A 175167-nucleotide genomic window follows, 5' to 3' on the forward strand; every position below is an offset into this window, starting at 1 on the left:
TTAAGCTACATGCCCACTGGAAAGGCCGGCCACCCCAGGTGCCCGGCCTTTTTTTGTGCTGTTTCATCGAATCCGGCTATTTACCTGGCGGTGTTTACGGCGAACAATACCGATCACTGTGATAACAGCTCCGCTCAAGAGAATTAGTAAGCCAAGCGGTAATAATGCAAATGGCTCACGCAAGATTCCCTCTGAGTCTATACTGCTGCCAATGAGCCAAAAGGCGAGAAGGGATAGCCCTCCAAAAATAATTAATACCACTCCAATCTTTAGCAAAATAATTCCTCTAAACCTGCACTCTATTCGTAATCTGATCGTGTAATAGATGAAACCTTATCGACTTCACGGGCACCCGCCAGTCGATCTTTGGTTCCACATTAATCCGCTAACCTGATAGTTTGCCGAGATAATATGGGTCGCTATCCGGGCATTCTATTTTCCTAAAGTAGGATAAAGCTCCAGAATTTTTTCCCTTACCCAGCGATGGGCGGGATTAACTGTTTGTGACTTGTGCCAAGTCAACTGTAGCAAAACTTTAGGGAATGCCATTGGCAATTTGAGCATACGCACTGGGAGTGCTTTGTAGTGGGCGGAATGCATCATTCTCGCTGGTACAACACCAATTAAATCCGTAGTAGATACCACATAGGGAAAAGAGGAGAGGTGAGGGATTCGCAGACAAATATTGCGTTGTAATTTTTGGGGGCGGGCTAGCCTTTCCATCGGGGAGCCCATCGGGTTCCCTCTTAATAGGGACACTTGTGGTAAAGTTTGGAAGCTCTTTTCACTGATTGCGTTACCGATTTTTTTATTATGCTTTCCGACAATAATTACAAGCTCTTCTTCAGAGATCGGTTGTGTAACATAGTTGGGTGACTCCACCGGCAGGTAATCAATAATCAGGTCTACCTCGCCATTACTTATCATTCTGGTCGTCATTTCGGATTCATCGGGGAGCACTGTAAGCTTGATGCCGGGTGCATATTCACGAAGCCATTCACTAAAACCGGGGATCATCAGCGTTTCCACCACATCCGGCATAACGATGGAAAACTCCTGTTCGGCTTTTCGATAATTAAACGGTGTTTGTTGAAGCCCGGAACGAACGGTAGTGAGTGCCTGATGAATAGATGGGTGTAGTGAAAGCGCGCGTTCAGTGGGACGCAGGCCCTTTGCGGTTCGAATAAACAGTTCATCTTCATAGGTTGCCCTCAATCGCTTAAGGGCAGCGCTGACAGCGGGTTGACTCATATGCAGTTTAATGGCAGCTCTGGTTAGATTTTGCTCGAGCATAAGCGCGTCAAATATGGGGAGCAGGTTCAAGTCCAGCGATCTTAGGTGCGTTGACATTATCAGCCTGGAGAATAATACAATTAATAATTATTTATTAGACGCAGCATGATGTCTCTTATTATATTTCGGGTCAACAGATTAAAAACACCTTAATCACTCTAAAAATAGAGGTGAGTTATGTGCAGGATGCCTGATACCACGGCTTTCAGAGCGGAATATAGGGCTCGTGTTCAGAGGCGCTATAGCGGCTGGGTTCATTTGGGAGGTGTTATGTTGATCAGCCTTACAGCCGCAGTCTATTGTATTTTGCATATAAGGGATCTGAAAGGGGGGGAACTGCTGGTGATTCCGCTCGGAATTCTGGCTTACAACGCTGTAGAGTATGTGAGCCACCGCTGGGCGGGGCATAAAAAGCTGAAGCTGACCAAACTTTTCTACCGGCGTCATACCGGTGACCATCACAGTTTTTTTTCTGCGCCACAATTGTCTTTTGAGTCGGCTTACGATTGGCGTATTGTACTGTTTCCTACGTATTTAACCGCTTTTGTTGCTATTGTTCTGGCGCCATTTTTTGGATTTTGCCTAACTTGGTTGGTTTCAGTGAATGTGGGATACCTCATGGCGGCAACCATGATATTAAATCATTTGGCTTATGAGCTTTTACATATTGGATACCATCAGCCCAGGGGGGGCTGGTTTCATAGGGTGCCTGGGCTTCGTGAGTTGGCCCATCTGCATAGAATCCATCATCATCGAAAATTAATGAAAGCCCATAATTTTAATTTGACCTTCCCCTTATTTGACCTTTTGCTGGGTACTTTATATTGGGAGCCATTGGACTCTTTTGATGATTTTTGTGATTGAAAAATATTTCATTCTTTCATGAGTTTATGGGAGGCTTTAATTCTGGTTTTCTTGGTCTAAGTCCGTCAGCATTAATTCGCGGATAATGGGTACAGGTGCACTGCCAAAACTCAAGAAATTTTCATGGAAATGTTTTAGATTGAAATTATCACCCAGTTTTTTTTCCACTTCTTCGCGCAAGGCTTGTATGGATATGAAACCAGCAAAGTAGCTGGTCAACTGTACCTGGCTCAAGGTGGCCCTGTGCCATTTTCCCTCGGCCTCAGCCTCCTGTTGAAAAGCCCCCTGCACCATTAGCTTCATGGCCTCGGCCTCAGTCATTCCCTTTACCTGTACACCGTAGTCGAGGAGGGTGTTGGTAATTACACGCAAATTCCATTTGTAATACATCAACCAAAGTTCAGGTGAGAAATCGCCATATCCTGCGTTTAACATCATACGTTCTGCATAGACTGCCCACCCTTCGATCATGGCACTATTGCCGAGAATGGTCTTAATAATGCTGGGCGATTGGTTGGCATAAACCAGCTGGGTGTAGTGGCCGGGGACGGCTTCGTGAATATTGAGTATTTGCAAAGTGTAATGATTGTACTCGCGTAGTAAGCTATTGGCCCTCTCGTCGCTCATAGTTTCTATGGGTATAACATTGTAATAAGAGTTGGCATTTTTATCATAGGGGCCGGGGGCATTAATCGAGGCAACTGTAAATCCGCGCAAATAAGGTGGGGTAGTGCGTACCACTAGAGGTTTCTCTTTGTCTAAGGATAAAAGGTCATGTTCGATCACAAAATCCACCAACTGCGGTATTTGCTTTTCTATCTCTTTTTTGAACGTATTTTTGCTGGCGTGATTTAGTGAAAGTTTGTCAATTAACCGGCGAATTTTTTCGTTCTGGTTGGATGGTATTGGGTCTTCTGGAAAATACTTAGGCCAGAGCTGTTCGGCGAGTTCTGACATCTTATTATGTACCTGATGTTGCTGTTTTTTTGCGCGTAGATAAAGTTCTTTGGCGCTGAGGCCTATCTGAATGTCGAATAAAAATTTTTCTTCGTAAAGCTTTTCACCAATACGGAAGTTTCGAAATCTACCAGACTTTTCCAATTTGGTTTGTAATTTCTTTAAAAAAATTATGTAGTCTTTTATTGCAGTACGTGTGGCATCTAAGCGCTGCCTGAAAACTAATTTCTCATCGTTAAACATCTGACTGCTGTCTACTAGCTTTTCTACTTTTTCTCCAAAAACTTCCAGGGCGCCCTCGTTTTGCTGTATGGCTAGTGCTAGTTGAGGTGCTGCCGGCTTGTTTATTGCTTGTTTGGCGGCTTGGTAATATTCGGGTACCCGGCGCATTCGGGTGTTGAAAGTGCGCAATCGCTTCTTGAGTGGAGCGAATGGGGTGTTCAGAATCAAGGCAAAGGGGTGGGAGACATTATAAACAGAAGGATCCCATTGGTAGGATTTAAAGGTAGTATGCTCCCATTGCAGGCGCTTTAAAAAATTTAAAATCAATGTCATATCGGTGAGGGAGGTGATACTGAGTAACTCACGATCTAATGCCAAAAACTTGCGCTCATAAGTTTGCGCAAAGTCCATTAAGTAAGCGCGATATGCCTTGTCGGGTACTTGTAGAAAAATGGCAGCGTCGTAGTAACCCTCGCGTACGGCCCAGGATGGAAAGACTTTCCAGAGGCCATTGATGAACTGTTGGCTCAGTTGCTGGAAGGCCAGCTCCATCTCGGCGCGCATTTCACTCATGGTTTCAGCTTGTGGGGGAACTATACGCTTCCGGTCTGTACGTTCGGGACCACAGGCAGATAGAGTGAATAGCGACATTAAAGTCAATATCGTGAGCAGGGTTTTCATGGCGATCCTTGCCGAAGGGCTTTTGTTAACGCCTGTAGATCTGTTTAAAAGCTAACACATCTGCCTGTGGGCTAGGGCAAGGTGGCGCCGAATGTTTCTGGGGAGTAACTGCTAGTCAGCTTTTAGCACACTGTTCCATATCGGTGAGCGAAAACCGTAGAAAATGCGTTTTTAACGTCTGTACTTGTGTCGTTGCGGGGGCCCGGTTAGAGTGAGGTCCACGCTAAATAACCGATAATAAACAAGGTTTTGAGGACTTATTCATGACAGAACTCGCCCAACAACAATGTGAAGCTTGTCGCGCGGATGCCCCACTCGTCAGTGATGATGAGCTTCCTGCGTTGCTGCGCCAAATTCCAGATTGGACCCCGATGGCCCGCGACGGCATTATGCAGCTGGAGCGCGTTTTCAAGTTCCGCAACTTTAAGCAGGCACTGGCTTTTACCAACCGCGTCGGTGCTATTGCTGAAGAAGTGGGGCACCATCCAGCACTGCTTACCGAGTGGGGTAAGGTTACCGTGACTTGGTGGAGCCATGAGGCTAAGGGTTTACACAAGAATGATTTTATTATGGCTGCCCGCACAGACGAGCAGGTAGAAGCTCCATAGCAATTGATTGACAGTGCGCCTGTATACCGCTTTAAATGGCTCGAGCAGGCGTTATACCTGCTGAGACAGCTCTCACCAGCACCTGATTTAGACAGGGCTGGTGACCCCTTCCAAATGGAATCCCTAGCACTGTTGCATCCATCCCGGTCTATGAGTGTTGGATAGAAGGAGAGATATCTTGTCCGAGTACACCTCGACGGTAATCTGGCAGCGCGACGAGCAAATATTCACCGATAACCAGTACAGCCGCGCTCACACCTGGCACTTTGATGGTGGCGCCTCTGTTCCCGCCTCCTCCTCCCCTCATGTCGTACCCATTCCCTATTCAGTGGTTGAAAATGTTGATCCAGAAGAAGCTTTTGTAGCGGCTCTGTCCAGCTGCCATATGCTGTTTTTTCTATCGATTGCAGCCAAGCGTGGATTTGTGGTCGATGAATATTGCGATGAAGCTAGAGGAGTTATGGGGACCGATAATGATGGTCGAATTGCTATGACTAAAGTTACCCTGCGCCCTTCGGTTCGCTTTTCCGGTGAAAAACAACCCAACCGTGAGCAGTTAGAAAAAATACATCACCTCTCCCACAAGCAGTGTTTTATTGCGAACTCCGTTAAAGCTGAAGTGGTGACAGAGATTCAAGCGCCTCCAGCCTGAGTACTTTCCTATAGCAGATTGGCTGTCGCTAAGTAATGACTAGACTTGGCGGCAATATTGATTTGTTTATTTTTTCGGGCAAATATGTACACAATTATTGAGAAAGTAGCTCCTACTGAGGATTTCCTCAGGCTGCGAGAGATAACAGGTTTAACTCCCAGAAGCCGTGAAGCAGCGGAAAAAGGCCTTCCAAATAGCTTGTACGGTATCCACATAAAAAGACACTCAGAAACTGTCGCTATGGGGCGGGTAGTGGGGGACGGCGCACTTAATTTTGAGATAGTGGATGTCGCAGTCGACCCCAAATTCCAAGGTGTTGGCCTGGGGCGTCAGGTAATGGAGCATATTATGGCTTACCTGGATCGAGAAGCGCTTCCTTCAGCATATATTACGTTGATGGCAGATGTTCCTGAACTTTATAAAAAGTTTGGATTTGAATTGAGCCGCCCAAATACCGAGGGGATGCATATAAGCAAATAATGGCACATAGCTATTATTGTGGGTTCGCAGTTGGTTTTACACCAATAAACGAATGATTGATTCAGTGTTGGCCATATCGCTTATGGTATTAAAATCATTTAGGTATTTAATAGGTTGCTTGTGCTTCATCATACAGTTGATTCATTTAATTGCGTTACTTTAAGCCTGGAAAGCTTTATGGGGACTGATGACCAGTTACTGACTGAACTGGTTGCCATAATTGAAGTGTCCAGAGTAAAAAATAGAAAATTAATCTGGATCACTCTACAAGATGCACTTACCCGGCTTATACCGATGTGCTTGGAGCATGGCTTTACCTTTCACAGTTGCCGAGGTTCGGCAACCAGGTTGGTTCTCAAGCTGCGAAACGATGCTTATGTTCCGTTTTCCCCAACCCATACGGTAGGTGTTGGGGGCTTTGTGTTGCTTAATGGACAGCTACTTTGTGTACAGGGGCACGGCGCTTCATCAAGCCCCAAATTGCCTGGTGGAACTGTTGATCTGGGTGAAAAGATAGCCGATGCGGTTCTTCGAGAGGTCTATGAAGAAACAGGCATTTCCTGTGAATTTACCTCTGTATAGGGGTTTGCCACCCGATTCCCTGCAAATTTTGGTTACACGGATATCTATTTTGTCTGTGAATTGGCACCCTTAAACCGGGCTATTTCAATCACGGATACCGAGGAAATCAAACATGCTTCCTGGATGGATGTTGACCTCTACCTGAATGGTGGACATGTTTCGTCTTTTAACCGGCATGTAGTTGAAATGTCCCTAAGAAAGCTGGGATTGACAAAGGTGCAGCAGGGTTCTTACAGGGATCCCTTTGCCAAGCAGGAAATATTTTGGAGTAATGCTTGAACTACTGACGTTGCGATTTTCCCAGCTTGACCTGAAAGTAAATACCGCTTGGAGCGGAGGCGCTTACATTAAGTTGAGTTTACTGTTTTCAGGCTTGGGTTTAATTCCTCTCTGGGGTATTTGGGCTACGTAGTTTTGATGTTGCAGAGTTTGGCCGCCAGCACCCTTGAAAATAGAACTTTACGTGGTTTTGATTTAGGCGCCTTTGTCAAAACGGATAAAGTTCTTACCCTAACTAAGGGGGGAGTGGTTGATGCTCGGTAAACTGTATAATTGTGAATGACATTTTTTGCAGCCAGATATCTAGTTGCTATGGCTCACAAGAAGCAAATGCAGTGCTGCTGTGCCGGTGAGCGTTAAATTGTCTCCTCGAATTAAGTCCCCTTCCTTTACCTTCTTAGTGATATTTCTTGATATTGCTTTCGCACTACCGCTAATAATATAAATCAAGTGAGCTTTATCTAAAGTTAATTGCTCGCCTGTTTTTAAGTGTGCAATGTCCATTACAGTGCTGCTATCAAAAGTACTGCCTTTCTCGTCAATACCTCCATAAATACGAGTGGTGCCATCTAATGCCGGTTTGTAGGTTTTATACCCCGCAGGCTGGCCAGCTTTCTCTGGCAGAGCCCAGACTTGCAGCATTCTGTTTTGTTGTTTGTCAGGGTTGATTTCATTGTGGGAAAAACCTTCACCGCCGGCGCGTTGTACTTGAACTTCGCCTGCCGCCAAGTCTTTGCCATGCTCCAGAGATCCCTCATGGCTGACCCGGCCTTCAATGATGATAGATATCACATCGATTTCACTGTGCGGATGCATGCCCGATGATCCTTGGGGTAAGTAACGTGCATCGGCCAAGTACACCATGTTCCCCAGACCTTCAAAGGTCTCTGCTTTTTTACGATTACCAAATACGCGGCTGTCAGTAACCAATCGGTGCTCGGTAATACCTGCGAAGCCGCCTAAAGGTAGTGTGTCTCTGGCTAAAATTTCCATTCTCTTCTCCGGGTTGCTTTGTCTATTGCTTTAGTTGATGAGGCTATTCTAGCTATACGTTATTGTTTGATATATGCTTATATTTAAAAATGATTGTTCTATTTTTGACAACAATAAGAGTTGCAGTGGGAAAGCTGGATGGGCCATAGAGTTGATTTGAATGACATGCTGCTGTTTATGGCCGTAGTGGATGCGGGTAGTTTTACCTCGGCAGCGGAAAGGCTTAACTTGCCTAAGGCTAATCTCAGTCGGAAAATTGCCAGGCTGGAACACGCTCTGGATGTCACCCTGCTCGAGCGCACCACGCGAACGCAAAAATTAACCGAGGCTGGTAGCGCCTATTTGCAACACTGTCGTCGAATTCAATATGAGGTGGATCTAGCGGAAAGTAAGGTCGGCAGCTTGGTGAACAAAGCATGCGGCACGTTGCGAGTGAGCGTTTCTGTTGGTGTCGGCCATGCGGTTTTGAAAAATGTAATGAGTGAGTTTCTGGAAAGCCATCCGGACATTCAGTTAGAGTTGACTCTCTCCAATCGAAGAGTAGATCTGGTTGAAGAGGGTTACGATTTAGTTGTCCGCGTGGGAATATTGGTGGACTCCAGATTGGTCGCAAAAAAACTGGGAGAAATCAGGCGTCGTTTATACGTAAGCCCAGAGTACCTAAGAAAAAATAATCTCAAAGCAGATCTTGAATCTGTGGCCGAATGCCAGTTTCTTATTATGAGCAGTGCCCAGCATGGTGACAGCTTGCGTTTAACTAATGGTGTTGATATGCAAGAGATAGGGATCATACCGAGAGTGCGAGTCGATGATTTTTTAATGTTAAAACAAATGCTGATTGATGGCTCTGGAATTGGAATTTTGCCAGACTATATGTGCCAGCAAGAGGTGGATCAGGGCTTTTTGGTGCCCATGTGCTCGGGTTGGGAAATGCCATCGGTAGATCTATATGCTCTCTACCCGCAACATCGGCAGAAGCTTCCGAAGGTTCGTTCTTTCTTGAACTTTATCCAACAAATTTTCACATGCCGATTAGGCTGATAATTTGTTGGTTTCTTTCGAACCATATAGGGTACTCTCCTGGAGATTTTATAAAAGAGTCGCTGGGTGTTGTGAAAGTATACGGCTGCCGTAGTAGCCTAAAGGGTGATGCGGTTCAGAGTTGAAAGCAGATTGTGAATATTGGGATATTTTTATTAGGCATCCTTGCCTGAGATCTCATTGAGAGAAGTGTATTCCTTACCAGGTTTTGTCGGGCTATAAGCGGTGGGTCTTATAATGTAGTTTCTCTTGTCTTCGATCTATTATCCGTAATTGTTTAGCTGTCACGTTTTGGTATGGCCCAGAGTAAAAATTCCCGGTTACCATCCCCACCTTTAATTGGACTATCAATATACGCCTTTACTTCGAGTCCCAGCTCACCACATAAATTAGTAATCTGTTCACGGACTTGTGGATAAAGTTTGGCATCGCGCACCAGCCCCCCCTTTCCTAAACCCCCTTGGCCAACCTCGAATTGTGGTTTTACCAGGCTCAACAGTTGCCCACTGGGTTTTAATAGAGTGGGTAGCTGCGGCAGTATCAGGGCCTGGGATATGAAGGATACATCCATAACGATGGCATCAAAGCCGTTATCTGCGTAGGGGGAAAGTTGGGACGCTTGTAAGTGGCGCGCGTTAATCCCTTCGAACAGATACATACGGGAGTCATTTTGTAACTTCTGTGCAAGCTGGTCGTGCCCCACATCCACCCCCACCACTGAAACGGCGCCTCTCTGTAATAGGCAGTCGCTGAAGCCGCCCGTGGAGCAGCCTACATCCAAGGCGTGCCAGCCTTTGGGGTTTAAGCCGGTATGGTCGAGAATCGCGGCGAGTTTCAGGCCGGCGCGGGATACGTATTGATCCTCGGGGAGGGGCGTGACTTCCAGGGCACAGCTCTCGCTGACAGACTGCGCCGCTTTGCGTGCAGCTTTCATGGGGCCACCTTCCGAGAGCATGACCCGGCCGGCATCGACTAGCTTTTTGGCGTGGGTGCGGGAGTTGGCGAGTTTTCTCTTTACTAGCAATTGGTCCAGTCGGGTCATGTTTCGCAACGGTGTCCTGTCAATATGGTTAAGAATACAGTGGCCATGCTAACCTCTGGCTCCCATAGGTAGAAGTGTGGCCCTGCAGGTTGTAGAGCTAGTCTTTAGGAAAGAGGATGTCAGTCGATGGCAAAAAGCGTTCTGAACAAGTTCAAGATTCGCAAAGGAAAGGTTTTTGAGGCGCCTTTGGAGGAGGCTTTTGGGCGCTTGATGACACCTTTCGAAGAGTTTATTCATCGACAAAGCAGCAGTGGCATTTTGTTGATGCTCTCTGCGCTGGCTGCACTGATTATCGCCAATTCCCCTCTGGAAGATGCCTACAAGCATCTGCTGCACATGCCCATTAGCCTCAATGCGGGAGATTGGGAATTTTCTCTGTCTCTGCATCATTGGATTAACGATGGCCTGATGGCGATCTTCTTTTTTCTGGTGGGCCTGGAATTAAAACGTGAATTTATGGTGGGGGAATTATCTGACCTTCGCCAAGCGGTGTTGCCGGTGATGGCAGCGATCGGCGGTATGGTGGTGCCGGCTTTGATCTATGCCGCTTTTAATGGCGGCGGAGAGGCTGAGCGTGGCTGGGGTATCCCCATGGCCACGGATATTGCTTTTGCCGTCGGGTGTATCGCGCTGCTGGGGAATCGGGTTCCCCGTGCCGTGGTTACTTTTTTGGTGGCCTTGGCAATTGTCGATGACCTGGGGGCTATCCTGGTGATCGCCATCTGGTATACCGAACAAGTGAATGTGGCCGCACTGATCGCAGCGGGCTGCCTGATCGTAATTATGTGGTTGCTCAAGGCCGCCGGTGTGCGTAGCTCACCGGCCTATGTGTTTGTGGGGATCCTGCTGTGGTATGAGTTCTATCTGGCCGGGGTACATGCGACTATCGCAGGGGTCATCACGGCGATGGCATTGCCGGCCAAGCCCAAATATGATCCTGTGGCTTTTAGCACCTTTGTAAAAGATATTATCCGCAGCTTTGATCGCTGTTTCCGCCCCGGTGACAAAATTATTGCCAACGATGCCCTGCGTGCACGGGTAATGGCTCTGGGTAACGGTGTGAACTTGGCGCAGTCTCCCTTGCAGCGTATGGAGACACGCCTGCATACCCCTGTGGGCTTTATTGTGATCCCTATTTTTGCCCTGGCCAATGCGGGTATTCCCTTTGACAGTTTTACCAGTTCCACGGCGGTGCTCAATCCTGTGACCCTCGGTGTGATTGCGGGCCTGGTAGTGGGCAAGTTGGTGGGGATTGTGGGGGCCACCTGGATCGGTTGGAAGTTGGGCTTGGGCAAACTGCCAAAACTGGCGAACTTTCAACATATCGTTGGTGTTGCGCTGCTTGGGGGTATCGGCTTTACCATGTCGATCTTTATCGCCGAATTGGCATTTAGCGGCCAAGGTAACCTGCTCATCCAGGCCAAGGCGGGTATCTTACTGGCCTCTGTCATCGCCGGTATCGCCGGTTTCCTCGTACTGCGCAATGCGCCGGTTTCTGAGGAGTTTGATGGCCAGGCGGATAGCGAGGGAAATCCAACGCCAGATGGGGGCGACAATACGCAGAGGGAAGTATCCGCTCAGGAGAACACTGAGCGCCAGGGCTAAGGTTATCGCCAGCGACCCCACCAGTGTGATGGGGTCTTGACCTCACTTCCAGTTAGTTTCTAGCCAGACCTGTCCGATATGAGATCCATCCACAGAGAATCAATAATAATGAAACGAGTGATAAAGGCAGCGGGCCTGCTTTTCGTATTGGCGGCGCCACTGCTTTTTGGCGGTTGTGAAAGTAAAACAGCACAAGATGCTATATCACCGGAGCTAATGAGCCTCAAGGCGATGCCGGCGGCAAATAAAGGGAAAGGGGATATGTCGATGGATACCGTAGCCAGGGAGTATGTGGCCCTGGTGTTGGAGCTGGGCAATCACGACAAGCGCTATGTGGATGCATTTTACGGCCCGGCCGAGTGGCGGGAACAGGCACAGCAGAGTGGCGCCAGCCCAGCAAAAATTGCCCAGCGGGGGCGGACGCTATTGGCGCAGTTGCCAAGGGGGGAGGGGGCTGACGGTTCTCTCGAGGGACTTCGCCTCCACTACCTAAAAACCCAGCTGGGGGCTTTAGTGGCGCATGCGGAGAGCCTTACCGGTGAAACGGAGCGCAGCTTTGCCAAAGAGGCCCGCGAGCTGTACGACACCCTGCCGCCCAAACAGGATTTTGCCAGTTTTGAACCGCAGCTTCAGGAGCTGGCAGAGCTGCTGCCGGGAGATCGGCCACTGAGTGAACGGGTGCAAGCATTTCGTCGCGAATTTGAAATCCCATCAGATAAGCTACAGGCGGTGTTTACTGCATCAATCGAGGAGTGTCGTCTGCGCACCAAGCAGTATATTTCCCTGCCGGATAATGAACACTTTGCGCTGGAATACGTCAGTGACAAACCCTGGAGCGGTTACAACTGGTATCGGGGGGGCTCTCACAGCTTGATACAGGTGAATAGCGGTCTGCCGATTACCATTGACCGCGCCATCGATCTGGGCTGCCACGAGGGCTATCCCGGCCATCACACTTATAATGCGCTCTTGGAGCAGTCTTTGGTGCAAGAGCGCGGCTGGGTGGAATACAGTGTCTATCCGCTGTTTAGTCCTCAATCCCTCATTGCAGAAGGCAGTGCTAACTACGGCATTGATCTGGCCTTTCCCGGCGAGGAAAAAAACCGCTTTGAGCGAGAGGTGCTCTACCCGCTGGCGGGCTTGGACCCACAGCGTGCGCAAAAATATGAGCGGGTGATGGCATTGGTGGATAAGCTCAGCTTTGCCGGCAATGAAATCGCAAGACAGTATATCGACGGTGAAATCCCCGGCGCGCAGGTGGCGCCCCTATTTGAAAAGTACACCTTGATGAGCCCGGCTAAAGCGCTGCAGCGCAAGGATTTTGTCGATGCCTACGGCGCTTATGTTATTAACTACAACTGGGGCAAAAAGCTGGTGGCGGATTATGTCGAACAGGACACCAGCAGTGCGGAGGAGCGTTGGCAGCGCTTTACCAAACTGCTGTCTTCGCCGCGTTTGCCCTCGTCCCTACACTGGTAGGGTGGGAAAATGCAGAGCGTGGTGCTGAGACATTACCTGCTTGCTCGCCCTGAGGCGGTTGAGGATTTTCCCTTTGGTCCCGAGGTCGCCGTGTTTAAGGTGAAGGGGCGAATGTTTGCCACTCTCGGTCGTTATCGCGAGGCGGATGCCACCAATTTGAAGTGTGACCCCGATGAGGCGCAAGCCCTGCGGGATATCTTCCCCGGCGTGTTGCCGGGTTACCATATGAACAAGAAGCACTGGAATACCGTTTTGCTCGATGGCACAGTGCCGGATTATGAAATAGAGCGGATGGTGGATCGCTCCTATGGCCTGGTGGTAAAAGGGCTGCGTAAGATTGAGCGGGAATCCCTTGAACTGGCCTACGGCATGGATACCCTCTACCGCTAGACCATCAGCAAATTAGCAAGACATTACTCAGGAGAGTTTGTGAACGAATTTATTGTCGATGTAACGGCAGAAAACGCCCAGCAAGTACTGATCGAAGAATCAATGAAGCGCCCGGTGTTGGTGGATTTCTGGGCCGACTGGTGCGAGCCGTGCAAACAGTTGATGCCGGTGCTGGAAAAGCTTGCCAACGAATACGCGGGCCAGTTCCTCCTGGCTAGAGTGAATGCCGACACCGAACAGATGATCGCCGGCCAACTGGGCGTACGCAGCCTGCCCACAGTGATGCTGTTGAAAGAGGGGCAGCCGGTAGATGGCTTTGCCGGAGTGCAGCCAGAGAGCCAGATTCGTGAAATGCTGGATAAATACTTACCCAAACCCTGGGATATCAAGCTGCAGCAGGCTCTTGCACTGATTGCCGAAGGCAAGGCCGATGAGGCACTGCCACTGTTGCGCCAGGCTTATAGCGAATCCTCTGAGCGTGTGGATATCGCCAAACAGCTTGCGGCATTACTGCTCGATCAGAATCGCGCACAGGAAGCGGAAACGGTGCTCGGAAAAATCCTCCTGGCGGATCAGGATGCTGAATACCAACAGCTGATGGCTCAGCTGGAGTTGAAGCAGCAGGCGGCGGATACTCCGGAAATCCAGGCGTTGCAGAAAGCTCTGGAACAGAACCCACAGGATTACGATGCCGCCTACCAGCTGGCCGTGCAGTACAGCCAGGCCAGCCGCCACCAGGAAGCGCTGGATCTGCTGCTGGATATTCTACGCCGGGATATGAATTTCTCCGATGGTGCGGCCAAGCAGGCATTCCTCGACATCGTGAAGAGCTTGGGGGCGGGTGATCCGATCGCCACGCAATACCAGCGCAAGCTGATGACGCTGATGTTCTGAGGTGTTTCAGAATTTTGCATTACAAAGGGGCCTTGGGCCCCTTTGTTTTATCCGCCAATCAAGAGTGAATAATTGTTATGTACAAGCTCTGTGTCTATATCCCCGCATCCCATCTGGAGACGGTGAAACAAGCCTTATTCCAAGCTGGTGCCGGTCGAATTGGGGACTATGACAGCTGTTGTTGGCAGGTGCTTGGCTGCGGTCAGTTTCGCCCACTTCCCGGGAGCCAGCCGTTTATTGGTGGCTCAGGGCAAGTGGAGCAGGTGGAGGAGTACCGGGTTGAAATGGTGTGTATGGATAATTATGTGGATACGGCCCTGGAGGCCCTGTATCGAGCCCACCCCTACGAAGAGCCGGCGTTTGATGTGTGGCGCCTGGATGAGCGCTGTGCCACAACGCATAAGCAGCGATAGGATGTAGATGCGAATCCTGTCACTTGAACCCCTTTATTAAGTGGGGGTTAGAGGTTATCCAGGGCCTGCTGGCGTTCCTGGCTCTTTTCTTGGAGTGCCTGTATTTCTTTTAAGATGTTAGAGAGACGATTGTCGCTAGAGTCACTCTCCTGCAAGCGTTGCGATTGCGGTTCTTGGGCTTGCCTTTTGGTGCCAGCCGCATCGGCGGGCAGGGTATTGATGGGCTTCACCCGGTGGATGCGCACTGAGGCCCCCAAGCCCTCTGGCACCGAATCAGAGAAATGCCAGTTGCCCTGGCGATCCTGCCAGCTAAATACTTCGGTGGTTGGCTTTTTTGACTCCTCGGGCAGGAGGCCACTGGATTCCACCAGGGTCTCAAACTGCTCGGCGGATTTTTGTGTGCTAGTGGTCACGGCTTGAACGGCGCGCTGGCCCTGCTGGCGTACTGTATCCAGAGTCTGCTGATCCGGCAGCCAGTCCTGAGGCGATATGATCGGCTTGCCATCGGGTCCGGGGATAAGCATGGGTAAACCCACGCCCACTAATAGCAGGACAGCGAGCATATAGGCGTATTTCATTGGAATATCCTTGTATTTCCGATATGCGGAAGAGGGAGCTGCGCTCCCGGCCGCTCAGCACGCGAAAACGCGGGTTACAGTTTTCGCGAGATAACGCCCCGGTGCAGCTGGTACTGACCAAGTTTGCTGTCGGCGAAATAATGCTCGAGGGTTTTGTGCATAATCGGGAACGCAATTTCTTTCCAGGGAATTTCCTCCTGGCGAAATAGCTCCACTTCTAACGATTCCGGCCCCGGTCCGAAATTGGTATCGGTCAGTTCACCGCGATAGATCAGGTAGACCTGGTTGATATAGGGAATGTCATAGACTGAGTAGAGGCCATCGACACGAATGTTGGCACGAGCCTCCTCCCAGGATTCCCGCAGCGCCCCCTCTTCACTGGATTCACCGTTTTCCATAAACCCGGCGGGCAGAGTCCAAAGCCCCAAACGTGGCTCGATAGCCCGCTTGCACAGCATGATCCGGTCTTCCAGGTAGGGTAGAACACCGACAATCACACGTGGGTTAATGTAGTGAATAGTCCCGCAGTTACCGCATAGGTGACGCGGGCGATCATCGCCTTCTGGGATGGAAAATGTGACGGCATCGCTGCCGCATTGGCTACAAAATTTCATTGCGTCAGTATACCTATGCAAGATTCCAGCGCCAGCTTCCAGCTTTTTGACGCCTATAGTTGATAGAGATATTGAAATTCATAAGGCGGTATCTACCCTGCCATGGCGCGTTTTTTATTTTTTGGGCTTGTGCTGGCGTTCTTGTCTGCCTGTGGCGGCAAAGACGATGAGCAAAAGGTGCCACCACCGCCTCCGGTCGAGGTATTGGTGGTGCGCGAACAGCCTGTGATTCCGCGCTTTGAATTTGTCGGCCGGGTGGAGGCCACCGATGAGTATAAGGTGCGCCCCCGCGTGCAAGGTTACATCGAGAGTCGTAATTTCAGGGAGGGGGAGACCGTCAAAAAAGGGCGCTTGCTATTCGAAATAGATCCACGTCCGTTTATTGCCGAACTGGACAACCAGAGTGCAAACCTGGAGCGCACTCAGGCATCCCTCCGGGTTGCCGAGCGCAACTATCGACGTGGCCGCACATTGGTGGCCACGGGTGCCATCAGCCAAGTACAGATGGATGAACTGATGGGGACTTTCGAAGAGGCCAAGTCCCAAGTAGATGCGGACCGCGCTAAAGTGGAAAGCGCCCAGCTCGATCTTTCCTTTACAAAGATTTATGCGCCTCTCACCGGTCGTATAGGTCGCACCCAATTTACCGAGGGCTCCCTGGTGGGACCCAATTCGGACCCGCTTACCACCATCGTCAAGATGGACCCGATCTACGTGTTGTTCGAAGTGCCGGAGGACCAACTTTTCGCCGTACAAGTGGATGCCGAGCGCCGCCGTCGCGAGGGTTTGCCCCCTACAGAATTGGATGTGCGTATCGAACTACCGGATGGAAACTTCTATCCCTATCCGGGCAAGATTGTCTTTATCGACAACCAGATTGACCCGAATACCGGCTCTGTGGCGGTGCGCGCACTTTTTGCCAACCCGGGAAGCCTGTTGGTACAGGGGCAGTTCGCGCGAGTTTCCATCCGCTTGTATACCGGCAGTGAGGCGCTCAAACCGCTGGTGCCGCAATCGGCGGTGATGGAGGACATGCAGGGGCGCTACCTCTTCGTGCTGGGCAAAAACAATATTGCGGAAAAGCGCTATGTCACTCTGGGCCAGCGCGAGGGAGAACTCTGGGCAGTCAACCGCGGTGTGGTTGTTGGTGAATCGGTCATTGTGAACGGTCTGCAACGGGTAGTTGCCGGCAAGCCGGTGACGCCGCAGAACACTCCGCGCAATCCCTACGATGTTGCGGACAAACCCGCAGAGCCCGCACGCGGCGGGAGTTCACCAGTACATATGCCGGGATCAAAGCAGCCCATGGGTACCGGCCGGGGAACGCTACTACCCGATGAAGGTAGCGAGAAGGGTGAACGCCCCCAATACGAGGGAGAGGCGGATGATTACAAGTAGCCCGGTTGCGGTGGAGGGGCTTATAGCGATTTTATGATCAGTGCTTTTTGTATACGGCGACCACGCTTCGCCTTTGTGATTTCCATACTGATCTCCCTTGCGGGCATCCTCTCCCTGCCGCTATTGCCGGTGGCGCAATTTCCAGAAATTACACCGGCGACTATTAATGTTGCCGCGAATTACGCCGGAGCCAGTGCCGAAGTGGTGCGCGATAGTATCGCCGTGCCAATAGAATCCCAGGTCAATGGGGTAGAGGGCATGGAATACATGTCTTCCACCAGCGGTAACGATGGTTCCTACAGTCTGACGGTAACGTTCAAATCCGGCTACGACGACGATATCGCCCAAGTGAATGTGCAGAACCGGGTGGAGCAAGCCACGCCACAATTGCCGGAAGACGTAAAGCGCGATGGTGTGGTGGTCTCTAAGCAGAGCACCACGTTGTTGTTGGTGGTGAATCTATTTTCCCCAGATCAGAAATTCGATGAACTTTTTCTGGCCAATTACGCCGAAATTTATTTAAAGGATGAGCTGGCACGCGTATTGGGGGTGAGCAGTGTCGTTATATTTGGTTCGCGCAATTACGCTATGCGCCTGTGGCTGGATCCGAACCGGATGGCCTCTCTCGATGTCACCACCCAGGATGTGATCAGTGCGGTACAGGCACAGAATATCCAGGTGGCTGCAGGGCAGATCGGCGCGCCGCCCATCCGCAAAGAGCAGCAGTTTCAATACAATATTCTTGTGCAGGGGCGGCTCATAAAGCCCGAGGAATTTGAGGACATTACCATTCGCGCCAAGCCTGATGGCGCCATGGTGAAAGTGAAAGACATAGCACGAGTGGAACTGGGTAGTGAGTCCTATTCCTCGTATGGCCAGCTGGATAACGAGGCATCGGCGGTGATCGGTGTCTACCAGCTGCCGGAAGCCAACGCGATCGATGTGGCCGATGGTATAAAAGCCAAAGTGAAGGAGCTGTCACAGCGTTTTCCCGATGGCTTGAAAGCGGAAATCCTCTACGATACCACCCTGTTTGTGGAGGCCTCCATCAAGGAGGTGGTGCGGACACTGTTTGTCGCCCTGCTCCTGGTTATTTTAGTGGTCTTCATGTTTCTGCAGGATTGGCGTTCTACCCTGATTCCTGCCATCGCTATTCCGGTTTCCCTGATCGGCACCTTTGCACTCATGCTGGCATTTGGCATGACTATTAATACCATCACTTTGTTTGCCTTGATTCTGGCTATTGGCATTGTGGTGGATGACGCGATTATTGTGGTGGAGAACACCCAGCGTCTTATGGGCGATGGTATGACGCCAAAAGAGGCCGCGCTGCAATCTATGCGCGAAGTGACCGGCCCAGTGGTCGCTACGACGCTGGTTTTATTTGCGGTATTTGTACCAGTGATGTTGATGCCGGGGATTACCGGCAAAATGTACCAGCAGTTTGCCGTTACTATTTCTATGTCGGTGGCGATCTCCTCCTTGAATGCACTCACCCTGAGCCCGGCACTCTGCGCCAGTATTCTCAAGCCGGGTAAAGATGGAGAGGTGGCCGGTATTAAAGAGACAGGGATTTTTGGTTTCTTTAATCGGTCTTTACACCATTCCACAAATTTCTATGTGGGTATGGTCAAAGCCTGCGTAAAAATTCCTCTAATCGGAGTGGCAACGATTATTGGGGTTTTCTTGTTGGCTTTTTGGTTGTTTATGAGTATCCCCACTGGGTTTATTCCCGATGAGGATCAGGGCACGTTTATGCTGCATGTGCAGCTGCCGGATGGTTCCTCCCTGGAGCGCACCGGGCCGGTTGTGGATCAGGTTACCGATATATTGCTGGAAGAGCCCGCCATGGCTCATGTGGTGGGGGTGCCCGGATATAACCTACTGACCAGCAGTGTCTCCTCCAACACCGCGATGATGTTTGCGGTATTAAAACCCTGGGATGACCGCCCCAGCGAAGCAGATCACCAGTTCGCGATTATGGAACGGGTCCAAAAAAAGCTGGCACAAATTCCCAATGCGCAAATTATGCCATTTGCTATTCCCCCGTTGCCGGGAATCGGCACTGTGGGGGGCTTTGAATTTGTGCTGGAGGATTTGCAGGGGCGCAGTATTACAGAGTTATCCCAGGTACTTTTCGATCTGCTCGGCGCAGCCAATCAGCGCACAGAAATCTCTCAGGCCTTCACCAGTTTTCAGGCCGCCACTCCGCAGTTGGAATTAAAAATCGACAAGGAAAAGGCCCATGTGCTCGGTGTCCCGTTGCCGGAAGTGTATTCCACACTACAAACTTTCCTGGGCGGCTATTACATCAATGACTTTAACTTATACGGCAAAGTATTCCGTGTTATCGCTCAGGCGGACGCGCAATTTCGCGATGATGAACAAAACTTGGCGGGTTTCTATGTGCGCGCGAATAGTGGGGGCCTGGTGCCAATCACCTCCGTCTCTACCATTGAGCCCGTAGTGGCCCCACAGACCATTACCCGCTACAACCTCTATAACAGCGTGACGATTAACGGCGCGCCGGCGCCGGGTTATTCCAGTGGTCAGGCGATGAATACCATGGAGGAGTTGGCTTCCAGGCTGCCTGAAGGCTATGGCTATGAGTGGACCGGCATTAGTTTGCAGGAAGTGACCTCGGGTAATCTGGCTCCCATTTTGTTCAGTTTGGCCATCGTATTTGTGTACCTGTTCCTGGTGGCCCAGTATGAGAGTTGGAGTATTCCCGTCGCGGTGCTCCTGTGTGTGCCCATTGCTATTTGCGGCGCCATGCTGGTGGTGTGGTTAGCGGGTTCCATTAATAATCTCTACACCCAAATCGGCTTGGTGCTGTTAATTGGTATGGCGGCGAAGAGTGCCATTCTGATTGTGGAATTCGCCTGTGTGGAGCGGGATAAGGGCAAATCCATTGCCGAAGCGGCCATCTCAGCCACCCGGTTGCGTTTCCGAGCGGTATTGATGACGGCTATGTCATTTATTCTCGGAGTGATACCGTTACTGGTGGCTACTGGCGCCGGTGCCGTGAGTCGTATCTCCCTTGGCTTGGTGGTGTTTGGCGGTATGTTGGCGGCCAGCCTGTTTGCCACACTGTTAGTGCCGGTGTATTACGCCTTGGTGCAAGCGATTCGGGAAAGGCTCAAAGGGGGCTATACCCCAGAGTCCCAGCAGGGGGCCCCAATGTCTGAGCGGCAGTAATCGGCCGAGAGTCGCAAATGGAGATTGCGGCATACGACTCGGTGTTATCACCGGGAATCAGTAAGATGAATGTTAGGGAGCCTCTAGGTGAAAGAGGTGGGACAAGTGTTTATGTTATCGATTATTGAAAAGAAAATTTCCCAACAAATTGAAGATCTGGAGGCGGGGGTTCCGACTGGGCCGGAGCTTTATGGCCACGCGGCTGTATTGATTGCCCTGACCAACGAGCCGGACCCTCATGTGGTACTTACCAAGCGCGCGGATACGCTTTCCACCCACTCTGGCGAAGTTTCCCTGCCCGGGGGACGATGGGATGCTACAGACCCCTCCCTGCAATACACTGCCTTGCGTGAAGCCGAGGAGGAGGTGGCTTTACCCATGAGTCGGGTGCGTATGCTCGGCCCCCTGTGGCCCCGTACCACCCGCTGGCAGGTGCATGTAACCCCTTGGGTTGGGGTCATTCCTGCCGACATTCACCTCAGCCCAAATCCCGGTGAATTGGATGCAATTTTCCGTGTACCACTATCCTTTTTCCTCGCCGATCCCCGTATCCGCACCGATCGAATCACTATTGATAATCAGGCTATTTACCTGCCCGCCTACCAGTTTGGCGAGTTTGAAATTTGGGGTTTTACCGCCGGAGTACTGACCGAGTTTCTGGTGAGAATATTGGGCGCCTCAATCGGGCGCAGGGACGATGTGCCATTGCGTGCCTTAAATTAGCCTTGATGTAAGTGTAATCTAGGGTTTTCTCTGGAATTTTATGATTGGGTACAGAGTTAATCTGATACGGTTTCGCCCAACTCATCCCATGCATCCATTAATAACTTTACCTGATCACGAGTGTTCGGGTCGGCAAAGAGAATTGGGAAATCAGGATCATCGACTAGCTTAACCTCTTCTCCGCGTCTGCATCGAATGAGCCAGTTGCCATCGACCTTGACCAATTCATCCCGGTATTCCGCGATTACTGCAATACGGTAGCCAGACCGGGTTGCATTTATTTCTACTGTAGTTGCCTTACCGGAAGCAGATTGCCCATCTTCAGAAAGATGATGTAGGGGTGAAGAGGTAATATGCCGACATCTTAGTTTATTGTGGATTAGCGCATAGCGCTCTAGCTTTTCCCTCCCACGAATTACACGACTGCCGTGTTGAAAGTGGCCATCAAGTGTAAACAGTGATGCCCAACCACGGGCATCACAATTATCAATTGTTAATGTGTACCGAGACAGAAGGTCGCTAATTGCAAATCGATCCCTGAACAACTGAAGTTCGTCCATTTTTTTACCTGATATTTAAATGAATGCTTGGCAAGCTGATGCTAATTAAAATAGTCACTGTTGCTAATTTTGATCGGTTGTTTGCGGCGGATATCTGCGCAGCGTAAAGCTGGCAAGATCGTTAGCCATCAAAAACCCTTTGTGCTCCCAGTAAAACGATTAGAATGTAATATTCTTGGCGAATGCGGTGAATACACAGCTTCGGGGTAAGTAAGTCATGCAAAATAACTTTGTACCGGGCAACCATCAAAGCGCTTTTTTTGAGTGGACGGCAAAGACTGATAATTTTTCGGTTAAAGAGCGTTGGTGGCGCTGGAAAGAGTTGATGGAAGTGGGTTTGCCGTATCGCTGTGAATTACAACTCAAGTCCCATCACAATGAGGAGTACTCAGGTGAATTTGCAGTCTCTGCTAACCTTGAAACTGGCGAGGCGTTTGCGCGCGCCTGTTTTTCTGGAAATACCTTCAAGCGCGCCAGTAACCACCTGAGTGATGGGTATAGTAACTTTACGCTAATTTACTTATTGGCGGGCAGGGGAGCCATACAGCGAGGTAAATATTTCACTCCAATGAATGCCGGCGGCCTTTACCTGGTGGATTTGGCGCAGACAATTACCCATGATTTGGTGCACGAAAGTCGCTCATTGCTGTGCCGTATCCCCCGAGGAAAAATCGAGAAGTATTTCTTGGGGCCAGAGGATAGTCGCCCTCTGGAAATTGATGGTAGTCGCGGTCCTGGTTTATTACTACGCAATTATTTGTTGTTGTTTCCCCAAGCAAAACAACAGTGTGCCTTTGTGGCACCGGAAATACTTTTCAATCCGATCTCGGATTTAATTATTGCCTGTCTGCAGGAGAGGCGTGGCAATTTGCCGTCCGAATCGGAAAGCCCCAGTCGGCTTAACACTATTTTTCGTGGGGCTTGCCAGTTGATACATAAACACTGTCGCGACACCGACTTATCTGCCCGCCAGTTGGCGGTCTCTCTGGGTATTTGTCCCTCTTATTTGCACAGGGCTTTGCGCTACCACCAAACCTCCTATGTGAGCCTGTTGAGGCGTGCCAGGATCGAGGCGGCATCGGCACAACTTCTGTCTACAGGCCGCGATGCCAGTATTTTACAGGTGGCATTCAATTGTGGATTTAATGGTACCAGCCAGTTTTCCCGAGCGTTTAGGGAGGAATTAGGCATTAGTGCTTCTGAGTTTGTGAAGCGTTCATTTGCTGAGAAAGAAGAATTGTTAAAGCTTGAAGAGTGAATTTTCAGTGTTAAGAGTGTTGGTTTATCGGTGAGATGGTTGTTTAAAACGGCATCAAAAAATATCAGCCGGGCCACTCAGTTTATGACTGACTCATCAAATTTCTGCCAGGCGTCGAGTAGGGTGTTTATTAAACTTGCTGACTCCGGATTTGCGTTTATTAGTGAAAATTCTGGATCACCAGGTAAATCAAACGCCTCCGTACTCCGGTGCTGGAGCAGCCGGTTGCCGTGAATGTTGACCAGCTCATTATCAGCCACCCGGCCAAAACCACATGGTACCTGAGGGGTATCGCTTCGTAGTTGCTTTACCGGCGATGCTCGATCTCTCGGGAGCGACTATATAGAGCGGTGAGGAAGTGATATGCCGAGTGCCATAGCTGATGGCGGATATGTATCTATTGATGTAGTTTCTGTCACCCCTTAATCCTTAAAGTGCCGTTATCAATGCCCCCATTTTCCGTAAGCAGAGGGACCTAACTCCCGGCCTCGCGGTCATTGATGCACAGAGTGAGTCTTGCGAGTCTTTCAACACATGGTTGAAAATCACCCATGATGTTTCTAAGTGAGCTGTTTGGGTGAGAAGATGGATCCGGAGGCAAAAAACCACAAGAGATAAAGACCTTTATTTCACTCTGTTGTCCATACAGATCGTGTCTGATTGGATAATGGTTTTTTATGTGGTTGAGTAATCCAGTGATTCCGAAGGATAAAGCTGCTAATAGGAAGCCAAAAGAGATTTAATTATTTTGGTAAAGCGCTGTACTTTTACGGGGGGGCTTTTTGAAAATAGGTGCATATAGTGAATCGGAGTTGAAGCCACTGTAACCACATGCTCCAGTGAACCATTACGAATAAATTTTTTGGCAGTCATGTCAGGTAATCTGGCAATTCCCAGCCCCACCTCTGTCATTTGCAATATATCGTGAAGGGAATTACAGCGAATCCTTGGTGTAACCCGAATTATATTTTTATTGCCAAGGTCATACTTTACTGGAGTACCCTGCCAGTCATTGGCTATATGCTCCCATTGGCGTAATTCGCAGAGTTCGTCAGGTAGACCACCTTGCTTTTCTATATACTTGGAGCTGGCATAGAGACTTTCTTGAAGAGTACCCAGTTTAGATACCTTGGCCGATTGCATATCCAGACTGCCCACCCGGATTGCCAGATCCACCTGGGATTCAATCAAATCTATGGGGGCATCGTCAGCCAGCAAGCGAACACCGAGCTGTGGATGTTGTTCTGTGAGCTGCGCAATTGCCGGAACAATGACAGGTTCGCAGAGTGCGAGAGGTGCCGTCACTGTCAGCGTACCCGAGAGCTTTTCACTGGTACTTTTTAAGTCTGTCAGGGCAGCGTTATAGATATCCCGGATTTCACGGCAGTGAGTGTAGAACTGGGTGCCGGATTCCGTTAAGGAAAGTGCCCGTGTACTACGGTAAAGCAGCCTGGTGCCGAGATCCTCCTCTAATCGGGTTACCGCCTGGCTAATTGCCGACTTGGTGCGTGCCAGATTGTCGGCCGCAGCAGTAAAGCTGCGCGCCTCTACAACAGCCAGGAATACCTGCATGTCCTCAAGATTGGGTTTCATTGTTCAATTTTTCTAAACACTAATTTGATTGAATCTCTGTTTATCACAGAGGTGGAGCTGGGGCAATATGCCCTCAGACCGTCAATACTGAGTTATCGAAAAAAGGAATCTCATATGAGCAAGGTGTTAATTGAAAAAACCATAGTGGCTAGTGAGCAGTGGAAGTCATTTTTCAATCAGGGAAATGCAGAAGGTTGTGCCTCTATGTATGAGAAGGAGGCGCAAATGGTGGCCAAGCCATTTGGTTTGTTCCAAGGGCGAGAGCAAATACAGGCTTTCTGGAAAAATTTAGTCGCGCAGGGGTTCTCAGATGTGACTTACCTGAATACTAAAATTGAAGCAATAGATGATTCGTCAACGGTGCTTTCTAGCCACTGGGAAATGAACAATGCACAGGGAGTAATCACGCGGGAACTCTGGGTCCTGCAGGATGATGGGACCATGCGCCTGCGTGAAGATCATTTTGAAGCTATAGATCCAAATGCTAAATAATTGAATAGAAATCCAAGAGCCCTGGAATGGCTTCTCGCAGGGAAAATAGAGGAATATTACAATCTAATATTGGGGCCCATTGCTGGTCTACAAAACTGGATCGTAAATCGTTAACTAGAGGGGCTGTTATCGGTTTCGATAGATGTCTTCAGGCTTAAAAATGCGCTTAGCATATGTCCAGAATGATTTATATCCTTGGCGACTGTGTAATGGTTCTCCAACGAGTAAGTTTCTTTTTTTGCCGGGCCTTTTCTTTGAAAGACCTTTGCTGTCATATGCTCGGCTACCATATGGCTGAGAGTTGAGGTAACAATGCTTCGATGAAGTCCGCGGTAAGCCAGATATAGCGCGCAACGACTTCGGTATTGAAGGAAGAGGAGCAGAGTCGAGAAGCTCACCGGTTGTATACTCGATCGGAATTTATTTGAAGGCCAGCTTTTGGCAAAATTGCACGAGATAGACTGGGGCGGTTTGGTGTCTCTGGAGATGCTCTAGGTACTTTCAATGGCGCATTTTATTTGCCCGGATTTTTCGACATTTGCTTTCATAGTAAGTAGCTTCGTGAATGACGTAATGCAAATAAAAATGAAGTCTTCTATATGGTGCGATTAGGTGTAAAAAATATACATTTCTGCCAAATGTTAAGGTTTGGCGGGGAATCCATGTGAAACTATATTGACGTTTAAGGAGTAATCCTCTTCTGTTGTAATAAGTGAAGTTCAATAATCGTGGCTATTCTTTTAGAGTCCCCTTAACTTAGTAAATAAGTGCATGAAGCGTACTTTGGAGATGTTATGAAAGGTCCGAGCCCTGAAGAAAAAAGCCCCAGAAAAGGGTTCCCAAGAACGGGATATTTAAAGAACTATATCACCTCTGAAAACATCTCAGTTGGAGATTATACCTACTATGATGATGTGAAAGGCCCTGAGAGGTTTGAGCATAATGTGTTGTATCACCACCCTCATATTGGAGATAAGCTTTTAATCGGGAAGTTCTGTTCTATTGCGCAAGGCGTAAAGTTTGTTATGAATGGGGCGAATCATAATCTGTCTGGTTTTTCGACCTACCCCTTTTATTTATTTTCCAATGGCTGGGAGAGAGGGGCGCCAGCTGCGGACCTGCTGCCTTATAAAGGAAATACTCTTGTTGGCAATGATGTTTGGATCGGTTTTGAGGCGACCATCATGCCTGGAGTAACCATTGGCAGTGGCGCCATTATAGGTACTAGGACTTTGGTGGCTAATGATGTTCCGCCTTATAGTATCGTGGTGGGTAATCCAGCTAAGGTCATTAAATATCGCTTTGATGAAAATACAATTGATGCACTATTAGATATTGCTTGGTGGGATTGGAGTGCAGAGAAAATCACAGAAAACCTAGAGCTTATAGTGGGTTGCGATCTCGCAGCGCTTAAACGAGTGAGTGTCCATGCCGATTAAGGGTGGAGGCAGCTGGTGGGGTATAAACCAAAAAAAGGGTAAGTCACATATTGTCAAAAGAAAGGTGCGGCAAGGGCTTAATGCCCCCTTAGCTCAATTCAGCTTATGTTCTGTTTTAAGGCGCGATATGGTTATTTTTTTGGGATTCCTCTTTAATTATGTAAAAACGGACAATAGATGTTTAGTGCATTTTTACAGTTCTTGGTGAAGTTAGATTAAGCGAATCACGTTCCATTATAAGTAGGCGATATATCGAGAATGCCTGTCCAATATATTCCCCTTTTTAGGACGCCTATATAGCTCATTGAATCTGGGTTTTTTTTGAGTGAAAAAAGTGATCCATCATGCCGCCTACCTCATTGCCGGCATGGGTGCGACTAAACTGAGTGAGACCCTATTTTCTCTCTGGAGCTCTATTCGTATGTCAGGAAAACTTCAAGGCAAGGTCGCCATAGTCGTCGGAGGCAATGAGGGTATTGGTGAAAGCACGGCCCATCGCTTTGCAGAAGAGGGGGCCAAGGTCGCTATTCTGGCGCGGAGAGAGCTGGAAGGGAAAACGGTTGAGCGGGCTATTCGATCGTCTGGCGGTGATGCGACCTATATCCCCTGTGATGTAACAGGCACTTCAGCGGTTACAAAAGCAGTTTCCGAGGTGGTTGGTTGTTATGACGGCATCAATATACTGTTTTACAGTGCGGGTACCGGTGCAGCCGAGATGTTCCCTGAGGAGCCTTTGCAGGAGTGGGAGGACGTCTTCAGGGTAAACCTGACGGGTGTTTTTCTAATGTGCAAAGCGGTGTGGCCCTATTTGATAGGCGCCGGGGGTGGCGCCATCATCAATATTTCTTCTCTCGCGGCACTCAGTGCCCCTACCGATAGCCAGCTGGATCAGGTTGGGTTTCTGCCCTCTGCTTCTTATTATGCCTCCAAGGCGGGAGTGGAGGCGTTTACCCGCTACATAGCAGGGATTGGTGCCCGTCATAATATTCGTGCCAACTGCTTAAGGCCGGGGCAGATATTGACACAGACGGTGACTTCCCCGCAGGGCAAACATATTTTTTCCAGCGTACTTGAACCCGCGCAAATGCTACAGGGGCCTGGTTATCCTCTTGATGTAGCCAATGCTGCCGTCTTTCTGGCCTCTGAGGACTCCCGTTTTATTACCGCGGATACGATTAATGTGGATGGCGGTTTGGTGGCTAAGGTCTGAGGTCTGGTGATTAGGTAGTCGGTTCTGGGGAGGGAGTCCTGCGGGCATATGCGGTTGAGCATCTATATAAGTCCTTCCGTCTATTTATAATAGGCGCCAATTTTCCCTTCCGGAACCGATTATGCCGAGACCTAAGTCCACCGTTTCTCTGGATGAGGTGCACTGGGGTGCGCTGAAGACACTCTTCCCCTATTTGCTTGAATTTCGCCGCGCTGTGGCCCTTGCACTCTTGTGCCTGATCGGCGCCAAGGTCGCCGGTGTCACTCTGCCGTTTATTCTTAAACACATAGTCGATGACCTGGATAACGTAGGAGGCCTGGCCCAGGCCGTGGCCCTGCCATTGGGGCTTTTGCTGGCCTATGGTGCGGTGCGATTTTCCAGCACCCTATTCGGAGAGTTGCGGGATACGATCTTTGGTCGTGTGACTGAGCGTGCCCAGCGTCGGGTTGGACTGGAGGTTTTTCAGCATCTGCATAAACTCGACCTAGATTTTCACCTGGACCGCCGCACCGGGGGGTTGTCCAGGGATATTGAGCGCGGTAACAGTGGCATCGGCTTTCTAATGCGCTTTATGGTATTTAATATTGTGCCGACCCTGGTGGAAATCGCCATGGTCGCAGGACTGCTTTGGTGGAATTACAGTGGTGTATTTGCTCTGGTTGTTGTGTCTGCCGTGGTTGTTTATATCAGTTTTTCTGTTGTCGCTACTGAGTGGCGTACACGTTTTGTCAGGGCGCTCAACGAAGCGGAGTCCCAAGCCAGCAGCCGTGCGGTAGACAGTCTGCTCAACTATGAGACGGTGAAGTATTTCGCTAATGAAAGGCATGAATCGAGCCACTACGATCGCGAGCTGGCGGTATGGGAGCGGGCCCGGCGCAAGAATCGCTTGTCGTTGTTTAGTCTGAATACCGGCCAGGCTCTGATTATTGCCATTGCTATGTGTGCCGCCATGGTCCTTGCTGCTATGGGTGTGGTCAAAGGAAAGATGACGATAGGCGATTTTGTCCTGGTCAACGCCTTTATGATGCAGATATTTATCCCGCTAAATTTTCTCGGCTTTGTCTATCGGGAAATGAAAGGTGCACTTGCCAATATCGAGAAAATGTTTTCACTGCTTACGGTGAAACCGGCTGTGGCGGATACCCCTGGGGCGCCCAGCTTGCAGGTGAGGGAAGGCCGTATTGATTTTGAAGCCGTACAGTTTGGCTACAACGATAGCCGCGAGATTCTCAGTCAGGTGAGCTTTTCAGTACTGCCGCGCCAGAAAGTCGCCATTGTGGGGGCCAGCGGGGCTGGTAAGTCCACCTTGTTTAAGTTGTTGTTTCGCTTCTATGACGCCAGTGGTGGTGCTATCCGTATTGATGGGCAGGATATACGCAGCATCAGCCAGGAATCCCTGCGCCGCGCTATTGGTGTGGTGCCCCAGGATGCGGTGCTGTTCAATCAATCGATCCGAGAGAATGTGCGCTATGGACGGGTGGATGCCACCGATGAAGAGGTGATGGCTGCAATTCGCCATGCCCAGCTGGCAGATTTTGTTGAGCAGCTTCCCCAGGGGGTGGATACCCTGGTGGGGGAGCGAGGTCTCAAGCTTTCCGGTGGCGAGAAACAACGGGTTGCCATAGCGCGGGCCCTGCTCAAAAAACCACCAATTATGATATTTGATGAAGCCACCTCCTCTCTAGACAGCCGTTCTGAGCGCGGTATTGTCGCCTCTTTACAGGAGATTGCCCGCGAGCAAACCACCTTGGTGATTGCCCATCGCCTCTCCACGGTTGTGGATGCGGATAAAATTTTAGTGATGGATCAGGGCAGGATTGTGGAGCAGGGCTCCCACGGTCAGCTACTGGAGCAAGACAGCCACTACGCAATGTTGTGGCGTATGCAGCAACAGGAACGCACGCCGGTTATGGGGGAGGAAAGTCCAGAGGCTCCTCAGTTTGTCGGCCCTTGAGGGCCCTATCTTGATAAATGTGCGCAGCCGGACTAATGTGGCGCCGACACAAAAAAAGATAGGCAGAGCGATATGACCATTCCCTTTCACACCACCAAAATCGCTGCCGCGCTGCTAGCCCTGGCGCTGGTGGGTGGCTGTAGTAAAGACAAGCAGGCCGAGGAAATCTCCAATGACGAAGCGGAGGCACAGATTGTTGAATCCGAGACGGTCGCGCCTCCCGCAGGGCAAACCATTGAAAACGCCAACAAACGTTTTGATATCTATGTACCGGTAGAGCTCACCGCGGATATGAGTGATCTCACCGAGAATCAGCGCAAGATGATCGGTCTGCTCATCGACGCCAGCCAGATTATGGACCGCCTGTTCTGGTTGCAGTCCTATGGCCCGGCAGAAGTACTCCTGCCGGATATTGAGGACAACCGTGCACGCAAGTTTGCCGATATCAATTACGGCCCCTGGGACCGCCTCAATGACAACAAGCCCTTTATTACAGGCTACGGACCCAAGCCTCTGGGCGCCAATTTTTACCCGGCGGACATGACCCGTGAAGAATTTGAAAACTGGGACCAACCGGGAAAAGACGGCCTCTATTCCCTGGTGCGCCGTAATGATGCCGGCAAGCTGGAGCTGATTCCCTACAGCAAAGCTTACAATGCCGATCTGAAAAAAGCTGCGGATATCCTGCGTCAGGCCGCCGCGCTGGCAGAAAATAAAGAATTTGCCAATTACCTGACCATGCGTGCAGACGCATTACTTACCGATGATTTCCGTCCCAGTGATATGGCTTGGATGGATATGAAGGAAAATGCAATCGATGTAGTGATCGGCCCCATTGAAAACTATGAAGACCAGATGTTCGCCTATCGTACCGCTTATGAGTCCTACGTACTCCTCAAGGATAAAGAGTGGAGTGAAAAGCTGGCTAAGTTTGCCGCATTACTACCGGAGTTACAGAAAGGTCTTCCGGTAGAGGACAAGTACAAATCCGAAGAGCCCGGTACCGACTCCGACCTGAATGCTTACGATGTGCTTTACTACGCCGGCCATAGTAATGCGGGTTCCAAGACCATCGCCATCAACCTGCCCAATGATGAAGAAGTCCAGTTGGCCAAAGGGACGCGTCGCCTACAGCTGAAAAATGCAATGCGGGCGAAATTCGATAAGATCCTGGTGCCCATCAGTGAAGTCTTGATTACCCCGGCTCAGCGCAAGCACATTACCTTCCCCGCCTTCTTTGCCAATACCATGTTCCATGAGGTAGCCCATGGCCTTGGTATTAAGAAAACTGTGACGGGTGGTGATAACGTTCGTCAGGTATTGAAAGAAACCTCCTCCTCCCTTGAAGAAGGCAAGGCGGATATTCTCGGTCTGTATATGGTGACCCGTCTGCATGAAAAGGGAGAACTTGATGAGGGTGCGTTGATGGACAACTATGTCACCTTCCTCGCCGGTATCTTCCGTAGTGTTCGTTTTGGTGCTGCCAGCGCGCATGGTAAAGCCAATATGATGCGCTTTAACTTCTTTAAGGAGCAGGGTGCTTTTAGCCGTGATCCAGAGAGTGGGCAGTACAGCGTAGATTTTGAAAAAATGCAGCAGGCTATGACAAACCTCTCTCGTCTAATCCTTACTATTCAGGGGGATGGTAACTACGAGCAGGCCAAAACGCTGCTGGCGGAGAAAGGGGTAATTGGCCCGGAGTTACAAGGCGATCTCGATCGACTGGCTGAGGCGAATATCCCGGTTGATGTCACCTTTATTCAGGGTAAAGAAGTACTTGGGCTGAAATAAACTCTATCGAGTGATTCTTTTGAAAAAGCCCGGCAGTTGCCGGGCTTTTTTATAATCTAGTTATTTTACTTCTGTGACAATTTCATCCCTTGGGATTGATTCTATTCATAATTTAATTGCCAATGTAAATTGAGCTTAAACAGTTAGTAGAGTTAAAGCAGACCGCAACGCTACTGAGACGCTGGTGCGGTTAGATATTTAGCGTGTTGTAAAGTCTCTTTCATAACATTTTAAGGACACAATATGGAAAGGATCTTATACACCGGTACTAAAAATGCCTCCAGTTGGGCATTTCGTGCCTGGCTATCTTTAAGAGAAGCTGGTATTGAATTTAAAGAGCGGGTGGTTGATATTCGCAGGCCGCAGAGGTTCGATAATCTGCAGAGAATTACTGAATTTTCACCTTCTGCATCGGTGCCGGTATTGATTGATGATGGGTGTGCGATTTTTGATTCCCTGGCGATTATGGAGTACGCCAACGACATCAGTGGTGGAGGCTTGTTACCGGCGCACGCTTTACTGAGAGCAAGAGCGCGCTCCCTGTTAAGTTGGCAGCACGGGGGACTCTCCGGGCTTTGCCCCCGTCTTTCCTTCGAAAGTGCCTTTTATCCCGAGACTCGCCCAATGACGGATGAAGAGCACAATGATACAAAGCGGCTTTTTAGGTTTTTGGAGCAAGAGCTTGTACAGGGTGGTGGTCCCTATTTGTATGGAGACTTATCTCTGGCAGATTTAGCGCTGGTGCCAACCGTAATCAGGATTTATAGCCATTCCCCCCAAGTTCATTCTTGGCCACTCACACATCAATGGATAATGAGGCTTTTGAGTAGGGAGAGTGTGGAGGAGTGGATGTCTGCAGCGAGAGACCTGCCGCCAGTTATTCTTAATGACTACCGATAGATGCCGTATAGCCCCCTTCATCCTCTTAAAAGGGGTTAATGGCTTTATCGATGACAGGACAGTTACCATCTAACAGTTTATATTTCTGGGTGGCGTATTTAGCCAGGAAAAAGAAGGAGGTTGCGAATTTTTTGCGGAGAAATCCTCAAATGTGAACCGATAGAATGTCCCAGACAAAAAGACGACTAAAATGGGTTGGGGTATATAAAAAGCTCGCCCGATGGAGTTGGGCGTACAGTATTTAAATATTAAGGATAATTATTCAGACAATGAAAATACCAGCCCTGATTTTCGCTTTTCTTTTTTGTCAGTGCGTGCAAGCATCCTGCCAGTTGGAGGAGTATGAGCGTTTTCTGAATACCCAGAGCCTGGTGATGCTGGAGGCGTCTGTGCAGTTGTTTGAAGAAGATAGAGGGAAATTTAAAACAATAAAACCCTTTGTGAAGCTGGAGGTTAGAAATAACAAACTGAAAGTGTATGTTGCTAAAAAGCTGAATGAATTAAATCCAGAAGTGTTAAATATCAAGGGGCCAATAGCTAATTTTGTACCCAGTGTGTCTGTTCAAATTATGCAGGATGGTTCGATTCGGGATAAAGTCGATTTGGCAATGTCCGATGATCCATTTTATCGAAGTGAAAAAAACGCGATGAAGCCGGTTGAAAGATTGTACCTGTATCATGAGGGTATGACGGAAGAGGAGAAGAAGCGTTTTCTTTCTGCTAGAAATTCACTGAGTAAGCATATGGAAAGCAATGAGCAGTTCGCGTTTATGAAACGGGCATTTACCACGTCGCTAGAGAAGGTCTGTCCTGTCGATTGAGTGGTATTTAAAATAACGATGTTCATGTCTTGGCATGGCGAGTATGGGGTCGATATTTTTATCAGGCTCTCTTAAAGATCTGGTTTCTAGTTGGGCGCTCTCAGGTCTCACCTGGTCTCAATGCTACCAAGATACCTAACCCCGGGCTCCTTGTGGCCCTGCTTTAGGTATCTGTCCACACTATGTTAGAAATGACAGGTAATAGAGAACCCAAGATTACGGGGATCGACAATAGCGGCATAGCCTTGAGGGTAGCGTCCGCCGACAGGCTCTCGGCTTACCTGCGCATCTTCATCGAAGGCGTTATTGATAAATCCAGCGATAAACCAGTTGTCTTGCTCAAAATTGATATTGAATCTTGCTACGGCGTAATCCCCGGTGATACGCTCCTCGGTGTTGGTGAAATCTCCATAGTATTTTCCAATATAATTGGCAGAGAGGCCAATGCTGAAGGCATCACTGATGCCAGTATCGGACACCAAGATTTGCAGTTAATCCAGGTGCGGAGTTCAATTCGTTACCATCGGTATCCGAATAGCTTTCTCCGGCATCAATGATCTCACTTTCCAGTAATCCTAATCCTGCCCTTATCTCAAGCTGCGTGTGAGGCATAGCAATGGCTTCAAGCTCAGCGCCATAAGTTTCAATTTTCTCTCTATTGATAATGACTTTGGAGGAACTCAAGGCCCGGTAACCGGGGTCGTCGTTGTAGAATATATTTCCGCTGAGATTGATATTGCCATTGGCTAAAGTACTGCGTCCACTGATCTCATAGGTATTGACCGTTTCCTCATCGTAGTAATAGTAATTACCCACATTAAAGTACAGTGCCCCCGCCCGCGGCGCTACAACCTTTGAGCGCACTGATACGATGTTCAAGAGCAACCTGAATCTATATTGTCGAGTGTGTCCCGTGATCTTTATGACAATCTTATTCAGGATGTATTGCGGAAATTTCTCCAGGCTGCCAAGCGTTTGACCGTGTATTTACCCAGCTCTGGTGCACAGGCGGCACCACTTAGCTGGGAGCAGGTGGATCCGTAAACGCATCAATCGACATGTTGGTTTGCGAGTAAAGATGAAAAAGGCCAGCTGTTAACTGAAAAATTCTTACTCTCCAGGGTTGGAGATTTCTTTGACTATCTACACCGCACGAAGGCATCCCTGGTGGTGATGGGCACGATGCGATTGTCACTTATGTCTTGGGTGTGGTTTCCGCACTGTATTTTACGGCACTGATTTCTGAGCTTGTTATATTCCTGCCGACTTGGTTCAGGGATTGGTTGGCTTTACGTAAAGGTAAAAATTGCAAGCGCTATTGGTTGGATTTCCACAATGTATAGGGTATCACTGCGCTGCCATTTCATCTGCTGATCGATTTTACTGCTTTTGTGTTTGCTTTTTATGACCCTCTTTTCGAAGCCTTACAATTAGTAGTTTATGGCGATACTGCCATGTTCACACGGCCCCCGACCCAGAAGGTCAGGTCTCCCAGCGATCTGGCAACCATTGCTGAGTTGGAGCGCGCAGTTCAGGCGAGAGAGCCTGAATTCCAGTTGGCGGAGATTCTTTTTATGAATCTGGATAGCACCAACCCACGTATCCGGATAGGTGGTCCTATCGAGGGCTACATTGTTCGAGGTGCGGAGTATGCCTATGCGGTGGATAACCCATTTACTGCACAAGTGCCCTACAGCAGTATTTTGCCCAACCATGTAAATGGCTATAGCGGGATAGTTGTGAGCTTGTTTAGTTTCCATTTTGGCAGTTTTGGCAGTAAGCCGGTGCGTTGGATTTATTTCTCACTGGGGATTATGGGGGCGTTGATATTTTTATCGGGAAATCTTTTGTGGATTAAATTCCGGCGTAGAAAGCATAGGGGTGGGGAGTGTATTCCTGCACAAGTCAACGCTTCTGTTCCTATGACGAGGCTTACCGTGGGAGTTTGTTTGGGTACAGTTTTAGGTTTTGCGATGTGTATACTTGCGGCTAAATGGCTACCGCACTGGCAAGTTGATATCGGGTTTTGGCAGCAGGCGGCGTATTATGCAGGTTTTATGGTTGCGATTTTCTGGTCATTTTATCGCAGGCCAGTTATTGCCGCGCGCTAGCTGCTTACTCACTAGCATTGGGGTGCTCTTGATCCCTCTTAGTGAGATTCTAACAATTACTTTAAATAATACAGTTACATTGTGGCCTGTAGAGATGAGTGCATTGCTGGTTGGCTTTTGTTGTTAATGGTATACCGGCATTTGGGGGAGGGAATCTGTCAGATAGAGCCAGATAGTGTCTGGGCAGATGGCTCCTCCGTATTATTGATAAGCAAGGACACCACTGAAGCGATCTCCCCACCGCCTGTAGGGCGTTTATCGGAAAGTGTCTAAGGGCTTCATTGAGTAACGAGTTCACGGAATTATTTAGGGGCAATTTTATTGGCTGCATTTTTTGTGCTCTCCGCAATAGTTTGTGGTAAAGAGAGCTTCTGTATAACTATTACAGTAAGCTGAGGGGTATTCCGTTCAGTGGTGGCAATGGTGATGATGCCGTGGAGGGCGAGTAAATGGAGCTTAGTATTTATCAGGTCGATGCCTTTGCGGCTGAAGTGTTTGCAGGTAATCCGGCTGCGGTCTGTCCTCTGGATACGTGGTTGCCTGATGCACTGATGCAGAGAATTGCTGAGGAAAATAACCTTTCGGAAACGGCGTTCTTCGCTCCCGAGGGGAGAGGAGGCTACAGATTGCGGTGGTTTACACCCGAGGCAGAGGTTGATCTTTGTGGCCATGCGACTCTGGCTGCCGCGCATGTGCTCTTTAAGCATTTATCTTATACAAGGTCCGTTATCCATTTCGAGACCCGCGGTGGCACATTGAAGGTCGAGCGCAGTGAGCGGGGTTATAAAATGCGCTTTCCATCCACTGTCCCCAAGCCTATCAACTGTCCGCAAAACCTGGCAGATGCCTTGGGTATAACCCCTGTACAAACCCTGGCGGCGTTCGATTATATAGTGGTGTTGGACAGCGAGGCTGAATTGAAGCGTGTAACCCCCAATTTTACGAGACTTGCTGAACTGGATTTACGAGGTGTTGTCATTACTGCGCCAGGGGATCGCTGTGATTTTGTCAGTCGCTGCTTCTTCCCCAAGTTGCGAGTGAATGAGGATCCAGTTACCGGATCTGCACATTGTGAGCTCGCCCCTTATTGGAGTCGAGTATTGGGGAAATCAACGCTCAACGCTGTCCAGCTGTCACAGCGGCGCGGTGTACTTACCTGTGAGGTTGTGAATAATGAGGTGATACTGATTGGCCAAGCGGTGGATTATATGCGTGGTCAAATAATCTTTTAAATGATGCTTAAAATAAACAAAGCCCCAAAAATCGGGGCTTTGTTTATTCGGAACGATGCTTAATTAGGGTTGGTTTATAGGCACCGCACAGGCGAGATAGACATCGAGCGTGTTGTTGATCAGATCAAGGCCATCAAGACTCAACCGCACCTGGTTAAAGTCCGCCAGGGTATTGGCCAGCAATAGGCGGTGATTGTAGGCACCATTCACCTTGAAAGGCGCTAATTGATAGCCGCTAATGCTCTCACCTGTGGCGGTTCCATCAAGATAGGTACTGATGGTAATACTATTCAGGTAAATAAGATCCAGCAGAGCATTGGCATTCTCCACCAGGAAGCTGACCATATAGCGACCTGTCTTCACGCTGTTATGGTTGACCTGAATATAAGTGCTACCCCCAGCGCCACTGACTACTTCCATCCTGGCGGCATCAGCGGGTAGGCCGTTACTTATCTTGGCTGCAGAAATTACTGAACAGCCATCGCAGGGGGCATTGATCCCATACTCTAGCGCAATGCTGGCGCCCTCCATTACTTCAAGACCCTCGAAGGTCGTGCAGGAGAGGATGGTGTCGAAGTCACAGGCATCGCCAACGCCGTCCTGGTCAGAGTCTTCCCGGCCGGGATTCCAGGTTTGCGGACAGTTATCGATGTTATTGTCTGCCCCATCGTTATCCACATCGGGGTCGCAGGCATCGCCCAGTCCGTCTCCATCGCTATCGGTTTGTGTAGGATTGGAAATAGCTGGGCAGTTATCTGCGCTGCCATCCGAGCCGTCATTATCCGCGTCACTATCACAGACATCGCCGTTGCCATCGCCATCCCCGTCTGTCTGATCCGGGTTTGGCACTTGCGGGCAATTGTCCATGCTGTCCTCAATGCTGTCACCGTCGAGGTCGCCATCGCAGTTGTCACCAGAGCCATCGCCGTCGCTATCGGTTTGGTCGTTGGGTACAAGGGGACAGTTATCCTGACTGTTATTGGTGCCGTCACCATCCCAGTCGTTGTCACAGGCATCGCCACTGCCATCGTTATCCTGATCGGCCTGATCCGGGTTGGCGGTTGCCGGGCAGTTGTCCTCCCCGTCGTCATACCCATCGCTGTCGCTATCGGTATTTGTGTCGCAGGCATCGCCGATACTGTCCCCGTCGCCATCCTTCTGGAGAGTGTTGGAGATATGGGGGCAATTGTCATTTGCGTTTTCGATGCCGTCATTATCCAGGTCGGAATCACAGGCATCGCCCAGGGTGTCTCCATCGCTGTCTTGCTGGTTGGCATTGGAGGCAAAACGACAGTTGTCGATCAGGTCATTGATACCGTCGTTGTCATCGTCGGTATCACAGATATCACCGAACTCATCCCCATCGTTATTTTCCTGATTTTGGTTGGGAGTTGCCGGGCAGTTGTCGGCCTGATTATCGCTGCCGTCACCATCCAGATCACTGTCACAGGCGTCGCCGATACCATCACCATCATGATCGAATTGGTTGGTGTTGGGGACGTTGACACAGTTGTCGACGGTATCGGTAATTAAATCCCCGTCGATATCAGAGTTGTCATCACAGGCATCGCCGAAACCGTCACCGTCGCTATCCACCTGATCGTCATTGGGCTCCAGTGGGCAGTTATCCGCATCGTTATTGATGCCATCTCCATCCCGGTCCGTATCGCAGAGGTCGCCGCTGCCATCGCCATCGGTGTCGGTCTGATCGGCGTTGGCATCAATCGGGCAGTTGTCGTTTTGGTCATCAATGCCATCGGCGTCATCGTCACTGTCGCAGAGATCACCCTTTCCATCAGAATCGAGATCGCTTTGCCCCGAATTGGCGGTGGCCGGGCAGTTGTCAGCCTGGTTGTCTACGCCATCGTTATCTTGATCGGGGTCACAGACATTACCAAGACCATCGTTATCCTGATCTTCCTGAGCGGGATTCGGCGTGCTGGGACAGTTATCGCTACTGTCGTCAATACTGTCGCCGTCATCGTCGCTATCGCAGGCGTTGCCAATGCCATCGCCGTCGGTATCACTCTGATCCTCGTTGGGGACCTGCGGGCAGTTGTCTACACCGTCGTCCAGCCCGTCGTCATCGCTATCGCTATCGCTATCGCAAAGGTCGCCAATACCATCACTATCTTGATCGGCTTGGTCTGGGTTGGGCACCTCGGGGCAATTATCCAGGGTATTGGTATAGTCATCACCATCGCGATCATTATCGCAGCTATCGCCCACGCCATCGCTGTCGATATCGCCTTGCGTATGGTTGGCATCGGCGGGGCAGTTATCGTTTTCGTTCGCAACTTCGTCGCCGTCTAGATCTGCGTCGCAGGCGTTGCCTAAGTGATCGCCGTCACTGTTTGCCTGATCGGGGTTTTCTACTTGTGGGCAGTTATCTTCGGAATCTGGATGATTGTCGTTGTCATCATCACTATCACAGGCATCGCCAAGGTCATCACTGTCGAGGTCATTCTGGGAGGCGTTTTTGGTATTTGGACAGTTATCTTCAGTATCTTGAATACCGTCACCATCTCCATCAGAAATATTGGGTCCGGGGAGTGGATCGTCGGGGGTACTGGCTCTACTACCGCTATCCGAACCACAGGCGTTTATTAGCAGTAGAGAGAAAAAAAATACGATCAGCGGTATTTTTTGCATATGAGAATTCTCCGAGTGGATTTTTATCTGTCAGAGAAGAAGAGGTGACCTGGCGCCTTGCTGTAGTAAGAGCATGCTGCAAATAAATGAATGGCTTCCAAGTTTCTACTTCCCTGTAGATAGATTCCGGTGGAATAGATTTCTATTTTTTTTAGTTCTTTTCAAAATAGATAAGGAACCGGATTTTGATGTGGGTAAATATGCGTTTTTTCTCCGCATAAATGTGGTTGTTGGCTAAATAATAGCGGTTTTTTGATGGGGTTCTTACTCCGTTAATGAAAAAAACAGCACGGCCGCCATCTATAAGGAGAGAATTATGACAAAGCTATTCACAGGGCAGATCTGTCCGTGCCGTTAGAAAAAAGGCGGTTTTAACTTTGATGACGCTGAGTATTTGTGGGGCGATATCCAGTAGAAAAATGAATAATGCACTCGCGCACAAACATGCGCCTTCGCGCTGTATTGGGGGGCTGACCTGTTGGTCGATACGTTGTGGTGGTCGGTTCCGTTTTTGACTAGTTCCGGTGGTGTGGAATCCATACACTGGTTGTCAGAAACGAGAGAAACTTATGAAGATTGATGCAGCAGTTTGTTCCAGTGCGCGCTTGGCCCGCGACCGGCGTTTCGATGGGCGCTTTTTTACCGCAGTGAAGACCACTGGGATTTTCTGCCGGCCGATCTGCCCGGCGCGTCCACCACTGGAGCGCAATGTTACTTATTTTGCCACGGCGGCGGAGGCTGCTAATGCGGGCTTTAGGCCCTGCCTGCGCTGTCGGCCAGATTCCGCGCCCGGCAGTCCAGCCTGGGGCCTCGTATCCACCACGGTGCAGCGGGCGCTGAAGCTGATGCGCGGTGAACGGGAGCCGCAGTCGGTGGAGAGACTGGCGGAGCGGCTCGGTGTTAGCAGCCGCTATTTGCGACGCCTGTTTGCCGAACATCTGGGGGTGAGTCCCCTGGCGGTTTGGCAGACAGAGAGAGCGCTCTTTGCTTTTCGTTTGCTGCGTGATACCCACTTGCCAATTGCCGACATTGCCTATGAATCGGGCTTTAACAGCTTGCGCCGCTTTAATGGTGTTTTTAAACAAATATATCAGCGCACGCCATCGGAAGTACGCCGGGAGGGGCATTCCAGCCGTGTGGATGTGCGTGCAGCCACGCCAGTGCGGCTGTATCTCGATTACCGCCCGCCGCTGGACTGGCAGCCGTTATTGGCTTTCTTGGGAGCTCGCGCCCTAACAGGTGTGGAGCAGGTAGAGGGGGAGGTGTATTCGCGCAGTTTTGCCGTGGATACCGGTGATTTGGTGCGCTACCGTGGAGTCATGCGAGTGTACAACGATGCTGAGCGAAATCGCTTGGTCGTGGAGATCTTCGGGCAGGAGGGTGGTACGGGCCTGTATCTACTCAATCAGCGGCTGCGTCGTCTGTTTGATCTGGATACGGATATCGAGGAAATCCAGGCGATATTAAAGGAAGACACGCTGCTGAGCAGCCAGTTGCGGGAGAATCCGGGCTTGCGCCTGCCCGGTGCCTGGGATCCATTCGAATATGCGTTGCGGGCGATTCTTGGGCAGCAGATCAGCGTGGCCGCGGCCAGTACAATTGCCGGGCGCCTTGTGACCCGCTACGGGGAGTCCTTTGTGGATGACTCGGGCACGGAGTGGTTTTTATTTCCCCAGGCGGAACAGTTGGCCGAGGCGGATTTCTCGGATCTGGGCGTGACGCGAACCCGAGCAAAAACGTTGCGTGAGTTTGTTGCGGCAACGCTGGATGGGCGCGTAAATTTTGCCGAGCAATCCCTGGAAGACTGGTGCACACAGGTCACCTCGCTGCCGGGTATCGGTGATTGGACCGCCCAGTATATTGCCATGCGCGGCTTGTCGATGCCGGATGCCTTTCCCGCTTCAGACCTGGGTATCCTGCAGGCACTCGGCAGTGAAGGAGAAAAAGCAAAACCTAAAGAGGCCCTGGCGCGGGCAGAGCAGTGGCGGCCCTGGCGGGCTTACGGCGCCATTTTGCTATGGCAGTCCCTGAAATCTGGAGAACAGAAATGATTGTTTATGAAAGTTACACCATGGAGCTGGGTGATGTTGCTATTGCCGCCAGTGAAGATGGTCATGAGGGCGTAGAAAAAGGTGTTGTGGCACTGCAGTTTTATGATGCCGAGCGCCCATTGCGCCTGGAAGCCGGGTGGCAGAGGGGGGCCTCTGCACTGGCGGATATGGCCGCCCAGCAATTGCGTGAATATTTCAGCGGCCGACGGAAAAGCTTCGACTTACCATTGGCGCCAAGAGGCACAGAATTCCAACGCCGGGTATGGGATGCACTGTTGCAGATCCCCTTTGGCGAAACACGCAGCTACAGCGAGCAGGCCCAGTGGTTGGGACAGCCCCGCGCCATCCGCGCGGTGGCCAGGGCCAATGGCGCTAATCCGGTGGCCGTCATCATTCCCTGTCACCGAGTGATTGGAGCGAATGGCAGCCTCACCGGATACGCGGGAGGCCTACCTTTGAAGGCGCGCCTGCTTACGCTCGAAGGTGCCAATTTTGCCAGGCAGGGCGAGTTGCTTTAGTCGACGGGAAGTGAAAAGCGCAAACTTCATCCGCTAGCCAGACTCTCTCGGGCACGGGATAATAAGCGGTTCGTAATCAGATTGAGCCGGAGGCCAAATGCTGTACAGATTGGGGGATAAACAGCCGCAACTGGAAGGTGAGGGCCACTACATTGCGCCCGGTGCCCGGGTGATTGGCGATGTACGCCTGCTCGGGCACAGTTCCGTATGGTTTAACGCCGTGGTACGCGGCGATTGTGCACCGATTACTATCGGCGAGCACAGCAATGTGCAGGATGGTGCGGTCCTGCATGCCGATCCGGGTACGCCACTCACTATCGGCAAGGGTGTCACCGTAGGCCATAAAGTGATGCTGCACGGCTGTGAGATTGGCGATTACAGCCTAATTGGTATCAATGCCGTGATTCTAAACCGAGCCAAAATCGGCAAGTGCTGTATCATCGGCGCCAACGCGCTGGTGACGGAAGACACGGTGATTCCCGATTACTCCATGGTGGTGGGTACTCCCGGTAAGATCATTAAAACCCTCGATCCAGCCACCTATGAGCTACTCAAAGCCAGTAGTGATCATTACGCGGCCAACGGCAAGTACTTTGCCAGTGAATTGGTTCCGCTCGAGTCTCTCGGGGCTAAATCTTGAGGTTTAAAAAAGTTGTCTGAACAACCGGTAAAAACCGTGGTGCCCAGAGAGCGCCCGGTAAAGTCCCCCTGTATCTCCGTATGCGCCTTGAATGAACAGGATTTGTGCGAGGGCTGTTTCCGCAGCGGAACTGAGATCAGCCACTGGGGCACTATGAACAATGAGGAACGTCGTGCAGTACTGAAACTCTGCACCGAGCGCGCTCGGCAGATGGGCCGACTCTGGTAAACAATCGATAGCGCTTTGTTGGGGCCGTGCCTCGCAGGGCCCGGAATTAAACGCGACTATGACCCAACCCTTTGTCCACTTAAGAATTCACTCTGAATTTTCCCTGATTGACGGCCTGGTGCGTATCAAGCCGGCGGTTGCTCGCGCTCAGGAGCTGGGAATACCGGCCCTGGCGATTACCGACCAAAGCAATCTTTACGGCCAGATTAAGTTCTACCGGGCCTGCCTGGGCGCCGGTATTAAGCCGATTACCGCCGCCGACTTCTGGCTTAGTGAGGGCGGCGAGGGTAAGCCCACACTGATCACCCTCTACGCCATGAATGGCGAGGGCTATCGCAATATTACCGAGCTGATCTCCCGCGCCTGGATGGAAGGGCAGTACCACGGTAACGCCTATATCAAGCGCGAGTGGATAAAGGAATACAGCACAGGGGTGTTGATGCTGTCCGGGGCCAAGTACGGCGATGTGGGCCGGGCTCTGGTTGCGGGGCGCCGCGGTCAAGCGGAAGAGCTGGCACGGGAGTGGGCAGAATTGTTCCCAGGCCGCTACTACCTGGAATTGCAGCGCACCGGCCGCGCCGGCGATGAAGACTATCTGCACTCGGCGGTGGAGCTGGCACAAACTCTGAACCTACCCGTAGTGGCCACTAACGATGTGCGCTTTATGGAGGAAAGTGAATTCGAGGCTCACGAGGTGCGGGTGTGTATCCACGAAGGTCGCGCCCTGGATGACCCCCGCCGCGAGCGCCGTTATTCCGCCCAGCAGTACTTCCGCACGCCCGAGGAGATGTGGGAGCTCTTTAGCGATCTCCCTGAGGCCCTGCAAAATACCGTGGAGATCGCCAAGCGCTGCTCCGCGCCGATTCAGCTGGGCAAATACTTCCTGCCGGAATACCCGATTCCCGAAGGGATGACCGAGGACCAGTTCTTTGAAAAAGTCTCCTATGACGGCATGGAGCGGCGCTTAGAAGCGATTCTCGACAAAACCGCTGCCGACTATGCCGAGCGGCGCAAGGTTTATGAAGAGCGCCTGCGCTTTGAGCTGGATATCATCATCCAGATGGGGTTCCCCGGTTATTTTCTGATCGTGATGGACTTTATCCAGTGGGCCAAGGATCAGGATATTCCGGTGGGGCCGGGGCGGGGTTCCGGTGCCGGCTCGCTGGTGGCCTATTCGCTGGATATCACCGATCTCGACCCGCTGCAATACGACCTGCTGTTCGAGCGATTCCTCAATCCGGAGCGGGTATCCATGCCCGACTTCGATATCGACTTCTGTATGGAGAAGCGCGATCGGGTGATCGGCTACGTAGCGGATAACTACGGCCGCCAGGCGGTGAGCCAGATTATTACCTTCGGCACCATGGCCGCAAAGGCGGTGGTGCGCGATGTGGCGCGGGTGCAGGGCAAGTCTTACGGCCTCGCCGATAAGCTCTCCAAGATGATTCCCCCCGATGTGGGTATGACCCTGCAGAAGGCCTTCGATCAGGAGGAGATCCTGCGGGAATTCCTCGATAGCGATGACGAGGGCCAGGAAATCTGGGAGATGGCCGTGCAGCTCGAGGGGGTCTCGCGCAACGTGGGCAAGCACGCCGGCGGTGTGGTGATCGCCCCTACCAAGCTCACGGATTTCGCCCCGCTCTATTGTGATGAGACCGGCGCCGGTTTGGTTACCCAGTTCGACAAGAACGACGTGGAAGATGCGGGCCTGGTGAAGTTCGACTTCCTCGGCCTGCGCACCCTGACCATCATCGACTGGGCCAAGCGCATGGTGGATGAGCAGCGCGGGCGGGAGGGGCTCGAACCCCTGGATATCGCCGCGCTGCCGCTGGACGATGAAGAAACCTTCAAGATGCTCAAAAGGGCGGAGACTACAGCGGTGTTCCAGTTGGAATCCCGCGGTATGAAGGATCTGATTAAGCGTCTGCAGCCGGATAACCTCGAGGATATGATCGCCCTGGTGGCCCTGTTCCGTCCGGGCCCGCTGCAGTCGGGCATGGTTGATGACTTTATCAACCGTAAACACGGCCGCGCCCAGGTGGCCTACCCGGATGCCAAATACCAGCATGAGAAACTGAAGCCCATCCTGGAGCCCACCTACGGGGTTATCGTCTACCAGGAGCAGGTGATGCAGATCGCCCAGGAGCTGGCGGGTTACACCCTCGGCGGCGCCGACCTGTTGCGCCGGGCAATGGGTAAGAAGAAACCCGAGGAAATGGCCAAACAGAGGGCCACTTTTGAAAATGGGGCAAAAGAGCAGGGCATTAACCCCGACCTTGCGATTAAGATCTTCGACCTGGTAGAAAAATTCGCGGGTTACGGCTTTAACAAGTCTCACTCGGCGGCCTACGCATTGGTGTCTTATCAGACTGCGTGGCTGAAGGCGCATTATCCGGCCCAGTTTATGGCGGCCACCATGTCCTCGGATATGGACAAGACCGATAAGGTGGTGACCTTTATCGAAGAGTGCCGCGCCATGGAATTGGTGCTGGTGCCGCCGGATGTGAACCTGGGCAGTTTCCAGTTCTCGGTGGATATCGATAACCGCATTATTTACGGTCTCGGTGCGATCAAGGGGCTCGGCGAGGGGCCGATTGAAAATATTATCGCGGCGCGCACGGAGGGGGGGCCCTTTACCGACCTGTTCGATTTCTGTTCGCGTGTCGATCCGCGCAAGGTAAATAAGCGCGCCCTGGAGGCGTTGGTACGCTCCGGTGCTTTCGACACCATTGGGCCCGATACCGGCGGTAGCGATGGCCTGGATTATTCCCGGGCTGTGTTGTTTAACGCACTGGATGAAGCGGTGAAAGCGGCCGAGCAACAGAAAGCTAATGCCAATGCCGGCATGATGGACCTGTTCGGCGAAGTGGTGCCGCAGTCTTCCGATGGTGATGTGTACGAGGATTTTCGCCGCACCCGCTGTTGGGGTATTCGCGAGCGTCTTGAGGGGGAAAAAAACACCTTGGGGCTGTATCTGACCGGGCACCCTATCGATGAGTATGCCGGTGAGCTGCAGCACCTAGTTAAGGCGCGTATCGCCGATTTAAAACCCGGCCGCGAAGCGCAAAAAGTGGCCGGCCTGGTCGTTGCCATGCGGGTGATGAAAACCAAGCGCGGCGACTCTATGGCTATTGTTACCCTGGATGATCGCAGCGGTCGCATTGAGGCCGCTATGTTCAGTGAGGCCTTTGGCGAGCATCGCGACAAACTGGCAAAAGATGCTCTGCTGGTACTCGAAGGCCCCGTGGGCAATGACGATTACAGCGGCGGGTTGAAGATGACCGTCAATGGGGTTTCCACCCTTGATGAGCTTCGCCAGAGCCGGGTGACCGGGGTGCGGCTGCAAATCGATACCGGTGCAATAGCGCCGGGTCTGGGCAGACGCCTGGCCTCTTGTCTGCAGCCCTATACCGGTGGGCAGTGCGGGGTCAGTCTGGAAGTGTTACGCCACGATGCGCGAGGTCTCTACCGCCTGCCTCCACAGTGGAATGTGGAGCCGAATGATCAGATGGTCCAATCATTAAAAGAGCTGTTGGGGCGAGAGCGGGTGGCGCTGCAATACGCAGAACGGCGTTAAAATCCACCGGACTCGACTGGTCGGTTCTGTACAGTTAAGCTATGCCGCTGTAATTGCCCGGTGGCGTTGATAAGAGTTAAGGCGCAGATTTCATGAATTTCAACTTTCTCGAGTTTGAGCAGCCGATTGCAGAGCTGGAAAGCAAAATTAAAGAATTGCAGCTCGTCGGTGACGACAATGAGCTGAATATCGCTGATGAAGTGACCCGGCTGCGGGATAAGAGTAGAACCCTGACCGAGTCCATCTACTCCGATCTGAGCCCCTGGCAGGTAGTCCAGGTGGCCCGACACCCGCAGCGTCCTTATACCAAGGATTATATCGAGCGCCTGTTTACCGATTGGGACGAGCTGCACGGTGACCGCCATTTTGGCGACGATAAGGCGATTATCGCCGGCATCGCGCGCCTGAATGGTAAGCCGGTGGCAGTAATTGGCGAGGAGAAGGGCCGCTCCGTCAATGAGAAGGTGGCGCGCAACTTCGGTATGCCGAAGCCCGAAGGGTATCGCAAGGCCCTACGCATTATGGAGATGGCCGAGCGCTTTAAGATGCCGGTGCTCACTCTGATCGATACACCGGGAGCCTACCCTGGTATCGATAGTGAGGAGCGTGGAATCAGCGAGGCCATTGCCCAGAACCTGGCCGTGATGTCCCGCCTGCGCACGCCAATAATATGTACGGTGATTGGTGAGGGTTCCTCCGGCGGAGCTTTGGCTATTGGCGTTGGTGACCAACTCAATATGCTGCAGTACTCGACTTACTTTGTGATCTCCCCGGAAGGCTGCGCCAACATTATCTGGAAAACCGTGGAGAAGGCGCCGCTGGCCGCCGAGGCCATGGGGGTGACTTCCAGTGTGTTGGAAGAGCTGGGTATTGTGGATGAAACCATCGCCGAACCCCTCGGTGGTGCTCATCGCGACCCGGACGCCATGGCGGCGAGCTTGAGAGAGCGCCTCAGCGAGCAACTCGATCAGCTGAGTGCTATTCCAATCGATGAGCTTCTGGAGAAGCGCTACCAGCGTCTGATGAGCTACGGCAATATCATTTCTTGATATTTTCTAAGGGGTAACTTTCGATTATCGAACTGCCCCTCTATCAGGGCTCTTAGGAGCCCTCGCTCTTTTCAATTTAATTCCCCTCTCTGGCGATAATCCTTTCAGTTAGGCTGGGACACTGTGTTTTACTATTCCCTGAAAGCCTCCCTCCGAAATAGTGGCGATGGTACTTTGACATATCCCTATTACCCCCATTTTGGCCCCCTTTATCGAAAATCGCTGCGGCGTGCCTATTTCCCCATGGTGGAAAGTAAAAAGAAAACAAGTGTTTAGGTATTGGCTTTCGGCTTGCGAGATAGCCGCGAAAGAAGGTTCTGGAAAATCAATATGGCAATTTTGCCAAGTAATACGGCAACGGATACTGGGTAATTGCAAGCGGGCGATGAACCGGGCCAAAAATTTGCGTTGTTGGTCCTGACTTCGCTGTTTTTTATATGGGGCTTTATTACCTGTCTGAACGATATACTGATCCCCGACCTCAAAGGCATTTTTGAACTTAATTATGCCCAGGCAATTCTGTTGCTTTGGGGCGTATTTTTTAGTTTCCCTGCCGACGGGTAGCCTGGTGGGTAAAATTGGCTATCAAAAAGGGATTGTCAAGGGGCTTGCTATTGCGGTTTTGGGCTGCTCGTTATTTATTCCAGCGGAGCGCATGGAAGTTTATGGGTTGTTCCTTGGCGCTTTGTTTATTCTGGCTTCAGGTATTACCAATTTGCAGGTGTCGGCAAACCCTTATGTCACCACCCTGGGCGATGAGCGCACGGCGCCCAACCGCCTGAAGCCTTCACAGTTGTTCTCGCTCGTTAACCGCGGCTATCTCAAGCATTTTTTATGTTCCCCCTGAAGCAGGAAGTGATATTTCACACCGCAGTAAAGTGCACTCCAGAAAAGAAAAACAAAGAGGGAAGCATATAACCGCTGGAACGGTGAGAAACTGCACGGCCACAAATATCTACTGACCGAGGTCTTGAAGGGGCGTTTGGGATTCGATGGTTTTGTTGTGGGTGACTGGAATGGCCATAGTTTCGTACCCGCTTGCACCCTGCAAAGCTGCGCTGCCGCAATTAATGCCGGCTTGGATATGTTTATGGTGCCTGCGGATTGGAAGGCTCTTTACAGCAATACCCTGGCCCAGGCGAAGAGTGGTGAAATTCGAGCTGAATGCTTGGAGGATGCGGTACGGCGTATATTGCGCGTGAAGCTTCGCGCGGGCCTGTTCGAGCGCAATATGCCCCTGGCGGGTAAGGCCGGCATTCTCGGTAATGCGGGGCACCGCGCTATTGCCAGAGAAGCCGTTGGCCAGTGTTTTCCTGCCCGGTCGTCCGCTTTGGGTGAACAGTGAACTGAATGCATCGGCTGCTTTCGTTGCCGCATGGTTGCCGGGTTCCGAAGGTGCCGGTGTAGCCGATATATTATTCCGGGATAGCGCGGATGGGGTTCGGTACGATTTCACCGGCAGGTTGCCATTTAGCTGGCCGATGCACCTCAATCAGAAGGTCCTGAATCCCTACCATGATCACTTTGATCCATTATTCGCCCTGGGTTATGGATTGAGTACCAATGACAAGTCGCTGGTGAGTAGCACCCTGCCTGAGGCCGGTGACGGTATGGCGGCGGGCGCGCTGAAAGACGCCTGGCTGTTGGTTGCCCGCCCGCGCGCTCCCTGGGTATTAAATATTGCCGAAGAGGGCGCTGAGGTGATCCCGGTCAATGGCAATCAAGCGGCCAGTGGTGAGGATAACAATATCGTTGTGACCTCGATCGATATGTCCTCCCAGGAAGATGCGCGCTTGATCCAATGGAAGGGTTTGCGTCCGGGTGCGGTGCAGCTGTCGGCGGAGTATAGGCAGAACCTGGATATGTACCTGGAAGAGGGCTCGGTCCTGAGACTGAACATTCGCGTTGATTGGGAAGTGCGCGAACCGGTACAGGCTGCAGTGACCTGTGGGGAGCGCTGTATTGCCAGGGTGCCACTGCAGCCCATTCTGAAAACCATGCCGTTAAATGACTGGACCCGTCTCTCGGTAGACCTGCAATGTTTCGCCGACGCCGACGCCGACGCCGACGCCGACGCCGACTTCAACAAGTTGTTGAGCGCTTTCCGTTTAGATAGCGAGGGAGCTGCCGCTATCGCTGTAGTCAATGTGCGGTTGGTACCCGATGCGGCAGTTTCTGCCGACATCCGTTGTGGAGGTTAACTGTCTTTATATTAGAAAGTACCTGGGCCCGAAATACTTCGACCCAGGCGGTTTTTTCTGGTTATTGCCGTTGTACCCTCCTGAAACTCTTTTCGTAAAGGCTAAGTCATAGAGCCCAAAGCGCCCACCTAAAAGGGAGCGTATCAGTGGTGAGTCATCACCTTGCTGATTATTAGTCGGTGTTGCTTACTGTTTGCAGGTGCCGTTATCTAATACCGCGGTTTCACTCAGAAGCGTATCATCGCGGCTTCCCAGCAACGGTATACTGTGGCGATCTCAGTTCCAGGATATAGGTTTAGTGATCTCCAAGTCCGCAACACATCTTCTAAGAGAGCGTATAAAGTCCGCACTGCAGCGTCACCCGACTCAGGGGCAGTTGTGGGTTGGTTTTTCCGGCGGGCTGGATTCCACTGTGCTGCTGCACCTTCTTGCCCTCAGTGGTATTCCCGTTCGCGTAGTCCATGTACACCACGGCCTTAGCAACAATGCTGACCGCTGGCTTTGCCACTGCGAGGCCTTTGCCCGTGAGCTTCAAGTTCCTTTTATGGCAGTGCGAGTATTAGTCGATAGAGGCGACGGAGGGGTGGAGCAGGGAGCGCGCAGGGCCCGCTACAAGGCATTTGATTCGGTGATGTCATCGGGCGATCAAATTTTGCTTGGCCATCACGGGGATGATCAGGCGGAAACCTTTTTGCAGCGATTGATGCGAGGTGCTGGTGTTCTCGGGCTGGCGGGTATGGCGGAGAGCCGGGACTTGGGTGAAGGTAAATCCTTACTTCGCCCCCTGCTGTCAGCCGGGCGAAGTGATTTGGAAGCTTGGGCGGTTGTGCATGGGCTCAGCTGGATTGAGGATGAGAGCAATACAGATGAGACTTTAGAGCGCAACTATCTACGCCGGAGGGTGATGCCACTGTTGTCCACGCGCTGGCCGGCTCGGCAGAGTATTCAGCGAGCGGCGGATAACCTGAGAGAGGCGTCGCAGTTGCTGGAGGAGTTGGCACTTGCTGACTTACAGGCTTGTGGTGTCAGGCCGGAAAGGTTTGGGGAGAGCCTCCTTTTATCGGCGTTTTGCGATTTGAGTACTGTGCGCCGCAAAAATCTATTGCGGAGCTGGGTGTTGCGACAAGGTGGCATGACTCCTGAATCCATGGCCCTACAGGAAGCTATGGCGCAAATTGGGAGCGCGAGTGTCGATGCACAAATGGAAGTACGTTTGGGGGGGCGTGTTGTGCGGCGCTTTCAGCGACGCCTCTATCTGACCCCCGGTTTGGAATCCTTTACCGGCACCGATGCAGTGCTCCAATGGGACGGCGTGTCGGCGTTAGCGCTGACTCGAGGTGGTGTATTGGAGCCGGCGCCCGGTTGGCCATTGAAGGCTTATCGGGTGAGTTACCGCCGGGGTGGGGAGCGCACCCAGCCCCGCGACCGCGACCGTTCCCAGACCCTCAAGAAGATTCTGCAGGAGAGGGCCCTGGAGCCCTGGCTGCGAGACAGAGTACCGCTGATATACCTGGGCGGCGAGTTGGTTGCCGTTGCCGGGCTGTTTTGCTGTAAAGCGGGCGATGCAACTTTGATCGAGCCACCCGGTTGGCGGTTTTACGATTGAGTGAAAAAGGGTTTTCTGCTACCTTGGCGCCCCGTCTAAAAGGCACCGGGAGAAGCTGGATTATCCGCACCCGGGCCAGCCCTGTAAGCTCGACATTCATCGAGCGCTCAACTGACCAAGGTTTTGCATGACGCGCTATATTTTTGTAACTGGTGGCGTGGTTTCCTCGTTGGGGAAAGGTATCGCCTCCGCCTCTCTGGCCGCCATTCTCGAGGCCCGTGGCCTCAAGGTTACCATCCTCAAACTGGACCCCTACATCAACGTAGACCCGGGTACCATGAGCCCCTTCCAGCACGGTGAGGTGTATGTCACCGAGGATGGTGCCGAGACGGACCTGGACCTGGGTCACTATGAACGCTTTATCCGCACCCGGATGTCCAAGCGCAATAACTTCACCACCGGCCGTGTGTATGAGACCGTGCTGCGCAAAGAGCGTCGCGGCGATTACCTGGGCGGCACCGTTCAGGTGATTCCCCACATTACCGATGAGATCAAACGTCGTGTAGTGGAAGGTGGCCGGGATGTGGATGTAGCTATCGTCGAGATCGGCGGTACCGTTGGCGATATCGAATCCCAGCCCTTCCTCGAATCTGTGCGCCAGCTGCGTGTGGAAATGGGAACCAATCGCGCACTGCTGATTCATTTGAGCTATGTGCCCTATCTCGCCACTGCGGGTGAGACTAAAACCAAGCCGACTCAGCATTCGGTGAAAGAGCTGCGTTCCATTGGTCTGCAGCCAGACATCCTGCTGTGCCGCTCTGAACGCGAAATCGACGAGGATTCCCGCCGTAAGATCGCATTGTTCACCAATGTCGAAGAGCGTGCTGTAGTACCGCTGCCCGATGCTAAGACTATCTACGGTGTTCCGCGTCTGCTGCACAGCTATGGCCTCGACGATATCGTCGTGGAGAAATTGCAACTTGAATGCCAGGCTCCAGACTTGTCCGAGTGGGACGAGGTGGTGGATGGCAAACTCAATCCGCAGCATGAAGTGAAAATTGCCATGGTTGGCAAGTACATGGAGCTGCTGGATGCCTACAAGTCCCTGATCGAATCTCTCACCCACGCGGGCATCAAACACCGCTGTAAGGTGGATATCGATTTTATCAACGCAGAAGACGTTGAAGGCGAGAACGGCACGGATCTGATCAAAGAGGCCGATGCGATTCTGGTCCCCGGCGGGTTCGGTGAGCGCGGCCTCGAGGGTAAGCTGGAATCTGTCCGCTACGCCCGAGAGAACAATATCCCTTACCTGGGTATCTGCCTTGGCCTGCAGTCTGTAGTTATCGAATTCGCTCGCAATGTGCTCGGCCTCGAAGGTGCTAACAGCACTGAATTCAATACCAAGACCCCGCACCCGGTGATCGGCCTGATCACCGAGTGGATCGATAGCGAAGGCAAGATCGAGAAGCGCGACGAGCAGTCTGACCTCGGCGGTACCATGCGCCTGGGTGGGCAGGAATGTCGTCTCGCCAAAGATTCTAAAGCCCGTGATATTTACGGTGCCGACGTCATTGTGGAGCGCCACCGCCACCGCTACGAAGTGAACAACAACTACGTTGATCGCCTCCAGCAGGCCGGCTTGAAAATCGGCGGTTGGTCTGCGGACGATACCCTGGTGGAAATGGTTGAGTTGCCGAATCACCCCTGGTTCGTTGCCTGTCAGTTCCACCCGGAGTTCACTTCGACTCCTCGGGACGGTCACCCGTTGTTCGAAAGTTTTGTGGCCGCGGCAATGCAGCAGCGTGAAAACCAGGGCTGAAGTCGTCATTCCTTCCCCCAGCCCGGGTGGCTGGGGGTGAGATAATAGGGAAATAAAATGAAAACTATTGAAGTTGGAAATATCCAGGTTGCCAACGACAAGCCGTTTGTCCTTTTCGGTGGTATGAACGTTTTGGAGTCCCGCGACCTGGCTATGCAGGTCGCGGAACACTACGTTAAGGTCACTGAAAGACTGGGTATTCCCTATATTTTTAAAGCGTCTTTTGATAAGGCCAACCGCTCCTCCATTAATTCCTATCGCGGACCGGGAATGGACGAGGGCCTAAAGATTTTCCAGGAAATCAAAGACACTTTTAACGTTCCCCTGATTACCGATATTCACGAAATTTACCAGGCGGCGCCTGTGGCCGAGGTAGTGGATATTATCCAGCTGCCGGCTTTCCTCGCCCGTCAAACTGATCTGGTTGCCGCTATGGCGGCCACCGGTGCGGTGATCAACGTGAAAAAGCCGCAATTTATGAGCCCACCCCAGGTAAAAAATGTGGTGGAGAAATTTGCTGAGTGCGGTAACGAGAATATTATTTTGTGCGAGCGCGGTGCCTGCTTTGGATACGACAATCTAGTTGTCGATATGCTGGGCTTCCGCACCATGATCGATGCTTCTGGCGGTGCCCCGCTGATCTTCGATGTGACTCACGCTCTGCAGATGCGCGATCCCTCCGGTGCCGCTTCCGGTGGGCGTCGTGCGCAAGTCACTGAGCTTGGTCGTGCAGGGCTGGCTATAGGTATTGCTGGCCTGTTCTTAGAAGCACACCCGAATCCCGATAAAGCCCTGTGCGATGGCCCCAGCGCACTGCCACTGGATAAGCTGGAGCCCTTCCTCGCACAAATGAAAGCCGTGGACGACCTGATTAAAGGTTTTGCGCCGCTGGATACAAAATAACGGTAAGAAAAATTTTGCCCGCGCCCGGCCTGGACGCGCGGTGCTCTAATTACAGCCATTTCACTAAAGTTTAAATGGGTATGTAAATTCCAGTATTGGAATTGTTGGAGCATCGCCGTAACAGGCCAGGCGCGAGTAATTTACGAATTCTTTTCTAAAAAGTAACCACTTTCAGGTGGTAACTTATTTAATAGTTAGTAACTGTTTAAGTTAGTACCAATACGGAGCCCATTGTCAATGAGCAAAATTGTCGCTGTTAAAGCCTACGAAGTGCTGGATTCCCGCGGTAACCCTACCGTCGAAGCTGATGTAATCCTGGAAGACGGTTCTATCGGTTCCGCCTGTGCTCCTTCCGGCGCTTCTACCGGCACCCGTGAAGCTCTCGAATTGCGCGATGGTGATAAGAGTCGCTACCTGGGTAAAGGCGTATTGCAGGCGGTTGAAAATATCAATACGACCATTGCCGACCTGCTTAAGGGTATGGATGCAGCCGATCAGCGTGCACTCGATCAGGCCATGATCGACGCCGATGGTACCGAAAACAAAGCCAAGCTGGGTGCCAATGCCATCCTCGCCGTTTCTCTGGCGGCAGCGAAGGCGGCGGCAGCCTCGAAAAAAATCCCTCTGTACCAACACATTGCTGAAGTAAACGGTACACCTGGTGAATACTCTATGCCGGTTCCGATGATGAATATCATCAACGGTGGAGAGCACGCCGACAACAATGTGGATATCCAGGAATTTATGGTGCAGCCGGTTAAGGCGGAGAGCTTTGCAGAAGCCTTGCGCCAGGGAGCGGAGATTTTCCACGCTTTGAAGAAAGTGCTATCCAGCAACAATCTTAATACCGCAGTTGGTGATGAAGGTGGCTTTGCTCCAAACCTGCCTTCGAATGAAGCTGCCTTGAAAGTTATTGCTGAAGCGGTGGAAAAAGCCGGTTATACCCTGGGTGATGATATTACTCTGGCTCTGGATTGCGCCGCCTCCGAATTCTACAAAGATGGCCAATATGACTTGGCCGGCGAAGGTAAACAGTTCGATAGCGAAGGTTTTGCCAGCTACCTGGCCGACCTGTCTTCTAACTACCCGATTCTGTCCATCGAAGACGGTATGGATGAGAGCGACTGGGACGGCTGGAAGGCGCTGACTGATAAAATCGGTGACAAGGTACAGCTGGTAGGTGATGACCTCTTTGTGACCAACACCAAGATCCTTAAAGAAGGCATTGAGAAAGGTGTCGGCAACTCTATCCTAATCAAATTCAACCAGATCGGCTCTCTGTCCGAAACCCTGGATGCAATTAAGATGGCCAAAGACGCCGGTTATACCGCTGTGATTTCCCACCGCTCCGGCGAGACTGAAGACACGACCATTGCGGACTTGGCTGTTGCCACTGCTGCAGGCCAGATTAAAACCGGTTCTCTGTGTCGCTCCGACCGTGTCGCCAAGTATAACCGCCTGTTGCGTATCGAAGCTGAGCTAAATGGTGCTGCCCCCTACCGCGGCCGTGCTGAATTCAAATAACGCTATTGCTTAACATAAGTAGGCTGGTGGGGCATGTAATGCCCCACCAGCCGGTTTTATTACGCTCAGCAAAATATCGTAATCTCGTATGAAATGGCTGCTGGCAATTCTCACCTTCATACTGCTCTCCACTCAGTACCGCCTCTGGGTCGGTGAAGGCAGTCTCGCCGAAGTTACCCGACTCAAACGACAGCTCGCCCAGCAGCAGGAAAAAAATGCCGCTTTGGCGCGGGAAAATCGTCAACTGTTGCGGGAAGTACGAAGCTTGAAAGTGGGCACCGATGGTGTCGAAGCCAAGGCGCGCTATGACCTGGGGTTTATAAAGGAAGGGGAAACCCTGTTTATCTTCCTGGATTCGGAAGAGGCTAAAAAGTGATTACAGATTATTGGGTGGTTGTCCCCGCTGCCGGAGTCGGCAAGCGTATGGGGGCCGATCGCCCCAAGCAGTATTTGCCCTTACTGGGGCGCCCGCTATTGTCACTGACATTACAGAATATTTTGAGTTGGCCCGGACTTGCCGGAATTGTTGTGGCTTTATCGGCGGAGGATGCGTTTTTCTCTCACCTGAAAGAAGCGAACCACCCCAAGGTCCATAGGGTCGTTGGTGGTGATGAGCGGGCGGATTCTGTTCTTGCGGCACTGGAATTCCTTTCTGCGCGGGAGTCGGGGAATACGCCAGTGCTAGTCCACGATGCCGCACGCCCCTGCGTAGCGCTGGGGGACATTACCGCATTGCTCGATCGCGAAGTCTCTGCCACCGCGCTATTGGCGCGACCGGCTGGTGACACGGTAAAACAAGGCTGTGATACGGGGGGGGCGACCTTTGTTGAGCGCACGCTAGATCGCACTCAGATCTGGCTCGCGCAGACCCCACAGCGCGCACCCTTAGAGTTGCTGCGTAACTGTATCAGTCAGGCCTTGAATCAGGGCGCAGCTATAACCGATGAAGCCAGCGCACTCGAATTTTTTGGCCACTCTCCCCAGCTTATTGAAGGACAGAGTGACAATATCAAAGTAACCCACCCCTCCGATATCGTAGTGGCAGAGGCAATCCTACGTCTGCGCTACGCTCCCACCGAGGATAAGCGATAGTGAGTTTTAGAATTGGCCAGGGCTTTGACGTGCATGCGTTTGGCCCAGGTGATCATGTGGTGCTGGGTGGGGTAAAGATTCCCCATCGGTATGGTTTAAAGGCCCACTCGGATGGAGATGTTCTCCTGCATGCCCTGTGTGATGCGCTGCTAGGCGCCCTGGCCCTAGGTGATATTGGTCACCACTTTCCCGATACCGATGAGCGCTACAGCGGTGCCGATAGCCGCACTTTATTGCGACATGTTTTAGCTTTACTGAAGGATAAGGGGTACCGTCTGGTAAATGCAGATGCCACCCTGGTTGCCCAAGCGCCAAAGATGGCACCGCACATTGAAATGATGCGCAGTGTGATTGCTGAGGATTGTTGTGTCGATATTGCCGATATCAGCGTGAAGGCGACGACAACGGAAACACTCGGTTTTACTGGGCGTGGCGAGGGTATTGCGGCGCAGGCTATTGTTTTACTGGGGCGCCATGATGTCTGAGGTTTGGAATTTAAATTGGCCCTATGCTTTGGGTGGGGCACCAGTCACTGCCGATTTTCGTACTGAGGCGGAAGATTTTGTCGTCGATGAGCTGGCATTTCCCGAGCCTGCTGAAGGCGGCGAACACATATACCTGCTTATCAAAAAGCGCGGTGCCAATACTGCTTGGGTGGCAAAACAGCTATCCAAGCTTGCCGGAGTCCGCCCGCTGGATGTGAGCTATTTCGGATTGAAGGATAGACACGCGGTTACCACCCAATGGTTTAGTGTCTGGCTCGGGCAGAAGCCAGAGGCGGATTGGTCACAGATCAACAGCGATGAAATTTCTCTGTTACAGGCTTTCCGGGGCGCACGCAAGCTGCGTCGCGGTGAGCACGCCGGCAATCGATTTAAAATTCGACTACGCAATGTTAGCGGTGATCGCGAGGCTGCAGAGGGTGTTCTCGAGCGAATTGGCAATGGCATCCCAAATTATTTTGGCGAACAGCGTTTCGGCATTGATGGCGGTAACCTGGACTTGGCACGCCAACTTGCAGAAGAAGAGGGACGCTGCCGTAAGAGTGAAAAAGCTTTTGCCATGTCGGCTGCGCGCAGCTGGCTATTTAATCAGGTGTTAGCTGAGAGAGTGAATCGCGGAAGCTGGCAACAGTGTCTCGATGGTGAGCCGCAGAGCGAGCCCAGTGGCCCACTGTGGGGACGTGGACGAAACCTCTCCAGTGGTGCTCAGGGTGAACTGGAACAGAGTACTCTGGAGGCGTGGCAGGCTTGGTGTAACTGGCTGGAGCACTGTGGACTCAAGCAGGAGCGCCGGCCATTAATCTTGTGTCCTGAAGCTTTCCGTTATCAATGGAAGTCTGATGACTTGGTTCTGGAGTTTGCTCTGCCTCCCGGCGCATTCGCAACGGCCCTGCTTAGGGAGGTAGCGCAGCTGGTCAATGTGAACTCGGACACATAAAATTTGTGACTGAAAGCGAGAGTGATATATAGGCGAAGGAATTAAACAGCATATGGACCGCTTGAGACACGAAGGTTTGGGAATGACCTCCCAGCGTACCCGCAATCGCCTGATACAGCGTCTGCGGGATGAGGGCATTAGCAATGAAGTTGTCCTCGATGTGATGGCTTCAACCCCCAGACATTTATTCCTGGATGAAGCCCTGGCTATCCGTGCCTATGAGGATACAGCCTTACCGATTGGTTATGGCCAAACGATATCCCAGCCCTACATTGTCGCGCGTATGACCGAACTGCTGCTGAGCCGGGCCAAGTCCCTGCGTCGAGTTTTGGAAGTCGGTACTGGTTCTGGTTATCAATCTGCAATACTCTCTCGGCTGGTTGAACAACTTTTTTCGGTTGAGCGTGTCGAACCCCTGCTAGAGAAGTCACGCCGACGTCTCACCGAGCTGGGTTATCAAAATATTGAGTACAATCTCAGCAGCGGTGGTTTTGGCTGGCCCGAAAAAGGGCCTTACGATGCAATCTTGGCAGCAGCGGCACCTACGACAGTCCCCGATGAGTTGAAGCAACAGTTGGGTCCTGATGGTGTATTGGTTATTCCGGTGGGGGCAGAGACACAGTACTTGATGATGATTTCGCGCCGCCAGGATAGCGATCAATTCGATGTAGAAAAACTAGAGGCAGTGCGCTTTGTACCTCTGCTCAGTGGTGTTGTTCGATGAATTTTATTGGGCTCTTCAAAAGCCGCTACCCAGGCGTGGTTCTACGCGGGATGGGGATGGGGGCCGCAGATGTGGTTCCAGGTGTTTCCGGCGGTACTATCGCCTTTATCACCGGTATCTATCAGGAATTAATCGAATCTCTCAGCCGGATTGGTCCGCACTGCTTCACAATATGGCGAGAGCAAGGGCTATCGGCAGCCTGGAAGTATATTAATGGAAGCTTCCTTTTATCCCTGTTTTTAGGGGTGCTGATCAGTATTTTCAGCCTTGCACGCGTTATCAGCATCCTACTGCAGGAGTATCCAATACTGGTCTGGGCATTCTTCTTCGGTTTAGTTTTGGCTTCAATCCTACCCATACTGCGCAATATACCCAGGTGGTCTCCATCGACGATAGCTTTCCTATTGTTGGGTGTTACCCTGGCTATTGCTCTGAGTGAGCTTCGTCCAGGCGAAATTCCTGCGACGCCACTCACTTTATTTTTATCGGGTGCGCTGGCGATTTGTGCCATGACTTTGCCCGGGATTTCCGGTGCTTTCATCCTGTTAATGATAGGAATTTACCCAAAAGTACTTACAGCGGTACATACGCTACAGATAACGAATTTACTATGCTTCGCAGCAGGCGCCGCCCTAGGACTGATGCTCTTTAGTCGATTACTCTCTTGGTTGATGCATAAATATATTGCCCGCACACTGGCATTTCTTGGCGGAATTCTACTGGGCAGCCTGAAGATCATTTGGCCATGGAAGTTACCGATGGATAATGCGGAGGGGGTTTCCACTAAGCTAGCCCCTCTTCTGAGTAATACCTCTCCATCAAACTTTATGGCGCAAACCGGCGAGAGCGCCCATATAGGTGCCGCAATTACAGTTGCGCTGGTCGCCGTGGTACTGGTTCTCGCTATTGATTATTTTGGAGGGGCTCAACGAGGAAAATCCTGCGCCACACCGCAATAAGATCTGGAATATCTCGGTGTGGCAGCTTTTTATGAAGCTTTTTCAGTGATTTTTAGAGCTTTTCTTTAGACACTTTTTCCATAAATGCCGTGGTCTGATGTAAAAAGAGAATAATGGAATGTCATCTTTTACGACGTATTGAAGGCCTTTTTTGGCGGAACAATATCCTTAATGTTGGTCATTTTTTGACTTTGGTGTTAAAGATATTGGGCGTTAGTACCATGATCGTGGCCCTGGCTTCCTGCGCCGGCCACAGAGCGCCCAGCAGTTCCCTAAAGCAGCCTCCCAGCATCCGGCTCAACTATCATACTGTGAGCCGGGGGGATACCCTGTATTCGATCGCCTGGCGTTACGGTAAGGATTTTCGCCGGCTTGCGGCCATCAATGGCATCAAAACGCCCTATAACATCTATCCTGGCCAGCGTCTTAAACTCAGCGGTAGCGCACCTATCCGCACCGCTTCCAAACCTGTGGTAACCCCAGCTAAAACGGCGAACAAGCCAGCATCCTCAAAAAAAGTTATTTCCGCCAAGAATAAAAAATCTTTAACGAAAAATTCTACGCGCCAAAAAGCGCTAACCAAGCGCACAGGGCCGATCCATTGGCGCTGGCCTGCCCGTGGGCAAGTCATTAGCAAGTTCCGCTCTGGAGACCCCCTGCGCAAGGGTGTTGATATCGCCGGTGAAAAGGGAGAATCTGTACTGGCAGCAGCTGATGGCACTGTTATCTACGCTGGTAGTGCATTGAGAGGGTACGGCAAACTGCTGATCGTCAAGCACAATGAGATGTATCTGAGTGCTTATGCCCACAATCATCGTTTATTGGTGAAGGAGGGCAACAAGGTCAAAGCGGGGCAACGGATAGCGGAACTGGGTTCAAGTGGTACCGACCGCGACAAGCTCCACTTTGAAATACGTAAGAACGGTCAGCCAGTGAATCCTCTCACTTATCTACCGTGAGCCGGAAGGGGGTCGCGAAGCTCTGTAAATAAAAATGGACTTTTAACTAATACCACTTGAGGTAGTCACTGAAATCGTGGCGACCGAAGGGTCAGGCCGATTCAGTGGCTGTCGCACATGCGCAGAGATCTGGTCGATATTTGATCGGTTCTGAATGCATGCTACGCGGTTGATATTGGCAAAGTACAAGGAGCAGGGGAAATGGAAGCACAACGGCAAGACCAGTCAGTGGCTGGCCAGGCAGAAGACTTTCCTCCTGAGTTGGCAGTAGAGAATGATGAGCAGAAACTAAACCCAAAAGAAGGAAAAGGTACCGGCCGTACGCGGAGAAATACGGCAAAAAATAACTCCGTCTCCTCCCCCGCCGAGAAGAGCAGGGTCAGCAGGTTGGATGGCGATGGCCATTTACAGAAAAACCTGGACGCTACTCAACTCTATTTGAATGAAATTGGCTTTTCCCCCCTACTGACTGCTGAAGAAGAGGTCTATTACGCACGCAAGGCTTTACGTGGTGATGCTGCGGCAAGAAAGCGCATGATTGAAAGTAATTTGCGCCTTGTTGTGAAGATTGCTCGTCGTTATGTCAGTCGTGGCTTGGCACTATTGGACCTAATCGAAGAGGGTAATCTCGGGTTAATTCGCGCTGTTGAGAAGTTTGATCCAGAGCGTGGTTTCCGCTTTTCTACATATGCCACCTGGTGGATACGTCAGACAATAGAACGAGCCATAATGAATCAGACTCGGACTATTCGCCTGCCGATTCATGTGGTAAAAGAGTTAAATGTGTATCTTCGTGCATCCCGTGAGCTTGCTCAAAAGCTGGATCACGAACCATCTGCAGAAGAGATAGCCACGTTACTGGAGAAACCTGTAGAAGATGTTGAGCGGATGCTGGGGCTCAATGAACGGGTTACTTCCGTAGATACCCCTATTGGCCCCTCTTCAGAGAAGACATTGGTCGATACTATTCCTGACCAGCAGGAGTCTGATCCTGCAGAGTTGCTTCAGGATAGCGACCTTTTCGATAGCATTAACCGTTGGCTTGGTGAACTTCCTGACAAGCAGTGTGAAGTTGTTTCCAGGCGTTTTGGATTGCGTGGCTTTGAGGCGAGTACTCTGGAGGAAGTAGGGCGTGAAATAGGCCTTACACGTGAGCGCGTTCGTCAAATCCAGGTTGATGCACTCAAGCGCCTACGTGAAGTAATGGAAAAGCAGGGGCTTGATGGTCAATCCCTGTTTGGAAATCTCTAATTTTGGCCCCTCAAAAAGAAAACCCCATGAAAGTCGTATTTCGTGGGGTTTTCTGGGAGAGGCTGCTGATGTAAGGCTGATGTAAGGCTGATGCGCTGGTATGCCGTTTAGCCTTACCAAAATTATTTTCTTACCCAGCGCCCAAGATTATCCTGATAGTATTCACCACGGGATAGGCGGGCCTCTAACTTTTCAGCCGCACGAGCAGCGACTTGAGCTATATCGACATTGTGGCTTTTGGCAATCTCGGTGTAGGCCTGCTTGCGTTCGGCATTGATTTTCTTTACCAGTTTTTCCAGCTCCGGCGAGCTAGCGTCTACGATAGCGATATAACCGCTATTAGCCTCTCCTATTAGCCCTTGTTTTTTAGCTTCATCCAGGGAGATTGCCAAGGCGGGTAACGCCAGGATCAAGCCCCACAATAAGAGAACTCTTTTTACCATACTCATCTTGTGCCTCCTCAAAAAATGCCTTCCTTGTCGTCAAACAAGTTTTCGAGATCCTTGTCTACTTTGACTCGGATTTCATGCTCAATTTTAACATTCAGGTTTACAGTGATTGGCTCACTGGGGGCCTTAACCGCCACCGTTGGCGTACACCCTGTAGCAACCATAGCGTATAGTAACCCTATGGGAATCAGCCGGCTGGCCCTCATCTGATACTCCTTACAGTACCGCACAGGTACCTTTTATTTATTACATCTTGAGTCGTGGTTTCAAAATTCAGGCCAGATTCGCCATCTGTGTCGGAGGTGGCCACATTGCCCCTATTATATTGATTCAACCTTAACCAGCTCTGAATTCGCAGGTCTTCTGTCCTAGCTGGTGAGAGCCTACTTCACCTCCAACCTATTGGTCCAGTCGCTTTTGTAGGGCTTCTGTCAGGTCGCGGCTGGCTTGCAAAGAGCGTAACATCGCAGGAATATTATTCTCGAGATTGAGATTAATAACCAGATCCCGCTCGGAGTCCATTGACTCGCTATGCCCCACAAGTTTTAGACTTAGTTGGAGGTCTCCACTGGGAGGGTATTCTAAGTTGCCCTCCAGCGTCCGGAAATCATAGTCTTCGAGAGCACTGGCAATCATCTTAAGCTGTGGGTTACTTGCGAGCATCTGGGGAGAAAATGCATCGTAATATCTCAATCGTCCACCAGGCTCTATTGCTTCCAGGGACCCATTCTTTACGGTGACGCCATCTGGGCCTGTAGAGATAGGGATTGTCAAGTTGAGACGCCCGCTGGCCTTGAAATTTTCCGACTCGGTCTCGTTAGCCAGTTTTTCTAAGGATACATTCTGTGCATGCAGGATGCTGCTGCGCTCTTTATTCGTCAGATTCCAGCTCAAGGTTTCAGAACTCAACTTTCCGTCAAGAAATTCGGCAGTAAAATTCTCCAACAGAAGATCCTGTTCCTTGTTAAGGGACAGTGAAAAGTGGATATTACTTAAAGGTAGTCCGGCATCAATAGATTGTATTGTCAGGGGATAAGGCCCTTGCGTAAACCAATGCCTGCCATCATTTTCCAATTGGATTTTCCCCTCTATTCCGGTAGCGAAACTACCATCATGGATAGCGGCAATATTAGAGAGAGTTAAGTTGACAGTATCATTTTGATGCTGAGGCCAGGATAGGGTTCCCTCGGCGGTAAGTGCTCCAGAAACGAGATCCACTGGTAAACCTTGGACCGTCTGGCTTAGTGGTATCTCGGAGTTAAAACTGGCTTTGGGTAATGAGAATTGAATGGCACCGGTAGCTAACTTTACATCGTGATGCCAGCGTGAGTTTACTGTTAGGGCGTTGGCTTGGAGTTGACTTTGCCCCTGTATCTTATCCCCGCTGAGGAAAAGAGAGCCTGTAAGGGAGGTTTCAAAAGAGTAGTCTTCAGGTGTTTCTACTTTTAATTGGCTCGCTGAATAGTTACTGCTAAGTTCAGTGTTGCCTTCGGTTTCCTTAAAATAAAACTTACTAAAGTTAATACCGCCGGATAAAGTGAAATATTCGCTAGTAAATTTTTCAAAATGGATATTCCACTGATTAATAGCGCAGTTAGTATTGTTCACTGAAAAGGTGCAATTGACTTTAGGTATTTGAACATCTCCCTTGTTGATTATAAAATCTTTATCCTTTAGTTCTTCATATACAACGTTGACCTGCTCAAGCACTAACTCTTGAGTGTTACTGCTTGATTGAATGTGTACTTTGGCGGAGGAGTCTAGGTTGTTAAAGGTGGACCCTGTTGAAGGATCAACAATAGTTGGAATTTTCGTATTTACCTCAAACATACATTCAGCGTTTTTATCAATATGACAACGAATATTCCTCAGCTGTGAATACATTGATACAGCGTAATCTCTTGACTGTAATTGAGAGTCAAACGCCCCTTCAGTGATCTTGACTGCAAAAGGGTAAGATGAAGCAGGCTCGCCTGTGAGCTGAATTTTATTTTTGATCTCCATTCTAAACTGACTTCGGTTCAGGCCAGTTGAATACAAGGGAGACTTTTTTGGCAGTTCGGGTATTTTAGTATCGAACTGAAGATTGCTTCCTGGCAGTAGGGTAAGGCTAATCTTATTGAGCCAGTCTTGCTCGGTGGAGGGGGCTCCAATGGGATTCAAAGAAGCTTCGGCTTTGAATTTTAATTCACCTTTTAGTTGGGTTAAGTGTAATGGGGCTGTGTACCTTCTCCCTAGAGTGGACTGTAATACAGGTTCAAACGCAGCTGGGAAAAGAGAACCCTCTGCCTGAATTATGGGAGGAGCCCCTTGTTTGATAGCGTCGAATGTCATGTTTACTAGGAGATTCTCGCCGGCTATGCCGTCTTCAGATGAGATTTCAATTGATCCAGATCCTGTGGCAGATTCGAGTAGAAGGGGAGAGAGAGATCTAAGTCTGACGGCTATTGGTGAGTGAGTGGATAGTCGAGCCTTAAGCTTGCTATTCAATATTTTTGTGGGGATTGATACTTCCAGTGCATTACTTTCAAGTTGAAAAAAAATATTTTTATAGTCTTGTTTAAAGGAAAGATTATCCGGAACAAGAGCGCTGGTGTTGATAGAAAGCTGTCCGTTTGTCTCTATTATATCTGATGGTGTTACAGTCACCCCTTGTACAACCCCCAGTATGGGGGCAATTAATTTCAGGTTTGAGATTAAATGGGCGTCGAGATTCCACTGACTATTTTCCCCTTTTAAAAGCGTTAGCACGGCTTCGGAAGGCGAAGTATGGAGGGATGAACCAACTTCTAGATTAAAATTAACTTTTTTTGTAGATAATTTTGCAAGTAATGAAAAGTAAAATGTTCCATATTCTGCCGATTTGTAGGGGGATTTTATACGGATAGTTTTTTCGTTACGGGAAATTTCAAGAGGTCCAAAAAAGATATCTTCGTTAAGCTCTATTGTCTTTACGGATATATTGTCTGGTATATAGAGGATTATGTTTTGTATAGCCTGGCTTAGAGAAAAAATATTATCATCGATAGGGTCGTTTGGAAGAGTATTTTGTGTGTCAGAGTCAACTTCTTTTCGTGTAACGTGTGTCAGTTTATCGATAAATAACGCAGTTTTTCGAGTTTTACCCCGGTTAAAGATTAAATAAAAAGGATTGGACATCTTAACTTTGTCAAGCACTAGATCACTATTTCGGTCCTGCTTAATCTGGATTTTTTCGATTGATGCTTCCCAAAAACTCAGTTCGAGCCCAGATATTTGTTGAATGATAACCTCCCCAGCCAGTAGGTTAATTAGATGGGGGGCAACCGCGTCTTTTTTCCACCAGCTACCAAGAACTAAGGTGGCTAGGCATACGGATACTGTAATGACAACAATGCGGGGTTTTCGCACGTTAAACCTCTAAACTCCAGATAAGGAGGTATCTTTGTGTGATCGCTAAAAAGCTGCAGAACATGAGAACCTGTATTCTGCAGGCTTTGCAAAGGGTTATCTTATCAAAATTACAATAAAAGATTATGCCTGTTCGATTGTTAACTATTGGGATGGTTCATTAATCGGTCACCGTAAGCGGGGTTGAATGCTCAGTCATGGAGCTTCAGTCACCGTCTCCTGTAACAGCTGCAAGCGCCACACATTCAGCTCTATTACGCATAGGTTTGAAGTGAATAGCCATGAGGTAATGGGATGGTTTTAAAGACTGCCTTCAAAAGAGGTGTACATAGTCATTAAAGCAGTCTTGGGCCCCAAAGGCATTATTACGAACTGGTAAAGGGTGCTTTTTGATATGTAGGGCCCTAAATTTTGCGGGGATTTACTCTAGAGTTAAGGTCTTTTTAAATAGCTTTTAACTATTGGTTGTCATCCTTCTATTGTTTTTTTGGTGGGCGCGTGACTGTACATGCATGCCAATTTAAGGGTATCCATGCGGGATTTAACTTCCTCAGCCAGGTGGATGCGGAGCTGGGAGTACCTACGCTGAACAGCAGCGTCCCAACTAGGAATAGTAAAGCGATCAACTTGTTACCCATACGGGTACCTTCTGTGTTATTTGCAAGTCAACATCTATCCGTCCTTTACCTGGTGTTGAACGTGGGTATGTAATAGCTAGATAAATTTGAATTATGCTAGTGTCGAGATGGGTTCTAAGTAGGTTCACAAGAACGTAAGCTGGTCCAGCTGGCTTATGAACTATCGGCTAGGGCCGTCGGCGGGAATTCTTAACTTGTAATGACAGTTTTAACCCCAATTTATTGAATCCTTACCGTTCCGTTGGGAACACATTTATTGAGGATGTTTCAATCATGCAAGATGCCCAGCCGAAGACTATCTATCTTAAGGACTATCAAGTTCCAGATTACTTGGTGGATAGTACCGATCTACACTTCGAACTGGAGCCCAAGGCCACCCTGGTAAAATCTCAGCTTAGCGTTCGTCGGAATCATGAGGCGGGCGAAGGCTTGCCACCATTGCTATTAGATGGCGTTGACTTGGAGCTGATATCTGTTGCTGTCGATGGCTCAATTCTTCCTCCCGCGTCTTATCAAGAAACACCCGAAGGTTTGATCCTCACCGTTGAGAAGCCAGAGTTTCTACTGGAAATCTACAACCGAATCAATCCAGAGGACAACACTTCGCTAGAGGGTTTATACCTCTCCAACGACATGTACTGCACGCAATGCGAGGCCGAGGGTTTCAGGAAAATTACTTTTTACCCTGACAGACCTGATGTGATGTCAAAGTTCACCACCACGATAGTGTCGTCAAAAATACTTCCTGTATTGCTTTCTAACGGTAATGAAATTGATCGTGGTTATTGTGAGGATGGGCGACATTTTGTCACCTGGGAAGACCCTTTTGCCAAGCCCGCCTACTTGTTTGCCTTGGTGGCTGGGAATTTGGAACATAGAGATGATACTTTCACCACTGTTAGTGGACGCGAAGTAAAGCTAAGGATTTATACCGAAGAAAAAAATATCGGGAAATGCGATCACGCGATGCGCTCTTTGAAAAAAGCGATGCGTTGGGATGAGGAAATGTATGGCAGAGAGTACGACCTGGATATATTTATGGTTGTGGCGGTAGACCATTTCAATATGGGTGCCATGGAAAATAAGGGCCTAAATATTTTTAATTCGGCCTGTGTATTAGCTAGCCCTGAAACGGCAACGGATTCGGCTTTTCAGCGGATAGAGTCAATTGTTGGTCATGAATATTTCCATAACTGGTCTGGCAATAGAGTGACATGTCGAGATTGGTTTCAGCTTAGTTTGAAAGAAGGGTTTACAGTATTTCGAGATGCTGAATTTTCTGCAGATCTAAATTCACGGGCGGTAAAACGAATTGAGGATGTGTCTCTGCTGCGTACCAGTCAGTTTGCAGAAGATGCCGGACCCATGGCTCATCCAATTCGGCCTGAATCCTACATGGAAATATCTAACTTCTACACTTTAACCGTATATGAAAAAGGTGCTGAAGTTGTTCGTATGATTCATACCCTTCTGGGGCAGGAGAGATTCCGTCGAGGGAGTGATCTATATTTTGAGCGTCATGATGGATGTGCGGTAACCTGTGAAGACTTTATTGTGGCGATGGAGGATGCCAATCAGGTTGACCTGGCTCAGTTTCGTCGTTGGTACAGTCAGGCTGGAACCCCAGTTTTGGTTGTAAGCGATGATTTTGATCAATCAAAAGGTATTTACACTCTAAATATTCGCCAGACATGTCCTCCTACTCCAGATCAAGAGGAAAAGTTGCCGTTTCACATACCGGTAAAAATCGGCCTTCTAGATGGAAATGGCCATGACCGTATACTGAGTGATGAAGGATCCACCGAGGAAATTCTGGAGGTTAGGAATGTTGAGCAGAATTTTGAGTTCAATGGAATAAAAGAAAAGCCTCTACCCTCACTGTTGCGTGGCTTCTCTGCGCCAGTGAAGGTGCGTTATTCATATACAGAGAAACAACTCATCTTCTTGATGCGTAATGATTCAGATACATTTAATCGTTGGGATGCTTCTCAGCGGTTGGCATTTATGGCTTTATCTAATATCCAGCAAGATTACCGAGATGGTAAAGCTTTACAGGTGTCGTCTGAACTGATTGAAGCCTACCGGAATGTATTAAAAAGCCGTATATTGGATCCGGCTCTAGTGGCAGAGATATTAACTTTACCAAGTGAACAGTCGATTGCGGAAATGTATGATTCTGTCGATGCTGGGGCTATAGTGGCGGCTCGAGAATTTTTAAGTGAAACTCTGGCGAATACTTTAGCGCCTGAATTGAAAGAAAAATACTTAGAGCTTAATGTGGTTAAACCCTACGATCCAAATGCAAAAGATATTGCTGGGCGTAGTTTAAAAAATATCTGCTTATCCTATCTCGCAGTAGCAGAAAAAGATGATGCATTAGATTTGTTGGAAAAGCAGTTCGATATGGCTGAGAATATGACCGACAGTGCGGCTGCCCTTAGAGGGCTGATCAATCATGGGGATGCAATTCAAGCCGAAGCAGCAATACAAAGCTTTTATCAACATTGGCAAGGGGATACTCAGGTTGTGGAGCTCTGGCTTGGGTTGCAAAGTAGTAGTTCACGTTACGGCAGCTTGGAAAATATCAGAACCTTGATGGAGCATCCGGCCTTTGAACTCAAAAACCCTAATAAAGTTCGAGCAGTTATTGGTGGTTTTGCTAATAGAAACTTCAAACAGTTCCATAAGGAAGATGGAAGTGGTTATAAATTTATCGCAGAGCAGGTTGTTGCCCTGGATAAATTGAACCCACAAATAGCTGCCCGCCTTGTGATTCCTATCACGCGGTGGAGAAAATATACTGGAAATCTATCAGATAAAATGAAAAACGCACTTCAGGATGTTCTTAACTCAGGTACTCTCTCAAAGGATGTTTTCGAGGTGGTCAATAAAAGTTTGATATAGATTTTACTTTTGGTGTGGGGCCTGGATTTGGCTCCATATTCGTGTATTGCGCTTGGCAGCTTAAGTTGGTGAGTGGTGAGGTTTTTTAATGGTTAATTGATTTGACTGTCTCTTTCACTGCCAAGCTTAATTAACTTTAGATGACTGTCACTGAGTTGAAGTTGTGTAACAGATGTATAGTCGGGCCTAAATTGTTGTACTTTGTTATCATTTAATATATATGCAACAACCGAATTTATGACCATAAAATGGCAAAATATGATGGTGTCCTCTTCAATGCTCAATAAGTAATCTTTAATTCCATCTCGCCAGTCTTTTTGTTGTCGATTACTCGGGTCCCACTCCTTACTCAGCAGTGAGCGTATCCAGGAGAGGCGTTGTCCTAATGAAACTCCTTTAGGTGTGGGGATTTCACTCACTCGATTTTCTAAGGAGATAGAGGTGCCTAACTTATCAGCTAAGGGTTTTGCGGTTTGTTGGGCGCGTAATTTAGGGCTGCTTACTAATTTTAAGTAAGTGTTTTTAGAGAAACTGCTAGCCAATTGAATTGCTTGTTTGTGCCCCAGGGGCGTGAGCGCAGGATCAACAATCGAATTGCCTTTGGCGGCCTCACCGTGGCGTGCTAATAAAATTTGTATCATATTAATAGAGAGTTATAGATACTTATTTAAAGTCTCATCGGGGATATCTTGCCATAAATTGAGTAATTTTTCCGTGTTAAATTCGCGTCCTTTTGGATTTTTGCCAAAACACTTACTGTTTATACCTGTATATACCGGCCAGTCATCTCCTGGAATACCTCTTTCAGCAAAGCCCAACCAAGCCTCCTGGATAGTGGCGCTCAGTAGATGGGGGTCAGTTTCACCACCATAAAGTACTTGCAGTGATTCTTCTGCATGAGTTCCAAAGACATAGCCAAGCTCTACGGCATGACAGGCGCCTAGTATAGGCTGTGCAGCAAGAGGTTGAGTGAAGTGATAATGATAACAGTCTCCCTGATGACGGTCCAGATGCCTCAATCCTGGCAGTGTGAATATCATGTCTGTCAGCATTAAGTTCCAGGTTTTACTCCATGCAGGCCATAAATTATCTTTTGCTTGCTCGGCTTGTCGGTGGTAATAAAGGATAATAGGCTTTAGTTTTTTTTCAGGTATTAACCATTCTAAATGCTGGCAAATCTTTTTATAGTTAAGCGTGTATGTGTCTGGGATGTGGACACTAAATAAATTCCACTCCTCCAGGTTGTTACCTAATAGCAGGGGCGGTGGTTTACTATTTTTTGCAGTATTTATATGCTCAATATTATCTATGAGTTCATGATCAACGACGGGTTTAAAAGGCAGTTGCCCCCATTTATTGGACATGCTTTTATCTTTGATGATTATATCTTGCGCTTCTAGAAGCTCTTTGCTGGAGCATTTGAGTAGCGGCTTTTTACGGCTAATTTTATCGAGATGAGAGATAAAAGCTTCAGCTATATTGTTGGCACTTTCGATGGTGTGGAGAACTTTAGGGTGTCCACTTTGAACTATGGCGCGACTAAAAAGCCCATGGCATCCTGGAATATTCAGTAGAGAGGTAATACTCATGGCACCGGCGGATTCACCAAAAAGAGTAATGTTGTTGGGGTTACCACCAAATGCTGCAATATTATTCTTGACCCATTTTAGAGCGGCAATTTGATCCATAATTCCTTCATTACCTGAAGAAGGTATGTTGCTGAGATCTTTTAGACGTAAGAAACCGAAAGAACCTAGACGATAGTTGAAAGTGACAACAATGGCTCGGCCAGTGGCTGCTAGGTGTGAGCCATTGTAAATGGCTTGACAGCCAGATCCCATGTAGAAAGAGCCTCCATGAATCCAGAACATTACTGGGAGTTTTTTTAGTGGGGAAATAGTTGGGCAGAATATATTGAGGTGTAAGCACTCCTCGCTCTGTGGAGTTTCCCCATTTCGGCCACGTACCTCCATTAGACTGGAAGGGTTTTGCGCGGCTGGCTTGCCAAAATCTTCTGCGTGAAATGGAACCTCCCAAGTAGGGGGTTCCGCTGGTGGTCGCCAGCGCAACTCCCCTATCGGAGGCCGTGCGTATGGAATCCCAAGGAATTTATAAACCCCCAGATTTCTGACATTTGTGCCGATGATGAGGCCGGCGCTTGTTTCAATGGTTGGCGTCAGATTGATATTTAAGTGCTTTCTCATACTGGAATCCGTAGTCATCAATTGTGCCCTTGCTACCTTAAGAGTATCTAATACCCTTAATAATTGGTTTTTTCATGTGTTTTGAAATAAATTTGACACATATGGGTGTGAATTCGATGTTTGTGATGGTTTGGCATACTTCCATTCATGATTTTTCATTAAGGTAATAGTTAATCTAGTAACCGGTGAGCTCCAGGTGGAGTATTTGCTGTCTTTTAGTGCCTAAGAGAAACAGTATATTTATAAGTTTGTTAGTTTTTATTTGTTTGGGGAGGTGCTATGAAAGGTTTTAGAGGGTTAATGTAGGAGGTTAAAGCTTAATTGTGGAGTGGTTGAGTGGGGGTAGGTCTGGGTGGGATATTCGTGAGTCAGGACAATTTCCCTAAGATTAAGGAAGTAGTAATAAAAGCGTAATTCTATTTGAGAGTATGTTGGATTTGTCTTAAATTTGTTTGTGTTTGTGTTTGTGTTTGTGTTTGTGTTTGTGTTTGTGTTTGTGTTTGTGTCTGGTGGTGGGGGCGATAGAATCTAGTGGAATAGTTGATGCCCATAACATGGCAGGCATATGATTTTGCAGAGAATAACACTTTGCATCAGTCCTTGCTCGATTAAATATGTAGCATGAGGGTCTAATTCCCTTCGGGTTGAAGTTAGGATGGAGGAAGTTAAATTAAGGCAAGTTTCCCGCTTACTTACTAAATGGCATCCTGATGGTATATTTGTTTATAAACGGTAACGTCAAAGATTTTGATATGTGGCATAAGGTTTTTATAAAGTTCAAGCCTAGACTAAAAGAAATGGGGGTAACCGTTACTTCTATTTATCGGGAGATTGACAATCATCAGAGTTTGACTGTGGTGCATGAGTTTTTATTAAAAGAGGATGCGATAAAATATGTCAATAATGCGGAAATGAAAGAGGTCCGAAAACAAGCGGGGGTACTTGCAACTCCAAAGATATGGTATACAGAAATGCTGTCATCAGAAAGATGGTAGCTTCCGCCAGGGTGGAGAATTATCAAATAACCATGAGCGTTTGAGGATCTTTGTGTGGTGGTTTAATACTTTCGAAAATTTAGCTTAGATGATAAAGCTGCTAAGCGAGATAAAATCTGAGGTAGAAAGTAAACGTCTGTGTTTCGAGGTTGAGCTCAAGAAAGAAGTGGTGTTCGACTAAATTTCGGTGAGTACACCGAGCTAGTTCAGTTTCGACGAGGAGTTAAACAGCTGAGGATGGAGAAGGAAATCCTAAAAAAGGTTGGCGCCTTATTTGGAAAAGAAGTGAGGTAAGCTATAGATTAATTAACATGTAGGAATACAGATTTTCTATCAGGCTATTCTACTGGGTAATGCATTCAGAAAAAGTAATTGTTACGATTGGTCCTGCCGCAGTAATGCTCTACGGAGGGTTGAGTATTAATATTTTAAGGTTTTATTTGCGTAACCCTGGCAAAGTCTTGGCGGCTTTCAGTTGATGAGTTTTCTATATATAGAAGACCTTAATGTTGGGTGCTGTCGAGTTCTCAAAATTATGAAAATCTTTGTTTGGTTGTAATATAAGAAAAATATTTCAGGCTGACGATTAACTGTAAGCTTCAGTTGCCAGTCCGAGGAAATATTTTAAAATGGAATTTTTTACTGGCTGCTAAAGCCAAGTTTGGACTGCCGATATTTAGTACATTTGGAATTTACAATGCCGGTTATACCTGGTGGTGCGTATCGACCTCTACTCGTGCCGGCTTGTCGGATCGAGTTTGGGTCGCCTGATGGAAATCGTACAGGTGATGCGTTTATTAAGACAGCCATCAATTTACGTGCGCTAACAAAAGAACATATACATCATTCTGATCGGCATGGCCTGTCAGCCATGCTTGGCAAGCACTCTTAAATCAGAGAGGGAAGGCGTGCTCAATGATACGAAAGGGAAAGCTCGCTCACTGAGTATTTTTTAGTTGCCAAAATGGGAGTGGTTAATCGGAATTGTCTATCCAACAGGTGAAAATTCTTTAGCGAATGTAAGGACTTTACAGCTCACTTCGAGGCCATGCGATGCTGGGGTAGCAGCACTCATGAAATTTTAGAAATAAGCTTTATTGGGTATTCGGATGGACTGGATGGCAATAGCTTTAAGGTCATATTTTCTTTTAGCTTATAGTCTAAACGGTGAGTTTCTTTGGTAATGACCTAGCTGTGATTTTCTAGTGCTCATTTCTAGTATTGATTGATTGTTATTTTAGGATGAGTTAGGTGTTGTAGGTGGCCTGATTGAGACTGATTTCTCCCAAGCGTCTAGCCGCTTCATCTATATTTCCATTCAGTGCATAGACTACAGCAATTGCAGAAACCGCATTGTGTAACATGCTGATACTTGGTGCTGGTATCCTTATCATTATTTTCCGATTTGACAATTTCAATGAAACTTGACTCCCAAATTCATCCGTATGTATTTTGGTTATACGAATTTCAGCTTGTGGGCTTTCACCAAAGCGGATGACCCTTCTAGCATACTTTTTTGCCTCTTTTAAAACATAATCAAAGCAGTGAAGGTGTTCTCCCACAATGGCAATGGCAGATCCCGACAGTCCATTATAAATGCGAGACTTACACTTGGCCGTATCTTCGATACTTTTTTCCATTTGACTGGTCTGAGAAATGTCGATATCGGTAATCAGAGAGATTGTTGGTTTTATACGGTGTGTAATGGGGTTCGATTTTATACGGAGAGCACTTTGCGCGATTTCAATGATAGCAATTTCATGATCCTTGTTAAGGTTGGCTAATATAGAAGTGGCGTTAACACGGGAATTGTAATTTTTAGGACTGGTGAGTACTTTTTCCCTGGGGTCAAGCATTTCGCCTATCATCTTTAATGTAGCGGATTTCCCCGCTGTACCGGTTATAGCGATTACTTCACCGTCAAAACGCTCTCTAGCTGCGAAACCTAACTCCATAATGGCTTTGATGGGGTCATCAACCTTCAATACAGGCAGATTTTTTGGGAGTCCTTCGACAGGGCGGGAGACTATTGCGCCTGCAAGTTGGTGGGCAAAGGTAGGTACCTCTTTATGGGAATCCCAAAATTTTGCCGAAACATTTTCGCTCCGTTCATGATGGGAGCGATCCAGATTTGTATGGGCTGCAAAGAGAATCGGCCCTGACAATTGCTCTATAAAACGACTATCAGAAATCACACTGCGGACAAACCAATTATTGGGTGGTGGTACAAGCCAAGTACCACCAGTAATATCTGTTAGTTGTGCCGCATTCCAGGTTTGTCCCGGCGGATGATGATAAATGCTGGAAGGGAATACTGTTCTGTATTCTGGAATCCTACGATTTTGGCGTTTTTTATACGTCGAAAAATCCTGCCGAGTTATCATTCCTATAACTGGAATTGGCTTGATTTGGGTTTGGTTGGAGATTAGGCCAATGTGCAATTGTAGATCGGTTTCAATGAGGTCCTGACTAGCGGGGGCTCTGAGCCCATAGAGGTCACGATAGATAATGCCAGGATTCCATTCACTAGTAGGTAGCTGCCAGTCACAGGGATCATGATCCATGAACCTCCCCCAAGTTGGCATCGAAGTCGGAATGTCCGGTATTGCTTGAAAATCCAATCTAAAATCTTCATGAACTTTATTTTCAGCAGACCAGAAAGACTCGACCCACAGTGTCTGACGGGATTTGAGTTCACGAGGATAAAATCGAACACCCAGTAACACAAGGGGGCCAATTTTTAGTGGTGCGATACGAGCATCGGCGGGCACACTTGCTACCTGCCACTGTGGCTTTGGCGGACGTTTAGCCAGTATCCTATCTTGTTGGTGGGTTGTTGGGCTTAAAGTGGGAAGTTTTTCTGTTGTGCGTTCAGGAGGTGTGAGCCTTAGCGTAGCGCTACCATCCCTGTGTAAATGAAGCCTTGTCCCCAAAGATAAGCAGATATTGGAAAATTTTTCACTGAGTTCTCCAGCGGCTCTGCCACTTAGTTGCCGGCTGAAGCCGAATCCTACTCCAACGGGCACAAAGGTGATTTGTTCAATCCCGCTTGTACTGAGTTGTAAACGAAAAATACCACTGTCTGCCAGGCTGTTGCGCACGGCATCGAAAAGCAGGTCTCCAGCATCGTGAATTATGGGTCGCTCGCGGTAAATTTCTATGCCTTGTAGATTGTGGGTGCTTGAGCCGAGAACGCCATCAGCGCCGGCCTCAATGATTCGGTGAGCAACGGCGATCTGCTTAGAACTGGGATAGAGTTCCCGGTTGGCTTCCCAGTGTACAGCTACCAATATGACATGAGCTTTCTTTCGTGCCGCTGCAATTCGGGGTTTCAGTGTATCGATCCAGAGATCCGGTATCGATAGGGGAAGGTACGCACACCCGGCATTGGTGGGGCCGGCAGCAAAGCGAGGTTGGCTGGCATCCAGGGAAAAGATAGCCACATTGATGTTTCCGGCAGGTCGGATAATGGGAGTAAGTGCTTCTTCAAAGGTTTCCCCAGAACCTGTATAGCCGATTCCTGTTGTGTTAAGCCAAAACTCCTGCTCCAGCAGAGCGGTTGCTCCATAATCACCACAATGATTATTGGCGGTGGTAACGATATCGACACCGGCGTTAAAAAGTACAGATAACATCTCTGGTCTAGCGCGGTAATAACTGGGTGATACTTCCCCCTTTGGGATTCCTTGCTCGCCTTCTGTTGCAACTACACACTCCAGATTGACAACACTGAGGTCGGCATTATTTAGCGCTGGGATTTCTCCCAAGACCTTTTTTATTCCCAGTTGTGCTGTGCGGTAATGTTGTCGGCGACCAAGATTAACACCGCCACCCCAAGCGAGAACCGATTTAATCTGCAAATCTTTGGAGGTTACGGTTTTATTGCCAGGATCTTCAACCACGTGGTAGGGTAGTTTCAATGCAATCTGTTGCCCTTTCGCCTTGTTTGTGACTAGATATTCCCTGTAAGCGATCAATCCTGAAAGGTAGTGTTCGACGTCATCTATACGAATTCTAAAAGCGAGGTGCCGAATAAAAAAACTTCCCAGAATCTTTGCCGGATTTTTGAAGAACATGGCAAATTCTGGCCAGAAATAACCATTAAAAAGGTAGTTGGCCCGCTTATGCAGAGCACGATAGAAGTGCTCAAGATCAATTTGATCCAGTAGATACTGGAATTTCCCTTGCGAATGGATTTTCGAGATGAGTTTCTCCGCGGCCATCATTAATTGGAGTAGTGTGGGAAATGTAACGATGTTTCTTTCCACAAAATTTAGGTGGTTTGCAAAATTTCGGATACCAAACTGATAATATTTTTCTTCTGGGCGATAGATAGTGAGTTCGTTCACAGAGTGGCTGAGCCAATAGTCGTGGGCACGCCAGTGCTCGGACACAATAAAGTACTCGAAAGCTGTTTCGACTATTGCTAACCAGCGCGGATTTTTGTTCCAGCCATAAAGGCGTATAAGCGCGAAAGCGGCCTCACCGTCGTGGCAGAGGATACGGCGTTGCACTTTCTTGTTGAGCGATGGGTATTCGAGTACATGGCAAAATTGTCCGCTATCCGGGTTTTGCATATACTCTATGCCTCTGCCTAGCTGCTCTGTGAGTTCTGTATAAGTTCTGCTCTGCACAACCTCTGAATACTTAACCAAAGCCAATAGGCTCATTGCATTGCTGCCAAGTTTGATTTCGTTACTTGACTCCACTAAAAATGCAGCAGTTTCACCGGATTCGAGTGTTGCGATCTTGATTGATTTTTTCGCTAGGTATTTCAGTGTTTGCTGAATAGCTTTGAGTAGATCGGGGTCTTTACTGACTTCCCAGGCCTCTATCATGGAGTAGGTGCTACTGGCGTGATGAAGGTTATTGTAAGTTTCAATTTCCCGGTCAAAGCAGCTATGCCAGCCATATTGAAAACGGCCATTGGATTTAACCTGCTTAGCCAGATAACGACTGCTGCTTAGTATTAGCCTGGTTATCTGTGTGCTATCGCTTTCTTTAATCGCCCGACGACCTGCATCCAGACCCGACGGGTAAAGGTGAATAGGATCCTGCGCATTTTCACAGAAAATACCCTCTGTGGAGAGGATTACAATATTTTTGTCTTCGGGAAAATCCAGCTTTACTTGGGGGCCAAATCGGATTTGGCTATAAGATGTAAAGTTCTTTTCGTTGAGGATGGCATGGTCTATACGATTACCACCGTCGAGCATGGCGTTGCCGTTAAGCTCTTGCTCCAGAAATGCAATTTTACAATCTAAATCAAGCGCTAAACCGTAGCGGAAGTAACCTCGTTTGGTGTTGGCAAGTATTTCATGAAACCCGGCGAGGGTCGTGGCACTTTTGCTGGTGACCCAGTCTACCCGTAACCAGCAGGGCTCGATTTTAGAGCGCTGAGCGGCCTCGTACGCACTGACAGAGAGAGCCTGCCAGGCTTTGGGGAAATCCGCAGAGTTAGTGTGTCGCACAGTAGCGCGTTGTTTGGCATCACTAATGGAAAAAAAAAGCGTATATGGCGGGCATATAGTGCTTAAAGCCCGCTCTACCAGAGGGCGTGCCCGCTTAAGCATGCTGGATAGGGACATGTCGCTGTGGTTCTCTCTGGGTGTCTAAGTTGGCAGAATTTTCAGTATTTATTTTTTTGATAACTACAGGAGGACTTTCCTGCTGGAGTATAGACTTGCGTACGGATCCTGCTGGCAAAGGATAAAATACAGAGTGTGAAATTTTTTTAATAAAACTATCAATGAAAAAGTGCAATTGGGTTTTCAAAACTTATCCACTTGGATAGTATTGGAAATACTGCATTGACGAATGAAAGACGCGCAAACTCTCAAAGATTCTCTCAGTAAATCCCAGGGCGCTATTGAGGGGTTAGTCCCAGGTTGAGTGATTTTGTAGGCTAAAGGTCTGCCAGTCCCAAAAACCCAAAAGGCGATCCTTTCGGGTTTTTTGTCTGAACATGGTTAACCAATCCATTTAATGTTGGTCTTCCCGGTTGATTATCCTATCGGCGATTAAAGTGGCGCACTTACTTTGGGATTGTGCGTGGGATAGATCCTCCCTGGAGATTGCAGCGTTTTCATTGTCTGGCGCAGAGTTCAAATAGCCTTATTGGCCGTTTGAGAACAAGGAAGAGAAAGTTGTGGAGTAATGGAAGATGAGATGGCGTTGGTGGCAGAGGCTCAGGAGTTTTCCTCCTCTGGTCTGGATCGTTTTAATTGGCAGTTTTTTTAGCCGTGGCACCTACTTTATGGTTTGGCCTTTTCTGGCCATTCTTTTATTTAAAAAATTTGAGTTGGGCACCGCGGAGATTGGGCTGATTCTCAGCGCATCGGCAATTGGCGCGGCCCTTCTGGGTTTCTTTGTGGGCGCTTTGTCAGACCGCTATGGTCGCCGCAACATCCTGTTGCTGGGTTCGGCGATTAACTTGTTTTCTTTTGCGCTGTTAGCAATAAGCCAAACATTACCGGGATTTATTCTGGCAATGACGCTCTGTTCCATTGGTCGAGCGGTTTGGGAGCCGCCGGCTAGTGCGTTGATTGGTGATGTGATCGATAACCAGGCAAACCGCGAGTTGGCCCTACAATTACGCTATTTTCTGATTAATGCGGGGGCGGCACTGGGGCCTATTGTCGGTGTTTGGGCGGGGCTCAGTGCGCAGCAGTCTACCTTTGGCTTAACCTCGCTCAGTTATCTGCTATTGGCACTGGCCTTTGTTTGGGGTTTTGCGAAAACAGAGGCGGGTCTGCGGGTAAAGGCTAGGGAAGATGGCACTGTGGCCCTGAGTAATACCTTGTCGGTATTGCGCAAGGACCATGTGTTTATGGTAGTGATTGTCGCCAATATCCTTACGATGTTTATCTATGCCCATATGGACTCCAGCTTGGTGCAGTATCTGACTCGATCAGGGGCGCCGCGACTGATTGAATTAATTTCCAGCATGATCTTTGTCAATGCAATAACCATTGTACTGTTGCAATTTCCGCTAATGCAGTTAATGCGTAAACTGGAGATTAGAGAGCGAATTATGATTGGGCTGGTTATATTGGCCGCCGCACAAGTGTGGTTTGCCCTAAATCCGATGTACTGGTTTTGGGGTTGGATGGGAGCGACTTTTGTCCTCAGCCTGGCGGAGGCGATTCTCTTTCCTACCATGAGCGTGCAGATTGACCGCCTGGCGCCTGAGCATTTGCGAGGCACTTATTTTGGCGCCTCTTCCTTCTATGCATTGGGGTGGGCCCTGGCACCCCTGGCGGGTGGCTTGATTCTGGAGTCCTGGGATGGGCCAGTGCTCTACTGGTGCCTGCTGGTACTTTGTGGGGTGATATTCGTTCTTTATCGTACTACGGCTTACCTATCCCGCCCGCAGTGGCCCGATTTAAAGGGCGAGGCGTTTGCACCGGAGAGAGATGCCAAAGTTACTTAATGGTTAAAATTGACGAATGCAGTGATGTTATACGAATGTATAAAATGAAAAGGGTCTATGGGAAATAAAAAACGGGAAGCTCAGCGAGCTGTAAGCTTCCCGTTCTAGCCGACCCAAATAAGATCCTCTAACAAGAGTATTGTCAGGGGATTTTTTAGATCTCTGCGGCGAGACGTGAGCCTTGGTCAATTGCACGTTTAGCGTCGAGCTCTGCGGCTTCGTCAGCACCACCAATCAGGTGGGTCTTTACACCGCGCTCCTGCAGCGCTTCATACAATTTGCGTGCAGGCTCCTGGCCAGCGCAGACAATGATGTTATCCACTTCCAGCAGCCGCTCTTCTTCACCTACACGAACGTGCAGTCCTTTATCGTCAATTTTTTCGTAAAGAGCACCGGCAATCATCTCTACGTTGCGGTGTTGCAGGCTGCCACGGTGAATCCAACCCGTCGTTTTACCCAGCCCGGCGCCCACTTTGGTGGTTTTACGCTGCAGCAGGTAAACCTGGCGCGGAGTGCTCACGGCTTCGCGGGGCTTCAGGCCGGAGCGTTGCTCCAGCTCAATATCCACACCCCATTCGCTGAAGAACTCCTCCTTGTCACTGGCGACCACGACCTCTTCGTTGGAGTGCGGGCCGTCGTGGGTCAGATATTCCGCCACATCGAAGCCGATACCACCGGCGCCGATAATCGCGACTTTTTCACCCACGGGTTTCTTGTGTTTGAGAACGTCCAGATAACCCATCACTTTATCGCTTTCGATACCTGGAATCGGCGGGGTGCGCGGCTCGATACCGGTGGCAATAATGACTTCATCAAAAGCTTGCAGGTTTTCTGCGGTCGCGATGGTTTCGAGTTTAACTTCAACACCGGTTACTTCCAGTCGGCGCTTGAAGTAGCGCAGGGTTTCCTGAAATTCCGCTTTGCCGGGGATCTGCTTGGCGATATTGAACTGGCCGCCGACCTTGTTGCTGCCTTCAAACAGGGTTACTTGGTGTCCGCGCTCGGCGGCGACGGTGGATGCGGCCAAACCGGCGGGACCGGCGCCGATCACGGCAACTTTCTTCACGTTGTCGGTGGGCAGGTAGTTCAGCTCGGTCTCGTGACAAGCGCGCGGGTTTACCAGACAGGAAGTGAGCTTCAGCTGGAAGGTGTGGTCCAGGCAGGCCTGGTTACAGCCGATACAGGTGTTGATTTCATCGGCGCGATCCTCTGCGGCCTTGTTGACGAAGTCGGAATCCGCGAGGAACGGACGCGCCATAGAGATCATGTCGGCCTGACCGGAGGAAAGTATGTCCTCGGCCACTTCCGGCACATTGATACGATTGCTCGCCACTACCGGGATGGACAGGTGTTTTTTCACCTTCGCGGTAATATCGGTAAATGCCGCGCGGGGAACATTGGTGGCAATAGTGGGAACGCGTGCCTCATGCCAGCCGATGCCGGTATTAATAATAGTGGCGCCGGCTTTTTCGATTGCCTGGCCGAGGGCGACGACTTCCTCAAAATCACTGCCGTCTTCCACCAGATCCAGCATGGACAGGCGATAAATAATAATAAAGTCTTCGCCAACAGCCTCGCGCACACGGCGTACGACTTCAATCGGCAGACGAATGCGGTTTTCGAAGCTGCCGCCCCATGCATCGGTGCGTTTGTTGGTGCGCTTCACGATGAACTGGTTAATGAAATAGCCCTCGGAGCCCATGATTTCCACGCCGTCGTAGCCGGCCTCGCGGGCCAGGGTGGCGCAGCGAACGTAGTCGTCGATCTGGCCTTCGATTTCCTCGCTGGTCAGTTCACGAGGTGTGAAGGGGTTGATCGGGGCCTGAATGGGGGAGGGTGCGATCAGGTTTTCATTGTAGGCGTAGCGACCGGTGTGCAGAATCTGCATACAGATCTTGCCGCCTTCGGCGTGAACGGCTTCGGTGACTTCCCGGTGTTGCTGGGCTTCTTCCGGGGTGTTCATTTTTGAAGCACCCTTGAATACGCCGCTCTCTTCGTTGGGTGCTATGCCACCGGTTACAATCAGGCCAACGCCACCGCGGGCGCGCTCGGCATAAAAGGCCGCCAAACGGGTAAAGCCACCGGGGTGTTCTTCCAGGTTGGTGTGCATGGAGCCCATCAGCACCCGGTTTTTCAGGGTGGTGAAGCCCAGATCCAGGGGGGCAAGCATATTAGGGTAGGCTTGGGACATGGCAAAATTCTCTTTTTGTAACCTTTAGGGTTCGTCTTTATCTACAAAGAGCTAATATGCAAAGAGTTGCATATCGTTACCCGCCAGGATAACAAGAGCCCCTGCAGTGAAACAGTGACCTTTCCGGTCGAATTCAGTGATCATTTCCCGACGGTTTATTAACCTACTTGCGTCCCATTCTCATTTGGCGGAACTGCCTGTTTTTAAAGGACTTTCTGCGCTGTTTATTTATGCCGCCAGTACCGCCAGGAGCTGCTCCCGCAGCCAGTGGTTCGCGGGGTCATCGTGTTGGTTTTTGTGCCACAGCAGATGCCAGTCCATCAGTGGGATTTGAAAGGGCAACTCGAATAATCGCGCCGAATACTGACCGGCCAGACTGGCCGGCACCGTTAAGGCCAAGTCGGTGCGCAAGACTACTAAGGGCGCTACCCGATAGTGCTGTACACGCAACTTGATATTGCGCCGCCGGCCGAGCTTATTCAGCGCAATATCTGCCAGGCCGGGGCCAGTGCGCCTGCTGGAGACGTGAATGTGTTCCAGTTGCAGGTATTGCTCCAGGGTCAGGCTCGATTCACTGGCCAGGGGATGCTCGTTGCGCAACATGCAGAGGTAGCGGTCCTGGTGTAGCCGCTGCTGTTGCAGCTGGGGTGCGGTAACCAGGGGGATATCCAGGGCAAAATCCAAAGTATTGGCTGCCAATTCCCTGGTCAACTGGTCCCTGGGTACATGAAATGACTCTACTGTCACTCCGGGCGCTTCTTTTTCCAGGCGCTCCAGCAGGCGCGGTAGTAACAGGGTTTCTGCCATATCGTTCATGGACAGGCGCAATGTCTTGCGCGCCAGGGCGGGTTTGAATTGTCGGTATTCGTTCAGGCTGGTACCCAGCAGGGAAAGGGCCTGTTGCACCCTGGGCATAATGGATTCCGTCAGGGGGGTGGGGGTCATTCCGGAAGGACCGCGAATAAATAGCGGGTCATCCAGAGTGCGACGCAGACGTGCCAGGGCGTTGCTTACCGCCGGTTGGGTGATATGCAGTTGTTCGGCGGCCCGGGTGAGATTGCGCGCGTTGTAAATGGCCTCCAGAACCAGAAACAGATTCATATCCATTTTTTGCAGCTGCATAGATATCTCAGTCATAACCTATGTGAATGATTGCATATTCGCACAATAAACTTTGATGATTCAATCGTGAGGGCTAGGGTTGGGGGAACTATAAAAAAAGAGGAGTGCGCTGTGGGTGAATCCATTGTGGTGCGCCATGGGCAGGCGTCCTTCGGCGCTGATGACTACGATAATCTCTCTGACGTCGGCTGGCAGCAGTCGCGTTGGTTGGGGGATTACTGGCGCCAGACCGGACAGCAATTCGACCGAATTCTTTGCGGTAACCTGCGCCGGCACCGGCAGACCACCGAGGGCATTGGAGAAGGTCTTGGTATTGATATAGGGAATCGCTTGACGGTAATTCCGCAACTGGATGAGTTCGATTTTCTTGAAGTGGCGCGTCTCTACAGCGAGAGAAATCCCACCGCCGCGCCTGGTGCCACGGCTCCCCGTGCCGATTTTTACCGCTTTTTAATGCAGGGAATGCTGGCCTGGTCATTAGGGGAAATCGCACCGGCAGAGAGTTGGCGGGAATTTGAAGACCGCATTCGTGAAGTTCTAGATTTCATCGGTGACAGCCCCAAGGGCAGCAAAACTCTGGTGGTCAGCTCTGGTGGTGTTATTGCCATGATGGTGCGGCAAGTATTGGGTGGCCCTCCCGAATCGGTAATCAAACTCAATATGCAAATCCAGAATACCGGCACCAGTCGTTTTTTCTCTAGTGCTGGGCGGGGCCTCAGCCTGAATAGCTTCAATCATGTGCCTCATCTGGAGAGGGATGAGCGCCATACATCTGTTACCTACAGTTAAACCTACAGCTTAATCCGGGGTGGAAAAACATGGAGTTTGAATATTCAGAAAAGGTGCAGGGCCTGCTGCAGCGACTCAAAGATTTTATGCGGGCACATGTCATTCCCGCTGAGAGTATCTATCTGCAGCAGCTGCAGGAAGACCGCTGGGGTGAGCCCCCCATTATGGAGGGCTTAAAAGAAAAGGCCCGTGAAGCAGAACTTTGGAATTTGTTCTTGCCCGATTCACGTTATGGTGCCGGCCTTACCAACCTGGAATATGCGCCATTGGCGGAAGAGATGGGCAAGGTTCTGTTCGCTTCCGAAATTTTTAATTGCAGCGCGCCGGATACCGGCAATATGGAAGTGTTGGCTCAGTACGGATCACAAGCACAGCGCGAAGCTTGGCTGCGGCCACTGCTAGAAGGCCGCATTCGCTCGGCATTTGCTATGACCGAGCCCAAGGTGGCTTCCTCCGATGCCACGAATATTGAAACCTCCATCGTGCGCGATGGCGATAACTATGTCATTAATGGTCACAAGTTTTATATCAGTGGTCTGATGAACAAGCGCTGCAAAGTCATGATTGTGATGGGCAAGACCGATCCCAGCAATCATGATCGTCATTGCCAACAGTCGCAAATCCTGGTCCCCACGGATACTGCCGGAGTGAAAATAATTCGGCCCATGCAGGTATTTGGCTACGACGATGCCCCGGAGGGGCATGCCGAAGTTATTTTTGAGAATGTGCGGGTGCCAACCTCAAACTTGATCCTTGGAGAGGGGCGCGGTTTTGAAATTGCTCAGGGGCGTTTGGGTCCGGGCAGAATCCATCACTGTATGCGGTTAATTGGTCAGGCTCAGCGCGCGCTGGAAACAATGGCGAGCCGTGCGGAAACCCGTGTTGTCTTTGGGCGCCCAATGAGTAAGCAGGGTTCTGTACGTGAGGATATTGCCAAGTCCGCCTGTGAAATTGAACAGGCGCGTTTACTAACTTTAAAAGCCGCCGCACAAATGGATCGGTTTGGCAATAAAGCGGCCAAAGACCTGATTGCGATGATCAAAATTGTTGCGCCGCAAATGGCCTGCAACGTGATTGACCGTGCGATCCAGATTCATGGCGCGGCGGGGTTAAGCCAGGACTATAGCCTGGCTCATCACTACGCTTATGCACGCACTATCCGTTTGGCGGATGGTCCCGATCAGGTGCATATGATGCAGTTGGGGCGCAATCTGGCGGCTCGTTACGCTGCGGAGACAGCACAGGGAGAGGAGCATGTCTGAAACCGTCAAGGCATCGCGTAGTTCGGTGGAGGCTTTACCTCTGGAAAAGCTGCAGAGGTATCTCAGTGCAAAGGTTGAAGGTTTTTCCGGGCCGCTAAAAATAAGTAAGTTTTCCGGTGGCCAATCGAACCCAACGTTTAAGTTGGAAACGCCTTCGAATACTTATGTGCTGCGTCGGCAGCCACCGGGAAAACTGCTTAAATCTGCGCACGCCGTGGATCGTGAGTACCGTGTTATGTCAGCTTTGGCCAGTACTGCTGTACCGGTGCCCAAGGTTTTTCATTTATGTGAAGACCGGGATTTGATCGGCTCGATGTTTTACCTGATGGAATATTGCGAGGGGCGTATTTTCTGGAATGCGGCAATTCCTGAAGTGGACTCTCCTGTGCGCAGTGCCATGTACGATGAAATGAATCGGGTACTCGCCGCTCTACATAGTCTTGACATCGATTCCCTGGGGCTATCCGATTACGGCCGCCCCGGAAATTATTTCCAACGGCAACTCGAGCGCTGGACGGGCCAATATCGTGCTTCTGAGACCCAGCCTATTGCGGCGATGGAGGAGTTGATGGAATGGCTGGGCACTACGCTACCCGAAGACGATGATCGAGTGGCCCTGGTACATGGCGATTACCGCCTCGACAATATGATTTTCCACCCCGAAGAACCTAAAATTATTGCCCTGCTGGACTGGGAGCTCTCGACACTGGGTCATCCGTTTGCGGACCTTGCCTATCAGTGTATGCAAATGCGGATGCCCGCTGGGAGCGACAAAATGTCTGGTCTGTTGGGGCTGGATCTTGCATCGCTGGGTATCCCTTCCGAGCAGGCCTATGTGGCGAAATATTGCCAGCGTATGGGGATCGAGGGAATTGATCACTGGCCCTTCTATCTGGCGTTTAGCTTTTTCCGCCTGGCGGCGATCGTTCAAGGGGTGGCCAAGCGCGCACAGGAGGGCAATGCCTCCAACCGCAATGCGGCAAGTCTCGGCGCTCTGGTGGCACCCCTGGCGCAAACGGCAATGTGTATTGCTACCGAAGCGGATTAGAAACACCGCTCAATAAAATATATTACGCTCAAGAGAGAATAATAAGGATAAAAAATGATAAAAAATCTTTTTGATCTCACAGGTAAAATTGCCCTGGTAACGGGTGCGAGCCGCGGCATTGGCGAGGCAATTGCGAAGTTACTGGCTGAGCAGGGCGCCCACGTACTGGTCTCCAGCCGGAAACTGGAAGGTTGTCAGGCTGTTGCCGATGCGATCGTCGATGCCGGCGGTAAAGCGGAAGCTATGCCTTGCCATATTGGTAATATGGAGGACATCCAGAAAATATTTGCTGATATACGCGAGCGCTTTGGTCGCCTGGATATTTTGGTAAATAACGCGGCCACCAACCCCTATTTTGGGCATGTTCTCGATACAGATCTCGCCGCATTTGAGAAAACGGTTGAAGTAAATATTCGCGGTTATTTCTTTATGTCTGTGGAAGCGGGAAAATTGATGCGAGAGCAGGGCGGTGGTGTGATTGTGAATACCGCCTCAGTGAATGCCCTGCAGCCCGGCGTTGGCCAAGGAATTTATTCCATTACCAAGGCGGCGGTAGTGAATATGACCAAGGCTTTCGCCAAGGAGTGTGCCCAGTTTAATATTCGCGTTAATGCCCTGCTGCCGGGGCTGACTAAAACCAAGTTTGCCGGGGCACTTTTCACTCACGAGGATATTTATAAAACAGCAATCGGCCATATCCCCATGCACCGTCATGCCGAGCCGGAAGAAATGGCGGGTACCGTACTCTATCTGGTTTCCGATGCTTCCAGTTACACCACTGGCGAGTGTGTCGTGGTGGATGGTGGAATGACTTCCTGCGGGGGGATTTAGTATGCATGATCCAATATTGGACTTCAGTGATCAGGTTGCATTGATTACCGGCGCGGCCAGTGGTTTTGGCAAACTTTTGGCCAAAGAATTGGGTTCTCGTGGAGCGCGGTTGGTGCTTGGGGATATCAATGTAGAGGGGTTGATGCAACTCGCCGATGCGCTGGGCAGTGATGGTATCCAGGTCCGAGCGCAGCGCTGTGATGTCTCTAGCGAGGCGGATTGCGTTGCCCTGGTGCAATTGGCCCAATCTGAATTTGGTGGCTTAAGTATGGCGATTAATAACGCCGGTATCGCCCCGCCGATGATGTCTCTCAAGCAGACGGACGAAGCGATCATGGACCATCAGTACAATGTAAATCTGAAGGGGGTTTTTTTGGGTTTGAAACATCAGCTGCCACTGATGAAAGATCGCGGAGGTGTCGTCCTGAATGTCTCCTCCATGGCCGGCCTGGGCGGCGCGCCGAAAATAGCTTCCTACGCGGCGGCCAAGCACGGGGTAATTGGATTGACTAAAACGGCAGCTATGGAAAATGCCAAGTATGGTATACGTGTTAATGCGATCTGCCCTTTCTACTGTCTGACTCCCATGGTGACTGCTGTGGAAGCTCCCGGGGCCAGTCCGGAAGAGGTACAAGAATTTCTTGCTCTAGGTTGCCCGATGAAACGCCTTGGAAAGCCCGAAGAAGTGGTCGCTGCTATGTTGATGTTGCTCTCGCCTAAGATGACCTATGTGACCGGGCAGGCGTTGGCTGTGGATGGTGGATTATCGGCTTATTAATGTCGTAAATTTAATAATACCGGTTTGTGATTGGGTTCTGAATAATCTAACGATTGCCTCGTTGACGATCTCAGCCCGAAAAACCTCTAATGTCCAGGGGTAATCGGGCTGGTTTTCTGTGATTTTGGTTGAACCATTTAATCTTTGAATCTAACAATTTTATTCACAGATACTTGCCTCTTGTGAGACCTTATATTTTTTAAGCAGAGATGCATAAGTCCCGGTTTCGCAAAGTCGGGACAGGCCACGGTTGAACGCATCTCTTATGGCTTCTTCCTTAAATGCCATCTTAAACTTTGAAACTGGATCGAATATTCTGTGGATGTCGACTTCATCCATCGTGTGTCCTTGTTTGTTTGATAGATAAGAAAAAATAGCCCTATCAATAATGGCTACAGAATTGTCTCTCCGCCAGAATTCCTGAACCTGCTTCCTTGAGTCGCCGATTTCCACATAGTATTTGTGAAGGGGTTTTCCAGGGTGGAATAGCGCCGCAAACTGCGTTCCCAGATCTGAGTGGGCGCCCTGCCAGGCTATGATGTGGTGTCCTGCCAGGTCGGAGATTTTTTCGATTTTGATGTTGTCCTTTTTTTTGCTGATGGCAGAGTTCACAAACCCAATATAGTTGTTGGAATAATAAATCTTGCCATTTTGACCTAGAACATTTGTCTCGGCATCAGCAATACCGTGTGCAATGGCACCCTGAATTTCTGCCCAGCCCATTTGTAAAAAAGACACGGTGTGGCCCGGGAGGGATTGAAGAATAATGTCTACTTCTAGTCCACTTTGTGCATGATCAATTATATAGGGTGGCGCATCGTGAGATATGGCAACTTTTAACTCCTTTGAGTGGCTGGGGAAAATAAGGCAAAGCAGAAGAAAGAATAAGGATAGAGAAGATATTACTTTCAGTGACATATTGGTGGTATCTGCTATGTAGATGGCCCAAATTCTGAAGGGATAGCACTGGGATCGGTCAATTCGATTGATCCATCGTTGTCATTGGTCCTAGTATTTTTTCGAGTGTTAAGTATACCCAAACGTACCATTTCTCGGGTTAAAGTGATGCCAGGGATTGGCGAACGATGTTTAGATGGGAAACCGGGATGCCATTTTTAAAATAGGCCCCGGTAAAATCCACTTGCTGCACCTCGATATAACTTGAGAGTAGAGGACATCCCCAGTAGGGATTAGCCCCCCACCAGCCATATTTTCCTGCCGTCCTCGGATTTCTTTGGAAAAAATTATGTGCCTGGCGGACATTGTCATATCTTAATCTAAAGGTTCTATTGTCGAATACACTGTGTGCATCGAAAATTACGAGGTGGCTTAGGGTAATACCCATACGCCCAAGAATATTCGCCAATTTGATTGCAGAGTTTCCCCCCCGGCTATAACCAAAAAGCAGAAGGAGTTTTCCCTGTGCGGCCCCCTGCATTAGGTAGCGCCGTACCCGGCGCTTTGCAACGGGGCTGAACATGGCTCCGCCCATTTGGTTGACCCAGGTGCGCAGCGCCTGATTGTCTCCCGCATTTGGGCCCCCTGCGCCATAGATGCCGGCTACGGCCAGTGTCTTTCTCGATACCAGGTCTCTGTCTGGGCGAGCAGTGGGAATCCCATTGTTGACTAGGGTCATTAAGATACTGCCGAATTACCCTTGGATACTTTATTCTGCCGTCTAGACAAGCTTAAGAGGGGATTCTGTAAGCCGTGTGGGATCTCAAACAATAGCGACAAAAAGACCAATGGAATTTCGGCACTAGGGCAGCAGGCGACAGCGCTTCTGCGCAGCCTTGCGCAGTTCGCGAGGCAATGCCTGTTCCTCTGTCGCTTTTTGCTGGTATCGCCATTCCTGGCAGAGGGCAGCATAATTTTGAGCGCTGACTTGATCCTTTAGACGCTGCCATGGGTCTGGGATCGCTTCAGGCTCCGGTGGAGGGGGTTGCCATTGAGAAAACTCCTGGGTCGTTAACTGAAGCTCACTACCCGATGTCATACCGGGGGTTCTGGCGCCCAGGTGCTGCGCAGGGTGAATCAACATTAAAAGTGCTGTCACTAATGCACAGCTCAAGGACGCTCCGGACAACATCCGCGCTATATCCTTTTTCGGCTGATAACCACTGGCTTGCAGCAGGACTTCATTGTCCAACTGTTGCGGGGAGGTAAAAGCTGACACCTCTTCGCGGTATTGGTGTTCCCAGTTACTCATGCTTCTACCTCTATCACTCTTTTATGGCCTCCACTTGCCAGGGTTTTGCTTCTGATCCGTAAATCAAGGTTTCTACTTGTTGTCTTGCCAGCTGGTAGTACTCTCGGCATTTTTTTAGAGACATCTTTTCAATATCAGCGACTGTGGCAAGAGAAAGCTTGCACTCCATGTGCAGTAACAACACATTGCGTTGCAGTAACGGGAGTTTTTGTATGGCAGCGATAACCTTATTTTGTTCGGGCATCATTTGCGACGAAGTTTGACCGATTGGACTTGAGTATTCCCGCAGAGCTTTGTTGACTTGAATAAACAGCCAATTGCGAAATAGCCGGCCGTGAAGTTGTGGAGGGTCTTCCAATACGTTTTGCCAAAGGGTCTGCAGCAGTTGTGTCGTAGAAGTAGATGCCATTTGAACACAATAACGGTATAGAGCATCTTTGTGACGGGCGTAAAGAGGCCTGAAAACAGCCAGGCTGCGCGTTTCTCGGTAATGTTCGAGAAGCGATTCATCGGAGTAATGTTGGAATGCTTTACGAGACAAAGTGTCGTGCCTCCATACGCCGATAATCCGGGCTCTAGAAGTTGCTTGGCCAGGATTTATACGGCGTTGATCCTAAAAATTGTAGTATGTTTAAGCGGCAAAATTATTATCCTCAGAGCGGGCCAGCGAAGTTATTCGTGGGCCGACCTAGACTCTTTGGGCCTGCGAAGTATAGATGGCTCAGTCCTGCCAGGTTTTACATCGGGTAACGGGTAACGCCATATTTTGATGAACGGTCGTTTGACGCGCTATCCTTCTTTTCGCGGTCAAAATGGCACAAAATGTATTTATTTGGCTGATTACATATTGATTCACGAGATCATTACTTTTCAGGCAGAGGTGCACACGGCTCAAGTGCTGCGCCCAAAAGTAGTGTCAGTGGATTGGCAAATCTGGCAGGGGGAGAGGTAACTGCAATGGCCCATGCTCGGCGCGGAGGTCCTTTAATCGCAGCCCCACACCCAATAGTCGAATGGGAGCCGCACGTTTATCCCAGCACTCCTGTAAAAGCTGCCGGAACTCAGAAATCCGTCCCGCGCGGCTGTTGCGTTCATGGGTACTTTGAGAAAAGTCTGCATACTTAACTTTCACAGTGGCGCCATTTACTTCGTAGCGATCACCGAGTTTCTCCAGGCGTTCAAGTAGGCGCACATACAAGCTAGTCATTTCTTCCAGCCAGTCGTCAAATGCACGGAGATCTCTGTTGAACGTGCGCTCCACACTGACACTTTTTCGGGAGCCATCTCCAGTCACCGGGCGCTCATCAATACCGCGGCTCAATTCGTACAGTCGGCGTCCAAATTTACCAAATGATTGACTCAGTTCTACCTGAGAGTACAGCCTTAAGTCTGCACAAGTATGAATGCCAATACGGTGCATTTTCTCTGCGGTGACACGCCCGACTCCATGAATCTTATTGACTGGCAAGCGCAACACGAATTGGTCGACCTCATCGGGAGTAATAACGGTGAGCCCATCAGGCTTGCGCCAATCACTGGCTATCTTGGCCAGGAACTTATTCGGGGCGACTCCGGCAGAGATCGTGATACCCAGAGTTTCCCTAACTCTCTGGCGGATCTCCTCGGCTATTAGTGTGGCGCTGCCGTGGCAGCGCCCACTATCGCTAACATCAAGGAAGGCCTCATCGAGTGATAGGGGCTCAATATCATCAGAGTAATCGAGGAATATCTCGCGAATCTGGCCGCTGGCTTCCCGGTACTTGGCCATGTTACCGGGTACTACAATCAAGTCAGGACAGAGTTTCTTGGCCTGGGCGGTGGGCATGGCGGAGCGTACCCCATAGCGGCGCGCTTCGTAATTGCAGGTAGAGATCACTCCGCGGCGATCGCTACTGCCGCCCACTGCGAGGGGGCGCCCACGTAGGTTGGGATCGTCACGCATTTCGACCGAGGCGTAGAAGCAATCGCAATCACAGTGAATAATCTTCCGCATGCTGTGATTATATACAGTGTTTTATCGTGCCAGGAAGTTATTTATGCCAGTGGTCTAACCCGGCTGGAAAACAGGTAGGTGAATGATGAGTAGTATTCCCTTAGTGGAGACCCCTGATTCGGATGAAGCCTCCAGAGTGTTCGCAGAAATCCAGGACGAACTGGGCGGGATTCCCAGCTTATTTCGGATTTACGCCCACCATAAAGAGCTGCTATTGGCCAATTGGCATAAATTCAAGGCGTTGATGCTGCACGGTTGCCTCTCGGCGCAACTGAAAGAGGCTATCGGTCTTGCCGTCTCTGCCGATAATCACTGTGACTATGGTATCTACCACCACAGCACCTCGCTGCAAATGCTCGGGGTTACCCCCGATGAGATTATGCGTATTCGCACGGAGCCAAAGAAAGTGCACTTCTCGGACAAAGAGCATGCCCTATTCGACCTGGCCCGCAATGCCAATAAATCCCCGGATGATCACCGTCAGCACTTGATTGCTGAAGCGCGTAAGCTGGGTGCGGGGGATGATGAATTATTGGAAGCGCTGGGGGTCATGGAGCTGGTTATGGGGTTTAATCATTTGGCAGAGGTCTTGAGCCTGGTGCCGACCAGATTGCCTCATAAGAAGTAACCCCGACGGGAATGGCGGGGTTACTCATAGGATTTTTACAGACCTCAAAGCTTTCGGGGTCACTTCCCCAGATTTTTACTTGGGTGGTCGACCCCTGCCGAAGATCAGGGCTAATACGAATAGCACGATAAAGATAAAGAAGAGAATTTTGGCTATTCCTGTCGCCGTGGTGGCAATACCGCTGAAGCCAAAAAAGGCAGAAATCAGCGCAATAATCAGGAAGATAACGGCCCAACGCAACATAGTGGTCTCCATCGTATGATGTAGCGGGAACCGGTGATTGTGCTCAGGGCCCGACTCCCTACGGCTATATTGGTAGTGTATTGAGGCGGTAATTACAAACTTTCATTACTGTCAGCATCAATGATCTGCGCTAGGCGCACAAAATGAAATCCCTGTTCCTTTAATTGAACACTGATCAAGGGCAGGGCTGTGACCACTTCCGCGCCGTGTTCATGCATGGGGTGTAACATAACCACGCTGCCATCTTTGGCATTCTGGACTATATAGTCGGCTATGGCCTCAGGTTTGCTCATATCTACATGCCGTCGCGGCTCTAAATCCCACTGAGCTACCTGGAACTTCTGTTCCGCCAGCAGGTTGCCAAGTTCTTTAGAGATATTTCCGAATGGCGGCAGGATCGTCGGCCGCTCCCGGTAGCCATGATGCTGTAGCAATTTACAGGTTTTCTTAATTTCTGCTTTAGCGCTGCTAAGTGGAAGGTTTGCCAGGCTGACGTGAGAGTAACCATGATTTCCCAGTTGGTGACCGGCATTGATAATGGCACGGGTTTGCTTGGGGAAGCGCTCCATTTCCTGGCCTACCAGAAAAAAAGTCGCATCGATTTGCAGCGTGTCCAACTGTTTCAGTAATAACTCGGTCACACCTGGCACCGGCCCATCTCCAAAGGCCAGGGCAATCCGTTTGCCCTCACTGGGTTGGGCAATGACTGTTAGTGAAAAGCATAAAAATATATTCGAAATCGCAGTTATTATTATTCTCATTTGCTGCATCAGCTTTACTGGTTGCCAAAATGAAAAAAGCCGTCGATGACGGCTTTTGTGATTTGCTATCGCTCGAGCAGTTCGAGCTTGCCTTTCTTCCCATCCCACTCCTCGGCATCGGGTAGCGGGTCTTTTTTCTCGGTGATATTGGGCCAGACTTCGGCGAGCTCTGCGTTCAGCTCAATGTATTCCTGCTGGTCGTCGGGTACTTCATCCTCGGAGAAAATCGCGTTGGCGGGGCACTCCGGCTCACACAGGGCGCAATCGATACACTCGTCAGGGTGGATAACCAAGAAGTTGGGGCCTTCGTAAAAACAGTCTACCGGGCAAACCTCTACACAGTCGGTGTACTTGCACTTAATGCAGTTTTCCCCAATTACGAATGTCATGATTGTCCCTCAATAGTGCGCTGATTCTTTCGAGCACGGATTTTATCAATTACTGGCGCGAATTGTAGTGGCTTTTCAGTCGATTTAGTTCACTGTTTATAACAAGATGCATTGGGCGGCGGTTGCCGCCCAGCCTTTTACTTCAATAACTTGCGTAAAGAATAGAGTGCTTCCAGAGCTTGACGTGGCGTCATATCGTCTGGGTCCAGCTCTTCTAGGGCGTCCACCGCCGGGTGGCCGGGGCTGCCAAACAGGTCAACCTGCTGGGGAGAACCGGGGGCTGTAGCCTCTGGAGTAGCGATTGTTTCTGGTGCTTGTTTGGGAGCTGGTGCGGGATTCGAGATAGGCGCTGGCACATCCACGGATTGAGCTCCGGCCTCCAGTGCCGCCAAGCGAGCGCGGGCCTCGGTGAGCACATCTGCGGGGATGCCCGCCAGCTTGGCCACCTGTAAACCGTAACTCTTAGAGGCGGGGCCTTCCTGGATACGGTGCAGGAAGACAATTCCCTCACCGTGTTCGGTAGCATCCAGGTGAATATTGGCCGCTTCCGCACACTGGTTGGGCAGATCGGTCAATTCAAAGTAATGGGTGGCGAACAGGGTGAAGGCGCGCACTTCACCGGCCAGGTAGTGCGCGCAAGCCCAGGCCAGGGAGAGCCCGTCGTAAGTACTGGTACCGCGGCCGATCTCATCCATAAGAACTAGGCTGTGCTCGCTGGCATTTCGCAGGATATTGGCAGTCTCGGTCATCTCCACCATAAAGGTCGAGCGGCCACCGGCCAGGTCATCGGCGCTGCCGATGCGGGTGAAGATGCGGTCGAGCAAGCCGATTTGAGCCTTGTCTGCGGGTACATAACTACCGCAGTGCGCCAGCAGGGCGATCAATGCGGTTTGGCGCATATAGGTAGATTTACCACCCATATTCGGGCCAGTAATCACCAACATGCGGCGGTTGTCGCGCAATTCGATATCGTTGGCCACAAAGGGTTCGTCCAACACCTGCTCCACCACTGGGTGGCGTCCGCCGCTGATATGCAGGCCCGGCTCGGTGCCCAGCTCGGGGCGGCAGAGGCGCAGATTGTCGGCGCGCTCCGCCAAACAGGCTAATACGTCCAGCTCAGAGATGCCCGCGGCGGCGGCTTGCAACTGGGCCAGGGAGGCATTTAGTTGACTGATGAGCTCTTCATAGAGCGCCTTTTCCCGCGCTAGGGCGCGGCTCTTGGCGGAGAGCGCCTTGTCTTCAAACTCCTTAAGTTCCGGAGTGATAAAGCGTTCGGCATTCTTCAGGGTCTGACGGCGAATATAATCCGCTGGTGCCTTGTCGCTCTGCCCACGGCTGATTTCAATAAAGTAGCCGTGCACCCGGTTGTAACCCACTTTCAGGGTGGGAATACCGGTGCGCTCTTTCTCCCTTACTTCCAGTTGCACCAGGTAGTCCCCGGCGTTTTCGCTAATAGCGCGCAGCTCGTCCAGCTCTTCGTCGTAGCCGGTGGCGATAACGCCACCATCGCGTATTACGACGGGTGGATTCTCAATAATGGCGCTCTGCAGTAACTCTACAGTCTCAGGCCACTCACCGACCTGGCCGCACAGTTCTTTTAATAGCGCGGCGTCTGACTCCGCCAGCTGCTGCTGGATTTCTGGGAACTGTGCTAGGGACTGGCCCAGTCGTGCCAAGTCACGGGGGCGCGCGGAACGCAGTGCCAAGCGGCCCAGGATTCGCTCCATATCGCCCACGGGTTTGAGGGCATCGCGTAGGGGCTCAAAGCCATAATCGGCAATCAGTGCAGCAATGGCATCCTGGCGCCTGCGTAGGATAGTGAGCTGGCGCAGCGGATTGTTCAGCCAGCGGCGCAATAGGCGACTCCCCATGGCGGTTTTACAGCTATCAAAAACTGACAACAGGGTGTTGTCATCACCGCCATTCAGGTTTAGATCGATTTCCAGGTTGCGGCGACTGGCGCCATCCAGAGCGACCGTTTCATCGCCACTTTCGGTCAGCAGGCCGCGAATATGGGGCAATTCGGTGCGCTGGGTGTCCCGCGCGTATTGCAGCAGGCAACCGGCGGCCACCACAGCGCCATGCATATGGCTGCACCCGAAGGCTTCAAGGTTCATGGTGCCAAACTGCTGGTTGAGTAAGCGCAGCGCGGTTTCCAGTTCGAACTCCCAGGGCGCGCGGCGGCGCACACCGGCACGGCGCTCGATTTCCACTGGCAGGGCAAGATCCTCCGGCGCTAACAACTCCGCCGGATTGTGGCGCAGAACCTGTTCGGCCAGTGCTTCCAGGGTATCCGTTTCCTGTATCACAAAGCGGCCGGTGGCCAGATCCAATAACGCTAAGCCGAATACATCACCCAGGTGCGAGATGGCTGCCAGCAGGTTATCGCGACGGTCGTTAAGCAGCGCCTCATCGGTAACTGTACCGGGGGTCACAATACGAACGACCTGTCGCTCAACAGGCCCCTTGCTGGTGGCCGGATCACCAATCTGCTCACAGATTGCTACAGATACGCCAGCCTTAAGCAAACGCGCCAAATAGCCCTCTGCCGCGTGATAGGGAATGCCTGCCATCGGGATTGGCTCCCCGCCGGATTTGCCCCGAGCGGTGAGGGTGACATCCAGCAGTTCTGACGCCTTCTTGGCATCGTCAAAGAACAGCTCGTAGAAATCTCCCATGCGGTAGAACACCAGCTCTTGTGGATGCTGCGCCTTGATGCGTAAAAACTGCTGCATCATAGGAGTATGTTCGGGTTTATCGGCTTTGGTCTTATTTGCGGTTCTTGGCATTTTATTCAATAAAATCAATAAGTTACAAAAAAATTTGCAACCCCGAGAGCCCCGCAGGAAACGCGGCTGGCTCAGATCGGGGTAGGGGGCAGGCTTGTTTGCGGGCTTAATATGCAGAGGCGTTCGATCAAATATTGAACGGAAAGCCCAAACCTGATGTTCCTGAAGCGCGCAATTACAGCAGGTCTGGGCAGAGAGGCCCAGCCCAAAGTTCGGAGGGCTTCTTTACAGGGGGCGCAGAATAGCAGAGTGAGGGGCAAACCACTATGGATGGCCGGCGTGGAGGTTGTGGGTTGTTGTAACATGGAGTTTCTGTTGTGGGTTAGTGATGTTGCTTCTTGCTTTTTGCTTTTAAGCTCAAGCCGTCAATATTCCCCATTTAAATACTTTTTTGAAGAAAAATCTCCCGTGATAGTCACCCTTAAAGTTGGGTAAAAAGATCCATTAAATCAGAAAATTTTTCTTCTAATGAATACGCTGGCGCATCAACATTGTGAATAAATGGAAAAAAAGGGGTTCTGTCCTGCTTCGTGTGTCAGAGATTGAGAGGCGCTTCTTATTTTTCTGGGAAAAATTTCCTAACTTATTGATATTTATGGGAATCAAAAAATGATATATGGCAGAGAAAGCCCAGAAATGTAATGCATCGGCTATATATCTACTTGTATAATTTTGCGCCAACAGAGAAAAGCCGCTGATAATATTGATTTTTTCAGGGTTTTATGGGTGGATGCGGAAAAACTATATAAAAGGGTGATATATAGACGCTTCTTTTGAATTAACTGTTATGTGTCATCGAGTTTATGAGTATCGAGATAGGTAAAGTCAGAAAATTGGAGCAGAGAAGGCAACTTCTCTTACTTCCAGTCGCGATCGCACTTACGTGTGTCTGGGTGGCGCTGTATGTATTTCATGTAAGAAATGACATCCAAGTGTCAGGCATTCACCTTTGGGGTATTTCAAAGTACATTTGATTTAATACCATTATAGTTTTTGCTGGTCTTTCTACTTGCAGTTTATTTTCCTTTTTCTCTAGATTACTAATATGGTCTCGTTTAAAAAGCGTGCCGAATTTTCGGGTGAAAAGAGGAATCGCTGTAGCTCAGCTGGTGAAGTGCATGTTAATTGCAATTATCTCTTTGGTTATCTTCATGATTTTGCATCAGCTAATCTTAGGTAATGTGCAATGGATCAATCGCCAACTATCAGTCTATTCAGTTGCAGTGGAGTTGGTCTCTTTTTGTATGTGGTTTGTCGGTACAATACTTATCCTGGGAGCGTATGGTGGCTACTTGGTTTCATCAATTAAGGCACCGTTCCAGTTCGTAAAAAACAATGAGATCCACATTGACTTCAGTGCCAACGATGGTGGGACCACATAACAAGCAGCGGCAGAGCGACAACCAACGCTACGCACCTTTTGTGTTACTCGCTGGCACTCAAACATTAACACGAAATGCGCTCCGCGCTGGCTGCGCTGGGCGTTAACTGTTCAAAGTATGAATCGCATAAGAAATTTTTTCTATGAATTTCAGTATTCTAAGTATGTGAGAGGACTGCCTTTCTATGTCGTGCGACATTCTGGGATCAAGAAATCTTACTCGGCCAAAGACATAGATCGAGCGATTGAGAAATATGGGTTTAATTGCAGGTATTCACCAATCGGCTATGCGATACTTGGAAACAGGAATAAGTATAAGTTGAAGGCGAAAGCCTATTCACCACATCCCTCACGTGAATATATTCGAGATAGAATCTCCAAGAGGTACTTTAAAAGGGAAGGATTTCGGGTTAATGAGCTAATGAAACTTTCCCTTTTCAAGTTCACAGCTAAAGGAGAGCTTTTTGTTGATCCTAATGAATATTGGGAGTGTCTGGCTAAGATCGAGGAGCAAACAGTTAATAAGTAAAGGCGCCCAACGTCAAAACCTCCGCTGCACTTTGGTTTGGCTCAGGTGCTTTAGGTGTTATGCAATGGTACTAGATTAGTTATGAAAATAATTGAAGAATACACAATCCAAGAGCTGCAAGAAGCAATCGTAGGAATAGACAAGGAAGCTAACCCCGAAAGATATGCGGAGATAAAATCTGAGTTCTCTAAAAAGAAGATAAAAGTTCAAGAGTTGCATCATAAGATTTTAGAACTGTCAGGTGCTAACCCCATACAAAGAGCAGCCAGTGAGAACGTAAATTCGTTTACTTTTAAGCGCTGTTTTCTTGCTAGCTGCTGCAGTATAGGTCTGCTGTGGCTGTTTCTTGGAGTTTTGGGTCTATTAGGGCTGGGTACGGTCACGGCAAACGGTGAGCAAGTACATGGTGTTAGTGCACTAGTTACAGCTGCACTTGGTGGTGGGTTGAGTTGTCTAATCGTAGCTTTTTCGGTCTGGGTAGGTGAGAAATTACTCCAGGTCTTCGAAAATGCATAACAATCACAGGCCGTATGCTACGGCCCTGCTTGCTTCCGCGGGACGTCTTACCTTTGGCGCTACAACCCAATGAGAGATCAGATATGAGAATTGGATTTTTCTATCAATCATAATGTTTGCCTTTCCTGCTTGGGCAAATCCTGTGCCGGACTTCCCTTTTGTAATTGTTACGGAGAGACTCGATAAAAAAGCGAAACCGGATTACGTGAAAATTCAGTTTAACTTGTTGGTATATGAAGGCTCCTCAGAAAAGGCTGTCGAATCACTTTCGAGATCAGCTATTCAAATGCTTGAAGTTCTTGAAAAATATGAAATCTCCGCCAGGAAGATAAAATCAACAAAAATCGATAAGAATGCTAAGAGGGCCAGAAAGGATGGATTTTTTAATCTAGATATTCTGGACTACGAAGTAACGCAGGATTTTAGCGTGGAAGTTGAAAATCTATCCAAATATCCAGAAATAATGAATGGCCTTTTCGAGTTGGATGGTGTTCAAAACTTGGATGCGTTCTTCGAAACTAAAAAGAAGAAAGAGTATCAAGATGAAATGATCGCAGAGTTCAGTCAAAAAAGTGCGAGAAAAGGCAGAAACTCTTGCAGAAGTTCAAGCACGAAAAGTTAAGTCTGTATATGGAGTCACAATGGAAGGAAGATTCGGACAAGCTTACGCAGTATTTGCATTAGAATTCGGGCCTAGTGAAATAATGACGGCTTATGATGTCGGCAAGTCCGGTATGGGTTTAATTATGTCAGTGCCTGAGTATATTGAAGTCAATCAGCATATTACTGCTATATGTGAGTTGAAATAGGTGTTGTGCAAAAAAAGTAGTGGCAGGGTCATCAGTTTGACGGCCTTACGCGGCGCTTCAGGCGGTATTAGAGAAAGTTTTATTCATAGAAGAAGGAAAGATAGATGTTTAATAGGTTGATGATTGTATTTCTTGGGGTTTTGTTTTTTTCAGGCTGTGCGACCCAAAGTAATCATATGACAAAAGTTACACCGGAATCCGTTATAACAAAACCCGAAGAAGGTAAGGCGTTGATTCATTTTATTAGACCTTCCAATTATGGCGGAGCAGTTCAGTCGACGATTTACAACGAATCTAATTATCTAGGTACAGTGTCAGCGCAAACAAGAGTTGCCTACCAAGCGGACCCTGGCAAGCATATGTTTATGGTTATTGGAGAAAATGCAGATTTCCTTGAAGCGAATCTCTTGGAAAATAAAACCTACTATGTTTTGGTGTCGCCCAGAATGGGAGTATGGAAGGCTAGGTTTAGTTTAAATCCCGCAAGTGGAGATGTATCTCAACAGCAGATTGATAGCTGGTACAATAGCACAACCGAAGTTGTGCCTAATGAGGCTGGTTTAGATTGGGCAAAAAGCAAAGCAAGTGAAATTGAAAAATTGAAATCTAAGTATCTGCCTAAATGGCAACAGAAAGCTGAAGGTGATAAACAGAGATTAAAGCCAGAAAGCGGCATATGATATTTCCAACAAACTGTTGAGTGTGGACCTAGCTACGCTCCACCAGCATGTGGTTCACTCGCATTACCACGTGCTGGTTCCTCTGCACTGGGCCAGTTAACACGACGTTAAAGAGCTAATTATGTATCGAGTAGTATTCGTGGTTTTTACAGTCTTGCTTCTATCTAGTTGTGTTGGCTTAGCTGTTGGCACTTATGGGAAAAAAGAGTGGGCTAGAGCCGATTTTCGTCTAGCCAAAGAGCGAAATCAGTTTGCCTTTGAGAAAAAAGATGAACCGTATACGGAAGAGGGGATAATCGAATATTGGGGGCAGCCAGACTCTGTAGGTGCATTCAAAGAGTGTAAAGTTTTAATTTATAAAGATGGAGCCTCTTGGGCAGGTGGTGGAGCATTTGTAGGGGACGTACCAGTACCGCTTCTAGTTCCAACGGGCACATACAAAAATCGGTTTTACCTACAGAACAATTCTGCAATAGGTCTTGTCCAAGAGCACGGTGAGGTAGACCGTGCAGTTGGTTATACCTGTGGTGGCAACGAATGCATAACAAGCTCTGGTGAAAAAGTAAATGAGCCTGAAATTAATGCTCAGGAGGCGGTTGACCAGTGGTGTGCTAAATCCCCTTAACAAGCCAGTCAAAACGACATTCTTTCCGTTGCTTTAATTTGTGCTTTTATGCTACTACAAACCCATTAACTAGAAAGCTGTTCTTGCTGGTGCTGGCGTTTAAGGAAATTACGTAAAATCTGGATGGTTGCTTTTAATAGCTTTGTTTGCTTTTAGTGCTGTGGCTGAAATCAGTCTTTTGAAAATAAAAGGCTACAATGTTGAATATGAGGTAAAGGAAATGGGCAGCACACTGTTCTCCTCGTGGCTGGTGGCTCTGCTCTTTTATCAGACTGGGACCCAGTCTTTGAAGATTTAGCAAAAAAGCAAAAGTGGTTCGCTATTCAAGAATTTGAAATGGAGGTTCTGAGAAGATCAGGAAAAACTATACCTCCCTGCATTCAACTCTGAAGAATATGCTCAAGAGGCATCTTTTTTTCTTGATGCTTTAAAAATAGAACAACCTGTCGTTTATGTGGCTCACTCTTATGGGGCGTATATAACAAGAAGATTCGCTTCAATGTACCCTGATAAAATCTTGGTTTTAATGCTGATAGAGCCTGCTTCAGAGTATGACGTTGATATAATGCGTAAAATTGATTTAGAGTTAGCTGGAAAACAAATAGCCCAAGTAAAGCTAGATGATCTTGCCAGTGGTATGTCTAATCAGTATCTAGACTTTTGGTCAAAAGGTCCATTACCAGATTACCCCCCAAATACCAGGTATTCCAGTAACTGTAATAGCGTCAACAAAAAAATTTGAAGACTCACCACTTTTATTTTTCACGGATCCAACTCGCGATATGTGAGGGCAATTGCACTCGGGCTGGGTACATTCTTTTCCGCAGGGCAAAGCAGTTTCTACAGATAAAAGCTATCGTTATCCACAAAGTTAGGAAGGTAAGCTTTCGTACAATTTTTGATCGCTGCGACAGGGCTGTTTTGGGTCAGTTTCTATTTATATTGATTGCAATTGTCTTCTTTTTAATTTATATCGCGCATAGCAAATTCGTGGTGTTCCAGTGGTTCTTCTACTGCCTCTCTCAATAATGTTATCATTCATTGTGTTTATAGTTGCTTGGATAAAGAGGTGTTCCGTAATTTATAACTATTAAACCAACCAGCTTCTCTTCGGCCCTATAGGCCTCCATCGGACAGCCTGCTCCGCTTCGGCTGCCGGTTGTTGCGACGTTAGATTAGTAATTAAATATAACCGATGAAAAAGGAAGGATAAATGAGTTCCTATAAAACAATAAAGCCACTTCTTATGATAGTGGTGTTCTCCATATTGTATGGTTGCGGCTCTGCGCATGTGAAAACTGATATTCAATCCCAAAATATTGGGAGTTACAGAAATATATTAATTCAAGATGTAAGAGTATATTCTAATGAGCAAGCAGCGAAGAGTAATGCTCCACTTCAAGAAAAATTGAAGAGGTGGGAGTCATATTCTCGTACTCAACTTGAACAATATGTCAACGGCAGTAAATACACGCTAATCAACTCGCTAGATGAAGCAGAAGGGAATACATTGCTAGTAGATCTTGATGTCAATGTTCAATATGGCAACAGGGCATTGCGCTGGGTTGTCGGTTTTGGCGCTGGAAAAGGTGGTGTGGACTCAGTATTGACCGTTAAGGACTCTGAAACTGGCGAGGTTATGTATAAGGCTAATGCAGATAGTGACTTATCCATGGGAGGAGCCGGCGGAGATATAGGCGATGTCCTTGAGGAAAATATAAAAGAACTTATTAAGCAGTATAGTGACGCATAAATCTAACAGTTCAAGTAAGAGGGGCGTGCCAAAGCGCGCCTCTTCTTGATGTGTTAAGCGTCTGAGTAACTGAATGATCGAGATTAAAAAATTGAAAGTATGGAGATGGGAAAAGGGTAGGCAAGAAACTGGTTATGAGAAGTTCTTTTTGATCGGTTCTAAATGGCCAATTCCTTTTGATTTTTATATTCTTCGGTTCAGGGAAGGCGCTGAAATTCCGCCTCACACAGATAAAGTTACGGAAGGTAATCACTACCGCTTAAATGTAGTTATAAAGAAAGCAAAAACTGGTGGTGAATTTTTATGCAGGTCACCGATCTTTGAAAGTTCCCGGGTGAAATACTTCCGTCCAGACCTTTCAGAGCATTCTGTCTCAAAGGTGGTTTCGGGTACTCGCTATGTACTTAGTCTTGGGTGGGTGTGGCAGGTATAATAAGTTGTTGTATCCGATCACCTACACTTCGCCCGCTTTGTGCATTGCGCTACGCTAGCAAAAAGTGGCTCCATTCCATTCCGGTTGCATAAAACGTGATGTGGACGCAAAAAAAATGGGGAAAAACATGATTAAGATCGTTCTGATAGGTTTCACTGTTGGGGCACTTGTCTCAATCCTCTATAGCTTTCTTACTGTATCCGCGATTGGCAGGAATATGATGACTGGTGAGCCCATGCGCTTTAGAGGATTCCAAGCGATCTATGTCTTCATCAATGAGAATGGGCTGGTTATTTGGTAAGTTTGCTGCCCGTGTTCATAATCGCTATTTTGGCTGCTTGTGCCATCGGGTACTTTTGGCTGCGTAGTCCATAACAAGTGATTATGGTCCTTCGTCTAGTGTTTAAGCCCTGTTTTTGTCTAGGTAGGTGTTGTTTTTCACCACCATGTTCTGGATGGTAAGTTGTTTTCTCATACGAGTGATGAAGGCTGCATTCTAAGTTTTGCCAGCATTGACTAGGCGTTTATGTATTGGTTTTTGCTTACAGTTATATTTCTCTATCAGAGGAAAATTATGTTTTTTCTTGGTTCACCGTCAGGTTCTCTCTCTCTCAGCGCTATAAAGCCTCTGGCTGAGTAAATTATCTGTGAGATAGCTAATACGCGTGATGATACTTTGATCTACACGCCAGTTACCTCTTATTGTCTAGTGTCGGTCAGTATGGTTCGCCTATTTAAAATGTTGTCATTTTTTATTACGGCTAAATCTAAATAAGAGCTTGGTTGTTTTTATGTAATCTATATTTTTAATATTCTGAGCCTGATAGTTTGATAGTTTGATAGTTTGGTAGATGAGTAGGTGTAATGTTTCAGAAGTTAAAAGCCTCTTTGGGAATCGGTGCCGCGAAGGTGGATACGGTGCTGGAGAGTAGTAGCGTATTTCAGGGTGAGGTTATCCGCGGAGATATTCATATTTTGGGTGGTGACGTTGAGCAGGCTATTGAGGCGATCAGCGTAAAGGTATGTACTCAAGTAAAAGTTGAAACCGATAGCGGGATTAATTATAGCGATTTTGTGCTGGATGCTGTTCAAGTTGTCGATACATTCACCATTGGTGTTGGTGAGAATAGGAAGCTCCGCTTTGAGATCAAGCTAAATGACGAGGTGCCGATTACTGTGCTGAGGGCGCGGAAAAATCAATGCAGGGTTTGGCTGGAAACCGCTCTCGATATCGATTTTGCATTAGATCCAAAGGACAGAAACTACCTCGAAGTTAATCCATTGCCTGTTGTAGCAGATATTATTGCGATGATAGAGCAGAGCGGTTTTAGCTTGGTGAAAACCGATGTGGAAAAGGGTACCTTCGAGGGGGCTCATTTTCCTCACGCTCAGGCTGTTACCAGGAAATTGAGTTTAAAGGTGGCAGCTTTTTAGGGGCTAAAGAAATTGAACTTTCCTTTACCTTAGATGCGGGCACCATTCACTGCCTTGCGGAGATAGACCGTAAATTTGGCGTGCGGGGTGATGAATATCTCTCCTTTTCACTCGGCATGAATGCCTGTGAGAGGGAAATTGAGTCAGCGGTTGCGTCTATTCTTTCTCGCTAGTGGGTCTGTTGATCCGCTTTATTCGCTAAGTAGGATTTATCTGTAACGCATTGAAATGGGCTGTTGCCCGGCTTTTTAATGCGTTTGGGGGTTGGCAGGTAGAATTTACTGGAGCCCTGCGCCTATCCGCTGCACTACTTTACGCGTTTGGTTCAAGTCCGGGGATCTCCCTGCCTTTCTAAAAGCCTTCCATCGCCTTTAATTTATCTACTGAGGGTTTCTGTGGATGTTTTACTGGGTGGCTTCCAGTTCGGCTACGAGGGTGGTTATCAACTCTTTCGCGGGTAGCGCTCGGCTTAGGGGGGCTCCCTGTCCTGCCCATTGCACCACAAAGTCGTCGCTATCTGCGGCAGTTGAGGCGCTGGCGAGCGCTTTGCCGGCGCTATAACAAATTGGGTAGTCCGGTAAGGCGGGTGCGTTCTTGTCCAGTTCCCGGTAGAAGCGATTGGCGAGGCCGCGGGCTGGCCGCCCGGAGATATTGGCGGTGATAGCGGTGTTGTACACCCGCTCACTTTTTAACGCTTTGCGATAGTTTTCATTGGCGGCGGATTCAGGGCTAAGAATAAAGGCGGTGCCCATCTGTACGGCACTGGCGCCGAGGGAGAGGGCGGCGTGTATGCCAGCGCCGTCCATAATACCGCCGGCGGCAATAACGGGGAGATTGCTCTGGCAGCAGAGTAGTCGCACTAAAGTGAAGGTGCCTATTTCGCGATCCTCCTCGGGTACAAATACACCCCGGTGGCCTCCGGCCTCCACGCCTTGGGCCACCAGAGCATCCATTCCCGCATCTTCAGCAAGCTGTGCTTCTTCGGGATTGGTGGCGGTGGCGATCAAGGTGATGCCTGCCTCTTTGAGGGCGGAGATAGCGGCTTGCTCAGGTAGGCCAAAATGAAAGCTCACAACTGCGGGCTTTTCTTCCAGCAATACAGCTAGCATATTCTCGTTGCCTATAAAGCTCGGATAGGGTTCGTGTAGCTCTTGTGGGGGGAGGGTATCGAACTCTTTAAAATAAGGTGCCAGGTGATTGAGCCAGGCGGCTTCGCGATCGGTATCCGCAATGGCGGGCCGATGACAAAAGACATTGACGTTAAAAGGGTGCCCGGTGAGTTCGCGGGTTTGCCGGATTGTTTCAGCGGCTTTTTGCGGAGAGTAAGCGCCAAGGCCGATAGCGCCGAGCCCGCCGGCATTTGAGACTGCCGCGGCGAGTTCTGGGGTGGAAACACCGACCATGGGTGCTTGAAGGATGGGGTGAGAAATTCCCAGAGTTTGCAGAAGTGGTTGCACTGCCCCGTTTGCCTCGCTGTCCTTTTGTTTAGTCCACCTTAGGGGAATTCCAGCACGCTAGCTATAGCGTGCCGGTGGTTTTTGCGAATTGAGGGCAGGTTTAGGACAGGACCTTATAGGTGCAGATTGAGACCAATATAAGGGCCTTTGATCTCGATATCGCTGTGCAGATCGTCCAGTTCATCCAGGTCCAGGCTCATTATGCGGTAGCCTCCTTCAATAGCCAGATCTACGGCGGGTACAAATTTCCAGCGTACTTTGGCTGTGAAGTCGGTGAGCGTATCCCCGCGATAGGCGGTGCCATTGCCTTGGGCAATTACAGACCAGCCGCTAAATGGAAGGTCAAAGCGCGCCATTGCATAGGCCATGGGCAGGTAGCCATCCAGTTTAATGGTTTCGGAGCGCTCTTCGCTGATGGCGGTAAATTCTCCGTCATACATACGTGCGGTGAGGCCGAGATCCAGGTTGACCCAATTGTCCAGTACTTCGTAGTAGAAGGTGGCATCGGTATGGGTGAGATCTAGGTCGGAGTTGATTGTCGCTCCAGTCTGAAAAGTTTCATCGTCGAAAGTTACGCTGCTTTGCAGTTCGGCACTGCCATCGGTATCGATCTTGCTGTGTGCGAGCAGGAGATTGGGTACCAGGGGGATTGGGTGTTCCAGTGCGGCCTGAATAAAAGTGATGTTGTCTTCGCTGAGGGAGAGCTTGTCCACATTGAAGTCATCTTTACCAATATTACCGCTGTAATTTGGCAGCCAGGCACCGACGCTCGCATCAAAACCGAGAATCGTATCAGCGCTGGCGACACTGCTGGTGAGTAGGGCGCACAGGGCAATAGCGGATTTATTCATGAGTTTTTCTCCGTGATAAATTTTTCGCGGAGTGTACAGGGTTATTTTTTATGTGCTGCTGTAAGTTGCACATTTTTACACATCACTTTGCGAATGAAGTGAAAATGGCGCGTGAAATCATTGTGTATTGCCGTTAAGTCGAATGGAGATGAGTTTTGCCATTCAGCCGACATAACTTTAAGTACTTTTGGAGCCGGTAGGCTGTTGTGTGGGCGCCGTGCCGCGGCTCAAGGGTTTGCCTCGAATAGCATTCGCTGCAGGGCACTGGCGGCGTTGCTCAGGGTGCGACCACGGTGGCTGATTACGCCAAGGTTGCGCAATACCTGCAGTTTTTTCACCGGCAAAATCGCCAGGCTCTCATCTACCAGTGTGTGCGGCAATACACTCCAGCCGAGGCCGACACAGGCCATCATCTTGATGGTTTCTAGAAAATTGGTGGCGAGTTTGGCGCTGAGCTTCAATTTCTGCGCGTCGAATTCCCGTTTGATCAGGCGCCCGGTGTAGGTATTGAGGTCCGGCAATATAGCGGGGTAGTTGGCCAGGTCAGCCAGTTCCAATTCAGGGATTTTGGTGAGAGGGTGGCCGGGTGCGGCCACCACCACACAGGGATCCGGCCAAATAACCTGTGCATTGAGATGTGGGTACTCTTTTAGGGCCAGGGTAACCACGGCCAGCTCATATTTGGCCGCCATAAGGGCTTCATAGGCCTGTTCCGAGTCCACAAAATCAATATCCAGAACTACTTGCGGATAGCGGTTGCTGAATTGCTTGAGCACTGGGGGCAAGTGGTGCAAGCCCACATGGTGGCTGGTGGCGATACGCAGGCTGCCGCTTACCGTGTCGCCAAGGGCGCGCAATTCTTGCTCGGTATCGCTGATTTCATTGAGGATATGGCGGGCGCGGGGCAGCAGCGCGCGTCCGGCATCGGTAAGCTGCAGCCGTCGGCCTATGCGGTCAAATAGGGGCGCCTGTAACTGCTGCTCCAGAGCCGCGAGGCGTTTGCTGGCGGCGGGCTGGGTCAAATGCAGATGCTCTGCCGCCCCGGACACCGAGCCGCGCTCGGCGATGGCCAGAAAAGCCTTTAACCACTGAATCTCCAATCGCCATACCTCCTGCCTGGGAACTCTTCGCTCAATGGTAACTCAAATTCCATATTGGAATACATTTAATAATAAATATAAATTGGTGTTATTTTGGGGCTCTGGGTAGACTCGAGTCCTTAACTATTGAGAGGAATCGTTGTGGCAGGGCAAACACTCTACGACAAACTTTGGCAGGATCACCTGATCAAGACTCGAGAAGACGGCTCTGCGCTGATCTATATCGATCGCCATTTGATTCATGAGGTAACCTCGCCCCAAGCCTTTGAAGGGTTGCGGCTGGCCGGGCGCAAACCCTGGCGCAGGGACTCCTTGGTCGCTACTCCGGACCACAATGTGCCCTCCGAGGCAGTAGAGCGCGCTGCCGGTGTTGCCGGCATTCGAGATGATGTTTCCCGTATCCAGGTACAGACCCTGGATGAGAACTGCCGGGATTTCGATGTGGTGCAATTCGGTATCAACGAGCCCGGGCAGGGCATTGTGCATGTGATTGGCCCGGAAACCGGCGCCACCTTGCCGGGTATGACCGTGGTGTGTGGCGACTCCCACACCTCCACCCACGGCGCTCTGGGCGCGCTGGCGCACGGTATTGGTACCTCCGAGGTGGAGCACGTGATGGCCACCCAGTGCCTGATCCAGCGCAAAATGAAGAATATGCTGGTGCGTGTGGATGGCGAGTTACTCCCCGGCGTTACCGCCAAAGATGTGGTGCTGGCGATAATCGGCACAATCGGCACCGCCGGTGGCACCGGCTACGCCATTGAGTTCGGAGGTGCAGTCATTCATAGCATGTCCTTGGAAGGCCGTATGACCGTGTGCAATATGGCCATCGAAGCCGGTGCCCGTGCGGGCATGGTGGCGGTGGACCAGATCACTCTCGATTATGTGCAGGGTAAGCCCTATGCACCGAAGGGGGAGCATTGGCAGCGGGCTGTTGAGGCCTGGAGTCATCTGCACTCGGATGATGATGCGGTGTTCGACGACGTGGTAGTGCTGCGCGGCGAGGAAATTGAGCCCCAGGTGAGCTGGGGGACCTCCCCAGAGATGGTGGCGCCGATCAATGCCTATGTGCCCGATCCCTCCGCTGAAAGTGACGCGACCAAGCGCACGGGTATGCAGCGGGCACTGGACTATATGGGGCTGAGGGCTGGACAGAAGATCAGTGATATCCACCTGGATCGTGTATTTATCGGTTCCTGCACCAATTCCCGTATTGAAGACCTGCGCGCCGCTGCGGCTGTGGCCAAGGGGCGCAGCAAAGCTGACAGTGTTAAACAGGTTTTAGTTGTGCCCGGTTCTCAGGCCGTCAAGGCCCAGGCGGAGCGCGAGGGGCTGCACAAGGTTTTTATTGAGGCGGGCTTCGAGTGGCGCGAACCCTCCTGCTCTATGTGTTTGGCGATGAACGCGGATAAGTTGGGGGCCGGTGAGCACTGTGCCTCTACCTCTAATCGCAATTTTGAAGGGCGTCAGGGTTACGGCGGTCGCACCCATTTAGTGAGCCCCGCCATGGCGGTGGCCGCGGCGATTGCCGGACATTTTGTCGATGTGCGCGAGATGGCGCCGCTGCAAGCGGAAGAGGAGATGGCCTGATGAAAGCATTTACCCAGCATGCGGGTCTCGTGGTACCAATGGATCGCGCCAATGTGGATACCGATCTGATTATTCCCAAGCAGTTTTTGAAATCTATCAAGCGCACGGGTTTCGGCCCCAACCTGTTTGATGAGCTGCGCTATCTGGATGAGGGCTTTCCCGGCCAGGATTGCGCCGACCGACCGATCAACCCGGATTTCCCGTTGAATTTCCCCCGCTATCTGGGTGGCTCGGTGCTGCTGGCGCGGAAGAATTTCGGTTGTGGTTCCAGTCGTGAACACGCGCCTTGGGCGCTGGAAGATCACGGCTTCCGCGCAATTATTGCGCCGAGTTTTGCCGATATCTTTTTTAATAACTGCTTTAAAAATGGGCTGCTGCCGATCGTATTGCACGAAGAGATAGTGCATAGCCTCTTCGAGGAAACCCATACGCAGGAAGGCTACACACTTACCATCGATCTGGAGCGTCAACATATTCTAAAACCCTGTGGCGAAGTGATCCCCTTCGAGGTGGATGCGTTCCACAAGCACTGCTTAATCAACGGGCTCGACCATATCGACCTGACTCTGGAACATGCCGAAGATATCCGCGCCTATGAAGAAGCGCGGCGAGAAAAAGCTCCCTGGCTTTTCGATGCGGTTCAGTAAAAAGGAAATTCCTGTGACGAAAAAAGTAATGATTCTGCCGGGCGACGGTATTGGTTCGGAAATTGTCGAGCAGGCGATGGCGGTGTTGGAGGTCGCGGCGGAAAAATACAAGCTGGCGTTGAGCTTGCAGCAGGGCTTGATTGGCGGCGCCAGCCTAGATGCCCACGGTGAACCTCTCACCGATGACACACTCAGAGCCGCGGGTGACTGCGATGCGGTGTTGCTCGGCGCTGTCGGGGGCCCACAGTGGGATACCCTAGAGCGGGAAATCCGCCCGGAGAAGGGCCTGCTGAAAATCCGCAGCGGTCTCGGTCTCTATGCCAACTTGCGCCCGGCGATTCTCTACCCGCAGCTGGCCGAAGCCTCCTCGCTCAAACCGGAGGTGGTCGCCGGGCTGGATATTTTGATTGTGCGTGAACTCACCGGCGGTATTTATTTCGGCGAACCCCGCGGCATCCGCACCCTGGAGAATGGTGAGCGGCAGGGCTTCAACACCTACGTGTACAGCGAATCGGAGATTGAGCGTATCGCGCGCTCGGCCTTCGAGGCGGCGCAAAAGCGCAATGGCAAGCTCTGCTCGGTCGATAAGGCCAACGTATTGGAGGTGACGGTGCTCTGGCGCGAAGTACTGGATCGCCTAGCGCCGGAATATCCGGATGTAGAATTGACCCATATGTATGTCGACAATGCCGCCATGCAGCTGGTGCGCGCACCCAAGCAGTTCGATGTGATAGTGACCGGCAATATGTTTGGCGACATCCTCTCCGATGCCGCCGCCATGCTCACCGGTTCTATCGGTATGCTGCCGTCCGCCTCCCTGAATGAAAATGGTTTCGGCCTCTACGAACCCTGCCACGGCTCCGCGCCGGATATTGCCGGGCAGGGGATTGCCAACCCGCTTGCCACTATTTTGTCCGCGGCCATGATGCTGCGCTATTCCCTAAATATGGGAGAGGCGGCAGATGCCATTGAGGCGGCGGTGAGCAAAGTGTTGGAGCAGGGGCTGCGCACGGCGGATATTTACACCGATGGCTGCCGCAAAGTCTCGACCAAGGAGATGGGTGCGGCCGTTGTCGCTGCTCTCTAAGCGGCGACAACGGCCGCTATATTCACCATTACATCAAATTCGCTATTACGCTATCGCGCCGCTTTCCCGGTGGCGCACTCTAATCACATCATAAATAGGACAAGGCAATGCAAAAGATAGGTTTTATCGGCTGGCGGGGTATGGTCGGCTCGGTATTACTGGAACGCATGCGCGCAGAGGGTGACTTTGCGCATATCGCTGAACCGATCTTCTTCTCCACTTCCAATGCCGGCGGTAAGGCGCCGGATATCGGTTGTGAATTGCCGCCCCTCGGCGACGCTTATGATATCGATGCGTTAGCGACGCTGGATGCGATTGTCAGTTGCCAGGGGGGCGACTACACCAAAGAGGTTTTCCCCCGGCTGCGCGAAGCCGGCTGGCAGGGCCATTGGATCGATGCGGCATCCAGCCTGCGCATGCAGGAAGATGCGGTGATCGTGCTGGACCCGGTCAACCGCGACGTTATTGATCGCGCGATCGCTGCGGGGCAAAAGAATTTTATCGGCGGCAACTGTACGGTAAGCCTGATGCTGATGGCCCTGGGTGGGCTGTTCAAAGCGGACCTTGTCGAGTGGGTCAGTGCCATGACCTACCAAGCCGCCAGTGGTGCCGGTGCGCAGAATATGCGCGAGCTGATTGCGCAGATGGGCGCGATTCGTGACGGTGTGGCCCCTGAACTGGAAAACCCAGCCAGCGCTATTTTGGATATCGATCGCAAGGTGGTTGCGGATATGCGCTCGGCAGAATTCCCCACCGCCCAGTTTGGCGCTCCACTGGCTGGCAGTCTGCTGCCCTGGATCGATACCCAGCTGGAGAGCGGCCAGAGTCGCGAAGAGTGGAAGGCCGAGGTGGAGGCCAACAAGATTCTGCAGACGCAGAGCCCGATCCCGGTGGATGGTACCTGTGTGCGTATCGGCGCTATGCGCTGCCACAGCCAGGCGTTCACGATAAAACTGAAAAAAGATCTGCCACTTGCCGATATCGAGCAACGGCTGAATAGTGCCAATGACTGGGTCAATGTTGTACCCAATACGCGCGAGGCCACTTTGCAACAGCTGACGCCGACGGCGGTAACCGGCAAACTGGATATTCCAGTGGGGCGCCTGCGCAAGTTGAGTATGGGGCCTGAGTACTTGAACGCCTTTACCGTGGGGGATCAGTTGCTCTGGGGGGCGGCCGAGCCACTGCGCCGCATCCTGCTGATTTTGCTCGGTAAGCTGTAACTGGTACGGCTTGGCATAAGTTCTCTGGCGGCGCATATTTCAGTGCTTGTTAATAGAGGACATTTTGCCAAGCTGTGAACCCGATCAACTAAAAAGCTGCTACTGGTTGTCATAGCGGCTTTTTCGATTTTCCCCCATGGGTATAATCGCCCCCTCATTTTTTCCTTTCCAACTCAACGAAGTGAATAGTCATGTCCGAATCCACCCGCGAACTGGTCATTGTCGGTGTCGATAACGCCGCCTTTGCCCCTCTGCTGGAAATCCTGGAGGAGCGGGAAATCATCACCGCTGAGCAGCTGCGTTTGCTGGAGAGCGAGGAGCGCGAGGTGGACCCGCAGGTATTTGCCAATCGCAGTATCTCTGTGCAGCCCCTGGAAAAATTCACCTTTGCCGAGGGGCAGGTAGTAATACTGTTGGAAGCCAGTGATGCGATCGCCGCGGCGATGGGCAGCGCTGAAAGCAGTGGCGCCTGGGTTGTGGATGCGGCAAACAATACCCGCGGGGATGAAAGTGTCGCTTTAATCCATCCCGCCTTCAATAGTGCGGAGCTCTCCAGTGTGGAACGCCGTATCGTAGCACTGCCCAGTGCTGGTGCGGCCATGGTGGCCGAAGTTCTAATGCCCTTGGCAGAACATCTGCAAGGGGTTGAGGTTCAGCTCAACCAGCCGGTATCAGCCTTGGGTAAAGCCGCCATTGACTCTACAGCGGCGCAGACCGCGCGTATGTTCAGTGGCCAGGATGCAGAAGTTGATCCGGCCATCGGCCATCGACTCGCCTTTAATCAACTCAGCGCCAGTGAAGCCCTGCTCGCCAGCGGTCACACCCTCGGAGAGCTGACCCTGATTCACGACCTGCGTCGCCTACTCGGTGAAAATGTTGCCGTGGATGCCGGTATTAACACGGTTTCCGTCTTCCACGGTCAGTTAGCCAATCTGGGTATCGTTTTGCGCGAAGAGGTCGACCTGGGGAAAGTACGCGCGCTGCTGGCGAATGGTACGCGCCTGAAGTTGGCGGAGCAGCCCTCGGCGGAAAATGCCGTGGGAAGTGACGTGACGATCATCGGCCGTTTGCGTCAAAGTCTCCTCAGCAAGCGACAGTTAAACCTCAGTGCAGTGTCCGACAACCTGCGCAAGGATGTTGCTATCAACTGTGCGCAAATTGCTCACTTGTTGCTAAAAAACTACTGATATTTAATACTTAGCCGCCATAGTGAAGGTGTAATCTTAACTTTGGTCCGGCTGTGAGTGGCGAGATATTCGTCGCAGTTGGTGGCCGTCGCTACGGCGGTCAAATAGTCGAACGATTACCGTTCAGTAATGGGGATTTTCTGAAGGCGCGCTTTTCGGAAGCCCTGGGAAGATTCTAACAATAAAGGGAATCGGATATGCGTGTGCGTAAGTTGGCACTTGCAGTTGGTCTAGTCGGTGCAATGGGAAGCAACGCGACTCTGGCGCTCGGACTGGGGGAGATCAAACTCAACTCCACCCTTAATCAGCCGCTCAATGCGGAAATTGGCCTGCTGCAAACACGCGGCCTGGATGATAGTGAGATCAAAGTACGCCTGGCGGGGCCGGATGAATTTGATCGCGCGGGTGTGGAGCGCTCCTACCTACTCACCTCACTGCGTTTTGATGTGGATTACTCGAGCGGCAAGCCGGTGGTCCGTATCACCAGCCGTGAACCGATCCGCGAACCTTTTCTGAACTTCCTGGTGGAAACCCGCTGGCCCAGTGGGCGCCTGCTCAGGGAATACACCTTGCTGATGGATTTGCCGGCGTTCTCACCGAGCGCTGCCCCACAGCCGGTGCGCGCTGCCGAGCGCGAGCGCCAACAAGTACGCCGCGATACCCAGACGCAAAGGCCTGCGCCGCGCCCGGCACAGCCCGTACAGCAGCCGGTTGCCCAGCCCGAGGTGGAGCAGCCCAGCGAGCCCCCGGCTGTAGAACAGCCCGAGCCGGTGCGCCGTCAGCCCCAGCGCGCCTCTGCGGATAACCGTAATAGCAGCCAGGTGTACGGCCCGGTTTCTTCCGCCGACACTCTCTGGGCAATTGCTCTGCAAAATCGCGCCAATGGCGAATTTTCCGTGCAGCAGACCATGCTGGCAATTCAGCGTCTGAACCCCGAAGCCTTTATCAACGGCAATATCAACCTGCTGAAGAAAGGTGCGGTGCTACGCCTGCCCAATAGCGATGATCTGCGCAGCTTGAGTCTCACCGACGCAATTTCCGAGGTGGCCCAGCAAAATGACTCCTGGCGCCAGCGCAATGGCGCCGAAGAGGTCGCCACGGCTGCGCCATTGGATGCGCGCCCCGTGGAAGAAGAGCGCGTTGCCAGCAGTGAGATTGAAGGCCGTGTAAGCCTGGCGGCCCCCGGCGACAATGAATCGGTAACGTCAGGTTCCGGTAGCGGTGCCGAGGACAGTGAGGCGCTGGAAGGCGATCTGACCGTAGCCGAGGAAGAGCTGGATAAAACCGAGCTGGAAAACACCGAGCTGCGCGAGCGCATCGCCGAGCTCGATGAGCAGATCGATACCATGGAGTCTCTGGTTGAGGTCTCCAGTGAAGAGATGCGGGCGGTTCAGCTCGCCGCAGAGATGTCCGCCGAGAGTACCGATGTCGATAGTGCGGAAATGGCCCCTGGGCTGGATGACTCCCTTGCCGACGAGTCTCTGGACGACGCAGTTGATGAGCTCGAAACGGAGGCTGTCGCCGAAGAGCCGGAATCGCGCAATCGCGTAGTGTCTGTACAGACTCAGCCCGAGCCCACTTTGATGGAAAAGCTCGGCGATAATCTGCAGTTAATCGGTATTGGCGCTGGCGGTTTGCTGGTGGGGCTGTTTGGCTTCTTTACCTGGCGCCGCCGCAAGGCCGAGCAGGAGGCTGAGCAGCAGTTGGAGCAGCAGATGGCTGCGGAGGCATCGCCACTGCATCTGCCCGAGGAGAGCGCTGCAGAGGATGAAACCCTCGCTGCAGTGGAGAGTATGGAAGCCAATGATGCTTTCGATCTCAGTGATTTGGGCGATGTGGGCACCGACGATCCTATTTCCGAGGCGGAAATCCACCTGTCTCTGGGGCAGTACGAAGAAGCTGAAAGTAAGCTGCTGCTGGGGCTGGAAAAAGACCCCCAGGTAGTGGATGCGCGCCTGATGCTCATGGAGGTTTACGCCCACAACCAGGATATTGAGAAGTTCGACGATCACTATATCCAGCTGCTCGCTATTAGTGACGGTCCCGTCGCAGACCGTGCCGCACGCCTGCGCGAAACCATAGCCGGCGCACCGGATTTCGAGGCGCCGTCAATGGATTTCTCCAGTGAATCCCTGGAGGCCGCTCAACTCGATGATATCGGTGCTTCTCTGGAGGAGGATTTCTCCATTGTGGAACCGGTCCACTCACCGGTGGAAGCGCTGGACGGTGACAATTCGTTGCTCGACGACCTCACAATGGACTTGACCCTGGACGATGAGAAAGCCGATGGCGATGTCGCTCAGGACCTATCGCTCGACCTGGACGATGCTTTTATAGAACCGGCTCTGGATTCGGCTGACGCTGTCGATCTGGATAGTGAATTCAATCTCGATGACCTGGACCTCAACAGCGCTCTGGATACCGATGCGCTGCAGGATCCGTCACAGGCCGACGGTGAATTGAACCTCGATGATCTCGACCTGGGAGAGCTGGATCTCGGCGATCTCAATAGCGGCGAAACCGATGAGTTTTCCCTGCAGGAGTCGGCGGTAGAAGACCTCTCTGAAGGCACCGGTGAGGCGGAAGGGGGGCTGGCGCCGATCGATTACGATACCTCTGAGCTGGACCTGGACACTCTGGATATGAGCGCTGCCGGCAGCGATGAGGCCTCAGACGATGCGTTTGTGGCCGAGCCTGAACCGGCGGAAAAGAGCCGTTCTGGCGGCACAATTGGCGGTTTGGACTTCGAGTTGGATCTCTCCATGATGGAAGAGAGCGCTCAGGCGTTGCAGGCTGAGGGGGTCGCTGCGGTCGAGGGTGATCTTCAGGCCCAGGACGAACTGTCATTGGAGGCATTCTCCGACAGCGATCTGGATATGATTGGCTCCGGGCTGGACGATGAGTTGGATCTCGATAGTATCGATCTCGATGATATTGCCGGTGATCTCGCCGCGCCAGACTCCCTGGAAGTCGATACCGCGGTCTCCGCGGCAGAGAACCCCGAGATCGCAGAGTTGCCATTAGAAGACGACCTCGACTTTGATCTGGCTTCTCTGGAGGCTTCGGGAGAGGCCCTTTCTATGGGGGAGAGCGCTGTTGACGAAGCTTTTTCTCTCGAAGATGAGCTGGCTCTGATCGATGAATCCACTGACGGCGACCTTGCGGTGACAGCCGAGTTGGGCGTCGATACGGAACTCGAGCTGGAAACGGCCATAACTCAGGCCCAAGCTGTAGAGGCGACCGTTGCCCAGCAGCAGGTTGCCGAGTCGGAGTTTGCCGGCCTCGATTTCAATCTGGAGAGTGATCTCAATTCCGAACTGAGTCTGCTGGAAGGCGGTGACGAAATGGGGACCAAGCTGGAGCTGGCTCAGGCCTACATGGATATGGGTGACACAGAGGGGGCCAGGGATATCCTCAAAGAAGTGACCCAGGATGGCAGTGGTGAACACAAGAGCCGAGCCGAAGAAATGCTGGAGCGCATGGTGTAAGTACCCTGCTCACTCCGCTAAAAAAACCTCGCACTGGCTGCGAGGTTTTTTTATGTTGTCGGGCAATCCCCGGCGCACCCCTGGTCGACAGTGACGTGGCTGGGTTACAGGTTTTATTGGCGTGGGCCACTGGGTATTGTGGCGGCGCACATTGAGTGATCTTGCTGATATGACGCAGGCGACAGAGCGCGAATATATTTACAAAGCCAACGGTGAGGTCCCTCCCGGTGAGCAGTTGCCCGAGGGATTGCGCCGTATTGCCCTCGGTATTGAATATTGTGGTGCGCGGCTGCACGGCTTTCAGAAACAGAAGTCTGCAGCGGAAACCGTGCAGGCGCACCTTGAGCGGGCCCTGTCAGCCATCGCCGTGGAGCCTGTTACTCTGGTTTGTGCGGGGCGCACCGACGCGGGGGTACATGCGACCAACCAGGTTATTCATTTTGATACCTATGCCCAGCGCCCTGGCCGCGCCTGGGTTCAAGGGGTAAATACCAAGTTGCCGGATTCGGTGCGGGTGCGTTGGGCCCAGGAGATGCCCGCGCAGTTTCACGCACGCTTTTCCGCTTTTGCGCGCAGCTACCGCTACCTGATTCACAGCGCGCCAACCCGCTCGGCACACAGTGCAGCAGAAGTAACCTGGACCCAGCACCCGCTGGACCTAGAGGCTATGCGCGCGGGGGCGAAGCACCTGGTTGGTCGTCACGATTTCAGCAGCTTTCGCGCTTCACAGTGCCAGGCGAAAAGCCCAGTGCGCGAGATCACTCGCCTGGATATCGCCCCTGTGGGCCCGCTAATTGTGCTGGAGGTGAGCGCCAATGCTTTTTTGCATCACATGGTGCGCAATATCACCGGTGCGCTGATGGCGGTGGGGCGGGGAGAGCGTCGCCCCGGCTGGGTACAGGAGGTGTTGGCGCAGCGCGATCGCTCTGCTGCCGGGGTCACTGCGCCGCCATTTGGACTGTACCTGGTGGATGTGCAGTATCCTCCGGAGTTTACATTGCCGGTGAAGGAACCGGGGCCCCTGTTAGTGCCCCTGCCTCTCGGTTCGCTAGCGGTGAGCTGAAGGCTGCTGGCGTACTTTCTCCGCCAGGCTTTGGATTCGGCTTTCACTGGGGTGGCGCGCGTTTCGTACCAGGTATCAATCTGCTAGTATCCTGGGTTCCCTCATTTTTTGTTGGCCGCTCGGCTGGCTCCAGGTTAAGCGATGCAAGTGAAGATTTGCGGCATCACCCGTATTGAAGATGCCCTTATGGCCGTTGAAGCTGGCGCGGATGCGCTGGGACTGGTGTTTTATAAGGCGAGCCCGCGCGCGATCGACCCACAGGCTGCCGCGGCTATCGCAGCGGCGGTTTCCCCCTTCGTGACCCTTACCGGCCTGTTTGTGGATGCCGCCCAAGGTGAAGTGGATCAAGTGTTGGAATCCGTGCCTCTCAACCTTTTGCAGTTTCACGGTGAGGAGGGGGCTCGCTATTGTGAGCAGTTCCGCAGACCCTATATCAAAGCCCTGCGTATGAAAGAGGGGCTGGATGTTATTGCCGCCATGGAGGCACATCCCAAGTCGCGCGGCTTTCTGCTGGATGCCTATCGCCCCGGAGTGCCCGGTGGCACCGGAGAGACTTTTGATTGGGATAGGGTGCCACAAAATAGTGGCCGCCCCATTGTCTTGGCGGGAGGTTTGACAGCCGCTAATGTGGCTGGCGCTATCGAGGCTGCGCGCCCCCAGAGTGTGGATGTCAGCGGTGGTGTGGAGCAAGGTCCGGGCGTTAAAGATCCGCAAAAAGTGGCTGCCTTTATTCGCGCGGCGAAGAGCAGCTAGTCCGGGAGATTAAATAAAATAAGCGACACAATGAGGTGCCGCTTGCCGGCAGGTCCGGCGCGAATCGGTGAATGCCAGCAGATCCGTGTATCTGTGCCAATATTGACCGGTGACGTTTAAAGTGGTCAGAAAAACGCATTAATTCAGATTATTTGCGGCACACGGATGTGCCGCCCGCCGGTAGGCCCGGCGCGAACCGTTCAATACCAGCAGATCCACGTATCTTCGCCGGTATTGGCCGGTGATGTTTAAGGGGTTCAAGAGGAACACCTTAAACGGTAGGAAAAGAAACCCTTGTGATCGACGGAGTATGAGTGTGAGTAAGCCAGGTGCTATTGATTTTTCCACCTTCCCGGATGCCAGCGGGCATTTCGGTCCGTACGGCGGTCGCTTTGTATCGGAGACGCTGATTGGCGCATTGGATGAACTGCAGGCGATGTATAGCCGCCTGAAAGATGATCCAGAATTTGTCGCTGCCTTTGACTACGATCTTGCGCACTACGTCGGGCGGCCATCGCCGCTGTATCTTGCTGAACGTCTGACCCAGCAGGCCGGTGGAGCGCGTATCTGGCTTAAGCGCGAAGATCTCAATCACACCGGTGCGCACAAGGTAAACAACACTGTGGGGCAGGCCCTGCTGGCCAAGCACAGTGGCAAAAGGCGTGTTATCGCCGAAACCGGTGCAGGTCAGCACGGCGTGGCTACAGCGACAGTGGCCGCGCGCTTGGGACTGCAGTGCACTGTTTATATGGGTGCGGAGGATGTTAAGCGTCAGTCCCCGAATGTTTATCGAATGAAATTACTGGGTGCTGAAGTGGTGCCGGTACAGTCCGGTTCCAAGACATTGAAAGACGCCATGAACGAAGCCATGCGCGACTGGGTGACCAATGTCGACAACACTTTCTACATCATTGGTACCGTGGCCGGCCCCCATCCGTATCCGCAACTGGTGCGCGACTTCAACTCTATTATTGGCCGTGAGGCGCGCCGCCAGAGCCTGGAGCAGTTCGGCCAGCTACCCGATGCCCTGGTGGCCTGTGTCGGTGGTGGTTCCAATGCTATCGGCTTGTTTCACCCTTTCCTCAATGATTCTGAAGTGCAGATGTTTGGTGTAGAGGCCGGTGGTGAAGGCCTGTCCACGGGTAGACATGCTGCTCCATTAAACGATGGTATTCCCGGTGTCCTGCACGGCAACCGCACCTATCTGATGGAAGATGAGGATGGTCAGATAATCGAGACTCACTCGGTATCGGCGGGGCTTGATTACCCGGGTGTAGGCCCGGAGCACGCCTGGCTCAAGGACATCGGTCGTGTCCAGTATGTCACCGCCGATGACAAGGAGGCCCTGGAAGCTTTCCGTCGCCTCACCCGTACCGAGGGGATTCTGCCGGCGCTGGAATCCAGCCATGCGGTTGCCTATGCGATGAAGCTCGCGGCGGAAATGGCATCGGAGCAAAATATCGTGGTGAACCTGTCCGGTCGTGGAGACAAGGATATTTTCACCGTTGCCGCAATCGACGGTATTGAGGTTTAGTGTGGCGGCGCCCGCTCTCAGCGCGGGCGAGCTGCAAAAAATACGGACCAAGTGAGCTGGCACAAAGCCAGGAGTAGCTCAGGGAACACACAGTGACTGAACAAAACAGAATTGACTGCCGCTTTGCCAGACTGCGCGGTGAGGGCCGCAAGGCCTTGGTGACTTATATTGTTGCCGGTGATGGCGGCCTGGAAAATACCGTGGCGCTGATGCATCAGCTGGTGGCCAGTGGTGCCGATATTATCGAGTTGGGCGTACCTTTTTCAGATCCCATGGCGGAGGGCCCGGTAATCCAGAAAGGGCATGAACGCGCTCTGGCCAATGGGGCCTCCCTGCGCAAGTGCCTGGGATTGGTGCGGGACTTTCGCCAGGTAGATGCGGAGACCCCGGTTATCCTGATGGGTTATGCCAATCCGATTCAGCGTATGGGCGAGCGCGCCTTCACCGATGCGGCTCTTGAGGCAGGTGTTGACGGTGCGCTTACGGTGGATCTGCCCGCGGAAGAGGCGGGCCCTCTGAGTGCGCTGTTGGCGGAACGCAATCTGCGCAATATTTTCCTGTTGACCCCCACAACCAGCGAAGAGCGTATTCGTGAGATTACTGGGCTGGCCAGTGGTTTTGTCTACTACGTCTCCCTGAAAGGAGTTACCGGCGCGGGACACCTGGACCTCGACTCTGTACGCGATAACCTCGAACATATCCGCACTTTTACCGATCTGCCGCTGTGTGTGGGCTTTGGTATCAAAGATGGTACTTCGGCGCGCTCGGTTAGTGCGCATGGCGATGGCGCAATCGTGGGTAGCGTATTGGTCTCTGCGGTGGATGAAGCCGCAGATCTGGCCGCAGCCAAGGCGAGTCTTGGGGAGATTGTCAGCGAGATGCGCCAGGCCCTGGATCGCTAGCGCCTCTCTTGCCGCAGACGCGAAACTGGCCAGAAAGACAAAAATAGCGGCTGATCTGGCTGGGTTTGACGTTCAGCTTAGTGTTTTAATTCGTAGTCTGAAACTCACCGGTCGGTAAAATGGACCGGCCTATAAAAGCATCCGGATTTGGAAACGAGATGAGCTGGTTAGAAAAAATTGTTCCCGCAGTGATTCGCACAGAGCGCCGCGCCGGCAACAGCAAGGTTCCTGAGGGCGTGTGGAAGAAGTGCGTCAAATGTGACGCCATGCTTTACCGCCCAGAGCTGGAGCGCAACCTGGATGTGTGCCCCAAGTGCGATCACCACATACGCATTGGCGCGCGCCGTCGGCTGGATATTTTCCTCGACGAGGAGGGACGCGAAGAGCTGGCCACCGATGTATTGCCGGTGGATCGCCTAAAGTTCAAGGACGTCAAGAAATACAAGGACCGCCTGGTACAGGCGCAAAAATCCACTGGCGAAAAAGATGCGCTGGTGGCTATGCAGGGCACCCTAAACGGGGCGCCGCTGGTGGCTGTGGCCTTTGAATTCGCTTTTCACGGCGGTTCTATGGGCTATGTGGTGGGTGAGCGCTTTACCCGCGCGGCCCAGCGTGCCCTGGAGCAGCGGATTCCGCTGGTCTGTTTCTCCGCTACTGGCGGGGCGCGCATGCAGGAAGCCCTGATATCCCTGATGCAGATGGCCAAGACCTCGGCCGTCCTGGAAAAAATGAAGATGGCAGGTGTGCCCTATATCTCCATTATGACGGACCCGGTGTACGGCGGTGTCTCGGCCTCTTTGGCTCTGCTAGGCGATATCAATGCTGCGGAGCCAGGGGCTCGCGCGGGGTTTGCCGGCCCCAATATTATCGAGCAGACCATCCGGCAGAAATTGCCCAAAGGTTTCCAGCGCAGTGAGTTCCTACTGGAGCACGGTGCTATTGATATGATTATTCCGCGCAGAAATATGCGCTCTACGGTCTCCCGTCTGTTGGGTAAACTGAGCGGTAATTAATTTCCCCATTCCCCGGAGGCACCATAGCAGCCAGTAAAGACACTGGCTGCTGTCTCTCACCAGCGATCTATCCAACTATGTCTGCATTGCAACCTATGTCCTCATTGCAAGATTGGCTCATCCGCCTGGAGCGGTTGCACCCGACTGAAATTGAACTCGGCCTGGAGCGTGTTTCTTCCGTCGCTGAGACCCTGGGCGTGCAGAAGCCTGCTCCCCAGGTCATCACCGTGGCGGGCACGAATGGCAAGGGTTCCTGTGTTGCCGTTATGGAGGCGCTTTTGTGCCGTGCCGGGCGCTCTGTGGGTGCCTACAGTTCTCCCCATTTACTGCGCTTTAATGAGCGGATGCGTATCAATGGTGATGAGGTATCCGATCGGGAGCTGGTGGATGCTTTTATCGCGGTGGAGGCTGCCCGTGGCGACACGAGCCTGACCTATTTTGAATTCACCACCCTGGCAGCACTGTGGCTGTTTCAGCGTGCAGGCGTGGAGTTCGCCCTGTTGGAGGTCGGCCTCGGTGGGCGCCTGGATGCGGTCAACCTGGTGGATGCGGATCTGGCCATTATCACCAGTGTGGCGGTTGATCACGAGGGTTGGCTGGGCAGCGATCGGGAAGTGATCGGTCGCGAGAAGGCCGGTATTTTGCGCCCCGGAGCGCCTTTCGTCTGCGCCGACAGTGCGCCACCGCAATCGGTGTTGTCGGCGGCAGAGAAGCAGGCCAGTTCCAGCTATTTTATTGGACAGGATTTCAGTATCTCCCCGAGCGGGAGCCGTGAGACCTATCATTTTGGCGAGCTGGCACTGCCGATCCCGGAGATCAGCCTGCCGCGCCCCAGTATTGCGGCAGGACTTACCGCTCTGGCACTGCTGGATGCCCTGCCGGGGGCGGGCGCAGAGACTGCCTTGGCTCAAATAGCACTGCCAGGGCGCTGCCAGCAAGTGCATTGGCATGCGCGAAACTTACTGCTCGATGTTGGACACAACCCGGCGGCGGCAGAGCATTTGGCCCGCTGGTTGGCGTCTCATCCGGTGGCGGGGCAGACCCACGCCCTGGTGGCGGTTATGCAGGATAAGGATCTGCCCGGTCTGTTCGCCCCTCTTGGCGGCGTTGTTGACCGCTGGCACCCGGCCCTGCTGCCGGAAAATACCCGCGCCGCAGAGACTGAGGCGCTGCTCACAGGTTTGGAGCAGGCCGGTATTGCGGAGACGAATGTGGATCAGCGCTGTCCAACTGTTGCCGATGGGTTGCAATTACTGCTGCCGACCCTCGGTCCACAGGACAGGTTGCTTGTATTTGGATCCTTCTTTACTGTGGCGGAAGTTCTGCAGCAGGTGCGAGACGAGGGTAATGGATAATTGCGAGGATAAGTCCCCCGGCAGGGGACGGCTGAACGACGGTTTCAAACAGCGTATTGTCGGAGCGCTGGTTCTGGTTGCGCTCGCCGTAATTTTCCTGCCGAGTCTGTTGGACCAGGAGTCCAAAGGGCATATCAATGCAGTGAGTCAAATCCCCGCGGAGCCGGATATTCGCCCGATCGAAATTGCCAAGCCGCAGCCTGTCGCCGATGTAGCGCCTGCGCCAGCGGCCGATGAGATTTTCCAGCCGGAAGTGCCAGAGAAGTTCTCCAACCCCGCCGAGGGCGCGGCAAAGTTCGCCACCGCAGATGCTCCAGTGCAGCATGCCAATGCTGAGGGCGCTACGGAGTCGGCACCGGGCGCGGCGAAAAAAGGAGCCTCCCCCCTGGTGGATGCACAGGGGCAGCCCGTGGCCTGGGTGGTGCAGGTAGCTTCCTATAAAGATGACTCCCGTGCTCAACAGTTGCGTATGCGCCTGATGGACGAAGGTTTCCGCGCCTACACCCGTGCCGTGGAAACCAAGAAAGGGCGCTTTGTCAGGGTCTTTGTTGGCCCCCAGGTCAGCAAAGCCGATGCGCAGACTCTCAAGCGGGAGCTCGATACTCTGCTGCAGGCGCAGACTCTGGTACTTCGCTTCAAGGCCTGAAGGGTTATTAGCCGGCCAAATCCCAGCAGATTCGCGTATCTGCGCCAGTATTGCATAGTCAGGCTAACCACCCGGCCCCACAGGCTCGCTCCGAGAGGCGCAGTACGGGGTAGACGGGTGTTCCGCCGGTATTTTTTTTCGGTATCACCCCATTGCTGTATGGCGATTTGTCCAAGGAATTTTGCCGTTCAGGTCTGAAATTCCAATCGGTTCGTCTACGGCTTCACGCGCCTAGCCCCTTAAGTTAGAATGCGCGCTCTTCGCGGCAGCAGCCGCCACGCAGGTAGGGTTGAATGAATTGGGCTGACTGGACCATCGTGGCTATTGTGGGTATTTCCACACTTATCGGCCTTAGTCGAGGTTTCGTGCGCGAAACCCTGTCGCTGCTCACCTGGATTGCCGCTTTTATTGTTGCGATGATGTTTCGCGAACAGCTGGCGCCACTGCTCTCCAATCTTGTCGACACTCCTTCTGTCCAGGCGATCGCCGCCTTTGCCATTTTGTTCTTCGGTACGCTCCTGGCCGGAGCCGCCCTGAATATGATGCTCTCCGCTTTTGTCGAAGCCACCGGTTTATCCGGCACCGATCGGGTGTTGGGTATGGTATTTGGCTTGGCGCGGGGCGCCATTGTGGTGATGGCATTACTGATCCTGGCACCGGCACTGATACCGGTGGAGCAGGACAGTTGGTGGAATCAGTCGGTGTTGATTCCCCATTTCCTCGAGTTTGAGGATAGTGCGCGGGAGCTGGCCAAGTCTGTGAAGGGCTTTTTCGTAGAGTTATTTTAATCGGGCGCTAGCGCCGCTTTTTCGATCAATAGGGTCAAATATATGTGTGGTATCGTCGGTATCGTCGGTAAGAGTGATGTCAATTTGCAGCTCTATGATGCGCTCACTCTGTTGCAACACAGGGGACAGGATGCCGCGGGCATCGTGACCTGTGACGATGATCGCCTGAACCAGCAAAAAGCCAATGGCCTGGTACGCGATGTGTTCCGCGCTCGCCATATGGAGCGTTTGAAAGGTAACTTTGGCATCGGCCACGTGCGCTACCCCACTGCGGGTAGCTCCGGTCCCGCTCTGGCGCAGCCGTTCTATGTGAACTCTCCTTACGGCATCGCCATGGCGCACAACGGTAACCTCACCAACGTGGGTAATGTGGTGGAGGAGATCTTCCAGCAGGACCTGCGCCACATCAATACCGATTCAGACTCCGAAGTACTGCTCAATGTGTTCGCCCACGAGCTGCACAAACTGCACAAGTTGCAGCCCAAGGCGGAAGATATCTTTACCGCCATGCGCGGTGTGCACAAACGTGTGCGCGGTGCCTATGCCTGTGTGGCCCTGATTGTCGGTTACGGTATCGTCGCTTTCCGCGACCCCAACGGCATTCGCCCGCTGGTGTACGGCAAGCGCGAAACGGAGAGGGGCACCGAGTATATGGTGGCCTCTGAGTCTGTGGCCCTGGATGTTCTGGGCTACACCCTGGTGCGCGATGTGGCGCCGGGTGAAGCGCTGTATATCGAGCTGGACGGCACGGTTCACTCCGAGCGGTGTGCGGAGCACTCGACCCTCACTCCCTGTATTTTCGAGCATGTGTACTTTGCCCGCCCGGATTCCATTATGGATGGCGTTTCCGTACACAAGGCCCGCCTGCGCCAGGGCGAGCATCTAGCGGACAAAATCCTACGCCTGCGCCCGGACCACGATATTGATGTGGTGATTCCCATTCCCGATTCCGCCCGTACCGCTGGCCAGACCGTGGCACATCGCCTGGGGGTGAAATTCCGTGAGGGCATGGTGAAGAACCGCTATATCGGCCGTACCTTTATCATGCCGGGACAGAAGCAGCGCAAAAAATCTGTGCGTCAGAAGCTGAACGCCATTGAGTTGGAATTTCGCGGTAAAAATGTGTTGTTGGTGGATGACTCCATCGTGCGCGGTACGACGTGTAAGCAGATTATCCAGATGGCTCGCGATGCCGGCGCCGCAAAGGTGTATTTCGCCAGTGCGGCGCCCGCAGTGAAATACCCGAACGTGTACGGTATCGATATGCCTTCGGTCACCGAGCTGGTTGCGCACGATCGCACCACCGAGGAAGTTTGTGAGGAGATCGGTGCAGACTGGTTGGTCTATCAGGACCTGGAAGATCTGGTGCTAAGCTCCAGCGGCGGCAAGCAGAAGATCGATCGATTCGATTGCTCCGTGTTCGACGGTAACTATATTACCGGTGACGTGGATGACGAATACCTTGAGAGTTTGCACGCGGCACGCAACGACGACGCCAAGCGCAAAAAGGCCAACACCAGCGCCCTGTAAGTAGTCTGAAGTGGCGCGCTCTTCACGGCAGAAGAGGGCGCCACGCACGGCCGTTTCGGTTAAGATTAGCGCTTCCGTAAATACTGACCAGGAAGCGGTATATGTTTGAAGACGACGGTTACGCACTGGAAACCCTGGCGGTACGCGCCGGGCAGGTCCGCTCAGAGGAGGGCGAGCACTCCGAAGCCCTCTATCTCACCTCCAGCTATGTTTTTCCCTCCGCCGCTGAAGCCGCCGCGCGCTTTTCTGGGGAAACTTCCGGCAACGTCTATTCCCGCTATACCAATCCCACCGTGCGTATGTTCGAGCAACGCATTGCCGCCCTCGAAGGTGGTGAAGCGGCGGTGGCCACCGCCAGTGGCATGGCTGCGATTCTCAGTATTTGCATGGCTCTGCTGAAAAGCGGCGATCGGGTGATCTGCTCCCGCAGTGTGTTTGGCACCACCACCGCGCTATTCGGGCGCTATATGGAAAAGTTCGGTGTGCGTGTGAGCTATGTCGATCTCACCGATATGGACGCCTGGAGGCAGGCGGTCGACGGTTCCACCAAACTACTGTTTATGGAAACCCCTTCCAACCCCTTATGTGAAGTGGCGGATATTAGCGCCCTGGCAGAAATTGCCCACAGTGCCGGCGCCCAGCTGGTGGTGGACAACTGTTTCTGTACCCCGGCGCTGCAGCGCCCTCTGGCACTCGGTGCCGATATTGTTGTGCATTCCGCGACAAAATTTCTCGATGGTCAGGGCCGCGCACTGGGTGGTGTCGCCGTGGGGCGCAAAGAGGTTATGGATGAGCTGGTCGTGTTCCTGCGCACCGCCGGCCCCAGCATGAGCCCGTTCAACGCCTGGATTTTCCTCAAGGGTTTGGAGACACTGAAGTTGCGCATGCAGGCCCACTGCACCAATGCCCTCGATCTGGCCTGGTGGCTGGATGAGCAGGAAATGGTGGAGAGGGTCAACTACACCGGGCTACCCAAACATCCCCAACACCGACTGGCCCGTGCACAACAGGATGCCTTTGGTGCTGTGTTGAGTTTCACCGTGCGCGGTGGTCGCGCCGGGGCCTGGAAAGTGATCGACAACTGCAGAATCCTATCCTGCACCGCCAATCTCGGCGATGCTAAAAGCACGATTGTGCACCCAGCCACGACCACCCATGGCCGTCTCAGTGAGGAAGATAAGGCCCGCGCTGGAATTACTGAGAATCTGATTCGCATCTCGGTGGGGCTGGAAAATGCCGAGGATCTTAAGCGCGATCTGATGCGTGGATTGTCCCAGCTGTAATCGCCGCGATTGTCCCGCGCGAGTCTGGGATAGGTTCGATCTACCTATGATTAATACCGGGTGCCGGCTCTGTATTGAAAGAGATTTGGCACCATGGCGCCTGTTGCTGAGAGTTGGCGGGCGCTCACACCGGGTCTCATTCGTGGCCTGAGAAAAATGAGCAGTAATGGATTTACCGTGCAAAAAATAGTTTCCGCCATTGTTTCCGATATCGGCAGTGTTCTGCTGGGTAAAGAGCGCCAGGTAAAATTGGCCCTGGCCTGCCTCCTGTCCAAGGGACATCTGTTGATCGAGGACCTGCCGGGTATGGGCAAGACCACCCTGGCGCACGCTCTGGCCCAGGTGCTGGGTCTCTCTTACAAACGCGTGCAATTTACCAGCGATATGCTGCCGGCAGATATTCTCGGCGTATCGATTTTTGAGCGGGAGTCGGGACAATTTCATTTTCACGAGGGGCCGGTATTTAGCCAGGTGTTGTTGGCCGATGAAATCAACCGCTCATCGCCCAAAACCCAGAGCGCCCTGCTGGAGGCCATGGAAGAGCGCCAGGTCAGTGTGGATGGAGAGACCCGTCCCCTGCCGCAGCCATTTTTTGTGATTGCTACCCAAAATCCACTACAGCAGTCCGGCACTTTCGCCCTGCCGGAATCGCAGCTGGATCGCTTTCTGATGCGAATCAGCCTCGGCTATCCCACCCGCGAGGCGGAGCGGGCCCTGTTTTTGGGCGCCGATCCGCGCCTGCAGCTGGCCAAGTTAAAACCGCGCATCGATCTTTCTACGCTGAAAAAAATGCAAAGCCTGGTGGGCCAGGTAAAAGCCTCCGACAGCCTGCTGGACTATTTGGAACGGCTGGTGCTGCATACCCGTCAGAGCTCCGATTGCGCCCTGGGTTTGTCGCCACGCGGTGCTCTGGCGTTGCTGCGCGCCGCCAAAGCCTGGGCCCTGATTCACCATCGCGGTCATGTGCTTCCGGAGGACATTCAAGCGGTGTTGCCCTCAGTGGCGGGACATCGCCTGCAGAGTGATGGCGGCAGCGGCGACCAGCTGGTAGAGCGCCTGATGCGCCAGGTAGATATTATCGCGGCCTGAACCAATGAGAGTGACTCGCGATAGTGCCCAGCAGGCTCAACCGAAAACCCTTCGCCATTTTTTTCGTCGGTTGGGTGAGCGCTGGCTCAGCCGCCGCGTGCCGCGCGCACGCGCGATTACCCTCAATCACAGCCGCTTATTTATCCTGCCCACCCGCGCGGGACTTGGCTATTTGTTAGTGGTCGCTGTGTTGTGGCTGCTCGCTACCAACTATGAGAACAACCTAGTATTTGCCCTGACTTTTTTGTTGATCAGTGTCTTCGTTATTTTGCCGGTGCACACCTTCGCCAATTTGAGTGGTCTGCGCCTGCAGTTACTGAGTACGGAGCCGGCTTTTGCCGGCGATTTCGCCGAGGCAAAGATCAACTTAAGCCGCGAGGACAAGCGCGAGCGGGAGTGGATACAGGTCCACTGGCCGACCGAGGAGGGGGCTTATGTGGATCTCTGCGAAGAGCGCAGTGCGGACTTTCGCGTCGCTCTGCCGGTACTGGAGCGGGGCCGTGTTCAGGCACCGCGTTTAAGGGTGGAGAGCCGCTTTCCATTGGGGCTATTTCGCTGTTGGAGTCGAATCGATCTGGATGTGGAATTTTTGGTGTACCCGCGGCCACTCGCCGGTGGCCCCCTACCTCTGGGGGAGGCCCTGGTGGAGGGCGAGTCCGGTCCGGTGCGCCGCGGCGGAGATGACTATGCCTCGCTCAAGCCCTACCAGCCCGGTGACTCTCTGCGGCATTTGGCCTGGAAGCAGTACGCGGCCGGTCGCGATCTCTACAGCAAAGAGTACGAGAGCCGCACGGATACCCGTTTATGGCTCGACTGGGCGCTGCTCGATGGCCGCGATGTGGAGACGCGCTTGAGCAATCTGTGCCACTGGGCGCTACAAGCTGAGAAACAGGGTATTGCCTATGGCCTGCGAGTACCCGGCACGACCCTGCCGCCATCGCTGGGGATGGAGCACCAGCAGCGGGTGCTCGGCGCACTGGCCCTGTTTCCCAAGTGGGGTGGGTGATGTCGAATAACCGGGACCTTTTGCCCCGCGAGAGCCTGCTGTGGATTTTTGCCGCGCAGTTTGTCGCGCTGTTGCCCCAGTTGGCCCAATTGCCACTGTGGATCGCTTTTGCCTGGGCTTTTGCGGTGTATTGGCGCCTGGAGGTTTTCCGCGGCCGCCGCGACCTGCCTGGCCGCCCCTTAAAATTCCTGGTGATACTGTTGACGGTGGCGGGGCTCGCGCTGTCCTACCAGCGCTGGTTTGCTTTGGAGCCGATGGTGGCGCTGCTGGCGCTGTCGTTTACCTTGAAAAATCTGGAGCTGGTGAGCCGCCGCGATGCCTTTGTGAGCCTGCTGCTGGCCTATTTTGTCGCGGCGACCCTGTTCGTGCGGGAGCAGTCGATCCCCTATGCCCTCTATGGTTTGATCAGTGTCTTGGTGATTACCGCGGCGCTGGCGGCACAGTTGGGCAGTTTCAGTGCGCGTCCGCGCCGGGCTCTGGGGCTATCAGTGCGCCTGTTGGCGCAGGCAACACCGCTGATGTTGTTGTTGTTTGTGGTGATGCCGCGCCTGGGGCCGCTGTGGAATGTGCCTCAGGATACCTCCGCCGGGCGCACTGGGGTGAGTGATTCCATGGCGCCGGGAGACTTTACCCGCCTGTCAAAGTCCGCTGAGCCGGCGCTGCGTATCGCTTTCGATGGACCCATACCACCACCGGAGCAGCGCTATTGGCGCGGGCTGGTGTACTCCGAGTTTGATGGACGCACCTGGCGCCAGGGCTTTGGTGTCGATCCGCGCAACGGAGGTCAGGTGTATTGGAAAAGCGGCGAGCGCCCACTGCCGCAGGTCGGTCCGCGCTATCGCTATCGGGTGATACAGGAGGCCAGCCGCAGTCCCTGGTTGTTTGCCCTGGCAAGGCCCGCTTCGGATAGCGCCGGAGTGGGAGAGACCCTGGACGATCGACTGGTGAAACGCACCCCGCTGTACAGCCGTTTTGCCTATGACGTGCGCTCCTGGCCGCGCGACCCTCAAGCTGTTCCGATACCGCTAAGCAGCGCCGAACGCCGCCGCAATTTGCAGTTGCCCGCGGATGGCAACGAGCGCACCCGCGCGTGGGTGGAGCGTTTGCGCCGCAAAGGTTTGGGTGCAGAGGCGATTTCCTCACAGCTTTTGGCGCGCTATCACCGCGAATTTACTTATACCCTGAGTCCACCGGCGCTGGGCAGAGACAGCGTGGACGCGTTCCTGTTCGATAGCCAGAAAGGCTTTTGCGAGCACTTTGCCGGTAGCTATGTTTTCACGATGCGCGCGGCCGGGGTGCCGGCGCGGGTTGTGGCGGGTTATCAGGGCGGCGAATGGGTCAGTGGCGAAAAATATTTGTTGGTGCGCGAATACGATGCCCACGCCTGGGCCGAAATCTGGCTCGATGGACGCGGCTGGCAGCGTGTGGACCCCACGGCGGCGGTGTCTCCAGAGCGAGTGCGGAATGGCCTGGAGAGCGCTGCGGGCGAGGAATTTATGCGCGACTCACTGCTGCCGGTGCACCGCATCGATGCCCTGGTAAAGTTGCGTCTGCAATGGGACATGATCAACTACCGTTGGTACCAGACTGTAGTGAGCTTCGATAGCGAAAAGCAGCGCGATACCCTGCAGCGTCTTCTGGGTGATATTTCCCCACTGCGTATGGCCCTGTTTTTTGCCGCACCGGTCGCCGTTGTTTTACTGGCGATGTTGCTCTGGACGCGCTTGGGAAGCCGGGGGCGGAGGCGACCGGCGGTGGAGCGCCTGTACGGGGTATTCTGCCGGCGCATGGCCAGAGCGGGTATTGCCCGCCGTGCCGGAGAGGCGCCGCGGGATTATGCTGAGCGTATCTCCGCCGCAAAGCCGCATCTTGCCGAGTTTGCCGAACGGGTGACCCAGACCTTTGAGCGCGCTGCCTACGGCGGCGAAGCCAGTGCGCTAAAGGAACTGCGCTATCTGCTGCGCTGGCGTTTGCTGCTATTGCCGCGAGTGCCGATTAATAAAAACAAACTGGCAGGTCAATAACTCTTGGACGGTATATCAGTCAAGATGCCACTCAGGTTACAAAAGTTTCTGCTGGGCTACAGTGGTACTTCTCTGGCCACTGGCCTACAGGTGATCCTTCTGCCCTGGATCGCGCTAACGGTGGTAGATCTGCCGGCGCTGCAACTGGGCTGGGTACAGGCTTCGGTGCTGTTACCAAACTTGGTGCTTCTACTCTTTGGCGGGGCGCTGGCAGATAGGCGCGACCCGGCCGCAGTCGCCGCGCTGGCCTGTATCGGCCTTGCCCTTTGCCATGGGGCGCTACTCGGAATCTACAACTTATTTTTGATCTCCCTGCCGATACTTTTGCTCTACGGGATCTGTTTGGGAATTTGCAGTGCTTTTCTACAGCCGGCCAGGGACAACCTGGTACAGCGTGGGGCGCGCAATCGCGGGGTGCAGGCCTCGGAGCGCCGCGTGCAGAAAACCGTCACCTGGATGATGTTGGCCCAGTACGGAGGCCAGGCAGTAGGGATGTTGCTGGCGAGTCGCTTTGAGTACTGGGGATTGCAGGCATTGCTGGGGGTGCAGGTTGGCGTGTTGCTGCTAGCTGCCGCGGCTCTGGTGAGCTTGCGCGAACAGGGCGCGGGCCGAGCCGCGACAGAAAAGCTGCCCCACACTCTGATCCTCGACGGGCTGTCCCAGGCCTGGCGCCACCCGGTGCTGCGTGAGTTGACCGCGCTGATGGCCTTCAATGGGCTTGTACATATCGGTGTATTCCTGGTGGTACTGCCACTGTTGGCCGAGGGTTACGGCCGTGGTGCGGGGTATTACGCGACTCTGCAGTTGGCTTTTGTCGCGGGGACGGTGATCGCCACCGTGACTATGCTGCGTCGCGGTCAGGGGGCGGAGCCGGGGCGGGGTATTCTTATGTGCTTGCTCTACAGTGCGGCACTGTTGGTAGCGATCAGCCTCGGCCCCACTGAGCTGGGCCTGATCGTGCTGTGCCTGTGTTGGGGGGCGGTAGCGGCGGCTTCGGCGGGGCTCGGACGCGGTATCGTACAGCTGCTCGCTCCGGCGGAATACCGCAGTCGGATTATCTCTATCTACCAGTTTGCCCTGTTTGGCTCCGCCGCCCTGGGCGCTCTCGCCGCCGGAGTCTTGAGTGAATATGCAGCCCCTCTCACCACATTACTGTGGGCGGGAATCCTGAGCCTAGTCGCCTTTGCCCTGGTGGCTTTCAGCGGTGCACTGCGCCGGGTAAAAATCTCCGATAGTGAAGTGTGAAACCCTCCGCGCAACCGGTCTGCCCACCGCCACGATATAGTTCCACTGGTATCCCTCTTTGTGGAGCCATCGGTGAGTCCTGTGAAAAAAGCTGACTGGTCGAAGGCGGTGACACGCCACAGCTATGCATTGAATCTGCGCGAGGGGCTTTTTCGCCAGAGGGACCCGAAAGCCATCGCTCGTTCACGGCAAGCGGCGGCGGAATCGAGCCAGCAGTGCAAGTCGGACCCCTATCGCGCCGGGACGTGGCTATTGAGAGAAGGGCGCCGGGCACTGGAGGTGGCCAAGGAGGCGTTGCGCGGGTTCTATAGGGGTCCGCGCCGGCACTGAGCCGGCGGCGGAGTTTCTGGTGAGAGTGCGATGAAAGGTCTCAGGGTGCTTGGCAGGGCAGGCAGCGCACATAGAGCGCGCGGGGGTCGCGATAGCTCTGCAACTCGGCGATTGGCGCGAGTGCCGGTTGTACACTGTTTAACCAGGCGCCGAGTGGTAAGTTGGCCTCAAGGCTCGCGGCAATTTTCGCGTCTACATTATCGCTTAATGCGCGCAGGAATTTCTCGCCGGGGGTCAGTTCACGCTGGATCTCCACTACGTCGTATTCTTCGACTTCAGCAAGCTGCGCGGCGTCGGCGATGGCGTCGCTGAGATTGCCGAGATCATCCACCAGTCCCAACTTCTTGGCGGCGCGGCCGGTCCAAACCTGCCCCTGGGCAATTTTGTGCACTTCTTTTGGGGTGCTGCCACGGGCTTCGGCGACTATGCGAAGGAAGCGCGCATAGGTGTTATTCACCCCCTGTTGCAGGATACTGGCAGCAGCTGGCGGCAGGGCGCGGTCGAGACGCATACTGCCGGCCAAGTCGGAGGTGCCCACACCGTCGGTATAGACCCCGATATGTTCGAGGGAATCCTCAAAGGTGGGGAAGGCGCCGAAAACGCCGATGGAACCGGTGAGGGTGGCCGGTGAGGCCCAGATACGGTCGCCGCCGGTGGCGATCCAGTAGCCACCGGAAGCCGCGAGGCTGCCCATAGAAATAACCACCGGAATTTTCGCCTCGCGGGTGGCCAGCAACTCCTGGCGAATCGCCTCGGATGCAAAAGCGGAGCCGCCGCCACTGTCAATACGCAGCACCAGGGCGTCGACTTCTTTCTCACGGGCACGCGCGATTAATTTGCCCAGGCTTTCGCTGCCGATACGTCCGGCGGGCGCTTGACCATCGACAATCGCCCCGCTGGCGGTGATCAGCCCAATTTTGTTGGATTCCTTGATCGGCTTGGCGGCTTCGGCAATCTTGTGGCCGCGCAAGTAGGCGAGTGCATCGATGGATTTGTATTTGCGCTCTTTACTTTCGTCCTCACCGATGGCTTTTTTCAGCGCTTCCATGGCCTCGATTCGGCTGGCGAGGTGATCTACCAGTTTATTGGCCAGGGCGGCTTCGGCCCAGCTGCCCTCGTGTTGCTGCAGTTTTTGCGGCAACTCGTTGATAAACAGATCGATACTCTCGGCGGGCAGGTTGCGCAACCCGGTGACCTGCTCACTGTACTCACTCCAGAGTTCGTTCAGCCAGCGCTGGTTGTTTTCCCGTGAGGCGGGGGACATGTCGTCGCGGGTGTAGGGCTCGATAAAGTCCTTGTAATCCCCCACGCGGAAGACGTGGAAATTTACCTTGAGCTTGTCCAGTGCACTCTTGTAATAGTTGCGATACACGCCGAAGCCGGTGAGCATCACGGAACCCATGGGGTTCAGGTATACCTGATCGGCGTGGCTGGCGAGAAAGTACTGCGCCTGGGTGTAATTATCGCCCACTGCGTAGATGGGTTTATCGGCGGCTTTAAAGCGCTGAAGTGCTGCGCCTATTTCATCTAGCTTGCTGAGACTGCCCCCCACCATATGATCCAGTTCCAACACCAAGGAGGAGATACGCTTGTCATTGGCGGCCTCGTCGATGGCGTCAACGAGGTCTTTGACCCTGACTTCAGTCGGCCCGCGGTTGCCGCCAAGGAAAATAGGCAGGGTGGCGGGTTGGCTGAGCTCATCCACGAGAAAGCCGCTTGGGGCTACGCGCAGGGCCGCGCCCTGAGGGACCACCAGGCGCTCGTCCTTACTGAAGATGGCGATGCCGAGAAATAGCAATATCAGCAGGAACACAATATTGGTGAACACGCGCCTCAGCCAGGTGATGGCGCCGCCAATTGCAGCTAAAAAGCCTCGGGCAAATCCTTTTTTCTGGGGTGAATCAGTCAAACCTCAAAACTCCTAAGTGTGTGGAAGGTCTCTATTTCCACGCCTGTGTGTCTGGAACCAATGCGGATAGCCGCAATGGAATTACTGCATGCGATGCCAGCGACTGCTCATCATTGCAGAAAAGAATAGGATAAGGCTCAAAACCACCATGACGCCATCCTGCCAGCCGCGTGTAGGCATCATTACATCGACAATACTGGTGGTGATATAGAGCAACAAAATAAAGCAGAGCCAAAGGTAACTGCGGGGACGCTGTTTGATAAGGCCTGGCAATACCAGCAAAAGCGGTACCGTCTGGATTAGCCAAAGGGCGAGGGAGCCACCCGGTACAAACAGGTTCCAGACTACAAACAGGACCAGTAGGCCGATATAACAGAACCAATTGATTCGGAGCGCAATGCGTAATTTGCGCCGGATAGTGTCGTTCACGCGTAATCCTCTATTTGGCCGTTGTTGCCGGTTGGCTCAGGGTCTGGGCTAGTTGGCCGATGCGTACACCGAGCGCTCTACACAGGGTGATTTCATCTTCACTCAGCTCGCTGCTGTGGCCCTTGTTCCAATGGGAGGCACCGTAGGGTGTGCCACCGGTGCTGGTGCGCATCAGGGCAGCTTCGGAATAGGGAATGCCGGCGATCAACATGCCGTGGTGTAAAAGCGGTAGCATCATGGAAGTGAGGGTGGTTTCCTGACCGCCGTGCAGGCTACCGGTTGCGGTAAACACCGCGGCCGGTTTTCCGGTCAGGCTGCCCTCCAGCCAAATATCGCTGGTTTGGTCGAGGAAGTAGCGCAGCGGCGACGCCATATTGCCAAAGCGGGTGGGGCTGCCCAACAAAAGCCCGGCGCATTCGCGCAGGTCATCGAGGGTGCAGTAGGGCGCGCCCTTGCTGGGCACCGGCGCTAAGCTGGCCTCCGTGTCGGGGGAGACGGCGGGCACGGTGCGCAGGCGCGCGGCAATCCCGCTCGATTCGACACCGCGGGCCAATTCTGCGGCCATTCGCTCGGTGGCGCCGCTGCGGCTGTAATAGAGAACCAACACATAGGCTTCGCATTCGGGTGCCATTTATAGCAGCTCCAGAGCATTTTCGGGCGGGCGGCCAATGGTGGCTCTGTCATCTTTTACAACGATCGGGCGCTGGATCAGGATGGGGTTTTCAACCATGGCCTCGATCAGTTGAGCGTCACTCAAGTTTTTGTCTTTCAGGTTGAGCTGTTTGTAGGGCTCCTCACCGGTGCGCAAAAGGTCGCGCGCGGGCATGCCGAGTTTTTGCAGGATGTGTTTCAGATCATCTGCCGTGGGTGGGGTTTGCAGGTAGAGAATCACTTCCGGTTCCACGCCATTGTCCTGCAACAGTTGCAGGGTTTGACGGGATTTTGAGCAGCGCGGGTTGTGGTAGATCATCCACATTATGTCGGTATCCTGTTACTGTTTGGCGTATTCTAACCGAATACCGTAGCGAAATTCTAAGGCGTGAGTCGAGTACTCGCCGCTTTTGCCAGAGGTCGCACACAGGGAATGAAACTGGAATCAAGCATGAAGGATTGGGTGGTTCAATGGCGGCGCTTCGCCACTTCACTGTGGTCGCTTTTTGTAGAGAAAGATTGTCAGAAGAGCGCCGCGGCGCTCACTTATATGACGCTTTTCGCCATAGTGCCATTGGTGACGGTGAGCTATGCAATGTTGTCGCTGTTCCCAGATTTTGCTGGTTTACAGACCCGTTTACAGGAGCAGATCTTTTCTCACTTCGTGCCACAAAGTGGGCGTGAGGTGCAGGAATATATCAGCAGTTTTTCCGCCCAGGCCCAGCGGCTCACCGGCCTCGGTATTGCCATGCTCGTAGTGACCTCGGGGCTCACACTGCGCAGTATAGAAGGTACCTTTAATTCGATTTGGGACGTGTCCCGAGGGCGCAGTGGGGTTTCGAGTTTTCTCCTGTACTGGGCCATTCTCAGTTTAGGGCCAATTCTATTGGGCGCCGGGCTCGCCGCCAGTACTTTTTTGCTTTCGCAGAAATTGTTTTTAGGGGGTGAGGAAGGGATCGGCATGATGGCGGTTGTGCTGCGGGTATTGCCGTTTATTTTTACCAGTATTGTTTTCACTCTGCTTTTTGTCGCCGTGCCCAATTGCTATGTGTCACTGCGCCATGGCATTGAGGGTGGGGTGGTCACCTCCATCGCCTTTGAAATTATGAAGTACCTGTTTGGCGCTATTGTTGCGCGCAGTTCGGTACAGGCCATCTACGGAGCCTTTGCTTTTGTACCCCTGTTTCTGCTGTGGATTTATATGATGTGGATGTTGGTGCTGGCGGGTTGTGTACTGGTACGCACCTTGTCGGTATACCGCGCTGCAACCCAGGGGCGCCAGCACTCGGATTTGGTCGCTACTTTGGTTGTTCTCTGGCAAATGTTTAAAGGTGGGCGACACGGCAAACCTCTTCGGGAGAGAGATATTTCTCTGCTTGGGATTAAGTTTATTCAGTGGCGGCGCCTGCGCGATATTTTACAGGGGCACCGGGTGATCGCTCAGACCGATGGAAGTGATTACGTCCTGTTGCGCGATCTGAATTCAGTGTCGTTGATGGAGCTGGCGGGCTGGTTGAGTCCCCAGTGGATTCCCGCGGGGATTCCCGACGACCTGAAAGGATTTGAATGGTACGGTGAGGTGGAATGCCGTTTTGCCAATGCGCGCAGTACAGTGAGTGAGCAGCTCGGTGTAACGATCGGGTCTCTTTTTGAGACGGCCCTGAATAAGGACGATGAAAAGTATCGATACGCGCAGGGTGCGCTAGAGCATCAAAAGACAGATCAAGAAATTGCGGGACCAGCTGAGGAAGACGATGTTGCAAATAGCGATAACAAAAAAAACGAAGAAAACTCTGGGGGTAATCTCTCTATTCTTGGCAAGCGCAATAAGCGGCTGTGATGGCGAACCTACCCTGCAAACCACGAGCGGCAATCCCGTTGCGATTGAAGGGAAAACGATCCTGGTTAACTATTGGGCGGAGTGGTGCCAACCCTGCCGAGAAGAAGTGCCGGTGCTCAATGCGCTTGCCCAGAACAACAGCGACCTGGTGGTAGTGGGTGTGAACTTTGATGGTTTGCCGAAATCCACCGTTATCGAGCAGGCGCAAAAACTCGGCATAGAATTTCCCCTGTTGGCGGGAGAGCCTGAGGGCCGTTGGGGGCAACCCTGGCCGGAAGTACTACCTACCACTTTTGTAATTGGAGCCGACGGCCGCTGGAAGAAAACACTGGTGGGTCCGCAAACTGCCGAGGACTTCAGGGCCGCTCTGCAGTAAGCCTAACCAGCGAATGGAATTTATAAAACGATAACTAATGTAACCAGAATTAAAGTAACTATAACCAAAGTATCTATAGGGCGGGGGCGTAAGGCTGCTAGCATGCCGCCACTTTTCCGTTTGCCCAGGGTGGGATTTTCATAACATGCACATCGGCGCTTTTGTTCTGCTTACAGGTTTTGTGGTTCTGTTGTTTGGCCTATACCGCTGGCAGCGGGGCAGAGCTACGCTCGCACCCGGTGTTTTTGCCGGGTTGTTACTCGGTGTGGGGTTCGGAGCGCTATTACAAATTTCGCGTAACTGGGGTGTAGCGCCCGATGAGGTTTTGCCCTGGATTCAAATGCTGGGCAATGGCTATGTAAACCTGCTGTATATGCTGGTTATGCCTCTGGTGCTCACTTCTATTCTGGTGGCGGTGGTAAAGGTGAGCCACACTCAGGCGCTGGGTAAAATCAGTGTTTCTGTATTGGGGGTTTTGCTCGGCACCACGGCGATAGCGGCCCTGATTGGTGTGGCTATGGCGGAGTTGTTTGGGCTCTCTGCTGCGGGGCTTGTTGAGGGAACCCGTGAGGCGGCGCGGGTGGAAGTGCTGAATGAACGTATCGGGCGGGTGAGTGGCCTTTCCCTTCCGGAAATTATTACTTCCTTTATCCCGAGGAATATATTCCTGGATTTAACCGGAGCCCGTTCCACTTCAGTGATTGCTGTGGTGATTTTTGCCGTATTGCTTGGGCTCGCTGCCCTGGCTGTGCGTCGCGAGTTTCCCAAAGAGGGCGCCGCGATTGAGCGCTTTGTGCATGTTGCGCAAGTTTGGATTATGAAACTGGTGCGCCTGGTGATGGCGTTTACGCCCTATGGGGTGATGGCCCTGGTCGCGGGCCTGATTGCCAAGTCCAGCTGGGCAGATATCGCTAATCTATTCGGTTTTGTGGTGGCTTCCTTCTGTGCCATTGGTCTGATGTTTGTCGTGCACGGGCTGCTGCTGCTGGTGAATGGGGTCAACCCCCTGCAGTATTTCTTCAAAGTCTGGCCGGTGTTGGTATTTGCTTTTAGCTCTCGTTCCAGCGCCGCGACTATTCCTCTCAATGTGGAAACCCAGGTCGATGCGTTGCGCAACTCTCCAGCCATCGCTAATTTTTCCGCATCTTTCGGCGCCACTATCGGCCAAAATGGCTGCGCAGGTATCTATCCCGCCATGCTTGCCACTATGGTGGCGGTGCCTATGGGGATCAATGTGTGGGACCCCCTGTGGTTGGCCACTCTGCTTGCGGTGGTGGTAATCAGCTCTTTTGGTATTGCCGGGGTGGGCGGTGGAGCAACTTTTGCCGCTCTGGTGGTACTGCCAGCGATGGGCCTGCCAGTGACTATCGCGGCACTGTTGATTTCCGTTGAACCGCTGATCGATATGGCGCGCACTGCCCTCAATGTGAATGGTGCTATGACCGCTGGCACCCTTACTCAGCGTTGGCTCGGCGATGAGGTACCGGGCGCGGAAGTTGTGGAGGGGTGAGGCCCGCAAACATTGACGGGAAGTTATTTTTTATCCGTCCCGCCGGGGCCGGCAATGTCTGTTGGTTGTGTGATCGGGGTTTCGGATAGGGCGGCGAGGGGGCGGAGGTGCCTGCACAGCGGCTGTGCGATTTTTTGGATCTCTGGTCATGGTAATGCGGTGATGGCTGCTGGCAAGGCCATTCGGCGCCAGGCCACGCCCCGACGGGGACTCTGAGTAGAGCTGGCAGGCCCCACGGGCTGTGGGTTGAGTGGAAAAGCTCTTATGACGCCCGATACTCTTGGCGATCTCAGGTGTAATTCAGCGTCTATTCAGATCAATTTGACTAACCTGGCCCCCGTTGATGAATAACGGGAGATCGATTGTGCAACTTTTCAAGCAGTTTATCGCTGGCGCGGCAGTTGCCGCGTTGGTGGCATTGAGTGCTACCGCCAAAGCGGGGCCTCAGGGCTACGCAGACCCCTACGGTGCCGACAATTACGATTTCGCCCGTGTCACCGAGGTGACTCCCGTCTACACCGACGTAGAAGTACGCTCTCCACGCACCTACTGCCGGGATGAACAGGTGGCCTATCGGGAGCCGACCTCTCCGGCAGGTACACTGGTTGGTGGATTGATCGGCGCAGCGGTGGGCAATAGCCTGGGCCGAAGTGGCCATCGGGGTCGCTATCATCACCACGGTGGCAATCGCGGTGGGGCTACAGTGGCTGGAGCCTTAGTTGGTGCTCTGGTGGGCAACCAGGTCAGCCGCGCCAACTCCCGGACCTATTACGCCACAGAATCCCGCTGTCAGGTTGTCGACGAGTTCAGCTCGCGTAGGGAATTAGTCGGATACGATGTCCGCTATCGGTATAATGGTCAGGTTTATCTGACTCGCACCGATTACCATCCGGGCGATAGAATCCGGGTTCGTGTCGCAGTCTCGCCGGCGCCTTGAGCGGGTGAGAGGGCGGTCGAAGATCGTTAAAGGTGGAAAACCAGGACATCCACAGGAGCCGCACCGTGAAATCCAGCCGCACTTTTTTACGGCATTTTATTCTCCTACTTGCTCTGTTACCGGGGCTATGTGCCGCCTCCTGGCAGGGGGGGATTGCCTCCGAGAGGGAAGCCTACCGGCATGACTTCCGCTGGGCACAGGACGGGGGGGTCTCCAGGGAGAAGGCCGCCTCAATGGTGAAGCGGCGTTACGGCGGCAAAATCCTGTCGGTTTCTGAAACCCGCAGGAAGGGCCAGGCGGTCTACCGGGTGAAGGGGTTGTCTGACAAGAGTCAGGTCTATGTGGTCTTTGTGGACAAGCGCAGCGGGCGTATCTCCCGTTAATTGCCTGCTGCTTTGGATATAGAGTACAAAGATTGGTCCACAGCAGATAGATCCGCAGTACTAGCCGTACAAAGGAAAAGAATATGCGCGCACTATTGGTCGAAGACGAAGTTCTACTGCGACAGCAACTGGCGGACTCACTGCGCGATGCCGGTTATACCGTAGATGAGGCCCCAGATGGGGAGGAGGCGCTCTATCTAGGGCGTGAATATCCCTACGATATAGCGGTGATGGACCTGGGCCTGCCCAAAATGGACGGCATCCAGGTTATTCAAACCCTGCGCAGGGAAGACAAACATTTCCCCATTCTGATTCTCACTGCCCGAGGCCACTGGCAGGAGCGCGTGGCGGGATTGGAAGCTGGTGGCGACGACTACCTGGTAAAACCCTTCCACACCGAAGAACTGCTGGCGCGCCTGAATGCCCTGGTGCGCCGCTCCGCCGGTTTCTCCTCTCCGACTATTAAAGCGGGGCCGATTCTACTGGATACCAGCTCTCAGCGGGTCACCGTTAATGACGCTGAATTGGAGCTGACTTCTTTTGAATATAAGGTTCTCGAATACCTGATGCTGCACCCGGATGAAGTGGTGTCGAAGACCACCCTCACCGAACATATCTATGAGCAGGATCGTGATCGCGATAGCAATGTGATCGAAGTGTTTATCGGGCGTCTACGCAAGAAATTTGATGCAGCGGCGCAGCTGAAGCCCATCGAAACTTTGCGCGGACGCGGATACCGCTTCGTCGCACCACGTTAGCTAACCTGAGATGCGCCTGTTTTCCTTTTGGCTGAACTCCCTCAAGGGCCGCCTGGCACTGGTGACCAGCTTGGTACTGGTGGCTTTTATGCTGCTTATTTCCGGTGTTTTGGAGCACGCCTACCGCACCTCCCTAGATGAAGCTAAGCAGCGCGAATTGCAGCTGTACATTTACACGTTACTGGCACTGGCTGAGCCTGAGGGTGATAGTTTGGTGCTGCCGCCGGAGCTGCCTGAGCAGCGCTTTAATCAGCCGGACTCCGGTCTGATTGGGGCGGTATTGGATGGTGAGGGCCGGGTTATCTGGCGCTCCGAGTCGGCTTTGGCCATGCCGGAGATAGAGTTTTCCCCACTGCCCCAAGGGCAGCAATCCTTTATGCCGGTTTCCCTACCGGGCGGCGATGCCAATTACAGCAGTTTTCGCCAGGGCGTAGCCTGGGGCCTGGAAGGTGAAAACCCTTTTACTTTTGTGGTACTGGAAGATGCTGCGCCGTTACAGGCGCAGGTGGGGCAGTTTCGCTCCACCATCTGGAACTGGCTGGGGGTCGTCGCACTGTTGCTGATTCTGGCTCAGTGGCTGGTGCTGCGCTGGGGTTTTGCCCCCTTGCGGGCGCTGGCCCAGGCCCTGCGCGATATGCAGCAGGGCGGCAGCGACCACCTGGAGGGGGATTTCCCCCAAGAGCTGCGCCCGCTGACCGACAATTTAAATCTATTGATTGAAAACGAGCGGCGACAGCGAGAAAAAACCCGCCACACCCTGGCCGATCTAGCCCACAGTTTGAAAACCCCTTTGGCGGTGCTCAAGGGGCTGAGTCTGGAAAAAGACCCTCTGGCTGCCGGTAAAACCCTGGCGGACCAGGTACAGCGCATGGATAGCATTATCAGTTACCAGTTGCAGCGCGCGGTAACCAGCTCACCAAAATCGATTTTGCGCGGCACCCCGGTGGCGCCGCTGTTGGAAAAGATCCTGGACGCCCTGGAGAAGGTGTATCGCAGCCGACCCAGTGAGGTACACAAGGATTGCGCCAAGCACGCCCTATTTTATGGCGATGAGGGCGATTTGATGGAGCTGCTCGGCAACCTGTTGGACAACGCCTACAAGTACGGCGCAGGTGAGGTATACGTGACTATCGACAATCCCGATGATGGGCGCAAGCTGTCGATTTGTGTCGCCGACAATGGACCAGGCCTCGACGGCAATAAGTGGCGGGAAGTGACCCAACGCGGTGTGCGCGCCGATCAGCAACAACCGGGCCAGGGGATAGGCCTGGCTGTTGTGATGGATATTGTCGAGAGCTATCAGGGGCGAATCCGCGCTGAACCTCTGTCCCAGGGGGGGACGGCAATTACCGTACAGCTGTAATTGCCCCTAAGCGATCACCTTCAACCCGCTCTAATTAGAACCAACTTTCCTGCATATCAAATGGCAAGCTGTTGCCACTTTGCAGCAGCGCGATCCAGGGCTGGATATTGGGAAGTTCCCACTCATGGTAAAAGCGGGCGGTGTGTATCTTGCCGCGGTAGAAATTTGCATCCTCTTCGCTTACCGTCCCATCCAGGGCTTTCGCAGCAATGATTGCCTGACGCAGCCAAGTCCAGGCGACCAGAATACAGCCAAAGACATCCAGATACAGGGTGGCATTGCTGAGGCCGCGATCGACATTTTCCTGAAGCTGGGTAAACAGGGCCATACCAGTTTCGTCGAGCTTCTCCAGGGCTGCTTCCAGAGCATTGGCCATGGCAACCAAACATTCCTTGTCACGCGCCTGCATTACCGTATTGCGGATTTCTGCCTGTAGCAGCTGGTAGGCCTGGAAATTTTTGCTCGGCACCTTGCGCGCGAGCAGGTCCAGAGCGTGGATACCTTCAGTGCCTTCGTGAATCGCATTGAGGCGGTTGTCGCGGTACAGCTGCTCGAGGGGGAACTCGCGGATATAACCGGCTCCTCCAAGTACTTGGATTGCCAGCTCATTGGCCTTGAGGCAGTACTTGGATGGCCACGATTTCACTACAGGAGTGATCAGGTCTAACAGAGTCGCGGCGTGTTGGCGCTGCTCTTCGGTAGGTGCACTGTGCTGGTCTTCATACAGTGAGGTCGCGTAAACACTCAGGCCCAGGCCGCCCTCGGCATAGGCCTTTTGCATCAGCAGCATACGGCGCACGTCGGCGTGCTGGATAATCGGAATTTGCTTTGAGGCGGGGTCGCGGTTGGAGGGTAGGCGACCCTGGGGGCGCTCCCTGGCGTATTGCAGGGAATAAACATAGCCTTGATAGCCTAAAACCGAGGCGCCGGCGCCAACGCTGATACGTGCCTCGTTCATCATCTGGAACATGTACTTGAGCCCTTGGTGGGGCTCGCCAATCAAGTAGCCTGTAGCACCCTGATCTTCTCCGAAGCTCAATACCGTAGAGGTGGTATTGCGATAGCCCATTTTGTGCAGTAACCCGGCCAGCTTGACATCGTTGCGCTCACCCACTTGGCCGTGTTCGTCAAGGAGGAATTTGGGAACCAGAAAAAGGGATATTCCTTTGACCCCGGTGGGTGCACCTTTAATTTTTGCCAGTACTAGGTGAACGATATTTTCAGTCAGGGACTGGTCGCCACCGGAAATATACATTTTTTGTCCGCGAATTCGGTAGCTGCCGTCTCCCGTAGGTTCCGCGCTCGTGCGAATATCGGCGAGGGCGGAGCCCTGATCGGGCTCGGTCAGAGCCATGGTGCCGGCGAAGCGGCCATCCATCATTTGGGGTAAGAACTGCCCCTTGAGCGTCTCACTGCCAAATGAGCGAAGCAGATTGGCGGCGCCAATGGTGAGGAAGGGGTAGCTGGCACTGGCGATATTGGCCGCACTGACATAGGCGAGGGCAGTGCGCATGATGATTTCGGGAAGCTGTAAGCCGCCCTCTTCGAAATCGCAGTGGGCCGCGAGAAATCCAGCCTCGGAAAATGCGTCCCAAGACTGTTTGGTCTCCTCGATCAACAGTACCTTTTCCCCATCAAAACTGGGTTCATTGGCATCCCCTTTGGCATTGTGATTGGCGAAAAATTTCTCGGCAATCGTACGCGCGGTTTTCAGTGTTGCATCAAAAATTTCGCGAGAGTGTTCGCTGTAGCGCGGCCTTTGCAGCAGCGCTTCGGTATCGAGAAATTCATAGAGAAAAAATTCGGTATCGCGCTCGTTGAGCAATGGATGGGCCATGCCTACCTCGTAATTTATTTTTATTCAAAATTTACTGACCCGGTAATGGAGACGATGGATTCTTATCGATTTCATTCGCCCAGTGATCGATCCTGTCACATCTATGAGTCGTACTTGTTCGTTAACTGGGTTGCATGCCAGGTCAGTTCACAAGTAAACGCGCCCAGATGTGAAGGGGCAATGACTTTTTGTGTGATCGCACTTGGCGATATGGTGGGAGAGGGTATTCAGGTGTACGGGGTATGCGGTTTAAGCCCTATATTAATGACCTGTTGAGATAGCAGGTTTAATCCGTAGCGTTTTGGTAGGCCGGTGCAGCCCCCTCCGTAGGGCGGGGGATTACTTGATTCCACAGTCCGCGGGCGAGTTCCGAGGGATTCTTTCTACAGCCATCGGCAATCCAGGCCGCAATGGCTTGCGCCACATCAGGCCACTGGATACGCAGAGGAGGGGGGTGGTTTTTAAGCCATGAGCGGATACTGTTGGCGTTGATTGAGCTTACAATCTTGGCTAGGCGCAATTGCGCCAATGCTTTTGCATTGGCCTCCTGCTCAAACTGGTAGGCGAGTGGGCGGCTTAGTATCGGTTTGCCCAAGGATAACGCCTCTGCCAATAATTCAAATCCACTGTTGCAAATCACTGCCCTGGCATTGGCCAAATCTCTCTGGAAGCCTTCAGTGGATGGTGCTTTTATTTCGATATTTTCGGCGGTGGGCAAATTTTCCGGTACGCCGTACACAACAAATTGCCGTTCGATCCTGGATAATTCTTCGAGCATTGGGGTGGGGTGCTCAAATGGCAGGTAAACGAGAATATAGTTTGCGGTGTCGTTTTCAGGTTTGGGTTGTGGGGGGACAATCGGGGGGAGTATAGGATTGCCGAAATGGTGCCAGTGCAGGCCCAGACTCTTATTTGTCGGTGCAAAAATGCGCAGAACGGTATGAAACAGCCAATTAAATCTGGGCATAGGGATAGGGTAGAGAAAAGCGTATTGGTGACCAATTCCTACGCTGGGTTTTTTACGCATTTTGGCCGCCCAGGCAGTAACGGGTTCGTAGTCGCTAATCACCAGATCAAACTCGTTGAGGGGGAGTTCACGAACATCTTTAATGAAGCGGCGAATCTTCAGTTGGGCAAGAGTGGTAAAACTTTTTAGGCGGCCTTCGCTGTGTACAATGGTCATTCCCTCGCGCCACCAAAACTGCCCAAACAACTCCATGCCAAATAAGTTTTCCTTTGGCCGCCCAGAAAATAACCACTGGATTTTGATTTCTGGATACTGCTGTAATGCTTTGGCCAGGGTGCGTGAGCGGGCAATGTGTCCATTACCTGTAGCCTGCACGCCGTAAAGTATTTTCATAAAAAAACTGCGCCCATGGCTAATGCAACACAGCTACCGAGGATGGCCCCGGCAAAAATATCAGAGGGAAAATGAACCCCAAGACCTACTCTTGCAGCACCGACACCTGTGGCCCAGATGAACCCCAGTCCCCATATTGGGCTGACTTGATGAGTCATATATGTAATGAAAAGAAAGGCTGCTGAGGTATGCCCAGACGGCAGGCTGAAGCGGTCGTGGGCGATTATAATTGGACGCATGCCGGGAATAGCCTGGGGTGGGCGTCTGCGACGGGTAGTGTTTTTAATGGTCCAATACAGAGAGCGTTCCACTGCCAGCGCAGAACAAGCGACAATAAAAAGCTGGATGGCCGCATTGGCAATGACATAACTGACCAGAACCACGACCGTGAGCCAGCCGTCGCCAGACTTGGATAGCCACAGATACCTTTTTCGTGAAGTCGGGCGTGCCGCCCGTTCCGTCAGGTACAGGACCAGGGACACATCAATACTCTTCAGGTTCATGGATAAGTCTCGCATCCCGCAAACTTAAGAATTGATTATTGCACGGAGTTGACCAAATGATGTCGCAATTGTGAAATCTCCAAATAGAGATTTTTTACGACGTTTAAGCGATTTATTAAAATTTGGCAGAAAATTCTTAATGGCGAGTTTCTAGTGGGAGTGGGAGACAGGTTTGGTCAGTGAGACAAAAGGAGCAACTTAGTTGCTCCTTGCGCCACGGCAAAATAGAAATACAGGAAACAGGGGAATTATCGATTAAGCGATTTTGATGTCGATCGCACTGGAGCCCGGCAAACTTTCTACAAGTTTGGGGCCGCAGAGTTTGGATGGAGTGAAATAGCCGCCTTCGCCTCGGTAGTCGAGCAGGTATTGCATGACCGAGAGAGAGCCGGAGACGGTAACATCGTAGCCATTCGCCGTTGTGACGCGCCCCACTTTGCGCTCACCGCGTCGGTCATTGCGGACCTCCCCCCAGACCCAGGTCTTTTGACCTGCGCGAAGCTCTTCAGTGGGCCCCTGAACAGACCTGCCTACCTTGGACTTCAGCCAATTTTGCAACCAGCGGCTACGCAGGAGCCAGCGAAATCCATTCAGGTGTTTTAGCTTCTTGGCCCGCGCCGGACTCATTGGAATATAGGCCTCTATATTTTGGATACCGGTTGAATGGTAAGCCGTGGAAATATCGCCCCAGGGAATCGCCACGGCAAACTTGTCGCCCCTGCCAAAGTCGATGCGACGGGTTAGCTGGCCATGGCCGATAGTCTCAATTTTACCGTTGCGCCGAATGGCACCGCCTATCCCCAGGCTTTCGATAGAAGTCTTGGCTGTACCGGGACTCAACTTGGAGTCTGAATCAAAGCCTAGAGTCAGGTGCGTAGCCGATGGCAAGGCGTTGTGTAATGCCGCCGCCAAGCAGTCCGTGGGAATTACATCAAAACCTGTGCCTGGGCACAGCACTATCCCGGCCGTTTTGGCCGCGCCGTCCAGCCTTTGAGCAGCTTCGTAAACGTCGATTTCGCCGGTGATGTCCTGGTAGTGAGTGCGGCTGTTGAGGCAGGCCCGCATCATGGGTTCGGCTGTCGTAGAAAATGGGCCGGCACAGTGGATGACCAGATATATATCCTGCAGGCTGCGCTCCAGGATTTCTGCAGTATCCAGGTCAATGGCCATGGCTGGCAGGTTCAATGCATCCGCCAGGGGCTGTAGCTTTTGGGCATTGCGCCCCGCCAGAATTGGGCGGAACCCCTGGGCTACGGCTTGGCGCGCGATCAGCTCGCCGGTATAGCCATAGGCGCCATAGATCATAATGTTTTTATTGTTCACCGGAGGTCCTTGTGGAGTCTAGGGCTGATGGATTGTGCAGGACGCGCCTGTTCCTCTACCCGATGTTTTTTATACTTGCCGATGGAGCTTTACCGGGGTTTATTGCCCAGGGGTACAGCGGGTCGGGTTTATATCGGCTAGAAGGCTTTTTCGAGTTTGAAGCGGGGTAGGGTGCAGCCATTCTGATCCAGAGTTTCGGTAAACATGCTCAATGGCCTCGCCGATAGTACATATTCACCATAAAGGGCGCGGTATATAACTAGCTGTTCATCGGTCTCGCTGTGGGTAGCCGTGTGCAGGACTTCGTAAAGATTGCCTTTGTAGTGACGATATAGGCCGGGTTTCATGGCTAAAAATTAACTCAAGTGGTGCGGGGATAGCTGCAGCTGTTCGACTCGGCGGCCGTGGAGAACTGCCACACCGGAATAGCGGTGTTCCCCGGTGGAAGTAAATTCAAATTCATAGTGACGCTGCAGGCTGATCTGACCTCGCCGGTCACGCTTCAAGCGTGTGCGCATTAGCAAGACGGTATCGTCGAGCAGCTGCACGCCCAATTGTTTGCAGTGATTGGACGCTGCGCGCTTTACCTGTTCTTTTGCCGCCATATTCGCCCAGATATACCAAGCCGCAGCTGCCAATAACAGGAACCAAAGAAGATCGCCAGGTGAGTAGTACATTGTTCTACAGTTGCTATGATCGCGTTGCGCAAGAATAACATTGAAGGGGTAGGGATGTCTGGCACCATAATGATTACAGGCTGTAATCGTGGCATAGGTCTCGAGTTAGCCAGCCAATTTGCCCAGGATGGGTGGCGTGTATTTGCCTGCTGTAGGGATCTCAAGAAAGCAGAGGATCTCCAGTCACTACAGGCGGAGTTTCCTCGGGTACAGCCACTTCAACTGGATGTGACCGACTATGACCAAATGATCTCGCTCGGCAAGGCTTTGCATGGGGAGCCAATCGATATTCTCCTCAATAATGCCGGCTATTACGGTCCAAAGGGCACCAGCTTTGGACAGGTGGATCGCGAGGAATGGCGCCGTGTGCTGGAGTCGAACACGATCGCCCCCTACATGATGGCGGAAACCTTCTGTGACAATGTGGCGGCCAGTGAGCACAAGCTGATGGCCATGATGAGTAGCAAGGTGGGCAGCATTGCCGATAACCGCTCTGGTGGCGGCTATATCTATCGAAGCTCAAAGACGGCCCTTAATCAGGTTGTTAAAAGCCTATCGATCGATCTTAAAGAGCGGGGAATTGCGGTGTTGGCCCTGCACCCCGGCTGGGTGCAAACTGCGATGGGGGGCCCCGGAGCCTTGATCTCAGCGGCGCAAAGTACAAAAGCGCTGAAAAAAATTCTAGTTGGTGCGGATCTGGGGAAAAGCGGTCATTTTTACAACTATGATGGCAGCGAAATTCCCTGGTAACTCGGCAGTCGATACTTCAATGCAGATATTCTAGACGACTCATTTAACAAGACGCTATTTCCCGGAGGGGAGAGGGGGCGTTCTACCTTTTGCAAGATTGGGCAAGGATATGGAAGAAGTCTAATACCTGCTGATCGCCTAGCCGCGGGAAAATACATCCATTGCTAGGGTAACTCCCTAGGTCTATCCCCCCGTTCATGGTCTTAAGTGTGGCGAAAAAACATTTGAGTCGAGGAATGGTTGGTCAGTATCAAGTGCAGTGGAGACAGGCTGAAATCAATGAGCGGTGAAATAAAAGGCTATAGAAACCAAAGTGTGCCCTCCCAGCAACGCTTTATAACCGGTTCCCGTATGGTGCTGAGTGGGTTTCTGGCGGTTGCTGTGGCCTCTCTGGTGGATCTACCCGCTTGGGTGGCGGTACTGGGCGCTACTGCCTATTTTGCCAGGGGATCGAGCCTGCGTGCGGGCAGTTATAATCTGGCCTGTACGGTGACCGGCCTTGGACTCGGTTTCGTTGTTCAGGCGGTGATTGCAAAGTGGCCGTTAGAGCTGACCTTGCTGTCTCTGCCACTGGCTCTTTTGTTTTCAGCGGTTGGGGCCTGGGCAATGGGATTGGTGACAGGGATAAGTAATATTGCCAGCTATGCAATTGGTATCCTGATTGCTTTTGCAGCGCCACTGCCAATCTCTCTGGATAGTTATTTCTTACTTATCGCCGCTTCTGCAGTAGGTGCCATTTCGGCTGGTCTGGCTGATTATTTCTGGCCAGGGAGGTCGGCTATCTCCTGCTAATTTGAGGTGGAATACACCGGGCAAATAACGTTCTCCGTATTATCTTTGCGTGAAATATTTCTTAGAGGTATCAGTCATGTTTAAGCGCATCTTGTTCTTAGGGGCTTTGGCATTTGTAAGTGCACTGGCATTTACCGATCCAGTGGTTCCAAATTCTGGCGAGGATTCTGAGCTGGAGTACCTTTTGTATTCTGCGACACTCTAAATTTATGGTTTAGCTGGTCGGTAATTTTCGCAACAATGCACATGGGGGTGCGGTATGGAAACAACATATTGGCATGAGAAATGGAAGAGAAATGATATTGGTTTTCATGAGGCCAGCGGAAATTCCCTGCTGTCGGAATTTTTTGCCGAGCTCTCTTTGTCAAAAGGTGACCGGGTGTTTATCCCGCTCTGTGGCAAGACTCGGGATATTGCCTGGTTATTATCTCGTGGCTATGGAGTTGTTGGTGCCGAATTAAGCGAGCTGGCGGTACAGCAGCTTTTCATGGAGCTGGAATTAATACCCGAAATTGAGCAGGCCGGAGAGCTTAAGCGCTATTGGGCGAAAAATATTGAAATTTTTGTCGGCGACATTTTTGACTTAACTGAGAAACATTTGCGCGATGTCTCTGCCATTTATGACCGGGCAGCCTTGGTCGCATTGCCTGCGGATATTCGTCAACGGTATACACAGCACCTTATGGCGGTCACTAAAGTGGTTCCGCAGCTACTGATATCCTTTGAATATGAGCAGTCCCAGTTAAGCGGCCCACCCTTTTCGATCAGTTCCCGCGAAATTTATGATCATTACAATGCAAATTACCATGTGAAAAAGTTGGCTTCCCGAGATGTGCTCGGTGGTTTGAAAGGCCTGGTACCCGCTCAGGAAGTAGCCTGGTTACTCTCTAGGCGATAAGTGATTGAAGTTCATGGTGAACTATAGCGCAGAGACCGGTTAGCTGGGGAGTTGCGGTAACGCTTGAGTCCCGGCGATAAGCGCTTCCTTTTTTTGTTTAGGCCACTTCTTGATCGCTATTTCCAGCTTCAATGCCGTTGATTTGTTTTGCGTTTGTGCTTGGTATTCTAAGGTGAGAGGCCCTTTTCCGCGAAGGGCCTTGGCGGCCTTGGGGCCACCGGTACTGTGCTCGGCAAAGCGTCGTTGAATGTCTCTGGTAATTCCGGTGTAGAGGGAGCCATTTGCGGTGCGGATTAAATAAACAAACCAAGTATTCATTAAATTATTTTCAGATGACAACTTGCCGAGGCGTTATAGCTCATTAAAAAAGACACTGCTGCTCTCCAGCCTGAGGTGGTGGATCAAATTGGCTGCAATCTAAAAGTAGGCGTCGGTGATTTAAGCCCAGTTTCCTGATGGCGACAATAAAACGTTGGCGCAGCAGTTGGGCGAAAACCCCAGTACCCTGGCGCCGCTGGGAAAAATCACTTTGATAATCCTGCCCGCCTCGGCTCTGCTGTATCAAACTCATGACATGGTCAGCTCTGTGCGGGTAGTGTATCGCGAGCCACTCGCGAAAAAGTGGTGCCACTTCATAGGGGAGGCGTAGCAATATATAGGCCGCCCGTTCAGCACCCGATTCTCTCCCGGATTTTAAGATGGCCTCTAGTTCACAGTCATTGAGAGCTGGAATCATCGGCGCGGCAAGTACCGCCGTGGGTATCCCGTTTTCACTCAATGCTCCAATCGTGCGCAGACGCGCCTTGGGTCCGGCGGTACGTGGCTCCAGCTTCCTTTTTAAGTCATTGTCTAATGTTGTCACACTCACTGCTACTTGAGCGAGGTTATCCTGGGCCATTTCAGCAAGGATAGGGAGATCCCGTAAAATTAACTGGCTTTTAGTGATAATGGTTACTGGTTGGCGAAACTTTTGCATCACTTCTAGCAGTGTACGAGTTATCCCCTTTTCTTTTTCTAGGGGCTGGTAGGGGTCGGTATTCGCTCCCAAGGCGATAGGGCTGCAGACATAGTTCGGCTTGCGCAGGGCCTTCTCCAGCAATTCCGCCGCGTTTGGCTTAAAAAAGATCTTGGTTTCAAAATCCAGGCCGGGAGATAGGTCCATATAAGCGTGGGCCGGCCTGGCATAGCAATAAACACAACCGTGCTCACAACCCCGATAGGGATTGATAGACTGGGTAAAGGGGATATCTGGTGACTGATTGGTTGCGATAATTGACTTTGCTTTTTCTTCAATTGAAGTCGTCAGCAGTTGTTCCAGAGGTTCTGCTTCAGTTTGCCAGCCATCGCTTTCACGAGTGCTCGAGTGTTCGGCAAAGCGGCCGGTGATATTACTGGCTGCGCCGCGTCCCTTGTAAAAGGGTTGTGGTTTGTCGGGCTCTCTACGTTTCATTGCGACTTAATGGGCTGTATGTTTGTACAGTTTACGATTTCATCTCGATACAAAGCAATGGGCTAGTTATCTTTATGATGGTCTGGACTGGGTAGTCACTGGCAGGCAGATTACGCCGAGCGACAGAGCACTTGCTTCCAGTGTTCGGCATACGGCCTTACGGACCCCTCAATAGGACTGGCTGCCAGCGGTTGGCTAGCGGTGTGTATGCCCTAGGTTCAGCTTATAAGGCGGCTACGGAATTGTATTTGGGGGGTATTGTGAGACCTGGTCGTTCATCATCCCAGATCATATTAACGATCTTCCAGGAGCGACCGTCATTGTAGAGCTGGATACTGTTGATTCCTCTCTTGATAAACTGGGTTTTATCGCTATCTCTCCAGGCCTCATACGTACTAAAGGCGTGGGCAATATTGCCAAAAGACTCGATGACACTGTGAGTCTCGACCTCATAGAAAGCCGCTCCTTGTACCAACTGCTGAAAATTTTCAGGGTAATCCTGAATATCCATAACCAGTGCCTGAGGATTACCTTGACGGTCCACTGAAGTGCGGATCATCTTGGCATAGGGAGTAAATAATTCCAGTTGCTCCTGCCAGTTACGCTTAAAATATTCTGGGCCAGAGACTAAATCATAAAGCTGCGTGAGGAGTGCCTTTATTTTCTTTTCTGAATTCATAGAGAGTCCCTTGTCGGGGTGAATTTGTGATTCGCAAAAGCTTTACAAAGTAAATATCAGGGCTTTAAATAGCCTGTCTCGTTAAATTTTATTGTTTCTATTAACGCGTTGAGCCGAATTGATCGGCTCATAGGAAAGCCTGGATGGAATTTTACCGCTCCCACGGATTTTTTGCCAGTGAGCAGATGTATCGTTGATGGTCCAAGAATGGACTTTAGAGGTCTTATGTTTAAGGGGTACAGAGGTTTCTGACATCTGCTCACTTTGGGACGGTGTCTCAAATCCTATGCTCTCAGGATGAGCAGAATCTTTTTTTGAAGCATTGCGTATATCGGATAGTACCTTTTCAATCCCCCTGTTATTCTCGGAGGTAAGTATGTGGGGGCAAAGATTAAGTGAGGTTGCTTACAAAAATTTTAGGTGTGATATCTACGATATTGTTCGATGAAAATTTGTTAGTGAATTTTGTGGTGTGTTTTTCCGTTTGGGTTTTTTGATGAAGGTGAAAGCTGGTACAGAATATTAAGTTTGATGGCTGATCAATTCCTTCAGTTTGACTTCCTTACTGGTCATTGTTGGCGGTATTGTTGTCAGGGGTTAAAGTTGCTGAAAATTTATATTCATTTTTTTTAGAGTTAATCGCCCTGTAGCGGTATCCTATTTTTCTGAAATATTAAAAACTATAAGGGTTAAGTATGTCTTTGCTATTAGCTATGTTTGGTTTCTCTTTGACGATGTCAATCACGCCGGGACCTGTTAATATGGTTATCATCTCATCGGGTGTACAGCATGGTTTTGCTCGTACTATTCCATTTGTATCTGGGGCAACAATAGGTTTCACTTTGTTGCTTGCTGCCATTGGTTTTGGTTTTTATCAGTTGTTGGATAGCTACCCCCAAATTTTGCACTTCCTCGCAGTTGCTGGGTGCGCGTATGTCATCTATATGGGTTATAAGATAGCCTCTGCGCCCACGGATAAGATTGATGTTGCTGAAAGATCGCTACCCCGCTTCTATGAGGGTTTTCTCTTGCAGTGGTTAAACCCAAAAGCTTGGGTAGCCTGCGTATCTGGGGTTGCCTTATTCTCCAGTCCGCATAATCAGTCAAGCCTTCTTTATTTTGTGCTTATATACTTTTTTGTTTGTTATCTGTCCCTGGCTCTTTGGGCTTTTGCTGGAGATAAAATTCGCCTGTTTTTGAATGGTGAGTTCTCACTCAAAGTATTTAATCTGGCGATGGGGCTACTGCTAATATTGTGTGCTGCTTACCTGATGTATTCACATGTTTTAGGGGCCTAAACGTTTCTGCTATTAATAATTTTTAGGTGTTTAATGACTGGCTATCACACCAGGTTCAGTTTGCATGCTTTGATGTTCTTGTCATTGTCAGTAATGTTGTCTGTGTGATGTGTCATCATGTGTGGTTGTTTCTGTGAAATTCATGCCGTTCACACGAGAAGTTGGCAGAAATGAGGCTCTATCCATTGAATTGACTGATAGGTCTAATGGCGCTGTTCAGGGGGTTGCATTTTTTCGAGTATGTATGCCTGTTAATGTGAGTTTAATAAAGCAGGCGTTTTCATTTGTGCATCAATTACACCCGATGCTCCGGGCGCGTGTAGAAAGGGGGATGCATCTACAGTGGCGGTGTGACGTTGATTTTAGCTCGATAGAATTTGATGTCCGTATTCTCGATGGCACTTTGGACTTCGAAAGGGAGTTCTATCTCCAGGGAATCCACCCAGTAATTCTGGAGAAAATGTCGTACAGAGTTACTATCTATGTAAACTCTTCGGGGCAAGTGGCCTGGATAGCTGTCACTGTTAATCATGCTGCAATGGATGCAATATCTATTGTGATTTTGTTTCGTTATCTAGATGATTACTTAAAGGGTAAGCTTTGCACACCCTCTAAATCACTTCCGTTTCTGCAGGCAGTCGAGCAATATTTGTATAAAGGTGGGCAAGAAAAAAAGATACCCCTCCCTGTTGCAGAAGAAGTTCCTGTGCCGTGGTTAGTTGAAAAGCCTGCTGCTGCACCTCAACGGGTGGGGATGGCAACTTATAGGAAAATACCTGCTGAGTCGATCGTAAGGTTACATGATCTCGCAAAAAAACATAGGGTAAAACTTGCAGCCCTGTATAGCGCCGTGGCGATTTATGCTGGAAAATGTCTTCCTAATAGTGGTCTTTGGAATGATATTTTATTGCCGGTAAATATACGTAGCCTCTGTAATCCGCCCATCAGTTTTGATGTTATTGGCGAATATATTTCTTTCGTAGACTTGGTGGTGTCACCCGATCTGTGTTGTAAAAGTGTGATGTCACTAGCTTCATTGTTGCAAGATAAATTATCTTTTATTTTAAGGCGAGAGAGCTTGCGCTTGGCCGAGCAAAGGCCTGAATATAAGTTGGCTGAAATCATAGAAAAAGCAGATTTTTACGCAGCTAAAAAACCAAATTTTGTCTCCGGGATATGTATTTCTGATGTTGGTTGTTTAGAATCTCTGGTGGGTGAGCTTACTTTTTTCGATTTAAGAGTCGCTATGACGGTTCAAACTCATGGCGCACATCCAATGATGATAGCTACGGAGACTACAAAAAGTGAAAGCATTTTTTCTTTTGGCTATTGTGAACCACTCACCAGTAGAGAAAGTGCTTTGTGTTTTATAAGTCACTTTATGGGAATGCTAAATTCGCTCCAATTTGACAGTTAGTCTCGTTGGTTCGGTTAGCTCTCTCTATACTATTTAATTCGTTGTCGATACCTGAAAACACGGCAAAGAAAACTTATGCAGTACAAGCCCTTTTCACGTCCTCTGGGATACCAGGAGGCATTATTTACTGAGTTGACTAGATGGTCTTGCGGTGGGGTTCAGTTGCTCTCCTTTGTCAGGATCTGTGAGTCCCTGAAGGTCGAGGTATTGCAAAGGGCTTTTGCGCTACTGCATGGTATGCATCCGATGCTGCAGGCGCGCGTTGTAAGGGGGGATTCTCTTTTTTGGCGCTTTGATGTAGATTTTGCAAGCGTTCCATTTGAGATTCAGGTGCTAAAAAAGCCGTTTAATTTTGGAAAAGAATATTCTCTACTTGGTAATAAAAAAATTCAGGTGGATAAATATTCTTATCGAGTTCGTCTTTTTAGTAATAGCGATGGTTTAGTGGAGTGGGCGGCCGTGTTGACTAATCATGCCGCAATTGATGGGCGCTCCATTATGATAATGTTTTGTTATTTAGATTTTTTTATCCAAGATGGATTTAAGACTAAGTTGAACCCCTTGCCTATGTACAGCGGGGTCACTGATCACTTGAAGGCAGCGGGACAAATTGGCCGGGAGGTTTTACTATACCATAAACAGGGGCTGACCTTGTGGCCAGTGGAATCCCCGGCCCCCGCATCTAAACGTCGTAGTCAGGCGACTTATCGAGAACGGTCACCTGCGCTGTTGCAGTCGCTATCCTTATATGGAAAAGCTCATGAAATTAACTTGAGTGCGTTGCTCTGTGCAGTGGCTGTAAAGGCCTCGAGGGTATTGCCGGTCTATCATCCCTGGGTTGAAGTTGTATTTCCCGTTGATGCCCGGAAATTGTGCCAGCCAAAAGTTGGCTTGGATACGGTGGGCTGCTTTTCTGCAGTCATGACGCTGGAGCTAGCCCCAGAGATATTACAGGTTGACTTAATTGTGCTAGCCAAATGGATTCAGCAACAGCTGAACAAGCGAGTTATGGAAAGGGAATCACATGCCTTTGATTTGAAGATAGATTATAAGCTGCAAACCATTACTGATATGGCAAAAGAGTATGCGAAAAAGAAAGCGTATTTCCCTTCGGGGATTTGCGTTTCAAATGTGGGGAGTATGCGTACTCTTGCCAGTGATCTAAAGTATTTTGAGATTGAGGCAGGTATGTTGATTCAAAATCATGGGACGCATCCGATAATGGTGATTACTTATTCAACCACTCGTCGTTCAGTATTTGTGTTTGGTTATTGCGAGCCCTTAATGAGTAAAAAAAGCGCTCTGCTTTATGTGGAGCGCTATATGGATTTATTGAAGTCTCTGCTGGGTGATGTTTCATAAGGTGCTTGATTGGATCTCTCCGAATTCATAGAAAGCGCGCAGTAAGCCTGAAAGCTTACCTGGTGGCATTTTCAGTGGGAGTCATGCTTGATTTTTTATGAGCCGAGCTGAACTAAATTGATCGTTTGGTCATGTTGGCCACTGCTTTATTGCCGTGCAAATCCTCTTTGTTTCCTATACTGATTCTGTAGCCAGTCAGCCCTACTGACTGGCCCTGATAGGCGCCTCAACTTTTGACCAAAGGTCCGACGAGGCAAATGCTTGAGCCCCAAGAGAAACATTATGATCAGTTGGCCACATATAGGTTCTTGGAAAACTGTAGTACCTGATTTGAACTACCGTAGAGTGTGCATTGACGGCTCGGGTTGCGAATTTTAAACACGTTTTTTGGGATAAGATATTGAGAGATGCTGAGGAGAAAGGGGCGGCGGGTCCGGTAGTTCTAATTTCCAGGATATAGAAATTTCCTGGTCATTGTCTGGGAGCATATTAGTGCACGAAGTAGTCACTACTGTAGGTCAGGCGCTTTACCTAGCGGTGGCGGCAGTGTTGGGGCTGGGCATCGCTCGGATACTACGGATCGATAATACCCTCGGCTGCCTGTTAGCGGGTGTTCTGGCTGCTTTCCTGCTCCCAGTGATTGACTATGACACGGGTTTACGTGCGAATAGTCTGAGGGAGTTGGTCTTTTTTGTGATTCTCCCGGTTTTGATTTTTGAGTCAGCCTGGCAATTGGAACCAAAAATCTTAAAGCGCTGGATAGGGGCGATCACACTGTTTTCCACTTTGGGATTGGTGGTTTGTGCTTTTCTAATCGCCGCAATTACTTATTATGGCATTGGTCATCCAGAGGGGTTTCCCTGGTTGGCGGCACTGTTGACCGGGGCAATATTGGCTGCGACCGATCCAGTATCGGTGGTCAATAAGCTACGCCAGGAAAAGACAGGTGACGATCTACTGACTCTGGTGGAGGGCGAAAGCCTTTTCAATGATGCGGCGGCAGTAGTGGTCTATTCGCTGGTTTTGGGGTTGGCTACTTACTCGATCGTGGAGGGCTCAGCTGCCAGTGGCGAGGCTCCAGCATTGGGTGTCGTTGCGATTACTGTATATTTTTGCAAAATATTTTTTGGTGGCGTTGCGGTTGGCTTGGTCCTTGGGCTAATTACCACTTTGATTATTTTATTTCTACGCTCTCCCAGTGCGGCATTAATGACACTGGTACTTGCTGCTTTTGGTAGTTTTTACCTGGCGGAGAGTGTTCTACAAGTATCCGGTATTATCTCTGTCATGATTTGTGCCATAGTAACTCGCACCTGCCTGCGCAAGCAAAGCAAAACCTATCTGGCTGATGCGGAACCTACCTGGGAATGGCTCGGATTACTATTCACCGCCATTATCTTTGTCATCATGGGCTTGGTCATTACCTTTGAGATGTTTACGCATCAATGGCTGGCTATGTTGATTGCCACAGCTGCTGCACTCGGCGCACGAGCTCTGTCGGTGGTGCTGGTAGCCCCACTAACCCGATTTGTTGGTCCGCCAATACCGAAGTCCTGGCGGCTCCTGATGAGCTGGGGCGGTTTGCGCGGCGTTATCGCTGTGGCCTTGGTACTCTCTCTTCCGGTTGAACTGCCTTATTGGTGGACGATTCAATCTATGGTGTTTGGTGTTGTACTCTTTTCCCTGTTAGTGCAAGGGACTACCAGCGGACGTCTGATCAGAAAATTAGAGCTTTAAGGTTTACTAATTGACTCTGGGTAGTGATACACGAACCGTGAGGTGAAACGCCATCGAATAGGGAGCCTTTCTTTTCTGCCTAGCACTGCGACTACGATTCAGAGGTTCTTTAAACGGTTACGGCTGGTTAGTCCCCCCTTAAAATCACACATGAAGCACGGCTAAATTACTGATTGGCAATAATTACGGGGTTGTCCAGTGCCAGCCATATGGCTACAGAGAGCAAGCTTATAGAGAAAAATGTACTCTGTATTTTCTGGCTGGTTGTATTGGTGGCTAGCTTTGCAAGGGTGCCACCAAATACTATCCATCCGAGGTGTGTGGATATATTCAGGGCAGTCATCATTCCGATAAGAATTAAAATCGTTGTGCTAGATTCGTGCTCAAGATTCGGTGCAAATATCGAAAACATTGTGAAGACAATGATCCATCCCTTCACGTTCAAGACTTGAATGAGTATTCCATTCCAGATGGAAATTGTTGGTTTTTTGGTGTGGTTTTTTAGGGGAGAAGGTCTGGCGAAATGATAAGCCAAATAGAGTAAGTAAATGACGCCACCAATCTGGAGTATACGCAGGGCGATTGGGTAATGGGCAAGCCATCCCATTAAGCCAAATCCCACGAGGAATCCTTTTAAAACAAATACCAGATCAATACCTGCCAATAAGGGCAGGGATCTTTTAACACCAAGACTGGCGCCGGCGGCGGCGAAGGTGACGTTAGCGGGACCAGGGCTAAAGATAAGGGGAAACATCACTGCTAGCCAAGTTAGTACAAACTCCAAATTCATAAGATTTTCCTGTGCGACGTCATTGGAGAGGGCCAGACTGCGTGATTGATACTGGATCCCCCTTGTGGCGTTAATTATTCATGCAATAAACCACTAGGTTATTGGGTCAATTTGGCACAAGAGTGTCTTGTGCCCATTTTGGACCGGTGTTAATGAAGTCACTGAGGTTTCACCGACTTCTTTGTCAATTTAATAACCTGGGCGTGGAGAAGAAAATCTTAAGTCGTCGAGGGAGAAGGGTCTTGTATAAAATTGCACTACATCGATTGGATATAGCGGCCTGGAGTGATACCGAAGGCTTTCTTGAAGTTACGAGTCAAATGGCTCTGGTCAAAGAAACCACAGTCAATGGCCACTTCGGCGGAGTTTCCGCCGGCCTGAAATAGAGTACGGGCTTGTTGGGTTTTTAATAGGATCAAGAACTGGTGAGGAGTGATGCCAAATTGCCGGTTAAAGCTTCGAATCAGTTGGTAGCGACTCACATCGGTGTAATGGCACAATTCATCGAGTGTGACATTGCGTTGCCAGTTCTCTCGTAAGTAAGCCTTAGCTAGTGAGGGAGCCCGCTTATCCTTTACACTTTTAGGCTGAAATTTTTGATCGCCGTGTCGGGTAAAAATCTGGGTGATAGCGATAGTTAACAAACTGTCCGATGCAAGGGCAAGTGACTCTTCCTCCAGGCTGCGGTGCAGTTGATCAAATAGCGAAAAGAGTTGGGGATCATAAATATTTGGTCCCCTTAAAAATGGAGTGGGGGCCAGACCGAAACCGTTGTGCTCCTGCAATATCTGTTCAATGAGCCCTGTATCGAAATAAAACATTCGATAGTGCCAGCCGTGATCACTGCCAGAGAAGCCGGTATGAACTTCGCTGGGATTGATCGCAACGATGCTTCCCTGGGGCAGGATCGCGGTTTCACCGCGATAATCTAATTGTTCCGCTCCGGCCTGGATAATGCCGATGGCAAGTTCGTCGTGCCAATGCTTACCGAAGCAGAACTGGTGAAAATAGGCATGGAAAAGCTCAATACCTGGGTAATCAACGTTTCGCCAGACTTTGGAAAACTCCTTTTGCATCTTAACTCCTGTACATCCCTGAGGCGTGGGGCCTTGAATGAGGGTGTTAAAAGATACCGTTAAGTAATGTAGAAACGCAAAAACTTTAGATTCGCTTGCTCTAGGGGGAATGGCGTGAGGGTGGAGAGGGAGTGGAGAATGCGCAGAGAAAATAAGAAGAGAGCTGCGAGTTGCCCCGCAGCTTAGGCCGGATTATTTCCAGTTAAGAATCACCTTGCCGGATTCCCCTGAGCCCATGGTATCGAAGCCCTTCTGGAAGTCATCGATAGGGAATTGATGGGTGATGATTGGGGTCAGGTCTAGGCCAGACTGAATTAGGCTGGCCATTTTGTACCAGGTCTCGAACATTTCACGTCCGTAGATTCCCTTAATAATCAGGCCTTTGAAGATCACCTGGCTCCAGTCGATGGCCATTTCACCGGCAGGAATGCCGAGCATGGCGATCTTGCCTCCGTGGTTCATGGCGCCGAGCATATCGCGGAAGGCAACCGGCACACCGGACATTTCCAGTCCCACATCGAAGCCTTCGCTCATACCCAGCTCGGCCATCACATCGCCAAGGCTTTCCTTGGCCACATTGACGGCGCGGGTAGCGCCCATCTTACGCGCCAAGTCTAGGCGGTATTCGTTGATATCGGTAATTACCACATGGCGCGCCCCCACATGTTTGGCCACCGCGGCGGCCATAATGCCGATGGGGCCGGCGCCGGTAATCAGTACGTCTTCGCCCACCAGGTCGAAAGAGAGCGCGGTATGCACGGCATTACCGAGGGGGTCGAAGATGGAGGCCAGCTCGTCAGAGATATTATCTGGGATCTTGAAGGCGTTTAATGCGGGAATAACCAGATATTCGGCAAAGGCGCCCTGGCGGTCCACACCCACACCGTACGTGTTGCGGCATAGATGGCGGCGTCCGGCGCGGCAGTTGCGGCAGTGGCCGCAGGTGATATGGCCTTCGCCGGAAACGCGATCGCCCACTTTGAAGCCGGCGACTTCCTGACCCATACCGACCACCTCACCTACATATTCGTGCCCCACCACCATGGGGACCGGGATGGTTTTTTGCGACCACTCATCCCAATTATAAATATGCATATCGGTGCCGCAGATAGCGGTTTTATGGATTTTGATCAACAGGTCGTTGTGGCCCGGTTCGGGCATTTCTACATCGGTGAGCCAGATGCCCACTTCGGACTTTAGTTTTGAGAGTGCTTTCATTGTCATTCAAACTGCAAATGCAAGGACGCCCTTAACAGAGAACCCTGTCGTCAGGCATCTATGCGATCAATTGGGGATTAAATAATGTTCAGTTCGCGGCCCACTTCGATAAAGGCGTCGATGCATTGATCGAGCTGCTCGCGGGTGTGGGCTGCGGACATCTGGGTGCGGATGCGGGCCTGGCCTTTAGGCACTACGGGGTAGAAGAAGCCCACAACGTAGATACCGCGCTCCAGCATCTTGTCAGCCATCTTCTGTGCCAGGGCGGCCTCACCGATCATCACCGGAATAATCGGGTGATCCGCGCCGGCCAGGGTGAAGCCGGCCGCAGTCATACGTTCGCGGAAGTAGGCGGAATTATCGCGCAGCTTCTGCCGCAACTCGGCGCCGTCCATCAGCATATCCAGCACTCTCAGTGAGGCGGTAACGATAGCGGGAGCTACGGAATTGGAGAACAGGTAGGGGCGTGAGCGCTGGCGCAGGAGATCGATAATCTCTTTGCGCCCGGAGGTGAAGCCCCCGGAAGCGCCACCCAGGGCCTTGCCCAGCGTGCCGGTAATAATATCGATGCGATCGATCACGCCACAGTATTCATGGGTGCCGCGGCCATTCTGGCCGAGGAAGCCCACTGCGTGGGAGTCGTCCACCATCACCAGGGCGTTGTAGCGGTCGGCCAGGTCGCACAGGGCTTCCAGGTTGGCGATCACACCGTCCATGGAGAAGACGCCATCGGTGGCGATCAGCTTGGTCTTGGCACCTGCGGCATCGGCCGCCTGCAACTGTTTCTCAAGATCCGCCATGTTGTTGTTGGCGTAGCGATAGCGCTTGGCCTTGCAAAGGCGCACGCCGTCGATAATGGAGGCGTGATTGAGGGCGTCGGAGATAATCGCATCTTCCGGGCCGAGCAGGGTTTCGAACAGGCCGCCATTGGCATCGAAGCAGGAGGTGTAGAGGATGGTGTCTTCGGTATGAAGGAATTCCGACAGGCGTGATTCCAGAGCCTTGTGAATGTCCTGAGTACCGCAGATAAAGCGCACCGAGGCCATGCCGAAGCCGTATTGGTCCAGGCCTTCTTTGGCGGCTTTGATCAGGTCCGGGTGGTTGGCCAGCCCCAAGTAGTTATTGGCGCAAAAGTTCAATACCTGGGTGTCGTTGTTCACCTGGATCTCGGCGGCCTGCTGGGAGGTAATAATTCGCTCGCGCTTGTAGAGGCCGTCGGCGTCGATTTGTTTCAGCTCATCGCGCAGGTGCTCAAAGAATTGTTCTGGCTTGGACATGATGTTGTTTTTAGCTCCTGTCGGGTGCTCGTGGCACTGGTGTATCTGGCGCGAAACAAAGTGGCGCCATTGGATTCTTGTTTATCCCGCCAGCTCGCAGGCCTTATGGGCCGTGATCGGCTGCTCACTGGCACGGCAGCTGGTGGCGAATTTTAAAGCCTCTTCCGCGGTGTCGAACAGTAGTTGCCACAATAATTGCCGGTCCGCCCGTCTCACGGCTCTGACTGCTGTGCGGTTTCGCTGGTTGGCAATTTGAATTTCTATAATGTCTTTACTGGAATACGGTAATTCGGACATGGTCCCTCCAAGGGTAAAACTTTGGAGGACTGACGTGGAAGCGGCGAAAGGGTATTCGCTATTCCGGTTGGATTGCTCTGGTAGAGCCCCATCCTCCCCGCAGGCTTTGGTGTGCCGGCAGAGAGAGAACCACCTTGCCCCGGTCGGCAGGTTGGCGTTGGCGTCAGCCACTCTCGTGATGTGCGGGCAAAGATAGCGGGGAGGGGATTGGCAGTCAACTGTACCGCCCCCGTTTGGCGGCGGTGCAGAAGTTTATGCCGGCAGCTGCACAGATTTTAGTTCGATAAACTCACCGAGCCCGGCCTCACCAAATTCACGCCCGTTGCCGGAACGCTTGTAGCCGCCGAAGGGAGCTTCGTAATTGAACTCGCCGCCATTGACAAAACACAGGCCCGCCTGGATACGGCGCACCAGGGGCATGGCGCTCTCCGCGTCCTTGGCCCAGACGCCGCTGGACAGGCCGTACTCGGTGTCATTGGCGATGGTAATTGCCTCATCCATATCCTTGTAAGGGATCAGACAGGTCACAGGGCCAAAGATCTCCTCGCGGGCGATGCTCATATCGTTGTGTACATCGGCAAAGACCGTGGGCTTCACATAAAAGCCCTTCTCCAGCCCGGCGGGTACTTCGGCGCCGCCGGTAACCAGGCGCGCGCCCTCGTCGATACCTTTCTGGATATAGCCGCGTACAATTTCGCGCTGGCGCGTGGAGGAGAGGGGCCCCATAAACGCGTTTTCGCCGGTGCCCATGGCGATACCCTCGGCCACTTGGCGGGCGATTTCCACCGCCTCCTCGTAGCGATCGGCGGGCACGAGCATACGGGTGAGCGCGGTGCAGGTCTGGCCACTGTTGATAAAGACATCTTCACAGCCCCAGCGCACGGCGGCTTCCAGGTCGGCATCGGGAGTGATAATCAGCGGTGATTTGCCGCCGAGTTCCTGGGTTACGCGTTTTACCGTAGGCGCCGCAGCTTTGGCTACCTCCACGCCGGCGCGAGTGGAACCGGTGAAGGAGACCATATCGATACCCGGATGGGCCGACAGCGCGGCACCCACCTCCGAGCCGGCACCGGGCACCAGGTTGAAGACACCCGCAGGGACTCCGGCCTCTTCAATAATTTCCGCCATCACAAAATCCTGTAGCGGCGTGATTTCGGCGGGCTTGGTAATCATGGTGCAGCCGGCCGCCAGTGCCGGGGCCACCTTGCCGACAAACTGGTGCAGGGGGTAGTTCCACGGGGTGATAAATCCGCACACACCCACGGGTTCGCGGAATAGTATGGAGTGGCCGGCCTTTTCCGTTTTCTCCATTTCCACAGTGCGCTCGGCGTAGTAGCGCATGGCGTAGATGGGGCCATCTACATGCAGCCAGCGGCTGATATGTTCGGGGCAACCGAGCGCCTGGGAGACGGCCTGAACCAAGTCTTCCTTGCGTTTTTCCATGCCGTCGGCGATGGCGTTGAGCAATTCGCGACGCATTTGTGCGGTGCTGTTGCGCCAGCTGAGGAAGGCTTGGCGCGCGGCTTCCACGGCGAGATCCACATCTTCCGCGGAGCCCTCGGCCACCTTACAGATTATTTCTTCGGTGGCCGGGTTGATCACCGTGTGGGTACCGGTGCCCAGGGGCTCGCGCCATTCGCCGTTAATAAACAACTTGCCGGTAGGCAGTTTACTGAGGTCTGTCATGTCACGCTTCCATTTTATTCTGCGCCTGAAGGCGCGCTGATTTCAATCAGGGTTGGAGTCTGTCTGCCCAGTGCAGCAGTTACCGCTTCCGCCAACTGGCCTGGCTTGTCAATGCGACAGCCCTCGGCACCAAAGGCCTTGGCCAGAGCGACAAAATCCGGGGTGTGCAGATTTACGCCTTCCTGGGTCACTTCCGCGGCATCCATAAAGTCGCGGATTTCGCCGTAGCCGGCGTTATTCCATACCAAAATTGGCAACGGCAGTTGTTGTTCCACAGCCACGGCCAGCTCGCCCAATGTAAACATCAGACCGCCGTCGCCAATTAGGGCGATCACATCCCGATCACTGGATAGTTTGGCACCAACCGCGGCGGGCAGGGCGAAGCCCAGGGTACCGTAGCCGGTGGTGCAGGTCAGGTGACTGCGCGGGTGATACAGTGGCAGCGCGTGGTTAGTGTTATAGGCCAGCTGGGTGGAGTCTGTCACCAGGATACCGTTTTCCGGCAGGGCTTCGCGCAGGGCCTCCACCCAGGGGAAGCGCTCCTCGGAACCATCCCACCACTCCTTGCGGCAATCTCTCAGTAATTGGGCAATCTCTTGCTCGGAGTGCTCTCTCGCCTGGCCTCCGCGTGGAACCAGGGCAGCCTCTAATTGCTGCAGGCTCTCACTGGCGTCGGCACAGATAGCCAGGTCTGGTTGGGCGTTGCATACCAGCTGTGCAGCATCTATATCGATACGAATCAGTTTTCCGGAGAAGGTGTAATCATCCCGTACCAGGTTGCGGTCGGTCTCGGAAAGCTCGGTGCCCACGGCCAGCACCACATCCGCGTTTTCTACGCGGCTGCGCACGCAATCGAAACTCAGGTTCGCGCCGCCACACAGTGGGTGGCGCTCATCGACCACGCCCTTGGCGGCCAGTGATAGAAAAACCGGGGCGGCAATTTTTTCTGCCACCAGGCTGGCCGCTTTGCCCGCGTTTTGGGCACCCCCGCCCAGGAGGATTACCGGGCGCTGGGCAGATTGCAGCCAGTTGGTGGCGGTGGCGATAGCGGATGCACTCGCCGCCGCGGCCATAGCGGCCGGTGCAGCGCGGTAGTCCTCGAGTTGGCCGGGCATGGGGGCCGGGAAAAGATCGATGGGTATTTCGATATGTACAGGGCCAGGGCGGCTCGATTGCAGCAGCTGGAAAGCCCGCGCTAACACTTCCGGCAGCTGCTCTGCTTGGGTAAGGGTGTGTTGCCAGATACAAAAACCGCGACTGGCATCACTCTGGCATGGCAGTTCGTGCAGGCGTCCGCGCCCCATACCGAGGTCTTCGCGGCGGTTGATCGCGGAAATCACCAGCATGGGAATTGAGTCGGAATAGGCCTGGGCCATAGCGGTGGCGGCGTTGGTGAGGCCTGGGCCGGTGATCAGAAAGCAGACACCGGGCTTACCGCTGGCGCGGGCGTAGCCATCCGCCATAAAAGCGGCGCCCTGTTCGTGGCGTGGAGTGATATGCATCAGGTCACTGCCGGGTAGGCCGCGGTAAAGTTCGATGGTGTGGACGCCGGGAATGCCGAAGACCTTTTCCACCTGGTAATCGCGTAACAGACGCATAAGCACCTGGGCACATGTGGGCGCAGAGGACATAGCCACCATTTTCCTTATTTGTGTAAAAATGCAGTGAGCCTAGCGGCCCGCCAAAAGCCACGCAAGCGTCCGCAGAGTCTGCACCTGCGAGGGGAAAATCGCAGGAAAATTGAGATTCACTCCGCAACGCGACAGGAAAGTTTGTACGCAAGTCACCGGATTCCCGCCTTCACGGGAGCTGGGCGCGGGGGAACAACAGGGAAGGTTTGACAAGCGGCTTCGGCAAAAATAGCGTTGCCGTAGTGGCTGGATATATTTTGAGCTTGAATAACTTAGGAAGTAACACCATGGAAATCGATCAATGGCGCCGAGATTACGTGCTTGGCAGTTTGCACCGCTCTGAGTTGAAGCCCACCCCGGCAAAGCAATTTAGCCAATGGTTGGAAGAGATCCTGGCGGCGGGTCTGGATGACCCCACCGCAATGTCTCTCGCTACGGTAGGTACTTCAGGTCAGCCCTCTCAGCGTATCGTCCAGTTAAAAGGCTTCGACGAATCCGGTTTTGTGTTTTACACCAACCTGCACAGCAAAAAAGCGCGGGATATGGAGGTTAACCCCCAGGTTTCCCTGTTATTTCCCTGGCATCCCCTGGAGCGTCAGGTCATTGTCTACGGCAAGGTGCAGCCAGTGGCCCGCGAGGACGCCGTTACTTATTTCCAGTCCCGCCCGCTGAATAGCCAGCTGGCGGCCTGGGCCTCTCGCCAAAGTCAGCCGGTTTCCTCCCGAGAGGAATTGCAAAAACAATTTGACCTGGAGAGGTCCCGCTTTGCCGGTGGAGAAGTGCCGTTGCCAGATTTTTGGGGGGGTTACCGGGTTATGCCCCACGCAGTGGAATTTTGGCAGGGTGGCGCCTATCGCCTACACGACCGATTTATGTACCAGATTGATGACGGCGGCCTGTGGACAGTGGAACGGCTGTCTCCATAGTGTTTTGTTAACCCCCGATCCTTGCCGAGGAGGGGCTGGTTCCCCTCCTTGGTTGCCGGTGTTTTTTCTCGCTTTTCTTCTCTTCCTCCTCTCTCACCTTTTACCTTTCGCGCGCTTGCACTCACTGGCTATTGGCGTATCGGGGCGCTTAGAATATTGCGCCATGAACACCGCGGGAATGTTGATCAATAAGCCCGGTGGAAACGACAAGCGTTAGTTGAGCCTTAGAAAAATAGGTAGAGGGGATTATGGCGATTATTGGTATCGATCTGGGCACCACCAATAGTGCCTGTGGGGTAATGACGGACGAAGGGGTAACGCTGATCCCCAACCGCCTGGGAGAGGCGCTGACGCCCTCGGTGGTTGGCCTGGACGATGATGGCAAGCTGGTAGTGGGGAAAACAGCCAAAGAGCGTCTGATTAACCACAGCGACACCACGGTGGCCGCCTTTAAACGTTTAATGGGCACAGACCATAAGATTAAACTGGGTCGCCAGCAATTCAGCGCACCTGAACTCTCGGCGCTGGTGCTGCGCTCGCTCAAAGAGGATGCCGAAACTTATCTCAAGGAGGAAGTCACCGAAGCGGTAATCAGCGTTCCCGCTTATTTTAATGATAACCAACGCCAAGCGGCCAAATTAGCCGGGGAACTGGCTGGCCTCAAAGTAGAGCGCCTGATCAACGAACCTACAGCAGCGGCAATTGCCTACGGCCTGCACGATAAACGAGAGGGAAATTTCCTGGTGCTCGATTTGGGCGGCGGCACTTTTGATGTCTCTATCCTGGAATTTTTCGACGGCATTATGGAGGTGCATGCCAGTGCGGGTGACAACTTCCTCGGCGGTGAGGATTTTGTCGAGGCCATGATTGACAGCACCTTGGAAGAGTTGGCACTGAAAAAATCTTCACTCAAACCGCAGGAACTGCAAAATCTGTATATGCAGATGGAGACCGCTAAGCGCCGTATCAGTCAGCAGTCGGAGCAGCTTCTCACATTAAAAATCGGTGGGCGTGAGCTGGAGTGGCGGGTTACCCCCGAATGGTTTGAAAAGCTCAGTACCCCGTTGTTACTGCGCGCCAAGCGTCCGATTGAGCGCGCTATGCGCGATGCCGACTTGCCGCCGAGTAAAATTGATGAGGTGATATTGGTGGGCGGCTCAACCCGCCTAGCTTTATTCCGCTCTATGGTGGGACGTATGTTTGGTCGCCTGCCTTCCTGTCATCTGGACCCGGATACCGTGGTTGCCATGGGAGCGGCGATCCAGGCCGGCCTCAAGGCTAAAAATTCTGCGCTGGATGATATTGTCCTTACCGATGTTTGCCCCTATACCCTGGGCACCGGCATCGTGAATGAAGACAGCCCGCAGCTGGGCAATTATTTCCTGCCGATTATCGAGCGCAATACCGTAGTGCCGATCAGTATCGTGCGCAGCGTCTGTACCGCCCGCGACGATCAAGATGAGGTGTGTATTGATATTTACCAGGGGGAAAACCGCCTGGTGAAGAAGAATGTTTACCTGGGAGAGCTGACGGTTCCTGTACCGAAGAAACCCAGGGGCGAGGAAGTAGTGGAAATCCGCTATAGCTACGATATGAATGGTCTGCTGGAAGTGGATGTCACCGTGGCTTCAACCGGTAAGACATTTAACAAACTGGTGGAGTTTACGCCGGGCGCCCTGAGTGCGCAGGACAAAGCCCAAGCACTGGAAAAACTAGCCAAACTCAAATTCCACCCCCGTGAAGACGAAGAAAACCAAGCATTACTCGCCCGCGGTGAGCGTTTGTATGAAGCGGGCCTCGGCGAGCAGCGCGACTATATTTCCAAATTGCTCGCTAGTTTTGACCGGGTATTGGATAAGCAAAACCTGGTGGAAATTGGCAAAGCGCGTGCCGAACTCACGGAGATTTTCGATAAGCTCGATGGTGAGGACTGGATTTAATGAGCCCCTGGGAGATACTCGAGCTAGCGCCTTGCGATGATGCGCGGGCGGTCAAGCGCGCCTACGCGAAAAAACTGAAGCAAACCCGCCCGGATGAAAAGCCCGAAGATTTCCAGCAGTTACACAGCGCCTATAAATGGGCCCTGAAAGCCGCCGAGGAGCTTAAAGAAGAGAAAAAGGAAAGTGAGGAACCGCAAAATAACGAGGTGCTTGCGGAAGTTGCTAGTGCTGAGGGGGCTGCACTTTCCCCTGAGGCCGTGCAATTACAGGGACAGGCAGAGCCCCAGGTGCAACAAAATAGTGAGCCGAATCATCAAGACCACTCCCCAGCCTCATCAGAAGCTACTGAGCAAGCTCAATCAAAAGTCTCTCTTGACCTGAACCAAGCCCAGGATCAGGAAACTGGGAGTGAGAGACAACAGGAGACCTCTACAGAGAAACATGCGGAAGAGCAGCATTCTGAAGGTAAGAATGCACAAGAAGATAATGTGCAAGAAAATCCTATTGAAGAGGATGACACTGAACAAGACCCACAGCGAGCACTGCGAATTGGCGAGTACCATCGGGTGTTGGAGCAAGTGGATAGGCTGCTGCAAGCGCCCAGTAAATTCAATGTAAAAGAAAATTGGCGTTTTCTCACCGATACACCTTATATGCTCGATGAGGAATATAATTGGAATCTGGGCCTCTCAATCTTCGAACGTTTTGCCAGAATAAATTTGCAGGCCAGTGAAGCTACCTCTAAAGGTAAAAAACAAGCTCAGATTTCTAACAATATTCTTCAGTACTGCAATAGTTTGTTCGACTGGGATGGTAATGCCTCCTATTTATACGGCGCCTTGGACGAGTCCCTTTGTGATTGCATTTTTAATTCGCTGCACAGCAAAGAAGTAACTGTAGACCCCGCCAAAGGGCTTAGAGGTGGGCGCAAGCTGATCCGGCAGAAAATCACCCAGCCGGAAGAAACCTATGATCAATACTACTTTGGCCACTTGCTGGCCCGAGGCGTTGCGGTCTTACTGGATGTATTGTTGTTGTACGTCGCGGTTGGCTTTATCGCCTCGATTGTGATGATGAAGGTATACGATATGCCAGAAGGCGCCGCCACAACCATGGCGCTGGGGATCTGTTGCCTGGCCTATCTACTGATGGCCTGGATTGCAGAGAGCTCCCGCTTTCAGGCGACGCCGGGTAAATATCTGATGGGTTATAAGGTCACCAACAAAAAATTTGAGCGAATAGGCTATGGCCACGGCCTTTGGCGCCTACTGAGCTTCACTCTCACCCTACCTCTGGGAAAGATCGGTTGGTTGATTAACTGCTTCTTAGGCGGAAACCTGATGCACGACCGCCTCAGCGCAAGTCATGTTATCAACATGCGTAAATCCCGCGAGGAGTATTTGCGTAGATTGCGGGGGGAGGGGTGATGCCAGCAGTCTCAAAAGAGAATGTCGAGCACTACTCCTGGGGAGAGGGCTGCGATGGCTGGCACTTGGTACGAACCGATTCTCTCGGTGTGATTCAGGAGAGAGTGCCTCCTGGCTGCTCAGAAGTTCGACACCTACACCGGCAATCTGAACAGTTTTTCTTTGTACTACAGGGCACGGCCACGATTGAATGTGGTGATGAAGAGTATTTACTCTCTCCTGGCCAGGGTTTGCATATAGCCGCAGGAATTCCTCATCAGTTGTTAAATAAGGCTGATGTAGACTTGATTTTTACCGTTACCTCAACACCGCCTAGCCATGGGGATCGGGTGGAGTTGTAGAGTTAATGTATTAGTGCAATAAAAATTGGATTTGCTGCCTGTCATTTTGAGGCAGTTTTGCTTTTCTAGAGGTTATATGACATTTAAAGCAGATGTTCTTGCGGCTGCCAAGCTGAAGGCGGAAGAACTTGAAGATTGGAAGTTTGTATCTAAACGGTATCAATCTCGCCCGGTAAAATTTTGTGACCTCATAATTGATCCTTTTTGGTTTTTTTATGGTTCTCCCGCCGCAGCAATGATACAGCCTGCGGTAGGTGTTTATATTAAGGAGGTCGAAGTTATAGTATCTGATTTGTCAGGTCTTCCAGTTGGTAAAGTTGCTACTTTCCCAAAAAAAATTCATAGGAAAGAGTTGGGTATCCTCTGGAATTTACCGTCTATGTTAAAGATTTTGGCAGTCAGCAAGAGGCAGTGGGACAAGTTTTTTATAATTTGTGTCGCATAATTCAGTTTGGTAAGGAGTATATAGGTGAGCAGTATTGCTTAGATACTAAGGAAAAATTATACCTAAGTGTTCCTGAAGTAACGCGAGGAATGCGATGCGTACATTATTGTGTTGTACGTGGGTTGCTTGGCGATACGGATTATATAAAAAGGGTGCTAAACAGAGAGATTGATCCTGAAGGTTATCAGGACCTAGAACTTATAGGTAAGATATTTGATTATTTTTCCTGAAAATTAGTTGTAAGGCTGGGAGAGTTCACTTTTTGTAGTGGGTTGTTATTTTTTTGATATGTATTTTTTGGTGAATTTTCTTTTCTAGGCTTTTTTTGTGCGGCTGTAGATAACAGAATTGAGATTTAATATGAATGTTTTGTTAATAGTTGGGGCTGTTGTTATATTGATTGCACTTTATCGTGCAGCAGCCAGTAAGAATATACCGCAAAGCCCGGCGGCATGTGGTATAGCATTCTTTACTGTTACTGCCGGTTTGGCCTCTTGGTTGTATCTATTATCTGCTATTCCTTTCCATTCCCTGTACTTGCTGGTGAGTATTATCTCATTACCCCTGATATTGTTATTGGGTGGTGCTATGGCGGCGCGTACAAGTGAGGATACTGCCTCAATGAATGCCAAAATTGTATTGGCTGTTGCGGCGGTCCCCTATTTGCTGGTTACCTTTATTGCTTTTATGAATTCTTCCGGGTGGGCCATTGTTTATGCATTAATAATATATATTCCCTGTATTATTGGTGGGCGATATATTGGCAGTAAATATTTGCAAGTAAAATGATATGGGGTGAGTGGTTTTGTCGATTCTACTGTGATACCAGACTGGTAAGCGTGGCCATACAGCTTGGTGTTTGAGGTTAAGTGAATTTTTTTGGGGAATATAGCCAGTGAAAATTTATCCTCCTTTTTTTGATGGGCAACCTAAAGGTCGCAGATAGAAGAATAGATGTAATCAAAAAGAATGGCGCCTATTTTCTGTATTCAGAGCTGGATGAAGGCGTGATTTTGCATGATTTTTTCCAGGCTTGGGACTCCTTACCCTAGGTAGGGGGCTATCTATTGATAAAAAGAAAGGTCTTCTTCATAAGTTTATAATTAATTACGCTGTCTATGATGTGCTCAGTGGAGACTTGAAGGATAAATATCAAGGTGATGCTTATTTTAAAGAGGTGGGTATTGAGTCTCTAAGAAGTAATTATGCGATGGCCGGTGGGCATATTGTAACGACAGATCGGAAAGAAGGGGTAGTTGGGGCCTTTAATACCACCACCCACAAATTTGATTGGGTGCACAAAGAATAAGTTGTCAGCTTTCCACCTTCACCTCCTATTATTTATATAGGTCCTTATTTGCTAGTCTATGATTACTCGGGGACGTTGCATATCTTTGAGAGGGTGGTCGAGTAAGGTTTTAAAGGGGGAGGCATTATTTTTTAGTGTTTCTGGCAGTGGGTGGTTTTGTATTTTTGGGGTTGGTGGTTGTGTAAGTATATTTACCATTCGAAGTGGTGATTTCTTATAGGGTAGTTTGAAATTGGGTGGAGATCCATGATCATAAGGCAAGCTGCTCAGTGACCACTTAGAAATTAAGAACAATTTTTTAGGTGTGTCAGAAATAGCTCTCACTTGAAGTTAAGTAATGTTAAATGCTTTTGTTTGATCCCGTCTTCTTTTATCCTTGCCTCAAGATTAGTGTTCTACTTATTTTTTTGTAATAAAAGGATGAGGTTCTTTGTTGTTGCCCTCAAGGCCATTAGCCATGTGGTGAGAGTTTGGAGCCCTATAATAATTGCAAATTGGTGAGGATATGTTTAATGTAGGGTGGTGAAAATTTTTCCTTTTGAGTTTTGCAATGATTTTTTTCAGGTGCTGCCTTTGCGAGGCAGGTTATTAACCCGGCGATCCTATAGTTCTATATAATATCCAAATGGATATTATTGATGCAAGAAAATTACCCGCTTCCGCACAGGAAGAAAAACGCAGAACTG

159 protein-coding genes, 1 pseudogene and 1 riboswitch (1 of these 161 running past the window's edge) are annotated in these 175167 nt (G+C 51.5%); of the genes and pseudogenes, 108 read left to right on the forward strand and 52 right to left on the reverse strand.

The annotated features are described in order from the left end of the window. On the forward strand, positions 1 to 4 hold the 3' end of the coding sequence (locus tag ACCI51_RS04290; protein ID WP_371842723.1) for a fumarate hydratase. It extends 1505 nt beyond the left edge of the window; the window shows 4 of its 1509 coding nt (coding positions 1506–1509); the start codon falls outside the window, past its left edge; it ends in the stop codon at positions 2 to 4. A gap of 59 nt (positions 5 to 63) precedes the next feature. Here ACCI51_RS04290 and ACCI51_RS04295 read toward each other — a convergent pair whose 3' ends face one another. Together ACCI51_RS04295 and ACCI51_RS04300 are read right to left on the reverse strand one after the other, a co-directional pair. Then, on the reverse strand, positions 64 to 261 hold the full coding sequence (locus ACCI51_RS04295; RefSeq protein ID WP_366525563.1) for a DUF3955 domain-containing protein: 198 nt from the start codon (positions 259 to 261) through the stop codon (positions 64 to 66). A gap of 171 nt (positions 262 to 432) precedes the next feature. After that, positions 433 to 1350: a LysR substrate-binding domain-containing protein gene (locus ACCI51_RS04300; RefSeq protein WP_371842724.1), complete on the reverse strand. Its 918-nt coding sequence runs from the start codon at positions 1348 to 1350 to the stop codon at positions 433 to 435. A gap of 213 nt (positions 1351 to 1563) precedes the next feature. On the opposite strand from ACCI51_RS04300, the gene ACCI51_RS04305 reads away from it, so the two are divergent. Next, positions 1564 to 2157, forward strand: coding sequence for a sterol desaturase family protein (locus ACCI51_RS04305; protein ID WP_371842725.1), 594 nt, complete (start codon positions 1564 to 1566; stop codon positions 2155 to 2157). Positions 2158 to 2193: 36 nt separating this feature from the next. Here the strand turns inward: ACCI51_RS04305 and ACCI51_RS04310 are convergent, their stop codons facing one another. Further along, a complete protein-coding gene (locus tag ACCI51_RS04310; protein WP_371842726.1) occupies positions 2194 to 4017 on the reverse strand; it encodes a DUF885 domain-containing protein in 1824 nt (607 codons plus the stop codon). A gap of 263 nt (positions 4018 to 4280) precedes the next feature. Here ACCI51_RS04310 and ACCI51_RS04315 point away from each other — a divergent pair, with 263 nt between their 5' ends. The 4 genes from ACCI51_RS04315 (at position 4281) to ACCI51_RS04330 (ending at position 6339) form a co-directional block, all read left to right on the forward strand. Beyond that, entirely contained in the window at positions 4281 to 4625 is a 345-nt protein-coding gene (locus tag ACCI51_RS04315) for a 4a-hydroxytetrahydrobiopterin dehydratase (protein ID WP_299583457.1), read from the forward strand. A 178-nt stretch (positions 4626 to 4803) separates the two neighbouring features. Next, on the forward strand, positions 4804 to 5277 hold the full coding sequence (locus tag ACCI51_RS04320) for an OsmC family protein (protein WP_299583454.1): 474 nt from the start codon (positions 4804 to 4806) through the stop codon (positions 5275 to 5277). 84 nt (positions 5278 to 5361) lie between these two features. Further along, a complete protein-coding gene (locus tag ACCI51_RS04325) occupies positions 5362 to 5757 on the forward strand; it encodes a GNAT family N-acetyltransferase (RefSeq protein WP_299583451.1) in 396 nt (131 codons plus the stop codon). A 120-nt stretch (positions 5758 to 5877) separates the two neighbouring features. Then, complete coding sequence (locus tag ACCI51_RS04330) at positions 5878 to 6339, forward strand: NUDIX domain-containing protein (protein WP_371842727.1); 462 nt, start codon at positions 5878 to 5880, stop codon at positions 6337 to 6339. 582 nt (positions 6340 to 6921) lie between these two features. Here ACCI51_RS04330 and ACCI51_RS04335 read toward each other — a convergent pair. Further along, positions 6922 to 7611, reverse strand: coding sequence for a pirin family protein (locus ACCI51_RS04335; RefSeq protein WP_371842728.1), 690 nt, complete (start codon positions 7609 to 7611; stop codon positions 6922 to 6924). Positions 7612 to 7776: 165 nt separating this feature from the next. Here ACCI51_RS04335 and ACCI51_RS04340 point away from each other — a divergent pair, with 165 nt between their 5' ends. Then, positions 7777 to 8652, forward strand: a complete 876-nt coding sequence (locus ACCI51_RS04340) for a LysR family transcriptional regulator (protein ID WP_371842822.1) — start codon at positions 7777 to 7779, stop codon at positions 8650 to 8652. A gap of 277 nt (positions 8653 to 8929) precedes the next feature. Here ACCI51_RS04340 and ACCI51_RS04345 read toward each other — a convergent pair whose 3' ends face one another. Next, positions 8930 to 9694, reverse strand: coding sequence for a TlyA family RNA methyltransferase (locus ACCI51_RS04345; protein ID WP_371842729.1), 765 nt, complete (start codon positions 9692 to 9694; stop codon positions 8930 to 8932). 126 nt (positions 9695 to 9820) lie between these two features. Between ACCI51_RS04345 and nhaA the strand changes: the two genes are divergently transcribed. The 5 genes from nhaA to ACCI51_RS04370 all read left to right on the forward strand — a co-directional run bounded on the left by nhaA (position 9821) and on the right by ACCI51_RS04370 (position 14475). Next, the gene (gene nhaA, locus ACCI51_RS04350) at positions 9821 to 11299 is read left to right on the forward strand and encodes a Na+/H+ antiporter NhaA (protein ID WP_371842730.1); all 1479 of its coding nucleotides are present in this window, start codon (positions 9821 to 9823) and stop codon (positions 11297 to 11299) included. 108 nt (positions 11300 to 11407) lie between these two features. After that, on the forward strand, positions 11408 to 12778 hold the full coding sequence (locus ACCI51_RS04355) for a hypothetical protein (protein ID WP_371842731.1): 1371 nt from the start codon (positions 11408 to 11410) through the stop codon (positions 12776 to 12778). 9 nt (positions 12779 to 12787) lie between these two features. After that, a complete protein-coding gene (locus ACCI51_RS04360; protein WP_299586315.1) occupies positions 12788 to 13168 on the forward strand; it encodes an MmcQ/YjbR family DNA-binding protein in 381 nt (126 codons plus the stop codon). A gap of 39 nt (positions 13169 to 13207) precedes the next feature. Then, a complete protein-coding gene (gene trxA, locus ACCI51_RS04365) occupies positions 13208 to 14062 on the forward strand; it encodes a thioredoxin (RefSeq protein WP_299586313.1) in 855 nt (284 codons plus the stop codon). 77 nt (positions 14063 to 14139) lie between these two features. Then, the gene (locus ACCI51_RS04370; protein WP_299586310.1) at positions 14140 to 14475 is read left to right on the forward strand and encodes a Nif3-like dinuclear metal center hexameric protein; all 336 of its coding nucleotides are present in this window, start codon (positions 14140 to 14142) and stop codon (positions 14473 to 14475) included. 47 nt (positions 14476 to 14522) lie between these two features. Here ACCI51_RS04370 and ACCI51_RS04375 read toward each other — a convergent pair whose 3' ends face one another. After that, positions 14523 to 15053, reverse strand: coding sequence for a hypothetical protein (locus ACCI51_RS04375; protein WP_299586307.1), 531 nt, complete (start codon positions 15051 to 15053; stop codon positions 14523 to 14525). A gap of 74 nt (positions 15054 to 15127) precedes the next feature. Next, positions 15128 to 15667, reverse strand: a complete 540-nt coding sequence (locus ACCI51_RS04380; protein WP_299586305.1) for an NUDIX hydrolase — start codon at positions 15665 to 15667, stop codon at positions 15128 to 15130. A 102-nt stretch (positions 15668 to 15769) separates the two neighbouring features. Between ACCI51_RS04380 and ACCI51_RS04385 the strand changes: the two genes are divergently transcribed. From ACCI51_RS04385 to ACCI51_RS04395, 3 genes are all read left to right on the forward strand, one after another. Then, positions 15770 to 17065 carry an efflux RND transporter periplasmic adaptor subunit gene (locus tag ACCI51_RS04385; protein ID WP_371842732.1) on the forward strand — a complete coding sequence of 432 codons (1296 nt, stop codon included), beginning with the start codon at positions 15770 to 15772 and terminating at the stop codon, positions 17063 to 17065. 33 nt (positions 17066 to 17098) lie between these two features. Beyond that, positions 17099 to 20263, forward strand: a complete 3165-nt coding sequence (locus ACCI51_RS04390; protein WP_371842733.1) for an efflux RND transporter permease subunit — start codon at positions 17099 to 17101, stop codon at positions 20261 to 20263. Positions 20264 to 20350: 87 nt separating this feature from the next. Beyond that, a complete protein-coding gene (locus ACCI51_RS04395; protein ID WP_371842734.1) occupies positions 20351 to 20986 on the forward strand; it encodes an NUDIX hydrolase in 636 nt (211 codons plus the stop codon). 56 nt (positions 20987 to 21042) lie between these two features. Here ACCI51_RS04395 and ACCI51_RS04400 read toward each other — a convergent pair whose 3' ends face one another. After that, the gene (locus ACCI51_RS04400) at positions 21043 to 21546 is read right to left on the reverse strand and encodes a nuclear transport factor 2 family protein (protein ID WP_299586296.1); all 504 of its coding nucleotides are present in this window, start codon (positions 21544 to 21546) and stop codon (positions 21043 to 21045) included. A 217-nt stretch (positions 21547 to 21763) separates the two neighbouring features. Here ACCI51_RS04400 and ACCI51_RS04405 point away from each other — a divergent pair, with 217 nt between their 5' ends. Next, positions 21764 to 22804: an AraC family transcriptional regulator gene (locus tag ACCI51_RS04405; RefSeq protein ID WP_371842735.1), complete on the forward strand. Its 1041-nt coding sequence runs from the start codon at positions 21764 to 21766 to the stop codon at positions 22802 to 22804. Between the two features lie 717 nt (positions 22805 to 23521). Here ACCI51_RS04405 and ACCI51_RS04410 read toward each other — a convergent pair. Next, positions 23522 to 24397 carry a LysR family transcriptional regulator gene (locus tag ACCI51_RS04410; protein ID WP_371842736.1) on the reverse strand — a complete coding sequence of 292 codons (876 nt, stop codon included), beginning with the start codon at positions 24395 to 24397 and terminating at the stop codon, positions 23522 to 23524. Positions 24398 to 24511: 114 nt separating this feature from the next. Between ACCI51_RS04410 and ACCI51_RS04415 the strand changes: the two genes are divergently transcribed. The 7 genes from ACCI51_RS04415 to ACCI51_RS04445 all read left to right on the forward strand — a co-directional run bounded on the left by ACCI51_RS04415 (position 24512) and on the right by ACCI51_RS04445 (position 33004). Continuing rightward, a complete protein-coding gene (locus tag ACCI51_RS04415; protein WP_371842737.1) occupies positions 24512 to 24889 on the forward strand; it encodes a YybH family protein in 378 nt (125 codons plus the stop codon). A gap of 794 nt (positions 24890 to 25683) precedes the next feature. Beyond that, a complete protein-coding gene (locus ACCI51_RS04420) occupies positions 25684 to 26328 on the forward strand; it encodes a CatB-related O-acetyltransferase (protein WP_371842738.1) in 645 nt (214 codons plus the stop codon). Positions 26329 to 26653: 325 nt separating this feature from the next. Beyond that, positions 26654 to 27538 (forward strand): SDR family NAD(P)-dependent oxidoreductase, encoded by an 885-nt coding sequence (locus tag ACCI51_RS04425; RefSeq protein ID WP_299586285.1) that lies wholly within the window; start codon positions 26654 to 26656, stop codon positions 27536 to 27538. A 121-nt stretch (positions 27539 to 27659) separates the two neighbouring features. Further along, positions 27660 to 29492 (forward strand): ABCB family ABC transporter ATP-binding protein/permease, encoded by a 1833-nt coding sequence (locus ACCI51_RS04430; RefSeq protein ID WP_299586282.1) that lies wholly within the window; start codon positions 27660 to 27662, stop codon positions 29490 to 29492. Positions 29493 to 29564: 72 nt separating this feature from the next. Next, positions 29565 to 31283, forward strand: a complete 1719-nt coding sequence (locus tag ACCI51_RS04435; RefSeq protein ID WP_371842739.1) for a dipeptidyl-peptidase 3 family protein — start codon at positions 29565 to 29567, stop codon at positions 31281 to 31283. A 243-nt stretch (positions 31284 to 31526) separates the two neighbouring features. After that, the gene (locus ACCI51_RS04440) at positions 31527 to 32183 is read left to right on the forward strand and encodes a glutathione S-transferase family protein (protein ID WP_299586277.1); all 657 of its coding nucleotides are present in this window, start codon (positions 31527 to 31529) and stop codon (positions 32181 to 32183) included. A gap of 269 nt (positions 32184 to 32452) precedes the next feature. Next, positions 32453 to 33004, forward strand: a complete 552-nt coding sequence (locus tag ACCI51_RS04445; RefSeq protein WP_371842740.1) for a hypothetical protein — start codon at positions 32453 to 32455, stop codon at positions 33002 to 33004. Positions 33005 to 33189: 185 nt separating this feature from the next. Here the strand turns inward: ACCI51_RS04445 and ACCI51_RS04450 are convergent, their stop codons facing one another. Further along, positions 33190 to 33483: a hypothetical protein gene (locus ACCI51_RS04450; RefSeq protein ID WP_299586272.1), complete on the reverse strand. Its 294-nt coding sequence runs from the start codon at positions 33481 to 33483 to the stop codon at positions 33190 to 33192. Beyond that, on the reverse strand, positions 33461 to 33883 hold the full coding sequence (locus ACCI51_RS04455; protein WP_371842741.1) for a TonB-dependent receptor domain-containing protein: 423 nt from the start codon (positions 33881 to 33883) through the stop codon (positions 33461 to 33463). Before ACCI51_RS04455 ends, ACCI51_RS04450 begins: the two co-directional genes overlap by 23 nt. 476 nt (positions 33884 to 34359) lie before the next feature. Between ACCI51_RS04455 and ACCI51_RS04460 the strand changes: the two genes are divergently transcribed. Then, entirely contained in the window at positions 34360 to 35115 is a 756-nt protein-coding gene (locus ACCI51_RS04460; protein ID WP_371842823.1) for a PepSY domain-containing protein, read from the forward strand. Between the two features lie 449 nt (positions 35116 to 35564). After that, complete coding sequence (locus ACCI51_RS04465) at positions 35565 to 36347, forward strand: PhzF family phenazine biosynthesis protein (RefSeq protein ID WP_371842742.1); 783 nt, start codon at positions 35565 to 35567, stop codon at positions 36345 to 36347. A gap of 570 nt (positions 36348 to 36917) precedes the next feature. Here ACCI51_RS04465 and ACCI51_RS04470 read toward each other — a convergent pair. After that, positions 36918 to 38873: pseudogene (locus ACCI51_RS04470) on the reverse strand (thrombospondin type 3 repeat-containing protein); the annotation flags it as partial. A gap of 695 nt (positions 38874 to 39568) precedes the next feature. Here ACCI51_RS04470 and ACCI51_RS04475 point away from each other — a divergent pair. The 22 genes from ACCI51_RS04475 (at position 39569) to rpoS (ending at position 61483) form a co-directional block, all read left to right on the forward strand. Beyond that, the gene (locus ACCI51_RS04475) at positions 39569 to 41050 is read left to right on the forward strand and encodes a DNA-3-methyladenine glycosylase 2 family protein (protein WP_371842743.1); all 1482 of its coding nucleotides are present in this window, start codon (positions 39569 to 39571) and stop codon (positions 41048 to 41050) included. Continuing rightward, positions 41047 to 41568 carry a methylated-DNA--[protein]-cysteine S-methyltransferase gene (locus ACCI51_RS04480; protein ID WP_371842744.1) on the forward strand — a complete coding sequence of 174 codons (522 nt, stop codon included), beginning with the start codon at positions 41047 to 41049 and terminating at the stop codon, positions 41566 to 41568. Before ACCI51_RS04475 ends, ACCI51_RS04480 begins: the two co-directional genes overlap by 4 nt. A gap of 97 nt (positions 41569 to 41665) precedes the next feature. Then, positions 41666 to 42208: a gamma carbonic anhydrase family protein gene (locus ACCI51_RS04485; RefSeq protein ID WP_371842745.1), complete on the forward strand. Its 543-nt coding sequence runs from the start codon at positions 41666 to 41668 to the stop codon at positions 42206 to 42208. A 12-nt stretch (positions 42209 to 42220) separates the two neighbouring features. Further along, a complete protein-coding gene (locus ACCI51_RS04490) occupies positions 42221 to 42436 on the forward strand; it encodes a DUF1289 domain-containing protein (protein WP_371842746.1) in 216 nt (71 codons plus the stop codon). Between the two features lie 58 nt (positions 42437 to 42494). Then, on the forward strand, positions 42495 to 46013 hold the full coding sequence (dnaE, locus tag ACCI51_RS04495) for a DNA polymerase III subunit alpha (RefSeq protein ID WP_371842747.1): 3519 nt from the start codon (positions 42495 to 42497) through the stop codon (positions 46011 to 46013). A gap of 92 nt (positions 46014 to 46105) precedes the next feature. Next, a complete protein-coding gene (locus ACCI51_RS04500) occupies positions 46106 to 47062 on the forward strand; it encodes an acetyl-CoA carboxylase carboxyltransferase subunit alpha (protein WP_371842748.1) in 957 nt (318 codons plus the stop codon). A gap of 372 nt (positions 47063 to 47434) precedes the next feature. Further along, a complete protein-coding gene (locus tag ACCI51_RS04505) occupies positions 47435 to 47626 on the forward strand; it encodes a hypothetical protein (RefSeq protein ID WP_371842749.1) in 192 nt (63 codons plus the stop codon). A 4-nt stretch (positions 47627 to 47630) separates the two neighbouring features. Next, positions 47631 to 47909, forward strand: a complete 279-nt coding sequence (locus ACCI51_RS04510; RefSeq protein WP_371842750.1) for a hypothetical protein — start codon at positions 47631 to 47633, stop codon at positions 47907 to 47909. 123 nt (positions 47910 to 48032) lie between these two features. Next, positions 48033 to 48407 (forward strand): glycoside hydrolase family 3 N-terminal domain-containing protein, encoded by a 375-nt coding sequence (locus ACCI51_RS04515; protein ID WP_371842751.1) that lies wholly within the window; start codon positions 48033 to 48035, stop codon positions 48405 to 48407. Then, on the forward strand, positions 48361 to 49263 hold the full coding sequence (locus tag ACCI51_RS04520) for a putative glycoside hydrolase (protein WP_371842752.1): 903 nt from the start codon (positions 48361 to 48363) through the stop codon (positions 49261 to 49263). The genes ACCI51_RS04515 and ACCI51_RS04520 overlap by 47 nt, the downstream gene beginning before the upstream one ends. Before the next feature lie 298 nt (positions 49264 to 49561). Next, on the forward strand, positions 49562 to 50869 hold the full coding sequence (gene tilS, locus ACCI51_RS04525) for a tRNA lysidine(34) synthetase TilS (protein WP_371842753.1): 1308 nt from the start codon (positions 49562 to 49564) through the stop codon (positions 50867 to 50869). Positions 50870 to 50996: 127 nt separating this feature from the next. After that, entirely contained in the window at positions 50997 to 52631 is a 1635-nt protein-coding gene (locus ACCI51_RS04530) for a CTP synthase (RefSeq protein WP_299586237.1), read from the forward strand. A gap of 57 nt (positions 52632 to 52688) precedes the next feature. Further along, a complete protein-coding gene (gene kdsA / locus ACCI51_RS04535) occupies positions 52689 to 53534 on the forward strand; it encodes a 3-deoxy-8-phosphooctulonate synthase (protein ID WP_299586235.1) in 846 nt (281 codons plus the stop codon). Positions 53535 to 53771: 237 nt separating this feature from the next. Continuing rightward, positions 53772 to 55058: a phosphopyruvate hydratase gene (gene eno / locus ACCI51_RS04540; protein WP_299586233.1), complete on the forward strand. Its 1287-nt coding sequence runs from the start codon at positions 53772 to 53774 to the stop codon at positions 55056 to 55058. 88 nt (positions 55059 to 55146) lie between these two features. After that, positions 55147 to 55434 carry a septum formation initiator family protein gene (locus ACCI51_RS04545; protein ID WP_299586231.1) on the forward strand — a complete coding sequence of 96 codons (288 nt, stop codon included), beginning with the start codon at positions 55147 to 55149 and terminating at the stop codon, positions 55432 to 55434. After that, a complete protein-coding gene (gene ispD, locus ACCI51_RS04550) occupies positions 55431 to 56150 on the forward strand; it encodes a 2-C-methyl-D-erythritol 4-phosphate cytidylyltransferase (RefSeq protein ID WP_371842754.1) in 720 nt (239 codons plus the stop codon). Before ACCI51_RS04545 ends, ispD begins: the two co-directional genes overlap by 4 nt. Beyond that, entirely contained in the window at positions 56150 to 56635 is a 486-nt protein-coding gene (gene ispF / locus ACCI51_RS04555; RefSeq protein WP_371842755.1) for a 2-C-methyl-D-erythritol 2,4-cyclodiphosphate synthase, read from the forward strand. The genes ispD and ispF overlap by 1 nt, the downstream gene beginning before the upstream one ends. Beyond that, the gene (gene truD / locus ACCI51_RS04560) at positions 56607 to 57590 is read left to right on the forward strand and encodes a tRNA pseudouridine(13) synthase TruD (RefSeq protein WP_371842756.1); all 984 of its coding nucleotides are present in this window, start codon (positions 56607 to 56609) and stop codon (positions 57588 to 57590) included. Before ispF ends, truD begins: the two co-directional genes overlap by 29 nt. Before the next feature lie 52 nt (positions 57591 to 57642). Further along, complete coding sequence (locus tag ACCI51_RS04565; RefSeq protein WP_299586220.1) at positions 57643 to 58314, forward strand: protein-L-isoaspartate(D-aspartate) O-methyltransferase; 672 nt, start codon at positions 57643 to 57645, stop codon at positions 58312 to 58314. Then, positions 58311 to 59273: a DUF368 domain-containing protein gene (locus tag ACCI51_RS04570; RefSeq protein WP_371842757.1), complete on the forward strand. Its 963-nt coding sequence runs from the start codon at positions 58311 to 58313 to the stop codon at positions 59271 to 59273. Before ACCI51_RS04565 ends, ACCI51_RS04570 begins: the two co-directional genes overlap by 4 nt. 221 nt (positions 59274 to 59494) lie before the next feature. Further along, a complete protein-coding gene (locus ACCI51_RS04575) occupies positions 59495 to 60232 on the forward strand; it encodes a peptidoglycan DD-metalloendopeptidase family protein (RefSeq protein ID WP_371842758.1) in 738 nt (245 codons plus the stop codon). A 201-nt stretch (positions 60233 to 60433) separates the two neighbouring features. Next, positions 60434 to 61483, forward strand: coding sequence for an RNA polymerase sigma factor RpoS (rpoS, locus tag ACCI51_RS04580; protein ID WP_299586213.1), 1050 nt, complete (start codon positions 60434 to 60436; stop codon positions 61481 to 61483). A 122-nt stretch (positions 61484 to 61605) separates the two neighbouring features. Here the strand turns inward: rpoS and ACCI51_RS04585 are convergent, their stop codons facing one another. From ACCI51_RS04585 to ACCI51_RS04595, 3 genes are all read right to left on the reverse strand, one after another. Further along, the gene (locus ACCI51_RS04585; protein WP_371842759.1) at positions 61606 to 61932 is read right to left on the reverse strand and encodes a YdbL family protein; all 327 of its coding nucleotides are present in this window, start codon (positions 61930 to 61932) and stop codon (positions 61606 to 61608) included. An 11-nt stretch (positions 61933 to 61943) separates the two neighbouring features. Next, positions 61944 to 62138, reverse strand: coding sequence for a YnbE family lipoprotein (locus ACCI51_RS04590; RefSeq protein WP_366525583.1), 195 nt, complete (start codon positions 62136 to 62138; stop codon positions 61944 to 61946). Between the two features lie 193 nt (positions 62139 to 62331). Beyond that, positions 62332 to 65322, reverse strand: coding sequence for an intermembrane phospholipid transport protein YdbH family protein (locus ACCI51_RS04595; RefSeq protein WP_371842760.1), 2991 nt, complete (start codon positions 65320 to 65322; stop codon positions 62332 to 62334). A 911-nt stretch (positions 65323 to 66233) separates the two neighbouring features. Here ACCI51_RS04595 and pepN point away from each other — a divergent pair. Continuing rightward, positions 66234 to 68864: an aminopeptidase N gene (pepN, locus tag ACCI51_RS04600; RefSeq protein ID WP_371842761.1), complete on the forward strand. Its 2631-nt coding sequence runs from the start codon at positions 66234 to 66236 to the stop codon at positions 68862 to 68864. Between the two features lie 92 nt (positions 68865 to 68956). Here pepN and ACCI51_RS04605 read toward each other — a convergent pair whose 3' ends face one another. Both ACCI51_RS04605 and ACCI51_RS04610 read right to left on the reverse strand, forming a co-directional pair. Continuing rightward, positions 68957 to 69505 carry a histidine phosphatase family protein gene (locus tag ACCI51_RS04605; protein ID WP_371842762.1) on the reverse strand — a complete coding sequence of 183 codons (549 nt, stop codon included), beginning with the start codon at positions 69503 to 69505 and terminating at the stop codon, positions 68957 to 68959. 12 nt (positions 69506 to 69517) lie between these two features. After that, positions 69518 to 71068 (reverse strand): carboxylesterase/lipase family protein, encoded by a 1551-nt coding sequence (locus ACCI51_RS04610; protein WP_371842763.1) that lies wholly within the window; start codon positions 71066 to 71068, stop codon positions 69518 to 69520. Positions 71069 to 71778: 710 nt separating this feature from the next. Between ACCI51_RS04610 and ACCI51_RS04615 the strand changes: the two genes are divergently transcribed. After that, positions 71779 to 72063 carry a hypothetical protein gene (locus tag ACCI51_RS04615; protein ID WP_371842764.1) on the forward strand — a complete coding sequence of 95 codons (285 nt, stop codon included), beginning with the start codon at positions 71779 to 71781 and terminating at the stop codon, positions 72061 to 72063. Positions 72064 to 73310: 1247 nt separating this feature from the next. Here the strand turns inward: ACCI51_RS04615 and ACCI51_RS04620 are convergent. After that, positions 73311 to 77651 (reverse strand): CapA family protein, encoded by a 4341-nt coding sequence (locus ACCI51_RS04620; protein ID WP_371842765.1) that lies wholly within the window; start codon positions 77649 to 77651, stop codon positions 73311 to 73313. Positions 77652 to 78226: 575 nt separating this feature from the next. On the opposite strand from ACCI51_RS04620, the gene ACCI51_RS04625 reads away from it, so the two are divergent. Continuing rightward, the gene (locus ACCI51_RS04625; RefSeq protein ID WP_371842766.1) at positions 78227 to 79495 is read left to right on the forward strand and encodes an MDR family MFS transporter; all 1269 of its coding nucleotides are present in this window, start codon (positions 78227 to 78229) and stop codon (positions 79493 to 79495) included. A 154-nt stretch (positions 79496 to 79649) separates the two neighbouring features. On the opposite strand, the gene ACCI51_RS04630 is transcribed toward ACCI51_RS04625, so the two are convergent. Both ACCI51_RS04630 and ACCI51_RS04635 read right to left on the reverse strand, forming a co-directional pair. Continuing rightward, complete coding sequence (locus tag ACCI51_RS04630) at positions 79650 to 81686, reverse strand: NADPH-dependent 2,4-dienoyl-CoA reductase (RefSeq protein WP_299584563.1); 2037 nt, start codon at positions 81684 to 81686, stop codon at positions 79650 to 79652. 228 nt (positions 81687 to 81914) lie between these two features. After that, positions 81915 to 82808, reverse strand: coding sequence for a LysR family transcriptional regulator (locus ACCI51_RS04635; RefSeq protein WP_371842767.1), 894 nt, complete (start codon positions 82806 to 82808; stop codon positions 81915 to 81917). Positions 82809 to 82919: 111 nt separating this feature from the next. On the opposite strand from ACCI51_RS04635, the gene ACCI51_RS04640 reads away from it, so the two are divergent. Genes ACCI51_RS04640 through ACCI51_RS04660 form a run of 5 tightly spaced genes read left to right on the forward strand, consistent with a single transcriptional unit; the run spans position 82920 to position 87516 of the window. Then, positions 82920 to 83597: a histidine phosphatase family protein gene (locus ACCI51_RS04640; protein WP_299584569.1), complete on the forward strand. Its 678-nt coding sequence runs from the start codon at positions 82920 to 82922 to the stop codon at positions 83595 to 83597. A 29-nt stretch (positions 83598 to 83626) separates the two neighbouring features. After that, positions 83627 to 84859 carry an acyl-CoA dehydrogenase family protein gene (locus ACCI51_RS04645; RefSeq protein WP_299584572.1) on the forward strand — a complete coding sequence of 411 codons (1233 nt, stop codon included), beginning with the start codon at positions 83627 to 83629 and terminating at the stop codon, positions 84857 to 84859. Continuing rightward, positions 84852 to 85907: a phosphotransferase gene (locus ACCI51_RS04650; RefSeq protein ID WP_371842768.1), complete on the forward strand. Its 1056-nt coding sequence runs from the start codon at positions 84852 to 84854 to the stop codon at positions 85905 to 85907. Before ACCI51_RS04645 ends, ACCI51_RS04650 begins: the two co-directional genes overlap by 8 nt. Before the next feature lie 54 nt (positions 85908 to 85961). Then, positions 85962 to 86738, forward strand: coding sequence for an SDR family oxidoreductase (locus ACCI51_RS04655; RefSeq protein WP_299584578.1), 777 nt, complete (start codon positions 85962 to 85964; stop codon positions 86736 to 86738). Between the two features lies 1 nt (position 86739). Further along, the gene (locus ACCI51_RS04660) at positions 86740 to 87516 is read left to right on the forward strand and encodes an SDR family NAD(P)-dependent oxidoreductase (RefSeq protein ID WP_371842769.1); all 777 of its coding nucleotides are present in this window, start codon (positions 86740 to 86742) and stop codon (positions 87514 to 87516) included. Between the two features lie 159 nt (positions 87517 to 87675). Here the strand turns inward: ACCI51_RS04660 and ACCI51_RS04665 are convergent, their stop codons facing one another. From ACCI51_RS04665 to dinB, 5 genes are all read right to left on the reverse strand, one after another. Then, positions 87676 to 88434: a substrate-binding periplasmic protein gene (locus ACCI51_RS04665; protein ID WP_371842770.1), complete on the reverse strand. Its 759-nt coding sequence runs from the start codon at positions 88432 to 88434 to the stop codon at positions 87676 to 87678. A 139-nt stretch (positions 88435 to 88573) separates the two neighbouring features. Then, the gene (locus ACCI51_RS04670; RefSeq protein WP_371842771.1) at positions 88574 to 89152 is read right to left on the reverse strand and encodes a hypothetical protein; all 579 of its coding nucleotides are present in this window, start codon (positions 89150 to 89152) and stop codon (positions 88574 to 88576) included. Between the two features lie 123 nt (positions 89153 to 89275). Further along, positions 89276 to 89725, reverse strand: a complete 450-nt coding sequence (locus tag ACCI51_RS04675) for a hypothetical protein (protein WP_299584590.1) — start codon at positions 89723 to 89725, stop codon at positions 89276 to 89278. 13 nt (positions 89726 to 89738) lie between these two features. Continuing rightward, on the reverse strand, positions 89739 to 90266 hold the full coding sequence (locus tag ACCI51_RS04680; protein ID WP_371842772.1) for an RNA polymerase sigma factor: 528 nt from the start codon (positions 90264 to 90266) through the stop codon (positions 89739 to 89741). Positions 90267 to 90641: 375 nt separating this feature from the next. Further along, entirely contained in the window at positions 90642 to 91718 is a 1077-nt protein-coding gene (gene dinB, locus ACCI51_RS04685) for a DNA polymerase IV (RefSeq protein WP_371842774.1), read from the reverse strand. An 82-nt stretch (positions 91719 to 91800) separates the two neighbouring features. Here dinB and ACCI51_RS04690 point away from each other — a divergent pair, with 82 nt between their 5' ends. After that, positions 91801 to 92346 carry a carboxymuconolactone decarboxylase family protein gene (locus ACCI51_RS04690; protein ID WP_371842775.1) on the forward strand — a complete coding sequence of 182 codons (546 nt, stop codon included), beginning with the start codon at positions 91801 to 91803 and terminating at the stop codon, positions 92344 to 92346. A 75-nt stretch (positions 92347 to 92421) separates the two neighbouring features. Here the strand turns inward: ACCI51_RS04690 and ACCI51_RS04695 are convergent, their stop codons facing one another. The 4 genes from ACCI51_RS04695 to mutS all read right to left on the reverse strand — a co-directional run bounded on the left by ACCI51_RS04695 (position 92422) and on the right by mutS (position 96528). Then, positions 92422 to 92589 (reverse strand): DUF1328 domain-containing protein, encoded by a 168-nt coding sequence (locus ACCI51_RS04695; protein ID WP_299584602.1) that lies wholly within the window; start codon positions 92587 to 92589, stop codon positions 92422 to 92424. 92 nt (positions 92590 to 92681) lie between these two features. Next, a complete protein-coding gene (locus ACCI51_RS04700; RefSeq protein ID WP_366525568.1) occupies positions 92682 to 93359 on the reverse strand; it encodes a polysaccharide deacetylase family protein in 678 nt (225 codons plus the stop codon). A gap of 56 nt (positions 93360 to 93415) precedes the next feature. Continuing rightward, positions 93416 to 93739, reverse strand: coding sequence for a ferredoxin FdxA (gene fdxA / locus ACCI51_RS04705; protein ID WP_020411359.1), 324 nt, complete (start codon positions 93737 to 93739; stop codon positions 93416 to 93418). Positions 93740 to 93876: 137 nt separating this feature from the next. Further along, positions 93877 to 96528: a DNA mismatch repair protein MutS gene (gene mutS, locus ACCI51_RS04710; protein WP_371842776.1), complete on the reverse strand. Its 2652-nt coding sequence runs from the start codon at positions 96526 to 96528 to the stop codon at positions 93877 to 93879. A 1499-nt stretch (positions 96529 to 98027) separates the two neighbouring features. Here mutS and ACCI51_RS04715 point away from each other — a divergent pair. The 10 genes from ACCI51_RS04715 to ACCI51_RS04760 all read left to right on the forward strand — a co-directional run bounded on the left by ACCI51_RS04715 (position 98028) and on the right by ACCI51_RS04760 (position 104688). After that, positions 98028 to 98438: a DUF6559 family protein gene (locus ACCI51_RS04715; protein WP_371842778.1), complete on the forward strand. Its 411-nt coding sequence runs from the start codon at positions 98028 to 98030 to the stop codon at positions 98436 to 98438. Positions 98439 to 98519: 81 nt separating this feature from the next. Beyond that, entirely contained in the window at positions 98520 to 98954 is a 435-nt protein-coding gene (locus ACCI51_RS04720; protein ID WP_371842779.1) for a hypothetical protein, read from the forward strand. A gap of 142 nt (positions 98955 to 99096) precedes the next feature. Then, positions 99097 to 99576: an SIMPL domain-containing protein gene (locus tag ACCI51_RS04725; RefSeq protein ID WP_371842780.1), complete on the forward strand. Its 480-nt coding sequence runs from the start codon at positions 99097 to 99099 to the stop codon at positions 99574 to 99576. A gap of 19 nt (positions 99577 to 99595) precedes the next feature. Continuing rightward, positions 99596 to 99763 (forward strand): hypothetical protein, encoded by a 168-nt coding sequence (locus tag ACCI51_RS04730; protein ID WP_299584617.1) that lies wholly within the window; start codon positions 99596 to 99598, stop codon positions 99761 to 99763. Between the two features lie 104 nt (positions 99764 to 99867). After that, positions 99868 to 100443, forward strand: coding sequence for a hypothetical protein (locus ACCI51_RS04735; protein ID WP_371842781.1), 576 nt, complete (start codon positions 99868 to 99870; stop codon positions 100441 to 100443). Positions 100444 to 100564: 121 nt separating this feature from the next. Next, positions 100565 to 101068 (forward strand): hypothetical protein, encoded by a 504-nt coding sequence (locus ACCI51_RS04740; protein ID WP_371842782.1) that lies wholly within the window; start codon positions 100565 to 100567, stop codon positions 101066 to 101068. A gap of 433 nt (positions 101069 to 101501) precedes the next feature. After that, on the forward strand, positions 101502 to 101810 hold the full coding sequence (locus ACCI51_RS04745; protein WP_299584801.1) for an alpha/beta fold hydrolase: 309 nt from the start codon (positions 101502 to 101504) through the stop codon (positions 101808 to 101810). A gap of 471 nt (positions 101811 to 102281) precedes the next feature. Then, complete coding sequence (locus ACCI51_RS04750; RefSeq protein WP_299584626.1) at positions 102282 to 102821, forward strand: hypothetical protein; 540 nt, start codon at positions 102282 to 102284, stop codon at positions 102819 to 102821. 73 nt (positions 102822 to 102894) lie between these two features. Beyond that, entirely contained in the window at positions 102895 to 103254 is a 360-nt protein-coding gene (locus ACCI51_RS04755) for a 2OG-Fe(II) oxygenase (RefSeq protein ID WP_299584629.1), read from the forward strand. A gap of 909 nt (positions 103255 to 104163) precedes the next feature. Continuing rightward, positions 104164 to 104688 carry a sporulation protein gene (locus tag ACCI51_RS04760; protein WP_371842783.1) on the forward strand — a complete coding sequence of 175 codons (525 nt, stop codon included), beginning with the start codon at positions 104164 to 104166 and terminating at the stop codon, positions 104686 to 104688. A gap of 404 nt (positions 104689 to 105092) precedes the next feature. Here ACCI51_RS04760 and ACCI51_RS04765 read toward each other — a convergent pair whose 3' ends face one another. The 3 genes from ACCI51_RS04765 to ACCI51_RS04775 form a co-directional block, all read right to left on the reverse strand. Further along, positions 105093 to 106145 (reverse strand): NAD(P)H-dependent flavin oxidoreductase, encoded by a 1053-nt coding sequence (locus ACCI51_RS04765; protein ID WP_371842784.1) that lies wholly within the window; start codon positions 106143 to 106145, stop codon positions 105093 to 105095. A 113-nt stretch (positions 106146 to 106258) separates the two neighbouring features. Then, entirely contained in the window at positions 106259 to 106996 is a 738-nt protein-coding gene (locus ACCI51_RS04770; protein WP_299584640.1) for a TIGR04219 family outer membrane beta-barrel protein, read from the reverse strand. A gap of 227 nt (positions 106997 to 107223) precedes the next feature. Continuing rightward, a complete protein-coding gene (locus ACCI51_RS04775; RefSeq protein WP_299584643.1) occupies positions 107224 to 108096 on the reverse strand; it encodes a LysR family transcriptional regulator in 873 nt (290 codons plus the stop codon). Positions 108097 to 108237: 141 nt separating this feature from the next. On the opposite strand from ACCI51_RS04775, the gene leuC reads away from it, so the two are divergent. The 21 genes from leuC (at position 108238) to ACCI51_RS04880 (ending at position 133879) form a co-directional block, all read left to right on the forward strand. Then, positions 108238 to 109686, forward strand: coding sequence for a 3-isopropylmalate dehydratase large subunit (leuC, locus tag ACCI51_RS04780; protein WP_299584646.1), 1449 nt, complete (start codon positions 108238 to 108240; stop codon positions 109684 to 109686). Further along, a complete protein-coding gene (gene leuD, locus ACCI51_RS04785; protein WP_299584649.1) occupies positions 109686 to 110333 on the forward strand; it encodes a 3-isopropylmalate dehydratase small subunit in 648 nt (215 codons plus the stop codon). The genes leuC and leuD overlap by 1 nt, the downstream gene beginning before the upstream one ends. Positions 110334 to 110346: 13 nt before the next feature. Further along, a complete protein-coding gene (gene leuB / locus ACCI51_RS04790; protein ID WP_371842785.1) occupies positions 110347 to 111420 on the forward strand; it encodes a 3-isopropylmalate dehydrogenase in 1074 nt (357 codons plus the stop codon). A 107-nt stretch (positions 111421 to 111527) separates the two neighbouring features. After that, the gene (gene asd / locus ACCI51_RS04795) at positions 111528 to 112643 is read left to right on the forward strand and encodes an aspartate-semialdehyde dehydrogenase (RefSeq protein ID WP_371842786.1); all 1116 of its coding nucleotides are present in this window, start codon (positions 111528 to 111530) and stop codon (positions 112641 to 112643) included. Positions 112644 to 112834: 191 nt separating this feature from the next. Beyond that, a complete protein-coding gene (locus ACCI51_RS04800) occupies positions 112835 to 113830 on the forward strand; it encodes an Asd/ArgC dimerization domain-containing protein (RefSeq protein ID WP_371842787.1) in 996 nt (331 codons plus the stop codon). A gap of 197 nt (positions 113831 to 114027) precedes the next feature. Further along, a complete protein-coding gene (locus tag ACCI51_RS04805; RefSeq protein WP_371842788.1) occupies positions 114028 to 117318 on the forward strand; it encodes a FimV/HubP family polar landmark protein in 3291 nt (1096 codons plus the stop codon). Between the two features lie 169 nt (positions 117319 to 117487). Continuing rightward, a complete protein-coding gene (gene truA, locus ACCI51_RS04810) occupies positions 117488 to 118381 on the forward strand; it encodes a tRNA pseudouridine(38-40) synthase TruA (protein WP_371842824.1) in 894 nt (297 codons plus the stop codon). A gap of 141 nt (positions 118382 to 118522) precedes the next feature. Continuing rightward, on the forward strand, positions 118523 to 119134 hold the full coding sequence (locus tag ACCI51_RS04815) for a phosphoribosylanthranilate isomerase (RefSeq protein ID WP_371842789.1): 612 nt from the start codon (positions 118523 to 118525) through the stop codon (positions 119132 to 119134). Between the two features lie 310 nt (positions 119135 to 119444). Next, positions 119445 to 120668, forward strand: a complete 1224-nt coding sequence (trpB, locus tag ACCI51_RS04820) for a tryptophan synthase subunit beta (RefSeq protein WP_371842790.1) — start codon at positions 119445 to 119447, stop codon at positions 120666 to 120668. Between the two features lie 92 nt (positions 120669 to 120760). After that, entirely contained in the window at positions 120761 to 121570 is an 810-nt protein-coding gene (gene trpA / locus ACCI51_RS04825; RefSeq protein ID WP_371842791.1) for a tryptophan synthase subunit alpha, read from the forward strand. 158 nt (positions 121571 to 121728) lie between these two features. After that, positions 121729 to 122583 (forward strand): acetyl-CoA carboxylase, carboxyltransferase subunit beta, encoded by an 855-nt coding sequence (gene accD, locus ACCI51_RS04830; RefSeq protein ID WP_299584673.1) that lies wholly within the window; start codon positions 121729 to 121731, stop codon positions 122581 to 122583. Between the two features lie 95 nt (positions 122584 to 122678). Continuing rightward, the gene (folC, locus tag ACCI51_RS04835; RefSeq protein ID WP_371842792.1) at positions 122679 to 123938 is read left to right on the forward strand and encodes a bifunctional tetrahydrofolate synthase/dihydrofolate synthase; all 1260 of its coding nucleotides are present in this window, start codon (positions 122679 to 122681) and stop codon (positions 123936 to 123938) included. Beyond that, positions 123931 to 124584 carry an SPOR domain-containing protein gene (locus ACCI51_RS04840; RefSeq protein ID WP_371842793.1) on the forward strand — a complete coding sequence of 218 codons (654 nt, stop codon included), beginning with the start codon at positions 123931 to 123933 and terminating at the stop codon, positions 124582 to 124584. Before folC ends, ACCI51_RS04840 begins: the two co-directional genes overlap by 8 nt. A gap of 293 nt (positions 124585 to 124877) precedes the next feature. Then, a complete protein-coding gene (locus ACCI51_RS04845) occupies positions 124878 to 125372 on the forward strand; it encodes a CvpA family protein (RefSeq protein WP_299584679.1) in 495 nt (164 codons plus the stop codon). Between the two features lie 42 nt (positions 125373 to 125414). Then, a complete protein-coding gene (gene purF / locus ACCI51_RS04850) occupies positions 125415 to 126902 on the forward strand; it encodes an amidophosphoribosyltransferase (RefSeq protein WP_299584682.1) in 1488 nt (495 codons plus the stop codon). 101 nt (positions 126903 to 127003) lie between these two features. Further along, complete coding sequence (locus ACCI51_RS04855; protein ID WP_371842794.1) at positions 127004 to 128185, forward strand: O-succinylhomoserine sulfhydrylase; 1182 nt, start codon at positions 127004 to 127006, stop codon at positions 128183 to 128185. A 177-nt stretch (positions 128186 to 128362) separates the two neighbouring features. Further along, the gene (locus ACCI51_RS04860) at positions 128363 to 129274 is read left to right on the forward strand and encodes an AAA family ATPase (protein ID WP_299584805.1); all 912 of its coding nucleotides are present in this window, start codon (positions 128363 to 128365) and stop codon (positions 129272 to 129274) included. A 4-nt stretch (positions 129275 to 129278) separates the two neighbouring features. Continuing rightward, positions 129279 to 130280 (forward strand): DUF58 domain-containing protein, encoded by a 1002-nt coding sequence (locus ACCI51_RS04865; protein WP_371842795.1) that lies wholly within the window; start codon positions 129279 to 129281, stop codon positions 130278 to 130280. Then, positions 130280 to 132304, forward strand: coding sequence for a transglutaminase TgpA family protein (locus ACCI51_RS04870; RefSeq protein WP_299584691.1), 2025 nt, complete (start codon positions 130280 to 130282; stop codon positions 132302 to 132304). Before ACCI51_RS04865 ends, ACCI51_RS04870 begins: the two co-directional genes overlap by 1 nt. A gap of 24 nt (positions 132305 to 132328) precedes the next feature. Next, complete coding sequence (locus ACCI51_RS04875; RefSeq protein WP_371842796.1) at positions 132329 to 133549, forward strand: MFS transporter; 1221 nt, start codon at positions 132329 to 132331, stop codon at positions 133547 to 133549. An 81-nt stretch (positions 133550 to 133630) separates the two neighbouring features. Then, the gene (locus ACCI51_RS04880) at positions 133631 to 133879 is read left to right on the forward strand and encodes a DUF3175 domain-containing protein (protein ID WP_371842797.1); all 249 of its coding nucleotides are present in this window, start codon (positions 133631 to 133633) and stop codon (positions 133877 to 133879) included. Between the two features lie 40 nt (positions 133880 to 133919). Here ACCI51_RS04880 and sppA read toward each other — a convergent pair whose 3' ends face one another. From sppA to arsC, 4 genes are all read right to left on the reverse strand, one after another. Further along, on the reverse strand, positions 133920 to 135788 hold the full coding sequence (sppA, locus tag ACCI51_RS04885) for a signal peptide peptidase SppA (RefSeq protein ID WP_371842798.1): 1869 nt from the start codon (positions 135786 to 135788) through the stop codon (positions 133920 to 133922). Between the two features lie 81 nt (positions 135789 to 135869). Then, positions 135870 to 136217, reverse strand: coding sequence for a DUF2069 domain-containing protein (locus ACCI51_RS04890; RefSeq protein WP_299584703.1), 348 nt, complete (start codon positions 136215 to 136217; stop codon positions 135870 to 135872). 10 nt (positions 136218 to 136227) lie between these two features. Continuing rightward, positions 136228 to 136848 (reverse strand): NAD(P)H:quinone oxidoreductase, encoded by a 621-nt coding sequence (gene wrbA / locus ACCI51_RS04895; protein WP_299584706.1) that lies wholly within the window; start codon positions 136846 to 136848, stop codon positions 136228 to 136230. Then, positions 136849 to 137193 carry an arsenate reductase (glutaredoxin) gene (gene arsC / locus ACCI51_RS04900; protein ID WP_371842799.1) on the reverse strand — a complete coding sequence of 115 codons (345 nt, stop codon included), beginning with the start codon at positions 137191 to 137193 and terminating at the stop codon, positions 136849 to 136851. Positions 137194 to 137319: 126 nt separating this feature from the next. Here arsC and ACCI51_RS04905 point away from each other — a divergent pair, with 126 nt between their 5' ends. The 7 genes from ACCI51_RS04905 to ACCI51_RS04935 all read left to right on the forward strand — a co-directional run bounded on the left by ACCI51_RS04905 (position 137320) and on the right by ACCI51_RS04935 (position 144035). Next, positions 137320 to 138708: a YihY family inner membrane protein gene (locus ACCI51_RS04905; protein ID WP_299584712.1), complete on the forward strand. Its 1389-nt coding sequence runs from the start codon at positions 137320 to 137322 to the stop codon at positions 138706 to 138708. Next, positions 138683 to 139084, forward strand: coding sequence for a TlpA family protein disulfide reductase (locus ACCI51_RS04910; RefSeq protein WP_299584715.1), 402 nt, complete (start codon positions 138683 to 138685; stop codon positions 139082 to 139084). Before ACCI51_RS04905 ends, ACCI51_RS04910 begins: the two co-directional genes overlap by 26 nt. 145 nt (positions 139085 to 139229) lie before the next feature. Further along, entirely contained in the window at positions 139230 to 140594 is a 1365-nt protein-coding gene (locus ACCI51_RS04915) for an L-cystine transporter (protein ID WP_299584718.1), read from the forward strand. A gap of 364 nt (positions 140595 to 140958) precedes the next feature. Next, positions 140959 to 141531 (forward strand): glycine zipper 2TM domain-containing protein, encoded by a 573-nt coding sequence (locus tag ACCI51_RS04920; RefSeq protein WP_371842800.1) that lies wholly within the window; start codon positions 140959 to 140961, stop codon positions 141529 to 141531. 65 nt (positions 141532 to 141596) lie between these two features. Continuing rightward, a complete protein-coding gene (locus ACCI51_RS04925) occupies positions 141597 to 141914 on the forward strand; it encodes a PepSY domain-containing protein (protein ID WP_299584724.1) in 318 nt (105 codons plus the stop codon). 83 nt (positions 141915 to 141997) lie between these two features. Next, entirely contained in the window at positions 141998 to 142672 is a 675-nt protein-coding gene (locus tag ACCI51_RS04930; protein WP_299584726.1) for a response regulator transcription factor, read from the forward strand. A gap of 10 nt (positions 142673 to 142682) precedes the next feature. Then, positions 142683 to 144035 carry an ATP-binding protein gene (locus ACCI51_RS04935; protein ID WP_371842801.1) on the forward strand — a complete coding sequence of 451 codons (1353 nt, stop codon included), beginning with the start codon at positions 142683 to 142685 and terminating at the stop codon, positions 144033 to 144035. Positions 144036 to 144069: 34 nt separating this feature from the next. Here ACCI51_RS04935 and ACCI51_RS04940 read toward each other — a convergent pair whose 3' ends face one another. The 6 genes from ACCI51_RS04940 to ACCI51_RS04965 all read right to left on the reverse strand — a co-directional run bounded on the left by ACCI51_RS04940 (position 144070) and on the right by ACCI51_RS04965 (position 149735). Beyond that, positions 144070 to 145872, reverse strand: a complete 1803-nt coding sequence (locus tag ACCI51_RS04940; protein WP_371842802.1) for an acyl-CoA dehydrogenase — start codon at positions 145870 to 145872, stop codon at positions 144070 to 144072. A gap of 286 nt (positions 145873 to 146158) precedes the next feature. Further along, positions 146159 to 147232: an MJ1255/VC2487 family glycosyltransferase gene (locus ACCI51_RS04945; protein ID WP_299584734.1), complete on the reverse strand. Its 1074-nt coding sequence runs from the start codon at positions 147230 to 147232 to the stop codon at positions 146159 to 146161. After that, entirely contained in the window at positions 147229 to 147714 is a 486-nt protein-coding gene (locus ACCI51_RS04950; RefSeq protein WP_371842803.1) for a phosphatase PAP2 family protein, read from the reverse strand. The genes ACCI51_RS04945 and ACCI51_RS04950 overlap by 4 nt, the downstream gene beginning before the upstream one ends. 276 nt (positions 147715 to 147990) lie before the next feature. Then, the gene (locus ACCI51_RS04955; RefSeq protein WP_299584740.1) at positions 147991 to 149058 is read right to left on the reverse strand and encodes a saccharopine dehydrogenase family protein; all 1068 of its coding nucleotides are present in this window, start codon (positions 149056 to 149058) and stop codon (positions 147991 to 147993) included. 137 nt (positions 149059 to 149195) lie between these two features. Next, positions 149196 to 149405: a DUF1653 domain-containing protein gene (locus tag ACCI51_RS04960; protein WP_299584743.1), complete on the reverse strand. Its 210-nt coding sequence runs from the start codon at positions 149403 to 149405 to the stop codon at positions 149196 to 149198. Between the two features lie 9 nt (positions 149406 to 149414). Further along, on the reverse strand, positions 149415 to 149735 hold the full coding sequence (locus ACCI51_RS04965; RefSeq protein WP_371842804.1) for a DUF3301 domain-containing protein: 321 nt from the start codon (positions 149733 to 149735) through the stop codon (positions 149415 to 149417). Positions 149736 to 149789: 54 nt separating this feature from the next. Here ACCI51_RS04965 and ACCI51_RS04970 point away from each other — a divergent pair, with 54 nt between their 5' ends. The 3 genes from ACCI51_RS04970 to tmpT all read left to right on the forward strand — a co-directional run bounded on the left by ACCI51_RS04970 (position 149790) and on the right by tmpT (position 152175). Then, complete coding sequence (locus tag ACCI51_RS04970; protein WP_371842805.1) at positions 149790 to 150485, forward strand: SDR family oxidoreductase; 696 nt, start codon at positions 149790 to 149792, stop codon at positions 150483 to 150485. 279 nt (positions 150486 to 150764) lie between these two features. After that, on the forward strand, positions 150765 to 151277 hold the full coding sequence (locus ACCI51_RS04975) for a DUF1097 domain-containing protein (protein WP_299584752.1): 513 nt from the start codon (positions 150765 to 150767) through the stop codon (positions 151275 to 151277). 259 nt (positions 151278 to 151536) lie between these two features. Further along, positions 151537 to 152175 (forward strand): thiopurine S-methyltransferase, encoded by a 639-nt coding sequence (gene tmpT / locus ACCI51_RS04980; protein ID WP_299584755.1) that lies wholly within the window; start codon positions 151537 to 151539, stop codon positions 152173 to 152175. Positions 152176 to 152214: 39 nt separating this feature from the next. On the opposite strand, the gene ACCI51_RS04985 is transcribed toward tmpT, so the two are convergent. The 3 genes from ACCI51_RS04985 to ACCI51_RS04995 form a co-directional block, all read right to left on the reverse strand. Then, positions 152215 to 152493, reverse strand: coding sequence for a GIY-YIG nuclease family protein (locus ACCI51_RS04985; RefSeq protein ID WP_299584758.1), 279 nt, complete (start codon positions 152491 to 152493; stop codon positions 152215 to 152217). Positions 152494 to 152536: 43 nt separating this feature from the next. Then, positions 152537 to 153625, reverse strand: coding sequence for a PA0069 family radical SAM protein (locus ACCI51_RS04990; RefSeq protein ID WP_371842806.1), 1089 nt, complete (start codon positions 153623 to 153625; stop codon positions 152537 to 152539). A gap of 223 nt (positions 153626 to 153848) precedes the next feature. Continuing rightward, entirely contained in the window at positions 153849 to 154304 is a 456-nt protein-coding gene (locus tag ACCI51_RS04995; RefSeq protein WP_299584764.1) for a hypothetical protein, read from the reverse strand. Positions 154305 to 154999: 695 nt separating this feature from the next. Between ACCI51_RS04995 and ACCI51_RS05000 the strand changes: the two genes are divergently transcribed. The 4 genes from ACCI51_RS05000 to ACCI51_RS05015 all read left to right on the forward strand — a co-directional run bounded on the left by ACCI51_RS05000 (position 155000) and on the right by ACCI51_RS05015 (position 160118). Beyond that, positions 155000 to 155602, forward strand: a complete 603-nt coding sequence (locus ACCI51_RS05000) for a LysE family translocator (RefSeq protein ID WP_299584766.1) — start codon at positions 155000 to 155002, stop codon at positions 155600 to 155602. 133 nt (positions 155603 to 155735) lie between these two features. After that, the gene (locus ACCI51_RS05005; RefSeq protein ID WP_371842807.1) at positions 155736 to 157019 is read left to right on the forward strand and encodes a condensation domain-containing protein; all 1284 of its coding nucleotides are present in this window, start codon (positions 155736 to 155738) and stop codon (positions 157017 to 157019) included. A gap of 75 nt (positions 157020 to 157094) precedes the next feature. Then, the gene (locus tag ACCI51_RS05010; RefSeq protein WP_371842808.1) at positions 157095 to 158381 is read left to right on the forward strand and encodes a phthiocerol/phthiodiolone dimycocerosyl transferase family protein; all 1287 of its coding nucleotides are present in this window, start codon (positions 157095 to 157097) and stop codon (positions 158379 to 158381) included. A 492-nt stretch (positions 158382 to 158873) separates the two neighbouring features. Next, entirely contained in the window at positions 158874 to 160118 is a 1245-nt protein-coding gene (locus tag ACCI51_RS05015) for a cation:proton antiporter (RefSeq protein WP_371842809.1), read from the forward strand. A gap of 166 nt (positions 160119 to 160284) precedes the next feature. Here the strand turns inward: ACCI51_RS05015 and ACCI51_RS05020 are convergent, their stop codons facing one another. The 7 genes from ACCI51_RS05020 to ACCI51_RS05050 all read right to left on the reverse strand — a co-directional run bounded on the left by ACCI51_RS05020 (position 160285) and on the right by ACCI51_RS05050 (position 168093). Continuing rightward, positions 160285 to 160908, reverse strand: coding sequence for a LysE family translocator (locus ACCI51_RS05020; RefSeq protein WP_299584774.1), 624 nt, complete (start codon positions 160906 to 160908; stop codon positions 160285 to 160287). A 257-nt stretch (positions 160909 to 161165) separates the two neighbouring features. Beyond that, positions 161166 to 161984: an AraC family transcriptional regulator gene (locus tag ACCI51_RS05025; protein WP_371842810.1), complete on the reverse strand. Its 819-nt coding sequence runs from the start codon at positions 161982 to 161984 to the stop codon at positions 161166 to 161168. Positions 161985 to 162176: 192 nt separating this feature from the next. Next, on the reverse strand, positions 162177 to 163202 hold the full coding sequence (tdh, locus tag ACCI51_RS05030) for an L-threonine 3-dehydrogenase (protein WP_371842811.1): 1026 nt from the start codon (positions 163200 to 163202) through the stop codon (positions 162177 to 162179). Between the two features lie 77 nt (positions 163203 to 163279). Next, positions 163280 to 164479, reverse strand: coding sequence for a glycine C-acetyltransferase (kbl, locus tag ACCI51_RS05035; protein ID WP_299584780.1), 1200 nt, complete (start codon positions 164477 to 164479; stop codon positions 163280 to 163282). An 81-nt stretch (positions 164480 to 164560) separates the two neighbouring features. After that, positions 164561 to 164776 carry a hypothetical protein gene (locus tag ACCI51_RS05040; RefSeq protein ID WP_299584782.1) on the reverse strand — a complete coding sequence of 72 codons (216 nt, stop codon included), beginning with the start codon at positions 164774 to 164776 and terminating at the stop codon, positions 164561 to 164563. A 58-nt stretch (positions 164777 to 164834) separates the two neighbouring features. Further along, positions 164835 to 164963: riboswitch (SAM-I-IV-variant riboswitch) on the reverse strand. Between the two features lie 65 nt (positions 164964 to 165028). Continuing rightward, a complete protein-coding gene (locus ACCI51_RS05045) occupies positions 165029 to 166462 on the reverse strand; it encodes an aldehyde dehydrogenase family protein (protein WP_299584784.1) in 1434 nt (477 codons plus the stop codon). 14 nt (positions 166463 to 166476) lie between these two features. Further along, positions 166477 to 168093: a 5-guanidino-2-oxopentanoate decarboxylase gene (locus tag ACCI51_RS05050; protein ID WP_371842813.1), complete on the reverse strand. Its 1617-nt coding sequence runs from the start codon at positions 168091 to 168093 to the stop codon at positions 166477 to 166479. Positions 168094 to 168380: 287 nt separating this feature from the next. Between ACCI51_RS05050 and pdxH the strand changes: the two genes are divergently transcribed. From pdxH to ACCI51_RS05085, 7 genes are all read left to right on the forward strand, one after another. After that, positions 168381 to 169019, forward strand: coding sequence for a pyridoxamine 5'-phosphate oxidase (pdxH, locus tag ACCI51_RS05055; RefSeq protein WP_299584788.1), 639 nt, complete (start codon positions 168381 to 168383; stop codon positions 169017 to 169019). 248 nt (positions 169020 to 169267) lie between these two features. Then, positions 169268 to 170959: an Hsp70 family protein gene (locus ACCI51_RS05060; RefSeq protein ID WP_371842814.1), complete on the forward strand. Its 1692-nt coding sequence runs from the start codon at positions 169268 to 169270 to the stop codon at positions 170957 to 170959. Beyond that, positions 170959 to 172386 (forward strand): RDD family protein, encoded by a 1428-nt coding sequence (locus tag ACCI51_RS05065; RefSeq protein WP_371842815.1) that lies wholly within the window; start codon positions 170959 to 170961, stop codon positions 172384 to 172386. The genes ACCI51_RS05060 and ACCI51_RS05065 overlap by 1 nt, the downstream gene beginning before the upstream one ends. Continuing rightward, positions 172386 to 172727, forward strand: a complete 342-nt coding sequence (locus ACCI51_RS05070) for a cupin domain-containing protein (protein WP_371842816.1) — start codon at positions 172386 to 172388, stop codon at positions 172725 to 172727. The genes ACCI51_RS05065 and ACCI51_RS05070 overlap by 1 nt, the downstream gene beginning before the upstream one ends. 76 nt (positions 172728 to 172803) lie before the next feature. After that, a complete protein-coding gene (locus tag ACCI51_RS05075; protein WP_371842817.1) occupies positions 172804 to 173172 on the forward strand; it encodes a hypothetical protein in 369 nt (122 codons plus the stop codon). Between the two features lie 360 nt (positions 173173 to 173532). Continuing rightward, a complete protein-coding gene (locus tag ACCI51_RS05080; protein WP_371842818.1) occupies positions 173533 to 173961 on the forward strand; it encodes a hypothetical protein in 429 nt (142 codons plus the stop codon). 244 nt (positions 173962 to 174205) lie between these two features. Next, entirely contained in the window at positions 174206 to 174481 is a 276-nt protein-coding gene (locus ACCI51_RS05085; RefSeq protein WP_371842819.1) for a hypothetical protein, read from the forward strand. The last annotated feature ends 686 nt before the right edge of the window (positions 174482 to 175167 follow it).

The sequence above is a fragment of the Microbulbifer echini genome (genome assembly GCF_041447225.1).
Taxonomy (GTDB): domain Bacteria; phylum Pseudomonadota; class Gammaproteobacteria; order Pseudomonadales; family Cellvibrionaceae; genus Microbulbifer; species Microbulbifer echini.

Bases quoted from the DNA above. Each gene is read 5' to 3' on its own strand.
- ACCI51_RS04300 (WP_371842724.1), bottom strand. From the start codon at position 1,350: ATGTCAACGCACCTAAGATCGCTGGACTTGAACCTGCTCCCCATATTT.
- ACCI51_RS04305 (WP_371842725.1), top strand. From the start codon at position 1,564: ATGTTGATCAGCCTTACAGCCGCAGTCTATTGTATTTTGCATATAAGG.
- ACCI51_RS04310 (WP_371842726.1), bottom strand. From the start codon at position 4,017: ATGAAAACCCTGCTCACGATATTGACTTTAATGTCGCTATTCACTCTA.
- ACCI51_RS04315 (WP_299583457.1), top strand. From the start codon at position 4,281: ATGACAGAACTCGCCCAACAACAATGTGAAGCTTGTCGCGCGGATGCC.
- ACCI51_RS04325 (WP_299583451.1), top strand. From the start codon at position 5,362: ATGTACACAATTATTGAGAAAGTAGCTCCTACTGAGGATTTCCTCAGG.
- ACCI51_RS04335 (WP_371842728.1), bottom strand. From the start codon at position 7,611: ATGGAAATTTTAGCCAGAGACACACTACCTTTAGGCGGCTTCGCAGGT.
- ACCI51_RS04340 (WP_371842822.1), top strand. From the start codon at position 7,777: ATGCTGCTGTTTATGGCCGTAGTGGATGCGGGTAGTTTTACCTCGGCA.
- ACCI51_RS04345 (WP_371842729.1), bottom strand. From the start codon at position 9,694: ATGACCCGACTGGACCAATTGCTAGTAAAGAGAAAACTCGCCAACTCC.
- nhaA (WP_371842730.1), top strand. From the start codon at position 9,821: ATGGCAAAAAGCGTTCTGAACAAGTTCAAGATTCGCAAAGGAAAGGTT.
- ACCI51_RS04355 (WP_371842731.1), top strand. From the start codon at position 11,408: ATGAAACGAGTGATAAAGGCAGCGGGCCTGCTTTTCGTATTGGCGGCG.
- ACCI51_RS04360 (WP_299586315.1), top strand. From the start codon at position 12,788: ATGCAGAGCGTGGTGCTGAGACATTACCTGCTTGCTCGCCCTGAGGCG.
- ACCI51_RS04370 (WP_299586310.1), top strand. From the start codon at position 14,140: ATGTACAAGCTCTGTGTCTATATCCCCGCATCCCATCTGGAGACGGTG.
- ACCI51_RS04375 (WP_299586307.1), bottom strand. From the start codon at position 15,053: ATGAAATACGCCTATATGCTCGCTGTCCTGCTATTAGTGGGCGTGGGT.
- ACCI51_RS04380 (WP_299586305.1), bottom strand. From the start codon at position 15,667: ATGAAATTTTGTAGCCAATGCGGCAGCGATGCCGTCACATTTTCCATC.
- ACCI51_RS04385 (WP_371842732.1), top strand. From the start codon at position 15,770: ATGGCGCGTTTTTTATTTTTTGGGCTTGTGCTGGCGTTCTTGTCTGCC.
- ACCI51_RS04390 (WP_371842733.1), top strand. From the start codon at position 17,099: ATGATCAGTGCTTTTTGTATACGGCGACCACGCTTCGCCTTTGTGATT.
- ACCI51_RS04400 (WP_299586296.1), bottom strand. From the start codon at position 21,546: ATGGACGAACTTCAGTTGTTCAGGGATCGATTTGCAATTAGCGACCTT.
- ACCI51_RS04405 (WP_371842735.1), top strand. From the start codon at position 21,764: ATGCAAAATAACTTTGTACCGGGCAACCATCAAAGCGCTTTTTTTGAG.
- ACCI51_RS04410 (WP_371842736.1), bottom strand. From the start codon at position 24,397: ATGAAACCCAATCTTGAGGACATGCAGGTATTCCTGGCTGTTGTAGAG.
- ACCI51_RS04415 (WP_371842737.1), top strand. From the start codon at position 24,512: ATGAGCAAGGTGTTAATTGAAAAAACCATAGTGGCTAGTGAGCAGTGG.
- ACCI51_RS04420 (WP_371842738.1), top strand. From the start codon at position 25,684: ATGAAAGGTCCGAGCCCTGAAGAAAAAAGCCCCAGAAAAGGGTTCCCA.
- ACCI51_RS04430 (WP_299586282.1), top strand. From the start codon at position 27,660: ATGCCGAGACCTAAGTCCACCGTTTCTCTGGATGAGGTGCACTGGGGT.
- ACCI51_RS04435 (WP_371842739.1), top strand. From the start codon at position 29,565: ATGACCATTCCCTTTCACACCACCAAAATCGCTGCCGCGCTGCTAGCC.
- ACCI51_RS04440 (WP_299586277.1), top strand. From the start codon at position 31,527: ATGGAAAGGATCTTATACACCGGTACTAAAAATGCCTCCAGTTGGGCA.
- ACCI51_RS04445 (WP_371842740.1), top strand. From the start codon at position 32,453: ATGAAAATACCAGCCCTGATTTTCGCTTTTCTTTTTTGTCAGTGCGTG.
- ACCI51_RS04465 (WP_371842742.1), top strand. From the start codon at position 35,565: ATGGAGCTTAGTATTTATCAGGTCGATGCCTTTGCGGCTGAAGTGTTT.
- ACCI51_RS04475 (WP_371842743.1), top strand. From the start codon at position 39,569: ATGAAGATTGATGCAGCAGTTTGTTCCAGTGCGCGCTTGGCCCGCGAC.
- ACCI51_RS04480 (WP_371842744.1), top strand. From the start codon at position 41,047: ATGATTGTTTATGAAAGTTACACCATGGAGCTGGGTGATGTTGCTATT.
- ACCI51_RS04485 (WP_371842745.1), top strand. From the start codon at position 41,666: ATGCTGTACAGATTGGGGGATAAACAGCCGCAACTGGAAGGTGAGGGC.
- dnaE (WP_371842747.1), top strand. From the start codon at position 42,495: ATGACCCAACCCTTTGTCCACTTAAGAATTCACTCTGAATTTTCCCTG.
- ACCI51_RS04500 (WP_371842748.1), top strand. From the start codon at position 46,106: ATGAATTTCAACTTTCTCGAGTTTGAGCAGCCGATTGCAGAGCTGGAA.
- ACCI51_RS04530 (WP_299586237.1), top strand. From the start codon at position 50,997: ATGACGCGCTATATTTTTGTAACTGGTGGCGTGGTTTCCTCGTTGGGG.
- kdsA (WP_299586235.1), top strand. From the start codon at position 52,689: ATGAAAACTATTGAAGTTGGAAATATCCAGGTTGCCAACGACAAGCCG.
- eno (WP_299586233.1), top strand. From the start codon at position 53,772: ATGAGCAAAATTGTCGCTGTTAAAGCCTACGAAGTGCTGGATTCCCGC.
- ACCI51_RS04545 (WP_299586231.1), top strand. From the start codon at position 55,147: ATGAAATGGCTGCTGGCAATTCTCACCTTCATACTGCTCTCCACTCAG.
- ACCI51_RS04565 (WP_299586220.1), top strand. From the start codon at position 57,643: ATGGACCGCTTGAGACACGAAGGTTTGGGAATGACCTCCCAGCGTACC.
- ACCI51_RS04570 (WP_371842757.1), top strand. From the start codon at position 58,311: ATGAATTTTATTGGGCTCTTCAAAAGCCGCTACCCAGGCGTGGTTCTA.
- ACCI51_RS04575 (WP_371842758.1), top strand. From the start codon at position 59,495: ATGATCGTGGCCCTGGCTTCCTGCGCCGGCCACAGAGCGCCCAGCAGT.
- rpoS (WP_299586213.1), top strand. From the start codon at position 60,434: ATGGAAGCACAACGGCAAGACCAGTCAGTGGCTGGCCAGGCAGAAGAC.
- ACCI51_RS04585 (WP_371842759.1), bottom strand. From the start codon at position 61,932: ATGAGTATGGTAAAAAGAGTTCTCTTATTGTGGGGCTTGATCCTGGCG.
- ACCI51_RS04590 (WP_366525583.1), bottom strand. From the start codon at position 62,138: ATGAGGGCCAGCCGGCTGATTCCCATAGGGTTACTATACGCTATGGTT.
- pepN (WP_371842761.1), top strand. From the start codon at position 66,234: ATGCAAGATGCCCAGCCGAAGACTATCTATCTTAAGGACTATCAAGTT.
- ACCI51_RS04605 (WP_371842762.1), bottom strand. From the start codon at position 69,505: ATGATACAAATTTTATTAGCACGCCACGGTGAGGCCGCCAAAGGCAAT.
- ACCI51_RS04610 (WP_371842763.1), bottom strand. From the start codon at position 71,068: ATGAGAAAGCACTTAAATATCAATCTGACGCCAACCATTGAAACAAGC.
- ACCI51_RS04615 (WP_371842764.1), top strand. From the start codon at position 71,779: ATGGTATATTTGTTTATAAACGGTAACGTCAAAGATTTTGATATGTGG.
- ACCI51_RS04620 (WP_371842765.1), bottom strand. From the start codon at position 77,651: ATGTCCCTATCCAGCATGCTTAAGCGGGCACGCCCTCTGGTAGAGCGG.
- ACCI51_RS04625 (WP_371842766.1), top strand. From the start codon at position 78,227: ATGAGATGGCGTTGGTGGCAGAGGCTCAGGAGTTTTCCTCCTCTGGTC.
- ACCI51_RS04630 (WP_299584563.1), bottom strand. From the start codon at position 81,686: ATGTCCCAAGCCTACCCTAATATGCTTGCCCCCCTGGATCTGGGCTTC.
- ACCI51_RS04635 (WP_371842767.1), bottom strand. From the start codon at position 82,808: ATGCAGCTGCAAAAAATGGATATGAATCTGTTTCTGGTTCTGGAGGCC.
- ACCI51_RS04645 (WP_299584572.1), top strand. From the start codon at position 83,627: ATGGAGTTTGAATATTCAGAAAAGGTGCAGGGCCTGCTGCAGCGACTC.
- ACCI51_RS04650 (WP_371842768.1), top strand. From the start codon at position 84,852: ATGTCTGAAACCGTCAAGGCATCGCGTAGTTCGGTGGAGGCTTTACCT.
- ACCI51_RS04655 (WP_299584578.1), top strand. From the start codon at position 85,962: ATGATAAAAAATCTTTTTGATCTCACAGGTAAAATTGCCCTGGTAACG.
- ACCI51_RS04660 (WP_371842769.1), top strand. From the start codon at position 86,740: ATGCATGATCCAATATTGGACTTCAGTGATCAGGTTGCATTGATTACC.
- ACCI51_RS04665 (WP_371842770.1), bottom strand. From the start codon at position 88,434: ATGTCACTGAAAGTAATATCTTCTCTATCCTTATTCTTTCTTCTGCTT.
- ACCI51_RS04670 (WP_371842771.1), bottom strand. From the start codon at position 89,152: ATGACCCTAGTCAACAATGGGATTCCCACTGCTCGCCCAGACAGAGAC.
- ACCI51_RS04675 (WP_299584590.1), bottom strand. From the start codon at position 89,725: ATGAGTAACTGGGAACACCAATACCGCGAAGAGGTGTCAGCTTTTACC.
- dinB (WP_371842774.1), bottom strand. From the start codon at position 91,718: ATGCGGAAGATTATTCACTGTGATTGCGATTGCTTCTACGCCTCGGTC.
- ACCI51_RS04690 (WP_371842775.1), top strand. From the start codon at position 91,801: ATGATGAGTAGTATTCCCTTAGTGGAGACCCCTGATTCGGATGAAGCC.
- ACCI51_RS04695 (WP_299584602.1), bottom strand. From the start codon at position 92,589: ATGTTGCGTTGGGCCGTTATCTTCCTGATTATTGCGCTGATTTCTGCC.
- ACCI51_RS04700 (WP_366525568.1), bottom strand. From the start codon at position 93,359: ATGCAGCAAATGAGAATAATAATAACTGCGATTTCGAATATATTTTTA.
- fdxA (WP_020411359.1), bottom strand. From the start codon at position 93,739: ATGACATTCGTAATTGGGGAAAACTGCATTAAGTGCAAGTACACCGAC.
- mutS (WP_371842776.1), bottom strand. From the start codon at position 96,528: ATGCCAAGAACCGCAAATAAGACCAAAGCCGATAAACCCGAACATACT.
- ACCI51_RS04715 (WP_371842778.1), top strand. From the start codon at position 98,028: ATGAATCGCATAAGAAATTTTTTCTATGAATTTCAGTATTCTAAGTAT.
- ACCI51_RS04720 (WP_371842779.1), top strand. From the start codon at position 98,520: ATGAAAATAATTGAAGAATACACAATCCAAGAGCTGCAAGAAGCAATC.
- ACCI51_RS04730 (WP_299584617.1), top strand. From the start codon at position 99,596: ATGGAAGGAAGATTCGGACAAGCTTACGCAGTATTTGCATTAGAATTC.
- ACCI51_RS04735 (WP_371842781.1), top strand. From the start codon at position 99,868: ATGTTTAATAGGTTGATGATTGTATTTCTTGGGGTTTTGTTTTTTTCA.
- ACCI51_RS04740 (WP_371842782.1), top strand. From the start codon at position 100,565: ATGTATCGAGTAGTATTCGTGGTTTTTACAGTCTTGCTTCTATCTAGT.
- ACCI51_RS04750 (WP_299584626.1), top strand. From the start codon at position 102,282: ATGAGTTCCTATAAAACAATAAAGCCACTTCTTATGATAGTGGTGTTC.
- ACCI51_RS04755 (WP_299584629.1), top strand. From the start codon at position 102,895: ATGATCGAGATTAAAAAATTGAAAGTATGGAGATGGGAAAAGGGTAGG.
- ACCI51_RS04770 (WP_299584640.1), bottom strand. From the start codon at position 106,996: ATGAATAAATCCGCTATTGCCCTGTGCGCCCTACTCACCAGCAGTGTC.
- leuD (WP_299584649.1), top strand. From the start codon at position 109,686: ATGAAAGCATTTACCCAGCATGCGGGTCTCGTGGTACCAATGGATCGC.
- asd (WP_371842786.1), top strand. From the start codon at position 111,528: ATGCAAAAGATAGGTTTTATCGGCTGGCGGGGTATGGTCGGCTCGGTA.
- ACCI51_RS04800 (WP_371842787.1), top strand. From the start codon at position 112,835: ATGTCCGAATCCACCCGCGAACTGGTCATTGTCGGTGTCGATAACGCC.
- ACCI51_RS04805 (WP_371842788.1), top strand. From the start codon at position 114,028: ATGCGTGTGCGTAAGTTGGCACTTGCAGTTGGTCTAGTCGGTGCAATG.
- truA (WP_371842824.1), top strand. From the start codon at position 117,488: ATGACGCAGGCGACAGAGCGCGAATATATTTACAAAGCCAACGGTGAG.
- ACCI51_RS04815 (WP_371842789.1), top strand. From the start codon at position 118,523: ATGCAAGTGAAGATTTGCGGCATCACCCGTATTGAAGATGCCCTTATG.
- trpB (WP_371842790.1), top strand. From the start codon at position 119,445: ATGAGTGTGAGTAAGCCAGGTGCTATTGATTTTTCCACCTTCCCGGAT.
- accD (WP_299584673.1), top strand. From the start codon at position 121,729: ATGAGCTGGTTAGAAAAAATTGTTCCCGCAGTGATTCGCACAGAGCGC.
- folC (WP_371842792.1), top strand. From the start codon at position 122,679: ATGTCCTCATTGCAAGATTGGCTCATCCGCCTGGAGCGGTTGCACCCG.
- ACCI51_RS04840 (WP_371842793.1), top strand. From the start codon at position 123,931: ATGGATAATTGCGAGGATAAGTCCCCCGGCAGGGGACGGCTGAACGAC.
- ACCI51_RS04845 (WP_299584679.1), top strand. From the start codon at position 124,878: ATGAATTGGGCTGACTGGACCATCGTGGCTATTGTGGGTATTTCCACA.
- purF (WP_299584682.1), top strand. From the start codon at position 125,415: ATGTGTGGTATCGTCGGTATCGTCGGTAAGAGTGATGTCAATTTGCAG.
- ACCI51_RS04855 (WP_371842794.1), top strand. From the start codon at position 127,004: ATGTTTGAAGACGACGGTTACGCACTGGAAACCCTGGCGGTACGCGCC.
- ACCI51_RS04865 (WP_371842795.1), top strand. From the start codon at position 129,279: ATGAGAGTGACTCGCGATAGTGCCCAGCAGGCTCAACCGAAAACCCTT.
- ACCI51_RS04870 (WP_299584691.1), top strand. From the start codon at position 130,280: ATGTCGAATAACCGGGACCTTTTGCCCCGCGAGAGCCTGCTGTGGATT.
- ACCI51_RS04875 (WP_371842796.1), top strand. From the start codon at position 132,329: ATGCCACTCAGGTTACAAAAGTTTCTGCTGGGCTACAGTGGTACTTCT.
- wrbA (WP_299584706.1), bottom strand. From the start codon at position 136,848: ATGGCACCCGAATGCGAAGCCTATGTGTTGGTTCTCTATTACAGCCGC.
- arsC (WP_371842799.1), bottom strand. From the start codon at position 137,193: ATGTGGATGATCTACCACAACCCGCGCTGCTCAAAATCCCGTCAAACC.
- ACCI51_RS04905 (WP_299584712.1), top strand. From the start codon at position 137,320: ATGAAGGATTGGGTGGTTCAATGGCGGCGCTTCGCCACTTCACTGTGG.
- ACCI51_RS04915 (WP_299584718.1), top strand. From the start codon at position 139,230: ATGCACATCGGCGCTTTTGTTCTGCTTACAGGTTTTGTGGTTCTGTTG.
- ACCI51_RS04930 (WP_299584726.1), top strand. From the start codon at position 141,998: ATGCGCGCACTATTGGTCGAAGACGAAGTTCTACTGCGACAGCAACTG.
- ACCI51_RS04935 (WP_371842801.1), top strand. From the start codon at position 142,683: ATGCGCCTGTTTTCCTTTTGGCTGAACTCCCTCAAGGGCCGCCTGGCA.
- ACCI51_RS04940 (WP_371842802.1), bottom strand. From the start codon at position 145,872: ATGGCCCATCCATTGCTCAACGAGCGCGATACCGAATTTTTTCTCTAT.
- ACCI51_RS04945 (WP_299584734.1), bottom strand. From the start codon at position 147,232: ATGAAAATACTTTACGGCGTGCAGGCTACAGGTAATGGACACATTGCC.
- ACCI51_RS04960 (WP_299584743.1), bottom strand. From the start codon at position 149,405: ATGAAACCCGGCCTATATCGTCACTACAAAGGCAATCTTTACGAAGTC.
- ACCI51_RS04965 (WP_371842804.1), bottom strand. From the start codon at position 149,735: ATGTACTACTCACCTGGCGATCTTCTTTGGTTCCTGTTATTGGCAGCT.
- ACCI51_RS04970 (WP_371842805.1), top strand. From the start codon at position 149,790: ATGTCTGGCACCATAATGATTACAGGCTGTAATCGTGGCATAGGTCTC.
- ACCI51_RS04975 (WP_299584752.1), top strand. From the start codon at position 150,765: ATGAGCGGTGAAATAAAAGGCTATAGAAACCAAAGTGTGCCCTCCCAG.
- tmpT (WP_299584755.1), top strand. From the start codon at position 151,537: ATGGAAACAACATATTGGCATGAGAAATGGAAGAGAAATGATATTGGT.
- ACCI51_RS04985 (WP_299584758.1), bottom strand. From the start codon at position 152,493: ATGAATACTTGGTTTGTTTATTTAATCCGCACCGCAAATGGCTCCCTC.
- ACCI51_RS04990 (WP_371842806.1), bottom strand. From the start codon at position 153,625: ATGAAACGTAGAGAGCCCGACAAACCACAACCCTTTTACAAGGGACGC.
- ACCI51_RS04995 (WP_299584764.1), bottom strand. From the start codon at position 154,304: ATGAATTCAGAAAAGAAAATAAAGGCACTCCTCACGCAGCTTTATGAT.
- ACCI51_RS05000 (WP_299584766.1), top strand. From the start codon at position 155,000: ATGTCTTTGCTATTAGCTATGTTTGGTTTCTCTTTGACGATGTCAATC.
- ACCI51_RS05010 (WP_371842808.1), top strand. From the start codon at position 157,095: ATGCAGTACAAGCCCTTTTCACGTCCTCTGGGATACCAGGAGGCATTA.
- ACCI51_RS05020 (WP_299584774.1), bottom strand. From the start codon at position 160,908: ATGAATTTGGAGTTTGTACTAACTTGGCTAGCAGTGATGTTTCCCCTT.
- ACCI51_RS05025 (WP_371842810.1), bottom strand. From the start codon at position 161,984: ATGCAAAAGGAGTTTTCCAAAGTCTGGCGAAACGTTGATTACCCAGGT.
- tdh (WP_371842811.1), bottom strand. From the start codon at position 163,202: ATGAAAGCACTCTCAAAACTAAAGTCCGAAGTGGGCATCTGGCTCACC.
- kbl (WP_299584780.1), bottom strand. From the start codon at position 164,479: ATGTCCAAGCCAGAACAATTCTTTGAGCACCTGCGCGATGAGCTGAAA.
- ACCI51_RS05040 (WP_299584782.1), bottom strand. From the start codon at position 164,776: ATGTCCGAATTACCGTATTCCAGTAAAGACATTATAGAAATTCAAATT.
- ACCI51_RS05045 (WP_299584784.1), bottom strand. From the start codon at position 166,462: ATGACAGACCTCAGTAAACTGCCTACCGGCAAGTTGTTTATTAACGGC.
- ACCI51_RS05050 (WP_371842813.1), bottom strand. From the start codon at position 168,093: ATGTCCTCTGCGCCCACATGTGCCCAGGTGCTTATGCGTCTGTTACGC.
- pdxH (WP_299584788.1), top strand. From the start codon at position 168,381: ATGGAAATCGATCAATGGCGCCGAGATTACGTGCTTGGCAGTTTGCAC.
- ACCI51_RS05060 (WP_371842814.1), top strand. From the start codon at position 169,268: ATGGCGATTATTGGTATCGATCTGGGCACCACCAATAGTGCCTGTGGG.
- ACCI51_RS05065 (WP_371842815.1), top strand. From the start codon at position 170,959: ATGAGCCCCTGGGAGATACTCGAGCTAGCGCCTTGCGATGATGCGCGG.
- ACCI51_RS05070 (WP_371842816.1), top strand. From the start codon at position 172,386: ATGCCAGCAGTCTCAAAAGAGAATGTCGAGCACTACTCCTGGGGAGAG.
- ACCI51_RS05075 (WP_371842817.1), top strand. From the start codon at position 172,804: ATGACATTTAAAGCAGATGTTCTTGCGGCTGCCAAGCTGAAGGCGGAA.
- ACCI51_RS05080 (WP_371842818.1), top strand. From the start codon at position 173,533: ATGAATGTTTTGTTAATAGTTGGGGCTGTTGTTATATTGATTGCACTT.